The sequence below is a fragment of the Brevibacterium moorei genome (assembly GCF_024580735.1).
Taxonomy (GTDB): Bacteria; Actinomycetota; Actinomycetes; order Actinomycetales; family Brevibacteriaceae; genus Brevibacterium; species Brevibacterium moorei.
Genome location: NZ_JANIJX010000004.1, coordinates 1 through 194506, shown reverse-complemented (window position 1 = coordinate 194506; position 194506 = coordinate 1). Strand labels below are relative to the sequence as shown.

Here is a 194506-nt window from a genome sequence, read left to right as displayed (position 1 = left end):
GTAAACGCCGAGACGATGACTTCGTCATCGCCTACCGTGAATACCTGCTCGCCGCGTAGGCCACCTCGCCATGGTCGATCACCACCACCATGATCACGACCGGGCTTGACAACCTATAGGAGCATCACGGACCGAGCTGTGAAGAATATCATCGCCGCGGCTTCGGGTGGGGATCAGCGGCCTGCCGAATCGGACAATTCCATGCGTTTAGAATGAACGTATGGTGAACGCCGGTTGTAGCAGCCGGGCCCGCGCGCACCGCGCCAGGCCCGGAGTCCGTCGAACGGTCGACGCGACCCAGTGGAGTCTGGGACCCCAGCACGAAGGACGCCCGTGGATTTCATAGTTCTGGTCGTCATCCTGGTCATCGTCTTAGCGCTGTTCTTCGATTTCACTAACGGATTCCACGATACGGCCAATGCGATGGCCACACCCATCGCGACGGGAGCGCTCAAGCCCAAGGTCGCCGTCACCCTGTGCGCGGTCCTCAACCTGGTGGGCGCATTCCTGTCCACGGAGGTCTCCAAAACGGTGTCCGGCGGCATCATCAAAGAGGACCAGATAGGCGCGGGACTCCTACCCGAGCTGATCTTCGCCGGACTCATCGGCGCCATTTGCTGGAATATGCTCACCTGGCTGTTCGGCCTTCCCTCGTCCTCATCCCATGCCCTGTTCGGAGGACTCATCGGGGCAACCCTGGTGGGCTTCGGGGCCGCCGGGATCAACTTCGCGATGGTCGTGCAGAAGATCGTCCTGCCGGCCCTGCTCTCCCCTGTGATCGCCGGCATCGTCGCCTTCGTCGCTACGAAGATCGCCTACCAGATCACTCGCCGCTACGACAACAAGCCCGATGGTCGTGATGGGTTCCGAGTCGGTCAGATCCTGACCTCGTCGCTGGTCGCCCTGGCCCACGGCACGAACGATGCGCAGAAGACGATGGGCATCATCACTCTGGTGTTCATCGCGGTGGGCTGGCAGTCACCTGCCCACCATGAGCCACACATCTGGGTGGTCGTGTCCTGCGCCTCGGCGATCGCCCTGGGCACCTATCTGGGCGGTTGGCGCATCATCCACACTCTGGGCAAGGGCCTGGTCGAGGTCAAGCCGGCACAGGGCTTCGCAGCGGAGTCCTCGACTTCGGCGACCATCCTGGCCTCCAGCGCCCTGGGCTTCCCCCTGTCGACCACCCAGGTCGCCTCGGGTTCCGTGATCGGTTCGGGCCTGGGACGCCGAGGTGCCGAGGTCCGCTGGTCGACGGCCGGCAAGATCATCGTCGGCTGGGTACTGACCCTGCCGGCTGCCGCGATCGTAGGAGCCCTGGTCGCGCTGATCGTCGTGGGCATGGGCCACTGGGGAGTCCTGGTGGCGTTCGTCCTCGCCGCCATCGTCGTCCTGGGGATGTTCCTGATCTCCAAACGCCAGAAGGGCCACCCGGCCGATGCGATGAAGAGCGATGTGGCGGAGTCCGGCCATGCGGTGAAGGTCCCGCACCAGCTGCCGCCCACTCCGCGCCAGGCACGTGCCGCGCGCAGACGGGCCGAGGCCAAGGCGGCGAGGAAAGCCGCCTCGCGTAACGTGCAGGCCGCTCACGCTGACGAGAAAGAGGGCGCCTGATGCACATCGCCTGGATCGATTTCATCCTCGTCCTGTGTGCTGCCCTGGTGGGGGCGAGCATGCTGGTCTTCTTCTACGGCTTGGGATTGCGCCTACTGGTCGAGGGCGGCCGTCCGCCGGTGGTCCACCCCGTCGACTTCCCCGATGCGATCACCAAGCTGACCCCCAAGCAGATCAGGAAGGCGGAGAAGAAAGCTGCGAAGGCTGCCAAGCGCAATCCGCTGACACATCTGCAGAAGCGCGCCAGACTGACCGGGGCCTACGCCTGTTTCACCCTGTGCGGCCTGACGATTCTGGGGGCGGTCATTCTGATCGTGGCCCATTGAGCCGGCCAGCCACCCCTACACCGGGGGTCGGATTATGATACTTCTCACGTAATTCGGGTAATCGGCCGGCTCGACTTGGCAAAGGCGCCCACGCTGGTCTAAAGTTGACCTCGTTGCCCGAACAATCGGGTGATCCTTTCGGGGGTATGGCGCAGTTGGTAGCGCGTCTCCATGGCATGGAGAAGGTCAGGGGTTCGAATCCCCTTACCTCCACGGAAGGCCCGATCGCATCCATCTGTGGTCAGGGCATCCGGACAATCGAATACAGACTCTTCGGGGGTATGGCGCAGTTGGTAGCGCGTCTCCATGGCATGGAGAAGGTCAGGGGTTCGAATCCCCTTACCTCCACCGAAGGTGACTAGACTGAAAACGTCCTGCCATGCGGCAGGACGTTTTCAGTTTATCTTGCGGGATTTCCGTGCGAAGAAGAGGAAGCCTCCCCATGATCGATCAGAACGTCACCGATGCACGAACACTGCGATTGGTGTGGCCTCAATGGCAAGGAGCCGGCCGTGACACCGTCGGGTTAGCGGCAAGAATGTGTGTACAGCGTCGGCGTGTCTAGCGTCTTCTTCCACCCCATCCGTGTTGGATTCCGTTGCCGTCTTCGGGGCTGAAGGCGGTGCCGTAGAGCAGGTTGGTTTCCTCGCGCCCGGTCTCGGGCTTGACAGTTGTCCGGGTCGTTTTGGTCCTCCAGTGGGCTGGTGTGACGAGCATCCAGGGGTCTTCAGGTGCTTGTGTGCGCCGGTAAAGCAGCCAGTCGACTCCGCGCCTGGCATGGTCGATCGACATGCCACGGTGGTGGCGTAGGAAGTCTTTGATCGCCTTGTTCGGTCCGCCTTCTAACGCGTTCGTCGTCTTCGCGATCGTGTAGTCGTCTTCGGCGAGTTTCAGCCAGGTGAATAACTGGTCGGCGCGGATCAGGTTGGCCAGCAGCTTGTGGGCTCTGCGGGTACGGATGTGGGTGTACCACCAAGACTGGTTCGCTCCGACGTGAGCCGGCCGGCTCGCTCCCGATTTCGCGCGGGTGCGGTGTTTGAGGAACGTTTCCCAGTGTGCTTCCCACGTGGCGAACTCGGCACTCCAGGTAGCGGCTTGTTCCAGCGTGGTGACGCGGCTCAGGGTCTTGTACAGGCCGAGGAGTTCCTTGTTCGCCGGCAGGCTGGGATGCCGGGTGAGGTGTTTGTGCGCGGCTTGGCGGATGTGGAAGTGGCAGCGTTGGATGCGCGTGTTCGGCCAGAGGCGTTTGATCGTCGAGGTCAGTGGCCCGTTGCCGTCGACGATCGCGGTGACCGGTGCCGGGATGCGTTCGATGAGTGCGGTCCAGGAGGCGGTCTTCTCCTGGTCGCACCATTGCCAGTCGATGACGTGGCTACCGGTGTGGGCGATGAGAACACACCAGCCGTTGAAGTACGTGCCGTCGAGCATGATCTGGTCGTGGGTTTCCCCGGTCGGTGTGATCGTTGGGCGCACGTTCCAGCACCAGGCCACACGGTGGCGGAATGTCCGGCCGGATTCGGTGGTGCCGCCTTGTCGTGTGGTGCCGGTCAGCCAGGTGAGGAAGTCGGTGAACTCGGCCTTGCGTGTGATGTCGATGCGTGACTGGGTGGCCGAGGCGCCGCAGTGTTTGCAGCGCCAGCGTGTCCGCCCGGCGGTGGTCTTGCCGTTTTTGACGAGCTTGTTTGCGCATACACCACAGTGGGGGTGATTCCTTGGATTGGGCACTGAACATGCTTGCAGACCATGTTCGGCCCGGTCTTGCCCGTCTGTCTACTGGGCAAGCGCCATATCCTGTACACACATTTTGGCCTTTAACCCACACCGTCGCAGAGCTACTGCCGGAGGTGCCCATAGACCGCGCACGGCGCTCATATGCTCTCGGTACCCGTGTGCTCCAGGCGATCCTTCCCGATCATCCAGGACCGACCGAGGTCGTCCCCGTCGATGGTGGAAACCCGGACGAAGGCTCGACCGGAGGCGTCGAATCGCGTTCGGCCATCCTCGCATCCTTGGCAGCCGCGCAGCGTGCGCTTGCCCGCCATGACTTCGACCGCGTGCTCACCCTTGGCGGCGAGTGCTCGGTCAGCGTAGCCCCATTCGCTGAGCTGGCTCACAAGTACGAAGACGATCTTGCCGTCATCTGGATCGACTCCCATCCCGACACCGATACACCGGATACCGGTTACGACGGTTTCCACGCTATGGCCGTCAGCGCGCTGACTGGACACGGCGACGGGGAAATCCTCAACCGGCTACCCGCCCACGTCGATTCCTCCCGTCTTGCGCTCGTAGGGCTGCACGACTGGGTCCCGGACGCATATGCTCACGTCGACCAGTGGGGACTGCGGGCATTCACCCCCACCGATCTTCGCAAGACCAGCTCCGGCCTGCTCGACTGGCTCGCGAGTACCGGAGCCGGCAAGGTGGCCGTCCACCTCGACGTCGACACAGTCGACTCCGCTGAAGCCGTCCTAGGCCTCGGGCAAGTTCCCGACGGGCTCAATCGAGCCCAGATCCGCCGTGTGATCGGCGATATCGCAGAAGTCGCCGATATAGTCGGACTGACCATCGCGGAGTTCATTCCGCGCGATGTGCTCGCCATTGAGGAACTCATCGACGGTCTACCCCTCACCCGGTAACGCTACCGGCCGCCTGGGCCCACGTAGGATGGAGCCATATGGATTTCATCGATTCAATGCGCCACGATCTGACCATCGCAGTCAACGGTGCCCCGCTCCAGGTGGCCACCTGGCATCATCACCGAGACCGCTCAGGCGCCCGTCCGGTCCTCCTGATCCACGGATTCCGCGGCGATCACCACGGGATGGATCTCATCGCCCACTACCTGCGACACCGGCCGGTCATCGTCCCCGACCTGCCAGGGTTCGGCAGCACCCCCGCCCCGGAGGGCGAACTGGATCTGGATTCCTATCTGGAGTGCCTCGACGGCCTGCACAGTGCGGTGGCCGAAGAGTACGGAGCGCCGCCCGTGGTGGTCGGGCATTCCTTCGGCTCGATTCTGGCCGCCCACTGGGCCGCCGCCAGGGCGAATGCGGGGAGTGCCCCCGATCGTCTGGTGCTGATCAATCCGATCGCCTCGGACCCGCTGGCCGGTCCCGCCAGTCTGCTGACCCGCGCGACCGTCGCCTATTACCGGGCGGGAGCCGCCCTGCCCGCGGGAGCCGCCCGAGCCCTGCTGTCGAGTCCGCTGATCGTGCGCGTGATGAGCGAGGTCATGGCCACCACAGACGACCCGGGGCTGCGTCGCTACATCCACGACCAGCATGCCCGCTATTTCTCCGCCTTCGCCGACCGCCGCACGCTGGCGCGCGCCTACGACGTGTCGATCTCGCACACCGTGGCCGAGGCCGCGGATGCCCTGACCATGCCGGTGGCGGTGATCGCCGGCTCGGCCGACCAGATCGCGCCGCTGCCCGCCACCGAGGCGTTCATCGCCTCCCTGCCCGCCGCCTCGGCCACGATCGTCGACGGGGTGGGCCATCTGATCCACTACGAGGCCCCTGAGACCGCGGCCGAAGGAATCGAGGCGTTCGTGGCATGAGACTGTTCTTCGACTCCCGCTTCACGCGCACGGACCGGCACGATGGGATCTCCCGGTACGGCGCCGAACTGCTGCGCGCCCTGCTGGATCTGACCCGCGGCACCGACGTGGAGGTCACGGCGATCATCAACGATCCCGCCCAGCTGGCCATGCTGCCGCAGACCCCCTACGTGCTGTTGAACGATCCGATCAGCCCGGCCGAGCCCTTCATCGCGCGCCGGCTCAACCAACTGGGCGCGGACGTCGTGTTCTCGACCATGCAGGTGATGGGGTCCACCGGGCGGCACTACAAGCTGATCCTGACCCTGCACGACCTCATCTACTACGACCACCCGACTCCCCCACGGGATCTGCCGGCCGTGGTGCGCGGCGCCTGGCGCCTGTATCACAAGGCGTATTGGCCACAACGCGTCCTGCTCAACCGGGCAGATGCCGTGGCCACGGTCAGCCGAACCACCGCCGAACTCATCGCGGAGCACCGGCTGACGCGTAAACCGGTCCACGTGATCGGCAATGCCGCCACTCCCCCGGCCGCCCTGCCACAGCGGGCCCAGGGTGATACGGCCAGGTCATTGGTCTACATGGGCGCCTTCATGCCGTACAAGAACGTCGAGACCATCGCCATGGCGATGCCCTTGTTGCCGGGCTGGACATTGCACCTGACGTCGAAGATCTCCCCGGTCCGGGAGGCCGAGTTGGCCCGCCTGGCCGGCCCCGCTGCCCACATCGAGTTCCACCACGGGGTCAGCGATGAGGAATACCATCGGCTGCTCGATTCCGCCACGGCGCTCGTCAGCGCCTCCCGCGCCGAGGGTTTCGGCCTGCCGGTGGTCGAGGCGCTGAGCCGAGGACTACCCGTGCTGTTGAGCGAACTGCCGATCTTCCGTGAGATCGCCGGTCCGGCCGGCGTCTACTTCGACCCGGACTCGCCCCGGTCCCTGGCCGCCGGCGCCAGACGCCTGGCCGATGCCGAAACCTGGTTACGGCTCTCGCAACTGGCGCCGGGGCAGGCTGCCACCTTCTCCTGGGAGGAATCGGCCCGACGACTGCTAGACCTGGCGCGCGAGCTCACGAACGGATAATGGGAGTAACGGCATCTTCGGATTCCGGCCGCAGCCGGCTCCGAACCCGGCAGCTCTCGAGTATCGAACTGGAAGTGGGAATATGGTCAAGCGCGACTCCGAACGCCGCAGAAGGATAGAGAGCGTCCGTGGGGCATCGGGGGCCGGTGCGACTCCCGATGTCAGTGGGGATCCTGACGACTCCGCCCGACGTGGTCCGTCCGCTCCCAGCCAGGTCGAGATCTGGAAGTCCGCCATGGTCAACAGCGCAGTGGAGCAGGCCATCGCCCGTGGAGAATTCGATGACCTGCCCGGACTCGGAAAGCCGTTGCCCGGCCTCGACGGGCGTCGTGACCCGGACTGGTGGATCAAGGGAAAGCTCGCCGACGAGGACATCCGTGGCGTCGGCCCCGCCGCACTCACTCTGCGTCAGGAGGCCGCCGATCTTCGCGGCAGGCTCGACGCGGTCGACGACGAAGACGAGGTCCGCAAGCTGCTCGAGGACTTCAACCGGAGGGTCCGCGATGCAGGGCTCGATCCGCACACCGGGCATCTGGTCGTCACCCCGATGCGTCGGGTCGAAGAAGAGATCGCAGCCTGGCGCAGTAGGCGCGCCTGAACCCCGGCCGCTCAGTCGACCGACCAGCCCCAGGCGTCTAAGTACCAGTGCTCGGAACGGTACTGCAGGGATGCATAATTGCAGTTCTTCAAGGCGCCTAACTGCCCCAGGGGTCCGTCGGAGTCCAGTCCCAGGAACATCTGGGTGGCGCCGCGAATCACCGCGCCGTGAGCCACGATCGCCACCACATCGTCATCGGCGCAGGTCTTGAGCAGGGTCCCAACCGTCGAGTAGACACGGCTGCCCGCCTCCTGCAGGGATTCCCCACGCGGCGGTCGAACGTCGCGCCCGGCGTTCCACAGCGCGAATTCCGCAGGCCAGCGCGGCGCGATCTCATCGCGGGTCAGGCCCTCCCAATCGCCCACTCCCACCTCACGCAGACCTGCATCGGTCACCGGCTCCAACCCGATGGCCCCGCCGATCGCCCGGGCGGTCTCATGAGCGCGGGACAGATCGGAGCTGAATAGGCGGGTGATACCGCGCCCCGCCAGATGGGTCGCGACGGCTTGGGCCTGGCCCCGGCCCGTCGCGTCCAGCGGGATATCCGCCTGGCCCTGGAAGCGACGCTGGAGATTATATGCGGTCTGCCCGTGACGGACCAGGAACACACGCTTAGGCATGATCGTCCGCTTTAGTCTGCGGTAGCCCCAGATCGGCGGTGACGTCGATCGTCGGGCAGTCCTTCCACAGGTTCTCCAGGCCATAGAACTCCCTATCCTCGGCAGCGAAGACGTGGACGATCAGGTCGCCGAAGTCCAACAGCACCCAGTGTCCCTCGCCCTTGCCCTCGCGCAGGCGCGCACGCTGCCGGCATTCCTTCAGCAGCGCTTCCTCGATCCCATCGACCACGGCGTTGACCTGCCTGTCGTTGTCGGCCGAGGCGATGAGGAAAACATCTGTGATGTAGAGCTGGTCGCTGACGTCGATGGCCACGATTTCGGTGGCGAGCTTGTCGGCAGCTGCCCTGGCTGCGATATGCGTCAGTTCCAGGGCGTTTTCGGTCGCGGTCACGCGATACCTTCCGGTTGTAGAGTCATTCGGTTCCGATACCCGGTCTGGGTCCGGCGGTTTACGGGTTAGAAGAGCATGGTCAGGGCCACCACGATGAGAGCGATCGCGACGACCAGGGCCGCGCCGAGGAAGATGAACGGTGTCCAGCTGAAGTGTTCGCCCATCAGGACCTCACCATCGGCATGTGTGACATCCGAGGCCCGCATGGGAGTGCCGGGAATCGAACCGGCGGGTGCGTCTTCCGGCCAGACCTCGTCCGTGATCTCGGCCTCGTCGTCGGAATGCTGGGCTGCGCGTACCGTCTCAATCGGCATCGTCTGCGGATGCGAGCCCAGGTCGCGCAGCTCTCCCGGCTCACCGGCTGTGTTCTTCTCGTCGCCCGAGACTACCTTGATCGCTTGAGATGAGGGAGGAGCGACGACGGGTGCTCTGCGCGGTTTGCGCGGTCCGCGGTCCATTCCGGCGGCGGTCTGCGCCTTCTTCGGTGCCGGCTCTTCTGACGGACGACCGGCAGCCGAGGCCTCCGGCTCGCTCGCCTTCTCCACCGGATCCGGCGCCTGCTGCGCCGGTTTGGGTGCTGGTTTCGGCGTGGGAGCCGGGTCGGGCTCGGGGCGTGCCGGCTCCGGCTGCGCCGCGGGTTTCGGTGCCGGCTTTGAAGTCTCCGCCTTCGGTTCGTCCACCGGGGCCTTCGCAGCCGCGGCGGGAACCGCCTTCGATTCTGGAGGGATAACCGGCTGAGCGGGTTTGGACGCGGTGGGTTCGGCCGGCTTGACCGATGGCTTCGGCTTGGCCTGTTGCTTGGGCGTGGCCGGCTCGTCCCGGCCGCTCGGCTTCGCCGGTTGCGCGGGCTCGGCCGACTTGTCGACGGGGGCTGCGGCAGGTGTTGCCGCCTTCCCCTTCGGACCAGGGGCCTGCGCCGTACGAGGCGCCGGATCGACCGGTGCATCGGCATGCGTGGCGATGGGCCGCAGGGTGTTCACCGGCGGGAGGTCGCCGGTTGCGACATCACTCGGATCCTCGGCCAATCCGTGCTCGCGCAGATAGCGGCGTCGCTCCGCGCGGCTGGCGAACACCGGTTCCTCGGCGGGTACCGCGGGTTCTGCAGGGTCAGCCGGAGCTGCGGGCGCGGCGGATGCTGCCGGCGATACGAACTCGGCACGGCCGGTCGGAGTGTCCCCGGGCATGGCAGCCGGAGGCTCGGCGGGGGCCGTGGGCTTCGCCTCCTCATGGCTCACCAGGGGTCGGGCTGCCGAGGGAGGGACCGATGTCCCGCCTGGGGCCTCGGCGACGCCTGCCGTCGAGTCCCCGTGTGTGGCGTCGAACTCGGCCTCAGCGGCCCGACGCTCTGCTTCGCGTCGTTCCCGGCGCGTCAAGAACTGCTCAGCCATGGGTACTCCTGTTGTACAGATTGTGTTTGGCGATGTGCTGTACCACCCCGTCGGGCACCAGGTACCAGACCGGCAGTCCCGCCTCCACCCGGTCTCGACAGTCCGTCGACGAGATGGACAGCGCCGGGATCTGCAGCAGGCTCAATCGTTCGCTGGGCAGACCATGACCGTCGAGTTCATGACCCGGCCTGCTCACCCCGACGAAATTGGCCAGTTCGAACAACGCCTCCACGTTCTTCCAGGTCAGGATCTGCGCCAGGGCGTCCGCTCCGGTAATGAAGAACAGTTCGGCATCGTCCCCGTAGACACAGCGCAGATCGCGCAGGGTGTCGATGGTATACGTCTGGCCGGGCCGCTCGATGTCGACGCGTGACACCGTGAAACGCGGGTTCGAGGCGGTGGCGATCACCGTCATGAGATACCGATGTTCCGAGTCGGTCACATTGCGGTCCGCCTTCTGCCACGGATGGCCGGTGGGCACGAAAACGACCTCGTCCAGGTCGAATCTTGCCTGGACTTCGCTGGCGGCCACGAGGTGTCCGTTGTGGATCGGATCGAACGTCCCGCCCATCACCCCGATCCGGCGTTTCCTGTCTGTCATATCAGTGACGGTACGAGATGCCCTTCCACGACATCGTCACAAACAGGCTCAGCAGGAAAACAGCGGCGGCTACACCGGCATAGACATACGGGGACACGGGCAATTCGACGGCGTGTTCACTGTGTTCGGCTGCTGCCAGCAGGATCGCGGTCTTCACGTGGGGCTCCTCTTTCGGTTACGGTCGCCCGCACGGTGCGGGCTTCATATCGATCTTATTGTGTCACCGACGAGATTACGAACGCCGGGGCGGGTGTCACTCGCGGACTTGGCCGGAACCGCGCATGACCCATTTCACAGTCGTCAGGGCGCGCAGGCCCATTGGCCCGCGCGCGTGCAGCTTCTGGGTCGAGATCCCCAGTTCGGCTCCCAGTCCGAACTCCTCTCCATCGGTGAAGCGGGTGGAGACATTGACTCCCACTGCGGCGGCGTCGACCGCGGAGACGAAAGCGTCGGCATTGGCCATATCGTTGGTGACGATGACCTCGGTGTGTCCCGAGGAATACGACCGGATGTGTTCGATCGCCTCATCCAGCCCCGCTACAATCTTCACCGCGATCTCCAGCCCCAGGTACTCCTTGGCCCAGTCCCGCCGTGCAACCCTGCGGATCGCGACCCCGTCCGGAGCCAGCTCGGCGACATCGGGCCCCGCGTGGACGACGACTCCGCGTTCACTCAGCGCGCCCAGGAGCTTGGGCAGCACGCGCTTCGCCGCCTTCTCGTGGACGAGCAGGGCCTCGACCGAATTGCACACGCCCGGCCGTTGCGTCTTCGAGTTGACGACGATGTTCGTGGCCATGCGCACAGGTGCCGACTGGTCAACGAATATGTGGACGTTTCCGACCCCGGTTTCGATGACCGGCACGATCGATTCGCGCACGACAGTGGAAATCAACTCGGCACCGCCACGGGGAATCAGCAGATCGACGTAGTCGCGTGCCGTCATCAACACCCTGGCGCCGTCCCTGCCCCATTCATCGACCGAGGACAGCGCCTCCTTCGGCAGACCCACCGCAACGATCGCCTGACGCATGAGTTCGAGCAGCAGGGAATTGGACGACTTCGCAAGATTGCCCCCGCGCAGCACTGCCGTGTTCCCAGATTTCAGGGCGAGTGCGGCGATATCGACCGTGACGTTGGGCCTGGCCTCGTAGATCGCGGCCACCAGCCCCAACGGAACCCGCTCCTGATAGAGCTGGATTCCATTGGTCAGGGTCCGGCCCTCCACCAGTTCTCCCACCGGATCGGGCAGCGCCGCCACGGTGCGCACCGAGTCGACGATGTTGGCGATCCGCTGTTCGTCGAGTGCCAACCGGTCCAGCGACGACTGCGGAATCTCCTTGCCCCTGGCCATGACCAGGTCCTCGGCGTTGGCCGCCAGCAGATCCTCGGTGTGTTCCTCGAGGTTGACCGCGATCGCCTCCAATGCGGCATCGCGCACCTTCGCCGAGGTTCCGGCGAGCACCGGGGCGACCGCTTTGGCCGCGGCGACCACCCGAGTCACCGCGCGCACGGTCTTCGGATGAATCTCCGCCTGGGTTGAAGTCATCGCATCCCCTTCGTCTAGAACACTGCGTCGGTCAGGACCAGATCGTTGCGGTGCACGACCTCCTTGCGGTAATCGCCCCCATACGCCTGGCCCAGTTCGTCTGTGGACATGCCGTACATCCGCGGCAGTTCCACCGCGGCGAAGTTCACCATACCGCGGGCCAACAACTGTCCGCGAGGCCCGACGATGTCAATCGGGTCACCCGCTTCGAAGGCCCCGTCGACGTCTGTAACACCGGCCGCCAGCAGCGAGGAACCATTGTGCAGGGCCTTTGCCGCGCCCGCGTCGACTCGCACGGACCCGTGGGTGTCGGCCAGGTGCGCCAGCCACAACAGCCGCGTCTGGCGTCGCTTGTGGGTCACACCGAAATAGGTTCCCAAGTCGGCTCCGGTCAGCGCCCCCTCGAGGTTGGCAGCGCTGGTGAGCACTGTGGGGATACCGGAGTCCGCGACCATGGTCGCAGCCCGCACCTTCGAGGTCATTCCGCCCGATCCGACGCCCGCACGCCCCGTTCCCCCGATCCGCAGACCGGAGGTCGCTGCGGCATCGGCAACGAATGGCACCCGGGCCGAGCCCGGGACCTCCGGCGGTGCGGTGTAGAGGGCGTCGACGTCCGAGAGCATGACGAGCGCATCCGCATGGGCCAGCTGAGCAACCAGTGCGGAGAGCCTGTCGTTATCGCCGAACCGGATCTCCTGCGTGGCCACCGCGTCGTTCTCGTTGACGATGGGCTGGACTCCCATTGCCAGCATCCGGTCCAGGGCCCGCTGGGCATTGCGGTACTGCGTGCGGCGGATCAGTTCGTCGGTCGTCAACAACACCTGGGCCGTGACGGTGCCGAATTCGTCGAAGACCCGGCGGTAGGCGCTCATCAGCTGGGTCTGTCCCACTCCGGCCGCCGCTTGTTGCGTGGCCAAGTCCTTCGGCCGGGCGGCCAGCCCCATCGGCTCCAGGCCCGCGGCGATAGCACCGGAGGACACCACGATGATCTCGCGTCCCGTGGCCGCAGCCCGGCCCACGCTGCGGGCGAATGCCTCGAGCAGACCGACGTTGAGGCCGCCGGCCAAGCTCGTCAGGGAGGACGAGCCGATCTTGACGACCAATCGCTTGGCCTGCGCGATGGCCCGCCTGGCTCCGGTGTAGTCCACCGGGGTCACAGCCGGTCGTCCCCGTCCGTGTCCGGCCCCGTGACGATCGGCACGCCGTGCTCGTCGCGGGCGCCATTCATATCGGCGGTATAGCCGCCCCGGCCCAGCTTCTGATCCTCCTGGCGCTCGCCTTCGAGTTCCGCGCGGGCCGCGGCCTTGGCGTCCATCCTCTCGTGGAAGGCCTCCTTGCGCTCGCGGCGGGAGGCCCTGGCCGTCTCGTGGTCCTCAACGCGCAGATCGGTCCCGCGCGAACCCAGCAGTTCGGCCCCTCCGACCATCGTGGGATCCCAGTCGAAGACGACGCCGTCGCCCTCGCCGATGACCACGGTGGATCCGGCGATCGCACCGGCGCGGAACAGCTCGGTCTCCACGCCCAAGCGCTCCAGGCGGTCGCCCAGATAGCCGACCGCCTCGTCATTGGCGAAATCGGTCTGGATGACCCAACGCTCCGGCTTATCCCCCAGGATCCTGAACAGCTCGCCGTCGGAGGTGTGTTCACGGTGCACTTCGAAGCCCTTGTCATCCACCGCGATCGGTCGGATCACGGTGCGCACCGGCTCCGGCGCAGTCTCCTCGCGGCGCTTGCGCTCGGCGGCGACCAGTTCCGCCATGGCGAACGACAGCTCCCGCAGGCCCAGGTGGCTCACGGCCGACACTTCGAAGGTGCGCCACCCGGCGGCCTCGAGTTCGCCGCGGACCATATCGGCCATGTCCCGTCCATCGGGCACGTCCACCTTGTTCAGGGCCACCAGCTTGGGCCGCTGCGTCAGCGGCAGCAGCTCCGATCCCTCGGCTGCGATATCGACGGAGTACGCCGCCAGTTCATCTTCGATGGTCTGCAAATCGCCCACCGGGTCGCGTTCGGGGTCCCAGGTCGCCATATCGATGACGTGGACCAGCGCCGCACAGCGTTCGACGTGGCGCAGGAATTCCAGACCCAGGCCCTTGCCCTGGCTGGCACCCGGAATCAGTCCGGGCACGTCGGCCACGGTGAACCGGACGTCGCCTGCCTGCACCACGCCCAGATTGGGCACCAGTGTGGTGAATGGGTAGTCCGCGATCTTGGGCCGGGCCGCGGACAGGGCCGCGATCAGGCTGGATTTGCCCGCCGAGGGGAAGCCGATCAGCGCGACGTCGGCCACGGACTTGAGCTCGAGGACGATATCGGCCTCTTCGCCCGGCTCCCCGAGCAGGTGGAACCCCGGGGCCTTGCGCTTGGTCGAGGCCAGGGCCGCGTTACCCAGTCCCCCGTGGCCCCCTGCCGCGGCCACATAGCGGGTGCCCGGCTCCACCAGGTCGGCGAGGACATCTCCGTCCAGGGTCTTGACCACGGTGCCGACGGGAACCGGCAGCACCAGGTCGGGGGCGTTGGTGCCGTGGTAGAAGCCACCGCGACCGATCCCACCGTGTTCGGCCTTCTTATGTGGGCTGCGGTGGTAGGGCAGCAGAGTCGTCGTCTGGTCATCCACGACCAGCACGATGTCACCGCCGTTGCCACCGTTGCCGCCATCGGGTCCGCCCAGGGGCTTGAACTTCTCGCGCTTGATCGAGGTGCACCCGTCCCCGCCTCGTCCGGCGAAGATGTGCAGGGTCACTCGGTCGACGAATTCTGTGGCCACCGTTGTCACTTCCGTTGTGCTGCGGATACAGCGTGGATTGCTGGAGAATAAAGAAGTGTGGGGTGAGACGCCCGCGGCGACTCACCCCACACTGAAACCGTTATGGCCGAGTTGTTCAGCCCGCGGCGTTGATGTTGACGATCTTGCGACCGTTGCGCGCGCCGAATTCGACGGTGCCCGCGGACAGGGCGAACAGGGTGTCGTCGCCGCCACGGCCCACGTTCTCACCGGGGTGGAACTTGGTGCCGCGCTGACGGATCAGGATTTCTCCGGCCTTGACGGTCTGGCCGCCGAAACGCTTGACGCCCAGGCGCTGTGCGTTGGAATCACGACCGTTGCGAGTGGAGCTCGCGCCCTTCTTATGTGCCATTGTGTCTAACTCCTCGGATGAAAAACTTACTTGATGTCGGTGATCTTCAGGCGGGTGAGGTCCTGGCGGTGGCCCTGACGCTTCTTGTAACCCGTCTTGTTCTTGTACTTCTGGATCACGATCTTGGGACCGCGAAGTTCATCGACGATCTCAGCGGTGGCCTTCATCTTGGCGAGCTTGTCGGCCTCGTGCGTGACGGTCTCACCGTCGACGTGCAGGACCAGGTCGAGTTCGACCTTGTCACCGGCTTCGCCCTTGACTCGGTTGACTGTGATGATGTCGCCAACGCTCACCTTTTCCTGGTGACCGCCGGCACGGACGATAGCGTATGCCATGTTCGAACCCTTCCGTTCTCTGCGCGCAGCCGGGTGCTGCTCACGACTTCGTTGTTCGGCGACTCTGGCTTGGCCCCGTCCACCAGATGGCGGGCGGCCCCATTACGAGACAGAAATCAGCCAGGTGTTATCCACACCAGCATCCTATTTTAGCCGGACCCCCGACACCGAGTCAAAGGCTTCAGGTGTGCCGAGTATCACGCAGACGTCGGATTCGAAAGCTGCCCGGCGCTCAGCCGGCGCGCTTGGCCTCGGCGATGCGCTCATGACGGTGAATGACCTCCGCGACGATGAACGCAAGGAACTTCTCCGCGAATTCGGGGTCCAGATCGCTGTCCTCTGCCAGCCTGCGCAGGCGCGCGACCTGGCGCGCCTCGCGCGCGGGATCGGCCGCAGGCAACTCAACCGTCGCCTTGAGCTCTCCCACCGCCTCAGTGAGCCGGAAACGCTCGGCCAGGATGTGGATGAGGGCTGCATCGATATTGTCGATGCTGGCGCGCAGGGCCAACAGTTCCGCGGGGATCTCTTCACTCATGGTCCCATCCTAATGCGGCCGGCCCGCCCGGTCCGTCCACATGGTAGACGGTCCGGGCGGGCCGGGCCAGCGGCGACCGCGGTCACTCACCGCAGGCGGCGCATCGGTCAGTCCTGGCCGATGATGAGGAAGCCCGTGGTGACGGGCTCGGATTCCGGAGCAGCCACCGGCTGCTTGCGCGGCGCGCGCTTGACGGGCCTCTTCGGCGCCGCCTCGGCAACCTGCACCTTCGTGGTCTGCTCCCCGCCGATCATCAGCGGAGCCGGACCCTTCGGCTGCTCGGGCTCTGGTTCCGCGACCGGCTCGGGCGTCGCCTCGACCACGGGCGCCGATTGCTCGGCCGGTGCCGCATCCGCAGCGGGCGTGGACTCGGACACTGGAGCGTCGAACAGCGGTGCCGGAGCCTCGTCCGCCTTCTTCCTACGCGAGCGGCGGGTCCGCTTGGGCTTCGCCTCCGCCTGCGGTGCGGCGGGTTCCTCTGCGGCAGGGGCGGCCGGTTCCCCGCCCGCGTCCTCTGCCTTCTTGATCGTCGCCTTGGCGATCGCCGCCATTGCATTGCGCGATTCCGCGCTGCGGCTGGCCTCGACCTCGTCATGCACGGGTTCCGGCGCGGGCTCCGCCTGCTTGCGCTCGTGCTTCTTGTCGTGGTGGCCGTCCTTGGCCTTGCGGGACTTGAACTTCTTGGCATTGGGATCCGGTTCGGTCCCCGGCAGCATCAGACCCCGCCCGGTGAAGTCCTCGCCGGCTGCTGCGAAGCCCTCCGCCAGCCCGGTGCCGATGCGCTTGCGGGTCATCTGCACCAGCCCCAGCGAGGTGACCTCCGCGACCTGGTGCTTGGTCCGGTCGCGGCCGAGGCACTCCACCAGCCGGCGGACCACCAGGTCGCGGTTGGCCTCGAGCACCATGTCGATGAAGTCGACGACGATGATCCCGCCGATGTCGCGCAGGCGCAGCTGGCGGATGACCTCCTCGGCCGCTTCCAGGTTGTTCTTCGTCACCGTCTCCTCGAGGTTGCCTCCCGAACCGGTGAACTTGCCCGTGTTGACGTCGATGACCGTCATCGCCTCGGTCCTGTCGATCACCAGGGATCCGCCGCTGGGCAGATGAACGAGCCGATTGAGCGCCTTCTCGATCTGTTCGTCGACGCGATAGTGAGCGAAGATGTCCTCCTCGCCCTCATAGTGCTTGAGGCGTTCGGCCAGATCGGGGGCGACCGTCTCGACGTACTCGTGGATCTCGTCCTCGACCTTGTCACCCGATACCACCAGTTCGGCGAAGTCCTCGTTGAACACATCGCGGACGATCCGCAGGATCATGTCCGGTTCACTGTAGAGCAGCGCAGGCGACAGCACCTTGGTCGACGTCGTCTTCGCCTCGATCTTCTCCCAGCGCTTCGAGAGCCGCTCGACGTCGTGGCGCAGTTCCTCCTCGGCCGCGCCCTCGGCCGCGGTGCGCACGATGACACCGGAACCGGTGGGCACGATCTCCTTGAGCAGCTTCTTGAGGCGGTGGCGTTCCACATCCGGCAGTTTGCGCGAGATACCGGTCATCGTGTTGCCGGGTACGAATACCAGGAAGCGCCCCGGCAGGGAGATCTGCGCGGTCAGGCGGGCCCCCTTGTGCCCGATCGGGTCCTTGGTCACCTGTACCAGCACGGAATCACCGGGTTTGAGCGCCAGCTCGATCCGACGCGGCTTGCCGTCCATTCCGAGGGCGTCCCAGTTCACCTCACCGGCGTAGAGCACGGCATTGCGGCCCTTGCCGATGTCGATGAATGCCGCCTCCATGCTGGGCAGCACGTTTTGCACCTTGCCCAGGTAGACATTGCCGATCAGCGATGCCTGGGCCCGGTCCTCGGATAGGTAGTGTTCAACCGCGATACCGTCTTCGAGCACGACCAGCTGGGTCCGACCATCCTGCCGACGCACCAGCATTTTGCGCTCCACGGATTCACGTCGGGCCAGGAACTCGGCCTCCGTGATCAGCGGGCGGCGCCGACCGGCGGCCCTGCCCTCCTGGCGGCGCTGCCGCTTGGCCTCGAGGCGGGTCGAGCCCTTGACACCGGTGACCTCGTCACTGCGGGCCGAGGCGCCGCTCCGGTCGCGTTCGCGCCGACGGTGCCGGCGGCGACCCGAACCACTGTCCTCGTCGGCGGGCTTGTCCGCCTTGGAATCCTTATCGCCCTTGCCTTCCTTGGCCTCCGCGGGGTCCTTGTCCGCGTGTTGTTCGGCGGCGGGCTCGTCCCCGTCGCCGGTATTCTCACCCTGGTTCTCGTCCTCGGCGCGATCGCGCTTGGACCGCCGCCCACGACCCCCACGGCGACGCTTCTTGGCGCCCAGGGAGTCCTCGGCGTCGTCTTGTCCGGCACTTTCGGCGTCCTCGCCCTCGTCGGTCTCGACCGCGGGCTCCGTTTCCTCCTCCGCCGGCGACCAATCGGGGTCGGCGAGCTCACCGAGCTCGACCTGCGGGGCCTGGAACAGCAGTCCAGGGTCGGCTACAGTCGGCGCGGGTGCCTCCGGCGGTTCCGGCGTCTGGGCCCGGGCAGCGGAGAACGAGAAGGGGTTGTAGTCGTCGAAGGACTCCGGCTGGAGCACTCCAGCGGCTTCCTCCGTCTCCTCGTCCACCCGCTGTGGGGTCGGGGCCGCCGAGAAATTCAACATACCCACCCCGAAGGCAGGACCGGAATCCGCGTCGGGCAGTGTGATCCCGGCGGCGCGCTGCGCCCGTTCATCGGGCTGCGCATCCGGTTCCATGTCATCGTCGTCTTCGCGCAGCGTCGCCGCGGCAGCGGAAATGCGGTCCAGTCTTGCCCGCACATCATCGTCGACCTGGTGTTCGTCGGCTGCCTGCTGTGAGTGGGCCTTGAGGTCCGCAAGGTCGGCCAAGATGCCCGCCGTCGGGTCCTGGATCTCTTCGTCATTCGACATTCAATTGCTCCTGTCCCCCATACGGATCCCCGCCCGCACCGATGCGGATCATCCGGGAGGATGCCTACGATCCATCGGCCGATGGATCAAAAGTCAAGTCTGCGGCCGCAGCTTTCATCAAGCTCGCGCCAACGTGAGTCTGCGCGGTAGCCCTGCGGCCCGCCTCGGCTTCGACCTGTCGTGGACAACCACGGCGAGGTGGAGACGGTCTGCCCCGCGGTGCGTGCGGAGCCGATGCACCAATTATTGCACAGTGGTCCCTTAGCGTTCCCTAAGAGTGGCGCGTGTCATTGTGTGAGAGGACCGCCAGGGACCACAATGGGATGGTGAAAGACGAACCCGCGACATCTGCACCGGCCGCTGAACTCAGCGATGAAGAACTCGAGGAACTGATCCGTCCCAGGGCCTGGTTCCTGAACCAGCGGGCCATGGGCTGGTTCCTCATCGTCACCGCCATGATCGGTTTCTACTCCTCATTCGACCTGTCTGTGGAGAAGGTCAAGAAGCTCGAAGATCCCGGCCGTATCCTGTCCTGCGATTTCAATCCGTTCTTCTCGTGCGGCTCCGTGATGACCCATCCCGGCGCCCAGCTCTTCGGCTTCCCCAACCAGTTCCTGGGAATCGCAGCCTTCATCTTCCCGCTGCTGCTCGGAGTCCTGCTGGTATCCCGGACCGCACTGCCCTCCTGGGTGATGGTCGGGCTGAACATCGGGCTGTTGGGCGGAACGGCGCTGTGCACTTTCCTGTTCATCTACTCGATCTTCATCATCGGGGTGGGTTGCCCCTGGTGCATTGTCGTGTGGACCGTGACGATTCCCCTGTTCTGTGTGACCACCGGCTACAACACCCTGACGGGCGCCTTCGGCCAGGGCCTGCGCGACAGCCTGACCGCCCGCATGTTCGCCAAGCACTCCCTGGAGATCGGCGTTCTGTGGATGGTCGTCGTCTATGGACTCATCGTCGTGAAGTTCTGGCAGTTCTTCTCGAATCTGTTCTGATTGCCAACGGCCCCGGCCCTTCATTCTGTTCGCTCAGGCGAACCAGATCGCGATCTCACGTTCAGCGGCCTCTGGCGAGTCGGAACCGTGGACGATGTTCTGCTGCACGTTCAGGCCCCAGTCGCGGGCCAGATCGCCGCGGATCGTCCCGGGCGCTGCTGCCGTCGGATCGGTCGCCCCCGCCAACGAACGGAAACCGGGGATGACGCCCTCGCCTTCGGCGATGAGCGCGACCACGGGGCCCGAGCTCATGAACTCGACCAGCGGAGCGTAGAAGGGCTTGCCCTCGTGCTCGGCGTAGTGGGCGGCCAGTTGCTCGGAAGTCGCGGTGACCATGCGCAGATCTGCCAGGGTGTATCCCTTGGTTTCGATCCGGCGCAGGACCTCTCCGACCAGTCCGCGGCGGACGCCGTCGGGCTTGACGAGTACCAGGGTGCGTTCTGTCATGTGTTCTTTCCTTTACAGTCGTTTTACTCTGTTCGGGCAGCCGAAGGGGCAACCCGATTGTCCGTACGGGCCCTTCAGCCCTCCATATCAGCCGGCGGTTGGACGTACCCGTGTTCGGCGATCCAGGCGGTCGCCTCACGATCGATCCGTCTGCCCCAGTACACGGCCGTGCCCCACATGATCCCGAAGACCACCAGGACGACCAGCAGCCCGGGCATCACGATCGCCGACAGGCCGATGAGCACCTGTACGGCCCAGCCCAGCGCGATTCCGATCCCGGGTGCGCCCGCTTTCTTGGGCATGGTGATCATCGCCAGAATGCACACGACCGTGATGAGGACGGCCCCGCCGATGATCCAGCTCAGCGGCACCGGCCGCAGGCCATAGCCCACCAGGACCGCCAGGTAGAGCACCAGGACCTCGCTGACGAGCACGGTGCCCCCGAGCATCGGCAACTTGGATTTCAGCGGTTTGCGCAGCTTGCCACCCGTCGGCTGTGCGCCGTCTGCGGTGTCGCTCATACCTCGTCCGCCTTGCCCAGTAGGGTGCGTGCCTCCGCAACCGTGGCCAACGAGCCGGTGACCACGATGCCCGTGCCCGGTTCGGCGTCCGCCGCGACGATGTCGAGGGCGCGCATCAGTGCCTCATTCATGTTCCCCGCCACGACGATATCGTCCTCGTCCCACCATTCGGCGGCGAAGACGGCCAGTTCGTCCGCCGGCAGCGCCCGCGGATTCAGCGCCGCGGTGACGACGACGGTGTCGGCGAAGCGATGGACGTACTCCAGCACGCCATGGGGGTCCTTATCGGCGAACATCGCCACGACCGCCACCACCCGGCGGAAGTCGAAGGCCTCCTCCAGGGTTTCGGCCAGCACTGCGGCCGCCTGCGGATTATGAGCGCCGTCGACGATGATCGTCGGGTCCGCGCGCACCGTCTCGACTCGCCCCGGCGAGGTCACCTGGGCGAAGCCACGGCCCACCAGCTCGAGGTCCAGCGGCTGATCCACGGTGAGGAAGCGTTCGACGATCGCCAGGGCCACCGCCGCGTTCTCCGCCTGGTGTGCTCCGTGCAGGGGCAGGAAGATGTCCTCGTAGACGCCGTGGGTCGTGCGGATCGTGATGAGCTGGCCGTCCACGGCACGCTGCCTGTCGGCCAGTTCGAAATCCCGGCCCAACCAGGCCGATTCCACTCCGCGCTCGGAGACCTGGCGAGCCAGTTCCGCCGTGGCCTCCTCGTCCTGACGGCCGATCACCGCGACGGGCTCCGGCGCGGGACTCGGGTCGACGGTCCGGTCGAGGATCCCCGCCTTGGTCGCGGCGATCTCGGTGACGGTATCGCCCAGGAACTGCATATGGTCCAGTCCGATGGGCGTGAAACCGCAGACCTGTGCATCGGCGACGTTCGTCGAATCCCACTGGCCCCCCATCCCGACCTCGAGCACGTAGACGTCGACGGGGGTGTCGGCGAAGACGGCGAAGGCCAGGATCGTCAGTACCTCGAAATAGGTCAGCGGCGGGCGCGCGGCCTCGGCCAGTTCACCGTCGACGATGAGCAGGTAGGGCTCGACCTCGTCGTAGATCCGCACGAAGTCCGCGTCCGCCACGGGCGCGCCGTCCACGCTGATCCGTTCGGTCAGCTTGTGCAGGTGCGGGCTGGAGAACCGGCCCACGCGGATGTCGGCGGCGGCCAGCAGGGATTCGACCATGCGCACGGTCGTGGTCTTGCCGTTGGTGCCGGTGACGGTGATCGCCGGGGCCGCAGTGTGGATATCTCCCAGCAGCTCGCAGGCCCGCCGGGTCGCGTCCAGGCGCAGTTCGACCTGGGTCTCCCCCGCCCTGGCCTGCAGTGCGGTGAGCACCCGGACCAGCTCGGCCTCGCCGGGCTCATCCACGGAGTTCTCAGTCATTCTTCTCCACCTTGATCTGCACGCCGGAGGCCACGTCCTTGGCCTCGAACACACCGGTACCGGAGGGTTCCTCTGTGCTGGTCGTCAGCTCCACGGCCAGGGTCTCCTCGCGGATCAGCCCGGCGTGCGCCTCGACGGCCGCGCGGATCTGCGCCGGCCCGGACAGCACCACGCGGATCCGGTCTGAGACGTTGAGGTCCAACTGCTTGCGCACGTTCTGGATCGCCCGCACGGTATCGCGGGCCACGCCCTCGGCCTCGAGTTCCGGGGTCAGCTGCGTGTCCAGGGCGACGAAGCCCGAGTCGGTCGTGGCCATGACGGTACCCTCGGTGGCAGCCGAGGCGACGGACTCCAGGGTGTATTCGCCCTCGACCAGTTCGATCCCGCCGGAGGTCACGGTGCCATCCGCGGCGATCCGCCAGTCGCCGGTCTTCGAGCCCTTGATCGCGTGCTGGACGTTCTTGCCCAGTCGGGGGCCGGCGGCGCGGGCGTTGACTGTCAGCTTGGTCTCCAGGCTGAAACCGGCCTCGGCGGCCTGTTCGAGTGCCATCACCGTGACGTTCTTGAGGTTGAGCTCATCGGCGATGATCGTGGTGAAGTCGGCGCCCAGCTCCAGATCGCTGGCCACCGTCAGGGAGTTCAAGGGCAGGCGGACGCGCAGCTTCTGGGCCTTGCGCAGGCTCGAACCCACCGAGCACACGGAGCGGGTGGCGTCCATGGCTGCGACCAGGTCCTCATCGGGGGCGAACAGCTGCGCATCCGGGTAGTCGGTCAGGTGCACGGACTCGGCGCCGGTCAGACCCCGGTAGATCTCCTCTGTGACGAAGGGCAGCAGAGGTGCCGCCACCCGCAGGAAGGCCTCCAGGCAGGTGTAGAACACGTCGAAGGTCTCGTGCGTATCCGCGGTGCCGTCCCAGAACCGGCGACGGGACCGGCGGACATACCAGTTGGTGAGCATGTCGAGGTATTCGCGCAGCGTCTGGCAGGCGGCCCAGACGTCGTACACGTCCATCTGCGCTTGGAAGTCGACGATCAGATCGTGGGTCTTGGCCAGCAGGTAGCGGTCCAGCACCTGGCTGGACTCATGGCGTTCCTTCGCCTGGTAGCCCTTGCCGCCGCCGACCGCATCCGCGGTGTTGGCGTAAGTGGCGAAGAAGTGCCAGGCGTTCCACAGCGGCAGGATGACCTGGCGGACGCCGTCGCGGATCCCCTGTTCGGTCACGATCAGGTTGCCGCCGCGCAGGATCGGGCTGGACATGAGGAACCAGCGCATCGCATCGGAGCCGTCACGGTCCAGCACCTCGTTGACGTCCGGGTAGTTGCGCAGGCTCTTGGACATCTTCTGACCGTCGGAGCCCAGCACGATGCCATGGCAGATGACATCCTTGAACGCCGGCTTCTCGAACAGGGCCGCCGCCAGCACGTGGAGCATGTAGAACCAGCCACGGGTCTGGCCGATGTACTCGACGATGAAGTCCGCCGGGTAGTGGTCCTCGAACCACTCTTTGTTCTCGAACGGGTAGTGGACTTGGCCGTAGGGCATCGAACCGGAGTCGAACCAGACGTCGAGGACGTCTGGGACCCGGCGCATCATCGACTGCCCGGTCGGATCGTCGGGATTGGGACGGACCAGGTCGTCGATATAGGGCCGGTGTAGGTTCGGCTGGCCGTCAGGGCCGGTGGGGATCGTCCCGAAGTCGCGTTCGAGATCCGCGAAGGAGCCGTAGACGTCCAGCCGCGGGTAGCGCGGATCGTCGGACTTCCACACCGGCACGGGCGAGCCCCAGAAGCGGTTGCGGGTGATCGACCAGTCGCGTGCGCCTTCGAGCCATTTGCCGAACTGGCCGTGCTTGACGTTGTCGGGGACCCAGGTGATGTCCTCGTTCGTCTTCAGCATCGTGTCCTTGAACGCGGTGACACGCACGAACCAGGAGGACACGGCCCGGTAGATCAGGGGGTTGCGGCAGCGCCAGCAGTGTGGGTAGCTGTGCTCGTAGGTCTCATGGCGCAGCAGCACAGCGTGGCGCCCGGCCATCGGACCGGTGTGGTGTTTGAGGTCGGCGATGATCGGCTTATTGGCCTCGAACACCTGCAGCCCGGTGTAGTCGGCGACGGTGGAGTCGAACTTGCCGGCGTCGTCGACGGGGCGCGCGGCCTCGATCCCGTAGGTGTCGGTCAGCGCCTTGTCCTCTTCACCGAAGGCCGGTGACTGGTGGACGATACCGGTGCCGTCGTCGAGCGTGACGAAGTCGGCCGACAGGATGGTGTGCATGGCGGAGCCGTAGCGCTCCTGTTGTCCTTCGAAGTAGCCGAAGGGCGGCTCATAGGACTTCCCCAGCAGTTCGGTGCCCGTGTAATGCCGCAGCACGGTGGGCTCCTCGCCCAGTTCGCGAGCGTAGTGGCCCAGCCGGGCCTCCGCCAGGATGAAGGTCTTGCCGGCGAATTCCTCCGGGGCACCCTCGCCGGGCTTGACCGCAACGTAGTCGAATGCCGGGTTGACGGCCACCGCCTGGTTGCTGGGCACCGTCCACGGGGTGGTCGTCCAGATCAGGACGTATTCGTCGTCCCCATCGGGTCCCGGCTCGCTCAACTTGTAGCCGATAGTCACGGCGGGGTCCTGGCGCAGCTTGTAGACGTCGTCGTCCATCCGCAGTTCGTGGTTCGACAGCGGGGTCTCATCGGACCAGCAGTAGGGCAGGACGCGATAGCCCTCGTAGATGTAGCCCTTGTCGAACAGGGTCTTGAATACCCACAGAACGGATTCCATGAAGGTGGGGTTGAGCGTCTTATAGTCGTTCTCGAAGTCGACCCAGCGGCCCATCCGGTTGACGTAGGCCTGCCATTCGTCGGTGTAGCGCAACACGGAGGCGCGGGCCGCGGCGTTGAACTTCTCGACGCCCATCTCCAGGATCTCGTCCTTGGTCTTCAAGCCCAGCTGGCGCATCGCCTCGAGTTCGGCGGGCAGGCCGTGGGTGTCCCAGCCGAAGCGCCGTTCGACGCGCTTGCCGCGCATCGTCTGGTAGCGGGGCACGACGTCCTTGACATAGCTGGTCAGCAGGTGGCCGTAGTGGGGCAGGCCGTTGGCGAAGGGCGGACCATCGTAGAAGACGAATTCGTTTTCCCCGTGGTCGCCGGCATCACGCTGGGCGATGGACTTCTTGAAGGTGTCCTCGGCCTTCCAGTAGTCCAGGATGCCCTCTTCCAGCTTGGGGAAGTCGGGGCTGGCTGCCAGGCCGAAGGCCGAAGTGCCGGCCTTGGGATAGTTGGTCTCAGTCATGAGCGTCCTTTGAGTTTGCGGGGCGACCGGGGCCGCCCCGTTTACGGTTATACCGTGCGAGGACGACATTGCTGCCGCGGTACCACCCCGCTTATCCGCCCCCGGACCCCATGGGGCACGCGCACGGATCGCTCAACAGGCTGTCACGGGCCCACCCGTCCGGTTCTACTGGGCAGGCGGCTCATTCGAGTCATCGACCCGCCCGGGATCCGCCCACCGTTCTTCCGAATGCTCCCCGGTGATGGCCGGATCACTGCACTCCTACTCTACTCCACTCATTCAAGTACCCGTCTCAATCACCCAGCAGTTCCTCCCAGCGGCCGGCGTCGAAACGTCTGGCCTGCGCCGTGCCCGACATGTGCCTGACCGCATTGTCGATCTTCGCCCGCCAGGCGGCGACGGCCGCGGCCGGGTCGCCGGCGCGCAGCGCGGTCAGTATCCGGGTGTCGTCGTATGCGATGCGTGCGGCCGCCGCCGCATAGTTCATCTTCAGGATCGCGATGAACACGTGCAGCCGCAGGCTGATGGCCGCGAAGGCCGCTCCGGTGTGGCCCAAACCCGCGGCCCGGGCACAGGCGGATTGAAAGGCCAGATCTGCACCGGCCACATGGTCCGGCCGGGACAGCGCCAGATGCCTCACCCGACCCAGCTCCGCTTCCAGCACTGCCAGGCTCCGCCCCTGCTCGGCGACCGACCGCGACCCGGTGTGCAGACCGGCGGCCAGGGCACGCAGCAGTACTGCACCCAGTTCGCGGCGGGCCGCATAAAGGTCAAGCACCTCCGCCGAGGTGACGGCGGGCAGGCGGACTCCGGCCGCGGTCTCCCGCACGATGGATTCGGCGCCCAGTTCAGTGATCGCCGCGGCCAGCTCCGCCCGACCCAGCCCCGTCAGCGACCGGAGCCGGGACCTGCCGATCAGGTCCCCGGCCTCCAGCCCGGCGTCGCGGATCTCGCGTTCCAGGGCTCGCACCAGGACCTGGGTCCGGGGCTGTCCGGCCACACCTTCTGAGTCTGAAATAGCGACTCCGGAAGTGGTGGGTGCCGCCGAGGCCGGTTCCACCGAGTCGGCCCGCCAGACGAAGACGCCGCGCGTCGACCTGCTGCCGCGGGCCACGGAGTTGAACAGGGCGGCCGGAATATGCCCGCATCGTCCCAGTTCCCCGGCCCAGGCCACGACCTCCACCCACGGCGCGCCCCGGTGCAGCAATACGGCGCCCAGCCCGCTTCGCATTCGGGCCAGGTGCGCAGCGGAATCCGGGGCCTCGGCCAGGGGCTCGAAGGCCAGCGCCACGCGTGGTCCGCGCACGCTGACCCCGACCAGTGCCGTGGCCCCGGAGCCGCCGTTGTTCTTACCGGCCCCTTGCAGGACCGACGAAGCAGCAGGAGCAGTGGTCGGCGCGAGGACGGCCCGGCCGGGCACAGCGGAGACGGGCACTCGGCAGGGATCCAGGTCCCGCATGGCCCGGCTGACTGCGGATTGGGAGGCTCCGATGCGGTGAGCCAGAGCCCTGGTCGAATACCCGGGCCCCAGCAGCCCGGAGCCCGCCCGCACCAGTTCGGCCATGACCAGGGCCCGGATCTCCGCGCGTTCGGCCGAACGACCAGCCCGTGGCGCGTCGGCCAGGGGCCCGCCGTCCCGGCTGCGCGCCACCCATCTCCGCACGGTCGGAGGCGACACGCCGAAGGCGGCGGCGACCTCGGCCACGTCCGCGCCACCGGTCACCGCCTCGACCAGCGCCGCGCGCTGCATCGTGTCCAATCGCACCCGTGGCCTCCTCCCCCGAAAACGTTGCTTCCGACTCATTATGCCCGGTCGCGGGCCCGCATATCTGGCGTGATGGAACAGACAATTCCAGACTGGAGGACATGACCCATACCACTGAAACCACCCCCGCGGATCCGACCACGGCGTTGGCGGACCTGTCCGCTGCTGCGATCGCCCGCGTCCGCCGTTGGCTGCGCATGTCTTCTGCACAGGCGCAGCCCGATCCTGCAGCCGCCCGCCTGGCCGCCGTGCTCCAAGACCCCACCGGGCTCGACTTCACAGTCGGCTTCGTCGACCGGGTCATCCGCACCGAGGACTCCAGGGCGGCGGGCAGAGCACTCAAAGAGGTCGCCGCACTGGCCCCGGCGTCCCTGCCCGCGCTGGACCGCGCGCAGATCAGGGCCGGTGCCGCACTGGCCGAGATCGCCCCCGATGTGGTCGTGCCGATCGCCCGGAACCGACTGCGCTCAATGGTCGAGCACATGGTCGTCGACGCCCGCGAGCGCCAGTTGGGCCGTGCGCTGGCGAAGATCCACGAACAGGGCCACCGGCTCAATATCAACCTCTTGGGCGAGGCCGTCCTGGGCGAGGACGAGGCCGATCATCATTTGGCCGAAACACACCGGCTGGTGGCACGCGAGGATGTCGACTATGTCTCGATCAAGGTCTCCTCGATCGCCTCGCAGCTGAACATGTGGGCCTATGACGACACCATCGAATACGTACTGGACCGCCTGCGTCCCCTGTACCGCGAGGCAGCGGCCGCACCCGCCGGCAAGAAGTTCATCAACCTGGACATGGAGGAATACCGTGACCTGGAACTGACCATCGCGGTGTTCACCCGCCTGCTCGACGAGCCGGAGCTCAAGCAGCTGGAAGCAGGCATCGTGCTGCAGGCCTATCTACCGGACGCTCTGGGCGCGATGCAGCGTCTCAGCGACTTTGCCTCCAAACGCGTGGCCGCAGGCGGCGCCGGCATCAAGGTCCGCCTGGTCAAGGGGGCGAACCTGGCAATGGAGCGGGTCGCCGCTGAAACACACGATTGGCCTCTGACGACGAATCCGTCCAAGCAGGCAACCGATGCGAACTACAAGCGGGTGCTGTACTGGCTGTTCACCCGTGAACGGATGGCGGGCCTGCGGATCGGGGTGGCAGGACACAATCTGTTCGATATCGCCTTCGCCCATGAGCTGTCCCTGGCTCGCGGGGTGGCCGATCGGGTGGAGTTCGAGATGCTCCAGGGAATGGCGCGGGAACAGTCCGATGTGGTCTCCCAGGACGTTGGGCAGCTACTGCTGTACGTACCGGCGGTCAAGCCGGCGGAGTTCGATGTGGCGATCTCCTATCTGGTGCGCAGACTGGAAGAGAATTCGGCTAGCGAGAACTTCATGTCGGGGATCTTCGAACTGGCCAACGGCAACGAGATGTTCGACCGCGAGTGTACGCGGTTCCGCTCCGCGGTGGACGATCTGGCCACTCTGCTCGATGCGCATGGAGAGACTGCACCGCCGGCCAATCGCCAGCAGGATCGCTCTGCCGAGGCCGCTGCTGGGCCGCGCGAGCTGTCGGCCCAGGAGGTCGAATCGCGCCTGGCCGACTTCGTCAACGAGCCGGACACGGACCCATCCCTGCCCGCCAACCAGAGGTGGACCGCTGAGGCGATCGCGTCCTCGGCGGCTCAGGACTTCGCTCCTGCGGGTGCAACCGCCACGCCGTTGGCCTCCTCGGCCGATGTGGACGAACTCGTCGGGCGGGGCCGCGCCGCCGCCGCCGATTGGTCCGCTCTGGGTGCCCGTGGGCGTGGCGAAGTGTTGCTGCGCGCCGCCGAGGTGTTCGGCGCGCGCCGTGGCGAGTTCTTGGCCGTCATGGCCGCCGAGGCCGGGAAGACTCCCGCGCAGGCCGACCCGGAGGTATCCGAGGCCATCGACTTCATCCGCTACTACGCACACCGCGCGGTGGAGTTGGAGGAGTTGCAGGCCCGCGACGGCGTGACCTTCGCCCCCGACCGGCTGGTGCTGGTGACTCCCCCGTGGAACTTCCCTGTGGCCATCCCGACAGGGTCAACGGTGGCGGCGTTGGCAGTGGGTGCCGCGGCCGTGCACAAGCCGTCCATGCCCACACCGCGGTGTTCGGCGCTCATCATCGAGTGCCTGCACCAGGCCGGCGTGCCGACCGACGTGCTGCAGCTGGTGGCCCCGGTCGAAGGTGAGATCGGCCAGGCACTGGTGGCCCACCCTGGCGTGGACCGTGTGATCCTGACCGGTGCCAGCGACACCGCAGCCCTGTTCCGCTCCTTCAACCCGGAACTGGCCATCAATGCGGAGACCAGCGGCAAGAACGCGCTCATCGTCACTCCATCGGCCGACCGCGACCTGGCTGTGGCGGACCTGGTGACATCCGCTTTCGGGCACGCCGGACAGAAGTGTTCCGCGGCCTCACTGGCCATCATGGTGGGCCCGGTCTACAAGTCCGAGCGCTTCCGTCGGCAGCTGGTGGACGCAGTGTCGTCACTCGTCGTGGATTACCCTGCGGACCTGCGAAGCGTTGTGGGACCGCTGACGGAGGATCCGTCGGACAAGTTGCGCCGCGCGCTGACCGCGCTGGAGCCCGGCGAATCCTGGCTGGTGGAGCCCAAACAGCTCGACGACACGGGCCGGTTGTGGTCCCCCGGTGTCAAGGACGGGGTCAAGCCCGGGTCCTTCTTCCACCTCACCGAGTGCTTCGGCCCGGTGCTGGGGCTCATGGATGCGCGCAGCCTGGATGAGGCGATCGAATTGCAGAACGCGGTGGACTACGGGCTGACCGCCGGTATCCACTCGCTGGACACCTCCGAGGTGGGCACCTGGCTGGACCGGGTGCAGGCCGGCAACCTGTACGTCAACCGCGGGATCACCGGCGCGATCGTGCGCCGCCAGCCCTTCGGCGGCTGGAAGAAGTCCTCGGTGGGTCTGGGTTCGAAGGCCGGCGGGCCGAACTACCTCATGTTGTTCGGGTCCTGGGCCGATGGGGAGTCCGGCGCGCAGGATTCGGCCGGCCAGACCGCTTCCTGGCTGGCCGCGGCTGCAGCGTCCGATTGCGACGCGTGGGTAACTGAGTTCGGCGTTGGCCACGACCCGACGGGTCTGAGGTCGGAGGCCAACCTGTTCCGCTATGTGCCGCGTGCCGTCACGCTGCGGGTGGGCGCGGACGCGAGCGCCGCGGCTGTGGCCCGGTCGGTGCATGCCGGCGGCGTCGCAGGGGCACCCGTGGGCGTCGTTGCCGATCCGGCCGCCAAGGAGGTGGTCGCCGCGGCGGCCGAGTTGCTCAAGGGTGAAGGCCTGGCCGGCGAGGCCGCTCGGGCCGCCGCTGCCATGCTTGGCTCCGCTCGTTTCCAGGGCGCCGAGGAGTTCGCCAAGGCGCTCGTGGCCGGTACCTATGACGACACAGTCGGTGCCCGGGTGCGCGTGCTGGGTAGGGTCGAGCCCGGCCTGTACGAGGCCGTTACCGGCCGTCCCGAGGTCGCACTGATCACCGATGACGCGACGGTATCCGGCCGGGTGGAGTTGAGGTACTACCTGAGTGAGCAGGCGATCTCCATGACCCTGCACCGCTTCGGCAATCCCAGCCCGGACTTCCACCGGCTGGCCGATGCCCTCTCGCCGAACCGCCGCAAATGATCGATTCGGCCGCGCTGAGTCGAAAGTCTGTGATGGCTCGGCGCGGCGGTCCTATAGGGTAGGTATGCCTGCCTTCTCGGCACTGCCGGGTCGACCCGGCAGACCCATCGAACGACCTACCGAGGATTGACGCATGTCCGCCAGTACCCCGTCCCCCACCACCGCCATCGCACCTGCCGGTTCGGCCTTCCGACTGCTGTTCCGTTCGGCCGCCATCATCGAAGCCTGCACCTGGGTGGGCATGATCACCGCCCTCATCGTGAAGTATCCGCTGGCCGGCAGCCCGATGGGAGTGACGGTGTTCGGGTGGATTCACGGAATCGCCTGGATCCTCTTCGTCCTGGCGTGCCTGGCCGCGGCAGTGCGCTTCCGCTGGACCTGGTGGGCATTGCCGCTGGGACTGGTCATGTCCGTGCTGCCGTTCCTCACGGTGCCCTTCGACATCTGGATGGAGCGCACGGGCCGGCTATCGACCCGCCGCAACTGAGTATTTCTCCGCACGGCCACCCACTCGCAACAGCAGCAGACCAACGCCGATGGTCACGATGAGCGAGACGCCAAGGCCCACGAGTGACTCCGACTCCGCATTCATGTCAGCAAGGCCTACCGCACCCAGGGCGAATATCGTTACGTTGTTCACAACATGTAAGGCGATTCCCGCTTCAATCCCTCCGGTCCGATAGGCCAGTACCCCGGTCACAACGGCGAATACGGCCACGTCGACCAGGCCGGTCCAATCATAGGTATGGCCCAGCACGAAAATGGGTACCGGCAACAGAATCGCCCAAGCCGGGTGCCGCAGCCAGGAGCCGATGATCTGGGCTAAGAAACCGCGAAACAGGTATTCCTCCGCCGCGGCCTGGAGGGGAACCAGCACGATGATCACAACCAACAACACGACAGCGTGCGCGTCAAACATGATCTGTGGACCCCGGCCGGCCAGCAAGGCATAGGCCAGAAGCACCGGCACAATGACGGCCGCAGCGATGCATAAGGATACCCAGACCCGCCGCCACCGCAGCCGGCCGGCCACCGATGACAGTTGTCCCGCCGGACGCCGCCAGGCAATCCGGGTGGCCACGAGGCAACACGGCAAGAACATGAAAAGCGAGAGACACAAGAGCAACAGCGTCAGCGGGTTGCCCATGTCTTCAAGGTCCGAGTCTGCGCCGAAATCGATGCCGACGGCGCTGGCGAACTCCGTAAGCGAACCGGCCAGCGAAGTCTGGCACAGCAGCTCCCAACCGACCATTCCGAGAAGAATGACGACCAGCAGGGCAACTCCCATGCCGAAGTACAAGCCGACCGCAGTTGCCAGGGCCACGAGTGGGCGCCACCAGCGGTAGTTGGGTTGGTCGTGTGCTATTCGATGATAGGCCGTCTGTGTTCGAGCGTTCATGCCTACCACTCCACACCGTCTGCGCCATAACAACATCGGCCGCCCGGCCCATTCGTCCATGGCACATCTCACGTCACGGGTCATACTTATGGCCGAGGTCCGTCCCCTGACGACTGCTTATGATCGAAGGTATGCACTCACGGTGGCTCAGAATCAGCGTGACGACGGTGGCGTGTTTCCTCATCGGGTTCTGCCTGTTCATCACGAACGTGTATCTGGCTACCGACGGCGACCCCGCAGGGTTGAGTCCGGCGGCCGAGCGGCGAATCGGAGCCCTGACTGCTGTGGACTTCTGGTCCGGTCTGCTCGCCCTCATCGCGCTCCCCGTTGCACTGTATTGCCTGGACCACATTCGCCATCGCCTGGGTGCCGTCTTCATCATCCTCGTCAGCGTGTTGGCGATCGCGTCCACCTGGGCATTCCCCGGCGCGGTCGTCGCACTGCTCACCGCATACTCCCGCGGGCGCACGCCCACGGCCACGGTGGGTACTGTGGTGCTGGCCGCCGGGGGTGTCGCGTGGCCGGTCCTGACCGGAACGGCCAATGGCGCTTCCCCCGTGTCACTTGCCGCAGTCAACATGGGATTCGCGATCGTATTGTGCGCGGCCGGATTACTATCGGCCCGGCGGCGCAATACGCGCCAAAGTGTGCAGCGCCTTGCCTCTCTCAACCGGGAACAAGCCGCACGACTGGCTGAAAAGGCCCGACGGGTCGAGCGTGCGCGAATCGCGCGTGAGCTGCACGATTCCATCGCCCATCGTCTGAGCCTCATCAGCGTTCATGCAGGCGTTCTGGAGGTCAGTCCCCAAGCCGCCCCGAGCCTCATCCGGCAGGAGTCAGCTCTGATCGGCTCGACCGCGCGTCAGGCCGTGGACGACTTACACACTGTGCTGACGGTCCTGCGTGAGGACTCGGGCATGCCCGGCCCGGCAGCATTGACACTCGTGTCCGAATACCTGAGCCAGGCCAGAGTCAGCGGCCAACGCGTTGCCTGCAACCTCAGCGACGAGGACTTCGACCGCCTGTTGGCCAGCCTGCCGGTGGTAGTCGCACAGACGGCCTGCCGCATCGTCCAGGAATCGCTGACCAACGCGCGCAAGCATGCGCCCGGCCAGGAGGTATCCATCGCTGTGGGCAGGACACGCCGCGCGATCACACTGAAAATTTCTAACCGTGCACCCGCCGCAGGTGAAGCCGCGGCCGGAGCCGCCGAAGGCACACGGCGTGGTTACGGACTGGTCGGACTACACGAACGAGCCATGCTACTAGGAGGCCGGCTCATAACTACCGGGCCCACACCCGGCCACCCATATTTCGCCTTGAAAGCCAGGCTTCCCCTGGAGGTGACGCTTTGAGCACGCGCGTATTGGTCGTCGACGACGAAGAGCTGATCCGCACCGGAATCACGCTGGTGCTGAGCAGCAGTCCACTCATCGACGTCGTCGGCCAGGCCACCAATGGTGCCGAGGCAGTCGAACTCGCCCAGACACTGCGCCCCGATGTCATCCTCATGGACATCCGCATGCCGGTTATGGACGGGATCACCGCCGCCCGGCAGATCCGCAGCGGCGCCACCCACACAGATAGCCCGGATGGCCCCGCGGTCCTGGTCCTCACCGCGTTCGACACTGAGAACTACGTCATCGAGGCAATCGCGGCCGGCGCGACAGGCTTTCTTCTCAAGGCATCGCCGCCAGCCCGCCTCATCGCCGCCGTCACATCGGCCGATGAGGGAAATGCGCCGTTAGATGCGGGCGTGCTCCGGCGGCTGGTCCGAACTACGCCACCCGACCAGCCCGCGCAGCAGCAAACAACACAGTCGACGGTCCATTCAATCTCGGAGATGAAACTCGCAACTCTGAGCGAGCGCGAGTTGGAAATCGCCAGGCTCATCGCCGAGGGTCTGTCGAATGCCGAAATTCAGAAACGGCTGTTCATCTCTCTGGCCACCACGAAGACTCACGTCACCCATATTTTCGAAAAGCTTGGAGTCGACAACCGCGTGCGGGTCGCGGTTGTCGTCCTCCAGGCGGACGTGGAGGGTTGAAGGCCCAAGTCCTACCCATCCCTCGTCGCTTACAACCCCTGGTTGCGGGCGACCTTGTGCTGGGCGGCCTGGGCGATCGGACGGATCACCATGCGGTCGACGTTGAAGTGGTGCGGCCGGGTCAGCGTGTAGACGATCGCATCGGCGCAGTCATCGGAGGTCAACGGCTTCTCCACCCCCGCATACACCTTGTCCGCGGCCTCCTGCGAGCCCAGGCGCTTGGCGGAGAACTCCTCAGTCGCAACCATCCCCGGGTCGATCTCGATGACGCGCACGGGTTTGCCCGCCAGCTCCAAGCGCAGGGTTTCGGCGATCGCAGTGGTGCCGTGCTTGGCGGCGGTGTATCCACCGCCGCCTTCGTAGACGATCAGGCCGGCGGTCGAGGACATGACGACGATGTCCCCGCGGCCGGATTCGATCAGGGCAGGCAGCAGCGCCTTGACGGTGCGGACGGTGCCCATCACGTTCAGGTCGAGCATCCGCTGCCAGTCGTCCAGGTTCGCATCGATGATGTCGTCCTGGCCGAAGGCCGCGCCGGCATTGGCCACCAGGGAATTCACCGGTCCGGCTGCCGTGACCTCCGCTGCCATCCGGGCCATGTCCTCGTCACTGGTGACATCGGCGGTGATCGGATGGCAGCCGGTCTCAGCGGCCAGTTCCGCCAGGCGGTCGGCGCGCCGGGCCACGGCGAATACGTCCCAGCCCAGTGCGCACAGCCGGCGCACCGTTGCCGCGCCCATCCCCGAGCTGGCGCCGGTGACCACCGCGCGCAGGGTCTCGGCACCGCGCTCGGCGCCGGCGTCCTGGCCCGTGGTCTGCTGTCCGTGGATCTGCTCCGTCATCTGTGAGTCCCCTCTCCGTAGTGTTTCGGTCCGGCCGGTGGCGCTCGCATTCGCACCGCCGGGTCTGTGATTCTCGTCCCACCCTACTGGTTCCCCTACCGTCTCCGACCGGGTGCACGCCGGTAGGATTGGCCGGAGTCGCTTTTTGGTGAGAAAATCGGCCCATGGACTACACCCCCAGCACACATGACTCGGTGCATCTTCCGGACAAACCGGCCCTCGAGGGCCTCAAGGACAAATGGGACCGGAAATGGGGTGAGGACCAGGTCTACGCCTTCGACCGCGAAACCACGCGGGAGGCGGTCTACGCGATCGACACTCCCCCGCCCACGGCTTCGGGCTCCCTGCACGTCGGCCACGTGTTCTCCTACACCCAGACCGATGTGATCGCGCGCTACCAGCGCATGAACGGAAAGAACGTCTTCTACCCCCTGGGCTGGGACGACAACGGCCTGCCCACCGAACGCCGCGTGCAGAACTACTTCGGCGTCAAGTGCGTGCCCTCGCTGCCCTACGACCCGGACTTCCAGCCGCCGGCCAAGGCGCCCAGGAACGCCCGCGATTTCGTCCCGGTCTCCCGCCAGAACTTCATCGAACTGTGCGAGCGCCTGGCCACTGACGATGAAAAGGTCTTCGAGGGCCTGTTCCGCTCCGTCGGCCTGTCGGTGGACTGGAAGTACACCTACCGGACGATCGACGACACCTCGCGTGCCGTGTCCCAGCGCGCCTTCTTGACCGACCTGGCAGCCGGCCACGCCTACTCGCAGGACGCCCCCACGATGTGGGACGTCACCTTCGGCACAGCCGTCGCGCAGGCCGAACTCGAAGACCGTGAACGCGACGGCGCCTACCACCGGATCGCCTTCTACCCCGAGGGCGCCAACGGCCTGGCCGACACCTCGGCCGAACCGGTCGTCATCATGACGACCCGGCCCGAGCTCATCCCGGCAGTGGTCGCCCTCGTCGCCCACCCGGACGATGAGCGCTATCAGCCGCTGTTCGGACGTCGGGTCGTCTCCCCGCTGTTCGGCGTCGCGATCGACGTGCGCGCCCATCAGCTGGCGAAGATGGACAAGGGCACCGGCATCGCGATGGTCTGTACCTTCGGCGACCTGACCGACGTCACCTGGTGGCGCGAACTGGATCTGCCGACGCGTGCGGTCATCACCCGCGACGGCCGGCTGGCCCGCGACACCCCGGAGTGGATCACGGACTCCCCCAAGGCCGACGCTAACGAGCAGTACCAGCAGCTGGCCGGCAAGACGAGCTTCTCGGCCAAGGCCGCGATCGTGGATCTGCTGCGCGAATCCGGCGATCTGCTGGCAGAGCCGGAGCCCATCAAGCACCCGGTGCCCTTCTACGAGAAGGGCGATAAGCCGCTGGAGGTCGTCACCAGCCGCCAGTGGTACCTGCGCAATGGCGGGCGCTCCGCCGAGATCCGCGAACAGCTGCTGGCCCGCGGCCGTGAGCTGACCTGGCACCCCGCGTTCATGCAGTCGCGCTACGAGAACTGGGTGGAGGGCCTCAACGGGGACTGGCTGGTCTCCCGCCAGCGCTACTTCGGCGTGCCGATCCCCCTGTGGTACCGCCTGGACGCCTCCGGCGAACCCGACTACGACAATCCGATCGTCCCGGACGATGCGCAGCTGCCGGTCGACCCCGCGGCGCAGGCGCCCGCCGGATTCGATGAGTCCCAGCGGGATCAGCCCGGTGGCTTCACCGGAGACCCCGATGTGCTCGACACCTGGGCGACGTCCTCGCTGACCCCGCAGATCGTGGGCGGCTGGAGCCGGGATGAGGACCTGTTCAACAAGGTCTTCCCGATGGATCTGCGCCCGCAAGGCCACGACATCATCCGCACCTGGTTGTTCTCCACCGTCGTCCGTGCGAATTCGCTCAACGGCTCCCTGCCGTGGACCGACACGGCGCTGTCGGGATGGATCCTGGATCCGGACCGGAAGAAGATGTCGAAGTCCAAGGGCAATGTGGTCGTGCCCAGTGACATCCTGGCCGAGCACAAGCCGGGCTTCGGCCCCGACGCGGTGCGCTACTGGGCTGCCTCGGCCCGTCTGGGCGCCGACACGGCCTACGACGTCTCGCAGATGCAGATCGGCCGCCGTCTGGCGATGAAGCTGCTCAACGCCTCCAAGTTCGCGCTGGCCCAGGGCGTGCACGGCGGACTGGTCGGCCAGTTCGACTCCGTCACGCACGAGATCGACCGTGCGCTGCTGGCCAAGCTGGCCGCGACCGTCGAGTCCGCGGGCAAGCACTTCGCCGATTACGACTACGCCCATGCCCTGCGTGTGAGCGAGTCGTTCTTCTGGGACTTCGCCGACGACTACGTCGAACTGGTCAAGGACCGTTCCTATGGAGCCCAGGGCGAGGCCGGCCAGCTGTCAGCGCACGTCACCCTGGCCACGGCACTGCACACGCTGCTGCGCCTGTTCGCCCCGTTCATGCCGTTCGTCACCGAAGAGGTGTGGTCGTGGTGGCAGTCCGGTTCGGTCCACCGTGCCGCATGGCCGCAGGCTGACGAGCTGTCCGGCATCCAGGGCGATCCGCGCGTCATCACACTGGCCGGCCAGGTGCTCGGGTCGATCCGCGGGAAGAAGACCGAGGCCAAGGCCTCGCAGAAGACCCGCATCGCCTCCGCGCGCCTGACCCTGGCGGCTGCTGACCTGCCGTTGGTCGAGTCCGCTGCCGGTGACATCCAGGCTGCGGGCCGGGTGGACGCCTGGACCCTGGTGTCCGCTGAGGCCGCCGAGCCGGTGCTCGACGAGGTTGAGTTCGCCACTGCGGACTAGGCTTCAACGTCCGAAAAGGGCCGGGCCCGTACAGTCACCGACTGTACGGGCCCGGCCCTTTCACTTGAAAGCGAGGGCACGGTGGCCGAGGCTCGGGCCCCGGACTCCGGGGCCCTCCTGCCTGAGTGTTCAGGCGCTTTTGCGCCGCCGCTGAGTGATGCCCCTGGCAGAGGTCTTGGGCACCAGGGTGGGTGCCACGTTGTTCTCCACGACCTCCCTGGTGATCACCACCCGCTCGACGTCGTCCCGACTGGGGATCTCGAACATGACCGGCTGGAGCACCTCTTCCATGATGGACCGCAGGCCACGGGCGCCCGTCCCGCGCAGCAGCGCCTGGTCCGCAATCGCCTCCAGGGCGTCGTCGGCGAATTCCAGGTTCACCCCATCGATGTCGAACATCTTCTGATACTGCTTGGTCAGAGCATTGCGGGGTTGGGTGAGGATTTCGATCAGCGCTTCCCGATCCAGATCACTGACCGTGGCCAGCACTGGGAGACGGCCGATGAATTCGGGGATCAGACCGAACTTGTGGAGGTCTTCTGGCAGAACTTCCGAATAGACGTCGTCGGTATCCTGCTTGGAGGCGATGAGCGCTCCGAAGCCGATCCCGTGCTTGCCCTTGCGGGAGGCGATGATCTCCTCCAAACCGGCGAAGGCGCCGGCCACGATGAACAGGACGTTCGTCGTATCGATCTGGATGAACTCCTGATGCGGGTGTTTACGGCCGCCCTGCGGCGGGACCGAGGCCTGCGTGCCCTCCAAGATCTTCAGCAGGGCCTGTTGGACGCCCTCGCCCGACACGTCCCTGGTAATCGAGGGGTTCTCCGATTTGCGGGCGATCTTGTCGATCTCGTCGATGTAGATGATGCCTGTCTGCGCGCGCTCCACGTCGAAGTCCGCGGCCTGGATGAGCTTGAGGAGGATATTCTCCACGTCTTCACCGACATAGCCCGCCTCCGTCAATGCAGTCGCATCCGCCACCGCAAAGGGGACGTTGAGGCGTTTGGCAAGTGTCTGGGCCAGATAGGTCTTGCCAGAACCCGTAGGACCGACCATGAGGATATTCGACTTGGCGATCTCCACCTCACTGTCGTCCACCCGGTCCTTATGCGCCCGAATCCGCTTGTAGTGGTTGTAGACCGCTACGGACAGGGCCCGCTTGGCGGCGTCCTGGCCGATGACGTATTCGTCGAGGAAGTCGTAGATCTCCGCGGGTTTGGGCAGGGTGAAATCCGCTACCTCTTCGCTTGCGACCTGGTTGAGTTCCTCTTCGATGATCTCGTTGCACAGCCCGATGCACTCATCACAGATGTATACGCCTGGGCCGGCGATGAGTTTGCGGACCTGCTTCTGCGACTTCCCACAGAAGTTGCATTTGAGGAGGTCTGCGCTCTCAGAACTGCGTGCCACAGTGTCTACCTTTCTTGATGAGGTTCCGGATCTGCATGTCGTGCTCATCATAGCCGGGGCGTCTGACACGCCCACTCATCGTATTCGAAACACGACGGGCGGGTCAGCCCGATTACTCGCGTAACCACTCTAACCCGCCCGTCATCTCACGGCCTAACTACCGCGCCCGCCGCAAGGGCACTACGATCTCACGCAATGCCCCGGCCGCGCGCGTAGAGGATCACTGCGCCTTGCGCGAGGCCAGCACCTCGTCGACCAGGCCGTAGTCCTTGGCCTGAGCGGCGGTCAGGAACAGATCGCGTTCGATGTCGTTCGAGACCTGCTCGGGCGTCTTATTGGAGTGACTCGACAGGGTCTCCTCCAACCAGGTGCGCATGCGCAGGACCTCGGCGGCCTGGATCTCCAGGTCGGAGGCCTGGCCCTGGCCCTGGCCCTGCATCGCGGGCTGGTGGATGAGCACGCGGGCGTTCGGCAGTGCCAGGCGCTTGCCCGGCGCCCCGGCTGCCAGCAGCACGGCCGCTGCACTGGCCGCCTGGCCCAGGCACACCGTCTGGATCTGCGGCTTGACATACTGCATCGTGTCGTAGATCGCCGTCAGCGCGGTGAAGGAACCACCCGGCGAGTTGATGTACAGGGTGATGTCGCGATCCGGGTCCTGCGATTCCAGGACCAGCAGCTGCGCCATGATGTCATCGGCGGAGGTGTCGTCGACCTGGACACCCAGGAAGATGACGCGGTCCTCGAACAGCTTGGTGTAGGGGTCCGTGCGCTTGAAGCCGTAAGGAGTGCGCTCCTCGAACTGCGGCATGACGTAACGGGCACTGGGCATCGCGGGACCGGCAGCCATCGGCGTCAGGTTGCCCGCCGTGGACAGCGGATTGATGATGGTCATGGTGTCCTTCCTGATCAGGCCTGGGAGCCCAGCTCGTCGGCGCTCGTGACGACCTTGTCGATGAAGCCGTACTCCAGGGCCTCGGCCGCGGTGAACCAGTGGTCGCGGTCGTTGTCCTTGAGGATCTGCTCCAGCGACTTGCCAGTCTGCTGTGCTGTCAGCTCCGCCATCTCCTGCTTCATCTTCAGGATCAGTTCGGCCTGGATCTTGATGTCCGTGGCCGTGCCGCCGATCCCGCCCAGGGGCTGGTGCATGAGCACCCGGGTGTGGGGCAGGGCGAAGCGCTTGCCCTTGGACCCCGAGGACAGCAGGAACTGTCCCATCGAAGCGGCCATACCCATCGCCACGGTGCCGACATCGGGCTTGATGTACTGCATCGTGTCGTAGATCGCCATGCCGGCGGTCACGGAACCTCCGGGGGAATTGATGTAGAGCCAGATGTCCTTGTCCGGGTCCTCGGCCGCCAGCAGCATCAGCTGAGCGCAGATGACGTTCGCATTGTCGTCACGCACGTCCTCTCCCAGCCAGATGATGCGTTCCTTCAGCAACCGGTTGAAGATGTGATCGTCCAGGCCCATGCCACCGCCGTTGCCGGCGGCCACGGGGCGGGAGTCGAGGTCTTTTCCTGCCACGCTTGTCTCCTGTGGGTTGATCGTTGCTTTCTTGGAACTCTAACCGGACCATCCCCCGTTTTAGTCCCACAACCGCCGGTGTTCGCTGGCAGCTTGAGAACCGGGCGGGGCCGGATACGCCAGAGGCGGGGCTCCTCCGGTAATCGGAGGGCCCCGCCCCTGGTCACCGGACCATTGGTCCGGCGTCGCAGAACTCAGGCGTCCTTGGACTCAGCGGCTTCCGCTGCTTCGGCCTCGGCGGCGTCGTCTTCGGCCTCTGCGGCTTCCTGGGCGGCCAGGCCGCCGGGAGTCGTGAAGGCGGTCATGTCGACGACATTGCCCTCGCCGTCCTTGACCACGGCACCGGCCAACACAGCGGCCAGGCCCTTGCGACGGGCGACCTCGCCCATGATCGCGGGGATCTGGCCCTGCGAATCGATGGCCTGTGCGAAGTCGTTGGGGTTCATGCCGTACTGCTGCGAGGCGGAGATGATGTATTCGATCAGCTCGCCCTGGCCGACCTCGACGTTCTCCGCGGCCACGACCTTGTCAAGGATGAACTGCGTGCGCAGTGCCTTCTCGGTGTCGGCGGTGACCTCGGTACGGTGCTCCTCGTCGTCCTCACGGCCCTCGCCCTCGAGGTGGCGCTTGACCTCGTCCTCGACCACGCGGGCCGGGACGGGCAGGTTCAGCTGCTCGAGCAGGGCCTCGAGGACCTTGTCGCGGGCTTCGACCCCCTGGTCCAGTTCCTTCTGCTGCGCGGCCTGCTTCTTCAGGTCCTCGCGCAGTTCGGCGATCGTGTCGAATTCGCTGGCCAGCTGGGCGAAGTCGTCGTCGGCCTCCGGCAGTTCGCGTTCCTTGACCGCGGTCAGCTTCAGCTTCACGGAGCCGGTCTCGCCGGCGTGCTCGCCACCGGCGATCGTGGTCTCGAAGGTGGTCTCCTCACCCGCGGACAGGCCCTCCAGGGCCTCGTCCTGGCCGTCGAGCATGGTACCGGCGCCGACCTGGTAGGAGATGTCTGAGGCGTTGTCGATCTCTTCGCCGTTGACCGAGGCGACCAGGTCGATGGTGACGAAATCGTCCTTGGCGGCCGGACGCTCGACGGACTTCAGAGTGCCGAAACGCGAACGCAGTTCGTCCAGCTGGGCATCGACGTCCTCATCGGTGACCTCGAAGGTGTCGACCGTGACCTCGATGGAGTCATAGGCCGGCAGTTCGAATTCAGGGCGGACGTCGACGTCGATCGTGAACTTCAGATCGCCGGATTCGGTGCCGTCGAGGCCGGGGACCTCGGTCACGTCGACCTCGGGGGTGCCCAGCGGTTCGAGCGACTGCTCGTCGATGGCCTTGCGGTAGAAGTCGTCGAGGCTGTTGTTCACGGCCTCCTGCAGGACGACCGGACGGCCCACACGCTGGTCGATGATGCGCGCAGGCACCTTGCCGCGGCGGAAACCGGGAACGTTGACCTGCTTGCCGATCTCCTTGTAGGCCTCGTCGATGCTCGGCTTGAGTTCGGCGTAGGGAGCTTCAATGCTGAGCTTGACGCGGGTCTCATCGACCCGCTCGACGGAGCTTTTCACTGTTTACCTCTTCGTTTCGGACATGGGTGAGCCGTTTGGCTCGGATATTCACCTGCCGTCACGCCCGCGAGGACTCCGCGGACACACCACGACAGGGCACGGTCAATGATTCTACTTGTCGCGGCCGGACTTTTGCACATCGGGTAGGGAACACTGGTGCATTCGACGACAAAGGCCCCGCCATCATGGTGCTGATGACGGGGCCTCGACGAATCTGGAGGGGATGACGGGAATCGAACCCGCGTAATCAGTTTGGAAGACTGAGGCTCTACCATTGAGCTACATCCCCGAAGGACGAGCTCAACTCTACTGGACGATCCGGCCATGCGCAAAACGGCCCCCGCAGCGTAGGTCCATAAGCCGGATTCGGCACCGCACCAACCGGGGATTAGGCGCCCCACCGGTGATGACATATACTCGATCACGGTCACGGGACGTGGCGCAGCTTGGTAGCGCGCCTGCTTTGGGAGCAGGATGTCGCAGGTTCAAATCCTGTCGTCCCGACCGAATGAACAGGGCCCCGGAGTTGAACTCCGGGGCCCTGTTCGTGTGCCGGGGGCAGTCACCCCGGCTCAGCGCATCACTTCTCTTCGTACGCGCCGATCTTCGCGATTCGGCGGGCGTGACGTTCATCACCGGAGAATGGTTCGGCCAGGAAGGCGTCGACGATCGCCAGAGCCTCGTCCTGCGGATGCTGCCGGGCGCCGATGGACACGATCCATGCATCGTTGTGCTGCCTGGCCAGCTGGGCTGTGTCGATGTTCCAGGCCAGGGCGCAGCGGGCGCCCTTGACCTTGTTCGCCGAGATCTGCTCGCCATTGCCCGAACCACCGACGACCACGCCGAGCGAGTCGAGGCCCTCCGCGCGGTCGGCGACCGTCGCCTCGGCCGCTGCGATGCAGAAGGACGGGTAGTCGTCGAGCGCATCGTATTCCAGCGCTCCGTGGTCCACGACCTCGAAGCCGGCTTCACTCAGATGCTGCTTGAGGATTTCCTTGAATTCGAAACCGGCATGATCGGTTCCCAGGTGCACGCGCACTGTCAGACTCCTAGTCGTAGGGTGTTCAGTCGAAGATCGGGCCGGATGTCCGGGTGCGCTTCAGTTCGAAGAACCCGGGGGTGCCGGCCACGAGGACGAGGCCGTCGAACAGTTTACCCGCGGCCTCGCCCTTGGGAGCGGGGGTGACGACGGGACCGAAGAAGGCGACATCGCCCACGGCCACGACCGGAGTGCCCACGTCCTCGCCGACCTTGGAGATCCCCTCCTGATGGGAGGCCCGCAGCGCATCGTCCCACTCAGTCGAATCAGCGGCCTGTGCCAGTTCCGCCGGCAGCCCGACCTCGGCCAGGGACTCGGCGATGACCTGCGGATAGTCCTTGTTGCCGCCCGGGTGAATGCGAGTGCCCATGGCCGTGTACAGCGGTTCGATGACCTGCTTGCCGTGACCGGCGGCCGCAGCGATGATCACCCGCACGGGGCCCCAGGCCCGCTGCATGGCGGCTTTGTAGTCCTCCGGCAGCTCCTCCCGGCCCTCGTTGAGCACTGCCAGGCTCATCACATGGAATTCGACCTCGACGTCGCGGACCCGCTGGACCTCCAGCGCCCAGCGCGATGCCATCCAGGCCCAGGGGCAGCTCGGATCGAACCAGAAATCTAGGGTTTGCGTGGCCATATCATCCTCCGAGGAATCGACGGTGCCCGGTGGCTGCCCGGGCCTCACATGAAAGAATACTTGCAAGTCACACGGACATTGCAAGAGGGAAGAAGGACCAATGGCCCAGCACAATCTGACCCGGCTGGAGGCCGCCGCACGCGCGGCGGCCCTGCGAGTCGACTCCTATGACGTCACCCTGGTGCTCACCGGAAAGGGACCGACCTTCCGCAGCCGCACGGTGGTGGCCTTCACCGCAGAAGCGGGCACGCAGACGTTCATCGATGCGATCACCTCCTCGGTTCACGAGCTGCGGCTCAACGGCGAAATCCTGGACCCGGCCAAGTACGTGGGCCCCGGACGCATCCGCCTGCCGGAACTTCAGGAGCGCAACGAGCTGGTCGTCGACGCCGAGTTCTTCTACATGAACACCGGCGAGGGCCTGCACCGCTTCGTCGATCCGGCCGACGGCGAAACCTACCTGTACTCCCAGTTCGAGGTCCCCGATTCGCGCCGCGTCTTCTCCGTGTTCGAACAGCCCGACCTCAAGGCCACCTTCGCCTTCACGATCGTCGCGCCGGCCCGGTGGGCCGTGGTCTCCAACTCCCCCACCCCCGCACCCACCGACTCCGTGGACGATGTGCTCGGCGGTCTGGCAAGCGCGCCCCGGGACATGCCCGAGGACTCCGCCGAGGCCATGGCGGTCTGGCGCTTCGCCCCCACCCCGCGGATCGCCAGCTACATCACCGCGATCGTCGCCGGGCCCTACAAGTCGGTGCACTCCTCGCTGCAGTCGGCCGACGGCGAGGCCGTGCCGCTGGGTGTCTATACCCGTGCCTCGCTGTTCGACTACATCGATGCCGACAACATCTTCGACGTCACCCGCGCCGGCTTCGCCTTCTACGAGGACCTGTTCGACACTCCGTATCCCTTCGAGAAGTACGACCAGCTGTTCGTCCCGGAGTTCAACGCAGGCGCAATGGAGAACGCCGGCGCGGTGACCTTCGTGGAGAAGTACGTATTCCGTTCCCGGCCCACCGGCGCCACGGTGGAGCGTCGCGTGGTGACGATCCTGCACGAACTCGCCCATATGTGGTTCGGCGATCTGGTCACCATGAAGTGGTGGAACGACCTGTGGCTCAATGAGTCCTTCGCCGAATTCATGTCCACCCTGGCGACCGCCGAAGCCACCGAGTTCACCGAGGGCTGGACCACCTTCGCCTCCCTGGAGAAGGCCTGGGCCTACCGCCAGGACCAGCTGCCCAGCACCCACCCGATCGTCGCCCCGATCGAGGATCTGGCCGATGTCGAGGTCAACTTCGACGGCATCACCTATGCCAAGGGCGCATCCGTGCTCAAACAGCTGGTCGCCTGGGTCGGCCGCGAGCAGTTCTTCACCGGCATCAAGGCGTACTTCGACAAGCACTCGTGGTCCAACGCGACCCTGGCCGATCTGCTGGCCGAACTGGCGGTGGCCTCCGGCCGCGACGTCGACGCCTGGACGAAGCTGTGGCTGCAGGAATCGGGGGTGAACCTGATCCGGCCGATCGTCGAATCCGGTTCCGACGGCACGGTGGAGCGCATCGCCCTGCTGCAGGAGCCCTTTGCGCTCGCCGGCCGGCCCGTGCCCTCGCTGCGCCCGCACCGCCTGGCCGTGGGCTACTACGATCTGGTCGGCGGGCAGCTCGAACGCACGGCGTTGCACGAGCTCGATCTGGACGGCGCATCGGTCGAACTGCCCGTGCCCGCGCAGCGCCCCGCGGTCATCGTCGTCAACGATCAGGATCTTACCTACGCCAAGGTCCGATTCGATCCGGAGTCGTTGCAGGTCGTGCTGGAGCATCTGGACGGCTTCTCCGATGTGCTCACGCAGACTGTGGCGTTGACGACCCTGTGGGACATGGTGCGCGACGGCGAACTGGCCCCGGCAGCCTATGTGCACGCCCTGGAGAAGCACCTGCCATCGGTCGTCCATTCGACCGCGCTCAATGTGCAGATGCGCAATCTGGCCACGGCCCTGGGCGCCTACACCGCCCCCGCCGACAGGCCGGCCGGCCGGACCGAGGCCGCAGCAGCCCTGTGGACGATGGTCCAGCAGGCGCCGGCGAACTCCGATCAGCAGTTCCAGCTGTTCCAGGCCTTCGTCAAGCACGCCGCGAGCGCCGAACAGCTCGACACCCTCGAGGCGATTCTGGCCGGCACCACCGAGCCGGGACCGGGGCTGAGCGTGGATACCGATCTGCGCTGGGAGATCATCATCGCGCTGGCAGCCGCCGGCCGCCTCGACGATGCTGCCATCGATGGCTGGTTGGCCGCCGACAACACCGCAGACGGACATTACGCGGCGGGCACGGCCAAGGCCGCGCGCGCCGATTCCGCGGTCAAGACTGCTACCTTCGTGCGACTCCTCACCGACACCTCGGTGCCCAATACGATGGTCGACGCCATCACCCGCGGATTCGGCCACGGGATCGAGAATCCGGATGGCTCGCTCATCGCAGCGGGTGAGGGACTGGGCGACTTCCGCTCTGCCTACTTCGAGCGGATCGAATCGGTCTGGGCCGACCGCACCCTGGAGATCGCCCAGACCCTGACCCTGGGCCTGTACCCGCCGGCTTCGGCTGCCACCGTCGAGGCGACCCGCAGCTGGCTGGACGGGCACGCCGAGGCCCACAAGGGCCTGGTCCGCCTGATGAGGGAGAACCTGGACTCCGCGGAGCGGACCCTGCGGGTGCGCACAGCCGAATAGGCGGCTCATCCGCCCGGCATGCGCGACAGCGGCCTGCCGACCGTCCGCCGGCCCCGACCCTCCAGAGGGGTCGGGGCCGGCGGCGCTTCCGGCCGACCGTGTCTGCGGCCGCCTATGCGACCATCTGACTTTATAACGTTTCGGTATCGGATTTTCGGGAGGAACTCAGCGGGGTCCTGGGAACCGTTCAGCGGCCTCCACTAGCCTGGAGTGCATATGAACGCTCAGTCCGTCTTCGCTCAGTCCACCCCGTCCCCTTCCTCGGTCTCCCCCGGGCCTGCGGACGGGACGACCTCACCCACCCCGACGCCCACGTCAACCGGTTTCGAGCGCACGGTCGACGAGACGGTGCAGAAGGCGCGTGACTTCGACTACGCATTCTGGCTGGGCACACCGTTGAAGATCGCCGTGATCATCCTCGTCGCCCTGCTGATCGCGCTGATCCTGCGGCTCATCATCCGCCGCTTCACTCGGTCGATCGCAGCCGGCGCGGACGGCCGGCTGCGCATGGGCAAGTCATCGCGTTCCGTTGAGATGTTCGGACAGGACCCGATGACCAGGGCCAGGCGGGCCCAGCGGGCGCGCACAGTCGGTTCACTGTTGCAGTCCCTGACCGCCATTGTCGTGGCCGTCATCACGGGCATGATGGTGTTGACCGAATTGGGCTTCAATCTGGCGCCGGTGCTGGCATCGGCCGGGATCGTGGGCATCGCCCTGGGCTTCGGGGCCCAGACCCTGGTCAAGGACTATCTGTCCGGCTTCTTCATCGTCATCGAGGACCAGTTCGGCATCGGCGACTCAGTGGACCTGGGCGAAGTCCAGGGCAGCGTCGAAGAGGTCGGTCTGCGGATCACGAAGATCCGGGCCATGGACGGCACCCTGTGGCATATCCGCAACGGCGAGATCTTCAAGGTGGGGAATTCCTCCCAGGGATGGTCCGTGGCTGTGCTCGATCTGCCCTTCCCCTATGAGGCGGACGATGACGCGATCAACGCTGTGATCGCCGATACGATCACCCATCTGCAGGCACAGCCGGAGCTGAAGAAGTCGTTGTTGGAGGACCCAGAGGTCCTGGGCGTCCAGCAGATGACCGGCGAGGCGGTGACGGTCCGGGTCACAATCAAGACGCGACCGGGGCAGAACGGCTCCGTCTCACGCGAGTTCCGCAAGAACTTCCGCCACCAGCTTTCGCGACGGGACCTGGCCGTGCCCTTCGAGATGCAGACGGTGCTGCGCTCCATGGGGCCACTGGGCGCCGGTGCGGTAGAGTCGACCGAGGTCGAGACGGTGTCTGGGAAGGACGATGCGCGCAAATGACGGAACTCCGATGACAACACAGGACGCTGCCGAAGCGCCCCAGAGCATGTTCGCCCTGGTCGGCGGGCACCCCACTTTCACGAAGCTGGTCGACGCCTTCTACGCCGGGGTCGCCGATGACCCCTACCTGATCGCCATGTATCCAGACGGCCGGGAACTCGTCGGCGCCAAGCACCGGCTGCAGGGTTTCCTCGAACAGTACTTCGGTGGGCCCACCACCTATTCGCAGGAACGCGGGCACCCCCGTCTGCGGATGCGCCACATGCCCTTCACCGTCACTCCCCGCGGGCGCGAACACTGGCTGGCCCATATGCGCGCAGCACTCGACACACTGGAACTGGCACCCATGTACGACGCTGCGATGTGGGACTACTTCAACCGTGCGGCGACTGCCATGATCAACAGCTTCGAAGAGCCCGGCGCCCGGGATCGGACCCCGGGTTCCAACGACCGCTCCTAGAGGCTGCGCAGGGGCGTCAGCAGATGGCCGCCGCGAGTCGTCAGGCGCAACCAGCCGGAGACCCGGAACACCGTGACCCCGGAGTCTTCGAGCACGGGTCCATGCGGTAAGAACCCCAGGACCTCACCGGCGTAGGCCATTCCTGCGGGTACGGATGGCAGGCGCTCGGGCCCCATTGCAGCGGCCGGGGCGCCCGGCTCGAGTTCGACCTCCCGGCTCCACACCAGGCGGCGCAGCCTGCTCACCGCATGCCCACCGGAACCGGAGGGGCTGCCCTGGGCGACCTCGGCGATTCCGGCGCGGGCAACCTCGACCAGGTTCGCGGCCGGGACCTCGCCCACGTTGGTCCAGCCGGTCCGGGGCGGGGTGCGAGCCGTCCAGGCGACGGGCACCTCGGTCGGAGGCAGGGGCAGACGGGCGTCGCCGGTGGTTTCCGCTCGGGCGAACCTGTCGCCGAGCGCGCGAGCCGGCACCACCCGGTCCAGCCCGTCCAGCCCGGAGTCACTCAATCGCAGCATCCGCATCGCCAGCACCAGGGGCATCGTGTCGCCCAAGCCGGCCGGATACAGGGGAGCTGTAGTGAGCACCAGCACATCGCCGCCCACGCTCAAGCGCACGGCGGCGTCCGGATCGGCCCGCAGCAGGCGGGCGGTGAACAACTGCCAGTCGGCCAGCGCTCCCGAATCGGCCGGATGCAGGGACGTCACTTGCGCCTCTTCATCCGGATCGGGCCGACCACTGCCCCGCTCAGCTCCGCGTATTCGTGCTCGCTGAGCCGGCGCGCCCGGTGGGTGATGGAGTCGACGAAGACGACGTCGGTCTCGGCCACCGAGTACTGGGCCGAGCCGTCGGGTTCTCCGATCACGTAGCCCACGGTGATGAGCACCGGCGAGACCTTCGCCAGCACCAGGTCCACGGCGATGGGGCCCTCACGGTAAGGCACCGGCGTGCGATATTCAATCGCATGGCTCGAGACCAGGATGTCGGCGCCGTCGCTGGCGGCCCGGAACACCTGTGGCAGGGCCGTGCCGAACACCTGCCGAGCAGCACCGGCGGGACCGGCCACCGGCTGGACATCGCGCGCGGCGGTGGGGGAACCGAAGGCACGCACACGTGCCTCTTCCAGGATTTTCAGCTGGGTGACGTTGTTGACGTGCCCATAGGCGTCCATATCGCCCCAGCGCAACTCGATGAGCACACGCGTGAAGGGGCCGGAGATCAGGGGGTTGACCAATTCGAAACTCATTGGCTCATTCTTTCACCCCGGACCTCCGGCCCCGGTACCCGGCCGGTGTCAGCCGCGGGTCAGACGACGGTGCGTCACCCGGTGGGGCCGCGCGGCGTCCTCGCCCAGGCGCTCGACCTTGTTCTTCTCGTAGCCTTCGAAGTTGCCCTCGTACCAGTACCACTGGGCGGGGTCTTCCTCCGTGCCCTCCCACGCCAGGATGTGGGTGGCGATACGGTCGAGGAACCACCGGTCGTGGGATACCACCACAGCGCAACCGGGGAAGGCCAGCAGGGCGTCCTCGAGCGAGCTGAGCGTCTCCACGTCCAAGTCGTTGGTGGGCTCATCGAGCAGCAGCAGGTTACCGCCCTGCTTGAGGGTCAGCGCCAGGTTCAGCCGGTTGCGCTCACCGCCGGAGAGAACTCCGGCCTTCTTCTGCTGGTCAGGACCCTTGAAGCCGAACGCCGAGACATAGGCCCGTGAGGGCATTTCGACATTGCCGACCTGGATGTAGTCCAGTCCGTCGGAGACGACCTCCCACAGCGACTTCTCCGGATCGATTCCACCGCGGTTCTGGTCGACATAGCTGATCTTGACCGTTTCGCCGACCTTGAGTTCTCCACCATCGATCGGTTCGAGACCCACGATCGTCTTGAACAGAGTCGACTTGCCCACGCCGTTGGGACCGATCACGCCGACGATGCCGTTGCGCGGCAGATCGAACGACAGTCCGTCGATCAGGGTGCGCCCGTCGAAGCCCTTGACCAGGTTCTTCGCCTCGATGACGACATTGCCCAGCCGCGGGCCCGGCGGGATCTGGATCTCCTCGAAGTCCAGCTTGCGGGTCTTCTCCGCCTCAGCCGCCATTTCCTCATAGCGGTTCAGACGGGCCTTGGACTTCGTCTGCCTGGCCTTGGCGTTGGAACGAACCCAATCGAGTTCCTCCTTGAGCCGCTTGGCCATTTTGGCGTCCTTCTTGCCCTGCACCTGGAGGCGCTCTTCCTTCTTCTCCAGATAGGTCGAGTAGTTGCCCTCATAGGGATACAGGTGACCGCGGTCGACCTCCGCGATCCATTCGGCCACGTGGTCGAGGAAGTACCTATCGTGGGTCACGGCGATGACGGCGCCGGGGTAGGAGTGCAGGTGCTGCTCGAGCCACAGCACCGATTCCGCGTCCAGGTGGTTGGTCGGCTCGTCGAGCAACAGCAGATCGGGCTTCTCCAGCAGCAGCTTGCACAGGGCGACGCGGCGGCGTTCACCACCGGAGAGGACCTTGACGTCGGTTTCCGGCGGTGGGCAGCGCAGGGCGTCCATCGCCTGTTCCAGCTGGGAGTCCAGGTCCCAGGCGTCGGCGGCGTCGATGGCCTCCTGGAGTTTGCCCATCTCCTCCATCAGCGCGTCGAAGTCCGCGTCGGGGTTGGCCATCTCCTCGGAGATCTCGTTGTAGCGGTCGAGCTTGGCCTTGATCTCACCAACGCCCTCCTCGACATTACCCAGGACGGTCTTGTCGTCGTTCAGCGGCGGTTCCTGCAGCAGGATGCCCACCGTGAAGCCGGGGGCCAGCTTGGCCTCGCCGTTCGACGGCTGGTCGAGGCCCGCCATGATCTTGAGGATCGTCGACTTACCCGCGCCGTTGGGACCGACCATGCCGATCTTGGCACCGGGGTAGAACGACATCGACACATCGTCGAGGATGACCTTGTCACCGTGCGCCTTGCGCGCCTTGTACATGGTGTAAATGAACTCTGGCATAGTGCCCTTAGCCTATCCGGTCAGCCCACACCCGGGCCAGTCCCGGCACCGTTTACACTGCGTAGGACCTGTTCGACCGACTCAGCCGTCACCGGGCAGCAGTTCGTCCGGGCCAGTCTGCTCGGAACCCCGGGGCTCCCCCGAAGGCGTGGCGACTCCCGCCGGCCGTTGCACATCGCCCACCAGGCAGGTTCCCGTACTCTTGGTCCGCGGGACCTTCTTAGCCTCGACCTTGCCGCCGCGGATCTCGCCGATCACGCAGCCGCCGGACACCCGGACGCCGAACATCTTGGCCGGAATCCCCGTATCCAGGGGCGTGGCATCGATGGTGGCCTCCAGCGCGGACTTCTTGTAGCCCGCGGCGGTCATCGTCTGGAAGAAGTCCTTGGCGCTGGGCGCCTTGTCCTTCTGCGCCAGTGGCTTCAGGGTCTTGATCACCTTCTGCACATCCGCGGGAGTCTGCTTCTTCCCCGGCGTGGGATCATCGGCGGGAGCACTGCCCGAAGGACCGAACAGGCTGCAGGCGCTCAGGGCGAGCACCATGGCACTGCCACCGAGGACGGCGACGACACGGGACTGGATGTGGGCTCTCACAGGCCCCACTCTATCCCGGTGCCGCCGCTTGCCGCCACGGCGGCGGCACCTCAGAAGGGCGCGTCGTCATCGCCGACTGCGGCATCCACGTGAGTGCTCACGGTGGTGCGGGGCGTCGTCGCGGCACCGACGGCTTGGGTGTAGGACCCGGTCTGTCCGGCGCCGAAGCCCGCCGGCTCCGAGTCCGCACGCTGTTCGGCCTGGTCCGGGGGCGGTCTCATGCTCCAGGCATTGGTGTCCTGCCCGTCCGACCCCGGTGCGGTGTCCGCCTCGAGGCGGGCGTCGCGTTCCTCCTCCCCGCGCTGCTGCTTGGACCGGGTGGTGATCGCGCCCCTGCCGAATTGCAGATTCAGACCGACGGCCTCGGCGATGATGACGAGGCTGTTACGGACATTGCCCGCGGCATCCTTCCATTCGCGATCCGTCACCCTGCCCAGCACGATGACCGGGTCTCCCTTGTCGATCGACTTCCTGACGTTGTCCGCCAGCATCCCGTTGCAGCTGACGTCGAACCAGGTCGGATCACTGTTCTTCCACTGTCCTGATTCGCGATCGAACCAACTGTGGCCGACCGCCAGGCGGAACCGGACCCAGGGCCGGTCCTCCCTGTCCTGTCCCGCGGTGGGCGGGCCGCCCACGTGTCCGATGAAATGGTTGAGCATCTTGGTGTTCATCACTGCCTCCCACAGGTATTCGTGAACACCACCAGCGAACCCGGCACGGGACCTCGGGCACAAGGGAGACACGTGTGCCTGTGGACACCGTCGACGTGTCCCCAGGCAGCGGACGCGCCGGTCCCCGGTCGGTCCACAGGCGCGCGACGCCCGATCGCCGGATGTCGGGCGCCTAGCGCAGGGAGTCGAAGACGGCCTTGTGCTCGGCCAGCACCTCGGTCACCGGGGCCAGATACGATCCGGCTGCCGCCGCGAGCACGGCCTGTTCGAGGTCACGGTGGACCCGGGCCTCGGCCTCATCGGCCCCACGGTCGCGCCCGCCCTTGGCGCTGCGCGAGGTCACTAGGGACCCGATGAGGCCCACCAACAGGGCCACGGGGCCCGCAATCCACACAGGCCATGACACACCGGTCGTTCCCACAACCGCCAGGACGATCGCGGCGACTGTGCCGATGAGGCCCACCAGGGTCAAGATGAAGAACAGCCACTGGAAGAAGCGTGCAGTGGCCCACCACCCCGGGGGCGTTGTGGTGATCTGCACTCCGGTGACCGCCTGGTCGAGCGAATCGGTCAGCTCACTGGCGGTGCTCCGTTCGGCTTCGGACACCGCGGAACGCCAACTCGACGGCAGGCTCGCCGCGGCCTCGGCAACGACTTCGTGCGCGGCCAGACCCACCTGCGCGCTCTGCGTCGGAGTGGTCGCAGGCACCGAGGCCCTGATCAACGCTGCACGGTTGGCCCCGTGCCGCGATCCCAACGGGTCGGCCTTGCCCCGCTGCATCCAGACCAGTGGCGGATATCCTGTCGCCTGGTAGGACCTGCGAGTGTAGTCGTCGTGCACCGTCTGGCCCAGTGCGTCGACGCCCGCAGCATCGGTCATCGCAGAGACCAACCGGGCCGCACCCGGCAGCGCCTGCGGATCGGCGACCGGCTCGCCCAGCTCGGACTGGATCCGTCTGGCCACCGTCCGCAGATCGGCGACCAGACGCTGGGAGGCCGCGGCCCGCTCCGACACCCGACGGACCAGGCGCTCGCGGATCTCCTTGACCCCCTCGCGGGACTTCGCCGAGGCCAGGAGGACATCGGTCTGATCCAGCCCGTCATTGGTCAGCAGGCTGCGCAAATGGGTGGCCGCGATCTCCCGGTCCTCCGGTGCCAGACGATCGACCTGGTTGAGCACCACGACCATTGAGGAGTCCTGTTCGCTCATCTGCGAGAGATACCGCGAGTGCAGGGCGAAGTCTGCATACTTCTGGGGGTCGACGACCCAGACCAGCACGTCGACCAGGCCGACCATCCGGTCCGACTCCTCCCGGTGTTCCACCGCGGTCGAATCGTGATCCGGCAGGTCAAGCAGGACCAGGCCGTGCAGGGCCCGCTCGTCGTCGCCGTCGAGCGCGGATTCGCGCCATGTCCGGTTCTCCTGGGGAACCTCCAGCCAATCCAACAGGTCCTGCGCGCCATCGCCCCAGACACAGGCAGTGGGCTTCGAGGTGGTGGGGCGGCGCACCCCGACGCGGGCCAGCTCCAGACCGGACACCGCGTTGAACAGCGATGACTTGCCAGAACCGGTCGAACCGGCGAAGGCCACGACCGTGTAGTCCTCCCCCATGCCCATCCGGGCACTGGACTTCTTGAGCACGCTGCGGGCCTCCGCAACAGTCTCCGGGCTCAGGTGCCCCGCGGGCAGGGTCAGGGCCTGCCTGATGCCCTGTGCATAATGAGCGATCTGCTCCTTGATGCCCGGCTCACTCACAGCAGTTCCTCCAATCGGGCGCTCGCCGAGCGCAGTCCGCGTCCCTGCCTGGCCGGGACCTCGGCCACCGTCAGGGCTTGTTCGAAAGGACGCCGGCAGCTGCGCAGCAGCTCACCGGTCCCGGCCTCCAGGTCCGTGCGCAGCCCGCCGAGCAGGCCGGAGACGACATCGGGGCCGAAGATCGTGTCGAGCAGGTGCTCGGCGACCTCGGCGGTATTCGCGACGACCCTGGCACGCCCCGGGGTCTGCACATCTACCCCGCTGACCAGCGAGATGAGCACGACGGCGCCCACCGCCTCGACTCCGAAGGAGAGGATACGGGCCTTCGCCTTGCGTGTCTGCGATGCCTGGGAGACCTCGGCGAACACCTTGCCGACGAACTCACGGGTGAAGTCCTTGGCCGACTCCGTGAAACTGGCCGGCACCGCCGCCATATGCCGGTTGCGGTCCAGCAAGGCCGTTCCGGCAGGGGTCTGCTGCCAGGCCAGTGCCGTGCGCCCTACCGCTTCGACGGCGTGCAGTCGGATGATCTGGTTGATAGAACTCTGCAGGGAGGCGATGAGCGGGCCGGCGGTGTCCTGTTTGCCCACGACCCGGGCGGTCAGCCGATCACGCAGACGGGCGACGGACGGCTCGAGCCCTTTGAAGAACTGGCCGGTGCCGATGAAGTCCTGCCACCGGGCCTGGACCTCGCCGCGTACCGCATCGCCGCGCCGCAGTGCTGCGGACAGTTCGTCGATCTGGCCGGCGAATGCGCCTTCGACGGCCGCGCTGAGTTCGCGGTGCGCGTCCTCCTGCCTGGTTGCATCGTCGGCCAGGGTCTCGATCTGCGCACCCACCGTGTGCAGGGCCCCCAGCAGGGTTCGGTTGATCACACGCAAGCGGGCGCGGTCGCCCGTGGCCAGGTTGAACAGCCAGGACTTCACGGGGTAAACGGCCGATTCGGGCAGCAATCCGTGTTCCAGGTCGATCTCCGGAATGGTGAACAGGGGCGCCTGGCCCAGGCCCGCGGCGTGCAACAGCCCGCCTAAATGGTGTCGGACCTCGCGGTTGGCATCGGCGGGGACACGGTCGAGCACGACGGCAACCGAGGTCCCCCGGTCCGAGGCCCCCTTGAGCACCTCCCACGGCGCCGCGTCGGCGTACCGGGCGGAAGTGGTCACGAAGAGCCACAGGTCAGCGGCTCCCAACAGCTCACGGGAGACCTCGCGGTTGGTCGAGGCCACCGAATCGATATCGGGCGAGTCGATCAGCGCGATCCCGGCGGGGACCTCTGTGCTTTCGACCAGTTGCATCGAGGGCCTGCCGGCTGCCGTAGTTCCCCCTGCGATGCGTTTGAGACCGGGGAAGATGCGGTTACCGGTGAAGAAGTCGGCATCGGCCGGATTGTGAATGAGCACGGGCCAGGTGGTGGTGGGTCGCAGTGCCCCCGCCCGGGTGGCCTCCGTGCGCAGGATCGAATTGACCAGGGTCGACTTGCCTGCGCCGGTCGAACCGCCCACGACGACCAGCAACGGTGCACGTGGATCGGCCGCTCTGGGAATCAGGTAGTCGCCGAGTTGGGCCCGGAGCCTGATCTGCAGTTCACGTCCCGCCTCCGCCCCGGAGGCCGCCAGGGGAAACCGCGCCGCCCCGACTCGGGCAACGAGGTCGCGCAGGGCAGGGCCCAGTGCGGTCGGTAGCTGTTGGTCGCTCGTCGCGATGGTAGTCACGCTCATACTCTGACTGTTTTCTCAGTCTCCCACCAGTCGGCGCGCCGTGGGAGGCGGCAATTCTTATACCGACACCCGTAGTGTCAGAACCCTCACCCTGCGTCGTGGGGCACCGCCGGGAACCTGTGTATACGGGGTCAGACGTAAGCTGACACCATGAGCTCGCATCCCCATGCAGACCCGACACCACGGAATCCCGACTCCATGGTGCGCATCGTCACGGCCGTGCGCGAACTGGCTCTATTGGACGATCCCGACAGGTTGACCATCACCGCGATCGTGAACCGCGCAGGCGTGTCCCGCCCCACGTTCTATGCGGCATTCCCCGATGTCCCCGCCTCCCTGGCCGCCGCTGCGGACGACCTGCTGCGGGAGGTCTTCTCGGGTATCCATCCGGCACCCCCTGGCACCGTCGACGACTCTGTGATCGCCGAGCACCTGGGCACCGTACTGACCAGACTGCGCATCCACACAGCCTTCTTCAGCCGAGTCCTACCCTCACGTGCCGGTTTCCGTGTGCTGCGCGGGGTCATCGAGTTCGTCGTCGAGCGCCTGCTGGGTACCCCCAGCGCGCACACCGATGTCGAGGCGGTCGAGGCGGTGGCCGCCGGAGCCGTCTGGCTGATCTACCGGTGGCTCGACTCCGGCTGTGAGGAATCCATCGCCCACGTGGTGACACGGGTGACCGGCTTCATCACGCGCTAGCGGCCGGGCGCCCTCAGGACGCCGGACCCTGGGTCAGGGTGACCGTGGCGGCGTGGGATGCGCCGGCGGAGTCCGTCCATTCGATCTTCACCCGCTGTCCGGGATCGTAGCCGGACAGCGCCTTGGTCAGGGCCGTGGGCGATGCAATCCTCGTGCCTCCCACCGAGGTGACCAGGTCGCCCTCCTCCAGGCCGGCCTTGGCCGCGGCCGTGCCGGCGATGACACCGGCCACGGGCGCACCCGAAGCGACTCCGCCGGCACTCCCCTCGGCCCCCGCTGAGTCCTGGTCTGCAGCGGCGACCTGGACGCCCAGGAAGGCCGGATAGCCCAGGGACACCCCAGCGGATTCGTCCCCGGCGGTGATCCTGTCCGCGATCGACATCGCGTCTTCTATCGGGATGGCGTAGGCGGTGATCGTACTGCTGCCCGAGGACGCCGCCGTGTTCATCCCGACGACCTCGCCCTCATCGTCGAGCAGGGCCCCACCGGAGTCCCCGGAGACCACCCGGGCGGAGATCTCGATCATCCCGTCCAGTGACTCGGAGCCGACCGTGCCCTCGGATTCGGTCGTCACAGTGGAGTCCAGGGCGGTGATGGTGCCCCTGGCCGCAGCCAGCTCTCCCCTGCCCTGGGCGTTGCCGACCGCCGTGATCGCCTGTCCCACCTTCTCCTGATCCTCGTCGAGGGCGACGGTGGCCAGGTCCTTCGCCCCGGTCAGCTTGAGCACCGCGACGTCGTCCTGCGCCTGTGTGCCGACCACAGTGGCCGTGTACGTCTTCTCACTTGCCGGCACGGTGACCTTGATCGAGGTGGCCCCGGCGATAACGTGGTTGTTCGTCAGCACAGTGCCGTCGGACTTGACGACCATGCCGGTGCCCGCACCTGCTGCGCCCTCGTACTTCAGGTTCGTGTTGATGATGACGACCCCTGCCGCCTGCTTCGCGGTGGCCGAGGTCGCCGCTGCCTGGCCCGAAGCTGTACCGGTGCCCGCTTCGCCGGCGGAGTCTTGTCCGCCCGGAACCTGCCGTGCGCCCCCTGCCCCATCGCCGAGGCCGTCGGACGAGCCGGGACCGGCACTGCCATCGGCGCCCTGTACTCCGGATCGCCCGGTTCCGGGTTGCCCGGTTCCGGCCGCCGCCTGATAACCCGGCGCCTGCTGGACCGTGCTCCCCTGCTCCGCCACGACCGCGAGCGCGGACTCGATGCCGAAGGTCGCCGGCACCCCCAGGACCAGTCCGGTGGCCAGACCCAGGCCGGCGGCCAGGGCGCCGATGGGTCCCGGCTTCTGATACCAGTGCCGCGCGGCGGTGGCGTTCACCGGGTACTGCGGGTGCTGCTGCACGTTCATGATGTTCTCCTCGTCGTGTGCGTTGAGACCATCACATCGTTCCGGGTGAAGGGGGTGCTTTGTGCAGCCTGTGGCGCAGCTGTGCAAGCGTGAACGCCGGCCGCGGGTCTACCCTGGGGCCATGGACATCCGGACGGAACGTGTGTACGACTGGTCGCCGGACGCCGGCGAATACGCGACACTGGTGGACCGACTATGGCCACGCGGAGTCAAGAAGGAGCGCCTGGCCGCGGCTTCCTGGGACAAAGAGGTTGCGCCCAGCCCGGACCTGCGGAAACGGTTCCACGCCGGGACCGTCGACTTCCCCGACTTCGCAGGCGAATACCGCGCAGAGCTGGAGGGCTCGGACGCCCCCGCCGCGCTCGTGAATCGTGCCGCAACAACCGGCGCCCACACGCTCGTGCTGCTGTTCGCGTCCAAGGACACCGCGCACAATCACGCCGAGGTCCTGGCCGACTATCTGCGCGGGATCGCCGCCTGACTCCCTGCCCGGAGGCCGTCGCCCCGGGTGACGCAGATCTCTGGAAGTTCCGGCGCGCGCCTGCTATCGTCGAGCCGTCCCTGTTTTCCACGTGAGGATCCCCAAAATGCTGATCGACGACCGTCTGGCCGCGTCCCCACCGCGCTGACCCCGTCGATCGCCCTGCACTGAGGGCTCCGGTGTCAGCGCTTGCACTGACAACCCGGGAGTCCTCATGCTATCCACTCAGAAGCCGGCTGTGACGCTGGCCGACCTTTCCTTCACCTGGCCCGACGGCACCATCGTGTTCAGTGACCTGTCCGCCACATTCCCGCTCGGCCGCACGGGCCTGATCGGATCCAACGGCACGGGCAAGACGACTCTGCTGCGCATCATCGCAGGCGAGCTGGTGCCCAGTGCCGGCTCCGTCACGGTCACCGGACACATCGGTTATCTGCCCCAACACCTCGTTTTGGACGCCGGAGCCGGCGTCGCCGGGCTGTTGGGCATCGAATCCCGGGTCAGCGCCCTGCGCGCAATCGAGTCGGGAGACGTCGACCCGGCGCATTTCGATGCTCTCGCCGACGACTGGGACGTCGAGGCCCGTGCCAGGGCGGCGCTGGATCGCGTCGGTTTGACCGACATCGAACTGGACCGCCCGGTCGGGAGCCTCTCCGGTGGGGAGACGGTCCTGGTCGCACTGACCGGTCTGGCACTGGCCGGCGACGAAGTCGTGTTGCTCGACGAACCGACGAACAACCTGGACCGCGCCTCCCGCAGCCTGCTCTACGAGGCGATCGATTCCTGGCGGGGGTCGTCGCTCGTCGTCAGCCACGACGTCGAATTGTTGGATCTGATGGATTCGACGGCGGAGCTGCGCGACGGAGCACTTGAGGTGTTCGGCGGACCCTACCGGGCCTACCAGGAGTACCTGGAGGTCCAACAGGCCGCCGCCGAACAGGCCCTGCGTTCGGCCGAGCAGCGGCTGCGCACCGAGGAGCGCCAGCGGATTCAGGCACAGACCAAGCTGGACCGGCGCCGGCGCTATGCGCGAACCGACTTCGAAAACAAGCGCAAGCCGAAGATGATCATGAACAACCGCAAGCAGGAGGCGCAGGTCTCCGCCGGCAAGCTGCAGGGCCGCCACGACGCCTCCGTCGACGCCGCCCGGCAGGTTGTGGCCGAGCAGGAGCAACGGATCCGCGGCGATTCCGGTATTTCGATCGACCTGCCCGACCCCGAGCTGCCTGCGGCTCGCAGGCTGGCGGCCCTGCGCGATGGGCGGGGCCGTGAGTTCATCGTGCAGGGCCCCGAACGCGTGGCGCTGACGGGGCGCAACGGGATCGGCAAGACCCGGCTGCTCGAGGAGCTGGTCCACCCGGAACGGGAGGCCGGCGCCGCGCGCGGTTGCCGGGCAGAGGCCCTCACCGACCGGATCGGCTACCTGCCCCAGCGCCTGGACCATCTCGACGATGATGCGACCCTGCTCCAGACCGTGCGAGCTGCGGCCCCGAGGGCCACGGAGCACCGCCTGCGTGCGGGCTTGGCGCGCTTCCTGTTCCGCGGCGACACAGTCCAACGGCGGGTCGGCGACCTGTCCGGCGGGGAGCGCTTCCGCATCGCGCTGGCGACCTTGCTCTTGGCCGATCCGCCCTGCCGGCTGCTGGTGCTGGACGAGCCGAGCAACAACCTCGACCTGCGCAGTATCGATGAGCTGGTCTCGGCGCTGAGCGATTATCGCGGCGGACTCATCGTCGTCAGCCATGATGAGCACTTCCTGGACAGGCTGGGCATCGACACCCGGATCACCATGGACGAAGCAGGACTGTCGCTCCGGTGATCAGGGGCACCACGGCCTCACCGGAAAGTCACGGGTGATCCGTTGCGCGCATCGGCCCAGTTGTCGATCCCGCAGTCGACGGCGAACCGGTCGATCTCCCGCAGTTCCGCTTCTGTGAAGTCGAGGTGGTCCAGCGCGTCGAGGTTCTCCTCCAGCTGGGCCACGCTCGAGGCCCCGGCGACCAGGCTGGTCACGCGCGGGTCGCGCAGTGCCCAGGACAGTGCCAGTTGAGCCAGTGACTGGCCGCGTCCGGCGGCGATGTCGTGCAGGCCCTGCAGGCGAGCGCGCACCTCGTCTGTCAGCCAGTCGGGGTTGAGCGTGCCCCCTTGGGCTGCGCGGGCGCCGTCCGGGATGCCGCCGATGTACTTGTCGGTCAGCATGCCCTGGGCCAGCGGGCTGAAGCCGATGATGCCGAAGCCCTCATCGGCGGCCGCGTCGACCAGTCCCTCGGCTTCAATCCAGCGGTTGAACATCGAATAGGAGGGCTGGTGGATCGTCAGGGGTGTGCCCAGCCCGCGCAGCAGCCCGGCCATGGTGCGGCTGTCCTGGGGAGAGTAGGAGGAGATGCCGACGTAGTGGGCGCGGCCGGAGCGCACGATGTGGTCCAGCGCGGCGGCTGTCTCCTCCAGCGGGGTGTCCGGGTCGGGCCGGTGATGGTAGAAGATGTCGACTGCGTCCAGTCCCATGCGCTCGAGCGAGCGGTCCAGGCTGGATACGAGGTATTTGCGGCTGCCGCCGATCCCGAAGGGGCCGGGCCCCATGGTCCAGCCGGCCTTGGTGGAGATCACCAGCTCATCGCGGTGCGCGGCCAGATCCTGTTTGAGGATCCTGCCGAGGTTCGCCTCCGCGGCACCCGCCGGCGGGCCATAGTTGTTGGCCAGGTCCAGATGGAAGACACCGCGGTCGAAGGCCGCGAGCACGATCTCCCGTTGCGTCTGGATGCTGCGGTCATCGCCGAAGCGCTGCCAGAGCCCCAGGGACAGGCCGGGCAACTGCAGGCCACTGCGGCCCGAGCGGCGGACGGGAATGTGTGCATAACGGTCTGCTGCCGGCTGATAGCTCATGCTGCGATCCTATAGCCTGAGACGATCTGTGGCATCCGATCGAGCCGTAGCCGCGACCCGTGCCGCATACACCTCTGCGCCCCCGGCAGGATTCGAACCCGCGGCACATGGGGTAGAAACCCACTGCTCTATCCACTGAGCTACGGAGGCCAAGTACCCGCGGAAACCGCAGGTCCAGGACTAGGTTACCCTGTGGGACCCGGGGGTTTCACCTCGGGCCCCACAGGTGCCGATCATCCCCGGTGGGCGTCCAGACGTTCGGCCAGCGCGGCCTCGACCCGCTCCACCTTGCCGGTGATCTCCCCGGTGTGGCCGGGACGGATATCGGCCTTCATGACCAGGGAAACGCGCGGACCGTAGGCGGCAACGGCCTACGTCGCGGCCTTGACCACGGCGAAGACCTCGTCCCACTCCCCTTCGACCGTAGTGAACATCGAGGACGTTTCGTTGGGCAGGCCGGAGGCCCGCACGACCTCCAGGGCGGCGGCGACGGCATCGTGGACCGACCCGCTACCCGAGGGGTCTTCCCCTCCCGAGGGCGAAACCGAAAAGGCCAGGAGCACGTCTCAGCCCTCCACCTTGATCACCAGCGCGTCGCCCTGACCACCGCCACCGCACAGCGCCGCCACACCCAGGCCACCGCCGCGGCGTTTCAGTTCGTGGGCCAGGGTCAACACGATGCGCGCACCCGAGGCCCCGATCGGGTGCCCCAGGGCGATCGCCCCGCCATTGACGTTGACCCGTTCGGCGTCGATGCCCAGGTCCTGCATACTGGCCAGTCCCACCTGGGCGAAGGCCTCGTTGATCTCGTACAGGTCGAAGGAGTCCGCCGCCACGCCCTCACGCGCCGCGGCCTGCTTGATCGCCTGCGACGGCTGGTGCTGCAGAGTCGAATCCGGCCCCGCCGTCCAGGCGTGGGAGCGGATCTCGGCCAGGATCGGCAGACCGGCTGCGACTGCCTTGTCCTTGTTCATCACGACCACGGCCGCCGCCCCGTCGGAGATCGGTGACGCATTGCCCGCGGTGATCGTGCCGTCGGGCCTGAACGACGGCCGCAGACCCGCCAGGGACTCCGCAGTGGAATCCGGGCGGACGCCCTCGTCCCGGTCGACGACGACCTCGCCCTTGCGGGTCCTGATCGTCACGGGCACGACCTCGTCGACCAGCCGGCCCGCCTCCCAGGCAGCACCGGCCCGCTGATGCGAGCGTGCGGCGAACTCATCCTGTGCCAGGCGGGAGAACTCCACGTCCCCGGCGTTCGCGTCCTCGGTCAGCGCACCCATCGCCTGGTCGGTGAAGGCGTCCCACAGCCCGTCGTAGTCCATGTGGTCACGCAGCGGCACCGTGCCGTATTTGTAACCCTGACGGGACTTCTCCAGCATGTGCGGGGCATTCGTCATCGACTCCTGCCCACCGGCGACCACCACATCGTATTCGCCGGCGCGCACCAACATCGCCGCGTGCGTGATCGTGTTGATGCCGGAGAGGCACAGTTTGTTCAGGGTTACCGCGGGCACGTTCATCGGAATACCGGCTTTGGCAGCCGCCTGGCGCCCGGGCCCCTGACTCAACCCGGCCTGCAGCACCTGGCCCATGAGCACGTACTCGACGGCTTCGCCGGCCACGCCCGCTTTGTCAAGGGCGCCCTTGATGGCGATTGCGCCCAGGTCGACGGCGGACAGGCCGGACAGTCCGCCCAGCAGCTTTCCCTGCGGGGTACGGGCGCCCGCGACGATCACGGCTTCGGCCATATGTTCACTCCTGTTCTCCGGTCGCGGACCGGCTGCGGTCAACGACGTTGTCAATGCATTTCGGCGCGATCGAACGAGCATGCCGGCCGGGTTCGGGTGGCACTCACGGACCGTGTGACCGCGCTCGCCCAGCTTAATGCACTTCCACCATCCCGGCGCCCTCCCCCACCTCCGTGGGACACGACCCGACGAATGATGGAGGTCCCAGCAATCCTCAACTTCACTCACTAGAGTTAACGGCGAAGCCAGGCCCAGACACACTAGGAGCGAACGTGACACCCCCCGAAGAGTTCCGCACGTCGATGCGCGGTTATGAGAAGAACGAGGTCGATTCCCGCATCGCGCAATTGCGCGGTGAGATCGACTCCCTGCGCAAGGCGCTGACGGATGCGCGCAGCCAGGTCATCACGGCCGATCGCGCCAAGCTCCAGATCGCAGGGGAACTCTCGGAGGCCAAGGCCCAGCTGAAGAAGGCCGCGGAGTCCTCCCCGGAGTCGCAGGGTGCACCCGGCAGCCGGATCGACCATCTGCTCAAGATCGCTGAGTCGCAGGCGAGGGAGACCCTCGCCCAGGCCACTGCGGATGCGGAGACGATCCGCAACAAGGCCCGCGCGGACGCCGCCAGTTCGCGCGCGCGGATGCGCACGGAGTCCAATGACACCCTGAATTCGGCGCGCAACGAAGCCGAAGCGATCAAACAGGCCGCCGAACTGCGCGCCAAGGAGACCACAACCGCCGCGCAGACGAAGGCGGAGGAACTGGTGGCCGCGGCACAGCGCAAGGCGGCACAGCTGCGCAGCGAGGTCGAGCAGGAGGCCTCGCAGTCCCGTGAGGCGCTCAAACGGGAGCTGTCCACGACCAGGGCGGACGCCCAGAAGGAAGTCGCCGATCTGCGCACCACGGCCAAGACGGAGGCCCAGCAGTTGCGCACCTCCGCCGCCGAGGAGTCCCAGAAAGTCAGGTCCGAAGCCGAGGCCGCTGCCAGGAAGGTCACCGAACAGGCCGAGGCCAAGGCGAAAGAACTCACCACTCGAGCAGAGAAGACGGCCGAGGAAGCCCAGCAGCGCGCCGACGCACTGGACGTCGAGCTGGCCAACCGGCGCCAGGCGCACGAAAAGGACGAACAGGCCCGCTTCGCCAAGGCGGCACAGGACAACGACCGGCTGACGAACGAGGCCAAGGCGCGTGCCGCCGAAGCGGACGAGGCCGCCACGCAGGCCGCCGCCAGGGCCGAGGCCATCCGCAAGGAGGCGCTGGACAAGGCCGACCAGATCATCGCCGATGGGAAGAAGCGCTCCCAGGAGCTCATCTCCGAGGCCCGCGCCACTGCCGAGGCGACCATTGAGGAGTCCTCGGCGGAGGCCAAGCGCAATGTCTCGGCCGCCCAGGCCCAGGTCGATCTGTTGACCAAACAGCGGCGCACCATCACAGCACAGCTCGAGCAGTTGCGCTCCATGTTCGCAGCCCCCGGGCTGTTCGACGATATCGACCTGGCCGAGGACAAGTCCGATCAGGTCAAGGCCGCGGCCTTCCCGACCGAGCGCATCGCCTCGGGTGAGGAACTCGATCAGCTCAAGGCACAGGAAGCGCCCAAGGGCGCTGCGGCACGCCCCAAGGACGCTCCCAATACCCCGTCGCCTGCCCGGGGCACCGGCGGAGTCAAGGCGAAGGGGCGTCTGCAGTCCGACGGCGGTAGCGCCAAGGACGCGGCGCCTTCCGCCGATACCGAGGCCAAACAGCCCCAGACGAAGCCCCAGGAGCAAACCGACGCACCCACCGAGTCGTTGCCCCGGAACAACAATCGGAACCGCTGAGGTCCGGGCTCTCCGAACCCGGTTCCGGCTTCAACGCCCGTCACCGCCTACGGTGGCGGGCGTTGAAGCACGAGGTGTGCCAGTGCCTGCGGTGGGCCAGCCCGACTCCCACGCCGAATTCGTCCTCGGAACGCCAGGCCACCGTGTGGGGTGTACCCGCCGGCAAGTCCTGATTGCACCCGGGGCAGGTGTAGACCTTCCCCGATGAGTTCCCCCGTACCGACTGGACCACCCATTCGCCGTCGGGGCCCTCGACCACATGACGGATCGAATTGAGTGAGATACCCAGTTCATGGGTCTCCCTTTGCCATTTGTTCTTTCTACGCGAGTTCGAGGATCGAGGCATGTCCCCTATTTTGTCATGCGGTAGAGTGGTCTGCCGTGCGTTTGGTTGTAGCGAAGTGCTCAGTTGATTATTCCGGCCGTCTGGCCGCCCATCTCCCCGCCGCGGATCGAGTCCTCATGCTTAAGGCCGATGGTTCGGTCCTGGTTCACTCCGACGGCGGCTCGTACAAGCCGCTGAACTGGATGAGCCCGCCGGCAACCGTGCGGGTCAGCGAACCAGACGCGGAACAGGCCGCCGCCGGCGCACAGGAGATCTGGCAGGTCGAGCACAAGAAGACCGGTGACAGACTGGTCATCACGATCTTCGCCGTCCATACGGACACCAGTTACGATCTCGGGGTGGATCCGGGTTTGATCAAGGACGGCGTCGAGGCCCATCTGCAGGAATTGCTGGCCGAGCACATCGAAACGCTCGGCACCGGTTTCGCAACCGTGCGCCGCGAGTACATGACGGCGATCGGACCCGTCGACATCCTGGCCAGGGACTCCGCAGGCGGCGCAGTGGCGGTGGAGATCAAGCGCCGGGGCGAAATCGACGGGGTCGAACAACTGACGCGCTACCTGGAACTGATGAACCGCGATCCGCTCCTGGCGCCGGTCGCCGGCGTCTTCGCTGCGCAGGAAATCAAACCGCAGGCCCGCACACTGGCCGAGGACCGGGGCATCCGGTGCGTGGTGCTGGACTACGATGCGCTGCGTGGGATGGACGACCCGGAGACCCGTCTCTTCTGAGGAGCCGGGCCCACGCCCCCACCTGGGCTCTCCCCGGCCGGGGTCAGACCGTGCTCGGCTCAGTCGATGTCGAGTACGGTCGCACGCTCGATGCGCTCGATGTCGGCACCCAAGGATTTGAGCTTGTCCACGAAGAACTCATAGCCGCGGTCGATATGGCTGACCCCGGAGATCTCCGATACCCCGGTGGCGGCCAGGCCGGCAATCGCCAATGCCGCACCGGCCCGAATGTCCGAGGCCTCCACCTCGGCACCGGAGAGTTCGGGAACCCCCGTGATGAGCGCATGATTACCGTCGACGGATACCTGTGCGCCCAGCCGGGCCAGCTCGTTGACGAACCGCCAGCGTGCCTCGAACAGGTTCTCGGTGACGTATCCCTCACCATCGGCGACCGCGTTCAGCGCGATCGCGAAGGGTTGAAGGTCGGTGGGGAATCCAGGATAGGGCAGGGTGGAGATGCGCACACTGTGCGGGCGCGTCGGTCCGGTGACCCGGAAGCCACCGCCCACGGCCTCGACCCGTTCGACCACGGCACCGGCAGTTTCGAGTTTCTCGAAGACATGCGGCAGCAGTTCGGTACCAGCGCCATGGACCTCGATCGAACCACCGGTGATAACGGCGGCGAAGGCCCACGAACCCGCCACGATGCGGTCCCCCACACAACGATGGGTCACCGGGTGCAGTTCGGAGACCCCTGAGATGGTCAGCTGGGAAGTGCCGATCCCCCGGATATCCGCACCCATTTCGACGAGCATCGTGCAGATATCGACGATTTCGGGTTCTTTGGCCGCATTGTCCAGCACGGTGGTGCCATCGGCCAGCACCGCCGCCATCACCAGGTTCTCCGTTGCTCCGACCGAGGGGAAATCAAGGTGAAAGTGCGTACCGTGCAGGCCATGGGGTGCTGCCGCGACGAAGTAGCCGTGATCCAGGTGGACCTCGGCGCCCATCTCCTTCAGGCCCGCTTCATGCAGATCGAGCCCGCGCGAACCGATCGCGTCGCCGCCGGGCAGGGCGACCTGGGCCTGCCCCATCCGGCCCACCAGGGGGCCCAGCACGGAGATCGAGGCGCGCATCGCACGGACCAATTCGTAGTCCGCCCTGATCCCAGGTGCCGCGGGGACGTCGATGGAGACCTCACCGGCCTGCGCATCGTAGTCGATCGTGCAGCCCAGGCGCTCGAGCAAACGGACCATGATTGTCACGTCCAGAATCGCCGGGACGTTGACGATGGTCGAGCGGCCGGGGGCCAGCAGGGTGGCGGCCATCAGCTTGAGCACGCTGTTCTTCGCACCGCGGACCTCGACCACGCCGTTCAGCCGGCAGGGCCCCGTCAACCGGAGGACCTCCATTTAAGTAAACCGTCCCATCGAATGATTGAGTCCAGGTGGCGCGGATTCCAGCCACGAGGAGAACGCCGCCAGTGGTTCGCCGGCGATTGCGCAGGAAAACGTGCGGGGCGCTCCGGCGAAACCACCGGAGACGATATCGACCACGATTGCCCCGGGCTGCAGGCTCGGCTCCTCCGTCGGCTCGGGCGCGCGGCGCGCGGCGATCTCGATATCAGCGCGCGGCAGGGTCAGAGCGGGCTTGGTGTACAGCCCGAACAGTGGGAACCACTGAAAGGACTCGACGCCGAGTACGGCGAAGCCCAAACGCCAACGTGGGCGGGATTTCTCCGCGCCCACGTGCATGGTGCATTCCACAGCGCCAGGCCTTCGTGAGAGGGCCCGGCGCCGGGAAATGAGAACGGCGACGTAGACCGCTACCAGCCCTACCAACGAGAGCAGAATAATCAGTAGGTACGTAGGGTTCACGTCGCGCGCTCTTCTTATTTGATCAGCTCGGCGGAGTCCGCGGCCACCGTGACATCGTCACGGTTGACGGACAGAAAGCCTCCGTCCGAATGGACCTTCACCACATCGCCGGACGGAGTGGTGATCGTGACCTCGCCGGGGGCCAGAACGCCCAGCACGGGCTCGTGCCCCGACAGGATGCCGATCGAACCGTCCACGGTCTTCGCCGACACCCGGGTCGCTTCGCCCGACCAAACGGCGGCGTGTGCTGCGGCCACGGTGACGTTGAGAGCCATGGATCAGTTCTCCTTCTGCAGCTCGTCGTAGTTGCGCAGAACGTCTTCGATCGGACCGACATTGAAGAAGCACTGTTCCGGAATGTGGTCGTAATCGCCGTTGCAGATGCCGTTGAAGCCGTCGATGGTGTCCTTGATGGAAACCGTCGAGCCCTCGACGCCGGTGAACTGGAGAGCGGTGTAGGTGTTCTGCGACAGGAACTGCTCGATGCGACGGGCACGGTGCACGGTGACTTTGTCCTCTTCGGACAGTTCGTCGACACCGAGGATCGCGATGATGTCCTGCAGTTCCTTGTTCTTCTGCAGGATCTGCTTGACCCTGACCGCGCAGTCGTAGTGGGCCTGGCCCACGTACAGCGGATCGAGGATGCGCGAGGTCGACGTCAGCGGGTCCACGGCCGGGTACAGACCACGCGATGCGATATCGCGGTTGAGCTCGGTCGTCGCGTCCAGGTGGGCGAAGGTCGTCGCCGGAGCCGGGTCGGTGTAGTCGTCGGCGGGAACGTAGATCGCCTGCATCGAGGTGATCGAGTGACCACGCGTCGACGTGATCCGCTCCTGCAGAACGCCCATCTCATCGGCCAGCGTCGGCTGGTAGCCCACGGCCGAGGGCATCCGGCCCAGCAGCGTCGAAACCTCGGAGCCGGCCTGGGTGAACCGGAAGATGTTGTCGATGAACAACAACACGTCCTGGTTCTGGACATCGCGGAAGTACTCCGCCATGGTCAGACCGGTCAGGGCGATGCGCAGACGGGTGCCCGGCGGTTCATCCATCTGGCCGAAGACCAGTGCGGTCTTGTCCAGCACGCCCGACTCGTCCATTTCCATGATCAAGTCGTTGCCCTCACGGGTCCGCTCGCCGACGCCGGCGAAGACGGAGACACCGCCGTGGTCCTGGGCCACACGGGTGATCATTTCCTGGATCAGCACGGTCTTGCCGACGCCGGCGCCGCCGAACAGGCCGATCTTGCCGCCCTGCACGTACGGTGTCAGCAGGTCGATGACCTTGATGCCCGTTTCGAACATCTGGGTCTTCGACTCCAGCTGGTCGAAGTTGGGCGCCTCGCGGTGGATGGACCAACGCTCGGTGATCTCGTACGGTTCGTCGATCATCGAATCGTTGAGCACGTCACCGGTGACGTTGAAGACCTTGCCCTTGGTGACATCGCCGACCGGCACCGAGATGGGTGCACCGGAGTCGACGACCTCCTGGCCGCGGACGAGGCCGTCGGTCGGCTGCAGGGAGATGGCACGGACGATGCCGTTGCCCAGCTGCAGTTCCACCTCGAAGGTGATCTTACGCGTGCCCTCGGCCAGGTCCACGTGCGTGGTCAGGGCGTTGTAGATCGAGGGAACCGCGTCGAGCGGGAACTCGATATCAACGACCGGGCCGATAACACGGGAGATCCGACCAATGGTCCCTTGGACCTGGGGGGTTTCCGAAGTTGTGGCAGTCATGTCTACTTTCTTTTCTGCTCTCTGTTACAAGCTCACTCAGTCGGCGACCCCGGACGAGGCCAGCGCATCGGCACCGCCCACGATCTCGGAGATCTCCGCCGTGATTTCCGCCTGACGCGCGTTGTTGGCCAGTCGGGTGTACGTCTTGATCAGCTCATCCGCATTGTCCACGGCGGTGTTCATGGCCTGCTGACGCGCAGCCTGCTCGCTCGCCGAGGCGTTGAGCAGTGCGGCCAGAATACGCGATTCGATGTACTTCGGCAGCAGTGCGTCCAGCACGGCCTCCGAACTCGGCTCGAATTCGTAGAGGGGGAACACCTCGCCGCCGGCCGCCGGTGCCTGATTGCCCGGAGCCTCGGGGGCGTCCACGACCTCCAGCGGCAGCAGCCGCAGGTATTCCGGGTCGTAGGCCACGCTCGACTTGAAGCGGGTGAAGACCAGGTAGAGCTCATCGACGCCGCCGCCGGCGCTGCCTGCTTCGAAAGAACCGAGCAGCGTCTGGCCGATCTCGCGGGCGTCCTCGTAGGTCGGGGTTTCGGAGATCCCGGTCCACGAGCGCTCGATGGCACGGTCGCGGAACGTATAGTAGGTCTCCGGCTTCCGGCCGACGGTGTACAGCTTGACCTGCTTCCCCTCGGCCTGCAGCAACTCGACGAGTTCCTCGGCCTGCTTGATCACATTCGAGGAGTAGGCGCCGGCGAAACCACGGTCGGGACCCATGACGACGACAGCCGCGCTACGGACATCTTCGCGTTCCGTCGTCAACACGTGGTCGACATTCGACAGGGTCGCAACCGCCGACACCGCGCGGGTCAGGGCCTGTGCGTAGGGCGTTGAGCCCTTGACCCGCGCGATCGCCTTCTGGATCCGGGACGCAGCAATGAGCTCCATCGCCTTGAAGATCTTCCGCAAGGACGATGTGGAGCTGATCTTCGCTTTGAAGACCCTCTGCTGAGCACCCATGGAGTATTCCTTTCCTTAAGCGTCGTCGGGCAGCGCTCAGCGCTGCTTGACGATCTTCTCCTGTACGACCTCGTCCGAATCCGCGGCGTCGTGCGCCTCGGTTCCGGCTTGGACGCCAGTGGAGGATCCGGCCTGGAACTCCTTCTTGAAGTCCGTCACCGCGGTCTTGAGCTGGTCGATCAGATCACCGGACAGCTTGTCCTTGAGATCGCGGATGGTCTCCAGCAGATCCGTCTTGCGCTCCAGGTAGGCATGGAATTCCGCCTCGAAGCGCAGCACGTCGTCGACCGCCACGTCATCCAGGTAGCCTTCCGAACCGGCCCACACGGACACGGTCTGCTTCTCGGCGGGCATCGGGGTGAACTGACCCTGCTTGAGCAGTTCCATCAGACGGGCACCGCGTTCCAGCTGCTGCTTGGTCGCCGGGTCCAGATCGGATGCGAACATCGCGAAGGCCTCGAGCGAACGGTACTGGGCCAGCGAGATCTTCAGCGTGCCGGACACACCGCGCAGCGGCTTGGTCTGGGCCGAACCGCCAACACGCGAAACCGAGACGCCCACGTCGACCGCAGGACGCTGGTTGGCGTTGAACAGGTCCGACTGCAGGAAGATCTGGCCGTCGGTGATGGAGATGACGTTGGTGGGGATGAACGCACCCACGTCGTTCGCCTTCGTCTCGATGATCGGCAGACCGGTCATCGAACCGCCACCCAGTTCGTCCGACAGCTTCGCGCAACGTTCCAGCAGGCGGGAGTGCAGGTAGAAGACGTCGCCGGGGTACGCCTCACGGCCCGGCGGGCGACGCAGCAGCAGTGAAATGGCGCGGTAGGCCTCGGCCTGCTTGGACAGATCGTCGAAGACGATGAGGACGTGCTTGCCCTCGTACATCCAGTGCTGGCCGATCGCGGAGCCCGCGTAGGGCGCCAGGTACTTGAAACCGGCGGGGTCGGAGGCCGGGGAGGCGACGATGGTCGTGTACTCCATTGCGCCGGCCTCTTCGAGGTCGCGCTTCACGGAGGCGATCGTCGAGCCCTTCTGACCACAGGCGACGTAGATGCAGCGGACCTGCTTCTTCGGATCGCCCGACTCCCAGTTGGCCTTCTGGTTGATGATCGTGTCGAGCGCGATGGCGGTCTTACCCGTCTTGCGGTCGCCGATGATCAGCTGACGCTGACCACGGCCGATCGGAATCATCGCGTCGATGGCCTTCAGACCCGTCTGCAGCGGTTCCTTGACCTCTTTACGGCTCATCACGTTGGGAGCCTGCAGCTCCAGCTCGCGATGTCCCTCGGCGACGATCTCGCCGAGTCCGTCGATCGGGGCGCCCAGCGGGTCCACGACGCGGCCCAGGAAGTTGTCGCCGACCGGCACGGAGAGCACTTCCCCGGTACGGTAGACTTCTTGCTCCTCCGCGATCGTCGAGAACTCACCCAGCACGACGACGCCGATCTCGCGTTCGTCGAGGTTCTGGGCCAGACCCAGCGTCCCGTCCTGGAAGCGCAGCAGCTCATTGGCCATTGCGCCGGGCAGACCGGAAACGGTGGCAATACCGTCACCGGCGGTGACGACCTTGCCGACCTCTGTCTTGTCTGCGGCCTGCGGCGAGTACGTGTCCACGAACTTGCCCAGGGCGTCCCGGATCTCCTCCGGGCGAATTGTCAGTTCCGCCATTGCGGTTTCCCTGCTTCCTTTACGTGTGTTGCGTGCGACCGTACGCGCGGCCGCGGATCAGCGTCTATTACGTGCGGTATCAGCTGGCCAGACGGCGTTTCAGTTCGGCCAAGCGGTCCTGGATCGTCGAGCTGATGACCTCGTCGCCCACCTGGACCCGCACGCCGCCGACCACGGTCGGATCGACCTTGACGTTGAGTGCGAGTTCACGACCGTAGGACTTGCCCAGTGCCGCGGCAAGCTTCTCGGCCTGGCCCGCGTCCAGCGGTTTGGCAACGGTGACATCGGCGACCGAACGGGCCTGTCGGGCCGCCAGCACCGCACTGTACGATTCGAGGACCTCCACCACGCGTTTGCCGCGCGGGTGGGCCACCGCCTGCTTGACCAGGCTCAGCGACTCGGGGGCCACCTTGCCGGCCAGCAGGGCATCCAACAGGCCGAACTTGGCGTCGAGCCCCGCGGTCGATTCCACCGCGCGATCCAGGTCGTGGTCCGCGGCGAGCAGCCGGGTGAAGCGGAAGACCTCTTCTTCCACGGTACCCAGCGCACCCCGTGCCTGCGCCGAGGCGGCCAGGCACGTGATACCGGACTGTTCCAAACCGGTCAGCAGGTCCTGCGCGCGCACCCAGCGCAGTGCAACGATCTGCTTCGCCAGGCCAAGCGCGTCTGCCGTGACAACGGAGGAGAACAACGAGTCCAACAGACCGTTCTTCGCGTCCACCGTCAGCGCGGCGTCGGCCAGAGAACGACGCAGCGCGTAGTTCTCCGCCAGCACGCCCACAATGCCCAGCAGATCCTGGCCCAGAGCTGCGGGGTCGCCCGCTTCGATCCGGGCCGAGGCCTGCTCAAGCGCCGTGGTCAGAGAGTTCCTGCTTGACTGCAACATCACTCATCACCGGAGACCTTCGCCGGAGTCTGGGCATCCAGATCGGCGATGAAACGATCGACGACGGCAGCCGACTTGGCATCGTCTGCCAAGGACTCGCCGACGATCTTGCTGGCGAGATCCGTGGCCAGAGTGCCGACCTCACTGCGGAGTGAAACCAGTGCGGCCTGACGCTCGGCCTCGATCTGGGCCTTGGCGTTCTCGGTGATACGATCGGCTTCCGCGCTCGCGCGGTCCTTGAGTTCCGCACGGATCTTCTCACCGTCGGCGCGGGCCTCTTCGCGCAGTCGCGCGGCTTCGGCCCGTCCTTCGTTGAGCTGCTGCTGGTACTCCTGGAGAGCGGCATCGGCCTCTGCCTGAACCTTCTCCGCCTTTTCAATTCCACCCTGAATGCGCGCTGCGCGTTCGTCCAGGGTCTTCTTGAACGAGGGAATGACGAACTTCCACACGATCAAGAAAAGGACGATGAAGATTACCGCACTCCAGACGATGTCGTAGACGGCGGGAATCAGCGGGTTCTGCGCTTCTTCCGCGGCCAAAATCATCGGAGTCATTTACGGTTTGTCCTAACTCTTATTACGGCAGGAAGAAGGGGGTGGCGATGCCGATCAGAGCCAGGGCTTCAATCAGGGCGATACCGATGAACATGAGGCCGCGCAGCTGGCCGGCCATTTCGGGCTGGCGGGCGGTGCCCTCGATGGTCTTACCGATGACGAGGCCGACACCGATGCCGGGGCCGATGGCCGCGAGGCCGTAGCCAACGGTCGAAAGCGAACCGTTCACTGCTGCTTCAGCGAGAATATCCACGTTGGATGTTTCCTTTCGGTTTGGACTCCGGAGGCTTACCGGAGCGAGTAACGTCGAGCGTTACAGATCTATGGGCCGGACCTTGTCCGACGGCTGACCGGGGTCGCATGGACCCGCGGGGTCAGTGCTCGTCGGAGATGGCCTGGTTGATGTAGACGGCGGCGAGCAGGGCGAAGATGTACGCCTGCAGGACCGCGATCAGAATTTCGAGGAGGGTGACGAAGAATCCGCCCAGGATGGTGACGACGCCGAAGACCTTGAAGCCCATCGAGGCGTCGAAGAAGAAGAACCAGGTCGCCGAGAAGCACAGCACCAACAGCAGGTGGCCGACGATCATGTTGCACAGCAGTCGCAGCGTCAGCGTGAAGGGCTGGATGACGAACTTGGTGAGGAACTCGATCGGGATCATCAGCACGTGCAGCGGCCACGGCACACCTGGCAGGATCAGGGAGTCCTTCAGATAGCCGCCCAGGCCCTTCGCCTGGATACCTGCGATGTGGTAGGTGAAGTACACGACCAGGGCCAGCACCAGCGGCACGCCGATGACCGAGGCGCCGGAGATGTTGAGGAACGGAATGAAGCCGGTGACGTTCAGCCCGAGGACCATGAAGAAGATGGTGGCGATGACGGGAAGGAACTTCTCCCCGTTCTTCTTGCCCATCGTGTCCTGCGCGATACCGACGCGCACGAAGTCCCAGAGCATTTCCATGCAGGACTGGAAGCGTCCGGGGACCAGCTTCATCTTGCGCGTGCCCAGGAACAGCAACAGCCCGATGGCGATGGCACCGACCAAACGGACCAGACCGACGCGGTTGAGCTCGAAGGGGGTACCGGTGAACAGTACGCCGCCGGGGAAGAACTCACTGATGGCCGGCGCATGGAACTCCGCCAGAACTGTCATATTGCTCGCGATCGACAAATCCACTTTACGGTTAATCTCCCGGTATCAGGCCCGTCGACTTCGACGTGGCGGGCCTTGGTGGCACCCGACCGCGGTCGCCCGCGGGAGGTGGTATGGCTGGTGCGTATGCGGATCTCCGCTACACACCGTAGAAACTCTACCAATTTACGTGTTGAGTTCACAACTTCTTCTCAACACTTGGATGAGGTGACCCTGCTCTCAGTGGGCGTCCCGCCCCGCCTCGGGATCGACATAGGGAACACGGGCCTTGAGCATGGTGAGGACTTCCAACACGGTGGTCAGCAGGACCGCGGCGATGATGGTGAAGAAGGCGACGGGCCCGGACAGCCACTGTGCGTCCTTGATCGCCCAGATCATGATCATCAGGATGAACGCCTTGACGATGAAGGCCAGACCCAGCAGGCCACCCAGGATGCCCACGTCCAGGTCACGTCCGAAGTACATGATGACGACGCTGAGCAGCAGGAACACTGCGGCGATTCCCGCGCCGATCCCGGCTCCGGCCAATCCACGGGATCCGGCGAACAGGCCGCCCAGGGCCAGTGAGACCACGGCCACGACGACCTCGATGAGGACGGCGCGCAACACCAGGGTACGCAGCACCGCACGCCAGCGTGACTGGACTTCGGTTTCGTTCTTCGGCATTCTCAGGAGTCCTTTCGGGCCAGGGCGCGTGCCACGCGCCTGCGCCGCAATAACGGGTAGAAGGTCAACAGCAGCGTCGCCAACAGGGCTATCACCAGTCCGGCGACCACGTATCGTACGTCGAACAGCAGGAAGGCGACACAACCATAGGCAACCACGGCGGTCCACAGGTACATGATGAGCACGGCATGGGCATGGCTGTGCCCCAATCGCAGCATTCTGTGGTGCAGATGTTTGGCGTCGGCGGTGAATGGTGACTTGCCCGCCGCCATCCGGCGCACCACCGCCAACAGCAGATCGATCAGCGGCAGCGCCATCACCGCCAACGGAAGCAGGATCGGCAGATAGGTCGGCAGCGCCCTGGTACTGGCCAGCGCGGCAGGGTCCACCTGCCCGGTGACCCTGATCGTCGAAGCCGCGAGCAACAGGCCGATGAGCATCGAGCCAGAGTCCCCCATGAAGATTCGCGAGGGATTGAAGTTGTGGGGAAGGAAGCCGATGCACGCGCCGATCAGCACGGAGATGATGAGCGAGGCGAGGTTGGCGTAGCTGTCCACCGCCGTGGCCCTGGCCAGCATGTACGAGTACACGAAGAATGCCGAACCGCCGATCGTCACCACCCCGGCGGCCAGTCCATCGAGCCCGTCGACGAAGTTCACCGCGTTGATCGTCACAAGGACCACGAGCACGGTCAGCACCAGGGACATCCTGCTCGACCCGATGATCACCGAGTTGAAGGGAATGGACAGCAGTGCCACCCCATTGAGCGCCATAAAGCCCGCGGCAATGGTCTGACCGGCCAGTTTGGTCAACCAGTGCAGGTCCCAGATGTCGTCGATGACGCCCAACAGGCACAACAGTGCTGCCGCGCCGGCGACACCGATAACGGGCCCCGGAGCTTCGAACAGGTCCTCCAGGAAGGGCGTGCAGCTGGCCATCAGCAGGCCCACCATCACACCGCAGAAGATCGCCACCCCGCCCAGTCTGGGCGTCGGCACGGAGTGGACGTCGCGGGCGCGCAGCGCCGCGAAGATCTGCCCGCGTTCGGCGACCCGCCTGACCATCGGGGTGACGAGATAGGAGACGATCGCCGAGACGAAGACGATGAACAGATATGCGCGCACGGATCAGCTGTGGTCGAGATCGAGCAGCTCGGGCACGATGGCCTTGAGCGCATCGTAGGAAATCGGGCCGGTGCGCACAATGCGCGGAGGGACGGCGGTCATGTCGACGATCGTCGAGGATCCCTGGCCGGCCACAGGTCCGGCATCCAGGTAGAGCGAGACCTTGTCGCCCAGCATCTCCTGGGCCCGTCCGATTTCCTCGGCGGCGGGATCACCCGAGGTATTGGCCGAGGACACCGCCAATGGTCCCGTTTTGGCCAGCAGTTCGAGGGTTAGTTCGTGGTCGGGCATGCGCAGCGCCACGGTCCCGTGGGTCTCGCCGAGGTCCCACTGCAGGGCGGGCTGGGCATTGCAGATGATCGTCAGGGCGCCCGGCCAGAATTCCTCGGCCAGGGCGATCGTCTGTTCGGTCAGGCCCTCTGTCAGCGCGTAGAGCGTATCGACCGATGGCACCAGCACGGGCGGGGGCATATCGCGGCCGCGGCCCTTGGCCAGCAACAGATCCCGCACCCCGGCCGGCGAGAAGGCGTCTGCCGCGATTCCGTAGACGGTATCCGTCGGGACAACCAGCAGTTCCTCATCGCGGACGGTGCGCACGGCCTCGCTCAGGACCAGGTCGCGGATATCATCGTTGCGCAGATCGTAAGTGCGCGCCACAGCTATACATCCTCCAGTCGTGTGCCGGGCGTCCCTCCGGCGTCCACTGTGTTGTGGGCACCGCGCCTCCCGGATCGCCGCTCAGACCGGGGCGCACCCGGTCGTGAAACGGCTCCTCCCAGTGTAGTCGGCATGCGTGGTCACCTGGACGAAGCCCGCCGAAACGTAGGCATCCGCCACTGCCCTGGCCTGTTCCTCTGCGTGTTCCATCGCGAAAAACCCGCCGGGGCGCAGCAGTGTGCGCGCACGCGGAATCAACCGCAGGGGGAAGTCCAGGCCGTCCTCGCCCCCGCCGAACAGCGCCAGGGCCGGATCGCTCGCAGCGACCTCGGCGGTGACCCTGCCTGCCGGCACATAGGGTGGATTGGACACGACTGCGTCGAAGGGTCCACCCGCGTAGGTCAGCGCATCCCCGGCCACGATCTCGACAGAGGAGTCCCCCATGCCCTCGAACGCGGCCGCCAGATTGCGCCGCGTGTACTCCAGGGCCGCGGGCGAAAGCTCCACCGCGGTCACCGCCGCGGCCTCAAGTTCGCCGGCCAGTGCTAACGCGATCGCCCCACTGCCCGCACACAGATCGGCGATCGCAGGGGATGCCAGATGTTCCCCGGCACACCAGTCGAGGACCGCCTGGACCAGCAGTTCCGTCTCCGGGCGTGGGATGAAGACTTCCGGGCCGACCGTGAGTTCCGAATAGCGGAAGGGCGCGGTGCCGACAATGTACTGCACGGGTTCACCATGCTCCCGACGGCCCAGATAGCCGGTGAACGCGGTCACCACGGGATCGGGGACCGGTTCGCCCAGGAGACGGGCGCGGTCCAGGCCGCGCCCGTCACGGTCCCAGGCGTGCGCCAGCAGCAGCCGTGCATCCGCGGGTCCGGACGGGTGCCCGGCAGCGGCCAGGCGTTCGGCTCCGGCGGCCAGCAGTGTGCCGACGTCCACGCTCAGCCGATCGATTCCAGCCGCGCGGCGCGTTCGGACGCGCGCAGGGATTCCACGACCTCGTCCAAGCGCCCGTCGAGCACCTGATCGAGGTTGTAGGCCTTATAACCCGTCCGGTGGTCGGTGATCCGATTCTCCGGGAAGTTATAAGTCCGGATCCGCTCCGAGCGATCCACCGTGCGGACCTGTGAGCGCCGCTGGTCGTTCGCCGCGGCGGCCGCCTCCTCCGCCTGTTTGGCGAGCAGACGGGCCCGCAGGATGCGCAGCGCCGCCTCCTTGTTCTGCAACTGGGACTTCTCGTTCTGGCAGCTGGCCACAATCCCCGTGGGCAAGTGGGTGATGCGCACGGCGGAGTCCGTCGTGTTCACCGACTGCCCGCCGGGTCCAGAGGACCGGTAGACGTCGACGCGCAGATCGTTCGGATCGATCTGCACCTCATCGGGTTCGTCCACTTCGGGGAACACCAGCACCCCGGCCGCCGAGGTGTGGATCCGGCCCTGCGATTCCGTCACCGGAACGCGCTGCACCCGGTGAACGCCGCCCTCGTACTTCGTCCAGCCGTAGACCCCGCCGTCCTTGGACTTCACGGCCAGCTGGATGTCCTTGTACCCGCCGAGCGCGGATTCGGTCGAATCGAGCACCTCGGTCGACCAGCCGCGGTGCTCGGCCCAGCGCTGGTACATCCGCACCAGGTCGCCGGCGAACAGGGCGGATTCCTCTCCGCCCTCCCCCGCCTTGACCTCGATGATCGCGTCGCGCGCATCATCGGGATCGCGCGGGACCAACAGATCGCGCAGGTGCGCGAGCAGCCGCTCCGACTCCTCTGCCAGGGCCTCGGCCTCCGCGGCGAACGCCGGATCCTCGGCGGCCAGTTCCCTGGCCGCCTCGATATCGTCGTCCACCGCGTGCAGCCGATGATAGGTCTTGGCGATCTGGTCCAGTTCGGCATACCGCCTGCTGAGCTTGCGGGCCCGGCCGGCATTGGCGTGCACGGCCGGGTCGGCGAGCTCCGATTCGATTCGGGAGTGTTCGTCCAGCAATGACCGGACACTGGTCTCCAGGGATTCGAGATCGCCCTGCCCGGTGCTCATCAGTCGTCCGTCGCCGACTTCGGCAGCGGCGTCGTCTTCTGTACCTGCAGCAGGAATTCGGCGTTGGAGCCGGTTTCCTTGAGCTTCGAGATGAGCAGTTCGATGGCCTGCTGCTGTTCCAGTCCGGACAGCAGGCGGCGCAGCTGCCACATAACCTTGGTCTCGGTGGGCGTCATGAGGTTTTCCTCGCGGCGGGTCCCGGAACCGTTGACGTCGACGGCGGGGAAGATGCGCTTATCGGCCAGCTGGCGCGACAGGCGCAGTTCCATATTGCCGGTGCCCTTGAACTCCTCGAAGATGACCTCGTCCATCTTCGACCCGGTCTCCACCAGTGCGGTCGCCAGGATCGTCAGAGAACCGCCGCCTTCGATATTGCGCGCTGCGCCGAAGAACTTCTTGGGCGGGTAGAGCGCATTGGCATCCACACCACCGGAGAGGATCCGGCCCGAGGCCGGCTGGGCCAGGTTGTAGGCGCGGCCCAGGCGGGTCAGGTTGTCCAGCAGCACGACGACGTCCTTGCCCATCTCCACCAGGCGCTTGGCCCGCTCGATGGCCAGTTCGGCGATGGTCGTGTGGTCGTCGGCCGGCCGGTCGAAGGTCGAGGCGATGACCTCGCCCTTGACGGCCCGCTGCATGTCGGTGACCTCTTCGGGGCGTTCGTCGACGAGCACGACCATCAGGTGGACCTCGGGATTGTTCGAGGTAATCGCATTGGCGATCTGCTGCATGATGGTGGTCTTGCCGGCCTTGGGCGGGGCGACGATCAGGCCGCGCTGCCCCTTGCCGATCGGGGACACCAGATCGATCAGCCGGGTGCTCAAACCCTTCGAGGTGGTCTCCAGGCGCAGCCGCTCCTGCGGGTACAGCGGAGTCAGCTTGCCGAATTCCACGCGGCGCTTGGCGTCTTCGGGATTGAGTCCGTTGACGCTGTCCAGGCGCACCAGGGCGTCGAACTTCTCCCGCTTGCCGCTGCGTTCGCCCTCGCGGGCCTGGCGGATCGCGCCGACGATCGCATCGCCCTTGCGCAGTCCATTGCGCTTGACCATGTTCGCCGAGACGTAGACGTCACCGGAGCCGGGCAGGTAGCCCGAGGTGCGCAGGAACGCGTAGTTGTCGTGCACGTCGAGGATGCCGCCGACGGGGATGAGCACGTCATCGGGCCGGATGTCCTCATCGCCGCGCTCGCGGCGGTTACCGCGCTTGCGATCGTTGCGGCCCCGGTTGCGTCCGCGGCGATCGTCGTCGCGGTCGTTGTTGTGCCCGTTGCCGCGCTCATTGCGGTCCCCACGGTCGTTGCGGTCTCCGCGCTCATTGCGGTCATTGTCCCGGCGATTGCGGCCGTTGCCGCGCTCGTGGCGGTTGCGCGGCGCTTCCTCAGCGGGCTTGTCGGCCTCGGCCTGCGCGGCTTCCTGCTTCGCGGGCTCGGTCTTGGCCTCCTGGCGCCCTGCATCCTCGCGGCGGTCGCGGCCGTTGCGGCTGCGCGAACGGCGGCCACGCTGCGTGTCCTCGGTGGGCTGGGCGGGCTCTGCCGGGGCTTCGGATTCGGCCACGGCTGCGGGCGCGGCTGCGGCGGCCGGAGCCTCCTTGGCCGACTGCCGGGGCTTGCGCGCGCGGGTCGGCGCTCCCTCGACGGGTTCGGCGTCGGACTGCGGCTGTGCGGCCTCGGCCTGAGCCGGCTTGCGCTCGGCCCGCTTCGGGGCGGCCTGCTTGGCGGGTGCCTGCGCCGCCGGAGCGGAGGTCTGCTGGGGCTTGGCGCCGGAATTGGCAACCTGGATCGCGGCGATGAGTTCGCCCTTGCGCAGGCGGCGGTATCCCTTGATGCCGAGGCCGGCGGCGATTTCCTGCAGCTGCGGCAGGCGCAGCCCGGTCAGGCTGCCCGTGGGCGCGGATTCGGCATGAGTAGCTTCTGTCACGAAGGTTTCCTTCTCCCTCGTAGGCCGTCGCCCGCAACATATGGCCGGGCACGGCGGTGGACTCCACGCGTAATGCGTGATTGTGAGAATGGTTTGGAACATGGGTCATGTTCGAAACGCTAAGAGAAGTTCCCGTACGCCGGGCGAAAGTACCGTGGCAGAAACAACGGGGCTTGAAAGGGCTCATCCGTAGATCTTCGACGGGAACGCTATAAGTTTAACGCCTCTTGCGCCGAATAGGCGAATCGCGGTCATCACAGGTGCCTGTGATGACCGCGATCCCATACACACGACCGCCCGAGCTCAGGCCCGCGGGCCCACACTCAGTGCGGTGGCCTCGACTCCGGCCTGGCTGATTCCCACCGGCAGGAACTGCGCGGTGTCCCCCGAGAGCACGGTGACGACCTGCTCGAACAGGTCCTCCTGATCACCCAACACCGCCACCGTGGGTCCGGCCCCGGAGATCACTGCTGCCAGCCCGGCCGAGCGCAGTGCGTCGACCCGTTCCAGGGAGCGGGCCATCGCCGGCCGCCGGTAGTTCTGGTGGAGCCGGTCGACGGTCGCCTCGAACAGCAACGCGGGATCATTGCCGATCGCATGGACGAACAGACCCGCCACCGCGGAATTCGCTGCGGCGTCCGCATGCGGGACCGTGGTGGGGATGAGCGAGCGGGCAACTGCCGTGTCGAGCCGCTCGGCCGGCACGATGAGCACCGTCGAGACATCCTCGTGCACGGGGATCGACACCGATTGCGGCGCCCGATGAGAATCGATGAAGCTGATCGTCACCCCTCCGAACAGAGCAGGTGCGGCGTTGTCCGGGTGGCCCTCGAACTTCGTCGCCCAGGCCAGGCGCGCGGCAGCGCCCAGCTCCCCCAGTCCGCGGCCCTGCAACAGGGAATCCGCGACGGTGATGCCCGCTACGACTGCCGCCGCGGACGATCCCATTCCGCGCGACTGCGGGATCCGGTTGCGGCACTCCAGACTCAGCCGGGCTGCAGCGTCCAGGCCCCGCGAGGCCATGACCTCGCCGGCGACCCGGTGGATCAGGTGTGAGGTGTCGGTGGGCAACTGGCCCTCCCCCTCGCCGCGCACCCGCACCGCTTCGCGCGGGTCGATCGGCTCCGGGTGCAGGGTCGCCGATACCTCATCGCACAGGTCCAGTGCCAGGCCGAAGCTGTCGTAGCCGGCGCCCAGGTTGGCCGAGGTGGCCGGGACCCTGACCTGGACGCGCTGCGCCGCAGAGCCCACCCGCTGTGTTTTCATGGCGTCCTCCACGTGCCGTCCTACAGACCCTCGATACGAAGCACCGAGAGCACTCCGTTGACGGCGTCGAGTCCCCGCAGGGCGTCCACCGTCGCGGCCAGGGCGGACTCCCGCGCCGAGTGCGTGGCGATGACCAGCTTCGCCGCGTGCAGGTCCTCCGGGGTCCCCGGCTCGGTCAGGCGGGTCTGCTGGACCAGTTCGATCGACACGTCGTGGGCCGCGAACACCTCGGTGATCCGCGAGAGCACACCGGGCCGGTCCGCCACGTCGAGCGTGATCTGATAGTGGGTGGTGATCTCGCCGATGTCCAGCACCGGCAGGATCCTGCCCTCACCGTGCTCGTACATTCCGCGACCGCCCAACACCTTGCGGCGGGCCACGGACACGATGTCGCCGAGCACCGCCGAGGCGGTCGGGGCACCGCCGGCACCCTGGCCGTAGAACATCAGCTGCCCGGCCGCCTCGGCCTCGACGAAGACCGCGTTGAAGGCCCCGCCCACCTGGGCCAGGGCGTGATCGGCCGGGATCACCGCCGGGTAGACGCGGGCCGATACGCCCTGTGTGCCATCGGCCGCCACGATGCGCTCGCAGATAGCCAGCAATTTGATGGTGAAGCCCTGGGCCGCTGCGGTAGCGATCATATCCGGGGTGATCGAGCTGATGCCCTCGACGGGCACCTGATCGATCGACACCGGGGTGTCGAAGGCCAGTGAGGCCAGGATGGCTGCCTTGGCGGCTGCATCGTGTCCTTCGATGTCGGCGGTCGGGTCGGCCTCGGCGAAACCCAGCTCCTGGGCGGTGGACAGGGCGTGGGAGAAGTCCCACCCCTCCTTCTCCATCTGGTCGAGAATGTAATTCGTCGTGCCGTTGACGATCCCCATGACCTTCGTGATCTCATCGCCGGCCAGCGAATCGCCGACCGGGCGGATGATCGGAATGGCACCGGCGACCGCGGCCTCGTGTTCCAGACGCACCCCGGCATCATCCGCTGCTGCCATGAGCTCCGCGTAGTGTGCGGCCAGCAGGGCCTTGTTCGCCGTGACTACCGAGGCGCCGGCGGACAGGGCCTTGAGGATCAGCGTCTTGGCCGGTTCCATCCCGCCCATCAGTTCCACCACGATGTCGGCACCGGCGATCGCGGATTCCGCATCGGTGGTCAGCAGCTCCCGGGGCAGTCCGGGGCGCTCGGCAGCGAGATCGCGCACGACCACGGCGCTCAGTTCCAGCTGGGCTCCGATCCGCGAACCGATGGCCGTGCGGCGGTTGAGCAGCCGGGTCGCGACCTCGGTGCCGACGACACCACAGCCGAGCAGGGTGACCTTGAGCGGATCAGTTGTCATGGATTGCATTCCTCATTCCGGGATCGGCTGCGAACAGCTGCACATAGGTTTCCGGTTCCAGCACCCACTGGACGCCGTCGGGGGCCACTCCGAGGATTCCCGGACGCAGCGCCATATTGTAGTTCGAGGCCAGTGGTCGGCAGTACGCTCCGGTGCCGGGGACCGCCACCAGATCGCCGGCACGCACATCGGCCGGAAGGTATTCATCGCGTACGACGATGTCCCCGGATTCGCAGTGCTTGCCGACGACGCGCACTACGACCGGCTGTGCCGCAGAGGCACGCGATGCGAGAGTGCACGAATAGTCCGCGTCGTAGAGCGCTGTGCGGACATTGTCGCTCATTCCCCCGTCGACCGACACATACGTCCGGATGCCGGTATCCGTGGTCACCGGTTTGACCGTGCCGACTGTGTAGAGCGTGCACACGGCCGGGCCGATGATGGACCGGCCGGGTTCGAAGGACACCACGGGCAGATCCGTCTGCGCCTCCGCGCACACCCGGGAGATCACCGCAGCCAACTGCTCGGCCATCTGCGCGGTGGGGATCGGGGTGTCCTGAGAGGTGTAGCGCATCCCGAAGCCACCGCCCAGATCGATCTCCGGCACACCGACCCCGTGAGTGCTCTGCACCTCGGCGCGCAGCTGCGCGATCCGGGCTGCGGCGATTTCGAAACCGGCCTTGTCGAAGATCTGTGAGCCGATGTGGCTGTGGAAGCCCAACAGCTCGAGGTTGGCGGCCGCAACGATCCGGGCCGCGGCCTCGTGCGCGGCCCCGGTGGTCAATGACAGCCCGAACTTCTGGTCCTCGTGAGCTGTGGCGATGAAGTCGTGCGTATGCGCCTCGACGCCCACGGTGACCCGCACCATCACCCGGGCGCGGACTCCCCTGGCCGCCGCCAGTCGGTCGACCCGGTCGATCTCGGCCAAGCTGTCGACTACGATGCGCCCGATCCCCCAGTCCAGGGCCAGGGCGATCTCGGCGTCGGATTTGTTGTTCCCGTGCAGTCCCACGCCCGCCGGATCGACCCCTGCAGCTCTGGCCGTCAGCAGTTCACCGTAGGAACAGCAGTCGATGCCCATGCCCGATTCCGCTACCCAACCGGCGATCTTGGTCGTCAACAGGGCCTTGCCCGCGTAATACGAACGAGCCGAGGTGCCGATCGCGGCGAACGCGGCGGCGAAGTCCGCAACGAAACCCCGCGCACGCTCCTGCAGGTCCTCGATGTCGAGCAGGTACAGCGGGGAGCCGTACTGTGCGGCCAGTTCGTCGACCCGGTGCCCTGCGATCCGCAGGACTCCATCGGCTCCCTTCACCGCGTGCCGGGACCACAGTGAGGGCATCAGGGCGTTGACGTCATCGGGATAGGGCAGCCACACGGGCGAGGGCCCGGCGTGCATAACACCGGAGATATGAGCGGGCATGGGGGTTCCTTCTGCACGGGGCCCGGACCCCGGCCGCCGGGGCCGGGGAACCGGATTACATGTGGTCGGGGGCGCTGACGCCCAACAGGTCCAGGCCATTGGCCAGCACCTGTGCCGTCGCCCGGTCGAGTACCAGGCGCGAGGCGTGGGTCGCAGTGATCTGCTCATCCTCGCGGGGGGTGACACGGCAGGCGTCGTACCATTTGTGGAAGTTCCCGGCCAGGGCCTCGAGGTAGCGGGCGATGCGGTGGGGTTCGCGCAGTTCCGCGGCCTGGGCCACGACTCGCGGGAAATCGGCCAGAGCGGCCAGCAGCACCGCTTCGCTCGGATCGTTCAGTGTTTCCGCTGCGAAATCGGCGGCGTCGATACCCGCGGCCACTGCCTTGCGCTCGACACTCTTGGCACGGGCGTGGGCGTACTGCACGTAGTACACGGGATTGTCGTTGCTGGCAGAGCGCAGGACCTCGGGATCCAATGTCAGCGGGGAATCCGCCGGAATGCGCGCCAGCGAATACCGCAGCGCGTCCTTGCCCAGCCACTGGACCATATCCCGCAACTCGATGATATTGCCCGCGCGCTTGGACAGCTTGGCCCCGTTGACGCTGATCAGCTGGCCGATCAGGATCTCGATGTTCTTCTCCGGATCGTCTCCGGCGGCCTCCACAATCGCCTTGAGGCGTCCCACGTAGCCGTGGTGATCGGCCCCGAGCAGGTAGACGGCCCGGTCGAAACCGCGATCGCGCTTGTTGAGGTAGTAGGCCGCGTCCGCTGCGAAGTAGGTGGGAGCGCCGTCGCCGCGGATCAGCACGCGGTCCTTGTCATCGCCGAAAGTGGTCGTGCGCAACCACACGGCGCCGTCCTTGTCGTAGACGTGCCCCTGCGCCCGGAGCCGGGCCACGGCGTCCTGCAGAGCGCCTGATTCGTGCAGGGTGGTCTCGGAGAACCACACGTCGAAGGCCACATCGAAGTCCCGCAGAGTGGCCTGGATGTCGGCCAGCTGCACCCGGTAGGCCTCGGCACGGACCTCGGCGTGAATCGCGTCCTCGTCCGCTGTGGCGTATTCCGGATGGGCGCGCAGCAGTTCATCGGCGATGTCCTGGATATAGGCGCCCGGATAGCCGCCCTCGGGAACCTCGCGGCCGTGCATGCGCGCCAGGACCGAATTCGTGAAGGTGTCCATCTGGGAACCGGCGTCGTTGATGTAGTACTCGCTGGTGGTCTGGGCCCCTGCCGCGCGCAGAGTCCTGGCGATCGCATCGCCCAGCGCGGCCCAGCGGGTATGCCCGATGTGCAGGGGCCCGGTGGGGTTGGCCGAGACGAATTCCATGTTGATCTTCTGTCCGGCCAGGCTCTCGCCATGTCCGTAGCCGTCGCCGGCTGCGACGATGTCGGCGGCGAGCTTTCCGGCAGCACCCGCGGAGACGGTGATGTTGAGGAATCCGGGACCGGCGACGTCCACCCGCTCGACGCCGGGGACGCCACCGAGGATGTCGGCCAGCCGCTGGGCGAGTTCGCGCGGGTTCAGCCCTGCCTTCTTCGCCGTCTGCAGTGCGACGTTCGTCGCCCAATCGCCGTGTTCGCGGTTCTTCGGTCGTTCGACGACCAGTTTGGCCGGGACCTCGATCGGGGTTTCCAGCGTGGGATTGAGGTCAGAGATGGCCGCGACGATGGCGGTTTTGAGTTCTTCCGGAGTCACAACACCCTAGGGTATTACCTGGAGTGCGCGCAGGTCTATTCCCACCCGGGGAAGTGTCCGTATCCGGAGATGCAGAAGTCCCCCGGAACTGTGTTCCGGGGGACTTCTATCACTGTGCCCGCGAAAGGATTCGAACCTTCGACTTTCTGCTCCGGAGGCAGACGCTCTATCCACTGAGCTACGCGGGCAACAACCAGACCAGTGTATCCATAAGGTCCGGCCGATGGCAAATCGGGTCAGTGACCCTTGATGTCCTTACGTGCGGGGACGTACTCCCAGTGCCAGGGCTCATGGCTGTTGCGCTGCGCCCAATCCGGATTCTCCCAGCCGTATTCCGCGGCGTGCTTCTGCAGCCAGTCCCACTGTGCGCCCGATTTGTCTGGCACTCCCCCCGCCATGTCGAGGGCGATCCCCCAACCGTGCAGGGAGGTGCCGGCCTTGGCCGCGAATCCGGGCTTGCGCTGGGCCACTGAGATCTGCGATTCCAGGGACCGGTAGGAGTCGGTGATCTTCATAGACTTACCCGTGTCCTTCTTGTACGCCGCGTTCATCCGGGCGAAGGACACCGCCGCGTCGGCGCGCAGCTTGTGCCCGCCCACGCCGATCTTGCACAGCCAGTCGGCGGGCAGCTGCCCATTGGTGACCTGCTGGCCGGCCGGCACCTTCCCTGAGCATCCGGGCAGTGTCTTCTTGACGACCAGCCGGGATGCGGCCTCCGCCTTCGAACCGCTCTTGCCGACGATCGAACCACTGCGATCCACTGCGCCGCCCGCCGTGCTGCCCTCATTCGAACCGGCATCCACCGCCTCGGCCTTGAGCGTGATCGTGTCGGCACCCTTGGCGGCCTCCGCCACCCGGTCGACGGTCGTGACCGTCTCCGGTTCCTTCAGGCCGCCGCCGGTGAGCACCACCGCGGCAAGGGCCGCGCCGGCCACCACGACGGTGCCGGCTGAGGCGACGCCGATCCGCTTGCGCCGCTTGAGGCGGCGCACCAGTGACCCATCGGAACCCCGGAAACCCGGCCGATCGGCCACGGTGGCACGGACGATCTGCACATCCTCCGCCGCAGGGGACGCCTCCGTTGAAAACGATGCTGGCACCCCGGCATCCTGCGCCTGGCGCTGCTTACGAAGGTCACGCCTGCGCACGATCGGCGAATCGTCCACCTCAGTTACTCCAAACCTCGACACGGCACCCGAACCAGCGGCGCCACACAACTTTATAACGGTAGCATAACGGTTCTTCCCGTCATTGTCACCGGATTGTTATCGACACCATCAATTCACCCTCGGCCGCTGCATCACATCGTGGACTTCGCCCACCAGTTCCTCCAGCACGTCCTCGAGGAACAGCACGCCCACGGCGCGGTGATCGGCGTCGAGCACCCGGCCCACGTGATTGCCCTCGGCCCGCATCTGATCGAGGCCGTCCTCGATCTCGTCCGCGGCCCGCAGCGTCACCAGTGAACGGAAGCGCTTGTTCTGCACCGGAGCCCGGTAGAGCTCCGCGGTATCGGCGTAGAGCACGTCCTTGATATGCAGATATGACACGGGGTCACCGGTCTCATCGACCTCGATATAACGTGAGAAGCCCGTTTGGGCGACCAACCGTTCGATGTCCGCCGGGGTCACTCCGACGTTGATCGCCACCACCTGATCCATCGGAACCATGACCTCGGCGACGGTTTTATCCGAGAACTCCAGGGCGCCCTGCAACAGTCCCATATCGTCGCGCAACAGCCCCTCTGCCTGCGATTCGGCGACGATGGCCTGCACCTCCTCGACGGTATAGGCGGCGTTGACCTCATCCTTGGGCTCGATGCGCATCAGGTGCAGAACCAGGTTCGCGAAACCGTTCAACGGTGTGATCACGAAGCTCAACACACGTGACAGGAACACCAGCGGCGGTGCCAAGACCATCGCGGCCCGCCCGGCCATGGCCAGGGAGATGTTCTTCGGGACCATCTCTCCGACCACCACGTGCAGATACGTCACAACCGCCAGCGCCAGCACGAAGGCGATGACCCCCGAGGCGGCCTCCGGCAGGCCCAGCATGTGCAGCGGCCCTTCCAGGAGATGATGGATCGCGGGTTCGGCGACATTGCCCAGGAGCAGCGAACACACCGTCACGCCCAGCTGGCAGATCGCCAGCATCGCCGAGACGTGCTCCATCGCGTGCAGGGCGATGCGCGCGGACTTCTTGCCGTCCTCGGCAGCCGGTTCGATCTGTGAGCGCTTGGCGGATACGATGCCGAATTCCGCCGCGACGAAGAACGCGTTGCCCAGCAGCAGAACAACCAGCCAGATCAGACCCCACCAGTCGTTCATGCCGGCTCCCCCGTCGTCGTGGCGCGGGCGGCGGAATCGAATTCGCGTGCCCGCTGTGAGTAGTCAGGGATCAGCCGCAGCCGCTCGATCCGATGGCCGTGCATCCGCTCGACGACGAACCGTCCATCGGGAATCGGCACGACGTCGCCCACTTCGGGAATGCGCCCGCACAGCAGCAGCACGTATCCCGCGACGGTCTCGTAGTCCGGATCCTCGGGGATGTCCATGCCGACCAGCGGGCCGACCTCGTCGGGACGCAGCCCGCCGGGCACCAGCCAGGAGCCGTCTCTGGCAGGGCGCGGGCGGACCCGCAGACGATCGTGCTCATCGGCGACCTCGCCCACGAGTTCCTCGACCACGTCCTCCAGGGTGACGACTCCCGCCGTGCCCCCGTACTCGTCGATCACCACGGCCATCTGATTGCCCCGGGCGCGCAGACGGCGCAACAGCGGGTCCAGCGCCATGGTCTCCGGGACCTCGGCCACCGCGGTCAGCAGACCACCGGCGAAGGCCTCGGCCCTGTGTTCCAGCGGCACCGCCAGAGCCTGTTTGACGTGGACCACGCCCACGATATCGTCGCGGCTGTCGACGATGACGGGGAAACGGGAGAAACCGGTCTGCCGCGCCACTTCGATCACCTCGGCTGCCGTGGCGCCCTTCTCCACCGTCACCATCCGGGTGCGCGGGGTCATCACGTCCTCCGCGGTGCGCTCGGAAAAGCTCAGCGTGCGGGTGACCAGGTCCGCCGTCTGTTCGTCGAGCGTGCCCTCCTGGGCCGAATGGCGCACGAGTGCGGTGAGCTCATCGGCCGACCTGCCCGCCGAGGACTCCTCCTGCGGCTCGATCCCCATCGCGGCCAGGATCTTGTTGGCCGTGCCGTTGAGGGTAGCGATGACCGGCTTGAAGACGACGGCGAACCAGTACTGCAATGGCACGGCCAACTGCCCGGCGCGCAGCGGCGCGGAGATGGCCATGTTCTTCGGCACCAGCTCGCCGATGACCATCGAGAGGACCGTGGAGACCGCCAGCGCAATGAACAGTGCCACACCGTCGGCCAGTGCGTCGGGGACCGGCAGCAGTTCCAGCAGCGGCGCCAGGATCTTGCCCAGCGACGGCTCCATCAGATAGCCGGTCAGCAGGGTTGTGATGGTGATGCCGACCTGGGCCGCGGACAGCTGGGTCGACAGGTGGTGCATGCCCAGTTCAAGGTATTTCGAGCCCTTGAGACCGCGGGCCACCGCGTCGTCGACGGTGTGCTTGTCCAGTGTTAAAAGGGCGAATTCCCCGGCGACGAACACACCGGTGCCCAAAATCAGGATGAGGGCGAGTCCGAGATAGAGCCATTCCATCAGGCGGCTCTCAATCGACGTTCGCGAAGGACTGGGGTGAGGACCCCGGAATTATGTGGGTTGTGTGTTGGGCCGGCCGCAAGCCGGCCGCGACTGTCACTCGACATAGCGTTAGTGTAACCGACGCCGCGGCCCGCTTCCAGACGGCTGCACAGCTACCAGCCCTGGGACACCGGCCGGCCCTCTTCATAGCCGGCGGCCGTCTGCACACCCACCACTGCGCGCTGGGCGAACTGCACGAGGTCCGCCGCACCCGCATAGGTGCACGATGAGCGGACTCCCGCGGTGATCTCGTCGAGCAGGTCCTCGACACCGGCCCTGGCCGGATCAATGGGCATGCGCCCGGTCGAGATGCCCTCCTCGAACAGTCCCTTGCGGGCCCGGTCGAACGGGGATTCGTCCCTGGTCCGATTGGCCACCGCCCTGGCCGAGGCCATGCCGTAGCTCTCCTTGTAGCGGTGTCCCTGCGCATCGACGAACAGATCGCCGGGGCTCTCCAGGGTGCCGGCGAACCAGGATCCGACCATCACCTGGGAGGCACCTGCCGCCAGGGCCAGGGCGATATCGCGGGGGAACCGCACGCCACCGTCGGCCCAGACGTGCCCACCGCATTCGGCGGCTGCCGCCGCGCATTCGGCGACTGCGGAGAACTGCGGGCGACCCACCGCCGTCATCATCCGGGTCGTGCACATGGCACCGGGACCCACCCCGACCTTGACGATGTCGGCACCGGCGCCGAGCAGATCGCGCACCCCGTCCGCGGTGACGACGTTGCCCGCCACGATCGGCACGCCCAGGTCTGCGCCGGATACCCGGCGCAGCGCATCGAGCATCTTCTCCTGATGACCGTGCGCGGTGTCGACGACCAGGGTCGAGGCACCATCGGCGACCAGGGCAGCCGCGTGGGCGGCCACGTCCCCGTTGACCCCCACCGCCGCGGCCACCCGCAATCTGCCCGAGGCGTCGACATTGGGCCGGTACACCGCGGCGCGCAGCAGTGAGGTCGGGGTCAGTGCGCCCTGCAGCCGTCCCGCTTCGTCGACCACCGGAGCGAAGTCGACCCGGGCCTCGGTCAGCGCATCGAAACCACGCCGGCAGGAGTCCCTGTCGCCCACGTGCAGATCGGCGGCGGATATCAGGTGGGCGGGCTCGCTCATCACCGCGGAGACAGAGCGGAAGCGTTCGACCCCATTCAGCTCGGCTTCGGCCAACACGCCCAGCACCCTGTGCGCATCGTCGACGACGACCACATGCCCATGCGCACGCTTGGACATCAGGTGCAGTGCGGAGAGCACCGTGTCATCGGGGCCCACCACCACGGGGGTTTCGAACAGTGGGTGAGCGCTGCGGACGCGCTCGATGGTCGCTGCGGCCACCGAGCGCGGCAGATCCTGTGGCAGCACGGCCAGGGCTCCCCTGCGCGCCAGGGTCTCCGCCATCCGGCGCCCGGTCACCGAGGTCATATTCGCCGCGACCACCGGGGTCGACCCGCCCGTCGGATCGGCCGGGCTCAGATCCACTTCGAACCGCGAGGACACGGCAGAGCGGCAGGGAATCAGGAACACATCGTTGTAGGTCAGATCATGGTCCGGCCGTTCGGTCGAGAATCGCATGCCCCCCATTATCGTCCCCGTGGTGTGTGCATCCGCCATCCGGGTTAGGCTATTGGCTAGGCTAGTAGTAGACGAAACCCATCAGACACTAGGAAGAGGGCGAATACCGCCGTGTCCGAAACGCACATCGCCGAATCGGTCGAGGATTTTGGCTCGAACGAATGGCTGGTCGAAGAGCTCTTCGACAAGTACCAGCAGGACAAGAATTCAGTCGACCCCAAGTGGTGGCCGTACTTCGAGAAGTTCGCCGCAGAAGACCGGGCTGCGGCTCCCGCCGCCTCCGGGCCCGCCGCACAGCCGGCGGCCCCGGCCGCTGCCCAGCCGGCACCGGCCCGCGGCGTCGATCCCTCGGTCCAGGTCAGCGAGACCCGCAAGGCCGAGTCGAAGTCGGCAGCCTCGGCGAAGAAGCGCTCCACCGCTCCCGAACCGGCCCCCAGCACCGAGGACGTCGCCGATGTCGTCACCAAGCTGCGCGGTCCGGCCAAGGCGCTGGCCACGAACATGGACGAGTCGCTGACTCTGCCGACGGCCACCAGCGTCCGCGCCCTCCCTGCCAAGGCGCTCATCGACAACCGCATCGTCATCAATTCGCACCTCAAGCGCACGCGCGGCGGCAAGGTGTCCTTCACGCACATCATCGCCTTCGCGGTGATCCGTGCGCTCAAGGAGTTCCCCAGCCAGAACGTCTACTACGACGTGCGCGACGGCAAGCCCGTGGTGGTGGCCCCGGGCCACGTCAACTTGGGCATCGCAATCGACGTGCCGAAGAAGGACGGCAGCCGCGCCCTGTTGGTGCCGAACGTCAAGAAGGCCGAGACTCTGAGCTTCAAGGGCTTCGTCGACGCCTACGACGACCTGGTGGCCCGCGGCCGCGACGGAAAGCTGGGCGCAGCCGACTTCGCCGGGACCACCGTGTCCCTGACCAATCCCGGCGGGATCGGCACCGTCCACTCGATGCCACGACTGACCAAGGGCCAGGGCTGCATCATCGGTGTGGGCGCGCTGAACTACCCTGCGGAATTCCAGGGCTCCAGCCAGGAGACCATCAACCGGCTGGGCGTCTCGAAGGTCCTGACACTGACCTCGACGTACGACCACCGGGTCATCCAGGGTGCCGGCTCCGGCGAATTCCTCAAGCTGGTCCACGAATTCCTGCTGGGCAAGGGCGGCTTCTACGACGACATCTTCGCCTCCCTGCGCCTGCCCTACGAACCGGTTCGTTGGGTGCCCGACGTCGATGCTGACGACCAGGACGATGTGTCCAAGGTCGCACGCGTGATCGAACTGATCGACGCCTACCGCAACCGCGGCCATCTGATGGCCAATGTCGATCCGCTGGTGTACAAGCAGCGCACGCACCCGGACCTGGACATCACCACGCACGGGCTGACCCTATGGGACCTGGAGCGCACCTTCCCCACCGGCGGTCTGGGCGGGAAGTCCACGATGCCGCTGCGCGACATCCTGGGTCTGCTACGCGACTCCTACTGCCGCAACACCGGCATCGAGTACATGCACATCGCCGATCCGGAACAGCGGGCCTGGTTCCAGGCCAAGCTGGAGGTCCCCCACGCCGAGCTCACCCGCGTCGAGCAGGGCCACATCCTGGGCCGGCTGAACGCGGCGGAGGCCTTCGAGACCTTCCTGCAGACGAAGTACATTGGGCAGAAGCGCTTCTCCCTGGAGGGCGGCGAGTCCGCCATCGTACTGCTCGACGAGGTGCTGAACCTGGCAGCCGACTCCGGAATGGTCGAGGTCACTATCGGGATGGCCCACCGTGGCCGCCTCAATGTGCTGACCAATATCGCCGGGAAGAGCTACGGACAGATCTTCCGCGAGTTCGACGGCATGCTCGACCCCGACAGCTTCCAGGGCTCCGGCGACGTGAAGTACCACCTGGGCACCCACGGTTCCTTCACCTCGCCCGAGGGCAACACGACCGAGGTCTACGTCGCAGCCAACCCCAGCCACCTGGAGACCGTCGACCCGGTACTCGAGGGCATCGCACGGGCCAAGCAGGACCGTCACGACCTGGGCGAGGAGGGCTTCACCGTCCTGCCCGTGCTGGTCCACGGCGATGCGGCATTCGCGGGGCAGGGCGTCGTCTACGAGACTCTGAACCTCTCCGAGCTGCGCGGATACCGCACCGGCGGCACGATCCACCTGATCATCAACAACCAGGTGGGCTTCACCACTCCCCCGGCGTCGGCCCGGTCCTCCTTCTACTCCACCGACGTGGCCAAGTCGATCGGCGCGCCGATCATCCACGTCAACGGAGACGATCCCGAAGCCGTGTTCCGCGCAGCGCAGCTGGCCTTCGCGTACCGTCAGGAATTCAACCGCGACGTCGTCATCGACATGGTCTGCTACCGCCGCCGCGGCCACAATGAGGGCGACGATCCATCGATGACCCAGCCGGTCATGTACTCCCTCATCGAGGCCAAGCAGTCGGTCCGCAAGCTGTACACGGAATCCCTGGTGGGCCGCAAGTGCATCACCCCGGAAGAGGCACAGGAAACGGTTAAGGACTACCAGTCCAAACTCGAAGCAGCCTTCACGGAGACCAAGGAGGCCGAGAAGGCCGCCGGCGACCCCGACTTCGCACTGCCCTCGCCCGAGGTCACGGATCTGGAGGCGGACAACGACTTCCCGACCGCAGTGTCCAAGGAGGTCATCGAACACATCGGCGACGCCTTCATGAACGTCCCGACCGGCTTCACCGTCCACAAGAAGCTGCGCAGCCTCCTGGAGAAGCGTCACGAGATGACCCGCTCCGGCGGCATCGACTGGGGCTTCGCGGAACTGCTGGCCTTCGGCTCACTGCTGATGGAGGGCGTGCCCGTCCGCCTGGCCGGACAGGATTCGCGCCGTGGCACCTTCACCCAGCGCCACTCGGTCCTGATCGATCACGTCAACGGCAATGAGTGGACCCCGCTGTCCAACCTCAGTGACGACCAGGCGAAGTTCTGGGTCTACGATTCGCTGCTGAGCGAATACGCGGCCATGGGCTTCGAATACGGCTACGCGGTGGAGAACACCGAGGCGCTGGTGGCCTGGGAGGCCCAGTTCGGCGACTTCAGCCAGGGTGCCCAGTCCGTCATCGACGAGTTCATCTCCTCCTCCGAGCAGAAGTGGGACCAGCGCTCCGGCCTGGTGCTGTTGCTGCCCCACGGTTTCGAGGGCCAGGGCGCCGACCACTCCTCGGCTCGCATCGAGCGCTACCTGCAGCTGTGCGCCGAGTCGAATATGACCGTCGCCCTGCCGTCCTCCGGCGCCAGCCACTTCCACCTGCTGCGCCGCCACGCGCACTCCAAGGTCAAGCGCCCGCTCATCGTCTTCACGCCGAAGTCGATGTTGCGTCTGAAGGCCGCGGCCACCCAGGTCGAGGACTTCACCACCGGCCGGTTCGAGCCCGTCATCGCGGACACCACTGTGGACGCCGCCAAGGTCGACCGGGTGCTGTTCGTCTCCGGCAAGCTGTACTGGGACCTGGTCGCCAAGCGGCAGAAGTCCGGGGACCAGACCACCGCGATCGTGCGCGTCGAGCAGCTCTATCCACTCGACGAGGACGCGATCGCCGCGACCCTGAGCCGCTACCCGGCGTCCGCAGAGCTGGTCTGGACGCAGGAGGAGCCGGAGAACCAGGGGGCTTGGCCGTTCATGCAGGCCCACCTCCCGCAGCTGCTGAACGGCCGTGCGATCCGCGTGGTCTCGCGCGCCGCCTCGGCTGCTCCGGCCACCGGCCTGAAGAAGGTCCACGAGGCCGAACAGGCCGATGTCATCGAGCGGGCCTTCGCACGGTGACCAGCCGTACGTACACCGCGATCGTCGTGGCCGGGGACGCGCTCGTCGCCGGCCACGGGGACGGTCGCGGCCTGGGATGGACCGGCCGCATCGCCGCCCGTACCCTGCCCTCGCTACCGGGTGCCCAGTTCTACTCGCTCGGCATCCACGGCGAGGACACGCAGACCTTCGCAGCCCGGGTGCTGCCCGAGGCCAAGCTGCGCTTCTCCGAGGAGACTGAGAATCGCCTGGTGCTGGCCCCCGGTTGGTTCGATGCGGTGGCCGGCATGTCCGCGGCCCGCTCGCGGCTGAATCTGGCCAACGTCCTCGACGCGGCGCTGTCGCTTGAGGTCTCGACCTTCGTGGTGGGCCCCACCCCGACGATCGATCAGGATCTCAACCGGCGGATCGGGGAGTTGAGCGCCAGCTTCTCCGATGTCGCCCTGCGACGTGGTGTGCCCTATGTCGACGCCTTCACACCTTTGCAGACGCATCCGGTGTGGCAACGCGAGCTGGCCGCCTCGCGGGACGGTCTGCCCTCCCAGGAGGGTTATGGTCTGATCGCCTGGCTGGTCCTGCACCGCGGCTGGTACGACTGGCTGGGCGTCACCGATGTACTGGGCGATAACTGACCATCCCCAGGTGACGAACGCCTCATTGACCACTTCCGAGTGGCTAAACGGCGGGTCCGTATGCGAACATTGTCAAGCAGAGCAAGGAGGAGAACACAATGAGCAAGCGCGCACGTAAGCGTCGTGACCGCAAGCGCGGTGGTGCGAACCACGGCAAGCGTCCCAACGCATGATCGTCCCAGGACGATAGACGAAGAGCCCGGTTCGAAGGATTTCCCTTCGAACCGGGCTCTTGTGTTGCGCTCCAGGTCTGTCCGAGTCCCTCAGTACGACTCGTGGCCGACCCGTGTGACCACGGTCGTCCGCGTGTGGCCGGCAGTGCGTTCCACCAGGATCTGCCGTTGTATGCGTTCGCGCAGACCCGCCGGGGCCTGTTCGTCGCGACACGAGCGGCGCACGAGTTCCTTCAGTGCCGCCTCGATCGAGTATTCGCGCATACAGCCCGGGCATTCCGCCAGGTGTTTGCCGATGGCACTCAGGGCCTCCTGGTCCAGCTCGCCGTCGAGGTAATGGTAGATGCGTTCCAAGGACACAGCGCGCTGCGCTTCGCAGCACCCACTCGCGGCGGGTGCGACCTCTTCCCTCTTCACTTCTTCTTCACCTCCGTATCCTTCTTCACGAATCCCCGCTGGGCGGCGTAGTCGGCCAGCATGTCCCGCAATTGCCTACGGCCCCGATGCAGCCGGGACATGACCGTACCGATCGGGGTGTCCATCACCTGTGCGATCTCCTTATACGGCATGCCCTCGACATCTGCGTAGTAGACCACCATCCGGAAGTCCTCCGGCAGCTGGGACAGCGCCCGCTTCACATCGGAATCCGGGAGATGGTCCAGGGCCTCCAGCTCGGCCGAGCGGCCGTCGGAGGAGGAATGCCCCTGGGCGCGCGCGATCTGCCAGTCCTCGATGTTCTCGCCCGAGGACTCCTGCGGCTGTCGCTGCTTCTTGCGGTAGGTGTTGATGAACGTATTCGTCAGGATCCGGTACAGCCATGCCTTGAGGTTCGTCCCCGGCGTGTACTGGTGGAAGGCGGCGTATGCCTTGGCGTAGGCCTCCTGCACCAGGTCCTCGGCATCCGCCGGGTTGCGCGTCATGCGCAGGGCGGCGGCGTAGAGCTGGTTGACGTATTCGAGCGCATCGCGTTCGAACCTGGCCGAGCGTTCCTCATCGGTCTCGTCTGTCTGCGTCACTTTAGTCATTACCGTCAATGGTACTTCCGGTGTCGCCGCGCCCCCACGCGACCGGGTCGGGCTCTTCACCATATATTCGACCACTTCCCCTCACTGGCCTGCCGATTCCGTGCCCTGGCGTCTGCGGCCCCGGGCTCACACCGGTGCAACGGAGTACGGCGGCGGCTTATTCCAGGACCACCACGAGCGTCGCAGTGATATGCGACCCGGCGCGATCGCAGCGCGCCCACTATGCTGGAGGGAGTCCAGGTGCGCTAAACCACCGTGTCCGTCGAAGGGATCAACCGTGTCACTCATCCGGCTCCTCGCCCGCCCCATGCTCGCCTCCGCGTTCGTCGCCAACGGCATCGCACGTCTGCGCCGGCCCCAGAACGCCGCACAGGCCGCCGCGCCCGTCCTCCGCCTGTTCGAAGACCGCCTGCCCAAGGCGGTTGACGCCACCCTGGTCGCACGCAGCACCGGCGCCGCTCAGATCCTCGCAGGTTCGCTCCTGGCCGTCGGCCGGGCTCCGCGCACCTCCGCGGCGATCCTGGTCGGCACCTACGCCTTCGACCTGATCGGCGAACGTCTCGCCGCGCCCGAGGACCGCCGCGCCGACGGCGGTCTGGTGGTCAAGACCTCGCTGCTGGGCGGCACCCTGTTGGCCTCCGTCGACACCGCGGGACGGCCCGGACTCGCCTGGCGGGCGCAGAATGCTGCCGGCCACCTGCGCCGCGAGGTCGAGGCAGCCGGGGCGAAGACCCTGGACAAACTGGGAGTCCAGAACTGAACCCCGCCGCCTGGCCGGCGCCGCAGCATCCGGCTCCCGTCGTCGCCACTGTCGCCGTTCCCGGCTCGAAGTCGCTGAGCAACCGGTACCTGGTGCTGGCTGCTTTGGCCACGGGCCCGTCGGTTCTCGACGGACTGTTGCACAGCCGTGATACGGCGCTGATGATCGGTGCGTTGCGAGCCCTGGGCGCACGGATCGAGACAGACGATTCCGGGCGCGTGCGGGTCGAACCGATCCGGCCGCTCGACTCCGCCGGCGAACCCGTGCATGTGGAGTGCGGGCTGGCCGGCACCGTGATGCGCTTCGTCCCGCCCCTGGCCGCAGTACTGGGCATCCCCGCGGTATTCGACGGCGACCCCGCTGCCCGGACGCGTCCGATGGACACCGTCGCAGACGCCCTGCGCCAGCTGGGCTGCGCCGTCACAGGCGATGCGCTTCCCCTCGAGGTGATCCCACCGGACACCGCCGAATCCACAGCTGCTCCCATGCACGTGCGCATCGACGCTTCGGCGTCCAGCCAGTTCGTCTCCGGTCTGCTGTTGGCCGGCGGCGCGCTGCCGACCGGTCTGATCATCGAGCACACCGGCGCGACCGTACCATCGCGACCCCATATCGACATGACGGTGGAGGTGCTGCGTGCCGCCGGGGTCGCAGTGACCGAACCTCTGGACCACACGTGGCATGTGGCCCCCGGCCGCCCCCGGGGTCTGCAGGTCACGGTCGAACCCGACCTGTCGAATGCAGCGACCTTCTTGGCCGCGGCGCTCATCACCTCCGGTACGGTGACGGTGCCCGCCTGGCCGGACCACACCACACAGGCAGGGGACGCCATTCGTTCGATCGCCGAGGCCTTCGGCGGCTCCTGGGAACTCACCCCGGCCGGTTTGAGTGTGATGGGACCCGACAGGCTGCGTCCGGTCGACCTCGACCTGTCCGCGGTCGGTGAACTGACCCCTGTGGTCGCCGCCGTCGCCGCACAGGTCGAGGGCACAAGCCAGCTCACCGGCATCGGGCACCTGCGTGGCCATGAGACCGATCGGCTGGCGGCCCTGGCGCGGGAATTGACGAAGACGGGCGTCGATGTCGTCGAACAGCCCGCCGGGCTGACGATCACCGGACCGCCTTCACACGGCACCCGATGGGACACCTACGCCGACCACCGCATGGTGATGGCCGGGGCGCTCCTGGCCCTGTTGGTTCCCGAAACGGTGATCGCCGATCCTGGCACCGTCGCCAAGACGCTGCCGGAGTTCACCGAGCTGTGGTCGGCCATGGTGGGCAGATGAGCCGTCGGTACACGAACTTCACAGAGGACGACTACCGGGCCCGCCCGAACCGCCATGGCTCGCGCCCGCGGACCAAGGACCGGCCCCGCTTCGCCGACGCACTGGCCGCCGTCGTCGTCGCGGTCGATCGGGGTAGGTACCGCGCACGCCTGCTCACGCCGGAGCACGGCGGCAGCCGGACCGGGCCCGTCGGTCCCGGAAACCTGCGAGCCGGTGCCGCGCTGACCTGTGTGCGGGCCTCGGCGCTGCGGCGCAACGCGATCGTCCCCGGCGATGTGGTCAGGGTCGTCGGCGACACCTCGGGACGTCCGGACACACTGGCGCGGATCGTGCTGGTCGAACCGCGCGCGACCGTGCTACGACGCAGCGCGGACGATTCCGATGACAGTGAACGTGTCATCGTCGCCAATGCCGATCAGCTCGTCATCGTCACGGCAACCGCCGATCCCGAGCCCAGTGACGGGCTGATCGACCGGGCGCTGGCGGCGGCCTTCGACGCCGGCATCACCCCGATACTGGCCGTCACGAAGACCGACCTGAAGCCCGCCGACGAACTCACCGCCAGATTCTCCCAGACCGGTGCCGATATCATCGAGTGCGGACTCGACGCACAGGGGCTGCCGCGCGTGGACGAACTGCGCACGCGGCTGACCGGCCACCTGAGCGTGTTGCTGGGCCATTCCGGTGTCGGCAAGTCCACCCTGATGAACCGCTTGGTGCCCGATGTGGATCGAGCCACGGGCGCGGTCAACGACGTCACGGGCAGGGGCCGACACACCTCTTCGTCCGCGCTGGCCAGTCCCCTGCCCGGCGGCGGATGGGTCATCGACACCCCCGGTGTACGGTCCTTCGGGCTCGCCCACGTCGACCCCGACAATGTGCTGGCGGCCTTCACCGAACTGGTCCCGGCCACGGCCGGCTGTCCCCGCGGCTGCACGCATTTGGCAGACGCACCGGGCTGTGCCCTTGACGAGTGGGTAGCCCAGGGCAGAGCGGGCGTCGCCGGCGTCGCCCGGTTGGCTTCGCTGCGCCGTCTCCTGGCGAACCTCGCGCCGGCCCAATGGGATCGACCCCGCAACTGAGTCAGCCGGGCTCGCTAGAGTTGGGGTATGACAGATCTCGCATTGGCCCTCGAACTCGCACAGCGGGCCGACCGGCTGACCCTGCCCGCATTCCGGGCCCATGACTTCCACACCCAGACCAAACCCGACCTGACTCCGGTGACGGATGTGGACCGGGCCGTCGAGGCGATGATCCGCGGGGTGCTCGAACAGGAGCGGCCGGCCGATTCCGTCCTGGGAGAGGAGTACGGTGCCAGGGGCACCGCCAGTCGACGCTGGATCGTCGATCCGATCGATGGGACCAAGAACTTCGTGCGTGGCGTACCGGCCTACGCCACCCTCATCGCGCTCTACGACGGCGACACACCCCTGGTGGGCGTCGTGTCCGCTCCCGCACTGGGCCGGCGCTGGTTCGCTGCCCGTGGCCAGGGTGCCTTCCTCAGCCTTGACGGCGGCGCCCCCCAGCCCATCCACGTCTCCGGTGTCGCATCCCTGGCCGATGCGTCCCTGTCGTATTCATCGCTGGGCGGCTGGGCAGAACTCGGCCGCAGGGAGAACTTCTTGTCCCTGTGCGACGCCATATGGCGAACCAGGGCCTTCGGGGACTTCTGGTCGTATATGTTGGTCGCCGAGGGGGCAGTCGACCTGGCGTGCGAACCCGACCTGGAGCTCTACGATATGGCCGCGCTGGTCCCGATCGTGTTGGAGGCCGGTGGCCGCTTCACGAATCTGCAGGGTTTCCCCGGCCCCGTGGGCCCAGGCGCCCTGGCCAGCAATGGGAAACTGCACGACGACGTTTTGGAGATGATCTAGGTGCCCGATATCAACGCCTCACCCCTGTGGATGGACTTGGCCCGCTCGGCCGGACTGGTCGGGCCCGACGGAACGGTGGGCGAAACGGTGTTCGGGCAGATGACCCAGCTAGCAGCGGCCAGCTCGGCGGTCAATCTGGGACAGGGGGCTCCTGGTACCAACCCACCGGAGTTCCTCCTCGAGGCCGCTGCGCTGGCATCTCGCGCTGGTGCCAATCAGTATCCGCCCGGGCAGGGCCAGCCCGCCCTGCTGGAAGCGGTCTCCGCCCAGCGCGCCCGCGACTTCGGGCTCGCAGTCGACCCCGCACAGGTGCTGGTCACCCTGGGCGTCACGGAGGCGATCACGGCGACGGTCCTGGCCCTGGTGCCCCGGGGTGGGACAGTGGTGACCTTCGAACCGTTCTACGATTCCTATGCTGCGGCGACCGAACTGGCCGGCGCCACTTTGCGCACGGTCCCCATCCGCTTCGCCGGAGAGTCCGGATTCGCGCCGGACTGGGACGCCTTCGCCGAGGCGACCGCGGCAGGGGTCGATGCCGTCATCGTCAACAGCCCGCACAATCCCACGGGCTTCGTCTTCTCGCCCGAGGATCTGCTGCGCATCCACGCGGCAGCGCAGGCCCACGACTTCTGGGTCATCACCGATGAGGTCTACGAACACCTGGCCTTCGCGCCCAACCGGCACGTTCCGCTGGCCGCCCTGGTCCCCGACTCACAGCGAATCATCAGCACCAGCTCGGCCGGGAAGACATTCAATATCACCGGGTGGAAGATCGGGTGGGTGGTCGCCCCTGAACCGGTCCGTCTGGCCATCCAGACGGTCAAGCAATTCCTGACCTTCACCGCGAATCCCGCCTATCAACTGGCAGTCGCCCAGGCCCTGGTCGACGACCGCGGGTTCATCGCGGAAAACCACGATTCGCTGCTCGAACGCGCGCACCGACTCGCCGCGGCTCTGCGCGCAGTGCCCGGACTGCGGGTGAGCACACCACAGGGCGGGTACTTCATCATCGCCGACTTCTCCGGGCTCACGGACGATGACGCCTTTACGATCAATGAGCGGCTCAGCCGTGAGTTCGGCTTTACCGGAATCCCCGTGGCAGGGCTGTGCCGGGCTGGTTCTCCTGCGGCAACCGAGTTCCGCAGCGCGATCCGCTATTCGTACTGCAAGTCACCTGCCGATGTCGCGCTGGCAGTGGAGCGCATCGGCGAGCTGGCCACCCACGGGTTCTAGAACCGCCTCGCGCCGGATCCTCACAACGCTAAGAGAGCCGGGGCCTGCGACGTGTGAAACGTCGCAGGCCCCGGCTCTCTTAGCGCTATCAGTCGTTCAGAGCTGCGCTCAGGCCTTGGCGGCCTCGATGTCGATGCTGATCTTGACCTTGTCGCCGACCAGCAGGTCGCCGCCGGGCAGGACCACGTCGAAGCTCAGTCCGAAGTCCTTGCGGTTGATGGTGGCCGAGGCCTCGAAGCCGGCGACCGGGGTCTCCCCGCCTGTGCTCACACCGTTGAAGGAGGCTGCGAACTCCACCGACTTCGCCACGCCGCGGATGGTCAGGTCGCCGACGAGCACGAAGTCCTCACCGTCGAAGTCCTTGATCTGGGTGGCGGCGAAGGTCATCTCCGGGTATTCCTCGGCCAGGAAGAAGTCGCCGGACTTCAGGTGGCCGTCGCGCTGTTCGTTCTTGGTGTTGACCGAGTCGATCTTCGCGCTGGCGGTGATCGTGGTGTCCTCGAACTGCTCGCCGATCTCGATGGTGCCGGCGATGTCCTCGAACTCGCCGCGGACCTTGGACACGCCGGAGTGGCGGACCGAGAAGCCGAAGCTCGAGTGGACCGGGTCAATGTTCCAGGTGCCGGCGGTCAGGTTGGTGGGAAGTGCAGTCATGGTGTGCCTCCATTGCGTGGTTGCTTTGTTGTTGTACGTTCAACTACTTTAGTTCACTTTTTAACAATGTCAACCCCTCGTACGCGTCCACTCTATGACGTGCAGCACTCCGAGTGCACCACGGGTTAGCGGCAAGAATGTGTGTACAGGATATGGCGCTTGCCCAGTAGACAGACGGGCAAGACCGGGCCGAACATGGTCTGCAAGCATGTTCAGTGCCCAATCCAAGGAATCACCCCCACTGTGGTGTATGCGCAAACAAGCTCGTCAAAAACGGCAAGACCACCGCCGGGCGGACACGCTGGCGCTGCAAACACTGCGGCGCCTCGACCACACAGTCACGCATCGACATCACACGCAAGGCCGAGTTCACCGACTTCCTCACCTGGCTGACCGGCACCACACGACAAGGCGGCACCACCGAATCCGGCCGGACATTCCGCCACCGTGTGGCCTGGTGCTGGAACGTGCGCCCAACGATCACACCGACCGGGGAAACCCACGACCAGATCATGCTCGACGGCACGTACTTCAACGGCTGGTGTGTTCTCATCGCCCACACCGGTAGCCACGTCATCGACTGGCAATGGTGCGACCAGGAGAAGACCGCCTCCTGGACCGCACTCATCGAACGCATCCCGGCACCGGTCACCGCGATCGTCGACGGCAACGGGCCACTGACCTCGACGATCAAACGCCTCTGGCCGAACACGCGCATCCAACGCTGCCACTTCCACATCCGCCAAGCCGCGCACAAACACCTCACCCGGCATCCCAGCCTGCCGGCGAACAAGGAACTCCTCGGCCTGTACAAGACCCTGAGCCGCGTCACCACGCTGGAACAAGCCGCTACCTGGAGTGCCGAGTTCGCCACGTGGGAAGCACACTGGGAAACGTTCCTCAAACACCGCACCCGCGCCCAATCCGGGATCACCAGGCCCGCATACGCCAGAACCAACCAGTCCTGGTGGTACACCCACATCCGCACCCGCAGAGCCCACAAACTGCTGGCCAACCTGATCCGCGCCGACCAGTTATTCACCTGGCTGAAACTCGCCGAAGACGGCTACACGATCGCGAAGACGACGAACGCGTTAGAAGGCGGACCGAACAAGGCGATCAAAGACTTCCTACGCCACCACCGTGGCATGTCGATCGACCATGCCAGGCGCGGAGTCGACTGGCTGCTTTACCGGCGCACACAAGCACCTGAAGACCCCTGGATGCTCGTCACACCAGCCCACTGGAGGACCAAAACGACCCGGACAACTGTCAAGCCCGAGACCGGGCGCGAGGAAACCAACCTGCTCTACGGCACCGCCTTCAGCCCCGAAGACGGCAACGGAATCCAACACGGATGGGGTGGAAGAAGACGCTAGACACGCCGACGCTGTACACACATTCTTGCCGCTAACCCACAACCACGCGACACCCGCGGACATAAAAAGGCCCCCACCAGGTGAAACACCTGATGGGGGCCTATCTCCGTGGCGGGGGCTGGATTTGAACCAACGACCTCCGGGTTATGAGCCCGGCGAGCTACCGAACTGCTCCACCCCGCGGCGACTCACACAACTATAGTCGCCACAGAGCCAAGCGGCAAATCGGTGCCCGCCGGTCCCCTTGCCGTTACTTCTTGGCCTCGGCCTCCGCCTTCTGAGCGGCGTCGATCGCGGCCTGCAGACGCTTCTGCGCCTGACCGTACTTCGCCCAGTCACCCGCCTTCATCGCAGCGTCGGAGTCCTCCATCGCCTGCTTGGCGTCCTTGAGCGCCTTGTTCAGCGAGGGGCTGCGGTCCGTCTTCGCGTCTCCGGACTTATCGCCGCCCGAACCATTCGAAGAGCCGGAGTCCTCATCCTGCTTGTCCGTTCCGGCATCGCCGGCATCGGCGCCCGAGTTGCCGCCGAACACCTGGTTCAGCGCCTCATCGAGGGTTGCGGCGAAGCCGATCTTGTCACCGAATGCCACGATCACCCGCTGCAGCTTGGGATACGACGTCTGTCCGGAGGAGCGCACGTAGACCGGCTGCACGTACAGCAGGCCATCGGCCACCGGCAGAGTCAACAGGTTGCCGCTCTGGACCGTCGAATCGTTACCGCGCCGCAGGGCCAGCAGGGCCTCCTGCACCGTGGGATCGGTATTGAAGTTGTTCTGCGCCTGTCCGGGGCCGGGGAACGTGGTGTTGCGTGGCAGCTGCAGCAGGCGCAGCTTGCCGTAGGTCTCCGCAGGCTTACCCGCCGTCGAACCCGCATCCGCATCCGCTGCCAGGAAGCCGGTCAGGTTGTTACGACTCTGTCCCTCGGTCTGGCGTGGGATGAACGTCGAGGTCAACGAGAACGCGGCCTGGTCCTGACCGGGCATCTTCATCGTCAGGTAGTACGGCGGCTGGGGCGAATTGCCCTGGCTGTCCGCCGTCGGATCCACCGGGTTCGACCAGAAGTCCTGTCGGGTGTAGAACGAGGCCGCATCTGCCACGTGGTACTGCGAGAGCAGCGAACGCTGCACCTTGAACAGATCTTCCGGATAGCGGACGTGGCTCATCAAATCCCCGGACATGTCCGACAGCGGCTTGAGCATACCGGGGAAGACCTTCTGCCAGGTCTGCAGCACCGGGTCCTTGTCATCCCAGGCGTAGAGGTCGACCGAGCCGTCATAGGCGTCGACCGTGGCCTTGACCGAGTTGCGGATGTAGTTGACCTTCTCATCCGGCAGTGCCTGCACCGTGTTGCCGCTGCGCTGCGTCACCGAGTCCCGAGTCGCGTCCCCCAGGGTTTCGGGCTTGGAGTACGGGTACGAGGCACTGGTCGTGTAGCCGTCGACGATCCACTTGATCCGACCGTCAATGACCGCAGGGTACGGGTCGCCGTCGACTTCGAGGAAGGGCGCTACCTTCTCTACGCGTTCACGCGGAGCACGGTCGTAGAGGATCTGCGAATCCGGGTTCAGCGCATCGGAGAGGACGATCTGTTCATCCTGGAACTTGATCGCGTAGAGCAGTCGGTTGAACAGATTGCCCACCTTGGGGCCACCGTCGCCCTTGAACGTGTTGTAGACCTGGCCGTCTCCCTCGTCGGAGGGATAGTCGATTTCGCGCGGGTCGGCATCGTCGGGCGCACCGACGATCGAATAGGTCGGCGAGCTCTCACCGAAGTACACGCGTTCCTCGTAGTCGCCCAGGATTCCCTTGGGCGGGATGTTCGACTCCATGAAGACCGGCTGCCCGTCGTTGCCCTGCTTATTTCCATAGGCCGACACGACGCCGAAACCATGGGTGTAGACCACACGCTGGTTCAGCCAGGAGGAGTCACTCTGCGAGTTCGCGTTGAGTTCGCGCACCGCGATGACCGAATCGTGGGTCTGCCCGTCGATGTGATAGCGATCCACATCGAGCTGCTCGGGGAAGGAGTAGAACGGCCGCTGCTGCTGCAGCTGCCGGAAGGTATCCGAAACCAGATTCGGGTCGAGCAGGCGGATCGAGGCCGCCGTCTCCGCATCCGAGGCCAGAGCACCGGAGGCCGCCGTGGTCTTGGGCTCATAGGACTTCACGTCCACATCGGCGATCCCATAGGCGGAGCGCGTCGCATCGATATTGCGCTGGATGTACTCGCGCTCGAGGTTGGACTCGGACGGCTGGACCTTGAACTGCTGAACCGCCGCGGGCAGGCCGAGGACGGCCACCCCGCCGAGCACGAGCAGCATCACCACGGACACGATCGACAGCCGCCACACGGGACGGAATGCGTTGACCGCCAGCAGCAGGGCCACCACGGCGGCTGCAACGGAGACGATGAGCAGCGCCGGCAGGGTGATGTTGACCGCCGAATAGGTCGCACCGGTGACCAGGCCGGAATCATCCATCAGTGCCGAGAAGCGCCCCAGGAACAGACGGGCCGCCTGGCTCAGCAGCAGCAGGGCCGCGCTGATCGCCAGCTGAACCTTCGCGGCTCGAGTCAGGGTCAGGCCCTTCGTCTCCGCGGGCCGGATCCCGCCCATCAGGTAGTGGGCGATGAGGCCGGCGATCACGGTCAGCAGCAGGGCAGTGCCCAGGAAGTTCACCGCGGTCTGCAGGACCGGCAGGGTGAACACGTAGAATCCGAGGTCCAGCCCGAACTGCGGATCGTCCTTCCCGAAGGGTGTGCGGTGGACGAACTCCAGCGCCTGCTTCCACGACGGGGCCAGCGCCAGCCCGCCGAGCAGGCCGACCACCACGGGCACGACGATGGTCAAGCCCTTGCGCAGCGGCTCGATGGCCTCACGATAGCGGTCCAGGTTCTCCTGCCGCGGCGTCGTCGGCGCATATACGGGCCGGTATCGGTGGGCCAGGAACAGCGGCAACCACACGGCCACACCCAGCAGCACGAACCCGATGAGGAACAACACGATCCGACTGATCCACTGGGTGCCGAACACCGACAGAGAACCCAACTGGTTGAACCACAGGCCCTCCGTGTAGACCTGCGAGAACGCGACGAACAGGACTAGCAGGACGACCACCGCGATGATCGTCAGGATCAGCGGCGATGGCCTGCCGCGGCGGGTGGCGCCGGCGCTGGCCGGGCGGGGTGGCGACTGTGACACGGGGTGATTCTCCTCGTCCCTGGGTAATTCCGGTTACCCCGGAACCGCCGGGGCCACGGCGACGCGTCGAACACGCGCCGGAAGCTCTTCTGTTACATCAATTCGTCCCGCAGGCCGGCAGGCCCGTGGTCCTGCCGACCGCGATCTTCTCCACCGAAGCCCGCGCCGACTTCAGATCGTCGATGCGCACGACGTGCAGATCCGTCTGGGCTGCGGCCTCGAGGACCTCGGCGCAGTTGTCCCGCGGTGCCAGGAAGTACTCGTTGCCGGCGGCCGCTGCGGCCGCGACCTTCTGTCTGGCCCCGCCGATCGGTTGGACGGTGCCGTCGGCCGTGATCGCGCCAGTGCCCGCGATCGGCTTACCGCCGGTCAGATCACCGGGGGTCAGCGCGTCGATGATCGTCAGCGCGAAGATCGTTCCGGCCGATGGCCCGCCCACGCCCTCGACGTTGTACTTCACCGTGACGGGGAAGTCGTACTTCTGCCCCAACACGATGCCCAGGGCGAACTTCCCGTCCGTCTGCGTCGGCCTGATCGTCACCGTCTTCTTCGTCTTGCCGCGCTGGATGGTCAGATCGACGGGGCGGCCCTTGGCGACCCGGGTCTGGACGGTTTTGGCTCCGGCGTTATCCCCGGACACCTGACTGGAATCGATTTTGAGAATGCGGTCATCCGGCCGCAGTGTGCCGTCGGCCGGGCTGCCGGGGGTCACCTGCGCTACTGCGAGTGCCGAGCCGAAATCGACGCCCAGTTCGGTCAACGCGGCCGCCGTCGCCAGATCCTGCGAGGATGCCATCTCCGCGGTGTTCGCGGTATCGACCTCTTCGGCAGTGGTCGTCAGGGGGTAGTAGGCCTCCTTGGGCAGGACCGTGTCGTGCCCGGCGATGACCGATTGCACGGCCTGGGATGCGTTGACCCGGCGTCCCGGCCCGCCGACCACACCGACTGTGAGCATGTCGAGTTGCCCCGACAGCGGATACGTCTTCATCCCCGTGATGCTCAGCAGTGGGGTGTGATCGCCCTCGCCGGTGCCACCCAGGGTGTTGAACACCGGGCCTGGCTTCTGAATCATGTAGGGGACGGGGACGACCAGTGCACAGATGATGAGCAGATAGGTCAGTACACCCGGCAGAGACGACTTCCCCGTCGTCCCCTTTCTCCCGCTGTGACCCGTCTGATCTGCTGAAAGACTCACGTTGTGCCTATCCCGTCCTGAACATCCGCCGCGCCCGTAGGGCGCCCCTGTAGTCTAATCCACCAAGGCACACTGCACGAATCCCCCGGTTGCGCACAGGGGATGTTTCGCCGTGAACGAAATACCCGGTGCACCGGCGCCGGAACGGAAGGAATCGCCAGGACGACTCGTTACCCTTGAGGAATCGAGGAAACTCCGTACCAGCCATCCGGAAGGGGCCAGCATGACCGACCGCAACGAGGATAAAGACCGTCCCGACGACGAGAACAATCCGTTCGGTGACATGTTCGCGATGTTCTTCGGCCCCGACGGCAAGCCCGCGGGTCAGATGCCCGGAGGAATGCCCTTCGATCCGGCCATGCTGGGCGGCTTCATGCAGAACCTGCAGAACATGATGGGGGCCCAGGCGGGTCCCGACACCGTGATCCGAGCCGCCACCGGTCACATCCCGACGCCGGACCCGACTGTCAGCACCGAGCAGACCAAATTGGTCGAGGAGGCGTTCCGCCTGGCCGAACTCTGGCTGGGCCAGGTCATCGACTCCCCCGCGACTTCGTTCAACGGCCGGGCATTCAACCGGCGGACCTGGGTCGAGCAGACCGCCGCCGGCTGGTTGGAGCTGACCGATGCGGTGAAGACGAACATGACCTCGGCCCTGACCCGATCGCTGGGCGCCCAGGTGCCCGAGGAGATGCGCGGGTTCCTCGCCGGTGCCCAGCAGATCTTCGGCTCGATGGGTGCCCAGATGTTCGCAACGCAGCTGGGACAGGCCCTGGGCAACCTCTCCGGCAGCGTTCTCACTGGGACCGAATACGGGCTGCCGGTGACCGCCGACGGGGCCCCGGCCCTGATCGCCGTCAACCTGCCGGGCGCTGCCGCCTCCATGGGCGTCGACGACGAGCAGCTGCGGCTCTATCTCGCCGTGATGGAGCTGGCACACATCTGGCTGTATTCCCGCGCCCCGTACCTGGCCGGTCATATCAGCACGGTCCTGGCGAAGTACGCCTCGAACATCGAAGTCGATCTGGACGGGCTGCAGAATCTGGCCGGCGACATCGACCCGGGGAACTTCGACCCGGCGAAGATCCAGGAGATCAGCGAGCAGATCGGCGGGAACCTGTTCCGCCCCCAGGACAATCCGGCACAGCGCGATGCCCTGGAAAGCCTTGACGTCCTGCTGTCGACGATTGCGGGTTGGGTCGAGGTCGTGACCTATGAAGCGTGCAAGGACCTGCCGCAGCGGGACCTGCTGCGGGCCGGCATCCGGGAGCGCCTGTCGATGACCAGCACCGCGGACCAGGCCTTCGAAGACCTGTTGGGGCTCAGGCTGCAGCCAACGCGCATCAAGGACGCCTCCACCCTGTTCGGCTATCTGCAGCAGACGGAGGGCGCGGCAGCCCGCGACGCCGTCTTCACCCACCTGGACGATCTACCCCAGCAAGCGGACCTCGACGACCCACTGGGCTACCGCGAGCGCCGCACGGCCGGCTGGGAGGGGGATGCGGACTTCGACGCCGCGCTCTACCGGCTCCTCGACGAGGAGGGCGGCGGCGAGGGCAGGGCGAAGTGACCCTCCCACCCGGAGGGAATGCCACGGCCTGGGCTCGGATCGCCGCCTTGCTGCGGCGGGCCGATCCCGCCATGAGTGAACCCGGGCACGCTCACAGAATCGCCGGTTTCATCGACCGGACCGGGGATGCCAGCGGGGTCAGGGCCAATCCGGTCCACGTCACCGCCAGCTGCCTGGTCGTCTCCCCCGACTTCGACCGGGTCCTGTTGACCCTGCACCGCAAGGCCCGACAGTGGTTGCAGTTCGGCGGACACCTGGAGGCCGGCGATGCCTCCGTGCTCGAGGCCGCCGTGCGCGAGGCCCGGGAGGAGTCCGGAGTACAGGGCCTGGAACCCGCGGTGGACCTCCCGGTGTCCGCGAGCATCCACGAATTGCCCGAGTCCTTCGGCACCTGTCGGATACACGCCGACATCATGTACGCCGCGGTTCTCGATCCCGCCGAACCGATCGCGGCCTCCCCGGAGTCCCTGGAGATCGGGTGGCACCGGCTCGATGCACTACCGGAGGAGACCGCACCCGACATCGTCCGCCGCCTGCCGGGGATACTCCCCCGGATCCGCTCCGCGCTGGGCCGCTCCGGCACATCCTGAGCCGTTCACGACCCCGTTGCGAACGACATGCCCGCGCTGAAGCCCTCCAGATACGTCTGCGCTTCCCCGGTCCGCGGATAGCGGGCGGTCAACTCCTTGAAACGCGCCGAGTGGTCCGCCTGGCGCAAGTGGGCGAGTTCGTGGACCAGCACGGAGTCCAGCACCCAGTCGGGAACCTCGCGCAACATGTTGGACACCCGGATCGCCCCGGTCGCCGGTGTCGTCGAGGCGAACCGGCTGCGCTGATTTTCGACCCACACGACGCTGGCCGGGGCTATGCCATCGGCGAAATAGCACGTGTTCAGCTCCAGCGTCCGCTCCCACAGCTGGGCGTCCGACTGCCGTGGCCGGCCCCGCCGTTTCTCCAAACGGGTGATGAGTTCGGCTATCTGCCCCAGATTCCCCTCGGGCCGCCAGCGCTGGGGAACCGCCAGCACCCACGATCCCGGGGCCCCGGTCAGGGAGATCGTTTTGCGCCGGCGCGCCGACCTGCGGATTTCGATGTCGCCGGCCTCCAACAATGCGCGCACCTCAGTGGTATCCATGGCATCGAATCTACCCTCGGGCACCGACACATCCCCATTCCCGGGCTCCTTTATCACACAAGCACAGCCACACCCGGCTTGACGCGCCGGTGTGTCTGGCAATAGTTTTGATGTGCGGGCTGCACAATGCCCGGCGGCCGTGGACAAGGGGAAGGTCCGTGGACGCCCTGGGTGCAGTCCGAACAAACGGAACGGGCGTCGCCCGGGTCGACGCCATCGACTCGGTCGGCGCCCGCATCCGTTCCCCCACCCGGCCGGCGCGGTGCGCATACCCTTCCGCGACCGTGCGTCACCTTGTCCACAGATTTTGCCCCTTCCCTTCCCCTGCCGTGGACCAGACCGTACCGTTGTGCACACGGAGGTCACCATGTATCGAACATTCACATCCCTTCCACTGGTTTGGATCGATGAGAACAGCATGCAGATCGGGAGCGAAGATCCCGTCTACGTCGATGGGCTCAGCGCTGCAGACGTGGAACTGATCAACCGGCTGAGGTTGGGCCTGGGCACCGCGGAACTGGATGCCGCCGTGTCCAGGGCGGGAATGGACGCGGACCGAGCGGCCATGCTCCTGGGCCTGCTGGACCAGGCGGGTGCCCTGGTCCCGGCGGAGTCAGCACCCGGCGACCCGGCAGGACAACACGTGCAAGCACTGGCTGCCGCCACCGGCCACGACCCAGCGGCCCTGGACCGGGAACTGGCCGCAACACGTATCGACATCGTCGGTCCCCTGGCCGAATCACTGGCCCCGGTACTGCGCAGGGCCGGGCTCGACGCGCACGCGCTCAGTGGAGAGCCGACGGGCCCGAATCGAGAACAGGTGGTCGTGCTCACCTCCTTCCTGGCCGCAGACCTGTTGAGCGCCGCGGCCCTGGTGGAGCAGGACATTGCGCATCTGCACGTGGTGTTCGGCGAGGCCAGTACCAGAATCGGGCACATCATCCGCGCGGGTCGGACGCCATGCTCGGGTTGCCTGGTCGAAGCGGCCATGGACTCCGACGATTCCTGGTTCGAGTCCTGGAGGGCCCTGCGCACCTCCAGCTGGCGGGCCGACCAGCTCGACCCCGTCCTGCACGACCTCGGCGCGGCGCACCTGGCCGGCCATCTGAGAGCGGCTCTGCTGGGGCTCAAGCCCGCGGACACCGGACTGCGCCTGAGCCTGCCGTTGGGCCAGGCGGAGGACGTCACTGTCGGCTTCTCCCCATCCTGCCCATGCCGCATCCCATTGGCAGTGCCCACCCGTCCCCCAGCCGGCTGAGCCGTGATCCCGACCTCAGCCGGCGAGCACCTCCAACAGGCGCGTGCCGTAGCGCTCGAGTTTGACCGGTCCGATCCCCGGGACCAGGGCGAGCTCCCGTTGCGCGGTCGGCCGCAATCGTGCGATCAGTTCGAGGGTCGACTCGGTACACACCATGTATGCGGGAACCCGCTCCACCTCCGCCTGCTCCGCGCGCCATGCCACCAACCGGTCGAACACGGCCCGGTCCACCGGGCCCGCACACTCCTCACACCGACCCAGTGCCTTCTGTGCCGGGGTGTCGAGCACCCGATTGCAGTTCGTGCACCGGAGTTCGCGCCGGGCCCGCGGCCTCGGCGCCGGCGCTGTGTGCCCGGTTGAACCGGGCCCTGGCGCACGGGTCTCCTGGACGAACCGCGAGGGCCTGCGCCGGTTGACCTGGCTGCGTTGACGCGCCAGCGACCAGCTGAGCTCGACCTCGTCCCTGGCGCGGGTCAGCGCCACGTAGAACAACCGCCGTTCCTCCGCGATCTGCCCCGGACTCCGGGCATAGGAGATCGGCAGAAGCCCCTCGGAGAGCCCCACCAGGTATACGACCGGCCATTCGAGTCCCTTCGCAGCGTGGACGCTGGCCAGGGTCACGCCGTCCACGGCCGGTGCGAACTGGTGTTCCCTACGATCGTCGAGTTCCGCGACGAAAGCGCTCAGCGGCACCGGCAATTCGTGTTCGGCCTGCATCTCGTCCGCCAGGTCGACCAGTGCGCTCAACGACTCCCAGCGTTCGCGCACCCGTCCCCCGGCCGTCGGCGCGCTCGTGGTCCATCCGACGCCGGCCACCAGCTCGCGCACGGCCTCCGACAGGGGTGTGGTGCCGGGGACGCTGCGCTGGTTGGCGCGCAGCACGGCGATCGCCTCCTTGACCTCGCGCCTGGCGAAGAAGCGCTCGCCGCCGCGCAGCACATAGGAGATGCCGCGGCGGCTCAGCGCTTCCTCGAAGGCCCGACTCTGGCCGTTGGTGCGGAAGAGCACCGCGATGTCCCCGGCCCGCCGGCCCGCCGCGATCTGGCCGGCGACGGCCTCCGCCACGCCCATCGCCTCGGCTTCGTCGTCGGGATATTCCGTGTACCGCACGGGCCCGCCACCGGAGCGCACCGGCTGCAGCACCAGGGGTTTACGGCCGGTGTGTGCCAGGATGCGATTGGCAGCCGCCACGATCGGCGGGCACGAGCGGTAGTTGCGCACCAGGGAGACGGTCCGCACGTTCTCCAGGCGATTGGGCAGGCCCAAGAGGAATCCATCGCGCGCCCCCGCGAAACTGTAGATCGTCTGAGCCGGATCGCCGACCACGCACAGTGAGTCGCGCCGGCCCAGCCAGCGCATCAGCAGATCGAACTGCAGGGGCGAGACGTCCTGGAACTCGTCGACGACGAAGTGGCGGTACTGTTGGTGGATTTCCGCCGCGATGTCCTCGCGGGTGCCCAGAATCCCATCGAGGACCAGCAACACGTCTTCGAAGTCCAGCAGGCGTCCACGCGATTTCAACTCGCCGTATGCCGTCATGATGCGCACCATGGCCGCAGCGTCGATTCCCTCCGGCAGTTCCCGGTGCCCGGCCTGTGCAGCGTATTCCTCCACACCAATCAGGCTGACCGCGGCGAATTCGATCTCCGCTGCGACATCGCGCACCGTCTCACGTTCGACCTCGAACCCGGATTCGGCCATCGCCCTGGCGACCGGCCCCGCCTTAGCGGTGATGAGCTGGGGGAAGTCCCCCTCCGCGAACCTCGGCCAGAAGTAGCGCAACTGCCGCAGGGCCGCCGAATGGAAGGTCCGCGCCTGCACCATCGGCACTCCCAGGCCCCGCAGGCGCGAGCGCATCTCCCCGGCCGCCTTGGCCGTGAAGGTCAGTGCGAGGACGTGTCGGGGGTCGAGACCTCCTGTGGCCGCCCCATAGGCGATCCGGTGGGTCATCGCCCGTGTCTTACCGGTTCCGGCGCCCGCGTGGACTACCAGGGGCCCGCCGGTGTGCGTGGCGACCTGCGCCTGTTCGGCGTCGAGACCGGCCAGCAGGGCATCGGGGTCCAGCCCCTCAGTGGGCGCGTGCCCCTGCGTCACCGATCACCAGCCAGCCAGGACTCGATGATCTGGCCGGCGATCGACACGGTGCCGGGCAGTCGCATAGTGCCAACGGCGCGTTCGGCCAGTAGTTCCTTCCGCGTCACCCACCGCAGTCCGGCCATCTCATCGCGGTCGGGACGCGCGTCACGGGACTCCGCCGTGGCGAAGAAACCCAGCATGAGAGAGGAGGGGAAGGGCCACGGCTGGCTGCCGACGTACACAGGGGAATGACAGACCACGGAGGCCTCCTCGAACACCTCGCGCACAACCGCGCGCTCCAGCGTCTCACCGGGTTCGACGAAACCGGCGAGCAGGCTGTAGCGGTTTGGCTCCCAGAGTGCGTTGTTTCCCAGCAGCAATCGTTCGACCCCGGCCGAGTCCGTGTGCACGACGGCCATGATGACCGCAGGGTCGGTCCGTGGGAAGTGTTCGGATCCGGTGGTCGGGTCCCGCCTGACCCAGCCTCCCGCGACCGGCGTGGTGGGCAATCCGTTGCGCGGGGAGTGGGTGTGCGACATATGCCAGTTGTTCACTGCGACCAGTGCGCACGCCAGGCCCACATCCAGGTCGCTCAATTCCTCCGCCAGACTGCCCAGGTCGACCCAGTGGGGCCGCACCGAGTGCAACCCGGATGCCGGGGCGTCGAGCATGTCCTCGGCATCCAGGGAGTGATGGACGTCCAGATGGGCGTCCAGCGCGTCCCGGCCCGCCTGATCGAGGCCGATGCCCACGTAGTCCACTCCCTGGTCCAGACCCAGGTAGATGCGGGTGCCTGTAATGGTCGAGGCTTGGGCCAGATACTCGTCGGGGCCCATCGTGCACAGACTACCGGCGGCGACCAGCAGGTAGCCGTGGTCGGCGAAGACCAGCCGGGTCGTGTCACGGGCGAGGACATCGGCTAAGTCCCCATCGGTTCCACGGGCGGTGTGATTGCGAGCGGCCAGATGCCGACCCAGGCTGGCCGGCTGCAGTGGTTCGGCTTTCATGTCCCCCACGATACCGCCGGAATCGACAACACACCCGCCGGGCACCAGGGCACAGCGGAGCCGGTGTCGTAGATTGGTGGGGTGGATAACCTGCCCCTGCATATGGCCGCCGCCGCCTCGCATCTGGTCGACGGACTCTCTCCGACCCAGTTCAGCGTGCTGGACGGAACCGATCGTCTGCGCGTGCTCGTGGGCGACGGGGACCGCTTCGTGCTCGCCTCCTTACTCGATCTGACGGACGCCCTCGAAGCCCAGACCGAACAGGTCGCGGCCGCGGTGCTGCGCACGATCCTGCCGTCCGATTCCCCGGCCTTCCCGGAGACTCTGGCGACACAGGATCTTAAGCCCGGCACCTGGTCGCTCGACCGGGAATACGAGTTGCGCATCACCCGCCCGCTACCGGGGACTCCACTGTCGACTGCGGCATTCACCGAGCACCCGGGCCTGGTCGACTCACTAGCGCGATTCCTGGCCCGCCTGCACACCGCGGATGTCGCCGCCGTCGCCGATGCCGGCCTGCCGACCCGGGAACCCCTGGAGGTCCGCGATTCGCTGTTGGCCGAGCTGGACCGTGGTGCCCAGACCGGGAGGGTCCCCGGTGCCTTGCTGCAGCGCTGGGAGGAGACTTTGGAGACCGCGGCCGTCTGGCACTTCCTGCCGGCGGTACTCCACGGCGATTTGGGCATCGACGCTCTGCGGACCACGGGTGATGACCTGGTGGCGGTGACCGATTTGGCCCGGGTCCGGGTGGGCGATCCGGCCCATGATCTGGCCGGCGTGGCGGACCTGATGTCGACCGAGGACTTCATCCGACTACTCGACGTGTATCTGGCCGAACGCCGGATGGATGACCCGTACCTGGTGGAACGGGTCGGCTTGGTCTCCGAAATGGGAGTGTTGGGCCTGTTGTTGGCCTGTGCCGACGCCGATGACGCCGAAGGAGTTGACGAGGCCGTCGAACTGCTGCGCTCGCTGGCCGAACTGCCGGAGGACGCGCCCGAGCCGGGCCCGGGCGTCACCGCCGACTCCTCCGCGGCCGAGGCCGCGGAGGAGTCCGAGACCGGTGTCATCGACCGGCCGTCATCCGTTCGAGCAACAGATCGGGATCCGGCAGGTCCGCAGGCCTGACGATCCGGTTGTCGCCCAGATAGAAGAACGTCGCGGTGACCGGCCGGCCGGCGAACCTCGGCATCGCCTCCACCGCCCGGGCGTAGACGGCCAGCTGCACGGCTCTGGCCTGGAGTTCTGCTCCCGTGACCGAGCTGCCCGTCTTCCAGTCCACGACCTCGAAACCGGTCTCCGTGGGGAAGACCGCGTCGATCTTGCCGGGAATGCGCATCTGTGCTCCGGCTTCGCCCAGGATGAGCTCGAACGGCAGTTCCACTGCGACGGGGACCCTGGAGGCGAATTCGCTGGCCAGGAATGTCCGCTGCAGCCGGGTGAAACGATCCTGCAGCGCAGCGGGCAGGGATTTGCGGGACTGCGGGTCCTCGAAGTCCTGCAGCGTGGCCTGTCCGAAGTAGTTCTCCACCCAGGCGTGGAACGCGGTTCCCAGCGCCGCCTGCGGCACGGGGCCGGTTGGCATGGGGCGGATCAGTTCGGCGGCGAAGGCCTCAGGGTCCTGCGCATAGCGCACTGCCGCGGTGGCCGAGAGCCGACCGGGCAACCGGGTGGGGTCGAGCGCGTTCGCCCGCTGCGCCAGCAAGTCGGCCGCAATATGGGCCAGATGTCCAGGGGCATCGGGGCCCCCGCCGCCGTGCGGGGCGCTGCGAACCAGTTCGCCCAGCTCCAGTTCCCCGGCGCTGCGGTAGACCCGCGCCTTGTGTGACCGGATCCGCAGGAGTGCGCGGTCCTGCGGGGTCGGCCACTCATAGGACTCTGCGCGTTCGGGCGCCTCCTCGTCATTGCCCGGCAGAACGGGATCGTCCCAGCCCAGCGCCGTGGCGGCATCGTAGACGTAGGGCGAGAGTTCATTGGCCCTGGTCCGCCCGGAGAACGTCGCGGCGCCCAGCCACAGTGAGCGCTGGGCCCGGGTGACAGCCACGTAGGCCAGCCTGCGTTCCTCGGTTTCATGATGGTCCTCCAGGGCGTCGGCGAACCGTTCTCTGAGGGCCTTGAGGTCCTTGCTCGCACCGGCGCTTAGGTCCATGGCGGGAAATGAGGCGGCGTCCCCGCGCAGCGGGTAGGGCAGGGCCTCGGCCTGCAGCCAGCCCGTTTTGGTCCGCAGTGTGGTCGGTAGGTCGCCCACCACCATATGGGGAATCGCGACATGGTCGAATTCCAGACCCTTGGACTTGTGGATCGTCATGATGATCACCGCCCCCGATTCCTTGTCGAGCACCTCGTCCGGTTCGTCCAGGCCACCCGTCTGCGCCGCCAGTTCGAGCCAGGACAGATAGCCGGCCAGATCGGTCCCCGGCTGGTCGGCCAGCAGATTCGCCGCGGATGCCGCGAACACATCGAGTGCCACCAGATGTGGTGCAGCACGCTCGGGGCCCAGTGCCCTGGCCTCCGCTTCGATGCCCAGTCCGTGGACGATCTCCCGGATCAGGGCCGGTACCGGGACCCGCCTGGCGCGCAACCGGCGCAGGGACACCGCCAACCGTCCGATACGGGAGGCCGCCGCGTCCGACAGGCCCGAGCGTTCGATGTCGGAGCGCAGGGTACCGCGCCCTGCGGGATCGGCCAGTTCGTCGATCACCTCGACCACGCCGAGCGCGGCCGCCGCCTCATCATCGGGATACGCCTGTGCCAGGCGGTCGGCTCTGGCCCGCCGCAGCCGTTCGAGGGCGGCGATATCGGCAGGCCCCAGACGACACACCGTCCCGGTCAGCAGGCGCATCGCCTCACCGCCGGCTGTCGGGTCGGCGATCACCGTCAACGCGGCGAAGACGTCGCGGACGAACGGGTCCTCCAGGGCGCCGGCCCTGCCCACGATGTGGGTGGGAACACCGCGGGCCGTGGCAGCCGCCGCGACTTCGAACATGTGAGCGCTCTTGCGACACAAAACGGCCCGTGAGCCGCTCCGCCCTATGAGCCAGTCCAGCAGCTGGGCCATCTGATCGCTGCCCACTCCCGGCACGGCCGCCCCGGTGGTCAGGGCCCGCTCGACGGTTCCCGTCTTCCACGTGGCCAGTGGGCCGGGCAGGCCCTGCGCATCCGGCTGGTCGGGGGCGCGCAGTTCGCCGCCGGAGCCCCGGTTGGGGATCCACGATGAGATCTCATTGGCCACCGCGAGCACACTGCTCGGATTGCGCCAGCTGATGCTCAGACTCCGCACCCTGGCGCGGGTGCCGGGCAGGCCGAATTCGACGGGGAATTCGTCGATGTTCGACGCCGAGGCCCCGCGCCAGCCGTAAATGGCCTGCCGGGGATCGCCCACGGCCATCACCGGCAGACCGCCGAAGAGTCGCTTCAACAGCCGCACCTGCGTGTCCGAGGTGTCCTGGTATTCGTCGAGCAGCACCACCTGCCAGCGAGCGCGTTCGGCGGCGTGGGCCTGCGGGTCCGCATCCATGATCCGGCAGGCGAACGCCACCTGATCGGAGAACTCCATGCCCGCTGCCGCCCGCTTGGCCAGGCGGAAGCGTTCGACCAGGCGGGCCAGCAGGAGTTTCTCCCGGAGCTTCTCCAGGATGTCCGCCGCGCCGTAGTCGCACAGCAGGTCGACCAGGGCGTCGAGCCGCGAGCGCTCAGGGTCGGGGCCCAGGCCCGCGCCCATGAGTTCGTCCAACCGGATGGCATATGCTTCCTTGGCCTCTGCCGGAATCCGTTTGCGGGCGACTGCCCTGGCCACGTCCACATCGGCGAAATAACGCCGATAGCAGGCATAGATGTAGTCCTCGAGTTCCGCAGCGTCCACCAGGTGTTCCGACATCTGGGCGGACAGGGCACGCACCTTGGTGATCAGGCCGGCCCTGGCCGCTCCCGCCGGAACCTCCGCGGTACTCGCCCGATCGATCACGCGCCCTGCCAGTTGGATCGCGGAGGCGTCGTCGAGGACCCGGGTGTCCTCTTCGATGCCCAGTGCCATACCGTATTCGCCCACCAGCGCGGCGGCATAGGAATTGTAGGTCTGCACCGTGGGCACATCGAGGCCGACGAGTTCGTCATCACGACCCGACTCCCCCACCGCCAGGCGGAACTCCCACAGGTTGTCGCGGATCTTGGCGGCCAGTTCCGCCACCGCCTTCCGGGTGAAGGTCAGGCCCAGAATCGCATCTGCCGGGACCAGTCCGTTGGCGACGAGGAACAGCACGCGCTGGCTGATCACCGTGGTCTTGCCGGAGCCGGCACCAGCGATGACCACGCTCGGCTCCAGCGGGGATTCGATGATGGCGATCTGTTCTGCGGTGGGCGGGTCGATCGCGTCGGCCGGATCCCGTCGGGAGTTGAGAATCTCCACCAGGTCCAGGGCCGAATAACGGATCCTCCCGTGCGCCGGGTGGTCGTAGCCCCCGTGTCCGCTGTTCATTCGTCTTCTCCTCCCGCATAGGCCGGGCACGATGAGCGCACGGGGCAACCCGCGCAGGTCTGGCGCGAGGGGCTCGCGGTGAACACCGGCGAGCGCATCCCGCGCGCGGTGGCTGCGACCAGCGCCCCGGCCCAGCCCGGATCGTCCGTATCGGCCAGCGCCGGCTGTGGTCTGACGTTCGCGGGCACCCCGCGACTGAGCGTGTCCGAATAGCGCAGGAACACGAGTTCACCGCCCCCGGGCACAGCACTGTCCAGATCGGCCTGGGCCCCCTCGTCGGTGAATGTCACACGGTGGCCGGGAGTGTCCAGGGCCGCCTGATAGGTGGCCAGCTGCGGATTCACCCTGGCCTCGGCGACTGTGGGCTTGCGCTTGCCGGTCTTGAAGTCGACCACGTAGAGCCGACCGGCCGAGTCCTTCTCCAAGCGGTCGATCCTTCCGCGGATGACCCATGGCCCGTCTTCGGAATCGCGGGTGTCCTCGGCGCTGACCGCGCCCTCCACGCCCACCAGGGTGTACCCGTCCGGCGCGCGCCCTGAGATGTAGTCCTGCAGATGGTCGAGCATCTCCAGGCCCGTGGCGTATTCGCGGTCGCGCTCCCATTCGGAGGGGTAGTCCAGTTCGGCGAAGCGCCGGTCGAAGGATTCGCGCATGTGCAGCAGGCCACCGCGCGGAAATTCCTCCGCGATAGCGTGGATGATGGTCCCGAGGTGCTGAGCCCTGGTGTCGCTGCTCTGCCCACCGTGGCGGGTGAGCAACCAGCGCAGTCCGCAGGTGTGGAACAGTTCGACCGTCGATGGACTGATCCGGGCTATCTGGCCGGGCTCCAGCAATGGGTCACGACGGCTGAGCTCCTGCCAGTCCAACCAGCCGGCCGGATCGGCGTCCGCCACACCCGCCGCCGCCAGCGACTTCAACAGAACTGCCCAGCGGCCCTCCTCTTGACCGGTCGCTGCGGCTTCGAAGGCGTAACGGGCCAGGGCCGCGGTTTCCATCAGCGTCAGCGGTTCACTCCACGCCGGGTCCCAGGCGATGGGTTGGGCCGTAGCCCACCCCGGGTCCCCGGTGGCAGCGGGCGCGCCCACCTGGGGCTCCTCCGTCACACCGTCCGGTTCCGCCCCGGCGGTGCTCTGTCCGGCCGGGTCGTTTTCGGCTGCGTCGTTTTCGGCTGCGTCGTTTTCGGCTGCGTCGGTCCCGCTGTCGCGGGGACCGCGCGGCAGGTCCCCGCCGGCCTCCCGGTGGCGGGCCAGGGCGGCCTGTGCCGTGCGGAAGAACACACCCGGTTGGGCATCCCCGTCGTCGACGGCCAGCAGGACCAGTTCTTCGCGGGCCCGGGAGAAGGCACACAGGGCCAGGCGGGCCTCATCGGCGATCGTGGCGCGGCGCCGCGCCCGGTAGGCCTGTTCCGCCGCTTGTTCCGGGGCGATCCCGCGGAGCACATCGAGGAGGTCCTCGGCGGAGAAGATGGAGCCGCGGACCCGCGGGTTGGGCCAAACCCCGTCCTCCAGGTCGACCACGACGACCCGGGAGAAATCGGTATGGGCGACCTGCGCTGCCGCTGCCACCGCGACATGGTCCGCTTCCGCGCGTTTGGCCAGGGAGTCCTGGGCGAAGCGCTGTTCGAGTACATCGTCGGCGAACCCGCGGGCGTCCAGCGCACCGCGCTCGCTGAACTTCTCGGCCAGTGTCATCAACCGCAGGACCGCATCGAGCCTGTCGTGGGCGGCGTCCGCTGGATCGCGCAGGGCGGCGGCGCGCCAGGCCCTGTCCACCCGGGCCGCACGCCATATCGCCCACAGCGCGGTGTGCGGATCGTGTCCGCGGTGCTTGGCCGCTGCCCGCAGCATGCGATCGACCTGGCGCAGCGGAGCGGGTAGTTCGGCCTCGGGGAGTTCGCGCAGGGCGCGGACCAGCAGCGGCTCGGCTCGGATGGGGGCAGTCGGGGCCCCGGGCCGGAGGGGATCTTCGACCGGCGCCGGATCCGCCTCCGCTGCGCCGCTGTCCGGGAGCTCCGATTCCACAAGCGGCTGATCTCCCAGCCGCGCCAGGGCCGCCAACAACTCCCGGTTGAGACCGCGCAGGGCGATCGCATCGAGGCCGGCGTAGACGCCGGTGAGCAGTTCCGTGATGACCGCGTCCAGGGCCCCAGGATCGGATCGATCCGCCCGCAGGATGCGCAGCAGGGGTGCTGTGGCGGGGTCGACGCCCAGGGCCAGGTCAGCGCCCGCCACGGGGATCCCCAAGTATCCCAGATCCGCTTCGAGTGCCCGTGCCGTCCCCGAGGTCCGGGTCAGCACGGCCATCTCCGTCCATTCCACGCCCTCGTCGCGCTGCCAGGAGCGCAACCGGGCCGCCACGATCCGGCCGAGTTCCGCTGACGACTCCGCCGTGGCCGTGTACACCCGGGAGTCCCCGCCCGGCAGCATGCCGGCACGGCGCGGAATGTGACCGAGTTCCAGGCGGGTCGACACACGGCGGGCCAGGTCGTCGCCGACCGTACGCACACCGCCGGCCCCACGTACCCCGGCGGCGGCCTCGTCGAGCACGTGCGGAACCGTGTGAAAGGGGTTCCCCGGCCGGGTGAAGGCGTCGAGCAGGTCCCCACCCGCACCGCGGAACCCCTGCGAGGCGGAGTCGGGCGAGGCCAGCAGACACAGGCGCACGCCCAGGGCCGCCAGTGTCGTCAACATCCGCAGCGCAGCATCCGGCACGTCCTGCCCCCCGTCGATGACGATCGTGCGCGGCAGGATCTCCGCGGAGAAGGTGGGAGCCGAACCGGCCCGCACGCCCGCCTCTGCCTGGTCCTGGAGGACCCAGCGGGCCTGTTCGAACACTTCTGCAGTGTCCACTCCGCCGAATCCGGGCACGGCCAGCAGGTCCTCGTAGTCCTGCATGATTCGGGCCACACAGTCCCATTCGGGTCGGCCGTGGGCGAGGGCCACCTGCTCCACGGCGTCCGGGGTGAAGCCCCTGCCCATGAGTTCGTTGAGCACTTCGCGCAATTGGTTGCGGAACGCGGCGGTGCCCCGCACTTCCGGGGTGAAACGCTCCGGCCAGGCCGGCGGCCGGGACAATCCCGAATCGTAACCCGCCAATAGACCCGCGAGCAGATTGTCCTGGTCCGGTCCGCTGATGAACTTCATCGCCGAACCGTCGCGCACTGCCGCCTGGGCACTGACCAGGCCGAAGGCGAAGGAGTGGACACTGCGCGCGGCCGGACCGGTCCGGGGCGCTGGTGCACAGGCACCCGGGGCAGCCACCGGAGCCGGTCCCAAGGTGTCGCGCAGGGCCGCGGCGGCATCGCGGTTGGGCGTGAGCACCAGTACCTCGTCCGGATTGTGGGCCGCGGCCAGCAGTCCCGCGAACAGGGATCCGACGACCGTGCTCTTGCCCGTGCCGGGGGCTCCGATCACGCAGGCGTGCCGCCCGGCGAGCAGGTCGGCCAGGCAGGCCTGTGCCACCGCATCCAGACCGGTGGGGCCCGCACTGGGTTCCACCGGGGGGTCCTGGGGACTCGGCTGGGCCGGACTGAAGGGTAATGGGTCCATGCGCCCATTCAATCACCGAGGGCTGACACGGCCCGATCGGCTGACTCCGGCTGCCCTGCCGCACGCCGGTTTTCGACCGTCGGGATCCCGGGTCACCGGTTGCGCTGGCGGCGAACACCCTGCGTAGCCGAGCACGGCGGGGAATGCCAAGGCCGGCCCGGCGCTTAGGCTTGGAGACAACAGCGACCGTTTTCTACACCGGTGGAGGTATGAGGAACATGGAGATCAAGATCGGCGTACGCCAGAGCAACCGTGAGCTGGCGCTCGACTCGCAGCTGACGGCCGACGAGCTCGTGACCAAGGTCGATGGGGCGCTCAAGGACGGCACCACCTTGGTGCTCGAGGATGCCAAGGGGCGCAAGGTCATCGTGCCGGCGGCCGCCCTGGCCTATGTCGAGGTCGGCGCGGAGACCCCCGGCCGGGTGGGCTTCGGCATCTGAGGCGTTCCGTCCGATGCGGAGGCGGTGGGTACGATGGCCGATCGGCCGCCGTACCCACCGCCTCCGCATTTCCGGCTCAGGCGGTCAGCCCCAGGACCGACATGCGCCGTGAGTGATTGCTCATGATGTGCTGGCTGAGTTCCGTGGCCGCTGCCGATTCCGTCGGGAAGACGCCGGGCAATTCGCGCACGCGGCGCAGGGATTCGGCCACCAGCTTGCGGCCCCACAGGGCCAGCCTGCTGGAAAGGACCTGATCGGCCGCGACTGCGGCGCCCAGGCGGGAGGCCAGATATTCTACCGGACGTGTATCATCTAAGACGGCGGTGGCGACTGCACGGCTGTCGGCATCCAACTGGTCCAGAGCGGCCCGGGCGAAGTCTTTGAGAATCTCATCGTAGACATAGCCCTTCATCAGGCTCTCGTACCAGTCGGTGGGCTTCGTCCGCTCCATGAATGCGGCGAAGGACGGCCGGGCCGCCTCCATCAGTGTGACGGAGTCTCCTCCGAGCTCGGTGATGCGGGCGTCGAGATCCTCGAAATGTGCAAGGCACCACCCGGCCATGCGGGCCAGATCCACGGTGTCACGGACGTCGGGGGCGAACTGGGCGTCGGTGGCCAGACGTTCGAAGGCGGCCAATTCGCTATAGGCCAGGGTCGCGAGCGTCTCGATACCCTGCCGGGGCGGCTGTTGATCAGACATGCCCCCTAGCCTATCCGCCGGATGACTACGTGCGTGCTCCCACGGGTACGCACCTTGAGGAGTGAACGTGACAGATATCGACAACGACGCATCCGCGCCCATCGGCACGGAGGACGTTTTCGCCGCGGACACCGCGCAGCTTGACGAGCAGTCCGCACAGGCCACCCCGGCCGAACCGACATTCGCCGACCTCGGAGTCGCAGGGCCCATCGTCGCGGCCCTGGCTGAGGCCGGCAAGGAACACCCGTTCCCCATCCAGTCCCTGACCCTGCCGGTGGCCCTGACCGGAGCCGACATCATCGGCCAGGCCAAGACCGGCACGGGCAAGACCCTGGGCTTCGGCATCCCCCTGCTGCAGCGGGTCATCGCCCAGGGCGAGCCCGATGCGCCCACCGGTGCGCAGCGGATTCCGCAGGCGCTCGTGGTCGTGCCGACCCGCGAGCTGGCCAAGCAGGTCGCCGAGGACCTCGTCGAGGCCTCGACGAAGCGCGATCTGCACGTTGTGACGATCTACGGCGGCAAGGACTTCGAACCGCAGATCGAGGCCATCAAGGCCGGCGCCGACGTGGTCGTCGGCACCCCCGGCCGGCTGTTGGACCTCTACGGCAGGCGGATCCTGCGCCTGGACGGAGTGGCCACCGCGGTCTTCGACGAAGCCGACGAGATGCTCGACCTGGGCTTCCTGCCCGATGTCGAACGAATCGTCGCAGCGCTTCCCACGAACCGCCAGACCATGTTGTTCTCGGCCACGATGCCCGGCCAGGTCATCGCCCTGGCCCGGCGCTATATGAGCCACCCGACCCATATCCGCGCCCACGATGCCGGCGATACGACGCAGACGGGCAAGAACACCAAGCAGCTGGTCTACCGGGCCCATGCGATGGACAAATCGGAAATGGTCGCGCGCATTCTGCAGGCCACCGGCCGTGGCCGGACCATCATCTTCGCCCGCACCAAGCGCACCGCCGACCGGCTGGGAGAGGAACTGCGCGATCGCGGTTTCAACGCCCGCCCCCTGCACGGGGATCTGAACCAGCAGATGCGTGAGAAAGCACTCAAGCAGTTCCGCGAGGGCCAGGTCGATGTGCTGGTGGCCACCGATGTCGCCGCACGCGGCATCGACGTCGACGACGTGACCCACGTCATCAACTACCAGTGCCCCGATGACGACAAGACCTATGTCCACCGGATCGGACGGACGGGCCGGGCCGGACACTCAGGCGTCGCGGTGACGCTGGTCGACTGGGACGATGTGCCCCGTTGGAAGCTCATCAACCGCGAGTTGGGGCTCGACCTCGAGGAACCGGTGGAGACCTACTCCACCTCGCCGCACCTGTATGCGGATCTGAACATCCCGGAGGGCACGAAGGGCCGGCTCAAGCGGCAGCGCCCGACGGCCGGGCAGGACGCCGAATCCGGTGCCGGCCACTCCCGCAGGCGCGAGGGCGGTTCGCACGGCTCCCGGCGCTCGCGCGGATCGGACTCCCGGCGCAGGCGCCCCGCAGGGGATGCGAAGACCGCAGGGGACGCCCCGGCCGCCGACGGGGAACAGTCGGCCGCGCCGAAGAAGCGCAGGCGTCGTCGCACCCACGGTGGCAAGTCCGGTGAGCAGGCCGCAGCCAACTGACCGTCCGAAGTCTTGAGAATGCCGCCGTGCACACGAGGTCGTCCTCGTGTGCACGGCGGCATTCTCGCGTTGTGGCCCGGGGTCCCGGCTCAGCGGGGCAGGACCAGGTCAGTGCCCCTGCCGGCCTCGGCGATGCGCATGAGCATGTCACGGGCCGTGGTGTGTTCGGCCAGCCGGTTCGGCTTGCCCGCCCCGTGGTAGTCCGAGGAGCCCGTGATGATCAGGCCGTGCTCCCCCGCCAGCCGGCGCAGCCGCTGGCGGGCGGCCGGCGGATTGTCCCGGTGGTCGACCTCGATCCCGTCAAGGCCCGCGGCGATCAGCTCGCCGAAGGCACGATCGGGCACCACCCGGCCACGTGCAGCCGCCAGGGGGTGGGCGAAGACGGCGACTCCCCCGGCATCGTGGATCAGGCCGATGGCCTCGAGCGGATCGATCGCCTCGAGGGGGACGTGGTATTTCGAACCGCCGCCCAACAGCCCGGCGAAGGCCTCTGACCGGGTGGCCACGGCGCCGATGCGCACCAGCGCGTCCGCAATGTGCGGCCGTCCCAGGGTCGCATGTTCACCGGCCAACTCCAACAGGCCGTCCCAGGTGATCGGATAGTCCTCGGCGATCCTCTCGACCATGATGCGGGTGCGTTCCTCCCTGGCCCTGCGGGCGTGCCCGATCACCGCGGTCAGTTCGGCTCCGGCGGGTTCGTGCAGATAGCACAGCATGTGCACCGTCACCCCCTGGTATCGGGTGGAGACCTCGACGCCGCGCAACAGGCCAACGCCGAGGTCCCCGGCGGCGGCCAGGGCCTCACCCCAGCCGGCCGTGGTGTCGTGGTCGCTCAGCCCGATGACATCGACGCCTGAGTCCACGGCATCTTCCATGAGTTCTGTTGGGGATTGGGTGCCGTCGGAGAAGCGGGAGTGCGTGTGGGTATCGACGATCATGCTGACATTGTATGGCGCCCAGCCGCCTCCGGGCGGCAGCGGCGGCGGAGCCGGGCCGACGGCTGTGGCGCGTCGAACCCCCGAACCCGGGGTCGCCCGGCGGTCGCGGGTCCTAGACTGGGATATATGAGTGAGTCAGTATCCCAAGAGTCGAATCCCGAATCAGTCCAGGACATCGCAGACCGCGTGAACAACCGGTCGCGCCGCCCGCAGTCCCAAGCGTTCCGCGACTTCATCGCCACCGGCTGGTCACGCCCGGAGAACGATCCGGAGCCCTTGGGCGCGGCGTCCTACACCCCGGCCCGGCGCGCCGCGGTATCCGCAGCCTTCCCAGGCGAGCGCATCGTCGTGCCGGCCGGCGGCTACCGGGTCCGCAACAACGACTGCGACTACAAGTTCCGCGCCCATTCGGCCTTCATCCATTTGACGGGCCTGGAGATGGATGCGGAGCCGGACGCGGTGCTCGTCATGGAGCCGAATGATCACGGCCACGACGCCACTTTGTTCTTCGCCCCACGCGCCGGCGCGGACACCGAGGAGTTCTTCTCCGATTCGCGCTATGGCGAATACTGGGTGGGACCGCGGGAGGACCTGGAGTCCATGCAGCGCCTGACCGGAATCCCCTGCCGCAATATCGCAGAGGCCCCCGATGCGATGACCAAGGACCTGGGCGCGATCTCCGTGCGCGTGGTTCGCGAGGCCGATGCGCAGATCACGGAATCGATCGATGTGGCGCGCACCCAGGTGCAGGCCGATCTGGTCGCGGCCGCAGCAGGCGACGACGAACTGGCCCAGGGCCTGTCCGAGCTGCGCCTGCTCAAGGACGAACACGAAATCGCCCAGATCCGCCAGGCCATCGACATCACGCGCGCCGGTTTCGACAATGTGATCGAGCGCCTCCCCCAGGCGATCGGCCATCGGCGCGGCGAGCGCGTCATCGAGGCGGCCTTCGACCTGGCCAGCAAGGTTGAGGGCAACGGCGTCGGCTACGACACGATCGCGGCCTCGGGCAACCACGCCTGCACCCTGCACTGGGTGAAGAACACCGGCAAGGTCACGCCAGGCGATCTGGTGCTCATCGACGCCGGTGCCGAAGCCGATTCCCTCTACACCGCCGACATCACCCGCACTCTGCCGGTCGACGGGCACTTCACCGAGGCCCAGGCGAAGGTCTACGACGCCGTGCTCGAGGCATCCCGGGCGGCCTTCGCGAAGGCCGCAGAACACGTCGACCACCCGGTGCGCTTCGGCGAGATCCACGACGCGGCGATGAACGTCATCGCACACAAGCTCGAGGAATTCGGAATGCTGCCGGTCAGCGCCGAGGAATCGCTGTCTGCGACCGGTCAGCAGCACCGCCGCTGGATGGTCCACGGCACCAGCCACCACCTGGGCCTGGACGTCCACGACTGCGCGCAGGCCAGGGCCGAGATGTACACCGACGGCGTGCTGGAGCCCGGCATGGTCTTCACGATCGAGCCCGGTCTGTACTTCAAGGCCGAGGACGAACTGGTGCCCGATGAGTTCAAGGGCATCGGGGTGCGCATCGAGGACGATGTGCTGGTGACCGCGGACGGCGTCGAATCCCTGTCCGCCGGCTTCCCGAAGACCCGCGCCGAGGTCGAGGCCTGGGTCCAGGGCAAGTAGGCCACAGCCTGGCGCACAGCACAGCGGCCCGGAACCGAATCGGTTCCGGGCCGCTTGTCATCTCCGTGCCCGACGTGCGATGTGACGCGCCCAGAGCAGCTCGAGCAGCCACAGAACGGCGTACAGGATCAGGCTGTAGGCGCACAGGGGAAGTCCGAAGAACACCAGCGCCTCCACCCCTTGTGCGACGAAGCCCTCCGCCGAGTTCCGAAACGAGAGGGATCCGCAGAGAAAGACCAGCGCCAGGTGGAGGATGACCGCCAGGACGAGGGAGGCCACCTCGCCGGCGCGACGCAGGAACGTCACGATCACCGATGCGACGATGGCCGGGACGAAGCTCACCGCAGTGTAGAAGACGGCGTATCGCGCAGGCTGGTGGACATCGGTGCCCGGCTGCATATACGCGAGCCAGACGAGGATCCCCGGTACGAGGAATGACCAACACCGGGCAAGGGAGAGCGCGCGAAGCGCGATGGGCTTGTCCACGCGGCCTCCTTCGCCTTCGCTTCGGTACATACTGTACCCATGGACACCCCACTTCTGTTCCCCGGCCGTTCGGTCGCCTCGCTGACCGATGTCTCCCTGGGACACTGGGCCGCCGCGTCCGGTTCGACCGGCTCGACCGTCATCCTGCCCGCGCCCGGCACCACGGCCGGCGTCGATGTGCGCGGCGGGGGTCCGGCCGTCCACGAGTCCGCGATCCTGGCACCCGGCACCCTGTCCTATGGAGCCGATGCGATCCTGCTCACCGGCGGTTCGGCCTTCGGCCTGGCCGCGGCCCGCGGAGTCCAGGACGTGCTGGCCGAATCCGGGGTCGGCTCTCCCGTGCCCGGCGGCATCACGGTGCCGATCGTGCCGGCCGCTGCGATCTTCGACCTGGGACGCGCCGCCACACCCACCGAACCGCCGGGTCTGGCAGCGGGCGCCGCGGCCGCCCGCGCCGCCCTGACGGCCCGTCGCACCGCAGCCGGCGATACCACGGTGTTGGGTGAGGCGGGATCGGTGGGCGCCGGCCTCGGGGCCTGGTGTGACCGCGGTCTGTACCGTGGCGGTCTGGGGCATGCGCTCATCACCCTGGGCGAGGTCCAGGTGGCGGCACTGGTCGTGGCCAATCCGTCCGGTGGACTGCTCGATGCCCGTGGCGAGCTCAACGCCGCGGGTGTGCTGGCCGATTTCGGAATCGCCCTGCCCCGCCTGACCGGCACCGAACGCGCGGCGCTCGCCGCCGAACGGGAGCGGCGGCAGCGGAGTGCACCTGCCGATTCCCCACGCAATACGACGATCGCCTGCATTGTGACGAATGCGCGCCTGGACACCGCCGAGGCGACCCGCCTGGCCGCTACGGCTCACGCCGGGCTGGCCAGGGCGGTCCGGCCCTCGCACACCCTGTTCGACGGGGATACCGTCTTCGCCCTGGCCTGCGGAACGCAGGAGCTGCCCGAGGATTCCCCACGGGACCTGGCACTGACTGCGCTGGGGGCGGCGGGAGCCGATGCGCTGTCCACTGCGATCGTCGACGCGGTGCTCGGTGTGCCCGCCGCCGGCGCTGTGACGGATCCCACCGCGCCCCGACCGCTGGCCTCGTTCGCCCCGGACCTTGCCGCAGCCTGGGCCGGATTGCGGAATTGATCACGTTCCACCGACTCGCCCGTTCGGTAGGCTAGGGACGTGAGTGGAACCGGAAATCGAGTCTTCGTAGCCCGCCTGGCGGGCACCGGCGTATTCGACCCCGTAGGCGACCAGGTGGGCCGGGTGCGCGATGTCGTGGTGGTCTTCCGCGCCTCCATCAGACAGCCGCCCAAGGCCATCGGCATCGTCGTCGAGGTCCCGGGGCGCAGGCGGGTCTTCGTGCCGATCGGACGGGTGACCAATATCGACCCCGGCGGCGTGCAGATCACCGGTCTGGTCAACATGCGCAGGTTCCAGCAGCGCAATTCGGAGACCCTGGTGCTCGGCGATCTGCTCGACCGCAGGCTCAAACTGCGCGAGGACGGCACCTGGGTGCAGGTCGAGGACGTCGCGATCGAATTGCAGCGCAATCGCGAATGGGAGGTCTCGCGCCTGTTCGTGCGGCGCCCGTCGGTCAAACGGACCTTCGGCTTCCGGCACCGCGGCGAGACCCTGCAGGTCGACTGGTCCGATGTCGACCACCCCAAGGAGGACTTGAAACAGGAGGCCACGCAGTTCATCCAGGCCTATGAGGACGCGAAGCCGGCCGACCTGGCCGATATCCTCACGGAGATGCCGGTCAAGCGCAGGCTGGAGATCGCCAGGGAACTGGGCGACGAACGCCTTGCAGACGTGCTCGAGGAACTCCCGGAGACCACCAGTATCGAGATCGTGGGCGCTCTGGACATGGAGCGCGCTGCCGACGTGCTCGAGGCGATGGATCCCGACGACGCCGCAGACCTGCTGGGTGAGCTCTCCGATGAGCGCGCCGAGGAGCTGCTCTCGGCGATGGAGCCGGAGGACGCCAAGGACGTGCGCACCCTGCTGTCCTACGACGAGGACACCGCCGGCGGCCTGATGACCACCGAGCCGGTGATCCTGGCCCCCGAGACCACGGTGGCCGAGGCTCTGGCCCACGTCCGCCGTGAGGAACTGCCTGCGGCCCTGGCCGGCGCCGTGTTCGTGTGCAGGCAGCCCCTGGAACCGCCCACGGGCAAGTACCTGGGCATGGTGCACATCCAGAAGCTGCTGCGGGTGCCACCACAGGAGGCGATCGGAGAGATCATCGACGATGAGATCGACCCCCTGCGGACCGAGGCCTCGATCGCGGAGGTCAGCCACACCCTGGCCGCTTACGACCTGGTTTCGATCCCGGTGGTCGACGACACGGACCATTTGGTCGGGGTCATCACCGTCGACGATGTGCTCGACGAACTGCTGCCGGAGGACTGGCGGGCCCACCGCCACGACGATCACGACGATCCGGAGGACCCGGTGACGCGACAGGAGGTGCCACATGGCCGAGGATGAGCGGAAGGCCGCGCAGCCCAACTCCCTGGACACCCCGCGTTCCAAGGGCCGGGGGCTGCCCCGACTGTCGGTCAACCCCGATATGTTCGGCCGCATCGCCGAGGCGATCGCCCGTTTCATGGGCACACCCGCCTTCCTGTTCTGGATGACGGTGATCTGCGCGGTGTGGCTGGGCTGGAATTCGCTGGCGCCCGAGGAATGGCAGTTCGATCCGCGGGCCATGAACTTCACTCTGCTGACCCTCATCCTGTCCCTCCAGGCGTCCTATGCGGCCCCGCTGCTGCTGCTGGCCGACAACCGCTCGGCCGACCGGGACCGGATCGAATTCGAAAACGACCGGCGCCGCGACGAGCGCCACCTGGCCGATACCGAGTACCTGATGCGCGAGGTGTCGTCCCTGCGCATCGCCATGCGGGACATGGCCGGCCGTGATTTCATCCGCTCCGAGCTGCGCGATCTGCTCGAGGAGATCGAGACGACCCACCAGGAGACCGTGACCACCCTGACGCGCGAATACGAGGAGCGCATCACCCGTCTGGTCGATCAGCGCACCGGACTGGCCGATGCCCTGACGGCCTCCGGCGGTGACCCGGACCGGGTCATCGCCGACGTAGATGCGGCCGCCGCAGCGGCCGAACTGGAGGACCACGGTGACTCCTGAACCGGCCCGGGGACCTGTTCCCCACAGCGAGGCGCCCAGCACAGAGGATCTGCACGCGGCCCTGTCCCGCGTCATCGACCCCGAGCTGCGTCGTGACATCGTCAGCCTGGGCATGGTCGCCTCCGCCGAGGTCGACGAGGCGGGTACCGCGCACGTCGAGGTCCTGCTCACCGTCCCCGGGTGCCCGCTGAAGGACACGATCAGCCGGGACGTCCACACCGAATTGGCAGAGCTGCCCGGCCTGGCCGAGGTGGACCTGAAGCTGGGGGTGATGAGCGCCGAACAGCGCAAGGGGCTGCGCGAGAAACTGCGCGCCCCCGGTGGTAAACGCCTCGTTCCCTTCACCCAGCCGGACTCCCTGACCCGCGTCTACGCGATCGCCTCGGGCAAGGGCGGGGTCGGCAAGTCATCCCTGACTGCGAACCTGGCCGCTGCCATGGCTGCCGACGGATTGCGGGTGGGCGTGGTCGACGCCGACATCCACGGGTTCTCGATTCCCGGGATGTTCGGACTGCGCGGAAAGCCCACCAAGCTCGACGATATGATCCTGCCGCAGGTCGCCCACGGAGTGAAGGTCATGAGCATCGGCATGTTCGTCGACCCCGGTCAGGCTGTCGTATGGCGCGGTCCGATGCTCCACCGTGCACTCGAACAGTTCCTCACCGATGTGTTCTGGGGCGACCTCGACGTTCTCCTGCTGGACCTGCCCCCGGGCACCGGGGACGTTGCGATCAGTGTGGCGCAGCTACTGCCGAATGCGGAACTCATCGTCGTCACGACCCCGCAGCAGGCCGCGGCGACCGTCGCCGAACGCGCCGGCGCGATCGCCAGGCAGACCAAGCAGCGCGTTGCCGGAGTGGTGGAGAACATGTCGTATCTACAGCTGCCGGACGGCACCCGGATGGAGGTCTTCGGAACCGGCGGCGGTGCGCAGGTCGTCGCCGGACTGGCCCGGATCACCGACCAGGACGTGCCCCTGCTGGGCAGCGTCCCGCTGGAGCCGAAGCTGCGCGAGGCCGCAGATGCGGGCCTTCCCGCTGTGCTCGATGCCGCCGCCCGGCAGACGCCGGCGGCACTGGAGATCTCCCGCATCGCCCGCGGCCTGAGCCACCGCGCCCGCGGACTGGCGGGCAGGTCGCTGCCGCTGAATCTGGGCTGAGCCGGCGCCTAGGTGGCGTCCGGGTCGAAGGGTGCCGCCTGGCTGGTGTCGCGCAGCCTGGCCTGTTTCGCATAGCGCTGGATCGGCGACTCCTCGACCAGGGTGGCCTGCTGTTGAGCGGACTCCGAGGCCCGGGCGGCCGCCGCACTGGGCGCATCGTCCTCGGCCAGGGCTTCCTTGACGATGCGCCGGGGATCGTACTGCCGGGGGTCGAGCTTCGCCCAGTCCACCTCGTCGAACTCATCGCCCATGTCCTTGCGCAGGTCATCGCGGAGGCCCTGCGCCTGGGATTTCAGCCCCCGGACCAGGTCGCGCAGCTGCTGAGCGTACTCCGGGATCCGTTTGGGGCCGATCACGATGAGGGCAACGACGACGATGATGACGAACTCGGTGCCGTTGATGCCAATCATGGCTCCATTCTAGTCCGTGCGTGTGCAAGACTTGGACGGTCATGGATGATCTTGTGGTGGAAAGAGTGCTGCGCTGTTGTGAGTGCGTGCCAGCGGGCCGCCTGGCCACCTACGGGATGGTGGCCAGACTGGCCGGGACCTCGCCGCGGCTGGTCGGCCGGATCATGTCCGTCTACGGGGCGAACGTGAGCTGGTGGCGCATCGTCAATGCCCGTGGGGAGCTGCCCGCGGCCCTGGCGGTCAGGGCCCGGCCCCACTGGGAGGATGAAGAGGTCGCCCATGTGGGGACCAGAGCCCGCCTACCGGAGCACCGGGTCGACGAGGCGACATGGGCCGCGGCCTGTGTGACTGCTCTCGCCGATCTGCCCGCAAGGTGATCGACGGCATTACACTTGAGTGTCGGACCCGCGGTGGGTCCGCATGTGGCAGTTGAAGGAGTGCGCGTGTCAAGAGACTGGGCGGGCCAAGCTCGTTACGCCGACCGTTTCAACGCCGCCGACCCGGTGGTCGAAGCCGCTCGCCAAGTCGCAGACGATTATGGGTGTGAGCCGCTGTCACCGACGAGTTCGAAGATTCTGGAGTTCCTGACGCGCCTGGCCGCGCCGGCCGCCGCAATCGAAGTCGGCACCGGCACGGGGGTGTCCGCGTTGAGTCTTCTGCGCGCCATGCCCGCCGGCGGAATACTGACCAGTATCGATGTCAGCGCTCCCCGCCAGGCGGTGACCCGGGAACTGGCCGACCTGGCGGGTATCCGGGCGCACCGCATGCGGCTGATCACCGGTCGTGGGGAGGACGTCCTCGCCCGGCTGGCACGGACAGCCTACGAGTGCGTGTTCATCGATGCCGATCCGCTGTGCTACGACAAGTTGATCCCGGTGGCGGTGGATCGGCTGGCCCCGGGCGGGCTGTTGATCATCAACGACGCCCTGCTGTCGGGGGCCGTCGCCGACCCACGTGACCGCAGTCCGCGGGCAGCCGTGATGCGCACAGTGCTGGCGCTCGTTTCCACCCGCGCCGATCTGGAGAGGCTCATTCTGCCCGTCGATGCGGGCCTACTCGTTCTGCAACGGCATCCGCAGCAGGGGTGAGGAGTTCCTCGGGAAAAGTCAGGGGCGGTACGGGTTGTCCCCGTACCGCCCCGACCTTCGTCAACAGGTTCTCAGATCACCTCGGCGAGTACCGAATGCAGCGACTGCGCCTCCTCAGGGGTGATCTCGATGACCAGGCGGCCCCCGCCTTCCACCGGCAGGCGGAGAACCAGCCCGCGACCTTCTTTGGTGACTTCGAGCGGGCCGTCACCCGTACGGGGCTTCTGAGCTGCCATAAGAGCACTTTCCCTTTCAATTGATATGAGTACCGTGAACGCGTACCCCTCTTATTATCCACTATCGGCAGGGTAACTGCTACCCACACACCGATGCGACCGCCTGATTTCCCACCCGGGCACTCCCCCGACCCCGGGATCACGGCGGCTGGATAGAACCGGGGCTGAAGGCCCAGAGATACTGCACGAAGACGATCTGCAACACCGTCGCCAGGACGAGGACCACGATTCGATTGGTCCAGGACCGGGACTTCGCCAGGACCAGCGACAGGGGGAACATCGGCAGCATCAGCCGCAGTGTCGAGGTCTGCGGAGTGAAGAACAGCAATAGGTAGACCACATAACAGGAGACGAACAGCTGGCCGGTGAGGCCCATCAACCGACCTGCCGGGCCGAAGATCATTCCGGCCAGGCCTACGAGAAGCACGGCCAGGAGGACCGGCCCCCAGGATCCGGCCAGATCCTCCGACATCCTCACCCATTGGACGAAGACCTGTGAATGCCCGGTCCACGCGGATTCGGTATCGAAGTAGGCCCGCGGTTGCCCGGTGACGATCCAGGCCGCCACAGGATGGACCAGTGCCGCACAGCAGGAGAGCACGCCCAGTGCCCACGAGCACACGATCTGGGGAACCGGATATGCCTCGTCGCGGCGCCGGATGCTGCGCGATACCAGGTGGACCAGCATGAAGAAGGAGAACGCCACACCGATCGGCCGGGACAGGTCCATGAGGAACACCACCGGGATCGCCCACAGGTAGTGCCGCCGGGCGACCAGCAGGAGGGCCGCGGCCAGTAGCAGGAACGTCAGCGCCTCGGCATAGCCGGTGTTGAATACGACTGCTGCGGGAAAGAAGAAGGTGACGGCCAGCCCGGTCAGGGCCTGCTCGGCGCTCGCGTGCAGCCGGAACAGATGGAGCACCAACACGGCCGCCCCGGCGGCGTACAGAGTGGACAGCAGCGGTGACACCAGTTGGTAGTCAAGGCCGGTGACCTGAGCGGTCCATCCGGCCAGCCAGGGATGCAGAGGATAGAAGGCCCAGGAGCTCTGCCCCACGGAACCGTCCTCGCGCAGCGGCAGGACGCTCGGATAGCCCTCGGTGGCGATCCTCTCATACCAGCCGGCATCCCAGAAGTTCAGAAAGACGCGCAGTGGGGCGCTCTCGCCCTCGGTCCACCAGGACGGTCCCTGGCGCCGTGCCGCGGCGGCCATGATGAACAGCGATACCACCCGCGACGCAGCGTAGACGGCCAGCGCCTGGAGCCAGACGGGCAGTGCCAGAAGCCATGTCCCCAGCCGGTCCAGACCGGACCGGCTGAGCGTCCGCGGGAAGAGCCCCACACCCTCATCGGCCGCATAACGAGTCCGTTGCCCCCGCTCACGGCTGCGCTTCCGGGCTGCGGCCGCCTCCCACCGCAGGGGAACCCTCTCAGGAATCGGACGGCTCCTTGGGGACTGGGGCGAGCTGCGCGGGCGCCGGCTGTGCACCGGTCTCCACCTGGGCCTCGAGCTCCGCGATCCGCAGCCGGCACCCATCCAGGACCGCATCGACCTCGTCGGGCCGGTAGCCGCGCAGCGCCGGGGTGAAGCGCAGGGTCGACAGTTCCTCGGGTGCGAAGCCCTCCGGCAGCGCGGCCACCGGTACCGAGGTGGTCTCCTGGGACATGGGTTGATTGAACACGCCCAGCGACCCCGCCAGGGCCACGACCAGGACGAAGAGTGCCGCTGCGACTCCGATGACTAGCCAAATGGACATGCGCTCATTCTTTCACATCCGCCGGCTCACACCAGCCCGCGCAGCGCCCGGCGCGGTGGCCGGGCCCCGGTGATCGCCAGAACCATGTCGATGACCTGCCGTGTTGCGGCCACATCGTGGGTGCGGATCAGCCCCACGCCCGCTTCGATGGCCAGGGCCGTGGCCGCCAGTGTCGCAGGCAACCGTTGGGCGGGGGTGTCCACGCCCACGGATTCGCCGACGAAGTCCTTCCGGGAGATCGCCAGGAGGACGGCATGGGCACCCGCGCTCAGGCGCGGCAGTTCGCGCATCACCTGCAGGGACTGGTATGTGTTCTTCCCGAAGTCCGGGGTGGGGTCGACGATGATGCGCTCATCGGGCATGCCGGCCGCCCGGGCCCGCTCCACCAGCGCTGCCAGGCCGGTGTCCAGAGCCCGTGCGAAGTCCGGACTCGCCAGGCCGTACCGGTTGCGGTGGGCATCGGTGCGCGGATCGAGGCCGCCCGTGTGCGAGCAGACCAGGGCACAGCCGCCGGCTGCGGCCACTCGGGTCAGCTCGGGATCGTAGCCCGCCCAGGTGTCGTTGATGATCAGGGCGCCGGCGTCGATCACCGCGGCACCGACCTCGGCGCGCCAGGTGTCGACGCTGATGACGAGTTCGGGCAGTTCTGCGCCGACCGCCGCCACGATGGGCGCCACCAAGTCGATCTCCTGGGAGGCGCTGACCGCGGGGCCGCGTCCGGCGCGCACTCCCCCGATGTCGACGATCGTAGCGCCGGCCTCCCAGGCGGCACGGGCCGCGGCGACCGCCGCGGCGGTGGATGCCGATGACACGTAGAAGGAGTCGGTGGACCGGTTGACGACCGCCATGATCGCCGGATTCCCCGGCCCCGCCTGACAGCCGGGCAGGTCCAGGCGAGCCGCGGACCCGGTTACCCGGTGCCGGCCCGCAGTCCCCGCGTCCGGCGCACTCATGCCCACGGCGCCACGGCCGCGGGCTCGAGGAAGCTCAGCAGGGCCGAGGCGGCCGCGGTGATCTGTCCCGCCGGGGCGTGCTCATCGGCTTTGTGGGCGAACAGGGCGTCGCCGGGCCCGAAGTTGACTGCGGGGATGCCGAGTTCGGAGAACCGGGCCACGTCCGTCCACCCCAGCTTGGCCGCCGGCGTCGAACCGATCCCCGGCAGGCCGTCCAATGCGGCGATGAACGCCTGGGCCGCCGGCTGGTCCAGGCCCGGCCGCGCGCCGGCTGAAACGTCTGTCACGCGTAGCTCATAGCCGGCGAAGAACTCCCGCAGCCAGGCCTCTGCCTCTTCCGGCGACTTATCGGGGGCGAAGCGGTAGTTCACGGTGACCGTGCACAGGTCGGGAACCACATTGCCGGCCACGCCACCGGATATCCCCACGGCAGACAGGGACTCGCGGTAGTCAAGGCCATCCACGCGCACGGTCTGTGCGGTGTGCCCGGCCAGGCGGTCGAGGATCGGGGCGGCCAGGTGAATCGCATTGACGCCCTTGAAGGCACGGGCCGAATGTGCGCGCACGCCCCTGGTCGTCACCTCCACCCGGATGGTGCCATTGCACCCACCCTCGATCCCGGCATTGCTGGGCTCGCCCAGGATGGCGAAGTCACCGGTCAACCAGTCGGGGTGGTTGCGCGCCACCCGGCCCAGCCCGTTGAGGGACGCTGCGACCTCTTCATGGTCGTAGAACACCCAGGTCACGTCGCGCACCGGATCCCGTAGGGCTGCGGCCGCGGACAGCTGCATGGCCACCCCGGATTTCATATCGCAGGCCCCTCTGCCCCACACCACACGTTGTCCGTCGAGCTCGCGCATCTCCGCTGGCACATTGTCCTCGATCGGCACCGTGTCCAGGTGGCCCGCCACGATGATCCGTTCGGCCGCAGCCGTCCGGGTCGCAGCAACCAGGGTGTCGCCGTCGCGGCGGATCTCCAGGGGCGTGCCCTGGGCCGAAATCAGCTCCAGCAGTCCGGCCACCGCATCGGTGATCCGGCCCTCGTCGCCGGAGACGGAGGGGATGTCGCACAGTGCCAGGGTCAGTGCGGTCGGATCGTCCAGGAGCCCTGCCAGGGCCAGGGTATCGGGGTTGTTCGGCGTCAAAGCAGTCATATCGTCCATCCTAGCCAGGGTGCTCACCGTGGACCCGGAAACCGCTAGGCTTGTCCTATGACTTCACGTTTCGTATCCGGCGTCGGCCTTGCCACCGTGCACTCCGGCCGCACGCTCTCCGTCTGGTATCCCGCACCCCGTTTCGCCGAGGACGCCGAGGTCGCCCTGACCCTGGCCGAGCAGGCGGTGTCCGAACTCGACTTCGTGCCGCTGACCGGCACCGACTCCGACCGTGGCGTCGAGAAGTCGGTCGTCACGGTGACGGTGGACTTGGACGCGGCACCTGCCGATGCCGCTGACGCCTATCTGCGCCTGCACGCACTGTCCCACCGTCTGGTCCGTCCCAATGAACTCAACCTCGACGGACTGTTCGGCCGTCTGGAGAACGTGGTGTGGACGAACCACGGCGCCTGTGCCCCGGAGGACTTCGAGGCGACCCGCGCCCGCCTGTCGGTACACGGGCAGGTCAACGTGTACGGGGTCGACAAGTTCCCGCGGATGACCGACTTCGTCATCCCCGACGGGGTCCGCATCGGCGACGCCGATCGGGTCCGCCTGGGCGCCCATCTGTCGCCCGGCACTGTGGTAATGCACGAGGGCTTCGTGAATTTCAACGCCGGCACGCTGGGCACGGCGATGGTCGAGGGCCGGATCTCCCAGGGCGTCGTGGTCGGCGACGGCACCGATGTGGGCGGTGGCGCCTCCATCATGGGGACCCTGTCCGGTGGCGGGACCCAGCGCATCACGCTGGGCGAGCACACCCTGTTGGGTGCGAACGCCGGCGTCGGGATCTCCCTGGGCGACGATTGCGTGGTCGAGGCCGGGCTCTACGTCACGGCCGGCACCCGGGTGCTGCTGCCCGCCGACGGCGACAAGGTCGTCAAGGCCGTGGAGCTGTCCGGGACGGACAATATGCTGCTGCGGCGCAATTCGATCACCGGTGGCGTCGAGGCGCTGCCCAGGACCGCGGGTATCAGCCTCAATCCGGACCTGCACTGAACCGACCGTTACCGCTGAAGGCCCCCGGCCGATGACGAACCATCGTCATTGGCCGGGGGCCTTCAGCATGCGGCAAGCGCTGCGAGAACCGTCCAGAACTCGGGGTCCGGGAGCTCAGCGCTCCGCGATCGGGGTGTAATCGCGCGCTGCAGAGCCCGTGTAGATCTGGCGCGGACGGCCGATCTTGCCCTCGGGGTCGTTGATGCCCTCACGCCACTGCGCGATCCACCCGGGCAGGCGGCCCAGGGCGAAGAGCACGGTGAACATGTTCGTCGGGAAGCCCATCGCCTTGTAGATCAGGCCCGTGTAAAAGTCCACGTTCGGATACAGGCTGCGGGAGACGAAGTAGTCGTCGGCCAGCGCGATCTCCTCGAGCTTCATGGCCAGGTCGAACATCTCGTCGTTCCCGCCGAGCTTCTCCAGCACCTCGTGCGCGGTCTTCTTCACGATGGCGGCGCGCGGATCGTAGTGCTTGTACACCCGGTGGCCGAAGCCCATCAGACGTACGCCCTTCTCCTTCTTCTTCACCCGCTCCATGTACTTCTCGGCGCCATCGTCGCTCTGTGCGATCTCCTCGAGCATTTCGAGGACCGCGGAGTTGGCTCCGCCGTGCAGCGGGCCCGACAGGGCATTGATGCCGGCGGCCACGGACTGGAACAGATTGGCCTGGGCGGACCCGACCAGACGCACGGTGGAGGTGGAGCAGTTCTGTTCGTGGTCGGCGTGCAGGATGAGCAGCTGGTCCATCGCCTTGGCGATCACCGGGTCGACCTCGTAGTCCTCGGACGGGAAGCCGAAGTTCACCCGCAGGAAGTTCTCGACCAGGTTCAGATTGTTGTCGGGGTAGACCACGGGCAGGCCCTGGCTGCGTCGATGCGCCAGAGCCGACAGGGTCGGCATCTTCGCCAACAGACGGACGCTGGAGATGTCGATGGCCTGTTCGTCGAAGACATCGAGCGAATCCTGGTAGAAGGTCGACAGTGCGTTGACCGCGGACGCCAGCATCGGCATCGGGTGCGCGTCATAGGGGAACGCCTGGAAGAAGCGACGCAGGTCCTCGTGGACGATCGTGTGCTTGCGCACCCTCTGGTCGAAGGCCGCCAACTGTTCGGCGGTGGGCAGTTCGCCGTACATGAGCAGGTAGCTCACCTCGACGAACGAGGATTTCTCGGCCAGCTGTTCGATGGGGTATCCACGGTAGCGCAGAATGCCCTCATCGCCGTCGATGTAGGTGATGGCCGAGGACAGCGAAGCGGTGTTCGCGAATCCGGGGTCATAGGTTACCTTGCCGGTTTCCTTCAGCAGGGAGCCGATCCGCAAGCCATCGTTTCCTTCGACAGCATCGACTTGAACGAGCTCGAGTTCGGAATCACCCACCCGCAATACGGAATCCGCCGACATATTCTCTCCTCTGCGTTGACTGCATGGAACCCTCTTGGGGCCTCATGGAAGACTACCGTTATTCAGCACAAACTCTAAATCTGTACTCAAACTTCTCCGATTCTAGACAACCCTCGAATCGTGGGGAGTATGAGGTTCGCCCTGCGGACGCGGCCGGGCGGATCAGGTTGGCCCGCTCAGGACCTGGCGGCATCGCGTAGCCGCGTCGCCGCGGCCAGAATGCGCTCATCGGTTGCCGTCAGGGCGATCCGCACGTGTTGGGAGCCGCCTGCCCCGTAGAACTCACCGGGACCGGCGATGATGCCCAGTTCTGCCAACCGGCCCATCGTGATCCAGCAGTCCTCGCCCGCAGTGGCCCATAGGTAGAGGCCTGCGCTCGAATGATCGATTCGCAGGCCGAAGGCCTCGACTGCCGGATACAGGGTGTTCCGACGGGCGCGGTAGACCTCCTTCTGGGCCAACACGTGAGAGGTGTCCTGCAGGCCTGCGACCATCGCGGTCTGGATAGGGCCGGGCACGATCATCCCCGCGTGCTTGCGCGAATTCGTCAGCTCCGCGATGAGCTCGGCATCGCCGGCCGCGAAGGCCGCGCGGTAGCCTGCCAGGTTCGACTGCTTGGACATGGAGTAGACGCTGAGCACACCGGTGTAGTCGCCGTTCAATGCCGAGAGCACGCTGGGGGCCGGTTCCTCGGACTCCCAGTTGAGCAGGCCATAGCATTCGTCGCTGGCGACGACGACCCCAGCCCGGCGAGCCCGCTGGACCACCCGGGCCAGCAGCTCGGCGGGCAGGACCTCGCCGGTGGGATTGCCCGGGCTGTTGATCCACAACAGTCCGATGCCCTCCAGGGAGGCGCCGGCTGCGATGTCGCGGACGTCCAGGCGGACGCATTCGACCCCGGCGATCACCGCGCCCATCTCATAGCTGGGGTAGGCCGCTGTCGGTGCCGCGACCTTCAACCCCATCTGGCGCAGGCCCAGCAGGGTGGGCAGCCAGGCCACGAGTTCCTTCGAGCCGACGGTGGGCAGGACCTGGGTTGCGGGATCGAGTTCGATCCCGTGCCACTGCGCGTACCAACCGGCGATCGCCGCGCGCAGCTGAAGCGTACCGGCCGTGGTCGGGTAGCCGTGCGAGTCCGCGCCGGCGGCCAGGGCCTCCTGGATCACCTGCGGTGTCGCATCCACCGGGGTGCCGATCGACAGATCGCATATACCGTCCGGGTGCGCCGCGGCACAGTCCCGGTAGGGGCCCAGCTTGTCCCAGGGGTATTCGGCCAAGTGCAGCCCGAAGTCCGCGGAGGTCCTGTGCATGTTCATAGTCCTTCAGTCCTGGTTCTGCGGGGGGAGGTCGGCGATCATCGGATCGTCGGAACCGATGTTACCGAGTTTGGCGGCGCCGCCGGGCGAACCGATCTCATCGAAGAAGTCGGCGTTCGCCCGGGTGTAGTCCTCCCATTCCTCGGGCACATCGTCCTCGTAATAGATGGCCTCGGTGGGGCAGACCGGTTCGCAGGCGCCGCAGTCGACGCATTCGTCCGGATGGATGTACAGGGTCCGTGCACCCTCGTAGATGCAGTCGACCGGGCATTCGTCGATGCACGCCTTGTCCTTGATGTCGACACAGGGCTGTGCAATGACATAAGTCACGTGAGTCTCCTCGGATGAGCGGATAACACAACGCCACCAGCGTACTCCCCGGTAGGCTTGGACATAAGTAAGTAGGGCCTAGTGCGCAGCCGGTCGTCCACCGGCCGCCGACCCTCCCCCGACACCGAAGAAGGTCTCCATGCTCGAACCCCGGATCGGTATGCGCATCGTCGTCCGCAGGCGCATACCGGACGGTTCCACGGATGTGCTCGGAGAGGTCGCCGCCGTCACCGACGAGGCGATCTCACTGGCCACGATGACGGGCCCGCAGACGGTGCACCGGGCGGAGGTGGAGCTCATCCACGAACTTCCGCCGGCCCCGCAGGCTGCGGGCCCCCTGCACCGGATCGTTTCGGCGGCCGATCTGCGCAAGGTCTCGGCCGCGGTCTGGCTGCCGAACGATGTGGCCTGGCTCAACGCCGACAATCTGCGCGCCGAGGCAGCGGGTGCCGCCGGCGAAGCGGGCGCCGCGGATGCCGCGACCGTCCAGACCGGCTGGCTGTTGCGCGCCGCCGGCGGGGTATCCTCCCGCGGCAATTCGGCCCTGCCCCTGCCCGGTTCGGGTCTGGAGGCGGGCCAGGCACTGGACCTGGTCCAGCAGTGGTACCAGGACAGGGGCCTGCCGGAGACCGTTCACATCTACTCCGGTCGCGGCACGCATGCCCTCGACGAGGCCTGTGCTCCCCTGGCTCCCCTGTTCAAGGCAGGGGGCTTCTCGCCCAGCGAACCCACGCTGACGCTGACAGCGGATACCGCCGCCGCTGCCGGCGTGGACGCAGCCCAGGCCGTGCCGACGCCGGCGGGCCTGCAGATCGTATTGGCCGATGCCCCGCACCAGGTCCACTTCTCCGCCTGGGGATATGGGGCCGAGGATGAGCGCCGCGCGCAATTCGCGCAGTTGGTGACATCACCACAGGACTTCACGATCCTGTCCGCTGTGGCGACCCATCCGGACGGGTCGAAGTCCCTGGTGGGCACCGCGCGCCTGGCGATCGCGATGAAGTGGGCGGTCGTGTCGAATCTGGTGGTGGCGCCCGGCCTGCGCCGCAGGGGTGCCGCCCGGTCACTGGTACGCACGGCCGCCCACCTGGCGGCCCGGCGCGGAGTCCGCTCGGTGATGGCCGAGGTCGCAGCCGGCAATGCGGCTTCGCTGGGCCTGTTCGCGTCCCTGGGGTTCACCGAGCACCACCGGTACTGGTACGCCAGGATGGCCTCGGCGAACTAGCCGGGGTCCCGTCCGGCGCGCAGGTTCAGCGCCGCGCCGCCGGCAGTTTCAGGGACTTGAGGGTGAAGGCCTCCACCACGGCGATGATCATCGGACCGAACAACCAGGCCAGGCTGCGCAGGGTGCCGGTGACCAGCAGGTCGTGGCCGGGCCACAGTGACTGCTGGCTGAACAGGAATGTCACCCCGGAGACCACGATGGCGAAGAGCAGCACGACGAGGGTGGAGCGGTAGGTGTTGGCCAGATGCCACATGGCCACACCGGCCATCGCCAGGGACAGGACGACGCCCCAGGGCAGGATCACCGCCTGACCGGCCAGGTCCACTGCGGTCGCGTTAAGGTGTTGCAGGGTACCCAGGACCGCGACGATTACCGCCAGCAGCAGTGTGTACAGATAGCCGGCGATCCCGGGGCGTCCGGCTTTCGCCTCCCGAGCGGCCGCTCGGGCCTGACCTGGCGACATGCCGGACAGGGCGGGAGCGGAATCGAGCCCGATGACGTCGAGCACGCTCATGGCGTGGTCGACCGCGCGGGGTACCGCGCCCACGCCCGAGGCCGTGAAGTACTCAACGGCGCCGATTCTCTGGCCGATGCCGTTGGACAGGGCGAAGAACTCTCCGCGCACCGTTATCTGGGTGGCGTGGGCGGCCATCGCGGCTGCCTTCTGCGCGAATACCCCCTGCACGTCCTCGGCCACAAGAGGGGTGCCCTCGGCCGCGATTGTGGGAGCCGAACCGGCGGCGAAACCGGTCTCGGCGAAGCCCGGCTGGCGCGGGTCGAAAGCCGCTTCCGCCTGCTCGGCGGGGACCTCGGTGTACAGCAGGACGGGGGCCGCGTCCGTTGGCAGGGCGGAGACCGCGGCGACGGTGGCATCATGGGCCCGGCGGTGATCGGGATGGCCATAGCCCCCGCCGGGCCCATAGGTGACGACCAGGTGTGGGCGCAGCTGCGCGATAACGGCACCGATGTAGGCAGCGACCTGGGCTACGGGTGCCGCGCACAGCGCTTCCCCGACCATCGCGGGGTCGGGTGCGGCGTGCCCGTCGGCGCCCCACACCATGCCCGAATCCTCGAACCTGCGCACGGGCCGGCCGGGGCCTGCTCCCCCGGGTTCGCCGGCGCCGAGGAAGCGGTGGTCGGTGACCCGCAGTGCCCGCATCGCCGCGGCCAGTTCACCTTCGCGATGGGCCGCGAGTGCGGCCCGGCGACCCTCCAGGTGAAGGGAGTCCTCGCCGATCACCTCGCCGCCCTCGCCGCGGGTGCAGGTCAGCAGCGTGACCTGGGCGCCCGCGGCGATCAAGCGGGCCATGGTGCCACCGGTGGTGATCGACTCATCGTCGGGATGAGCGTGCACGAACAGCACACGGGCGGCCTGCTCACCGGTGACCTGGGCGTTCAACGGGGCGTCCTGAACGGATTCGGGCACTGCGGCTCAGAACCTCTCAGGCGTTCTGACGGCGACGGGCGCCGGCGGCCTTGTGGCGTTCCTTGCCGTCGAGGATCACCTTGCGGATGCGCACGAAGGCCGGGGTGACCTCCACGCACTCGTCCTCATTGGCGAACTCGAGGGATTCCTCCAACGTCAGCTTGCGCGGGGGCGTCAGGGCCTCGAAGGAGTCAGCCGTCGCCGAACGCATGTTCGTCAGCTTCTTCTCCTTCGTGATGTTGACGTCCATATCGTCTGCGCGCGAGTTCTCGCCGACGACCTGGCCCTCGTAGACCTCGGAGGTCGGTTCGACGAAGAAGGAACCGCGCTCCTGCAGGTTGATCATCGCGTAGGGGGTGACGACACCGGCCCGGTCGGCGACCATCGAGCCGTTGGTGCGGAATTCGATCGCACCGGCCCAAGGGGCGTAGCCGTCGGCGATCGAGTTGGCGATGCCGGTGCCCTTGGTGTCGGTCAGGAAGCGGGTGCGGAAGCCGATCAGGCCGCGCGCGGGGACCCGGAACTCCATCCGGACCCAGCCGGTGCCGTGGTTCGACATCGCCAGCATGGTGCCCTTGCGGGCGGCCATCAGCTGCGTGACATTGCCCAGGAACTCCTCCGGCACGTCGATCGTCATGATCTCCATCGGCTCGTTGAGCTTGCCGTCGATGGTCTTGGTGACGACCTGGGGCTTGCCGACGGTCAGCTCGAAGCCCTCACGGCGCATCTGCTCGACCAGGATGGACAGGGCCAGTTCACCACGGCCCTGGACCTCCCAGGCGTCGGGGCGTTCGGTCGGCAGAACCTTCAGGGACACATTGCCCACGAGTTCCTGATCCAGACGGTCCTTGACCATCCGTGCGGTGACCTTCGTGTTCTTCTCGCGGCCGGCCAGCGGCGAGGTGTTGATGCCGACGGTCATCGAGATCGCCGGATCGTCGATCGTGATCGGCGGCATGGGCCGCGGATCCTCCAGGTCGGTAATGGTATCGCCGATCATGATCTCCGGAATACCAGCGATCGCGACGATGTCGCCGGGACCGGCGGTTTCGGCGGGAACCCGCTTCAGCCCCTGGGTCTCCAGCAGTTCGGTGACCTTGGACTGGGTGATGGTGCCATCACCGTGTGCCCAGGCGACCTGCTCGCCCTTCTTCAGGGTGCCGCCGTAGATGCGCAGCAGGGCCAGACGGCCCAGGAACGGGCTGGCGTCGAGGTTGGTCACGTGGGCCTGCAGCACACCGTCGTCGTTGTACGCCGGGGCCGGGATGTGCTCGAGGATCGTGGCGAACAGGGGTTCGAGATCATCGTTGTCGGGCAGTTCGCCGTCGGCGGGCTGGGTGGTGCTGGCCGCGCCGGCCTTGCCGGAGGCGTAGACGGTGGGCACGTCGAGGACGGCGTCGACATCCAGGTCCGGGTGTTCCTCGGACAGGTCGGCGGCCAGGCCCAGCAGCAGGTCCTGGGTCTCTTCGAGCACACCGTCGATCCGGGCGTCGGGACGGTCGGTCTTGTTCACGACCAGGATGACGGGCAGGTTCGCGGCCAGCGCCTTGCGCAGCACGAAACGGGTCTGCGGCAGCGGGCCCTCCGAGGCGTCGACCAACAGCACGACGCCGTCGACCATGGACAGGCCGCGCTCGACCTCGCCGGAGAAATCGGCGTGCCCCGGGGTGTCGATGACGTTGATGACGACGGGGCCGTCGGTTGCACTCTTGCCGTTGTAGAGCACCGAAGTGTTCTTGGCCAGAATGGTGATGCCCTTTTCGCGTTCCAGGTCACCGGAGTCCATGACGCGTTCGGCAACCTCGCCGTGTTCGCCGAAAACGCCGGTCTGGCGCAGCATGGCGTCCACCAGGGTGGTCTTGCCGTGGTCGACGTGGGCAACGATGGCGACGTTGCGTCGGTCAGCCCGGCGCGAGGTGTGTTCAGTCATGGAGTCCCTTACTTAAGACAGATTGACAAGCGCACCGGTGACTGCCGCCGCGCTCACGGTTCATCGCGCCCGAACCCAGGGCACGGGCGCGCCATAGTCAATTGTACGCATCCGGTCAAAGGGACAGAATGCCCAGCACCGCCCAGACCAGTGCGATTCCCGCCACAGCAACCGCCCACGGGATCCATTGGCGCACCGGAGGGGTCGGGTCGATGCGCGGGTCGTCCAGCGCGCCCAAGGTGCGCAATGCGGAGAAATAGTCCACCACCGCCTGCGCTTTGGGGTCCGGTACCGCGCTCACCGCCTTCTTCTTCTGCCCCTCCTGCTGCCGGGGGCGTCGCTTGGAGCCGGGCAGGGCCCAGGCGGAGTACTTGCGTTCCCACCGAGTGTGCACAGTCAGCCCGAAACGCAGGTCGAAGGATTCCACTGCCGGCCAGGGCAGCGTGGTGACACTGAAGACGTTGACTATTCGCAACCCGGCGGGGCTCAGTTCGACCCGGGGGAAGTAGAAGGCCAACCAAACCGCGGCGCCGAAGGCCAGCGGGATGCCCGACAGGGCGATGGCGTCGGCGGGCCCGGCCTGGACGAACAGGGACACCACCGCGACCACGACGATCACCGCGGTGATCCAGCACAACGGCGCCGAGCCCCCGGAGCGCAGCGTCTGCAAAAGAGCGATATCACTGCCCGGCAGGGTCTGGGCGGGTTCTGGTCCGGTGTCTTCAGGCATGTCCTGCACTCTATCCAATCCGGTTTCCCGGCCCGTGGCTCCCACACTCGAAATGTGCTGTTTCCCACATTCCGACATAGACTTGCGGGATTGTGTCTACTGTGCATTCCATCACGGGCATAATCGGAAGAAACTCCCAGAGAACACTCCGGGAGCGCTTGGGGAAGATCCCCATCCCATGAAAGGACGACAACGTGAAAAAGCGTTTCCTCAGCGCGGCCGCGCTCACGGCGACGGCCGCCCTGCTGCTGGCCGGGTGCACGCCCAATAACGGAGGGTCGGGCGCGTCGGCCGAAGGCGGCAAAGACAATGCCGAGGTCAAGGTCATGTGGAACGAGCCCCTGCGCTCGGTGAACAACAACACGACCACCGGCAACGCCACCGCGAACTCGAACATCATGTACATGATGGACGATGCCTTCAAGTACTACGACAAGGACCTCAAGCTCCAGGACAATGAGAGCTTCGGCAAGGTCGAGAAGGTCTCGGACAATCCTCTGAAGATCAAGTACACGATCGCCGACACGGCCAAGTGGTCCGATGGCACGCCCTATTCCGCCGCGGACCTCGTCCTGGCCTGGGGCGCCTTGAGCACTAACTTCAACACCAAGGATCTGACGAAGGTCCAGGACGAAGAGGGCAATGTCAAGAAGCAGAAGGGCGAAACGGTCGTCTTCAACGCCGCAGACCCCGGCGTCGCACTGATCAAGAAGTTCCCGGAGATCGGCGCCGACAACAAGTCGGTGACCTTCGAGTACTCCAAGCCCTTCGCCGACTGGGTGAACAATCTGACCACCACCGATTCCGGCCTGCCCGCCCATATCGTGGCGAAGAAGGCCCTGGGCATCGACGATGCCACCAAGGCCAATGAGGCCGTCCTCAAGGCCTTCAAGGACAAGGACGACAAGCCCCTGGCGAAGATCGCGAACACCTGGAACAACGGCTTCGACTTCACCAAGATGCCCAGTGATCCGGACCTGTTGGTGGGCACCGGGCCGTTCAAGATCGCAGACTTCCAGGAGAACCAATACCTCACGCTGGAGCGCCGCGACGACTACGAGGGCGCCCGCAAGCCCAACGTGCAGAAGATCACGATCCGCTACAACGAGGATCCGACCGCCGCGGTCCAGGCCCTGCAGAACGGCGAGGTCGACATCATCCAGCCCCAGGCCACCGCGGACATCCTCAAGTCCGTCCAGGGCCTGGACGGGGTGCAGACCGACACCGGCGACGACGCCACCTACGAACACGTCGATTTGGTTTTCGACAATGACGGCCCCTTCGACCCCAAGACCTACGGCGGGGACAAGGACAAGGCACTCAAGGTCCGTCAGGCCTTCCTCAAGGCGATTCCGCGCGAGAAGATCGTCACCGACATCATCAAGCCGCTGAAGGACGACGCCGCCGTGCGCAACTCCTTCACCCAGGTGCCCGGATCGCCCGACTACGACCAGATCGTCAAGGACAGCGGGATCGAGAACGCCTTCGGCAAGCAGGACATCGACGGTGCCAAGAAACTGCTGGCCGAAGCCGGCGCCTCCAAGCCCAAGGTCCGCATCATGTACGGCAAGGGCAACGTCCGCCGCGAGCAGGAATTCCAGCTGATCAAGGAATCCGCCGAACAGGCCGGATTCCAGATCGTCGACGGCGCGGACGCCCAGTGGGGCCAGCACCTGCAGCAGATCGACAAGTACGATGCCTCGCTGTTCGGTTGGCAGTCCACCTCGACCGCGGTCACCGAATCCGATGCGAACTTCCGCACCGGCGCTCAGAACAACTACGGCAAGTACTCCAATAAGGCCGTGGACAAGCTTTACGACCAGCTGCAGACGGAACTCGATCCCGCCAAGCAGGCGCAGATCGAGGGTCAGGTCGAAAAGCACCTGGTCGACGACGGCTTCGGCATCACGCTCTACCAGTTCCCCTCGATCACCTCGTATAAGAACACCCTGCAGGGCGTCTCCAATATCACCGTGGCACCCACGATGTTCTGGAACTTCTACGACTGGAAGATGCAGTAACAGCAGGCACACACGAAACACCCTGCATCCGCACCCCGCGGATACAGGAGTTGGTGGCCCGCATCCGATCCCCGGATGCGGGCCGCCGTGCATTCACCCCTCGGACGGAGCATGCGTTTGCCCAGTTCAGCCCGGTCACAGGCCACATGAATATGACGGTCATGTAACGCCATAGGATCTCCACGTCACAGATTGTGCGAACGACCACATTGTGGAATAGAGTGGCGTTACTCATGCACCGTGCATCGGGCTCCCACTCCTTTCACAAGTGAGGGCTTCGGGCACGGGGACCCGGATCCTCCGGTCATCTACTGGGTCGAAACGACCCGTACCTACGAAAGGAGAAGAAGTGAAGAAGCGCTTCTTGTCTCTCGGTGCGGCAGCCGCCGCCACCGCCCTGCTGCTGTCCGCCTGCACCCCGAACAACGGCGGTGGCGATGCCTCCGCTGATGGCGGCGGCAACGGCGATGCCGAACTCAAGGTGATGTGGAACCAGTCGTTCTACTCCTCGAATATCAATTCCTCCACGGCCAACGCCGTCGCGAACTCGAACATCAAGTACTTCACCGACGACGCCTTCAGCTATTACGACCATGACCTCAAGGTCCAGCCGAACACCTCCTTCGGCAAGGTCGAGAAGGTCTCCGACAGCCCCATGAAGGTCAAGTTCACGATTGCCGACACGGCCAAGTGGTCCGACGGCACTCCCTATTCGGCTGCCGACTTGGTCCTGGCCTGGGGCGCCCAGAGCACGAACTTCAATACGAAGGACGCCGCCAAGGTCGCCGATGATTCAGGCAACGTCAAGAAGCAGAGCGGCGAGAACGTCGTCTTCAACTCCGCCGACCCCGGCATCGCCCTGATCAAGAAGTTCCCCGAGATCAGCGATGACGGCAAGTCCGTGACCTTCGAATACTCCAAGCCCTTCGCGGACTGGGAGATCACCCTGAGCCAGCAGGACTCCGGCCTGCCCGCCCACATCGTGGCGAAGAAGGCCCTGGGCCTCGACGATGCCACCAAGGCCAACGATGCCGTCCTCAAGGCCTTCAAGGACGACGACAAGGCATCCCTGACCAAGCTGGCCAATGTGTGGAACACCGGCTTCGACTTCACCAAGCTGCCCAGCGATCCGGATCTGCTGGTGGGCACCGGTCCGTTCAAGATGACGGAATTCCAGGAGGGCCAGTTCCTGACCCTGGAGCGCCGCGATGATTATGCGGGCGAGCGCAAGCCCGACTTCAAGAAGATCACCTTCCGCTTCAACGAGGATCCGACCGCCGCGGTCCAGGCCCTGCAGAACGGCGAGGTCGACATGATCAACCCGCAGGCCACCGCGGACATCCTCAAGTCCGTCAAGGCAATCGACGGGGTCAACGTCCTCAACGCCGACGGCGCCACCTATGAACACGTGGACCTGGTCTTCGCCAACGGCGGCCCCTTCGACCCCAAGACCTACGGCGGGGATAAAGAGAAGGCCAAGAAGGTCCGCAAGGCCTTCCTGCAGACCATCCCGCGCGAGAAGATCGTCAATGACATCATCAAGCCGCTGAAGGAGGACGCGCAGGTCCGCGATTCCTTCATCCAGGTGCCCGGGTCCCCCACCTACGACCAGATGGTCAAGGACGGCGGCTGGGATGCCGCCTATGGCAAGGTCGACGTGGACGGGGCCAAGAAGCTGCTGAGCGAGGCGGGGGTCTCCAAGCCCAAGGTCCGCCTGATCTACGCGAAGGGCAACGCCCGCCGTGAGCAGGAGTTCCAGCTGATCAAGGAATCCGCAGAACAGGCGGGCTTCCAGGTCGTCGACGGCGCCGATGCCCAGTGGAGCGAGCACCTGCCCGACACCAGCCGTTACGACGCCTCGCTGTTCGGCTGGCAGTCCGAGAACACCGGTGTCTCCGCCGCGGACGCGAACTTCCGCTCCACCGGCCAGAACAACTACGGGAAGTACAACAACCCGGAGGTCGACAAGCTGTTCGATCAGCTGCAGGGCGAACTCGATCCGGCCAAGCAGGCCGATATCAGCGGCAAGATCGAAAAGCACCTGGTCGACGACGGCTTCGGCACCACGATCTTCCAGTTCCCCGAGGTCATCGGCGTCAAGAACACCATCGAAGGCGTGAACTCGACCTCCGTGGCGCCTACGCTGTTCTGGAACTACTTCGACTGGAAGGTCCAGTAGACCGCCGGGAGGCGGACACATAATCGCATATCGAAGATGAACCGGCGGCGGTGGACCCGACCCACTACGGGGTCCGGGCCCACCGCCGACGGACCGTCAGCGAAGGAAATATCATGATCAAATACCTTCTGCGACGGTTGGCATCCTCCTTGGTCGTCATGATCATCGTGACGTTCATCCTCTACGTGTTGACCGATCTGGCGATCGATCCACTAGCGGATCTGAGGGAGTCGACCTCGCCCAGCAAAGAACAAGACATCGCGAACCGCATCGCACTGCTGAACCTGGACGTGCCCTCACCCGTGCGCTACCTCTGGTGGCTGGGCGGGGTCGGGTCCTGCGTCATCGGCAGATGCGATCTGGGGCTCGCGTGGAAGACCAACCAGCAGGTCACCGACATGCTGCCGGCGGCCGTCGGCACTTCGCTGAAGCTGGTGTTCGCCGCCACGATCATCGCCATCATCCTGGGCGTGTTCGTCGGCCTGGTCTCGGCTCTGCGCCAGTACACGAGTTTCGACTACGTGATCACCTTCATCACGTTCCTCATGTACTCCCTGCCGGTCTTCTGGGTCGCCGTGCTGCTCAAGCAGTACGGTTCCATCGGGTTCAACAACTACCTGCAGAACCCGCAGACCAATTGGCCGCTGATCATCATCGCGGCCGTGGTGCTGGGCTTGTTCTGGATGGGCGCGATGGGCGGTTCGATGCGCAGAAGGCTCATCAACTTCGCAGCGGCCCTCGTCATCACGCTGGCGGTCCTCATCTTCATCTTCACCACCGGCTGGCTGAACAACCCGGGCATCGGCATCGTCGGCTCCCTGGTGCTGTCCCTGGCAGGCGCCGTGGTCACCACGCTGCTGTCGACCGGGCTGGAGAACCGCAGGGCCCTCTACGCCTCACTGACCACGGCAGTGGTGATGGGCGGGGTCATCTACTATGCGATGCAGTGGTACTACCATTTCTTCAATCCGACCGTCTGGCTCATCATCGCCTTCACCGTGCTGGCCGTGCTGGCCGGAATGGCGATCGGCCTGGCCTTCGGCGGGCCCGATAAATGGCAGTCGGCCAGGACCACGGGCATCGTCGGCCTGATCTCCGGCGTCATCATCTTCATCGACCAGGCCATGCAGTACTGGGGGCAGTACTCCAAGCTCTCGCAGATCTCCGGCCGCCCGATCCGCACGATCGGCGCCAGCGAACCGGGCCTGCAGGGCAACTTCTGGATCCACACCCTGGACACGTACACCCACCTGCTGCTGCCCTCGATCGCCCTGATCCTCATCTCCTTCGCCACCTACACCCGCTACACCCGCGGATCGATGCTGGAGGTCATGAACCAGGACTACATCCGCACGGCCAGGGCCAAGGGCCTCAACGAGCGCACCGTCATCATGCGCCATGCCATGCGCAATGCCCTGCTGCCATTGGCCTCGATCGTCCCGGTCGACGTCATGTCCATCATCGGCGGTGCCGTGATGACGGAGACCGTGTTCGGCTGGGCCGGCATGGGCAAGATGTTCTCCGATTCCCTGGAGAATGCGGACATCAACCCGCTGATGGCCTATATCCTGATCACCGGCCTGTTGGCGATCGCCGCGAACCTCGTGGCGGACCTCGTCTACGGCATCCTCGATCCCAGAATCCGGGTGACAGCATGAGTACTCCAATGCAAGATCCTTCGAAGCACGAAGGCGACACCATCCTCGAAGGCGAAGGCGCGATCGAAGCGCAGGAGACCGCGGGCAAGTCCCAGGGCCAGATCGTCCTGGGCAAGTTCCTGCGCCACAAGGGCGCCATGATCAGCCTGGTCGTGCTCATCGTCGTGCTGCTGTTCTCCTTCTCAGCCCAGGGCGTGGGAGCCATTCCCGGCTGGTGGAAGTACAACCACTACAACACCTCGGACGTAGTCGACGGCGGCGCCCCCAGCTGGAGCCTGTCGCACTTCTTCAACCTGGGCGACCATCCGTTCGGCCAGGACGACATCGGCCGCGACAACTTCGCCCAGGTCATGAAGGGCGTCCAGACCTCCCTGATGATGATGGTCATCATGGGCGCGGTCGCGCTCATCATCGGCGTCATCGTGGGGGCACTCGCCGGCTACTACCGCGGCTGGGTAGACAATCTGCTGATGCGCATCACCGACGGCTTCGTCATGCTGCCGACCATCGTCGTCGGCGCGATCCTGGGTGTGTTGGCCGGCCATATGGACTCCCCCGCCCTCTTGGCGGTCACCCTGGGCGCCATCATGTGGCCCGGCCTGGCGCGTCTGGTGCGCGGCGAGTTCTTGAGCCTGCGCGAACGCGAGTTCGTCGATTCGGCCCGGGTGGCCGGTGCCAGCGACTTCCGCATCATGTTCAAGCACATGCTGCCGAACTCCATGGGCGTCATCATCGTCAACACCACGCTGCTGATGAGCCAGGCGATCGTCCTGGAGACCGCGCTGAGCTTCCTGGGCTTCGGCGTGCACTCCCCCCAGGTCTCCCTGGGCCAGCTGATCAACCAGTACCAGGGTTCGTTCGCAACCCGTCCCTGGCTGTTCTGGTGGCCGGGCCTGTTCATCATCATCATCGCGCTGTGTGTGAACTTCATCGGTGACGGCCTGCGCGACGCCTTCGATCCGCGCCAGCGCAAGATCCCGTCCTCGCGCCAGATGCGCAAGGCCGAGCGCGCCCTGCGGGCCGCCTCGAACCTGGCCGAGCCCTTCAAGATCGGCAAGCCGCTGGCCGCCACACAGGGCGAACCGGATCCGGGCGGATCCGGCGGGGACACCGAGGACGGGCAGAAGGGACGGAACTGACATGGCCGATACGAATACAAAGTCAACGGGCAAGCGCGGACAGACGATCCTGACGGTCGACGGCCTGGGAGTGAAGTTCTGGGTCGGCGACGAATGGTTCACAGCCGCGGACGATCTGCACTACACCCTGCACGCCGGCGAGGTCTTGGCCATCGTGGGCGAGTCCGGCTCTGGCAAGTCCCAGTCCTCGATGTCGCTCATCGGTCTGCTGCCCAAGAACGGACGCGCCACCGGTTCGGCCCGACTGGGCGATAAGGAGCTCATCGGGATGCCCGATGAGGAGTTGCAGAAGATCCGCGGCAAGGAGATCTCCGTGATCTTCCAGGAGCCGATGACCGCGCTCAACCCGGTCTACACCGTGGGCTTCCAGATCATGGAGGTGCTGCGCACCCACTTCGCCATGGGGCCCAAGGAGGCCAAGGAGAAGGCGCTGGATCTGATGCGCATGGTCGAGATCCCGGAGTACGAACGCCGTTTCGACCATTATCCGCATCAGCTCTCCGGCGGTCAGCGCCAGCGCATCATGATCGCCCAGGCCCTGGCCTGCTCGCCCGGCCTGCTGATCGCCGACGAGCCGACCACGGCCCTGGACGTGACGGTCCAGGCCGAGATCCTCAAGCTCATGCGTGAGCTGAAGGACAAGCTGGATTCGGGCATCATCCTGATCACCCACGATATGGGCGTGGTGGCGGACATGGCCGACCACATCCTGGTGATGCGCGCGGGCCGTGTGGTGGAGAACGGTCCGGCCGAGCAGATCTTCCACGATCCGCAGCATCCGTACACCAAGCAGCTGCTGGCTGCGGTGCCCCACCTGGGCAAGGAGTCGGATGCCCCGGCGGCTTTCGGCTCGGAGGGCGCGGCCGATGTCCGCGAGGCCGAACACCTGGACGCCTCCTGGATCCCGGCGAACGTATCCCTGGATTCCAAGGAGACGATCTACCATCCTGGGTCGCAGCCGTCGACCGCCGATGTCGCGCTGCGCTTCACCGACGCCGCGATCGAATATCCCAAGGTCGGCCGGACGCCTGCGTTCCGGGCCGCCCACCACATCGACCTGACCATCGCCCCCGGCGAGGTCGTGGGCCTGGTGGGCGAATCGGGTTCGGGCAAGACGACGATCGGGCGCGCGGCCCTGGGCCTGCTGCCCGTGGTCGAGGGTTCCATCGAGGTCAACGGCCACGACATCACGGGGCTGGGCGATAAGCAGTTGCGGCCCTATCGCAAGGAAGTCGGAATCGTCTTCCAGGACCCGGGCTCCTCGCTCAATCCGCGTCTGCCAGTCGGTGAGAGCATCGGCGAGCCGATGATGCTCCACGACGGGATCAAGGGAGCGGAACTGAGCAAGCGGGTCGAGGCCCTGCTGGACTCCGTCGAGCTGCCCCGCTCGATGCGCAACCGCTATCCGCACGAGCTCTCGGGTGGGCAGCGGCAGCGCATCGGCATCGCCCGTGCGCTCTCGCTCAAGCCGAAGCTGCTGATCGCCGACGAGCCGACGTCCGCCCTGGACGTGTCGGTGCAGGCGAAAGTGCTGGAGCTGTTCAAGGGGCTGCAACAGGAGTACGGCTTCGCGTCCCTGTTCATCACCCACGACCTGGCCGTGGTCGAGATGCTCTCCGACCGGATCGCCGTGATGCGCCACGGCTACCTGGTGGAGGTCGGGCCCAGCGAAGACGTTGTCGCGAATCCCGTGCACCCGTACACGCAGCGCCTCATCGCGGCCGTTCCGGTGCCCAACCCAGAGGAGCAGCGGCAGCGCCGCACGGCCCGCGATCTGCTCATCGCGGCGACCAGCGAGGACCTCGCCGCCAAGTGACCTGCGCCGGCTGGGACCGGCAGTCGCAGGTAACAGGGCAGGGGCCCCGGGAATCGTTCCCGGGGCCCCTGCCCTGTTAACCGCTGGAGTATCCACACAGGCGATGGTTCACCCGTGGCGGGCCCTCACCGCCCGCGGCTCCTCACCAGCGGCGGGCCAGCCATTCGGGGATGTGTGGGCGCTCCGCCCCCAGGGTGGTGGTATCGCCATGGCCCGGCAGGACCAGCGCATCGTCGGGGTACACCGCGAAGATCCGCGCCTGCAGGTCCGCCATCAGGGAGTCGAAATCCGCCTCGTTCCACGTCTTGCCCGGCCCACCGGGGAACAGCGAGTCGCCGGAGAAAATGATGGTCTGTGCTCCGTCTGCCAGCACATATGCGATCGACCCGGGGGTGTGCCCGCGCAGTTTGACCGCGTGCAGGGTGAAGCCGGGGAAGGCGAGGTCCTCCAGGTGGTTGATCTGCCTGTCAACCGGCGCTCCGGATTCCTCGGCCACTGCCTGGGCATCGTCGGCTCCCGCATAGACGGGAATCGTATTGCCCTCGGCCCCGGTGCCCGCGATTTCGGCCAGGGCCCTGACATGGTCCCAGTGCCGGTGGGTCGTCAGGATCGCCACCGGTGCACTGCCCGAGCCGGCGGCGATGAGCTCGCGGATCGCCGGAGCGTCCGCCGCCGCATCGATGAGCACCTGTGCGCCGGTGGCCGCCGAGGTCAAAAGGTAGACGTTGTTTTCCATATCGGAGACGCTGATCCAGCGGACCGTGACGTCGCCCAGTGTGATTGTCTGCATATCGGCAGCCTAGTGGATGCGACCACGGTGGGGCACGGCCCGGTGTGCTAGTTTCGACTCGGGCGCCGACCGCGCCAGCCGACGAATGGCAACGTACCGGCCCACGCGCAAAGACGTTCCCCCGAATTCCCATGACCGATTTATCCTCCGGTGCGGCCTGGCTGGTACTCATCGCCGCCGGAATGTGCGAAATAATCTGGGCGGCCGCCCTGGCAGCCCGCAATACGCGCTTGATCTGGCGCATCGTCTTCTACATCCTGGGATCCCTGTTGTCCCTCGGCGGCCTCGCCTGGGCGCTGACTGCCATCGACGTGACAACCGCGTACGCCGTCTGGGTGGGAGTGGGCGCATTGACCACGATTGTCTATTCGGTGGTCCGTGGCCGCGAACGCCTGAGCGTTCTGCGCTGCCTGTTCATCGCCTGCCTGCTGGGCGGGGCGGTCGGACTGAAGGCGGTGGGCTGATGAGCACCATGCAAAGCCTGCGAGCTTACTCCCCCACCAAGGCCTGGGCGTGGCCGATCCTCATCGTCGCCGGGATGTTCGAAGCGGTCTGGGCACACGCCCTGGACGCCGGGCTCTTCCACCCGTGGAATCTGGCTGGCTTCGTCATCGGCATGGCCCTGTCCGTGGGCGGCCTACAGGTGGCGATGCGCAGGATTCCCCTGGGCACCGCCTATGCCGTATGGGCCGGTGTCGGCACCGCCGCGACCGCGGTCTGGGCCGCCGTGGCCGGTGAGCCCTTCAGCATCGCGAAGATCCTCTTCCTGGCCCTCGTCCTCATCGGCGTGGTCGGCCTCGAACTCACAACCCCCGCCGAAGACGACCGGTGACCTACCAGCGACCACGGGTGTATTGCGGCGGGTAGGGTGCTGCGTGCCAGTCAAGGCCCAGTTCGTGTGCGGCGCGCTGCGGCCAGGCGGGTTCGCGCAGTGCGGCCCGGCCGATCAGTGCGATATCCGCCTGACCGGTGACCAGCAGGGATTCCGCCTGGGCGGGTTCCGTGATGAGCCCGACCGTGCCGATGGCCGGCACGGCCCCTGCGGCCGAGGCCCCCTCCGACTGCGCGCGGGCGGCCAGTTCCGCTTTGATCCGCGCGGCCAGCGGTACCTGATAGCCAGGACCCACCGGAATCCGCGCCGGGGTGTTGCCGGAGCTCGACACGTCGATCATGTCCACCCCGCGCTCGGCCAGCCAGCCGGCGACCGTCACCGCATCGTTAAGCGTCAGCCCCCGGGCGGTGGGATCGACCGAGTCGTCCGCTTCGTCGAGCCATTCGGTCGCGGACATCCGGACCAGGAGCGGACGGTCCTCTCCCAGTTCCGCGCGCACCAGGTCGACGGTGTCCAGCAGGAGCTTGGCACGGCCGGCCAGATCACCGCCGTAGGCGTCGGTGCGCCGATTCGAGATCGGCGAGAGGAACTCGTGGAGCAGATAGCCGTGGGCCGCGTGCAGCTGCACGGTGTCGAACCCGGCGTCCACGGCCCGGCGCGCGGCGGCGGCGAAGGCGCGGGAGACCTCGGCGACTTCCCCTGTCGTCAGTTCCCGCGGTGTGGCCAGGCCCGGATAGGGCAGGACCGATGGCCCGACCGGCTCCCATCCACCGGCGGATGCCGGTGCCACACCCGTGGGCTCCCCCACGAATCCCCGGTAGGTACCCGCCTTGCGGCCGGCGTGGGCCAGCTGTACGGCGATGGCGGCACCCTGCCCGTGGACGAAGTCGACGATCGGCCGCCAGGCATCGCGCTGGGCGTCGTTCCACAGGCCCGCATCCTGCGGGGAAATACGCCCCTCGGGCACGATGGCGGCGGCTTCGGTGATGAGGAGGCCGAAGCCCCCTGTCGCCCTGGCGCCCAGGTGTACGAGGTGCCAGTCCCCCGGTATCCCCGTACCGGTGGGCGATGAGTACTGGCACATGGCCGGCAACCAGATACGGTTGCGCACCGTCAGGCCGCGCAGCGTGATGGGTTCGAACAGATGGGTCGGATTCGCGGAGTCAGTGGGCAAGGAAGAACTCCTCCAAGTGGTCGGCGACGAGTTCGGGGTGTTCGGCCAGGCACAGATGGGCCGAATCCGGGATGGTGACGAACTTCGCGCCGGCGATCCGTGCGGCCAGGGATTCCATCAGCTCCGGGGTAGCCCCGGGGTCCTGAACCCCCGCGATGTAGAGTGCCGGCACGGTGATGGCCTGGGTGCGACCGGTCAGGTCGTAGCCCGCCAGGGCCCGGCAGGCCGCCGCGTAGGCAGCGTCATCGGTGCCGGCGAGCATTTCGAGCACGATCCCGGCGGTCGGATTGTCCTCGTCGAGGAATCCGGCGGCGAACCACCGGTCCGCTGTATCGGCCACCAGCGAACGCGTCCCGTCGCGCAACACCTCGGCCGCCCGGTCGAGGTAGGTCTGCGGATCGCCGAAGCGCTCCTGGGAGCACAGGACGGCGACCGAGGCCAAGCGCTCGGCATGGTCCAGGGCCAGGTGCTGGGCCACCCCGCCGGAGATCGAACAGCCGGCGAAATGGAAGGTGTCAACGCCCAGTTCATCGGCGATCGCCACCACACCGGCGGCGAGGTCGGCGACCGTATAGTCCAGCTCTCCCGCCCGGGCCGCCGCCCGGTTCTCCACGTCCAGACCGTGGCCGGGCAGATCGTAGGTCACGACGCGGAACTCCTCGGCCAGTCGGTAGGCCACACCGGCCCAGACGGCGGCGTGCGCACCCAGGGGCGGACCCAGGATGACGGTGGGAGCGTGGGTGTATTCGGGGTTGAGCACCGAGTACGTCAGTTTCAGCATGGCTCCACGCTACCGCAGGCCCTCAGCCCAGGCGTCCGCCCGACTCCTCGAGGTAGCAGGCAGAGCACAGGGATTCGTACGTCGCTTCGACCCCGTCGATGGCGACCTGGTCGCCGGCGAAGACGAACCGGCCGTCGATGCGGCGGCCGTTGAACATCGCCTTGCGCCCACAGCGGCAGATCGTCTTGAGTTCTTCAAGGGTGTGCGCGATCTCCAGCAGCCGGGCCGAGCCGGGGAACGCCCTGGTCCGGAAGTCCGTGCGGATGCCGTAACACATCACGGGGACCCCGCGCAGCGTCGCGATGCGCATCAGTCCATCGATCTGCTCGGGCGTCAGGAACTGCGCCTCGTCGATCAGCAGGCAGGCCACCGGTGGGACACCGCCGACCGATTCCAGCAGTGCGTCGTGGGCGATCATCCCGGCCTCGTCGTTGAACAGCGCTTCGACGTCGTCCTCGACGCCGATGAGGAAGTCGACCGCGCGGGTCACGCCCAGCCGCGACATCACCTGGCCCGCGCCCTTGACGTCGACTGAGGGTTTGGCCACCAGCACCCGCTGGCCGCGCTCCTCGTAGTTGAAGGCGGCCTGCAGCAGGGCCGTGGACTTCCCCGAATTCATCGCGCCATAACGGAAGTAGAGCTTGGCCACGGGCTGTCGGACTCCTCTGGGTCGTACGCGGGACCCCGGCCGCAGGCGCGCGGGTCGTATCGAGCGCCGGACGGCGCGCCTCCCAGAGTAACCCACCCGATAGACTGACCGTGCTTAAACCCTTAAGAACGATCTGGAGTGGTTCTTCACTATGGCAAAGATCATGTACACCCGGACGGATGAGGCGCCGCTGTTGGCGACCTATTCGCTCAAGCCGATCATCGACGCATTCGCCCACAAGGCCGGTGTCGGGGTCGAGATGCGCGATATCTCGCTGGCCGGACGCATCCTCGCACTGTTCGCCGACCGTCTGCCCGCCGAGCAGCAGCGCCCCGACGCGCTGGCCGAACTCGGTGCACTGGCCAAGACCCCCGAGGCCAACATCATCAAGCTGCCGAACATCTCGGCATCCGTCCCCCAGCTCAAGGCCGCGGTGAAGGAGCTGCAGTCCCAGGGCTTCGACATCCCGGACTACCCGGAGGAGCCCTCGACCGACGAGGAACGCGACATCCGCGCCCGCTACGACTCGGTCAAGGGTTCGGCCGTCAACCCGGTTCTGCGCGAGGGCAACTCGGACCGCCGCGCCCCCAAGGCCGTGAAGAACTTCGCGAAGAAGCACCCGCACTCGATGGGCGAATGGTCCAAGGATTCCAAGACGAACGTCGTGACCATGGGCCACGACGACTTCCGGTCCAATGAGAAGTCCGTCATCCTGCCCGCCGACGATGTGCTGACCATCCGCCTGACCGACGCCAAGGGCGACGTGACGGTGCTCAAGGACGGCCTGAAGGTGCTCAAGGACGAAATCGTCGACGGCACGTTCATGAATGTCGCCAAGCTCGATGAATTCCTCACCGAGCAGATCGCGGCGGCCAAGGAAGCCGGCGTGTTGTTCTCCGTGCACCTGAAGGCCACCATGATGAAGGTCTCCGACCCGATCCTGTTCGGCCACGTCATCAAGGCGTTCTTCCCCACCGTGTTCGCCCAGTACGGCGCACAGCTGGCCGAAGCCGGGCTGTCGGCCAACGACGGTCTGGGCGCGATCCTGGCCGGCCTCGACGAACTCGATGCCGACACCGCCGCGGCCATCCGCGCCGAGGTCGACAAGGCCTTCGCCGACGGCCCCGCACTGGCCATGGTGAACTCCGCCAAGGGGATCACGAACCTCCATGTGCCCTCCGACGTGATCGTCGACGCCTCGATGCCGGCGATGATCCGCGTGGGCGGCAAGATGTGGAACAAGGACGACCAGACGCAGGACACCCTGGCCGTCATCCCCGACTCCAGCTACGCCGGCGTCTACCAGGCCGTCATCGAGGATTGCCGCGCCAATGGCGCCTATGATCCGTCGACCATGGGCGATGTGCCCAATGTCGGTCTGATGGCGCAGAAAGCCGAGGAGTACGGCAGCCACGACAAGACCTTCGAAATCCCGACCGCGGGCACCGTTGAGGTCGTCAACGCCGCCGGCGAGGTCCTGCTGAGCCACGAGGTGTCCGCCGGGGACATCTGGCGCGCCTGCCAGACCAAGGACGTGCCGGTGCGCGACTGGGTCAAGCTGGCCGTCACCCGCGCCCGCCTGTCCGGGACCCCCGCGGTGTTCTGGCTCGATGAGACCCGCGCCCACGACCGCAACCTCATCGCCCGGGTCAACGAATACCTGGCCGAGCACGACACCGAGGGCCTGGACATCCGGATCATGAACCCGGTCGAGGCCACGAAGTTCTCCGTCGAGCGGATCCGCCGCGGCGAGGACACGATCTCCGTGACCGGCAATGTGCTGCGCGACTACAACACCGACCTGTTCCCGATCCTGGAACTGGGCACCTCGGCCAAGATGCTCTCCGTCGTTCCGCTGATCGCCGGCGGCGGCCTGTTCGAAACGGGTGCAGGCGGCTCCGCTCCGAAGCACGTCCAGCAGCTGGTCGAAGAGGGCCACCTGCGCTGGGACTCCCTCGGCGAATTCTTCGCCATCGCCGAGAGCTTCCGCCATCTGCTCAACAATGAGGGCAACGAGCGCGCCGGTGTGCTGGCCGACACCCTCGACGCGGCCACGGAGACCTTCCTGGGTGAGAACCGTTCGCCCTCGCGCAAGGTCGGCGAGATCGACAACCGCGGCAGCCACTTCTACCTGACCCTGTTCTGGGCCGAGGAACTGGCCAAGCAGACCACGGACGCCGAACTGGCCGAGGCCCTGGCCCCGGTCGCGGCCGAACTGCGCGCGAACGAGGACACCATCGTCTCCGAGCTGTTGGCGGCTCAGGGGCAGCCGGTCGAGCTGGGTGGCTACTACAACCCGGACGATGCTCTGGTCACCGCGGCCATGCGGCCCTCGCAGACCTTCAACCGGATCATCGACGCGCTCGCCTGAGCGGTCGGCGGCTGACGCCGTCCGATAGTCGGCACACGGGCCCGGTCCCACTCCGCGTGGAGTGGGACCGGGCCCGTGTGCCGTTGATAGGGTTCTGCCATGGACGAATCCACAACACCCGCAGACGAGAACTCCCCAGTCGACCCGCAGGAACAGCTGCCCGGACGCGAGGTCATCGCGGCATCGGACCGGACCGGGTCACCTGACGCCCTGGAGCCGACTCAGCCAACCGGCGAGGACGGCCCCGAAGCGCCTACCGAAGCCGAGGTCGTTCCCCCGGTCACGGTGCCGGGAACCTCCGGGCTGAGCATCGGCATGTGGATCTCGCTCATCGTGGGCGCAGTCGTTCTGGTGCTGCTGCTGGTCTTCATCGTGCAGAACAACGAGGCCGCGGTCTTCCACTACTTCGGTTGGGAGTTCAGCCTGCCCCTGGGCGTTGCGATCATCCTGTCCGCCATCGCCGGCATCCTCATCGCCGGCGTTGTGGGCAGTGTGCGGATCATGCAGCTGAGTCACCGCCTGCACAAGGTCGGCAAGGCTCTGAAGTAAGCCGGCGACCGCTCGGGGCGCGGGCGGGCAACCGCCCGGTTCCACCCGCCCGCCGGGTGCTCAGTCCAGTTCGGTGTGCGCCTCGAAATCCACCCGCGCACCGTGTTGTACGGTGCGCGAGACCGTGCAGTACTTCTCGTGTGAGAGCTGCACCGCCCGCTCCACGGTACCGGCGGCCTTGCGCCCGGCCTCCGTGTCGGGGAACGCCAAATCGAACGACAGATGCACGTCGTCGAGTCGATTGGCCCCGTCCTCTGTGACCTTGCGGGCGGCAGCCGTGACATCGAAGCGGTCCGGTTCGCCGCGCCTGCTGGTCACCACGTCGACGTCGATCGAGGAGCAGCCGGCGATCGCGGCCAACAGCAGTTCGACGGGGCTGAACAGTTCCTCGTCGCGCCCGAACTCGAGCGTGTTCCCCGATGCATTCCGGGCCAGGTATCGGCCCTCTGCAAGGCGGGTGATCGTCACTGAGCGCAGCTCATCAGTGGGCAGGTCGTTCTGGTTTTCGGCCATGACCCGATTGTCCCACGTGCGAACGGCGATCTGTGCCCGGTCCACGCGAGGGCGCCGTGCCCCGTTAGAGTTCGGAGTATGGGAACCAGAATCTCCGATACGGCCCTGGTCTTCGAGGGCGGCGGCATGCGCGCGGCCCTGACCAGCGCATTTGCGGTGACCCTGTTGGAACAGGGCATCGATTTCGATTGGGTGGCGGGTATCAGCGCCGGTGCTTCGAATGCCGCGAACTACGTCTCCCGCGACGCCAAACGCACCCGTAGGTCCTTCGTCGACTTCCCCGCCGATGAGCGCTTCGGAGGATGGCGCAGTTTCAGCCGGGGCCAGGGCTATTTCAATGCCCGGTACATCTACCGGGAGACCTGCGAGCCGGGTATGGCCCTGCCGTTTCACTGGCGGGATTTCCAGGACAATCCCGCCGATATGCTGTGCGTGGGCTTCGATGTGCGCACCGGCGCGGAAGTGGTGTGGTCGAAGGCGGACTATGCGCGGATGGACGATCTGATGGCCAGAGTACAGGCATCGTCGACCATGCCGGTCATCATGCCTCCGGTGGACATCGACGGCAGGCTCTACGTCGACGGGGCCATGGGCGCCGATGGCGGTATCCCCCTGACCCTGGCACAGGAAGCGGGGTTCGAGCGCTTCGTCATCGTCTTGACCCAGCAGCGCGATTACGTCAAGGAGCCGGTGGGCATGCGTTCCTTCCTGCGCGCCCACTTCCGGAGCTATCCCCGCCTGGTGGAGGCCATGTTCACCCGCCATGAGCGCTACAACGCGACCAGGGAGCGGATCTTCGAGCTCGAACGGCAGGGCAGGGCACATATCTTCGCACCCGAGGTGATGCCGTTGAAGAACAGCACCCGTGACCTGTCCCGCCTGGCGGCGGCCCATCGGCTGGGCCTGTCGCAGGCCAGGCAGGAGCTGCCCGCGCTGCGCGAGTTTCTGGGCCTTGCGCGCCCCTAGAGATCCTCGACGTACATCCAGCGTCCGGCCCGGCGGGCGAAGGTGGAGACGCAGTGCATCACACCCGGGCCGGCCCCGGCCCCGACGTAGTGCGCGGTGAATTCGACGGTGCCGGTCTTGTCCTCGGCTCCCCCTCCGATCACCCGGCCGAGCTCCAAGCCGGTCCAGCGGGTATTGGCGTCGCTCAGCCGGCCCGGCGGCCGGGTGCGGGGGTGCCAGGTGCGGAACAGATGGTCTTCATCGGCCAGCGCGAAGGCCGTATAGCGCGAACGCATCAGGGACTCGGCCGTTTCGGGCCAGCGGGCACCGGAAAGGGCCGGTCCGCAGCAGTCTGCGAACGCGGCCCCCTCTGGTTTCCCGCCGCACGGGCAGGTGCCCGCCAACGGGTTGTCGATCATGCGGCCTTGACGGCTTCGACGGCGGAATCGTAGTCCGGTTCGGTCGTGATCTCCGGGACCAGTTCGGTGTAGACGACCTTGCCATTGGCGTCGGCGACGACGACCGAGCGGGCCAGCAGGGCGGCCAGCGGGCCGTCTTCCATGGTCACGCCGTAGTCCTGTCCGAAGCCGGAGCGGAAGCCCGAGGCGACGATGACGTTGTCGATGCCCTCTGCCCCGCAGAAACGGGCCTGGGCGAACGGCAGGTCGTTGGACACGCACACTACGGTGGCGTCGAGGTCTGCGGCGAGTTCGTTGAACTTGTGCACGGAGGCCGCGCACACACCGGTGTCCAGCGACGGGAAGATGTTCAGGACGAGCTTCTTGCCGGCCAGATCGGCCGAGGTCACGGGGGCCAAGTCGCCGCCGACCAGTTCGAAGGCGGGCAGGTCCGCGCCGACTGCGGGCAGCGAGCCGGTGGTGTTCACGGGTGCGGAATTGAATGCGGTAGTAGACATACCCCCATCCTGCCCCGGATCGCTCGGCATTTCCAGTGGCGCGCACGCCATATACTTGGCCGGTATCCCGTGAGCCGAACCGGAGGAGGGCCATGAGCGGAGGCTTGTTCGCGCTGCTGGACGATATCGCGACCCTGACGAAGATGAGCGCCGCACACGTGCGCCCCCTGGCCGATGCGGCGGTGTCCACCAGCCTGAAGACGACCGGGGTCGTCGTCGACGACGCGGCTGTGGCCCCGCAGTTCGTCGAGGGCATCAAGCCCTCGCGCGAACTGCCCGTGATCGGCCGGATCGCGCTGGGCAGTGCGATCAACAAGATCCTCATCATCCTGCCGGCGGCGCTGCTGCTCAGCCAGTTCGCACCCTGGGTGCTCACCCCGCTGCTGATGATCGGCGGGAGCTATCTGTGCTTCGAGGGCGCCGAGAAGGTCTGGCACTGGCTGCGCCCGGGCTCCGACGGTGCCGCCGGAGCCGCATCGCCCGTTCCGCCTCCGGTGGCCCTGCGCGGGCCCGAGGCGGAACGGGCGATGGTGCGTCAGGCGGTGACCACCGATTTCATCCTGTCCACGGAGATCATGGTCATCAGCCTCTCCGAGGTTGCGGGACAAGCGTTCTGGGACCGCTTCACCACCCTTGTCATCGTCGCCCTCATCCTCACCGCCCTGGTCTACGGGGTGGTGGCCGTGATCGTGAAAATGGACGATGTGGGCGTACTCATGTATCGCAGGGGTCGCACACCCGCGGGCCGGGCCTGCGGTGGATTCCTGCTCTGGGGCATGCCCAGACTGCTGACGCTCCTGTCGGTCGTGGGCACCTTCGCCATGCTGTGGGTGGGAGGCCACATCCTGCTCAAGGGAACATCCGACGTGGGCTGGCCGGTGGTCTACCACGGCGTCGAGCACCTCGCCGGGCTCGTGGCACAGGCCACCGGCTTCCTGGGACCCGTCCTGGGCTGGTTGACGGAGACGGGCTTCTCCTTGCTCACCGGCCTCGTCTGGGGCGCATTCCTTCTGGCCTGCTGGACGGGCATTGCCCGGCTGGTGCGGGCCGGGTCCGCTTAGCGGATCTCGGTACCGGAGGTCTCCGGCGCGAGGAAGATGGAGAGCACGAAGCCCACCGCGGGGAAGGCCGCCAGGATCAACAGCGTTCCGTTGACTCCCAGGCCCGCCATGCACAGCGGCATGACGTAGGTTGCGGTCGCCGCCCCCAGCCGACTCATCGATGCGGCGAAGCCCACTCCGGACGACCGCATCTTGGTGGGGAACATCTCCGATGGGTAGACGAACTGGAGGTTGTTGCTGCCGGCTGAGACGAAGAGCACCACGCCTATGACTCCGGCCAGCAGGACGACCGGCGCATGCGGGAACAGGCCGATGACGGCCAGACCGGCCGCAACGACGGCGAAGGTCCAGATCACCAGGGTGCGACGTCGGCTGGCGGCCAGGATCCAGATGAAGGCGATCGCGCCGGCCAATTCGAACAGGTTCATGATGAGGTCACGGGCATCGCCCTCGGGGATGCCCACCTGGGTGAGCACCGGGGCGATGAACGTCAGGATCGCGAATACCGGGGCCACCTGGCAGATCCAGAACAGCGAGGCGTAGATGGTGTGCGCAAGGTACTTGGGGCTGAACAGTTCGCGGAAGTGGCTGTGTTCGACGCGTTCGGTCGGAGGCAGCTCGGTGCCGGCGGGCCAGTGCTTGTCGAGGATCTCCCTGGCCTGTTCATCACGGCCCTGGGACACCAGCCACTTCGGCGACTCGGGCAGGCCCATGCGCAGCAGGGCGACGATGATCGCCGGGATCGCGCTGGTCGCCAGGATGATCCGCCAGTTGCTCCCGGAGAAGTGCAGGGAGATCAGGGTAGCCGGCACGAAGCCGACGAACCAGACTGCGTTGAGCGCCCCCAACATGAAGGAGCGGTTCTTCGCGGGAACGAATTCGGACAGCAGCGCTGCACCCACAGCGTATTCGACGCCGATCGCGACGCCGAGCAGCAGGCGGTATCCCACCAGGTCCCATTGCGAGACCGCCACCAGTTGGAGCAGAGAGAGGACGACGAAGGCGACGAGGTTCCACTGGAACACCGTCTTACGACCGAAGCGGTCGGCCAGACGGCCGAAGAACAGGCCTCCGATGAAGATGCCGATCAACGCGCTGGCGCCGATCAGGCCCTGCGACAGCAGCGACAGCCCCAGTTCCTCGGTGGCCGGCGGGATGGCCCCTCCGACGATGCCCAGAATGTACCCGTCCAGGAACGTTCCGCCCAGTGTGCAGAACACCGCCAGGGTGTGCAGGCGGCTCCACGGCGCGTTGTCCATGGTGCGCGATTCGGTTTCCGTCTTCACGGCGGCCGTGGGTCTCCCCAGCTTCACCGATGACATGTACCCCTCCTCGATTCTCACAAGTCGGCCTGTTGACCGACCTTTTTCACGCTAGCCCTCGACCAGACCTGCGCAAATCGAGTTTTCCGGCAGGCGAACCTGCTGGAGATCAGTAGGTATATACCCAAGGACAGTATTTTCCCGACACCATAAGAGGGATGAATCGTTATCTTCCCGTTATATTGATCTCAATATATGAGCGGTTGTTCTATTTTTAGACATAGGAAAACCGGCCCGCGGACATCGTCCACGGACCGGTCGGAGGGGAACTACTGCCAGGTCTCAGGCCTTTTCGCGCACCTGGCGTTGAATGCGCGCCAGCATCCCGCTCATGCCGTTCAGCCGCAGCGGGCTGACCAGGTCGGTGATCGACAGGCGCAGCGGCATATCGGCGGGCACCCGCAGGACCTCGGCCACCGAATGGCCGTCCAATCCCTCGGACAGGATGCCGGCGAAGCCGCGCGTGGTGGGCGCCTCAGGCGGCGCGGAGAAGAACAGGTGCACGGTGCCTCCACCGGCCTCGGCCCCGGGTTCCACCTCGACCAGCACAAAGATCGGCGACTGGCATTCGGGCACTGGCTCGAGCAGGTCGGGATCGTCCTGCAAACGCTGCGGCAGCTCCGGCAGTTCATCGGAGAACTCCAGCAGCAGTTCCAACCGCTGTGCGGCCGGCGTTGCGGCGAAGTCCTCGGCGATCTCCTGCAGCCCGCCTGGCAGCGACTCCTGCTCGCTCATTTCGCCTCACCCGGCTGTTCTCCGCGCACGATGGGCACGCCCACCGCATTGCCCCATTCGGTCCACGAACCGTCGTAGTTCTTCACATGGGCGAATCCCAGCAGATGGTTCAGTGCGAACCAGGTGTGGCTGGAGCGCTCGCCGATCCGGCAGTAGGCGATGATGTCATCGTCGGTCGTGTACCCCAGATCGCGCAGGTACAGGTCTTCGAGTTCTGCACGGGACTTATACGTTCCGTCCTCGGCAACCGCCTTGGCCCATGGCACGGACTTGGCGGTGGGGATGTGCCCACCGCGCAGCGCGCCCTCCTCCGGATAGTCCGGCATATGCGTGCGCTTGCCCGAATACTCGTCTGGGCTGCGCACATCGATCAACGGAGTATTGCCGATGGCCGCGCGGACCTCGGGCAGGAAGGCCCGGATGGCGGCGTCGTCGCGGGCGACGACGGGATAGTCCGTTGCGGTGATCTGTGGTTTGGCCCGGGTCAATTCGCGGCCCTCGGCCTCCCACTTCTTCCGGCCGCCGTCCATGAGCCTGACATCTGCGTGGCCGAACAGGGTGAAGACCCACAGGGCGTAAGCGGCCCACCAGTTCGTCTTGTCCCCATAGACGACGATTGTGTCATCGCGGGAGATGCCCTTGGCACTCATTAGGGCGGCGAACCCTGTGCCGTCGACGTAGTCGCGGGTCACGGGGTCGTTGAGTTCGGTGTGCCAGTCGATCTTCACCGCGCCGGGGATGTGCCCGGTCTCGTACAGCAGCACGTCCTCGTCGCTTTCGACCAGGACGACACCGGGGTCGTCCTTGTGCTCTGCCACCCATTCGGTGGTCACGAGCCGTTCGGGGTGGGCGTATTCGGCGAACTTGGGATCCGAGGTGTCTGCGGGAATGGTGCCCACGATGCTTCCTCCTAGTGCAGGGCTTTGTCAGCCGGGTATCCGGCTTCCACTTCAGCGTTCAACGATAATGAACTATTCCTTCCGGTGCGCGCCGGGCGTCGCGTCGGGTCATCGGGCAGTGCCACGGGACTGCATCACCGATCCGTGCTGCGGTCCAGGAACGCGCGCACGGCGGAGACGAACTCCGCCGGCTTCTCCGCATGCACCCAGTGTCCGGCGCCCTTGATCGTGATCTTGGTGCAGCGCGGGAAATACCGTCTCATCTCCGCGGTGTAGGCGGGCAAGACGTACGAGCTGCGCTCGCCCTTGATCCACAGCACCGGCCCCGGATACGGCCCGGTGTGCGGATCGGGGAAGTCCGCCAGACGATCGAGGGAGGCATGCAGCAGGGCCAGGTTCGGCTGCCAGGCGAACCTGACCGCGCCGGTGTCGTCACGGCTCGGCCGCAGATTCTGCAGGAGGAAACCGCGGGTGGCCAGCTGCGGGACGGGGCCACGCAGCTGCTCATCGGCCTGCGCCCGACTTTCCAACCGGTCCAGGTCGATGGCCTCCAGCGCACCCAGCAACTTGTCGAAGTCCTCACTTCCCGAAGCGCGCACCGGAGAGATGTCGACCACTATCAGGTGCGAGATCAGATCCTGGTGCCGCAGGGCCAGCTCCATCGCGACCTTGCCACCCATCGAATGACCCACCAGCACGACCGTGCCCGGACCCTGCGGTTCCGCTGCCAGCCAGGAACGAATCGCCGCGGCTGCGGTATCTGCCATGCGGAAGTAGTCGAAGGTCTTACTCCACGGAGATTGGCCGTGATCGGGCAGATCGACCAACAGCGAGGTGTAGTCATCGGAGAGGTCCTTGGCGATCCGGGTGAAGTTCTTGCCACGGCCCATCAACCCGTGCAGGAACACCATGCGGCCCGGCCCGCCGGGGACCGTCTGAGTGTGTAAGCTCATCACACCTCCAGGCTAGCCCGCCGGACGCTCATTGCCCGGTCCGGGGCGACTACACTGCACCTGTGCACCCCGATCAGAGATCCCGTCCGGCGAATGCCCCGTCTTCCACTGCGGCGCCCACTACCCGCGAACGAGTGCTGGCAAGGCTGCGCTGCCCGGTCTGCGCGGAACCGCTGCAAGCGGCCGAACACGATCTGCGCTGCCCTGCCGGCCATAGTTTCAACATCGCCCGGCAGGGGTATTTCGGCCTGCTCTCCGGCTTCAAGGCCACCAGCGGAGACGATGCCGCGATGGCGCTCGCCCGCGATGCGTTCCTGGCATCGGGAGCCTACGCTCCGCTGGCAGCCGAGGTCGCAGCCCAGGCCGCGGCCGTCATCGGACCGGCTGCCGATCCCTTCATCGTCGAGGCCGGGTGCGGCACCGGCTACTATCTGGCCAAAGCCCTCGAACGGATCCCACCGGCCACCGGTTTCGGATTCGATACGGGCGTGCGCGGCCTGCGCCTGGCCCCGCACCCCCACCCGCGGGCTGCGGTCGGCTCCTGGGACGTGTACCGTCCCTTCCCTCTGGCGAAGGCCTGCGCCGATGTCGTCCTCGATGTCTTCTCCCCGCGCAATCCGGCTGAGTTCCGACGTGTGCTGGGGCCTACCGGCGGGGTCGTCATCGCCCGGCCGACCGCGCAGCACCTGCGCCAGTTACGCGCCGAAGTCGTCGATATGGTCCACATCGATCCGGCCAAGGAGGCCCGCCTGCACAGGGCTTTCGACTCTGACTTCACAGAGACCCACAGCACCACCGTGGAATTCGATATCCATCCCGATCTGGACCAGGCCCGCGCCCTGGTGGCGATGACGCCCTCGGCCAGGCATCTGGATCCGGCCACGCTCACGGCCGCGCAGGTACCCGAGGTGATCACCGCCTCGGTGATTGTCAGCACATGGCGCCCCCGCGGCTGAGATTCCGGCGCGCACTGCCCGCACCGGTGCACTACCCTGGAGGGCATACCCTTTTCATCAGCCCAATCGGGAGGAACACGTGGCCTATTACGCAGATTCATCGGACCTCGACACCAAGGAAATCCTAACGTGGGAGACGTTCGGCACGGGTTCGCGTGAACTCGCACAGCAGATCGTCGACTCCGGATACACCCCCGACATCATCATCGCCGTGGCCAGGGGCGGCCTGTTGCCGGCGGGCGCCCTGTCGTACAACCTCGGTGTGAAGCTCTCCGATGCGATCAACGTCGAGTTCTACACCGATGTCCACGAGACCCTGCCCGATCCCGTCCTGCTCGCACCCCTGCTGGACACCGAATCGATCGCCGGGAAGAAACTTCTGGTCGTCGACGACGTCGCCGATTCCGGCCGCACCCTGGCCCTGGTACTGGACCTGCTGCGCAGCCACGGTGCCGACGTCAAGTCCGCCGTCATCTATGCGAAGTCCGCCTCGGTCGTCCTGCCCGACTATGTGTGGAAGCGCACCGATGAGTGGATCGTCTTCCCCTGGTCGGCGTTGCCCCCGGTCGAACCCCAGCAGGCCTGAGACAGGTTGTGATTGTGGGCCCGGCACCGTTGCAGGTGCCGGGCCCACAATCGTCTACTCAGTCCAGATAACCCTCGACCTGGTCTGCGGGACGTTCCCGGGCCAGGTCCGGGTTCTCACCGGCAGCGCGCAGCGCCTGGCGCCGCCGCAGGAGGTCCCAGCACCGGTCCAGCTGGACCTCGATGCCCTTGAGCTCCTGCATCTCCTCTTGCGAGGAGATCTCCTTGCGTTGCAGCTCGGCGCGCAGTTCGTGTTCACGTTCGACCAGCTGTGAGATGTCGTCATGAATGCTCGACTCGTTCATGTTCCGATTGTCACACAGTCCTACTGCACTGTCATGCGTCGAACTATCCTGGTCCCATGCGCATGCGAAGACCCTCTCCCCTGGGCGGTCGCAGGCCCCGGCGCGCTGAGCTGGCGGCCTTCGCCACAGTCGACTCCCCCGCGGTCGACGACCTCCTCCCCGATCCCGGGTGCCCACTGCGGATGCTCATCGTGGGAGTCAATCCGGGCCTGTGGACCGCAGCGGTCAACGCCCCCTTCGCGCACCCGGGCAATCGTTTCTGGCCCTCCCTCCACGCCGCCGGCCTGACCCGCCGCAGGGTCGACGCCGCGGCGGGACTCCTCGACTCCGACGCCGAGGATCTGCTGGCGCGCGGGGTCGGGATCACGAATCTGGTCGGCCGGGCCAGCGCCAAGGCATCCGAACTGACCCGCGATGAGCTACGGGCCGGGGCGCGCAGCCTGATCAACCGGCTCCCCGAGCTGCGACCGCGCAGCGTGGCCATCGCCGGCATCACCGCGTTCCGGCAGGCCTTCGATCTGCCGCGGGCCGTGCTGGGACTCCAGGACCCTGCGCTGGTTCCCGGCTGGCCCCGAAGCGTCCGGCTGTGGGTCGTGCCGCAGCCCAGTGGGCTCAATGCGCATGAGAATGTGGAATCCCTGGCGGAGAAATGGCTGCGGGTTTGGGATGATTCGGCACAGGATTCCGTAGCGGATTCGGAATCACCGGGCTGATTCGAGTACCCCTCCAGTGTTTTGTGACGTAACCTGAAGTACGTATCCAGAAACGTTCCGCTCGGACCCGGGAGGTGAGCATGCGCAATGCCGTCTTCTGGTCGATTTCCGGCGCGAGCTGGTTCCTGGTGATCGGCGTGTCATGGGCTGTCCTCGAACACCGCAACGGACTGCCCGTTCCCATCGCTTTCGGCCGGGCCGCCTATTTCGTCCTCATCCCCGCCTTCCTCGCCGCCTGCACCGCGGTCCTATTGTGCCGGGCCCGGCCGATGCTGCAGTGGATCTGCTCGTCCCTGGTCGCGGTCCTCGCAACGGCCGGGCTCGCGTGGATCTTCGACACCGCCAACGATCTGGGCTTCTTCGGATATGCCGATTTCGCCTGGATCATCTACGGTCTGCCCATCGTGGCGGTAGCAGGCGGTGCAAGTGTCGTCGACTACGTCAACCGCACCTACCGATAGTCCCAAGGCATGGCTCCCAACATGGCTCCCAGGCCGACTGCGCGCCGGGTTTCGGCTCGATTGGGAAATCCGGCACCGACCGGTGTAGAGTAAAACATGTTGCGGGCGTAGCTCAATGGTAGAGCGCTAGCTTCCCAAGCTCGATACGCGGGTTCGATTCCCGTCGCCCGCTCGCACAGAACCCCGCGCGACCACTGGTCACGCGGGGTTCTTCCATGTCAGGGGTGGCTGCGATCGCAGTTTGAGCACGACTTGAGCGCACCCCACCGTGAATAGTCATCCACCCCGGTGCATTGCCCACCATGTGGACAGTGGTAGGGTTTCGCCTTGGCATTGTGCCCGGAACAGTATGAAACCCACATGAAAGAGAAATAATGTCTTCGACCGCATCCGCGGAGCGGACGTCGCGCAAGGGATTCTTCGGCCACCCCTGGGGGCTTGCGAACCTCGCCGGCGTAGAAATGTGGGAGCGTTTCAGCTTCTACGGCATGCAAGGGCTGCTCGCCTACTACATCTACTATGCGACGACCGACGGCGGCCTCGGCATGTCCGAAGCCGTCGCCACTTCCATCGTGGGCGCCTACGGCGGCCTGGTCTACCTCTCCTCCGTCCTCGGCGGCTGGATCGCCGACCGTGTGCTCGGTGCTGAGAAGACCGTCGTATCCGCCGCCGTCATCGTCATGATCGGCCACCTGTCCCTGTCGCTGCTGCCCGGCGGCTTGGGCCTGGGCATCGGCCTGGTGTGCATCGCTCTGGGATCGGGTTCCCTCAAGGTATCGACCTCGACCACTCTGGGCGACCTCTACGACCTGAAGGACAACCGGCGCGACGCGGCCTTCTCCATCTACTACATGGGTGTGAACATCGGCGGGCTGATCGGACCGCTGGCCACCTCGGCCCTGTGGGGCTGGAAGGGCTTCCACTGGGGCTTCGGCCTGGCCGCCGTGCTGATGGCCGTCGGCCTGGTCCAGTACCTCGCGATGCGCCGCCACACCCGGACCGAATCCAGCTCGCACCCCACCAGCCCCCTGAGCCGGGCCGAGGCGCTGAAGTGGATTGTGATCGCCGTGGTCGCGATCGCCATCGTCGCCGTAGCCGCAGGGCTGGGCTGGCTCAACGCGGGAAACCTGGCCAATGTGGTGGTGGTCGTGACGATCGTGGCCGCCGTCGTCCTGTTCTGCGTGATCGCGGCGAGCAAGAAGATCACCGCGATCGAGCGCAGCCGCGTGTTCGGTTTCATCCCGCTGTTCATCGGTTCGGCAGTGTTCTGGTCGCTGTTCCAGCAGCAGTTCACCGTGCTGGCAATCTACGCCGATCAGCGCCTGGACCGGAATCTGTTCGGGATCGTGTTGCCGCCGTCGATCGTCCAGTCGATCAACCCGTTCTTCATCATCGTCTTCGCCGCCGCCTTCGCCGCCATGTGGACCAAGCTCGGCGACAAGCAGCCCAGCACCCCGGTGAAGTTCTCGATCGGCACGATCGTCATGGGCATCGCGTTCTTCGTGTTCATCCCGCTGGCCGGCGGCGGCGCGAACTCCGTGCCGATGCTCGTCATGGTGCTCGTGTACTTCCTGTTCACCATGGCCGAACTGTGCCTGTCGCCAGTGGGCCAGTCCCTGGCCACCAAGCTGGCCCCGCAGGCCTTCCATTCGCAGATGGTCGCCCTGTTCTTCCTGTCGGTCGCGCTGGGCTCTGCTGCTTCGGGCTCCCTGGCCGGTTTCTACTCCGCCGACGCCGAGGTCCCGTACTTCCTTGTGATCGGCGGTATCTCCGTGATCGTGGGCATCCTGCTGTTCATCTTCCGCCGGCCCATCCTCAAGCTGATGCAGGGCGTGCGCTGAGCGTTCGCAGTTCCTCAACCACTCGATCGAGCCAGGTGCCCACATGGTGCCTGGCTCGCAGTGTGTCCGGGTACCGGCAGCGCAGGTGCAGCCCCTGGTCGTCGACGATGAACCACAGCATGACGCCGTCGGTCGAGACCCTGGCACTGACATACTGGGCGTCCAGTCCCACCGAGTCGATCCGCACGGGCAACCGGCGCAGGTCGAGCCAGCTGATGGCGAACATCTCCGGAGTCCGGGGCATGCCGCCGAACGGCGCCAGGACCTCCGCCAGCGGATGCGAGCCCAGGCCGATCGCCTCTTTCAGCGCGGCGGCTGCCGAAAGGGGGTCGGTTCCCGGCACCTCGATGACGGAATTCGTGATGAACCAGCCCACCGAGTCGTGCCAGCGCTCCTCATAGCGGCTGTGCACCGGGAACACCGCGCGCAACGGCCTGTCCGCCAGCTCCCGCGTCACCTGCGCCATGGCCGCGATGACCAGGGCCAGGGTGGACACGCCCTCGGCACGGGCCCTTTCCGAGAGGGCGGCGGCCTGCTCCCGGTCGAGCACATCGCGCACCTCGACACGTTCGGGGCCCGGCTGTGCCGCGTCCAACGGCAGGGGGAAGGTCGGCATCGCATCGCCGCCGGCGTGCAGGATCTGCGCCCACCGGCGGCGGACCCCGGCCGGGGCGGGCCGGCGCTGCGCCAGTGCCCTGGTGTGCGCGGCGAACTCCTCGGGCAGTGCGCCCCGCGGCCGCACGACGTCCCCCGGTTCCCCGAACCCGCGCGCGGCCTCGGTCGCAGACAGCGCCGTCAGCAGGTCGCGGACGATGACGAGCATCGACCACATGTCCACATGCGCATGATCGGCCGCGATGACCACGGTCGGCGCTGTGGCGGTCTCCACCACGCACAGCCGGTGGGAGGGTCGGCTGTAGGGCCGGCAATAGTCGTCGAACACCCGGCCCAGCGCCTCGTTGACGGCCTGCCCGGGTCCCACGGGGTGTTCCGCCCAGCCCCCGGGACCCACCTGAACCCGGTGCAATTCCGGGCCGTCGGGGCCCGGGGTGAAGACCGAGCGCAGGGTCCCGTGCCTGGCGATGACCTTGAGCCAGGCGGCGGCCAGTGCTGCGCGATCACAGGGTGCGGGCAGGGTGAAGCTCAGGGCCATCCACGACCCGGGCCGATCCCCCTCGCCCACATGGCGCGCCTGGTCGAAGGACACCGGCAGCTCTTCGCCGGGTTCGGAGACACTGACGTCGTAGCCGAACACGCGGCCGAACGGCAGACGCAGCCAGGTGATGTTGCTCAGCCTCATAAATGTATTCTAGGTCACATATAGGCATTCGAGTCCCAAGCCCATCACCCCAGGAGCAGCCCATGCCCAGGTTCACCGTCCCCGGCGCCCAGCTCGACTACGAGATCAGCGATGAGGGCGGCCACCCCGTGGTGCAATTGCACGGCCTGACCTCCAGCCGGTCGCGCGACAGGCTGATGGGACTGGACCTGGGGCGAGGACTCAACGGCACCCGCTTATTGCGCTACGACGCCAGGGCCCATGGCCGCTCCACCGGGCGCACAGAGCCCGCCGACTACCGCTGGTCGGTCCTGGCCGAGGACCTGCTCGCCCTACTCGACGCCGTCTTCCCCGGCGAGCGCGTCCACGGGGTCGGGCCCTCGATGGGCGCCGGCACTCTGCTGCACGCGGCCCTGGCCGATCCCGGCAGGTTCTCCGGGCTGACCCTCATGCTCCCGCCCACCGCCTGGGAGACCCGCGTCCCACAGGCCCGCCGCTACCGCGAATCAGCCGAACTCGTCACCGCCGGCGGTCTTGCGCCATTCATGGCGGCCGATCGGGACGTGGTGCCGCCCCCGGCCACTGTCGGACAGCCGCCCAGCCCGCCGGACATCCCCGCCACACTGCTGCCCTCGGCACTGCGCGGAGCCGCACTGTCCGATCTACCCGCTCCCCTGCTCATCGCCACGATCGGCATTCCCGTGACGATTCTGGCCTGGACCCACGATCCCGGCCACCCGGTCAGTACCGCCGCAACCCTGGTCGAGGTCCTCCCCCACGCCACCTTGGAGGTCGTCAGCTCGCCCGAGGGAGTGTCCTATTGGCCCGGCGTGCTGCGCGATGACGTGGACCGCGCCGGCACCCGGTCCCTGCGACAGAGCTGAGTCCACGCCCGCAGGGCGTGCGGCCGGACCGGCGGGCGTGCTATGTTGGTCCCGTGCACGCGAAACAGACTCTGCAGAACAACTGGTGGCCCGCCTGACCGGCGGCCCATTCGCGTACTCGAATCCAGACCGCCCCGTCGTGGCGGTCTTTTTCGTTTCCCGTTCGGGGATCGCCCACGGAGCCCGACCTCCCGGAGGCACCCTTGAACCCCAGTCCCGCACCCGCTGACACTCCCACTCCCCTCCAGCGCATCACGGCGCTGCGCAGCGCGACCACTCCCTTCGCCCTCATCTCCCGCGGCAACGGCGTCGAACTCCTGACCGGCACCATCGCCGATGTGCAGCAGTTGGCCGACATCCCCCTGCACGATGACGCGGGAAGCGCCCGCGAGGTCCTGGCGATGGTGCCGTTCAACCGGATCCGCGAGCGCGGATACGCCGCACTCGACGACGGCGCACCCCTGCGCTGTCTGCTGGTCGACGAGCACTCAAGCCTGCCGCTGGCACAGACCCTGGACGCCCTGCCCAAACAGCTGCCGCGCGTACACGACGCGGGCTTCACCACATCGGATGAGGAGTACGCGCGGATCGCCCGGCAGGTCATCGACCGGGAGATCGGCACCGGCGCAGGGGCGAACTTCGTCATCCGGCGTGATTTCACCGGGCGCGTCGACGCCGACCCGAGGACCACTGCGCTCGCCTGGTTCCGTGCCCTATTGGAACGCGAGCGCGGGGCCTACTGGACCTTCGCCATCGTGCTGGGCGATCTGGTGGCCGTGGGCGCCAGCCCCGAGGCCCATGTCGTGGCCCGCGGCGGCGCGGTGACGATGAACCCGATCTCCGGGACGTTCCGGCATGTGAACGGCCGACCCGACCCCGCGGCCTTCGCCGAATTCCTCAACTCGACGAAGGAGACCGAGGAGCTGTTCATGGTCGTCGACGAGGAGATGAAGATGATGTCTCAGGTGTGTTCGTCCGGTGGGCGGATCAGCGGGCCCCGGCTCAAGCGGATGTCCCGGCTGACCCATACCGAGTACGTACTGCGCGGCGCCTCGCAGGAAGATCCGCGCCGAGTCCTGCGCCAGACGATGTTCGCCCCGACGGTGACGGGCTCGCCGATGCAGAACGCCTGCTCGGTCATCGCCCGCTACGAAACCTCGCCCCGTGGCTACTATTCCGGGGTTGCGGCCCTGTTCAGCCCGGAGGCCGCCGGCGGCCATGAGCTGGATGCGCCAATCCTGATCCGCACCGCATATCTGCGCGATGGCATGATGAGCGTCTCCGCAGGGGCCACCTTGGTCCGGCACTCCGATCCCCTGAGCGAGGCCGCGGAGACGGCGGCGAAGGTCTCCGGCCTGCTGCGCGCGATCGGCGTGGACATCGCGACCGCGCCGATCGGAGCCACGGCGGCCCCCTCGGCCGAACCCAGTGCTCCGCCCGCCGGCTCAACGGCACCCGGGGAACTCTCCAGCACCGAAGTCGAGGCCCTGCTGCACGCCCGGAATTCCCGACTGGCGGCCTTCTGGTTGCAACGTCAACCAGCTCTGAGCACGCGCAAGGCCCTGCGGGCGCCCTTCACGGGTTTCACCGCGGTGGTGGTCGACGCCGAGGATCGGTTCTCGACCATGTTGGCCCATCAGCTGCGCCATTTGGGGTTGGACGTCGAGGTCGTCGCCTGGGATGCGGTGACCGAGGCCAGGATCACCTCCGCCGACCTGCTCGTCGCAGGCCCCGGCCCCGGCGATCCGCGGAATCGGACCGATCCGCGGATCGCGCAGATGCGTCAGCTGATCGTTCATCGTCGGGCGGCAGGGCGGCCCCTGCTGGCGGTGTGCCTGAGCCATCAACTGCTGGCGCTCGAGTGCGGCCTGGACCTGCGGGCCCTGGACGAACCGCATCAGGGCGTACAGCTGAGTGTGCCGGTGTTCGGCGCCGACGCCCGAATCGGGTTCTACAACACCTTCGCGGCCCGGGTTGCTCCCGGCACCCTGCACGCCGGGGGAGCCGAGGTCGCGGCCGATCCGGTGACAGGGGTGGTCGCGGCACTGCGCGGGCCGGGCTTCGCCTCGGTCCAGGGGCATCTGGAGTCCGTGCTGTCCACGGACGGCTTGACGACGCTGACCCGGCTGGTCGCCCAGGCGCTGGGACACTCCAAGCCCAGATCGGAATCCGCCCCGGTGGCACCCGCGGTTCGTTAGGCTGGAACCCGACATCGGACACACGACTCAGGAGGACAGGATGACGACTCGGAAGACGGCACTGGGCGACGGGGACACGATCGGCTTCATCGGCGTGGGCGAGATCGCCCGGGCCATGGTCGAGGGCCTGGCCGGAGGGCCGGGGGCGCCCGCGATCGTACTCTCCCCCAGGTCGCGGGAGACCTCGGCCGAGCTGGCCAAGCGCTATCCGCAGGTGTCCGTGGCCGCCGACAACCAGGCGGTCGTCGAGGCCGCTGGAACCATTGTCCTGGCGGTGCGGCCCGACCAGCTGCACGAGGCCATCGCCGAACTGAACTTCGGTGCGGACACGCTCATCATCAGTGTGCTGGCCGGAGTCTCGGCAGCCGAGGTCGCGGCTGCCGCGGGCGGTGGCGTGGAGGTGGTCCGGGCGATTCCGATGCCACCGGTGTCCCACCGCGCAGGGCTGACGGTGGTGTGGCCCGAGCATCCTGTCTCCAATGGTCTGTTCGATCTGCTCGGCGGTGCCCTGGTCGTGGCCGATGAAGCCCAGCTCTCGGTGTTCTCCGCAGCCACCGGGGCGGTCACCGGAGCCCTGGAGTACATCCGACAGGTGGCGGTCTGGACGGCTCAGCAGGGGGTACCCCCACAGGTGGCCGAGCCCTTCATCCGCGCTACCTTCGCGGGATTGGCCCCGGCCCTGTCGGATTCCAGCCGCGATATGGCCGAACTCGTGCGCGATCATGAAACGCCCGGAGGGTTGAACGAACAGCTGCGGACCGGATTCTTCGATGAGGAGGGCAGGTCCCGGCTGGTGCGCGAACTCGACGGGCTGCACACCCGTGCGGCGCAGGGCTGAAACCCTGTTCCGCAACCGGTCGTTTCACCCCGCTGCCAGCTTGGCCCCGTAGTATCACAGTATGAGATATGCGATTCTTGTCGATGCAGGTTATTTCTACTCGGGGTTGGCTACGAACATTACCGGTTCGTCGAATCGTGCGGCCGTGAAGGTCCACGAATCGTATTTGATTCAGAAGCTGGTGGAGCAGGCGCACTTCGACTGCGGAGGCGAATTACTGCGGGTGACATGGTATGACGGTGCAAAGGACGGGATCCCCGACCATCACCAGCAGCACATCGGACAGCTGCCGGGTGTGAAACTGCGGATGGGGCGGATCAACCCCTATGGTGAGCAGAAGGGCGTCGATCTGCGCCTGGGCCTTGATCTGGTGTCGATGGCCGTCAATCGGACGGTGCAGACCGCGTATATCGTATCGGGAGACGACGACCTGTCGGAGGCAGTCGAGGACGCTCAGGATCTGGGTCTACAGGTCAAGGTCATCGGTATTCCCAAACCGGACAATGTGGAACGAGCCCTGGGTGTGGCCTACAACCTGTCGCTGGTGTCCGACGGCGTGCTGACGATCGACCCGAAGACGATCGCCACGGGGGCCCAACGCAGGTTGGCCGATAAGGAACCCGGCGAAGCACTCGAGGCGGCGCTGGATCCCGATTCCACCAGCTCGACTCCGTCATCGCCCAGTCCCAAGGACCTGGCCAAACGGCCCACCCCCGCGATGATCGCCGAACGGCAGGCACAGGCCCAGGCGAAGGCGGCACAGGCCGCGCAGATGGCGCCGACCTCCGTGCTGGCGTATTCCTCCGACGGTGGTGTGATCGAGCACGGCGGTCACGGGTCCATTCCGCTCGAGCAGATCCAGGAGGTCGCCCGGCTGACCGCCAAGGTCTGGTTGGACACCGCGACCGAGACCGAGGTGCGCCAGCTCATGCACGACAAGCCCACCGTGCCCCCGGAACTCGACCGCCTGCTGCTCAACGACCTGGCCAATGCCAGTGGCGTCTACGATGTGCCGTTCTGGGCCAGGTACGAACTGCGCGACGAGTTCTGGGGCGCGATGGATCAGTGGCGGTGACCCGGCGCTCCCCCACCGGGAGCCCCGGGGACCCGCTCCGGGACCGGGCGTGGACCCTGCTCCGGGGACGGGGCCGCCGAGGACTCAGCCGATGGCCTCGGCGATCGGGGTCGATCCCTCATAGAAGTTGACAGTCGCCCTGGAACCGGAGCCGGTGGCGATCACATGGGCGATAACCGCGGCGACGGTATCGCGAGACGTCACGGACTCCTCGCGGGTGGGCTTGCGCCCGGCGATATCGCCGTTGGCGTCCGCGATGGTCACCGATCCGGTGGCCGGGCTCAGAGTGAGTAGGCCGGGCCCCAGGATCGTGTAGTCCAGGTCCGTGTCCCGCAGGTGGGCGTCCGCCGCGTGCTTGGCCACGACGTACGGATAGAAGGAGTCCGCCGGATCGACCCGGTCCAGATCGATGCCCACCGTCGCATAGGACACGATGACGAATCGCTCGACTCCCGCTTGAGCTGCCGCGTCCATTGCCCGGACGGCCGCCACATGGTCCACGGCCTCCGTGCGGGCCGGGCTACCGCCGCCCGCACCGGCGGAGAACACGATCGCCGCGGCCCCGGCGAACAGTTCGGCCAGCTGATCGACCGAGGCGTTTTCGATATCGAGCACCACGGGATTCCCGCCTGCTGCCTCCACGTCTGTGGCCTGGGCCGGATTGCGGATCACGGAGTCGACCCGGTACCCGGCCGAGACCAGCCTGGGTGCGGCCAGTAGGGCGACCTTGCCGTGTCCGCCCAGGATCACCACGCGCTTTTCGTCTGTCATCTTCGCCTCCCGGCTCTCGCTGATGGGTGTACCCCATTCACCCTACGCCGTGAGTCGGACACGTCTGGCGGCCCGATACGACTCCAAACCGGCCGGACGGCCGCATCCGCCCGCACCGTCATTCGCAGGAGAAGGCCCACATGACTCCGAAGCGGTCGAACACCTGTCCGTACCAGCCGCCCCAGGGTGCCTGCTCGAATGCCATCCCCTCCTGCCCGCCCCCGGCGACGAGTTTGCCGATCAGTTCCCGGGCCTCATCCGGGGTGTCGGTCGTGTACAGCAGCGAATACGCGGTGTCCCGGACCGGATAGTCCCCCTCGGTGTCCATTGCGTCGCCGCCGGCGATGCTGCCGCCCGGCAGGTCCAGGGTCGCATGGGCGACGGCCTGGGGATCGGGTTCGAAGGGCATTCCCTCGAGTGAGGTGTCACCGTAGCGCAGGATCATCAGCTCACCGCCGAAGACCTCGTGCCAGTGTTCCATTGCCTGCGCGGTGGTCCCAGGCAATGCGATATAGGTTGCAAGCGAGCGTGTCATGGCTCCTCCTCGGCCACACCGGCCCTACGCCACCGTGGCATCGTGCAGTGGATAGTGGAGTCCAAGTATTCCATGCCATTAGCATTCTGCCTATGGGTGATGTGCGGTTAGGACCAGTGGAGCGGGGCGACACAGACGGTCTGGCAGGCACGCAGCCGGAGGCCACGGTAGACGATCAGAACCGGGTTACCTGTGGCTGAGGACTTGAGGATTCTGCCTGGGCCGGGCGCCCCCGCCGGTCTGGTGGTGCCCGCTGCCGAGCTGCTCGAACGTTTCACTCATTCGTCCGGACCCGGCGGACAGGGTGTCAATACCGCCGATTCACGGGTCCAGCTGAGCCTCGACCTGGCGACGACCTCGGCGCTCGACGATGAGCAGCGGGCCCGCGTCATGACCCGGCTGTCGACCCGCCTGGCCGGGACCGTTCTGACCGTCGAGGTGCAGGATCAGCGGGCGCAGCGGCAGAACCGAACGGTTGCCCGCGCGCGCCTGGCCGACCTGATCCGGCAGGCTCTCATCCCGCCGGTGGTGCGGCGTGCGACCAAACCGACCAGGGGTTCGAAGCGGCGCAGGCTGGCGGCCAAGAAACGCCGCTCCGAGGTCAAGCAGAACCGCCGCCGGCCCCACGGCGATTAGCCCAGCTGTCCGTCCGTCCAGGCAGAGAACGCATCGGCGTCCATCCAGGACCGGGCCCGTTAGAGGTCTTCGGGGTACGGCGTCCAGTCGGGACGCCGGGCGGAGACTTCATCGTGCATTCTCGACATGCAGCGGAGACTACCACCGCAACTGTGGGCGGAGTCCTCATCATCGTGCCCGATGAGTACGAGCAGGCCGGGGAACCGCGCGTTCAGGTCGTGGTGGCCGGGACGCGGATACACTTTCTTGGGATAGCCGCAGTCCGACCACACCGACCTGAGGAGATTCCCATGTATGCGGCTCCCACCCGCCCCATGACCCAGGACGAACTCGACCTGATCTGCTCGGTCTGGGCCGACGCCGGCAGCGACGATCCCACTGACCAGTGGCTGGAGCTGTGGGACGGCGGCGATGCCGATGACCATGTGGAACAGCGCGATGCCATCATCGCCATCGCCCAGGATGTCGGGATCGAGTCCAGGATCGAACGCGGTTTCCTACAGGTACGCAAGACCCAGCAGCTCCACGATGAGATCGGTGAGAACTGGGCCTGACGACACGTTGGCGGTGCGTCGTTCGTCGGCGCACACGCGCTACAACCGGCCCCAGTTCATTCGATGAACCGGAGCGGCGAATAGCACGGTGCCGGGTCCGTCTGCAATCGACCGTATGTGAGGACGTCGATTCGATGGCCGTCTATCAGGAACTTGCCCCGCTCGGTCCCCTCATAGACGAATCCGGCGGCCCGGGCGACGGCTCCGGACGCCGGATTGTTGACCCTGTGGCCTAATTCCAGTCTTTCAAGTCCCAGCTCCTGCAGTGCCCAATCGGCCACCGTGGCCGCAGCCGCTTAGCCCACCCCCGGCCTCGGGACCGGTCGGTCATCCAGTACCAGAACCAACCGTTGCGGTTGAGCGCATCGACGTCGACGCAGACCTGTCCCAACACCCCGTGCTGATCCACGATCGCCCAGGGATGATGCGCCCGGGCCGGATCGACCAACCGTTCGATGTAAAGAAGCGCCTCTTCCGCGTTCGTCACCTCGCCCTGCCTGGCCATATCCGGGTTGGAGGCGAAAGCCGCGGCCACGTCGGCGGCGTCCTCGGTCCGCAGCGGACGCAGGCTGGGATCGTTGGGCCGCGCCACGGGTTCGGCTGCCTGGGCCGTGTCCACGCGTGTTTGTGGGTCGGTATCCATCTGGCGACTCTAACAAAGTGACACATTCGGAAACCGTGCATTCGGCGACTCGGGGTGAACAAGAGTAGAGTGGTAGATCTTGGGCACTCGAATTCGAGTTCCCTGCGTCGTATGAACGCCTCATCATGCGGATCGACCTGCGTCATGGAGCCGGTGCCTTCGGCACCGTGCGGATGACACAGTGCGCGACTGCAATTCTGAAGCACCTTCCTTGCGGCGACCGAGAGTACCGAGCGGTGCTCCCGCCCCTTACCAGGCAGCGTGCACACCCTGCACAACACACGTCCGTGTGGCTCCCTGGCGTGAAGAAAGGCTCCACCATAGCTACCTCACCGAACTCCACTGCGCCCGTCACCTTCGCCGAACTGGGAGTTCCCACTCCCCTGGTCAAGGTCCTCGGGAACAATGGGAAGACTCAGGCCTTCCCCATCCAGCAGGACACCCTGCCCGACACCCTGTCCGGCCGTAACGTCCTGGGCAGGGGCAAGACCGGGTCGGGCAAGACCCTGGCCTTCTCCATTCCCATGGTCGCCGAGCTGGCCGCCGAGGACGGCAATCGCAATCTGGCCAAGCGCCCGCGCGGCCTCATCCTCGCGCCGACCCGCGAACTGGCCACCCAGATCGATGCCGTCATCAACCCCCTGGCGGGGGCCTACGGCATGCGCACCACCACCATCTTCGGCGGTGTCAAACCGCACCGCCAGATTGTCGCCCTCAACCGTGGTGTCGACATCATCGTGGCCTGCCCAGGGCGTTTGGAGGATCTGCTCCAGCAGGACGTCCTGACCCTGGACGACATCGAGGTCACCGTCTTGGACGAGGCCGACCATATGGCGGACTTGGGCTTCTTGCCCGCCGTCACCCGGCTTTTGAAGAAGACCCCGGCCCAGGGCCAGCGGATGTTTTTCTCCGCCACCTTGGACAACGGAATCGACAAGCTGGTCAAGAAGTTCCTGCACGACCCGGTCCTGCATTCGGTGGACACCCCCGATTCCCACGTGCCGGCGATGACCCACCACGTGTTCGAGGTCGACCGTGAGGATAAGAACGACCTGGTCCGGGCCCTGGCCTCCGGCATGGGACGCAGGATCCTCTTCACCCGCACCAAGCATCAGGCCAAGCGACTGGCCAAGCAGCTGACCAAGCGCGGCGTGCCCGCCGTGGATCTGCACGGGGACCTGTCCCAGCCGCAGCGCGATAAGCATCTGGCGGCGTTCAGCGAGGGCTCGGTCCGGGTCCTGGTCGCCACTGACGTCGCGGCACGCGGTGTGCACGTGGACGATATCGAACTGGTCGTCCATGTGGACCCGCCGGCGGAACACAAGGCGTACCTGCACCGCTCGGGGCGCACCGCGCGTGCCGGCAGTTCGGGCGACGTCGTCACGGTCATGCTGCCCGAGCAGCGCGATGACACCCAGCAGTTGCTGCGCAAGGCCAAGGTCAAGGTCAAGCCCGTCAGGGTCACGGCGGAGTCCAAACAGGTCGCCGACCTGGTGGGAGAGACTGCGCCCTATGTGGAACCGGCGGAGCCACAGCCCAAGCAGCAGCCGCGCAAGCAGTCCGGGAAGCCCTCGGGTCGTCAGCAGGGCGGTACCGCGGGCGGCGGACGCGGCGGCGCCGGCCGCAATGACAGGCGGGGTTCGGCCCGAGGCGGAGCCGGCGATGCGTCCGGCCGCCGGGGCGGTTCCGGCAGCCGCAGCGGCTCTGGCAACCGTCATGCCTCCGGCAGCCGAGGCGGTTCCCGCCGTGGTTCGGGCAGCGCACTCAAGTACTCCAGCGAGACCGGGGCCCCGGCGGGATCCGGTAGCCGCGGCGGCTCGGGCCGAGGTGGCAGCGGACAGCGCGCCGGAGGGCAGCGTTCGTCCCGTGGCTCCCACAGCCGGGCCCGCTGAGCCTCTGCTGTCGACGGGCCGGCACTCGTGCATGCGGCCCAGCACCATTGCAAGCGCGGATTCACATCGTGCGAGGATATTCCCGCACACGATGTGAATCCGCGCTTGCCATGCCGGGAGTACGATTGGCCGCGTGAGCACCCCCACTACTTCTACCGCCTACCAACAGGACACCACAGCCGTTCTGAGTGATCTGGGCTCCGGCCCGAACGGCCTCACCTCCGACGAGGCCGCACGCCGCCTGGCCGCCGACGGCCCCAATCGCATCGCGACGGGAAAGCAGCGCGGCTGGCCCACCATCCTGCTCGCACAGTTCCGCGACATGGTCGTCATCATGCTCTTGATCAGCGCGGTGGTGGTCGGGTTCGCCGGTGAGCTGTCCACGGCCATCGTGTTCGTCCTACTGGTGCTGGCCAACGCCGGTATCGGATTCGTCCAAGAGCTGCGCGCCCAACGCACCATGGAAAGCCTCCAGCGCCTGGTTCACCCCAGCACCGCTGTGGTCCGCGACGGCAAAACCCAGACGATCGCAACACCGGACCTGGTCGTCGGCGATGTCGTCGAAGTCCAGGAAGGCGATTCCATCCCCGCCGACATCCGGCTCATCCGCGTCGACGGCCTTTCGACCAGCGAATTCGCGCTCACCGGCGAATCAGGGTCCTCAAGGAAATCAACGGACCCCGCACACGCCGAGGCCCCACTGGCCGAGCGCCAGTCCATGGCCTTCGCCGGCACACTGGTGGCGGCCGGCGAGGGCACCGGCATCGTCACGGCAACCGCTGCGGATACGGAACTGGGCAAGATCGCGGACCTGTCATCGGGCGTGCGCGAACGCCCGGGTCCCCTGCAAAGGGAAATGGCGGCCATCACGAAGACGGTGGGCATCGGCGTTATCTGCATCACCGCGGTGCTCCTCGCGGTAGCGCTGGCCACGGCACTGCCATTCCTCAATGCGCTGCTGTTCGCCGTTGGTCTGGCCGCCGCCCTTATCCCACAGGGGCTCCCGGCCGAGGTGAGCACGGCACTGGCGGGGGCCTCGGCCGTCCTGGCCAGGCAGAATGTCCTGGTCAAGCGGCTCAACTCCGTCGAGACACTCGGGTGCACCAGCGTCATCTGCACCGACAAGACCGGTACGCTGACCAAGAACCAGATGACGGTGACCCAGGCTGTGATCGGCGGTGTCACCGTCCAGGTGACCGGTACCGGATACAGCGCGGATGGGGCTCTGCGCCGCGGCGACACGGGGGCCACACTTACCGCCATCGAGCACGGGCACACCGTCGACCTCGCCGAAGGCCTGGGTGCCTTCCTCGCAACCGGGGTGTTCGCCTCCACCGCCGAGGTCCTGCCACCCGACGATGACCATCCGGACCGCTATGTGCTGGGCGATCCCACCGAAGGCTGCCTGATCCCGCTGGCGGAGAAGGCCGGGCTCGATCCGCAACAGCTGCGCGCCTCGACCGAACAACTGCGGGACCTGCCGTTCGACTCCGAGCGCAAGCGCATGACGTCCGTGCGCGACGTGGACGGTTCGCCGGTGGCCTATGTCAAGGGCGCTCCGGCATCCGTGCTGGAGCGCTGTACCCGCATTCTGGTCGACGGCCCCGCAGGCACAGTGCGCGACATCACCGCCGCCGACCGCTCGCAGTTCCTCCACGAAGTCGACGAACGGGCCGGCCGCGGCCTGCGCAATCTGGCTTTTGCGATCCGTTCCCTGGACCGGGGCGAAGTCGGTGGCGACGCCGAGGCGATCGAAAGTGACCTGACCCTGTTGGGCTTGGTCTCCATGATCGATCCCCTCCACGAGGACATCCCAGCGGCGATGGACGTCACCCACGGCGCGGGGATCGCGGTCAACGTCATTACCGGCGACACCGCGCTGACCGCTGCTGCCATCGCCCAACAGGCTCACCTCAGCGGCACCGGAGTCCCGCGCACCGTCACCGACCATCGATTGCACTCCATGTCCGACGCCGAGGTACTGACGGCTGCCGAATCCGGCGGCACCGTGTTCAGCAGGGTGAATCCCGAAGACAAGATGCGCATCGTCACCCTCCTGCGCAATGCGGGCCACGTCGTGGCGGTGACCGGAGACGGCATCAACGATGCTCCAGCGCTACGCGCAGCCGACATCGGCGTGGCGATGGGCAAGGGCGGGACGGATGTCGCCAAGGACGCCGCCCAGATCGTGCTGCTGGACGATTCGTTCTCATCCTTGGTGGGCGCCGTGCGGCAGGGTCGGCGCATCTACGCGAATATCCGCAAGGGTGTGCTGTCGTGTCTGACGTCCAACGTGGCCGAGTTCGTCGTCAATGGCGTCGGTCTGGCATTGTTGGCCATCCTCGGTGTGCCTCTGCCCATCCCGGTGACGCTGTTGCTGGCCATCGACGTGCTGGGCGAGATCCTGCCGATCGCAGCGTTGGGCTCCGATCCCGAAGAAGACGAGACGCTCAAGGAGAAACCCCGCGATCCGTCCGCTCACATTCTCAACCGCTGGACCCTGCTGGATCTGGCTCTGTCCGGATTGGTCATGGGATGCCTGGCGATCGGCGGATATCTGCTGGCCTGGCGCGCACTGGGGATTCCAATCATGGCAGCAGGTTCAGCGGCCGGACAGGATGCGCAGGCGGCCGCAACGGTGACCTATGTGACCGTGTTGTGCGCCCAACTGGCGGCGATCGTCCAGCGGCGCAGCGCCCACGGGGTGTTCACGCGCTACCAGTTGAGCAATCGGATATTCTGGCTGGCGATTGGTCTGGCCGTCCTCATCATGATCGCGATCGTCTATGTTCCCGTGTTGCAGACATTCTTCAACTCCGCGGCGATTCCGCCGGTGATGTGGGCCTATGTTGCCGGTGCCGTGGTGGTCATGATCGCAGCGCGCACCGTCATCGCACGGCTGGCACGACGCTAGGCCCTGGTGCGTATCCACTCATCGTGTTTGGTCCGTCCACACTCCTCCCCCGGGTTGTAGACCAGGCCGTAGTGCAGCGCCAGTATGTTCACCCGGTGCCGGGATGACATAAGGTCTGCGCGTATGTCCCCGGCGACATGCGCGTCCAGTCCTGCAGGCAATACCGGGCCACTGCTTGCGTCCAGATTAAAAGGAGATATAGCCTGCTGTTTATCCGTGCCGGCAATTTGCCGAGCCCGCAATACCACCATGGTTGCGGCGCGCGGACCATCGAACCATGCAGTGCACGATCAAGGAGGATCACATGCAGGTATTCGGAATCGCGGAGCCGGGCGCCCCCGCCGAGGAAATCGAAATCGCAACGCCAGAGCTCACGGGGGCGTCGGTCCTCGTCAAGATAACCCATTCGGGTATCTGCCACTCCGACGTCCACTGCGCAGAAGGCTATTTCGACTTAGGGGACGCGGGCCAGATGCCCGTCACCGACGCAGGTGCCGAATATCCATTCGTGCTCGGCCATGAGATCGTCGGCGAGGTCGTAGCTGCCGGACCCGAAGCCGGCGTGGAGCCAGGAGACACGAAATACATCGTGTACCCCTGGATCGGCTGCGGTGAGTGCCAGCCCTGCCGCGACGACAACGAGAACTACTGCATCGGGGCCAAGCGAAACCTCTCGATCGCGCTCAAGGGCGGTTTCGCCCGCGAGGTCTGGGTCCCGGACTCGCGCTACCTCATCCCGGTGGGTGACCTGGACCCGGCATGGGCCGCGACACTGGCCTGCTCGGGTGTGACGGGCTACGCTGCGGTTTCCAAAGTGCTGACGGAGGAGGTCGACCGGCCGATCGCGGTCGTCGGCACCGGCGGCGTCGGACTGAGCGCGGTGGCCCTGCTGGCGGCACGCGGACACAAGAACATCGTCGCCGCCGACGTCAACGAGGCCTCACTGGAGAACGCACGGAAGGCCGGCGCGACCGCGACGGTGCTCACCACCGGCGCAGACCCCGTGACCGACCTCGTGACGGCCGGGGGCGGCAAGTTGGCCGGGGCGATCGACTTCGTCAACAACGGCGCTACCTCCAGTCTGGCGCTGGGCGCTATGGGAATCGGCGGGAAGCTCGTCAGCGTCGGCCTGTTCGGCGGTCAGTTGGCGTTCCCCACCACGGTGATGGCTCTCAACCAGCTCAAGATCGAGGGCAACTTCGTCGGCAGCCTCCCCCAGTTGCGCGCCCTGGTGGATCTGGCCAACTCCACCGAGCTGCCGAAACTGCCGATCACCGAGGCACCGTTGGAAGCTCAGACCGTCAACGACACCCTCCAGGGCCTGGCCGAGCGCACCGTCGTCGGGCGCGTTGTTATGGTCTCCTGATATCGCCGGAGCCGGGCCGGGAAAGCACCCGGCCCGGGAGCTTGCGGAAGGGGAGCGTTCTTGTCCGCCTTCACCCGATCGCCTGCGGGCCGGTTCCCGTAGTCGGTCGGGTGGCGGGCCGGGCCGAATCCAGTCGGCCCGGCCACTGATCCCAGTGCAGAATCGCCCCGCCGCAGCGCCCTGTTCCGAGCCGTCGGGGAACCGGGACTCGACCAAGTTCCGACACACTGCAACACTTGCCGTCAGGACCCGAGCACCGTGACGATGTAGTTCCTGATCACCGGAAGATCACCCACGAGGGTGTCCCAGACGGCCCCATAGTCCGTTTCCTCATATTGGTGCGCGAGGCGATCTCGCATTCGCTTGATCGGCGACCAGGGCACCTGCGGATGCTCCTCCACGAGCCCGGCGCTCAATCGTGCCACATTCTCACCGATCTTGATGATCACCGACTCCGAGGCCAGACCCGGGACATTCTCCGCGTCGCCGACGTACCAATCATGGCCGCGCGCCGCCAGCGCTTCACCGACTGAGCACAAACGCACAATCTCTCGTAGAGCGGCCTCGTCCCGCGCAATCACACGGCAACCGCTGTCCGGAGAATCTCGTGGCCCGGTGCAAGACCACCATCACTGACGACATCGACCTCGACTCCGAGCAGTTCGCTCGCCGCATCAGCGAATGAGGCAAGGCCGAGCAAGCCGACGCCCCCGGTACGCGTCACCAATAGGTCGAGGTCGCTTCCCGGATGATCGGAACCACGGGAAGCCGATCCGAACACGCGTACATTGCTGAGTCCGAATCTGCCGGCAAGGCTCTCAAGTGCTGCGGCATGCGCGGCAAGCGCCTCATGTGGCAACGGTTTGGCTGCGCGACGCAGCCGTTCGATCATCTGTGGCGATGCCCGTCGGCTCCCCGACTCATAGGCCGCAATGTTCGGCTGTGCGACGCCCGAG

The 194506-nt window shown here is 66.7% G+C and carries 173 protein-coding genes, 8 tRNA genes and 1 pseudogene; 73 read left to right on the top strand and 109 right to left on the bottom strand.

The features are described from left to right. The first annotated feature begins 333 nt into the window (after nucleotides 1–333). The 4 genes from NQ034_RS04805 (at nucleotide 334) to NQ034_RS04790 (ending at nucleotide 2288) form a co-directional block, all read left to right on the top strand. A complete protein-coding gene (locus NQ034_RS04805) occupies nucleotides 334–1614 on the top strand; it encodes an inorganic phosphate transporter (RefSeq protein WP_257047320.1) in 1281 nt (426 codons plus the stop codon). Beyond that, nucleotides 1614–1940 (top strand): peptidase, encoded by a 327-nt coding sequence (locus tag NQ034_RS04800; protein ID WP_257047319.1) that lies wholly within the window; start codon nucleotides 1614–1616, stop codon nucleotides 1938–1940. Before NQ034_RS04805 ends, NQ034_RS04800 begins: the two co-directional genes overlap by 1 nt. Nucleotides 1941–2080: 140 nt before the next feature. Then, nucleotides 2081–2153, top strand: a tRNA-Ala gene (locus tag NQ034_RS04795). A gap of 62 nt (nucleotides 2154–2215) precedes the next feature. Further along, nucleotides 2216–2288 (top strand) — tRNA-Ala (locus NQ034_RS04790). Between the two features lie 213 nt (nucleotides 2289–2501). Here NQ034_RS04790 and NQ034_RS04785 read toward each other — a convergent pair. Then, nucleotides 2502–3665 carry an IS1249 family transposase gene (locus NQ034_RS04785; protein ID WP_257047317.1) on the bottom strand — a complete coding sequence of 388 codons (1164 nt, stop codon included), beginning with the start codon at nucleotides 3663–3665 and terminating at the stop codon, nucleotides 2502–2504. A gap of 164 nt (nucleotides 3666–3829) precedes the next feature. Here NQ034_RS04785 and NQ034_RS04780 point away from each other — a divergent pair, with 164 nt between their 5' ends. The 4 genes from NQ034_RS04780 to NQ034_RS04765 all read left to right on the top strand — a co-directional run bounded on the left by NQ034_RS04780 (nucleotide 3830) and on the right by NQ034_RS04765 (nucleotide 7182). Beyond that, on the top strand, nucleotides 3830–4579 hold the full coding sequence (locus tag NQ034_RS04780) for an arginase family protein (protein WP_257047313.1): 750 nt from the start codon (nucleotides 3830–3832) through the stop codon (nucleotides 4577–4579). A gap of 38 nt (nucleotides 4580–4617) precedes the next feature. Then, nucleotides 4618–5502 (top strand): alpha/beta fold hydrolase, encoded by an 885-nt coding sequence (locus NQ034_RS04775; protein WP_257047312.1) that lies wholly within the window; start codon nucleotides 4618–4620, stop codon nucleotides 5500–5502. Continuing rightward, on the top strand, nucleotides 5499–6584 hold the full coding sequence (locus tag NQ034_RS04770) for a glycosyltransferase family 4 protein (RefSeq protein WP_257047310.1): 1086 nt from the start codon (nucleotides 5499–5501) through the stop codon (nucleotides 6582–6584). Before NQ034_RS04775 ends, NQ034_RS04770 begins: the two co-directional genes overlap by 4 nt. An 82-nt stretch (nucleotides 6585–6666) precedes the next feature. Continuing rightward, nucleotides 6667–7182, top strand: coding sequence for a DnaJ family domain-containing protein (locus NQ034_RS04765; protein WP_257047309.1), 516 nt, complete (start codon nucleotides 6667–6669; stop codon nucleotides 7180–7182). A gap of 11 nt (nucleotides 7183–7193) precedes the next feature. Here the strand turns inward: NQ034_RS04765 and NQ034_RS04760 are convergent, their stop codons facing one another. The 12 genes from NQ034_RS04760 to NQ034_RS04705 form a co-directional block, all read right to left on the bottom strand. Continuing rightward, the gene (locus tag NQ034_RS04760; RefSeq protein ID WP_257047308.1) at nucleotides 7194–7802 is read right to left on the bottom strand and encodes a histidine phosphatase family protein; all 609 of its coding nucleotides are present in this window, start codon (nucleotides 7800–7802) and stop codon (nucleotides 7194–7196) included. Further along, the gene (rsfS, locus tag NQ034_RS04755) at nucleotides 7795–8193 is read right to left on the bottom strand and encodes a ribosome silencing factor (RefSeq protein WP_257047307.1); all 399 of its coding nucleotides are present in this window, start codon (nucleotides 8191–8193) and stop codon (nucleotides 7795–7797) included. The genes NQ034_RS04760 and rsfS overlap by 8 nt, the downstream gene beginning before the upstream one ends. Nucleotides 8194–8258: 65 nt before the next feature. Then, nucleotides 8259–9581: a hypothetical protein gene (locus tag NQ034_RS04750; RefSeq protein WP_257047306.1), complete on the bottom strand. Its 1323-nt coding sequence runs from the start codon at nucleotides 9579–9581 to the stop codon at nucleotides 8259–8261. Then, entirely contained in the window at nucleotides 9574–10182 is a 609-nt protein-coding gene (nadD, locus tag NQ034_RS04745; RefSeq protein WP_257047304.1) for a nicotinate-nucleotide adenylyltransferase, read from the bottom strand. Before nadD ends, NQ034_RS04750 begins: the two co-directional genes overlap by 8 nt. 1 nt (nucleotide 10183) lies before the next feature. Beyond that, entirely contained in the window at nucleotides 10184–10339 is a 156-nt protein-coding gene (locus tag NQ034_RS04740) for a hypothetical protein (protein ID WP_257047303.1), read from the bottom strand. Nucleotides 10340–10435: 96 nt separating this feature from the next. Further along, entirely contained in the window at nucleotides 10436–11728 is a 1293-nt protein-coding gene (locus tag NQ034_RS04735) for a glutamate-5-semialdehyde dehydrogenase (RefSeq protein WP_257047302.1), read from the bottom strand. Between the two features lie 14 nt (nucleotides 11729–11742). After that, nucleotides 11743–12885: a glutamate 5-kinase gene (proB, locus tag NQ034_RS04730; protein ID WP_257047301.1), complete on the bottom strand. Its 1143-nt coding sequence runs from the start codon at nucleotides 12883–12885 to the stop codon at nucleotides 11743–11745. Continuing rightward, a complete protein-coding gene (gene obgE, locus NQ034_RS04725) occupies nucleotides 12882–14495 on the bottom strand; it encodes a GTPase ObgE (RefSeq protein WP_257047300.1) in 1614 nt (537 codons plus the stop codon). Before obgE ends, proB begins: the two co-directional genes overlap by 4 nt. Nucleotides 14496–14610: 115 nt before the next feature. Beyond that, the gene (gene rpmA, locus NQ034_RS04720) at nucleotides 14611–14865 is read right to left on the bottom strand and encodes a 50S ribosomal protein L27 (RefSeq protein WP_257047299.1); all 255 of its coding nucleotides are present in this window, start codon (nucleotides 14863–14865) and stop codon (nucleotides 14611–14613) included. Nucleotides 14866–14891: 26 nt separating this feature from the next. Then, entirely contained in the window at nucleotides 14892–15200 is a 309-nt protein-coding gene (rplU, locus tag NQ034_RS04715) for a 50S ribosomal protein L21 (protein WP_257047298.1), read from the bottom strand. A gap of 232 nt (nucleotides 15201–15432) precedes the next feature. Further along, nucleotides 15433–15735, bottom strand: coding sequence for a chorismate mutase (locus tag NQ034_RS04710; protein WP_257047297.1), 303 nt, complete (start codon nucleotides 15733–15735; stop codon nucleotides 15433–15435). Nucleotides 15736–15842: 107 nt separating this feature from the next. Continuing rightward, nucleotides 15843–18662, bottom strand: coding sequence for an Rne/Rng family ribonuclease (locus NQ034_RS04705; RefSeq protein ID WP_257047296.1), 2820 nt, complete (start codon nucleotides 18660–18662; stop codon nucleotides 15843–15845). A 326-nt stretch (nucleotides 18663–18988) separates the two neighbouring features. Between NQ034_RS04705 and NQ034_RS04700 the strand changes: the two genes are divergently transcribed. Continuing rightward, nucleotides 18989–19660 carry a vitamin K epoxide reductase family protein gene (locus tag NQ034_RS04700; protein ID WP_257047295.1) on the top strand — a complete coding sequence of 224 codons (672 nt, stop codon included), beginning with the start codon at nucleotides 18989–18991 and terminating at the stop codon, nucleotides 19658–19660. Nucleotides 19661–19693: 33 nt separating this feature from the next. Here NQ034_RS04700 and ndk read toward each other — a convergent pair whose 3' ends face one another. The 5 genes from ndk to NQ034_RS04675 all read right to left on the bottom strand — a co-directional run bounded on the left by ndk (nucleotide 19694) and on the right by NQ034_RS04675 (nucleotide 27058). Beyond that, a complete protein-coding gene (gene ndk, locus NQ034_RS04695; protein ID WP_257047293.1) occupies nucleotides 19694–20107 on the bottom strand; it encodes a nucleoside-diphosphate kinase in 414 nt (137 codons plus the stop codon). A gap of 74 nt (nucleotides 20108–20181) precedes the next feature. After that, complete coding sequence (locus NQ034_RS04690; protein ID WP_257047292.1) at nucleotides 20182–20628, bottom strand: DUF4233 domain-containing protein; 447 nt, start codon at nucleotides 20626–20628, stop codon at nucleotides 20182–20184. Then, nucleotides 20625–22016 (bottom strand): bifunctional folylpolyglutamate synthase/dihydrofolate synthase, encoded by a 1392-nt coding sequence (locus NQ034_RS04685; RefSeq protein WP_257047291.1) that lies wholly within the window; start codon nucleotides 22014–22016, stop codon nucleotides 20625–20627. The genes NQ034_RS04690 and NQ034_RS04685 overlap by 4 nt, the downstream gene beginning before the upstream one ends. Continuing rightward, nucleotides 22009–25293: an isoleucine--tRNA ligase gene (gene ileS / locus NQ034_RS04680; RefSeq protein WP_257047290.1), complete on the bottom strand. Its 3285-nt coding sequence runs from the start codon at nucleotides 25291–25293 to the stop codon at nucleotides 22009–22011. Before ileS ends, NQ034_RS04685 begins: the two co-directional genes overlap by 8 nt. A 292-nt stretch (nucleotides 25294–25585) precedes the next feature. Then, complete coding sequence (locus NQ034_RS04675; protein WP_257047289.1) at nucleotides 25586–27058, bottom strand: helix-turn-helix domain-containing protein; 1473 nt, start codon at nucleotides 27056–27058, stop codon at nucleotides 25586–25588. A gap of 101 nt (nucleotides 27059–27159) precedes the next feature. Here NQ034_RS04675 and NQ034_RS04670 point away from each other — a divergent pair, with 101 nt between their 5' ends. Both NQ034_RS04670 and NQ034_RS04665 read left to right on the top strand, forming a co-directional pair. Beyond that, a complete protein-coding gene (locus NQ034_RS04670) occupies nucleotides 27160–30714 on the top strand; it encodes a proline dehydrogenase family protein (RefSeq protein WP_257047288.1) in 3555 nt (1184 codons plus the stop codon). Between the two features lie 133 nt (nucleotides 30715–30847). Beyond that, complete coding sequence (locus tag NQ034_RS04665; RefSeq protein ID WP_257047287.1) at nucleotides 30848–31201, top strand: DUF3817 domain-containing protein; 354 nt, start codon at nucleotides 30848–30850, stop codon at nucleotides 31199–31201. Here the strand turns inward: NQ034_RS04665 and NQ034_RS04660 are convergent. Continuing rightward, complete coding sequence (locus NQ034_RS04660) at nucleotides 31181–32113, bottom strand: CPBP family intramembrane glutamic endopeptidase (protein WP_257047286.1); 933 nt, start codon at nucleotides 32111–32113, stop codon at nucleotides 31181–31183. The genes NQ034_RS04665 and NQ034_RS04660 overlap by 21 nt on opposite strands. Before the next feature lie 158 nt (nucleotides 32114–32271). Here NQ034_RS04660 and NQ034_RS04655 point away from each other — a divergent pair, with 158 nt between their 5' ends. Continuing rightward, a complete protein-coding gene (locus tag NQ034_RS04655) occupies nucleotides 32272–33468 on the top strand; it encodes a sensor histidine kinase (RefSeq protein ID WP_257047285.1) in 1197 nt (398 codons plus the stop codon). Then, nucleotides 33465–34160, top strand: coding sequence for a response regulator transcription factor (locus NQ034_RS04650; protein WP_257047284.1), 696 nt, complete (start codon nucleotides 33465–33467; stop codon nucleotides 34158–34160). Before NQ034_RS04655 ends, NQ034_RS04650 begins: the two co-directional genes overlap by 4 nt. A 29-nt stretch (nucleotides 34161–34189) precedes the next feature. On the opposite strand, the gene NQ034_RS04645 is transcribed toward NQ034_RS04650, so the two are convergent. Further along, complete coding sequence (locus NQ034_RS04645; protein WP_257047283.1) at nucleotides 34190–35002, bottom strand: SDR family oxidoreductase; 813 nt, start codon at nucleotides 35000–35002, stop codon at nucleotides 34190–34192. Between the two features lie 164 nt (nucleotides 35003–35166). On the opposite strand from NQ034_RS04645, the gene valS reads away from it, so the two are divergent. Beyond that, nucleotides 35167–37806, top strand: coding sequence for a valine--tRNA ligase (valS, locus tag NQ034_RS04640; RefSeq protein WP_257047282.1), 2640 nt, complete (start codon nucleotides 35167–35169; stop codon nucleotides 37804–37806). Nucleotides 37807–37935: 129 nt separating this feature from the next. Here valS and clpX read toward each other — a convergent pair whose 3' ends face one another. The 5 genes from clpX to NQ034_RS04615 form a co-directional block, all read right to left on the bottom strand. Beyond that, nucleotides 37936–39216 carry an ATP-dependent Clp protease ATP-binding subunit ClpX gene (gene clpX / locus NQ034_RS04635; protein WP_257047281.1) on the bottom strand — a complete coding sequence of 427 codons (1281 nt, stop codon included), beginning with the start codon at nucleotides 39214–39216 and terminating at the stop codon, nucleotides 37936–37938. Nucleotides 39217–39436: 220 nt separating this feature from the next. After that, nucleotides 39437–40063 carry an ATP-dependent Clp protease proteolytic subunit gene (locus tag NQ034_RS04630; RefSeq protein WP_257047334.1) on the bottom strand — a complete coding sequence of 209 codons (627 nt, stop codon included), beginning with the start codon at nucleotides 40061–40063 and terminating at the stop codon, nucleotides 39437–39439. A gap of 59 nt (nucleotides 40064–40122) precedes the next feature. Continuing rightward, nucleotides 40123–40686, bottom strand: coding sequence for an ATP-dependent Clp protease proteolytic subunit (locus tag NQ034_RS04625; protein ID WP_257047333.1), 564 nt, complete (start codon nucleotides 40684–40686; stop codon nucleotides 40123–40125). A gap of 248 nt (nucleotides 40687–40934) precedes the next feature. Continuing rightward, complete coding sequence (tig, locus tag NQ034_RS04620) at nucleotides 40935–42299, bottom strand: trigger factor (protein ID WP_257047280.1); 1365 nt, start codon at nucleotides 42297–42299, stop codon at nucleotides 40935–40937. A gap of 215 nt (nucleotides 42300–42514) precedes the next feature. Continuing rightward, nucleotides 42515–42588 (bottom strand) — tRNA-Gly (locus NQ034_RS04615). A gap of 141 nt (nucleotides 42589–42729) precedes the next feature. Here NQ034_RS04615 and NQ034_RS04610 point away from each other — a divergent pair. Beyond that, nucleotides 42730–42803, top strand: a tRNA-Pro gene (locus tag NQ034_RS04610). Nucleotides 42804–42879: 76 nt separating this feature from the next. Here the strand turns inward: NQ034_RS04610 and NQ034_RS04605 are convergent. Continuing rightward, nucleotides 42880–43338 carry a ribose-5-phosphate isomerase gene (locus NQ034_RS04605; RefSeq protein ID WP_257047279.1) on the bottom strand — a complete coding sequence of 153 codons (459 nt, stop codon included), beginning with the start codon at nucleotides 43336–43338 and terminating at the stop codon, nucleotides 42880–42882. Between the two features lie 25 nt (nucleotides 43339–43363). Then, nucleotides 43364–43972: a mycothiol-dependent nitroreductase Rv2466c family protein gene (locus NQ034_RS04600; protein ID WP_257047278.1), complete on the bottom strand. Its 609-nt coding sequence runs from the start codon at nucleotides 43970–43972 to the stop codon at nucleotides 43364–43366. 100 nt (nucleotides 43973–44072) lie between these two features. Here NQ034_RS04600 and pepN point away from each other — a divergent pair, with 100 nt between their 5' ends. From pepN to NQ034_RS04585, 3 genes are all read left to right on the top strand, one after another. After that, entirely contained in the window at nucleotides 44073–46700 is a 2628-nt protein-coding gene (pepN, locus tag NQ034_RS04595) for an aminopeptidase N (protein WP_257047277.1), read from the top strand. A gap of 216 nt (nucleotides 46701–46916) precedes the next feature. Further along, on the top strand, nucleotides 46917–48017 hold the full coding sequence (locus tag NQ034_RS04590; RefSeq protein ID WP_257047276.1) for a mechanosensitive ion channel family protein: 1101 nt from the start codon (nucleotides 46917–46919) through the stop codon (nucleotides 48015–48017). Between the two features lie 10 nt (nucleotides 48018–48027). Further along, complete coding sequence (locus NQ034_RS04585) at nucleotides 48028–48477, top strand: globin (protein WP_257047275.1); 450 nt, start codon at nucleotides 48028–48030, stop codon at nucleotides 48475–48477. Here the strand turns inward: NQ034_RS04585 and NQ034_RS04580 are convergent. The 7 genes from NQ034_RS04580 to NQ034_RS04550 all read right to left on the bottom strand — a co-directional run bounded on the left by NQ034_RS04580 (nucleotide 48474) and on the right by NQ034_RS04550 (nucleotide 56196). Beyond that, a complete protein-coding gene (locus tag NQ034_RS04580) occupies nucleotides 48474–49184 on the bottom strand; it encodes a DUF8185 domain-containing protein (RefSeq protein ID WP_257047273.1) in 711 nt (236 codons plus the stop codon). The genes NQ034_RS04585 and NQ034_RS04580 overlap by 4 nt on opposite strands. After that, on the bottom strand, nucleotides 49181–49723 hold the full coding sequence (locus NQ034_RS04575) for an acyl-CoA thioesterase (protein ID WP_257047272.1): 543 nt from the start codon (nucleotides 49721–49723) through the stop codon (nucleotides 49181–49183). The genes NQ034_RS04580 and NQ034_RS04575 overlap by 4 nt, the downstream gene beginning before the upstream one ends. A 48-nt stretch (nucleotides 49724–49771) precedes the next feature. Then, nucleotides 49772–51454: an energy-dependent translational throttle protein EttA gene (ettA, locus tag NQ034_RS04570; RefSeq protein WP_257047271.1), complete on the bottom strand. Its 1683-nt coding sequence runs from the start codon at nucleotides 51452–51454 to the stop codon at nucleotides 49772–49774. Nucleotides 51455–51535: 81 nt separating this feature from the next. After that, the gene (locus NQ034_RS04565; RefSeq protein ID WP_257047269.1) at nucleotides 51536–52048 is read right to left on the bottom strand and encodes a DUF6993 domain-containing protein; all 513 of its coding nucleotides are present in this window, start codon (nucleotides 52046–52048) and stop codon (nucleotides 51536–51538) included. A gap of 50 nt (nucleotides 52049–52098) precedes the next feature. Next, nucleotides 52099–52722 carry a single-stranded DNA-binding protein gene (locus NQ034_RS04560; protein ID WP_257047267.1) on the bottom strand — a complete coding sequence of 208 codons (624 nt, stop codon included), beginning with the start codon at nucleotides 52720–52722 and terminating at the stop codon, nucleotides 52099–52101. A 172-nt stretch (nucleotides 52723–52894) separates the two neighbouring features. Further along, nucleotides 52895–54478, bottom strand: a complete 1584-nt coding sequence (locus NQ034_RS04555) for a GTPase (protein ID WP_257047265.1) — start codon at nucleotides 54476–54478, stop codon at nucleotides 52895–52897. Then, nucleotides 54475–56196, bottom strand: coding sequence for a P-loop NTPase family protein (locus tag NQ034_RS04550; RefSeq protein WP_257047261.1), 1722 nt, complete (start codon nucleotides 56194–56196; stop codon nucleotides 54475–54477). Before NQ034_RS04550 ends, NQ034_RS04555 begins: the two co-directional genes overlap by 4 nt. A gap of 150 nt (nucleotides 56197–56346) precedes the next feature. On the opposite strand from NQ034_RS04550, the gene NQ034_RS04545 reads away from it, so the two are divergent. After that, nucleotides 56347–56895 carry a TetR/AcrR family transcriptional regulator gene (locus NQ034_RS04545; RefSeq protein WP_257047260.1) on the top strand — a complete coding sequence of 183 codons (549 nt, stop codon included), beginning with the start codon at nucleotides 56347–56349 and terminating at the stop codon, nucleotides 56893–56895. A gap of 13 nt (nucleotides 56896–56908) precedes the next feature. On the opposite strand, the gene NQ034_RS04540 is transcribed toward NQ034_RS04545, so the two are convergent. Continuing rightward, nucleotides 56909–58243: a S1C family serine protease gene (locus NQ034_RS04540; protein WP_257047259.1), complete on the bottom strand. Its 1335-nt coding sequence runs from the start codon at nucleotides 58241–58243 to the stop codon at nucleotides 56909–56911. A gap of 121 nt (nucleotides 58244–58364) precedes the next feature. Here NQ034_RS04540 and NQ034_RS04535 point away from each other — a divergent pair, with 121 nt between their 5' ends. Next, nucleotides 58365–58724, top strand: a complete 360-nt coding sequence (locus NQ034_RS04535) for a DUF488 domain-containing protein (protein WP_257047258.1) — start codon at nucleotides 58365–58367, stop codon at nucleotides 58722–58724. Between the two features lie 214 nt (nucleotides 58725–58938). After that, nucleotides 58939–60543, top strand: a complete 1605-nt coding sequence (locus NQ034_RS04530; protein WP_257047256.1) for an ABC-F family ATP-binding cassette domain-containing protein — start codon at nucleotides 58939–58941, stop codon at nucleotides 60541–60543. A 17-nt stretch (nucleotides 60544–60560) separates the two neighbouring features. Here the strand turns inward: NQ034_RS04530 and NQ034_RS04525 are convergent, their stop codons facing one another. The 4 genes and pseudogenes from NQ034_RS04525 to NQ034_RS04510 all read right to left on the bottom strand — a co-directional run bounded on the left by NQ034_RS04525 (nucleotide 60561) and on the right by NQ034_RS04510 (nucleotide 63358). Next, nucleotides 60561–61607: an aldo/keto reductase gene (locus tag NQ034_RS04525; protein WP_257047254.1), complete on the bottom strand. Its 1047-nt coding sequence runs from the start codon at nucleotides 61605–61607 to the stop codon at nucleotides 60561–60563. Nucleotides 61608–61684: 77 nt separating this feature from the next. After that, nucleotides 61685–61757 (bottom strand) — tRNA-Arg (locus tag NQ034_RS04520). 83 nt (nucleotides 61758–61840) lie between these two features. Beyond that, nucleotides 61841–62170 (bottom strand): annotated as a pseudogene (locus NQ034_RS04515) (thiamine-binding protein). Between the two features lie 3 nt (nucleotides 62171–62173). After that, nucleotides 62174–63358: an acetyl-CoA C-acetyltransferase gene (locus tag NQ034_RS04510; RefSeq protein ID WP_257047253.1), complete on the bottom strand. Its 1185-nt coding sequence runs from the start codon at nucleotides 63356–63358 to the stop codon at nucleotides 62174–62176. A gap of 272 nt (nucleotides 63359–63630) precedes the next feature. Here NQ034_RS04510 and NQ034_RS04505 point away from each other — a divergent pair, with 272 nt between their 5' ends. Further along, nucleotides 63631–65172 carry a coiled-coil domain-containing protein gene (locus NQ034_RS04505; protein WP_257047252.1) on the top strand — a complete coding sequence of 514 codons (1542 nt, stop codon included), beginning with the start codon at nucleotides 63631–63633 and terminating at the stop codon, nucleotides 65170–65172. 40 nt (nucleotides 65173–65212) lie between these two features. Here the strand turns inward: NQ034_RS04505 and NQ034_RS04500 are convergent, their stop codons facing one another. After that, nucleotides 65213–65518, bottom strand: a complete 306-nt coding sequence (locus tag NQ034_RS04500) for an Rv1322 family protein (RefSeq protein ID WP_257047251.1) — start codon at nucleotides 65516–65518, stop codon at nucleotides 65213–65215. 35 nt (nucleotides 65519–65553) lie between these two features. Between NQ034_RS04500 and nucS the strand changes: the two genes are divergently transcribed. Continuing rightward, nucleotides 65554–66249 carry an endonuclease NucS gene (nucS, locus tag NQ034_RS04495; RefSeq protein ID WP_257047250.1) on the top strand — a complete coding sequence of 232 codons (696 nt, stop codon included), beginning with the start codon at nucleotides 65554–65556 and terminating at the stop codon, nucleotides 66247–66249. A 59-nt stretch (nucleotides 66250–66308) separates the two neighbouring features. Here nucS and murA read toward each other — a convergent pair whose 3' ends face one another. From murA to guaB1, 25 genes are all read right to left on the bottom strand, one after another. Beyond that, nucleotides 66309–67601: a UDP-N-acetylglucosamine 1-carboxyvinyltransferase gene (gene murA, locus NQ034_RS04490; protein ID WP_257047249.1), complete on the bottom strand. Its 1293-nt coding sequence runs from the start codon at nucleotides 67599–67601 to the stop codon at nucleotides 66309–66311. After that, on the bottom strand, nucleotides 67602–68066 hold the full coding sequence (locus tag NQ034_RS04485) for a DUF2550 domain-containing protein (protein ID WP_257047248.1): 465 nt from the start codon (nucleotides 68064–68066) through the stop codon (nucleotides 67602–67604). Between the two features lie 14 nt (nucleotides 68067–68080). Beyond that, nucleotides 68081–68341 carry a F0F1 ATP synthase subunit epsilon gene (locus NQ034_RS04480; RefSeq protein ID WP_257047247.1) on the bottom strand — a complete coding sequence of 87 codons (261 nt, stop codon included), beginning with the start codon at nucleotides 68339–68341 and terminating at the stop codon, nucleotides 68081–68083. Nucleotides 68342–68344: 3 nt separating this feature from the next. Beyond that, the gene (gene atpD / locus NQ034_RS04475; protein WP_257047246.1) at nucleotides 68345–69799 is read right to left on the bottom strand and encodes a F0F1 ATP synthase subunit beta; all 1455 of its coding nucleotides are present in this window, start codon (nucleotides 69797–69799) and stop codon (nucleotides 68345–68347) included. A gap of 36 nt (nucleotides 69800–69835) precedes the next feature. Then, a complete protein-coding gene (locus NQ034_RS04470; protein WP_257047245.1) occupies nucleotides 69836–70762 on the bottom strand; it encodes a F0F1 ATP synthase subunit gamma in 927 nt (308 codons plus the stop codon). 36 nt (nucleotides 70763–70798) lie between these two features. Beyond that, nucleotides 70799–72433, bottom strand: a complete 1635-nt coding sequence (atpA, locus tag NQ034_RS04465; RefSeq protein ID WP_257047244.1) for a F0F1 ATP synthase subunit alpha — start codon at nucleotides 72431–72433, stop codon at nucleotides 70799–70801. Nucleotides 72434–72512: 79 nt separating this feature from the next. Then, nucleotides 72513–73319, bottom strand: coding sequence for a F0F1 ATP synthase subunit delta (locus NQ034_RS04460; RefSeq protein WP_257047243.1), 807 nt, complete (start codon nucleotides 73317–73319; stop codon nucleotides 72513–72515). Continuing rightward, entirely contained in the window at nucleotides 73319–73873 is a 555-nt protein-coding gene (locus NQ034_RS04455) for a F0F1 ATP synthase subunit B (protein ID WP_257047242.1), read from the bottom strand. Before NQ034_RS04455 ends, NQ034_RS04460 begins: the two co-directional genes overlap by 1 nt. A gap of 22 nt (nucleotides 73874–73895) precedes the next feature. Next, entirely contained in the window at nucleotides 73896–74126 is a 231-nt protein-coding gene (atpE, locus tag NQ034_RS04450) for a F0F1 ATP synthase subunit C (RefSeq protein ID WP_257047241.1), read from the bottom strand. 121 nt (nucleotides 74127–74247) lie between these two features. Beyond that, a complete protein-coding gene (gene atpB, locus NQ034_RS04445; RefSeq protein ID WP_257047240.1) occupies nucleotides 74248–75051 on the bottom strand; it encodes a F0F1 ATP synthase subunit A in 804 nt (267 codons plus the stop codon). Between the two features lie 195 nt (nucleotides 75052–75246). Beyond that, nucleotides 75247–75693, bottom strand: a complete 447-nt coding sequence (locus NQ034_RS04440; protein ID WP_257047239.1) for a Cg1360 family ATP-synthase-associated protein — start codon at nucleotides 75691–75693, stop codon at nucleotides 75247–75249. Nucleotides 75694–75695: 2 nt separating this feature from the next. Next, nucleotides 75696–76817: an MraY family glycosyltransferase gene (locus NQ034_RS04435; RefSeq protein WP_257047238.1), complete on the bottom strand. Its 1122-nt coding sequence runs from the start codon at nucleotides 76815–76817 to the stop codon at nucleotides 75696–75698. 3 nt (nucleotides 76818–76820) lie between these two features. Then, entirely contained in the window at nucleotides 76821–77474 is a 654-nt protein-coding gene (locus NQ034_RS04430) for an L-threonylcarbamoyladenylate synthase (RefSeq protein WP_257047237.1), read from the bottom strand. An 81-nt stretch (nucleotides 77475–77555) separates the two neighbouring features. Continuing rightward, on the bottom strand, nucleotides 77556–78416 hold the full coding sequence (gene prmC / locus NQ034_RS04425) for a peptide chain release factor N(5)-glutamine methyltransferase (protein WP_257047236.1): 861 nt from the start codon (nucleotides 78414–78416) through the stop codon (nucleotides 77556–77558). Between the two features lie 2 nt (nucleotides 78417–78418). Beyond that, nucleotides 78419–79507 carry a peptide chain release factor 1 gene (gene prfA, locus NQ034_RS04420; protein ID WP_257047235.1) on the bottom strand — a complete coding sequence of 363 codons (1089 nt, stop codon included), beginning with the start codon at nucleotides 79505–79507 and terminating at the stop codon, nucleotides 78419–78421. Continuing rightward, complete coding sequence (gene rho / locus NQ034_RS04415; RefSeq protein WP_257047234.1) at nucleotides 79507–81420, bottom strand: transcription termination factor Rho; 1914 nt, start codon at nucleotides 81418–81420, stop codon at nucleotides 79507–79509. Before rho ends, prfA begins: the two co-directional genes overlap by 1 nt. 303 nt (nucleotides 81421–81723) lie before the next feature. Further along, nucleotides 81724–82686, bottom strand: coding sequence for a homoserine kinase (gene thrB / locus NQ034_RS04410; protein WP_257047233.1), 963 nt, complete (start codon nucleotides 82684–82686; stop codon nucleotides 81724–81726). A 20-nt stretch (nucleotides 82687–82706) separates the two neighbouring features. After that, nucleotides 82707–84026: a homoserine dehydrogenase gene (locus NQ034_RS04405; protein WP_257047231.1), complete on the bottom strand. Its 1320-nt coding sequence runs from the start codon at nucleotides 84024–84026 to the stop codon at nucleotides 82707–82709. Next, nucleotides 84016–85449 carry a diaminopimelate decarboxylase gene (gene lysA / locus NQ034_RS04400; protein WP_257047229.1) on the bottom strand — a complete coding sequence of 478 codons (1434 nt, stop codon included), beginning with the start codon at nucleotides 85447–85449 and terminating at the stop codon, nucleotides 84016–84018. The genes NQ034_RS04405 and lysA overlap by 11 nt, the downstream gene beginning before the upstream one ends. Before the next feature lie 55 nt (nucleotides 85450–85504). Beyond that, nucleotides 85505–87145, bottom strand: coding sequence for an arginine--tRNA ligase (gene argS, locus NQ034_RS04395; protein ID WP_257047228.1), 1641 nt, complete (start codon nucleotides 87143–87145; stop codon nucleotides 85505–85507). Between the two features lie 115 nt (nucleotides 87146–87260). Next, a tRNA-Arg gene (locus NQ034_RS04390) sits at nucleotides 87261–87333 on the bottom strand. 48 nt (nucleotides 87334–87381) lie between these two features. Further along, nucleotides 87382–88311 carry a M15 family metallopeptidase gene (locus NQ034_RS04385; RefSeq protein ID WP_257047226.1) on the bottom strand — a complete coding sequence of 310 codons (930 nt, stop codon included), beginning with the start codon at nucleotides 88309–88311 and terminating at the stop codon, nucleotides 87382–87384. Nucleotides 88312–88422: 111 nt separating this feature from the next. Then, entirely contained in the window at nucleotides 88423–89472 is a 1050-nt protein-coding gene (locus NQ034_RS04380) for a hemolysin family protein (RefSeq protein WP_257047225.1), read from the bottom strand. Next, nucleotides 89469–90821, bottom strand: coding sequence for a hemolysin family protein (locus NQ034_RS04375; protein WP_257047224.1), 1353 nt, complete (start codon nucleotides 90819–90821; stop codon nucleotides 89469–89471). The genes NQ034_RS04380 and NQ034_RS04375 overlap by 4 nt, the downstream gene beginning before the upstream one ends. A 155-nt stretch (nucleotides 90822–90976) precedes the next feature. Beyond that, nucleotides 90977–92434: a GMP reductase gene (guaB1, locus tag NQ034_RS04370; RefSeq protein ID WP_257047223.1), complete on the bottom strand. Its 1458-nt coding sequence runs from the start codon at nucleotides 92432–92434 to the stop codon at nucleotides 90977–90979. Between the two features lie 111 nt (nucleotides 92435–92545). On the opposite strand from guaB1, the gene NQ034_RS04365 reads away from it, so the two are divergent. From NQ034_RS04365 to NQ034_RS16380, 3 genes are all read left to right on the top strand, one after another. Beyond that, nucleotides 92546–96238: a multifunctional oxoglutarate decarboxylase/oxoglutarate dehydrogenase thiamine pyrophosphate-binding subunit/dihydrolipoyllysine-residue succinyltransferase subunit gene (locus NQ034_RS04365; protein WP_257047222.1), complete on the top strand. Its 3693-nt coding sequence runs from the start codon at nucleotides 92546–92548 to the stop codon at nucleotides 96236–96238. Further along, nucleotides 96235–96849 carry a GDSL-type esterase/lipase family protein gene (locus NQ034_RS04360; protein ID WP_257047221.1) on the top strand — a complete coding sequence of 205 codons (615 nt, stop codon included), beginning with the start codon at nucleotides 96235–96237 and terminating at the stop codon, nucleotides 96847–96849. Before NQ034_RS04365 ends, NQ034_RS04360 begins: the two co-directional genes overlap by 4 nt. Nucleotides 96850–96947: 98 nt before the next feature. Further along, nucleotides 96948–97022 (top strand): 50S ribosomal protein bL37, encoded by a 75-nt coding sequence (locus NQ034_RS16380; RefSeq protein WP_104061284.1) that lies wholly within the window; start codon nucleotides 96948–96950, stop codon nucleotides 97020–97022. Between the two features lie 90 nt (nucleotides 97023–97112). Here the strand turns inward: NQ034_RS16380 and rsrA are convergent, their stop codons facing one another. Then, nucleotides 97113–97439, bottom strand: coding sequence for a mycothiol system anti-sigma-R factor (gene rsrA, locus NQ034_RS04355; protein ID WP_373456769.1), 327 nt, complete (start codon nucleotides 97437–97439; stop codon nucleotides 97113–97115). Then, entirely contained in the window at nucleotides 97436–98110 is a 675-nt protein-coding gene (locus tag NQ034_RS04350) for a sigma-70 family RNA polymerase sigma factor (RefSeq protein WP_373456768.1), read from the bottom strand. Before NQ034_RS04350 ends, rsrA begins: the two co-directional genes overlap by 4 nt. A 214-nt stretch (nucleotides 98111–98324) precedes the next feature. Between NQ034_RS04350 and NQ034_RS04345 the strand changes: the two genes are divergently transcribed. The 5 genes from NQ034_RS04345 to NQ034_RS04325 are packed head-to-tail and all read left to right on the top strand — an operon-like array spanning nucleotide 98325 to nucleotide 103200. After that, on the top strand, nucleotides 98325–98807 hold the full coding sequence (locus NQ034_RS04345; protein ID WP_257047219.1) for a DoxX family membrane protein: 483 nt from the start codon (nucleotides 98325–98327) through the stop codon (nucleotides 98805–98807). Further along, nucleotides 98804–100093 carry a 3-phosphoshikimate 1-carboxyvinyltransferase gene (gene aroA / locus NQ034_RS04340; RefSeq protein ID WP_257047330.1) on the top strand — a complete coding sequence of 430 codons (1290 nt, stop codon included), beginning with the start codon at nucleotides 98804–98806 and terminating at the stop codon, nucleotides 100091–100093. The genes NQ034_RS04345 and aroA overlap by 4 nt, the downstream gene beginning before the upstream one ends. Continuing rightward, the gene (rsgA, locus tag NQ034_RS04335; RefSeq protein WP_257047218.1) at nucleotides 100090–101175 is read left to right on the top strand and encodes a ribosome small subunit-dependent GTPase A; all 1086 of its coding nucleotides are present in this window, start codon (nucleotides 100090–100092) and stop codon (nucleotides 101173–101175) included. Before aroA ends, rsgA begins: the two co-directional genes overlap by 4 nt. A 27-nt stretch (nucleotides 101176–101202) precedes the next feature. Next, entirely contained in the window at nucleotides 101203–101967 is a 765-nt protein-coding gene (gene hisN / locus NQ034_RS04330; protein WP_257047215.1) for a histidinol-phosphatase, read from the top strand. Further along, a complete protein-coding gene (locus tag NQ034_RS04325) occupies nucleotides 101968–103200 on the top strand; it encodes an aminotransferase class I/II-fold pyridoxal phosphate-dependent enzyme (RefSeq protein WP_257047214.1) in 1233 nt (410 codons plus the stop codon). It begins immediately after the preceding gene. Nucleotides 103201–103308: 108 nt separating this feature from the next. On the opposite strand, the gene NQ034_RS04320 is transcribed toward NQ034_RS04325, so the two are convergent. After that, complete coding sequence (locus tag NQ034_RS04320; protein WP_257047213.1) at nucleotides 103309–103854, bottom strand: YceI family protein; 546 nt, start codon at nucleotides 103852–103854, stop codon at nucleotides 103309–103311. Between the two features lie 215 nt (nucleotides 103855–104069). Between NQ034_RS04320 and NQ034_RS04315 the strand changes: the two genes are divergently transcribed. Further along, on the top strand, nucleotides 104070–105233 hold the full coding sequence (locus NQ034_RS04315) for an IS1249 family transposase (protein ID WP_257047212.1): 1164 nt from the start codon (nucleotides 104070–104072) through the stop codon (nucleotides 105231–105233). Nucleotides 105234–105342: 109 nt separating this feature from the next. On the opposite strand, the gene NQ034_RS04310 is transcribed toward NQ034_RS04315, so the two are convergent. The 3 genes from NQ034_RS04310 to NQ034_RS04300 form a co-directional block, all read right to left on the bottom strand. Then, nucleotides 105343–105416: transfer RNA gene (locus NQ034_RS04310), tRNA-Met, on the bottom strand. Between the two features lie 67 nt (nucleotides 105417–105483). Then, entirely contained in the window at nucleotides 105484–108432 is a 2949-nt protein-coding gene (locus tag NQ034_RS04305) for a UPF0182 family membrane protein (protein WP_257047211.1), read from the bottom strand. Between the two features lie 97 nt (nucleotides 108433–108529). Then, nucleotides 108530–109627, bottom strand: coding sequence for a YlbL family protein (locus NQ034_RS04300; protein ID WP_257047210.1), 1098 nt, complete (start codon nucleotides 109625–109627; stop codon nucleotides 108530–108532). A gap of 223 nt (nucleotides 109628–109850) precedes the next feature. Here NQ034_RS04300 and NQ034_RS04295 point away from each other — a divergent pair, with 223 nt between their 5' ends. Both NQ034_RS04295 and NQ034_RS04290 read left to right on the top strand, forming a co-directional pair. Beyond that, nucleotides 109851–111197: a zinc-dependent metalloprotease gene (locus NQ034_RS04295; RefSeq protein ID WP_257047209.1), complete on the top strand. Its 1347-nt coding sequence runs from the start codon at nucleotides 109851–109853 to the stop codon at nucleotides 111195–111197. A gap of 71 nt (nucleotides 111198–111268) precedes the next feature. Then, the gene (locus tag NQ034_RS04290) at nucleotides 111269–111787 is read left to right on the top strand and encodes an NUDIX hydrolase (protein ID WP_257047208.1); all 519 of its coding nucleotides are present in this window, start codon (nucleotides 111269–111271) and stop codon (nucleotides 111785–111787) included. 5 nt (nucleotides 111788–111792) lie between these two features. Here NQ034_RS04290 and NQ034_RS04285 read toward each other — a convergent pair whose 3' ends face one another. Continuing rightward, the gene (locus NQ034_RS04285; RefSeq protein WP_257047207.1) at nucleotides 111793–112332 is read right to left on the bottom strand and encodes a M48 family metallopeptidase; all 540 of its coding nucleotides are present in this window, start codon (nucleotides 112330–112332) and stop codon (nucleotides 111793–111795) included. A 418-nt stretch (nucleotides 112333–112750) separates the two neighbouring features. On the opposite strand from NQ034_RS04285, the gene NQ034_RS04280 reads away from it, so the two are divergent. After that, entirely contained in the window at nucleotides 112751–113590 is an 840-nt protein-coding gene (locus tag NQ034_RS04280; protein ID WP_257047335.1) for a hypothetical protein, read from the top strand. 15 nt (nucleotides 113591–113605) lie between these two features. Here the strand turns inward: NQ034_RS04280 and NQ034_RS04275 are convergent, their stop codons facing one another. After that, complete coding sequence (locus NQ034_RS04275) at nucleotides 113606–115684, bottom strand: ATP-dependent DNA helicase UvrD2 (protein WP_257047206.1); 2079 nt, start codon at nucleotides 115682–115684, stop codon at nucleotides 113606–113608. Then, nucleotides 115681–116673 (bottom strand): NAD(+) diphosphatase, encoded by a 993-nt coding sequence (gene nudC / locus NQ034_RS04270; protein ID WP_257047205.1) that lies wholly within the window; start codon nucleotides 116671–116673, stop codon nucleotides 115681–115683. Before nudC ends, NQ034_RS04275 begins: the two co-directional genes overlap by 4 nt. 81 nt (nucleotides 116674–116754) lie before the next feature. On the opposite strand from nudC, the gene NQ034_RS04265 reads away from it, so the two are divergent. Next, nucleotides 116755–117801, top strand: coding sequence for a phosphotransferase (locus NQ034_RS04265; protein WP_257047204.1), 1047 nt, complete (start codon nucleotides 116755–116757; stop codon nucleotides 117799–117801). On the opposite strand, the gene NQ034_RS04260 is transcribed toward NQ034_RS04265, so the two are convergent. Both NQ034_RS04260 and NQ034_RS04255 read right to left on the bottom strand, forming a co-directional pair. Beyond that, nucleotides 117740–121147, bottom strand: coding sequence for an ATP-dependent helicase (locus tag NQ034_RS04260; protein WP_257047203.1), 3408 nt, complete (start codon nucleotides 121145–121147; stop codon nucleotides 117740–117742). The two genes, NQ034_RS04265 and NQ034_RS04260, sit on opposite strands and share 62 nt — an antisense overlap. Then, complete coding sequence (locus NQ034_RS04255) at nucleotides 121144–124695, bottom strand: PD-(D/E)XK nuclease family protein (protein ID WP_257047202.1); 3552 nt, start codon at nucleotides 124693–124695, stop codon at nucleotides 121144–121146. Before NQ034_RS04255 ends, NQ034_RS04260 begins: the two co-directional genes overlap by 4 nt. 218 nt (nucleotides 124696–124913) lie before the next feature. On the opposite strand from NQ034_RS04255, the gene NQ034_RS04250 reads away from it, so the two are divergent. Further along, complete coding sequence (locus tag NQ034_RS04250) at nucleotides 124914–125135, top strand: DUF3107 domain-containing protein (RefSeq protein ID WP_257047201.1); 222 nt, start codon at nucleotides 124914–124916, stop codon at nucleotides 125133–125135. Nucleotides 125136–125211: 76 nt separating this feature from the next. Here NQ034_RS04250 and NQ034_RS04245 read toward each other — a convergent pair whose 3' ends face one another. Beyond that, nucleotides 125212–125835 (bottom strand): ferritin-like fold-containing protein, encoded by a 624-nt coding sequence (locus NQ034_RS04245; protein ID WP_257047200.1) that lies wholly within the window; start codon nucleotides 125833–125835, stop codon nucleotides 125212–125214. A gap of 67 nt (nucleotides 125836–125902) precedes the next feature. Here NQ034_RS04245 and NQ034_RS04240 point away from each other — a divergent pair, with 67 nt between their 5' ends. Beyond that, entirely contained in the window at nucleotides 125903–127462 is a 1560-nt protein-coding gene (locus tag NQ034_RS04240; RefSeq protein WP_373456767.1) for a DEAD/DEAH box helicase, read from the top strand. An 89-nt stretch (nucleotides 127463–127551) separates the two neighbouring features. Here the strand turns inward: NQ034_RS04240 and NQ034_RS04235 are convergent, their stop codons facing one another. Then, nucleotides 127552–128400, bottom strand: coding sequence for a PHP domain-containing protein (locus tag NQ034_RS04235; RefSeq protein WP_257047199.1), 849 nt, complete (start codon nucleotides 128398–128400; stop codon nucleotides 127552–127554). Between the two features lie 126 nt (nucleotides 128401–128526). Here NQ034_RS04235 and NQ034_RS04230 point away from each other — a divergent pair, with 126 nt between their 5' ends. Beyond that, a complete protein-coding gene (locus tag NQ034_RS04230; RefSeq protein WP_257047198.1) occupies nucleotides 128527–130047 on the top strand; it encodes an aminopeptidase P family protein in 1521 nt (506 codons plus the stop codon). A gap of 57 nt (nucleotides 130048–130104) precedes the next feature. Here the strand turns inward: NQ034_RS04230 and NQ034_RS04225 are convergent, their stop codons facing one another. Continuing rightward, entirely contained in the window at nucleotides 130105–130533 is a 429-nt protein-coding gene (locus NQ034_RS04225) for a hypothetical protein (RefSeq protein ID WP_257047197.1), read from the bottom strand. Nucleotides 130534–130572: 39 nt separating this feature from the next. Between NQ034_RS04225 and NQ034_RS04220 the strand changes: the two genes are divergently transcribed. The 4 genes from NQ034_RS04220 to NQ034_RS04205 are packed head-to-tail and all read left to right on the top strand — an operon-like array spanning nucleotide 130573 to nucleotide 134846. Beyond that, nucleotides 130573–131676 (top strand): P1 family peptidase, encoded by a 1104-nt coding sequence (locus tag NQ034_RS04220; protein ID WP_257047196.1) that lies wholly within the window; start codon nucleotides 130573–130575, stop codon nucleotides 131674–131676. 39 nt (nucleotides 131677–131715) lie between these two features. After that, nucleotides 131716–133026, top strand: coding sequence for a magnesium transporter MgtE N-terminal domain-containing protein (locus tag NQ034_RS04215; RefSeq protein ID WP_257047195.1), 1311 nt, complete (start codon nucleotides 131716–131718; stop codon nucleotides 133024–133026). Beyond that, nucleotides 133013–133687, top strand: a complete 675-nt coding sequence (locus NQ034_RS04210; RefSeq protein ID WP_257047194.1) for a DUF1003 domain-containing protein — start codon at nucleotides 133013–133015, stop codon at nucleotides 133685–133687. The genes NQ034_RS04215 and NQ034_RS04210 overlap by 14 nt, the downstream gene beginning before the upstream one ends. Then, on the top strand, nucleotides 133677–134846 hold the full coding sequence (locus tag NQ034_RS04205; RefSeq protein WP_257047193.1) for an Mrp/NBP35 family ATP-binding protein: 1170 nt from the start codon (nucleotides 133677–133679) through the stop codon (nucleotides 134844–134846). Before NQ034_RS04210 ends, NQ034_RS04205 begins: the two co-directional genes overlap by 11 nt. 8 nt (nucleotides 134847–134854) lie before the next feature. Here NQ034_RS04205 and NQ034_RS04200 read toward each other — a convergent pair whose 3' ends face one another. Further along, nucleotides 134855–135256, bottom strand: coding sequence for a twin-arginine translocase TatA/TatE family subunit (locus NQ034_RS04200; protein WP_257047192.1), 402 nt, complete (start codon nucleotides 135254–135256; stop codon nucleotides 134855–134857). A gap of 41 nt (nucleotides 135257–135297) precedes the next feature. Between NQ034_RS04200 and NQ034_RS04195 the strand changes: the two genes are divergently transcribed. Both NQ034_RS04195 and NQ034_RS04190 read left to right on the top strand, forming a co-directional pair. Continuing rightward, a complete protein-coding gene (locus tag NQ034_RS04195; RefSeq protein WP_257047191.1) occupies nucleotides 135298–135633 on the top strand; it encodes an MGMT family protein in 336 nt (111 codons plus the stop codon). Between the two features lie 66 nt (nucleotides 135634–135699). After that, a complete protein-coding gene (locus tag NQ034_RS04190; RefSeq protein ID WP_257047190.1) occupies nucleotides 135700–136344 on the top strand; it encodes an O-methyltransferase in 645 nt (214 codons plus the stop codon). A 71-nt stretch (nucleotides 136345–136415) separates the two neighbouring features. Here the strand turns inward: NQ034_RS04190 and NQ034_RS04185 are convergent, their stop codons facing one another. From NQ034_RS04185 to dapE, 5 genes are all read right to left on the bottom strand, one after another. Beyond that, complete coding sequence (locus NQ034_RS04185; RefSeq protein ID WP_257047189.1) at nucleotides 136416–136580, bottom strand: DUF3117 domain-containing protein; 165 nt, start codon at nucleotides 136578–136580, stop codon at nucleotides 136416–136418. 139 nt (nucleotides 136581–136719) lie between these two features. Next, nucleotides 136720–137922 carry a hypothetical protein gene (locus NQ034_RS04180; protein ID WP_257047188.1) on the bottom strand — a complete coding sequence of 401 codons (1203 nt, stop codon included), beginning with the start codon at nucleotides 137920–137922 and terminating at the stop codon, nucleotides 136720–136722. An 88-nt stretch (nucleotides 137923–138010) separates the two neighbouring features. Further along, entirely contained in the window at nucleotides 138011–138337 is a 327-nt protein-coding gene (locus tag NQ034_RS04175) for a DivIVA domain-containing protein (RefSeq protein ID WP_257047187.1), read from the bottom strand. A 26-nt stretch (nucleotides 138338–138363) separates the two neighbouring features. Continuing rightward, entirely contained in the window at nucleotides 138364–139290 is a 927-nt protein-coding gene (gene folP / locus NQ034_RS04170) for a dihydropteroate synthase (protein WP_257047186.1), read from the bottom strand. Continuing rightward, nucleotides 139287–140444 carry a succinyl-diaminopimelate desuccinylase gene (dapE, locus tag NQ034_RS04165; RefSeq protein ID WP_257047185.1) on the bottom strand — a complete coding sequence of 386 codons (1158 nt, stop codon included), beginning with the start codon at nucleotides 140442–140444 and terminating at the stop codon, nucleotides 139287–139289. Before dapE ends, folP begins: the two co-directional genes overlap by 4 nt. Before the next feature lie 57 nt (nucleotides 140445–140501). On the opposite strand from dapE, the gene dapD reads away from it, so the two are divergent. Next, nucleotides 140502–141443, top strand: a complete 942-nt coding sequence (dapD, locus tag NQ034_RS04160; RefSeq protein WP_257047184.1) for a 2,3,4,5-tetrahydropyridine-2,6-dicarboxylate N-succinyltransferase — start codon at nucleotides 140502–140504, stop codon at nucleotides 141441–141443. Between the two features lie 114 nt (nucleotides 141444–141557). Here the strand turns inward: dapD and NQ034_RS04155 are convergent, their stop codons facing one another. From NQ034_RS04155 to fdxA, 3 genes are all read right to left on the bottom strand, one after another. Next, complete coding sequence (locus NQ034_RS04155) at nucleotides 141558–142844, bottom strand: citrate synthase (protein ID WP_257047183.1); 1287 nt, start codon at nucleotides 142842–142844, stop codon at nucleotides 141558–141560. 176 nt (nucleotides 142845–143020) lie between these two features. Next, nucleotides 143021–144154 carry a succinyldiaminopimelate transaminase gene (gene dapC, locus NQ034_RS04150; protein WP_257047182.1) on the bottom strand — a complete coding sequence of 378 codons (1134 nt, stop codon included), beginning with the start codon at nucleotides 144152–144154 and terminating at the stop codon, nucleotides 143021–143023. A gap of 12 nt (nucleotides 144155–144166) precedes the next feature. Further along, nucleotides 144167–144490 (bottom strand): ferredoxin, encoded by a 324-nt coding sequence (gene fdxA / locus NQ034_RS04145; protein ID WP_257047181.1) that lies wholly within the window; start codon nucleotides 144488–144490, stop codon nucleotides 144167–144169. A 139-nt stretch (nucleotides 144491–144629) separates the two neighbouring features. On the opposite strand from fdxA, the gene NQ034_RS04140 reads away from it, so the two are divergent. Then, on the top strand, nucleotides 144630–145715 hold the full coding sequence (locus NQ034_RS04140; RefSeq protein WP_257047180.1) for a GNAT family N-acetyltransferase: 1086 nt from the start codon (nucleotides 144630–144632) through the stop codon (nucleotides 145713–145715). A 25-nt stretch (nucleotides 145716–145740) separates the two neighbouring features. On the opposite strand, the gene NQ034_RS04135 is transcribed toward NQ034_RS04140, so the two are convergent. The 3 genes from NQ034_RS04135 to NQ034_RS04125 all read right to left on the bottom strand — a co-directional run bounded on the left by NQ034_RS04135 (nucleotide 145741) and on the right by NQ034_RS04125 (nucleotide 149801). Continuing rightward, nucleotides 145741–147141: a PIG-L family deacetylase gene (locus NQ034_RS04135; protein WP_257047179.1), complete on the bottom strand. Its 1401-nt coding sequence runs from the start codon at nucleotides 147139–147141 to the stop codon at nucleotides 145741–145743. A gap of 16 nt (nucleotides 147142–147157) precedes the next feature. Continuing rightward, nucleotides 147158–149071 (bottom strand): translational GTPase TypA, encoded by a 1914-nt coding sequence (gene typA / locus NQ034_RS04130; RefSeq protein ID WP_257047178.1) that lies wholly within the window; start codon nucleotides 149069–149071, stop codon nucleotides 147158–147160. Nucleotides 149072–149186: 115 nt separating this feature from the next. Beyond that, a complete protein-coding gene (locus NQ034_RS04125) occupies nucleotides 149187–149801 on the bottom strand; it encodes a PH domain-containing protein (RefSeq protein ID WP_257047177.1) in 615 nt (204 codons plus the stop codon). A 194-nt stretch (nucleotides 149802–149995) separates the two neighbouring features. Here NQ034_RS04125 and NQ034_RS04120 point away from each other — a divergent pair, with 194 nt between their 5' ends. The 5 genes from NQ034_RS04120 (at nucleotide 149996) to NQ034_RS16175 (ending at nucleotide 158614) form a co-directional block, all read left to right on the top strand. Then, nucleotides 149996–151822 (top strand): ABC transporter family substrate-binding protein, encoded by a 1827-nt coding sequence (locus NQ034_RS04120; protein WP_257047176.1) that lies wholly within the window; start codon nucleotides 149996–149998, stop codon nucleotides 151820–151822. Nucleotides 151823–152171: 349 nt separating this feature from the next. Continuing rightward, nucleotides 152172–154001, top strand: coding sequence for an ABC transporter family substrate-binding protein (locus NQ034_RS04115; RefSeq protein ID WP_257047174.1), 1830 nt, complete (start codon nucleotides 152172–152174; stop codon nucleotides 153999–154001). Between the two features lie 113 nt (nucleotides 154002–154114). After that, nucleotides 154115–155659, top strand: a complete 1545-nt coding sequence (locus NQ034_RS04110; RefSeq protein ID WP_257047173.1) for an ABC transporter permease — start codon at nucleotides 154115–154117, stop codon at nucleotides 155657–155659. Next, complete coding sequence (locus tag NQ034_RS04105; protein WP_257047172.1) at nucleotides 155656–156798, top strand: ABC transporter permease; 1143 nt, start codon at nucleotides 155656–155658, stop codon at nucleotides 156796–156798. Before NQ034_RS04110 ends, NQ034_RS04105 begins: the two co-directional genes overlap by 4 nt. A gap of 1 nt (nucleotide 156799) precedes the next feature. Then, on the top strand, nucleotides 156800–158614 hold the full coding sequence (locus tag NQ034_RS16175) for an ABC transporter ATP-binding protein (protein WP_306428115.1): 1815 nt from the start codon (nucleotides 156800–156802) through the stop codon (nucleotides 158612–158614). A gap of 142 nt (nucleotides 158615–158756) precedes the next feature. Here the strand turns inward: NQ034_RS16175 and NQ034_RS04090 are convergent, their stop codons facing one another. Next, nucleotides 158757–159404, bottom strand: a complete 648-nt coding sequence (locus tag NQ034_RS04090; RefSeq protein WP_257047171.1) for an MBL fold metallo-hydrolase — start codon at nucleotides 159402–159404, stop codon at nucleotides 158757–158759. Between the two features lie 131 nt (nucleotides 159405–159535). On the opposite strand from NQ034_RS04090, the gene NQ034_RS04085 reads away from it, so the two are divergent. Next, complete coding sequence (locus NQ034_RS04085) at nucleotides 159536–159868, top strand: DMT family transporter (protein ID WP_257047170.1); 333 nt, start codon at nucleotides 159536–159538, stop codon at nucleotides 159866–159868. Beyond that, nucleotides 159868–160236 (top strand): DMT family transporter, encoded by a 369-nt coding sequence (locus NQ034_RS04080; RefSeq protein ID WP_257047169.1) that lies wholly within the window; start codon nucleotides 159868–159870, stop codon nucleotides 160234–160236. The genes NQ034_RS04085 and NQ034_RS04080 overlap by 1 nt, the downstream gene beginning before the upstream one ends. A 1-nt stretch (nucleotide 160237) precedes the next feature. Here NQ034_RS04080 and NQ034_RS04075 read toward each other — a convergent pair whose 3' ends face one another. From NQ034_RS04075 to NQ034_RS04065, 3 genes are read right to left on the bottom strand one after another with little or no spacing between them, the layout of a single operon-like run. Continuing rightward, nucleotides 160238–161410, bottom strand: a complete 1173-nt coding sequence (locus tag NQ034_RS04075) for an NADH:flavin oxidoreductase/NADH oxidase (RefSeq protein ID WP_257047167.1) — start codon at nucleotides 161408–161410, stop codon at nucleotides 160238–160240. Further along, on the bottom strand, nucleotides 161400–162191 hold the full coding sequence (locus NQ034_RS04070) for an alpha/beta fold hydrolase (protein WP_257047166.1): 792 nt from the start codon (nucleotides 162189–162191) through the stop codon (nucleotides 161400–161402). Before NQ034_RS04070 ends, NQ034_RS04075 begins: the two co-directional genes overlap by 11 nt. Before the next feature lie 22 nt (nucleotides 162192–162213). Continuing rightward, nucleotides 162214–162840, bottom strand: coding sequence for a thymidine kinase (locus NQ034_RS04065; RefSeq protein WP_257047165.1), 627 nt, complete (start codon nucleotides 162838–162840; stop codon nucleotides 162214–162216). A gap of 151 nt (nucleotides 162841–162991) precedes the next feature. On the opposite strand from NQ034_RS04065, the gene NQ034_RS04060 reads away from it, so the two are divergent. Next, on the top strand, nucleotides 162992–165211 hold the full coding sequence (locus tag NQ034_RS04060) for an NADP-dependent isocitrate dehydrogenase (RefSeq protein ID WP_257047164.1): 2220 nt from the start codon (nucleotides 162992–162994) through the stop codon (nucleotides 165209–165211). A 99-nt stretch (nucleotides 165212–165310) separates the two neighbouring features. Further along, nucleotides 165311–165760, top strand: a complete 450-nt coding sequence (locus tag NQ034_RS04055) for a LapA family protein (protein WP_257047163.1) — start codon at nucleotides 165311–165313, stop codon at nucleotides 165758–165760. A 60-nt stretch (nucleotides 165761–165820) separates the two neighbouring features. Here the strand turns inward: NQ034_RS04055 and NQ034_RS04050 are convergent, their stop codons facing one another. Beyond that, nucleotides 165821–166273: an OsmC family protein gene (locus NQ034_RS04050; RefSeq protein ID WP_257047162.1), complete on the bottom strand. Its 453-nt coding sequence runs from the start codon at nucleotides 166271–166273 to the stop codon at nucleotides 165821–165823. A 78-nt stretch (nucleotides 166274–166351) separates the two neighbouring features. On the opposite strand from NQ034_RS04050, the gene NQ034_RS04045 reads away from it, so the two are divergent. After that, a complete protein-coding gene (locus tag NQ034_RS04045; protein ID WP_257047161.1) occupies nucleotides 166352–167239 on the top strand; it encodes a patatin-like phospholipase family protein in 888 nt (295 codons plus the stop codon). Here the strand turns inward: NQ034_RS04045 and NQ034_RS04040 are convergent. Together NQ034_RS04040 and tpx are read right to left on the bottom strand one after the other, a co-directional pair. Continuing rightward, nucleotides 167236–167637 (bottom strand): YchJ family protein, encoded by a 402-nt coding sequence (locus NQ034_RS04040; protein ID WP_257047160.1) that lies wholly within the window; start codon nucleotides 167635–167637, stop codon nucleotides 167236–167238. The genes NQ034_RS04045 and NQ034_RS04040 overlap by 4 nt on opposite strands. Beyond that, entirely contained in the window at nucleotides 167634–168134 is a 501-nt protein-coding gene (gene tpx, locus NQ034_RS04035) for a thiol peroxidase (protein WP_257047159.1), read from the bottom strand. The genes NQ034_RS04040 and tpx overlap by 4 nt, the downstream gene beginning before the upstream one ends. Nucleotides 168135–168226: 92 nt before the next feature. On the opposite strand from tpx, the gene NQ034_RS04030 reads away from it, so the two are divergent. Then, nucleotides 168227–169195: a DUF808 domain-containing protein gene (locus NQ034_RS04030; protein WP_257047158.1), complete on the top strand. Its 969-nt coding sequence runs from the start codon at nucleotides 168227–168229 to the stop codon at nucleotides 169193–169195. Here the strand turns inward: NQ034_RS04030 and NQ034_RS04025 are convergent. The 4 genes from NQ034_RS04025 to NQ034_RS04010 all read right to left on the bottom strand — a co-directional run bounded on the left by NQ034_RS04025 (nucleotide 169192) and on the right by NQ034_RS04010 (nucleotide 173104). Then, nucleotides 169192–170517, bottom strand: coding sequence for an MFS transporter (locus NQ034_RS04025; protein WP_257047156.1), 1326 nt, complete (start codon nucleotides 170515–170517; stop codon nucleotides 169192–169194). The two genes, NQ034_RS04030 and NQ034_RS04025, sit on opposite strands and share 4 nt — an antisense overlap. A 282-nt stretch (nucleotides 170518–170799) precedes the next feature. Continuing rightward, a complete protein-coding gene (locus NQ034_RS04020; RefSeq protein WP_257047155.1) occupies nucleotides 170800–171252 on the bottom strand; it encodes a SufE family protein in 453 nt (150 codons plus the stop codon). Continuing rightward, nucleotides 171249–172154, bottom strand: coding sequence for a sulfurtransferase (locus tag NQ034_RS04015; RefSeq protein WP_257047323.1), 906 nt, complete (start codon nucleotides 172152–172154; stop codon nucleotides 171249–171251). The genes NQ034_RS04020 and NQ034_RS04015 overlap by 4 nt, the downstream gene beginning before the upstream one ends. Before the next feature lie 131 nt (nucleotides 172155–172285). Next, nucleotides 172286–173104: an alpha/beta fold hydrolase gene (locus NQ034_RS04010; protein WP_257047154.1), complete on the bottom strand. Its 819-nt coding sequence runs from the start codon at nucleotides 173102–173104 to the stop codon at nucleotides 172286–172288. A gap of 62 nt (nucleotides 173105–173166) precedes the next feature. On the opposite strand from NQ034_RS04010, the gene NQ034_RS04005 reads away from it, so the two are divergent. Next, nucleotides 173167–174060 (top strand): putative RNA methyltransferase, encoded by an 894-nt coding sequence (locus tag NQ034_RS04005; RefSeq protein ID WP_257047153.1) that lies wholly within the window; start codon nucleotides 173167–173169, stop codon nucleotides 174058–174060. 79 nt (nucleotides 174061–174139) lie between these two features. Beyond that, nucleotides 174140–174646 (top strand): phosphoribosyltransferase, encoded by a 507-nt coding sequence (locus NQ034_RS04000; protein WP_257047152.1) that lies wholly within the window; start codon nucleotides 174140–174142, stop codon nucleotides 174644–174646. Nucleotides 174647–174704: 58 nt separating this feature from the next. Here NQ034_RS04000 and NQ034_RS03995 read toward each other — a convergent pair whose 3' ends face one another. Beyond that, the gene (locus NQ034_RS03995; protein ID WP_257047151.1) at nucleotides 174705–174950 is read right to left on the bottom strand and encodes a DUF2630 family protein; all 246 of its coding nucleotides are present in this window, start codon (nucleotides 174948–174950) and stop codon (nucleotides 174705–174707) included. Nucleotides 174951–175006: 56 nt separating this feature from the next. Here NQ034_RS03995 and NQ034_RS03990 point away from each other — a divergent pair, with 56 nt between their 5' ends. The 4 genes from NQ034_RS03990 (at nucleotide 175007) to NQ034_RS03975 (ending at nucleotide 177965) form a co-directional block, all read left to right on the top strand. Continuing rightward, nucleotides 175007–175663, top strand: coding sequence for a mismatch-specific DNA-glycosylase (locus NQ034_RS03990; protein ID WP_257047150.1), 657 nt, complete (start codon nucleotides 175007–175009; stop codon nucleotides 175661–175663). Between the two features lie 74 nt (nucleotides 175664–175737). Further along, nucleotides 175738–176124, top strand: a complete 387-nt coding sequence (locus NQ034_RS03985) for a hypothetical protein (RefSeq protein ID WP_257047149.1) — start codon at nucleotides 175738–175740, stop codon at nucleotides 176122–176124. 101 nt (nucleotides 176125–176225) lie between these two features. Then, a tRNA-Gly gene (locus tag NQ034_RS03980) sits at nucleotides 176226–176296 on the top strand. 202 nt (nucleotides 176297–176498) lie between these two features. Then, complete coding sequence (locus NQ034_RS03975) at nucleotides 176499–177965, top strand: peptide MFS transporter (protein ID WP_257047148.1); 1467 nt, start codon at nucleotides 176499–176501, stop codon at nucleotides 177963–177965. Here the strand turns inward: NQ034_RS03975 and NQ034_RS03970 are convergent. Then, complete coding sequence (locus NQ034_RS03970) at nucleotides 177940–179265, bottom strand: condensation domain-containing protein (RefSeq protein WP_257047147.1); 1326 nt, start codon at nucleotides 179263–179265, stop codon at nucleotides 177940–177942. The genes NQ034_RS03975 and NQ034_RS03970 overlap by 26 nt on opposite strands. A 62-nt stretch (nucleotides 179266–179327) precedes the next feature. Between NQ034_RS03970 and NQ034_RS03965 the strand changes: the two genes are divergently transcribed. From NQ034_RS03965 to NQ034_RS03950, 4 genes are all read left to right on the top strand, one after another. Next, nucleotides 179328–180128, top strand: coding sequence for an alpha/beta fold hydrolase (locus NQ034_RS03965; protein WP_257047146.1), 801 nt, complete (start codon nucleotides 179328–179330; stop codon nucleotides 180126–180128). A gap of 203 nt (nucleotides 180129–180331) precedes the next feature. After that, nucleotides 180332–182326, top strand: coding sequence for an anthranilate synthase family protein (locus tag NQ034_RS03960; RefSeq protein WP_373566584.1), 1995 nt, complete (start codon nucleotides 180332–180334; stop codon nucleotides 182324–182326). Nucleotides 182327–182366: 40 nt separating this feature from the next. Beyond that, entirely contained in the window at nucleotides 182367–183164 is a 798-nt protein-coding gene (locus NQ034_RS03955; RefSeq protein ID WP_257047145.1) for an NAD(P)-binding domain-containing protein, read from the top strand. Between the two features lie 61 nt (nucleotides 183165–183225). After that, nucleotides 183226–184239, top strand: a complete 1014-nt coding sequence (locus NQ034_RS03950) for an NYN domain-containing protein (protein WP_257047144.1) — start codon at nucleotides 183226–183228, stop codon at nucleotides 184237–184239. An 84-nt stretch (nucleotides 184240–184323) separates the two neighbouring features. On the opposite strand, the gene NQ034_RS03945 is transcribed toward NQ034_RS03950, so the two are convergent. Together NQ034_RS03945 and NQ034_RS03940 are read right to left on the bottom strand one after the other, a co-directional pair. Beyond that, nucleotides 184324–185010, bottom strand: coding sequence for an NAD(P)H-binding protein (locus NQ034_RS03945; protein ID WP_257047143.1), 687 nt, complete (start codon nucleotides 185008–185010; stop codon nucleotides 184324–184326). 118 nt (nucleotides 185011–185128) lie between these two features. Further along, the gene (locus NQ034_RS03940; protein WP_257047142.1) at nucleotides 185129–185545 is read right to left on the bottom strand and encodes a VOC family protein; all 417 of its coding nucleotides are present in this window, start codon (nucleotides 185543–185545) and stop codon (nucleotides 185129–185131) included. Nucleotides 185546–185749: 204 nt separating this feature from the next. Between NQ034_RS03940 and arfB the strand changes: the two genes are divergently transcribed. Further along, the gene (arfB, locus tag NQ034_RS03935; protein ID WP_257047141.1) at nucleotides 185750–186181 is read left to right on the top strand and encodes an alternative ribosome rescue aminoacyl-tRNA hydrolase ArfB; all 432 of its coding nucleotides are present in this window, start codon (nucleotides 185750–185752) and stop codon (nucleotides 186179–186181) included. A 290-nt stretch (nucleotides 186182–186471) separates the two neighbouring features. Beyond that, nucleotides 186472–186735: a hypothetical protein gene (locus NQ034_RS03930; RefSeq protein WP_257047140.1), complete on the top strand. Its 264-nt coding sequence runs from the start codon at nucleotides 186472–186474 to the stop codon at nucleotides 186733–186735. Nucleotides 186736–186967: 232 nt separating this feature from the next. Here the strand turns inward: NQ034_RS03930 and NQ034_RS03925 are convergent, their stop codons facing one another. Further along, nucleotides 186968–187378 (bottom strand): GNAT family N-acetyltransferase, encoded by a 411-nt coding sequence (locus NQ034_RS03925; protein ID WP_257047139.1) that lies wholly within the window; start codon nucleotides 187376–187378, stop codon nucleotides 186968–186970. A 302-nt stretch (nucleotides 187379–187680) separates the two neighbouring features. Between NQ034_RS03925 and NQ034_RS03920 the strand changes: the two genes are divergently transcribed. The 3 genes from NQ034_RS03920 (at nucleotide 187681) to NQ034_RS03910 (ending at nucleotide 193550) form a co-directional block, all read left to right on the top strand. Further along, nucleotides 187681–189270 (top strand): DEAD/DEAH box helicase, encoded by a 1590-nt coding sequence (locus NQ034_RS03920; protein ID WP_257047138.1) that lies wholly within the window; start codon nucleotides 187681–187683, stop codon nucleotides 189268–189270. Between the two features lie 133 nt (nucleotides 189271–189403). Continuing rightward, nucleotides 189404–192184: a cation-translocating P-type ATPase gene (locus NQ034_RS03915; RefSeq protein ID WP_257047137.1), complete on the top strand. Its 2781-nt coding sequence runs from the start codon at nucleotides 189404–189406 to the stop codon at nucleotides 192182–192184. 304 nt (nucleotides 192185–192488) lie between these two features. Beyond that, on the top strand, nucleotides 192489–193550 hold the full coding sequence (locus tag NQ034_RS03910; protein ID WP_257047136.1) for an alcohol dehydrogenase: 1062 nt from the start codon (nucleotides 192489–192491) through the stop codon (nucleotides 193548–193550). A gap of 242 nt (nucleotides 193551–193792) precedes the next feature. Here NQ034_RS03910 and NQ034_RS03905 read toward each other — a convergent pair whose 3' ends face one another. Together NQ034_RS03905 and NQ034_RS03900 are read right to left on the bottom strand one after the other, a co-directional pair. Further along, nucleotides 193793–194131: a HepT-like ribonuclease domain-containing protein gene (locus tag NQ034_RS03905; RefSeq protein ID WP_257047135.1), complete on the bottom strand. Its 339-nt coding sequence runs from the start codon at nucleotides 194129–194131 to the stop codon at nucleotides 193793–193795. Next, nucleotides 194128–194506 (bottom strand): nucleotidyltransferase family protein (locus tag NQ034_RS03900; RefSeq protein ID WP_257047134.1); only part of this gene is annotated, 379 nt, incomplete at its 5' end. The genes NQ034_RS03900 and NQ034_RS03905, both read right to left, overlap by 4 nt.

What these genes read in the sequence shown, in the direction of transcription:
- NQ034_RS04800 (WP_257047319.1), top strand. Translation starts at nt 1,614, where the DNA reads ATGCACATCGCCTGGATCGATTTCATCCTCGTCCTGTGTGCTGCCCTG.
- NQ034_RS04775 (WP_257047312.1), top strand. Translation starts at nt 4,618, where the DNA reads ATGGATTTCATCGATTCAATGCGCCACGATCTGACCATCGCAGTCAAC.
- NQ034_RS04770 (WP_257047310.1), top strand. Translation starts at nt 5,499, where the DNA reads ATGAGACTGTTCTTCGACTCCCGCTTCACGCGCACGGACCGGCACGAT.
- NQ034_RS04765 (WP_257047309.1), top strand. Translation starts at nt 6,667, where the DNA reads ATGGTCAAGCGCGACTCCGAACGCCGCAGAAGGATAGAGAGCGTCCGT.
- NQ034_RS04760 (WP_257047308.1), bottom strand. Translation starts at nt 7,802, where the DNA reads ATGCCTAAGCGTGTGTTCCTGGTCCGTCACGGGCAGACCGCATATAAT.
- NQ034_RS04750 (WP_257047306.1), bottom strand. Translation starts at nt 9,581, where the DNA reads ATGGCTGAGCAGTTCTTGACGCGCCGGGAACGACGCGAAGCAGAGCGT.
- nadD (WP_257047304.1), bottom strand. Translation starts at nt 10,182, where the DNA reads ATGACAGACAGGAAACGCCGGATCGGGGTGATGGGCGGGACGTTCGAT.
- NQ034_RS04735 (WP_257047302.1), bottom strand. Translation starts at nt 11,728, where the DNA reads ATGACTTCAACCCAGGCGGAGATTCATCCGAAGACCGTGCGCGCGGTG.
- rpmA (WP_257047299.1), bottom strand. Translation starts at nt 14,865, where the DNA reads ATGGCACATAAGAAGGGCGCGAGCTCCACTCGCAACGGTCGTGATTCC.
- rplU (WP_257047298.1), bottom strand. Translation starts at nt 15,200, where the DNA reads ATGGCATACGCTATCGTCCGTGCCGGCGGTCACCAGGAAAAGGTGAGC.
- NQ034_RS04710 (WP_257047297.1), bottom strand. Translation starts at nt 15,735, where the DNA reads ATGAGTGAAGAGATCCCCGCGGAACTGTTGGCCCTGCGCGCCAGCATC.
- NQ034_RS04705 (WP_257047296.1), bottom strand. Translation starts at nt 18,662, where the DNA reads ATGTCGAATGACGAAGAGATCCAGGACCCGACGGCGGGCATCTTGGCC.
- ndk (WP_257047293.1), bottom strand. Translation starts at nt 20,107, where the DNA reads ATGACAGAACGCACCCTGGTACTCGTCAAGCCCGACGGCGTCCGCCGC.
- NQ034_RS04690 (WP_257047292.1), bottom strand. Translation starts at nt 20,628, where the DNA reads ATGAGCGACACCGCAGACGGCGCACAGCCGACGGGTGGCAAGCTGCGC.
- NQ034_RS04685 (WP_257047291.1), bottom strand. Translation starts at nt 22,016, where the DNA reads ATGACTGAGAACTCCGTGGATGAGCCCGGCGAGGCCGAGCTGGTCCGG.
- ileS (WP_257047290.1), bottom strand. Translation starts at nt 25,293, where the DNA reads ATGACTGAGACCAACTATCCCAAGGCCGGCACTTCGGCCTTCGGCCTG.
- NQ034_RS04670 (WP_257047288.1), top strand. Translation starts at nt 27,160, where the DNA reads ATGACCCATACCACTGAAACCACCCCCGCGGATCCGACCACGGCGTTG.
- NQ034_RS04665 (WP_257047287.1), top strand. Translation starts at nt 30,848, where the DNA reads ATGTCCGCCAGTACCCCGTCCCCCACCACCGCCATCGCACCTGCCGGT.
- NQ034_RS04660 (WP_257047286.1), bottom strand. Translation starts at nt 32,113, where the DNA reads ATGAACGCTCGAACACAGACGGCCTATCATCGAATAGCACACGACCAA.
- NQ034_RS04645 (WP_257047283.1), bottom strand. Translation starts at nt 35,002, where the DNA reads ATGACGGAGCAGATCCACGGACAGCAGACCACGGGCCAGGACGCCGGC.
- valS (WP_257047282.1), top strand. Translation starts at nt 35,167, where the DNA reads ATGGACTACACCCCCAGCACACATGACTCGGTGCATCTTCCGGACAAA.
- NQ034_RS04630 (WP_257047334.1), bottom strand. Translation starts at nt 40,063, where the DNA reads ATGGCTGCCGGTCCCGCGATGCCCAGTGCCCGTTACGTCATGCCGCAG.
- NQ034_RS04625 (WP_257047333.1), bottom strand. Translation starts at nt 40,686, where the DNA reads ATGGGCCTGGACGATCACATCTTCAACCGGTTGCTGAAGGAACGCATC.
- NQ034_RS04600 (WP_257047278.1), bottom strand. Translation starts at nt 43,972, where the DNA reads ATGGCCACGCAAACCCTAGATTTCTGGTTCGATCCGAGCTGCCCCTGG.
- pepN (WP_257047277.1), top strand. Translation starts at nt 44,073, where the DNA reads ATGGCCCAGCACAATCTGACCCGGCTGGAGGCCGCCGCACGCGCGGCG.
- NQ034_RS04590 (WP_257047276.1), top strand. Translation starts at nt 46,917, where the DNA reads ATGAACGCTCAGTCCGTCTTCGCTCAGTCCACCCCGTCCCCTTCCTCG.
- NQ034_RS04585 (WP_257047275.1), top strand. Translation starts at nt 48,028, where the DNA reads ATGACAACACAGGACGCTGCCGAAGCGCCCCAGAGCATGTTCGCCCTG.
- NQ034_RS04575 (WP_257047272.1), bottom strand. Translation starts at nt 49,723, where the DNA reads ATGAGTTTCGAATTGGTCAACCCCCTGATCTCCGGCCCCTTCACGCGT.
- ettA (WP_257047271.1), bottom strand. Translation starts at nt 51,454, where the DNA reads ATGCCAGAGTTCATTTACACCATGTACAAGGCGCGCAAGGCGCACGGT.
- NQ034_RS04560 (WP_257047267.1), bottom strand. Translation starts at nt 52,722, where the DNA reads ATGAACACCAAGATGCTCAACCATTTCATCGGACACGTGGGCGGCCCG.
- NQ034_RS04550 (WP_257047261.1), bottom strand. Translation starts at nt 56,196, where the DNA reads ATGAGCGTGACTACCATCGCGACGAGCGACCAACAGCTACCGACCGCA.
- NQ034_RS04545 (WP_257047260.1), top strand. Translation starts at nt 56,347, where the DNA reads ATGAGCTCGCATCCCCATGCAGACCCGACACCACGGAATCCCGACTCC.
- NQ034_RS04540 (WP_257047259.1), bottom strand. Translation starts at nt 58,243, where the DNA reads ATGAACGTGCAGCAGCACCCGCAGTACCCGGTGAACGCCACCGCCGCG.
- NQ034_RS04535 (WP_257047258.1), top strand. Translation starts at nt 58,365, where the DNA reads ATGGACATCCGGACGGAACGTGTGTACGACTGGTCGCCGGACGCCGGC.
- NQ034_RS04530 (WP_257047256.1), top strand. Translation starts at nt 58,939, where the DNA reads ATGCTATCCACTCAGAAGCCGGCTGTGACGCTGGCCGACCTTTCCTTC.
- NQ034_RS04525 (WP_257047254.1), bottom strand. Translation starts at nt 61,607, where the DNA reads ATGAGCTATCAGCCGGCAGCAGACCGTTATGCACACATTCCCGTCCGC.
- NQ034_RS04510 (WP_257047253.1), bottom strand. Translation starts at nt 63,358, where the DNA reads ATGGCCGAAGCCGTGATCGTCGCGGGCGCCCGTACCCCGCAGGGAAAG.
- NQ034_RS04500 (WP_257047251.1), bottom strand. Translation starts at nt 65,518, where the DNA reads ATGCCTCGATCCTCGAACTCGCGTAGAAAGAACAAATGGCAAAGGGAG.
- murA (WP_257047249.1), bottom strand. Translation starts at nt 67,601, where the DNA reads ATGGAGGTCCTCCGGTTGACGGGGCCCTGCCGGCTGAACGGCGTGGTC.
- NQ034_RS04480 (WP_257047247.1), bottom strand. Translation starts at nt 68,341, where the DNA reads ATGGCTCTCAACGTCACCGTGGCCGCAGCACACGCCGCCGTTTGGTCG.
- atpD (WP_257047246.1), bottom strand. Translation starts at nt 69,799, where the DNA reads ATGACTGCCACAACTTCGGAAACCCCCCAGGTCCAAGGGACCATTGGT.
- NQ034_RS04470 (WP_257047245.1), bottom strand. Translation starts at nt 70,762, where the DNA reads ATGGGTGCTCAGCAGAGGGTCTTCAAAGCGAAGATCAGCTCCACATCG.
- atpA (WP_257047244.1), bottom strand. Translation starts at nt 72,433, where the DNA reads ATGGCGGAACTGACAATTCGCCCGGAGGAGATCCGGGACGCCCTGGGC.
- NQ034_RS04460 (WP_257047243.1), bottom strand. Translation starts at nt 73,319, where the DNA reads ATGTTGCAGTCAAGCAGGAACTCTCTGACCACGGCGCTTGAGCAGGCC.
- NQ034_RS04455 (WP_257047242.1), bottom strand. Translation starts at nt 73,873, where the DNA reads ATGACTCCGATGATTTTGGCCGCGGAAGAAGCGCAGAACCCGCTGATT.
- NQ034_RS04440 (WP_257047239.1), bottom strand. Translation starts at nt 75,693, where the DNA reads ATGCCGAAGAACGAAACCGAAGTCCAGTCACGCTGGCGTGCGGTGCTG.
- prfA (WP_257047235.1), bottom strand. Translation starts at nt 79,507, where the DNA reads ATGAGCACCGGGCAGGGCGATCTCGAATCCCTGGAGACCAGTGTCCGG.
- thrB (WP_257047233.1), bottom strand. Translation starts at nt 82,686, where the DNA reads ATGAAAACACAGCGGGTGGGCTCTGCGGCGCAGCGCGTCCAGGTCAGG.
- NQ034_RS04405 (WP_257047231.1), bottom strand. Translation starts at nt 84,026, where the DNA reads ATGACAACTGATCCGCTCAAGGTCACCCTGCTCGGCTGTGGTGTCGTC.
- lysA (WP_257047229.1), bottom strand. Translation starts at nt 85,449, where the DNA reads ATGCCCGCTCATATCTCCGGTGTTATGCACGCCGGGCCCTCGCCCGTG.
- NQ034_RS04380 (WP_257047225.1), bottom strand. Translation starts at nt 89,472, where the DNA reads ATGAACGACTGGTGGGGTCTGATCTGGCTGGTTGTTCTGCTGCTGGGC.
- NQ034_RS04375 (WP_257047224.1), bottom strand. Translation starts at nt 90,821, where the DNA reads ATGGAATGGCTCTATCTCGGACTCGCCCTCATCCTGATTTTGGGCACC.
- guaB1 (WP_257047223.1), bottom strand. Translation starts at nt 92,434, where the DNA reads ATGCGATTCTCGACCGAACGGCCGGACCATGATCTGACCTACAACGAT.
- NQ034_RS04350 (WP_373456768.1), bottom strand. Translation starts at nt 98,110, where the DNA reads ATGGTGAAGAGCCCGACCCGGTCGCGTGGGGGCGCGGCGACACCGGAA.
- rsgA (WP_257047218.1), top strand. Translation starts at nt 100,090, where the DNA reads ATGAGCCGTCGGTACACGAACTTCACAGAGGACGACTACCGGGCCCGC.
- hisN (WP_257047215.1), top strand. Translation starts at nt 101,203, where the DNA reads ATGACAGATCTCGCATTGGCCCTCGAACTCGCACAGCGGGCCGACCGG.
- NQ034_RS04320 (WP_257047213.1), bottom strand. Translation starts at nt 103,854, where the DNA reads ATGACTGCACTTCCCACCAACCTGACCGCCGGCACCTGGAACATTGAC.
- NQ034_RS04295 (WP_257047209.1), top strand. Translation starts at nt 109,851, where the DNA reads ATGACCGACCGCAACGAGGATAAAGACCGTCCCGACGACGAGAACAAT.
- NQ034_RS04290 (WP_257047208.1), top strand. Translation starts at nt 111,269, where the DNA reads ATGAGTGAACCCGGGCACGCTCACAGAATCGCCGGTTTCATCGACCGG.
- NQ034_RS04285 (WP_257047207.1), bottom strand. Translation starts at nt 112,332, where the DNA reads ATGGATACCACTGAGGTGCGCGCATTGTTGGAGGCCGGCGACATCGAA.
- NQ034_RS04280 (WP_257047335.1), top strand. Translation starts at nt 112,751, where the DNA reads ATGCAGATCGGGAGCGAAGATCCCGTCTACGTCGATGGGCTCAGCGCT.
- nudC (WP_257047205.1), bottom strand. Translation starts at nt 116,673, where the DNA reads ATGAAAGCCGAACCACTGCAGCCGGCCAGCCTGGGTCGGCATCTGGCC.
- NQ034_RS04260 (WP_257047203.1), bottom strand. Translation starts at nt 121,147, where the DNA reads ATGAACAGCGGACACGGGGGCTACGACCACCCGGCGCACGGGAGGATC.
- NQ034_RS04255 (WP_257047202.1), bottom strand. Translation starts at nt 124,695, where the DNA reads ATGGACCCATTACCCTTCAGTCCGGCCCAGCCGAGTCCCCAGGACCCC.
- NQ034_RS04250 (WP_257047201.1), top strand. Translation starts at nt 124,914, where the DNA reads ATGGAGATCAAGATCGGCGTACGCCAGAGCAACCGTGAGCTGGCGCTC.
- NQ034_RS04245 (WP_257047200.1), bottom strand. Translation starts at nt 125,835, where the DNA reads ATGTCTGATCAACAGCCGCCCCGGCAGGGTATCGAGACGCTCGCGACC.
- NQ034_RS04235 (WP_257047199.1), bottom strand. Translation starts at nt 128,400, where the DNA reads ATGATCGTCGATACCCACACGCACTCCCGCTTCTCCGACGGCACCCAA.
- NQ034_RS04230 (WP_257047198.1), top strand. Translation starts at nt 128,527, where the DNA reads ATGAGTGAGTCAGTATCCCAAGAGTCGAATCCCGAATCAGTCCAGGAC.
- NQ034_RS04220 (WP_257047196.1), top strand. Translation starts at nt 130,573, where the DNA reads ATGGACACCCCACTTCTGTTCCCCGGCCGTTCGGTCGCCTCGCTGACC.
- NQ034_RS04210 (WP_257047194.1), top strand. Translation starts at nt 133,013, where the DNA reads ATGGCCGAGGATGAGCGGAAGGCCGCGCAGCCCAACTCCCTGGACACC.
- NQ034_RS04200 (WP_257047192.1), bottom strand. Translation starts at nt 135,256, where the DNA reads ATGATTGGCATCAACGGCACCGAGTTCGTCATCATCGTCGTCGTTGCC.
- NQ034_RS04195 (WP_257047191.1), top strand. Translation starts at nt 135,298, where the DNA reads ATGGATGATCTTGTGGTGGAAAGAGTGCTGCGCTGTTGTGAGTGCGTG.
- NQ034_RS04185 (WP_257047189.1), bottom strand. Translation starts at nt 136,580, where the DNA reads ATGGCAGCTCAGAAGCCCCGTACGGGTGACGGCCCGCTCGAAGTCACC.
- NQ034_RS04175 (WP_257047187.1), bottom strand. Translation starts at nt 138,337, where the DNA reads ATGTCCATTTGGCTAGTCATCGGAGTCGCAGCGGCACTCTTCGTCCTG.
- folP (WP_257047186.1), bottom strand. Translation starts at nt 139,290, where the DNA reads ATGAGTGCGCCGGACGCGGGGACTGCGGGCCGGCACCGGGTAACCGGG.
- dapE (WP_257047185.1), bottom strand. Translation starts at nt 140,444, where the DNA reads ATGACTGCTTTGACGCCGAACAACCCCGATACCCTGGCCCTGGCAGGG.
- dapD (WP_257047184.1), top strand. Translation starts at nt 140,502, where the DNA reads ATGACTTCACGTTTCGTATCCGGCGTCGGCCTTGCCACCGTGCACTCC.
- NQ034_RS04155 (WP_257047183.1), bottom strand. Translation starts at nt 142,844, where the DNA reads ATGTCGGCGGATTCCGTATTGCGGGTGGGTGATTCCGAACTCGAGCTC.
- dapC (WP_257047182.1), bottom strand. Translation starts at nt 144,154, where the DNA reads ATGCACAGGACCTCCGCGGACTTCGGGCTGCACTTGGCCGAATACCCC.
- NQ034_RS04140 (WP_257047180.1), top strand. Translation starts at nt 144,630, where the DNA reads ATGCTCGAACCCCGGATCGGTATGCGCATCGTCGTCCGCAGGCGCATA.
- typA (WP_257047178.1), bottom strand. Translation starts at nt 149,071, where the DNA reads ATGACTGAACACACCTCGCGCCGGGCTGACCGACGCAACGTCGCCATC.
- NQ034_RS04125 (WP_257047177.1), bottom strand. Translation starts at nt 149,801, where the DNA reads ATGCCTGAAGACACCGGACCAGAACCCGCCCAGACCCTGCCGGGCAGT.
- NQ034_RS04110 (WP_257047173.1), top strand. Translation starts at nt 154,115, where the DNA reads ATGATCAAATACCTTCTGCGACGGTTGGCATCCTCCTTGGTCGTCATG.
- NQ034_RS04105 (WP_257047172.1), top strand. Translation starts at nt 155,656, where the DNA reads ATGAGTACTCCAATGCAAGATCCTTCGAAGCACGAAGGCGACACCATC.
- NQ034_RS16175 (WP_306428115.1), top strand. Translation starts at nt 156,800, where the DNA reads ATGGCCGATACGAATACAAAGTCAACGGGCAAGCGCGGACAGACGATC.
- NQ034_RS04090 (WP_257047171.1), bottom strand. Translation starts at nt 159,404, where the DNA reads ATGCAGACAATCACACTGGGCGACGTCACGGTCCGCTGGATCAGCGTC.
- NQ034_RS04085 (WP_257047170.1), top strand. Translation starts at nt 159,536, where the DNA reads ATGACCGATTTATCCTCCGGTGCGGCCTGGCTGGTACTCATCGCCGCC.
- NQ034_RS04080 (WP_257047169.1), top strand. Translation starts at nt 159,868, where the DNA reads ATGAGCACCATGCAAAGCCTGCGAGCTTACTCCCCCACCAAGGCCTGG.
- NQ034_RS04070 (WP_257047166.1), bottom strand. Translation starts at nt 162,191, where the DNA reads ATGCTGAAACTGACGTACTCGGTGCTCAACCCCGAATACACCCACGCT.
- NQ034_RS04060 (WP_257047164.1), top strand. Translation starts at nt 162,992, where the DNA reads ATGGCAAAGATCATGTACACCCGGACGGATGAGGCGCCGCTGTTGGCG.
- NQ034_RS04055 (WP_257047163.1), top strand. Translation starts at nt 165,311, where the DNA reads ATGGACGAATCCACAACACCCGCAGACGAGAACTCCCCAGTCGACCCG.
- NQ034_RS04050 (WP_257047162.1), bottom strand. Translation starts at nt 166,273, where the DNA reads ATGGCCGAAAACCAGAACGACCTGCCCACTGATGAGCTGCGCTCAGTG.
- NQ034_RS04045 (WP_257047161.1), top strand. Translation starts at nt 166,352, where the DNA reads ATGGGAACCAGAATCTCCGATACGGCCCTGGTCTTCGAGGGCGGCGGC.
- NQ034_RS04040 (WP_257047160.1), bottom strand. Translation starts at nt 167,637, where the DNA reads ATGATCGACAACCCGTTGGCGGGCACCTGCCCGTGCGGCGGGAAACCA.
- tpx (WP_257047159.1), bottom strand. Translation starts at nt 168,134, where the DNA reads ATGTCTACTACCGCATTCAATTCCGCACCCGTGAACACCACCGGCTCG.
- NQ034_RS04030 (WP_257047158.1), top strand. Translation starts at nt 168,227, where the DNA reads ATGAGCGGAGGCTTGTTCGCGCTGCTGGACGATATCGCGACCCTGACG.
- NQ034_RS04025 (WP_257047156.1), bottom strand. Translation starts at nt 170,517, where the DNA reads ATGTCATCGGTGAAGCTGGGGAGACCCACGGCCGCCGTGAAGACGGAA.
- NQ034_RS04020 (WP_257047155.1), bottom strand. Translation starts at nt 171,252, where the DNA reads ATGAGCGAGCAGGAGTCGCTGCCAGGCGGGCTGCAGGAGATCGCCGAG.
- NQ034_RS04010 (WP_257047154.1), bottom strand. Translation starts at nt 173,104, where the DNA reads ATGAGCTTACACACTCAGACGGTCCCCGGCGGGCCGGGCCGCATGGTG.
- NQ034_RS03995 (WP_257047151.1), bottom strand. Translation starts at nt 174,950, where the DNA reads ATGAACGAGTCGAGCATTCATGACGACATCTCACAGCTGGTCGAACGT.
- NQ034_RS03990 (WP_257047150.1), top strand. Translation starts at nt 175,007, where the DNA reads ATGCGCATGCGAAGACCCTCTCCCCTGGGCGGTCGCAGGCCCCGGCGC.
- NQ034_RS03975 (WP_257047148.1), top strand. Translation starts at nt 176,499, where the DNA reads ATGTCTTCGACCGCATCCGCGGAGCGGACGTCGCGCAAGGGATTCTTC.
- NQ034_RS03970 (WP_257047147.1), bottom strand. Translation starts at nt 179,265, where the DNA reads ATGAGGCTGAGCAACATCACCTGGCTGCGTCTGCCGTTCGGCCGCGTG.
- NQ034_RS03965 (WP_257047146.1), top strand. Translation starts at nt 179,328, where the DNA reads ATGCCCAGGTTCACCGTCCCCGGCGCCCAGCTCGACTACGAGATCAGC.
- NQ034_RS03955 (WP_257047145.1), top strand. Translation starts at nt 182,367, where the DNA reads ATGACGACTCGGAAGACGGCACTGGGCGACGGGGACACGATCGGCTTC.
- NQ034_RS03950 (WP_257047144.1), top strand. Translation starts at nt 183,226, where the DNA reads ATGAGATATGCGATTCTTGTCGATGCAGGTTATTTCTACTCGGGGTTG.
- NQ034_RS03945 (WP_257047143.1), bottom strand. Translation starts at nt 185,010, where the DNA reads ATGACAGACGAAAAGCGCGTGGTGATCCTGGGCGGACACGGCAAGGTC.
- NQ034_RS03940 (WP_257047142.1), bottom strand. Translation starts at nt 185,545, where the DNA reads ATGACACGCTCGCTTGCAACCTATATCGCATTGCCTGGGACCACCGCG.
- NQ034_RS03930 (WP_257047140.1), top strand. Translation starts at nt 186,472, where the DNA reads ATGTATGCGGCTCCCACCCGCCCCATGACCCAGGACGAACTCGACCTG.
- NQ034_RS03925 (WP_257047139.1), bottom strand. Translation starts at nt 187,378, where the DNA reads ATGGATACCGACCCACAAACACGCGTGGACACGGCCCAGGCAGCCGAA.
- NQ034_RS03910 (WP_257047136.1), top strand. Translation starts at nt 192,489, where the DNA reads ATGCAGGTATTCGGAATCGCGGAGCCGGGCGCCCCCGCCGAGGAAATC.